Source organism: Streptomyces sp. NPDC002730 (genome assembly GCF_042888805.1).
In the GTDB taxonomy this organism is placed as follows: domain Bacteria; phylum Actinomycetota; class Actinomycetes; order Streptomycetales; family Streptomycetaceae; genus Streptomyces.
In genome coordinates this window covers 1-230,686 of the sequence record NZ_JBIAQG010000002.1, presented here as the reverse complement: position 1 = coordinate 230,686, position 230,686 = coordinate 1, and the positions used below count along the sequence as shown (strand labels likewise).

Here is a 230,686-nt window from a genome sequence, read left to right as displayed (position 1 = left end):
AGTGAAGTCTTCGGTTATCTGTACGTGGTAGGCGTCCAGAGCGTGGCCGCCGGGATTCCTCAACGAGGCGCGCTCCAGATCGAACTCTCCCGCTATGGACGCGCCGGACAGACGGAAGCGTCCCTCGGTGGCCAGGCTCGTGCACAGCCAATCACCGTCCACGCGGGCACCGGCGGCGGCTATGGCATCGCCGCCGGGCACCTTGATCACGGCTTCGCGCAGGTCCACGTCTCCGCGAACCTGTGCCCGGGTGAGTACGAGGGACCCGGCAAGGCGGCAGCCGGACAGGATCAGTCGTCCGTCGATCTGCGCCGAGTGAGCGTCCAACCCCGGCAGTTCGCAGCCGGTGAGGGTGAGTTCGCGCGTCTGGGCACCTCGCAGAAGTGGCGCCTCGTCGAACCGGCAGTCGGTGAGCAGAACCGGGTGAGGGACCGATGCGAACCGCAGGTCGAGCATGCCCGTGATACGCGCGCCGGTCAGGCGGAGCGCCGGGCGGTCGCCGGGCGCGACTTCCGCGGCACCCAGCAGCAGTGCGGCGGCGACATCGGCCCGGACGACGCCCTCCGCAGACGGCGAGCCGTCACGGACATCGACGGCGGCGCCCTGGGGGAAGGCACTCCACAATTGGCTCTCGCAGGCGGTCAGTTCATCGAGGGGCACAATTGATCATCATTCCGGTGCGGCCGCGCCCGGGACAAGCCGCCCGCGTCGGACGGAGCGGCTGCGGGACCGGGAATATCGGTGCGGTGCCCCATGGTTGGCGTGCGGTGACTGTTGATGATCATTGGGGAGGGTCAATGTCCGAGGTCGGTGTGCAGGGGACTGTCGCGGAGGGCTTCGAAGGCGTACGGGAGGAGTTCGCCGCTGTGCTCGCGGAAGGGATCACCGAGTCCGGTGCCCAGCTCGCGGCGTACGTCAACGGGCAGTAGGTCGTCGACCTGTGGACCGGAGGCGGGATGGCGGGCGACTCGCTGACCGGCGTCTACTCCGTCACCAAGGGCGCGGCACATCTGCTCGTCGCACTGCTCGTGCAGGACGGTGCACTCGAGCTCGACCGTGAAGTCGCCCACTACTGGCCGGAGTTCGCAGCCGAGGGCAAGAACCGGCTCACCCTGCGGGAGCTGATCGGGCACCGCGCCGGGGTGATCGGCGTCGACGGTGGGTTCACCATCGAGGAGCTCGCCGACGACCGGGTGCTTGCCGCCCGCCTCGCCGGGCAGCGGCCGTACTGGGAGCCGGGGACGGCGTACGGGTACCACGCTCTCGTCATCGGCGCTCTCACCGGCGAAGTAGTACGCCGCGTCACCGGGCGGTCGATCCAGGAGCTGTACGAGGAGCGGGTGCGGGCTCCGTACGGGCTCGACTTCCATCTCCGGCTGCCCGAGGCGCTGGAAGCGCGCTATGCGGACGTACTGCCGATGCAGCCCACGCCGGAGCAGCTCGCCGAGCTCCAGGCCGGTGCCCCGGATCCGGAGAGTCTGATGGGGATCGCCTTCGGCCTCAACTCCACTCCGCCCACCGATCTGGTGGAGCTGGCCAACACCCGTGCCGTGCGGGCACTCGGCCAGGCCTCGGCGGGCGGGGTGGGGAACGCGCGCGGAGTCGCGGGGCTGTATGCCGCCGCCATCAGCGAGGTGGACGGCAGGGTGGCCCTGCTGAAGCCGGACACGGTCGCGGAGTTTGCCCGGCTCTACGCGGTGGGCACCGATCTGGTCACCGGCGACCAGGACGCCTTCGGCCTGGGTTTCCAGGCGTTGGGGCAGCGCTACTCGTTCCTGGGTGCGGAGGCCTTCGGCCACAGCGGGGCGGCCGGAGCGCTGGGGTTCGCCGACCCGGGCAGCGGGATCGCTTACGGCTATGTCCGGCGCCGGTACGCCTTCCCGGGCGGCGCCGCCGCAGAGAACGACCGGCTGGCCGCGGCGGTGGTGCGCGCGGCGGTCGCGGCCTGATCGAGCCTTGATCGGGCTGCCTTGATCGAGACTCGGGACGAGGGCCGCACCCGGGGTGGCGGGTGCGGTCCCGACCGGCAGGGGGCGCGCGACTCGGCTTGCGCTCCGGTGACAATCCCTCCTGGGCACAATACCGTTGACAGACGATCAGGCAGTTGGCGACGGGGGCGCGGTGACAGTTTTAGCGGTGCGGGGGATCGGGGGCACCGGGGCATGATTCTGGGTGAAGAGCTCCGTGTCCCGCGCGAGGCGGGAGCACAGGAGCAGGAGGCCTTCGCCGAGCGTCGGACGGTCGCCGACGCCGGTGGCAATCCGCACACTGAGGAGCACGCGACCGTGCTGTCGGCCGAAGCGCTGGCTGCCGTCGCGAAGGTCTCCGCTCCCGCCGGGATGAACAATCTGCCCGGAGCGGCAACAGACGTCTTCGTCGGCAGGAAACACTCGCTCGCGGCAATCGAGAACGTGCTCACGGCAGGTGGCGGGGTGATCACCCAAGCCACCGCAGTCCACGGCCTCGGCGGTGTCGGTAAGACTTCCCTCGCGCTGCACTATGCGCGGACGCGGGCGCGGCAAGGCGACTATCCACTCGTCTGGTGGATCACCGCCGAGACCGAGGAGCAGATCGACTCGGCCTTCGCCGACCTGGCGGTGCTGCTGCATCCGGGCTGGGCCATCACCGCCACGCCGAAGGAGCAGAGTTACTGGGCCCTTGCCTGGTTGCACGAGCACCCCGGGTGGCTGCTGATCTACGACAACGCCGAGGACCCGATCCACGTCAATCCGTATGTGGGCAAGCTGTTCGGGCGCGGCCACCAGTTGGTCACCAGTCGCCGGGCGACCGGATGGCACAAGGGCACCGAGCTGGTCCCGCTCGACGTACTGACCCCAAGAACAGCTGCCAACCTGCTGTGCAAGGTCGCGCTGTCCGGGCGTGCGGCGGATCCCACTGAGCTGCGACACGCCACCGAGCTGGCCGCCGATCTGGGCCGGCTGCCGCTTGCGCTGTCGCAGGCCGGAGCCTATCTGCGGGAGACGGGCACCTCGTTCGCCGCATACCGCACGTTGCTGAGTACGACCCCGGACGCCGCGCTCGACACGGCGGCCGACGGTACGGACACCACGCGCACCATCGCTCGCATCTGGCAGACGACTCTCGGAGCGATCCGCCGTCTTGATCCTTTCGCCGTCGACTTGCTGCATGTCCTTGCGTGGTACGCGCCCGAGGCTCTGCCGCGCGAGGTCCTGGTGCCTCTCGCGGACCATGGGCACGATGTCCATGCCGCCTTGAAGCTGCTTGCGGACTACAACATGATCACGCTCGGGCCGCAGACCGTCACCGTCCACCGACTGGTCCAGACAGTGCTGCGCGGTGCCGGTCCGGAATCGGATGGGCGCGGACACGCGGACGCCGAGCGCGCCATGGCGCAGACGCTGCCGGCCGAGGCTCCCTCGGACGTGGAAGCGCAGCGTCTGCTCCAGTCGCTGCTGCCCCACATCCAATCGCTCGCCGCCGGTCCGTCCGGGAATCCTGACGCGGACGTGATCGCCATGTACCGGCGCGCCGCCGACGAGCTCGTCGCCCGAGACCAGCGGATGCTCGCCATCCCGCTGCTCGACGCGGTCGTGGACGGCCAGACCGAGCTGCTGGGCATAGACCATCCCGACACGCTGGACAGCCGCGACTTCCTCGCCGAGCTCCACAGCAAGGCCGGTGAACCCGCCAAGGCGGTGTCGCTGTGCAACGACGTCTTCCTGGACCGGATGCGTGTATTCGGGGGCGATGCTCCGTCGACCCTCGCCAGCCGCGACCGGCTCGCCTATGCCCATCGCAAGGCGGGCCGGCACAGTCGTTCGGTGCGCGAATTCGAGGCGGTCGTCGCGGACCGTGCCCGGGTGCTCGGCCCTGATCACCAGGACACCCTCAGCAGCCGTAACGGGCTCGCGTACGCACTTCAGCTGGCCGGGGAACACCGGCGCGCGGTGAGGGAGTACGAGGCGGTGGTGGCGGACTGCACGCGCGTGCTGGACGCGGACCATCCGGACACCCTCAGCAGCCGCAACGGGCTCGCGTACGCGCACCGGGTCGCGGGCGACCACCGGCTGGCGATCGAGCTGTACGGGCAGGCAGTCGCGGACCGTGCGCGCGTGCTGGGCCCCGATCACCCCGACACTCTCACGAGCCGCGGCTGGCTGGCCGCCGCACACCGCATCGCCGAGGACCACCGGCGCGCGGTTGCCCTCCTGGAGGACGTTCTCGCCGACCGTGTACGGGTCCAGGGCGAGGAGCACCCCGATGTGCTGCGCTGCCGCAGGGACCTCGCCGTCGCGCGGGGCGCCGCAGGGGAACGGGCCGCATCAGTAAGGGAGTTCGAGGCCCTCGTAGCCGACTGCAGCCGTGTGATGGGTCCCGACCATCCGGACACACTCGACACCCGCGACGACCTTGCCATTGCCTGCCGCGACGCGGGCGACGGACGCCGGGCGATCCGTCTCTTCGAGGAGCTGATCGGCGACGCGGTCCGGGTCCGGGGAGCCGACCATCCGGTGACGTTGGGCTTCAGGAACAGCCTTGGCTACACACGGCAGTTGGCGGGGGAGCACGGTGCGGCGGTGGCCGCCATGGAGGCCCTGCTGGCGGACCGGATCAGGGTTCAGGGCGCCGAGCATCCGGCCACCCTCTCGGCCCGCGAGAATCTGGCGTACGCCATCCGCGACGCCGGAGATCACCGCCGCGCGATCCGGCTCTACGGCGAGCTGATCCGTGACCGTTCCCGGGTTCAGGGTCGCGACCACCCCCAGACTCTCGATGCCCGCTGGGCACTCGCCTACGTGTACAAGGAAGCCGGCGAGCACCGCCGGGCGATCGAGTTGTTCGAGCAATTGGTGCGTGATCGCGCGCGGGCTCTGGGATCCGACCATCCGCAGACGACGAACGCCCGGTTCTGGCTGGCCACCAGCCTTCGGAACGCGGGCGAGTACGACCGGGCCATCGGTCTCTTCGAGCAGTTGGCCGACGACGCCGAACACCTCTGGGGCGCAGACCATCCGGAGACGTTGGGCTTCCGGGGCGGCCTTGCCTTTACGCGGCAGTCGGCGGGTGCATACGGCGAGGCGGTGGCCGAGCGCGAGAAGCTGCTGGCGGACCGGATCCGGGTGCAAGGCGCCGACCATCCGGCCACCCTCTCGGCCCGCGAGAATCTGGCCTATGCCTGTCGCGACGCCGGAGATCACCGGCGGTCGATCGGCCTGTTCGAGGCAGTGCTCCGTGACCGTGTCCGGATCCAGGGGCGCGACCATCCCGATGCGCTCAGGGCGCGTGCGTTCCTCGCCTACGGGCAGCAGCTGTCCGGAGACTACCGGGAGGCGGTCGTCGGCCTGGAAGCGCTGCTTGCGGACCGGACCCGGGTGCTGGGCGCTCACCACCCGGACACATTCGCCACCCGCTCGAGTCTCGCCGCGGCGCACCGGGCCGCGAGGGACCACCGCAAGGCGATCGGGATGTTCGAGGAGTTGGTCCTCGACCATGCGCGAGTTCAAGGCGCCGACCACCTGAAGACCTTGGACTTCCGTTGGCAGTTGGCCTATGCGTGCTTCTATGCGGACGAATATCCGCGCGCCATCCTTCTGTTCGAGGAGTTGGTGGCGGACCGTACAAGGGTTGGCGGGCCCGACCACGCAGAGACGCTGAACACCCGCTTCTGGCTCGCCCACACTCTTGGTGCTGCGGCGCACCACCAACAGGCCGTACGTCACTTCGAGCAGGTGATCCACGACAGCACGCGGATTCTGGGTGCCGAACACCCGCACACTCTGGGCGTTCGCAATGGCCTGGCACTCGTCCGCCTGGGAGCAGGTAGCCACCGGCGCGCCATGGCCGAATTCGAGGCGCTGCTCGAGGACCGGGTACGGGTGCAGGGCCCCGACCACTGGGCCGCACTCGTCGTCCGCTCGAATCTGGCGTACACCTGTCAGGAAGCCGGAGAGTACCGGCGCGCCGTCGCACTGCGGGAAGAGCTGGTCCGCGACCGAGCGCGGATCCAGGGCGCCGACCATGCGGACACCCTGGAAGCCCGGTTCTGGCTTGCCTACGCCTGTCGTGGAGCGTGGGACCTGCGGCGGGCGCTGGAGCTGTTCCGGACGCTGATCGAGGACAACGTCCGGGTCCGCGGCGCCGACCACGCCGAGACGCTGAACTGCCGCAATGGGCTCTACTTCACCCAGCGGTTGGCGGGGGAGTACCGGGAGGCGGTCGCCGGCTCGGAGGCGCTGCTCGCGGACCGGGCGCGGGCGCAGGGCGCCGACCATCCGGCCACCCTGACCGCGCGCGCGAACCTGGTGATCACCTGTCGGGAAAGGGGCGAACACGAGCGGGCGATGCGCCTCAGCGAGGAGCTGATCGAGGACCGCCGCCGGATTCTTGGGCCGGATCACGTCCGTACGTTCGACGCCCGGCACGCTCTCGCGCGCAGCCACCGGGAAGCAGGCAATCACGCCCGAGCCGTCGAGCTCCGTGACGAGTTGGTGCGCGACCTCGCCCGGGTCCAGGGCCCCGACCACCGGGACACGCTCTGGGCGAGGCACGAGGCGGCGCTCGATCGGCGCGCCGGTGGAGATCTCGCCAGGGCGGCCGAGGGCCTCGCGGCGGTGGTCGTGGACCGGATCCGGGTGCTGGGCGCCGATCACCACAGCACGCTCATCAGCCGTGCCGCCCTCGCCAGGACCCGGATGATGTCCGGTGAGTACGCCCAGGCGGTCGAGGGCTTCGAAGCCCTGGTGGCGGACCGTCTGCGGATCAACGGCCCCGAGCACCTGGCCACCCTGGACGTCCGCAAGGATGTCGCCCTCGCCCACCGGACGGCCGGTGACCACCGTCAGGCGGTCTCTCAGCTGGAGGAACTTGTCCGCGACAGCGGTCAACTCCATGGCGACGACTTCCCCTTCACGCTGCAGGTGAGAGCCGCGCTCGTCCTGGTCCGCACGGAGACCGGGCCGCCCGGTCGCGCCGTCGGCCTCGCCGAGCGGCTCGTGGCCGACTGCACCGGACGGTGGGGTCCGTACAGTCCGTACACCCTCCAGAGCCGTGAGGTGATGGCCCATGGGCTCTTGCACGCGGACGACCCCCGCCGCGCGATCGAAGTGCACGAGTCCGTCGTCGCCGACCGGTCCCGCGTCATCGGGCTCGGTCTGCCGGACACCGCCGCAGGAATCGCGCGCGTTCACCAGCGTGCCGACAACTCTCTGGCGACTGTCGTCGCATACGCTCAACGGCCTTATGGACTACGAGGTTTCCCCGCACCGCTCGAGAGCCTCGCCCATGCGTACGGCGAGGCCGGGGACTGGCACGCCGCGATCGATCTGCTCCGGGGCCTGTGTGCCGGGCGAGTTCGGGTTTTCGGCCCCGCCCATCCCCGGACCCTGGAGTGCCGTACCCCGCTGGCGATGGCCTGTGCCGCGGCGGGTGAGGAGGACACGGACGGTTTCGGGGCTCGCGAGGAGCTGCTGGCCGACTGGGAACGGACCTTCGGCAAGGACCACCCCCGGGTGGCCGGTCTGCGCCGCAGGTTCGAGCAGATGACCCCCGCCAGGAGGTTCAGGGTCACCCTGCTCGACGACGCCAACGTCGGGCAGTCGGCCAGGATCGAGGTCCGCCTGGAGAAGCCGGGCAACAGGGCGATCGCCGGGCGTCCGGACGCCGCTGCGGCTTCGCAGAGCGGCGAGCCGGAGTCCGCTGCCGCAGGCCCGGAGCCCGAGGCCGTCGGGCAAACCACCGCCGACGCCATCCCGGCCCTGCTGCTCGTGGCCGGCGTCCGCTCCGCCGCCGCCATCGAGCCGGCCGCCACCGAGTACACACCGGGCGCCGCACCGGCGGCTTTCGTCTTCACGCCCGCCGAGCCAGGCGCGCACCGTATCCGGCTGACTGTGTACGACCAGCGGTACGGAGTCGTACTGCAGGATCTCGAAGCGACAGTCGATGTACCGGGAACACCCCGCGGGAGGGACTGAACCGCATGTCCATGGACCTCGCGATCGAGATCCGGCAGAACCCGTCGTTCGACTTCACGGCCCTCCTACCCCCGCGCGACAGGCCACAGGACGGCGTCGGAACGCGCGAGCCGCTCGATCTCTCCGTGACCCTCCGCCGATCCCAGCAGGACCGGCTGCACATCACCGCCTTCCGCCCGGGTGAGCGTTCCCCCCGGACCCGGATCCACAACGCCCACTTGGAAATCACCGAAACCGCGGTCCTGCGCGGCGCTGCCCGGCTGCGGTCCATCTGGCGCGATCGGCTCGTACGCCACCAGCCCACGGACGCCGACGGCATGTCCGACGGCAGCTTTCCGTTCGCCGAATCGGCCGATCTGACCCCCATGTCCGCGCTCTCCCGGCGACTGACCGAGGAACTGGCCGATGAGGGCCGCTATCTACTGGACAACCTGCTCGACGGCAGCAGCGACGAGCTCAGATACTTCCGGTCCTTCCTCATCGACACGCTGGCCGGCGAGGCGTCGCTGCGCATCACCTTCGACTCGGACCTCTATCTGCCCTGGCCGATGCTGGCCGTGGAGCCCGCAGGCAGCGACAAGGACGTCTGGGACAGCTTCCTCGGTCACCGGCACCAGGTGGAGCAGACGGGCAGCCCCTACGTCCCGGTGCAGGCCCCGGGAACCACCCGCTCTCTCCCCGTGACCAGCCTCAACACCGACTCCACGCTGGAGATGGTGGCGAAGGCGCCCGAGGTGCGCAAGCTGCTGGAGGAGCGGTCCCATCTGACCGTCCGCACCGAGTCGGAGACCTTCCTCGACGCGCTGTCCGGCGCCGTGTTCGACGAGGACGTCATGTACTTCTGGTGTCACGGACACTTCGTCGAGAACGGCTCGCCCCATCCCCATCTCGCGGTCCGGCTCTCCGACGAGCGGCAGATCGACGCCGATCTCGTACTGCGCCTGCGAGGGCGCTTCCTGGGTCTGGACGACGCGCGCTTCCGCCCTTTCGTCCTGCTCAACGCCTGCCACACGGGCCAGGTCGCGGCCGCGCCCGAACTGGAGCATCTGGGCAAGGCGTTGATTCGGCTGGGGGCCGACGGGGTGCTCGGCCCGCAGATCGAGATTCCCCAGGTCTTCGCCACGGAGTACGCGTACGCCTTCCTCGATCTCTATCTCGCCGGCGGCAGTACGGCGGGCGAGATATCCCAGGCTCTGGTGCGCCACTTCGCCCGCGAGTTCCACAACCCGCTGGCCCTCACCTACTCCCTGCACTGCGGGATCGACAGCAGAGTGGAGCTCGCCCGGTGAACCGCAGAGCAGCTGCCAGGAAAAGCGCCGTCAGGACCGCCGCCCTGCCCAGGGCGGTCGAGGTCGACCTGGACGAGAAGGGGCGGTTGCTGGTCCCTGGTACACCGACTCCCGTACCCACCGCGCGCCTCACCGAGCACCTTGCGCGGCATCTCGCCATCCCGCCGCGAGCCAGCGACATCTACGTGTATGTGCATGGCTGGCAGACCGCCCCCGGCACGGCGGCGAAGACGGCGGCCACACTCGTCCAGCAGGCGCGGACGCTGTACGAGGTCCACCCGGAGCGCTACCAGGGGCTGGCCGCCGACGGCCGGGGCTACCGGCCCTGGTGTGTCGCCGTGCGCTGGCCGTCCTCCAGTCTGCCCACCCTCGCCGGATACCGCAGAATCCGCGACCGGGCCCACGCCATGAGCACCCCACAAACCGGCCATGCGCCCTATGTCCTGGCCCATCTGCTCGGCTATCTCGACGAACACCGGGCCGATCCCAAGGAACCCGCAGTTCTGGCCAACCGCAGTGGCCAGTATCTGCATCTCGTCGGCCACTCCTTCGGGGGGCGCTTCCTGTGCGAGGCGGTGCAGCGGTCGGCCGAGCGGCCGTCGGGGCCCGCGGTGCTCGGCTGGAGCACGGCGAAAGACCCCCGGCGGCCGTTCACGGCGGACAGCGCGCTGATCTTTCAAATGGCCGCGCCGCGAGACGCCTTCGACCGTCTCTTCCCCACCCTCTTTCCCTCGGCCGGCCGCCTCGGCGCTCCGCTGAGCGGCCCACTGGTCCTGACCCACTCCCGCTGGGACCGGGCCACCGGATTCTGGCATCTGAGGGCCGAGGGCACTCCTGGCATCGGCCACGCAGGCACTGGTGTCGCACCGGTTCCGCAGTTCACCACCCGGATCCGGCCGGTGGACGTCCCCTACGCGCCGGCCGACTTGGACCACCGCATCGTCAATGTGGATGCCAGCCGGCTCTACCGCGGTGGGCGACGCACGCGTCTGGCCCCCGCGGGCGCGCACTCCGACTTCCGGCGCCCGGAGTCCGCCCATCTGATGGTGAGCCTTGCTTCGCTGGCGCGCTGACCCACACTGGAGGTATGTGCCGCAGCATCAAGACTCTCCGCCCGCCCGTCCTCCCCGAAGAGGCCACCGAGGAGGACATCCGGGCCGCCGCCCTGCAGTTCGTGCGCAAGGTGTCCGGATTCCGTGCCCCCGCCGCGCACAACCGTGAGGTCTTCGAGCAGGCCGTCGACGAGATCGCCGAGGCGACCCGCCAGCTGCTCGAAGGGCTCGAGGTGCGTGGGTCCGGCGGGGCCGTTAAGCGGCCGGTTCAGGAGCCGGAGCCGGACGCCGCATGACGTACGCGGCCAGCGCGCCCGCCGCGAACAGCGCGAGCACCGAGACCGCCGCGCCGACCCAGCTCGCGCCGAGCCACTGGCCGCCGAAGTAGCCGAGCCCCACGCTGTAACCCGCCCACGCCACGCCTGCCAGGGCCGACCAGGGCAGGAACTCCTTCACCTTGCGGTGCGCCGCGCCCGCGCCCAGTGAGACGACCGAGCGGCCGGCCGGGGCGAAGCGGGCGATCACGACGAGGGCGCCGCCGCCGCGGCTGAGGGCCGCGCCAAGACGTTCCTGCGCGGTGGTCAGCCGGCGCGAGCGGGCGATCGCCCGGTCCAGCCGGTCGCCGCCGCGCCAGGCCAGCCGGTAGGCGACGAGGTCGCCGAGTACGGACGCGGTGGCCGCGCAGAGGATCAGGACGAGCAGCGAGGGCACCTCGTGCGGGACCTGTCCGGCCGCGGTCTGGACGGATCCGTTGGCCGTGGCGGTGGTCGAGCCCGCCGCGGCGGCGGTCGCCGCCGTGATCACCAGGACTCCGCTGGGCAGCACGGGCAGGAAGACGTCGAGAAGTACGGAAAGCGCCACGACGGCATAGATCCATGGGCTGCCGGTCAGCGACCCCACACTCTCAAGCACCCGAACTCCCCCCGGTTTCGGAAACAACGCCGCGACGTCGCAGGGGAGCGGCAGGGGCGGCAGTACAGCTGTACAGCGTACGCCTGGGGTTCACCTCGAGATCGTCCGGGGGCGCTGATGTTGTGATCCTCACGTCTGCTCAGCCTCAGGTCTGCTGAGCCTCAGGTCTGCTGACCTTCACGTCTGCTGATCCTCGCGGCGCCGGGCGTGTGGAGCACGCGAAGCGCCCGGTCCCTCGTCCTATGGGGCCGGGCGCTTCCTCTGCTTCGGATGCGGCGGGTGGGTCAGGCCGCGACGGCGGCCGTGGCTTCCTCCTCCGCCGACCGGCTCGCGCCGCGCGGCGCGAACAGCCGGTCCAGCGCCAGTGCGCCCGGTCCGGTGAAGACCAGCAGCAGGAAGGCCCAGCAGTACAGCGCGGACCCCTCGCCACTGTTCTGCAGCGGGAACAGGCCCTCCGGCTGGTGAACGGTGAAGTACGCGTACGCCATCGAGCCGGAGGCCACGAAGGCGGCGCTGCGGGTGCCGAGGCCGAGCAGCACCAGGACGCCGGCGACCAGCTCGATCACCGCCGCGTACCAGCCGGGCCAGGTGCCGGCCGGGACGGTGCCGCCGCCACCGCCCGCGCCGCCGAGGACGCCGAAGAGCGAGGCGGCGCCGTGGCAGGTGAAGAGCAGGCCGACGACGATGCGGAACAGGCCGAGCGCATAGGGCTGGGCCTTGTTCAGCCGAGTGGACAGCGAGGGATTTGCCATGGGGGGCTCCTTCGGTCTGGGGACGTGAACCGACGAGGGGAAGCCCTAGGTTAGGCGGACCTAATCAATGCTTGCAAGTTCAACATTTGGAGAGCGGCCGATTTTCGCCCTGGATTCCGTTTCCGTACCCCGCTGCCATTCCCGCGGTGTTCCGAGCGCGCGCAGGGCGGCGCGCGCCACCGCGTCCGCGTCCGACAGCGTCACCGAGTCGACGCCCGGCCTGGCCCCGGCCGCGGTCACCCAGTGCACGCCCTCGGTGGGCACGCCGATCGCGAAGCGCCGAGGGTGCGGACGGCCTTGACGGTTGATCAGACGGTACGGGCGCTGTGTTACGTCCAGCCCTCCGGTTTCGTAGCCGTCGATGGAATGCGGGCGGCATTGGCCTGTCTTCAGCAGCCGCTCCAGCAGATCGTCACAGGTCCGCCGGAGATCCGGCTCCGGCAGCCGCGCCTCGATGAGCGTCGTCGCCGTCACGAAAGAGCCGGGAACGTCCGGTGATTCGGCGGTGAAGGCCCCGTCCAGGGCCTCGTCCGACAGTGCGTCCGCCGTCCCGACGGTGGTGCGCGGACCGACGACCTCCAGGACGCCCGCCTCGATCAGTGCCGTCATCTCCTCGATCCGGCGGCGCGGCGGCCCGATGGAGAGAAAGGCGTTCAACGGGGTGTACCAGCGGTCGAGATGGTCGCGCCGGGAGGTGCCGGAGAGGCCTGCGTGGTCCACGATCAGACGCAGCTCGTTGCGCAGATCGCGCAGTACGTCGAGGGCGGCCTTCAGTGGGCCCGCGACATTGCCGAGCGCGGCCTGCGCGGCGTCCTGCCGAAGATGGCCGAGGAGCCAGGCGCGGTGCTCGGCGGGCGAGGCGAAGCGCTGGGCGGCGTACGGGCGCGAAATCCGGTCCCAGGACCAATGGTCCGCCTCCGCGACCCCGAACGCGTCCAGTACGGCGGCCTCTTGGGCGCTGCCGTGGGGAGCGTCGAGGAAGCGGTCCCTGAAGCCGTGAGGAGCGGAGCCTCGCGGACCGGCGAGCAGTGCCTCGTAGTGGACCGTCTCCACCTCCTTGGCCACCAGTGGCCATATCTCGGTCAGGAAGTCCGGCGGATCGCTCTCGTCGGCCCGCTTGCGGAAGACCGCGATCACATCCGGCGTGAGGACGAGCGGCTCGTGCCGGCCGGAGGGGCCCTTGGCGTTGTCTCCGCGCGCCTGGTACGGAACGCCGCGCCGCGATCCCGCATACAGCCGCGGCTCGCGGCCCGTGGGCCGGTAGACGAGTTCGCCGCCGTCGCCGCGTACGAAGGTGCCGCCGCGGCCCGTCGTCAACAGGGCCATATGGTCGAAGAAGTTGAGCCCGAGGCCGCGCAGCAGAACCGATTCCCCGGGGGCCACGGCGGAGAGGTCGAGGTCGGCGGGGTTGGCCGGCTCGTAGTAGCGCAGGCGGGGGTGGCGGGCGGCGTACTCGGCGAGATGCGCCGTGGTCTGCCGGCAGACGACGGGCAGATGGCCCTGGGCGAGGATCACCGCGCACAGGCCGGTGAGCGTGGTGCCGTCGTCGAGGGTGAGGCTCTGTGTCGGGGCGGCGGGCCCCTCGCGGCGGTGGGCGTCCCGGTCGTCGTCGAGCCGTATCGCCCGCGCCCGGTGGACCCGCACCGTCACCGTGTCCGGTGCGCCGCCCACCGCCCGCAGGAATGCCCACTCCAGATAGCGGCCGTAACAGGCCCGCGTCGGGTAGTCGTCGGGGCCGAGCCGCTCGTCGGTGTGCGCCGCCGCCCACTCGTACAGGCTCGGACCCGGACGTATCGGACCCTCGCAGGCAACGCTGTCATCCGTGAACAGAGTGACCTGCGAGGCCACCGTGTTCATCAGCAGTTCGGCGGGCTGGTCCGTCCGCCAGACGCGGCCCGGCCCCGGCGGTGACGGGTCGACGATGTGGACCATGAGCGGCGTCCCACGGGTGAGCTCGGCCACCGACGCGCAGAGTCTCTCGAGAACGGAGGTGCCGCGAGGGCCTGCGCCGACGACCGCGATGGCGCGGGTGTGGGCAACTGCTGCTGATCGCACATCGCGTACGTCGGACAAAACGGGAACTCCCGGGGCATGTGGGGTGCTTGGAAGCGGAGCGTCCGGCTCATCATGCCGGGGGAGGGCCCTGAGTCGAACCCCTGGGGCGGAGGATCACGCTCCGCTGCGGAAAGGATCACGCTCCGCTGTGGGATGGATCACGGTCCGCGGTCAGCTGTCGCTCGTCCGCCGTCACCAGCAGCGCGACCGCCCCCGCCACCGCTTGCGCCTGGTCCAGCCGCAGCCCGGCCGTGCGCCCGCGCAGCGTCAGCGTCATCAGGTGATTGCCGAACCAGGGACCGCCCGTCCGCCGCCAGTCGACCGGCGGCCTGCCCGTCCGGCCGTGACGGGCGAAGGCATGGCCGAGCCGCCTGCCCGCCCGGCTCCAGCCGAAGCGGAACCCGAGCCGTATCGAGCGGGGGATGGAGTTGTGCACGGGCGAGCAGGTCAGTTGCAGCACCCGGGCGTCGGGTGCGCCGTCCGGCCACTTGGGCTCGGCGATGTACGCATGGTGCACGTCTCCCGACAGCACGCACACCGTCGCCGGGGCGTCGGGACCGCTGCCCGCCTCCGCGATCAGCCGCGCCAGCTTCTCGAAGGAGTCGGGGAAGGCGGCCCAGTGCTCGAGATCCGCCCGTCTGCGCAGGTCCTCGCCGAACCGTGCCCATCGCTCGCCCCGCTCGCCCCGGCACAGCGCGGCGTTCCAGCTCTCCGCGTCATGGATCAGCGGCGGCAGCAGCCAGGGCAGGGAGGTGCCGATCAGGAGATGGTCGTACGTCCCCCGCCCGGCCAGCGCCTGCTCGCGCACCCAGCGGGCCTCGTCCGCGTCCAGCATCGCCCGGTTCTTCTCCTCCAGGACGCGGGCAGCGCGGGTGTCGACCATCAGCAGCCGGGTCCGGCCGAAGTCGCGGCGGTAACTCCAGCGCACAGAGGCCGGATGGGCGTCCGCCTCGGCGGCGAAGCTCTTGAGGCGGTCGGTTCCGTCGGGGGAGGCCCGCACGGCGGCGTACAGCTCGTCGGACTCCAGCTCCTCCGGCGAGAGATTGCCCAGGTGCTGATAGACCCAGTACGACATCAGGCCGCTGAGGATCCGCTCCTGCCACCACGGCGTCTCGCGCATCTCGGCCAGCCAGGAGGCGCTGGTGTTCCAGTCGTCGATCACATCGTGATCGTCGAAGATCATGCAGCTGGGGACCGTGGAGAGCAGCCAGCGCACCTCGGGGTCGCTCCACGACTCGTCGTAGAGCCGGGTGTACTCCTCATAGTCCGCGACCTCCGCGCCGGGCGACTCGGACAGATCCCGCCGGGCCGCGAGCCAGGCCCTGGTCTCCTCGGACGTCTCGTCCGCGTACACCTGGTCGCCCAGCAGGAGCAGCACATCGGGGCGTACGGCGGTGGGATCGGCCGCCAGTTTGACGGCGAGGGTGTCGAGCGCGTCCGGCCCGACAGGGTCGTGCCCGTCGGCGGGCGCGGCCGACCAGCGGCAGGAGCCGAAGGAGACGGTGACGCCGTCGGAGGGGACATCCGGCGTACGGATCGTGCTGTCCGGGAAGAGGGAGCTTTCGAGCGGCCAGACCTTGCGGCCGTCCAGCAGCACTTCGTACGCGGTTGTCGTGCCGGGCGTCAGACCGGTCACCGGCACCAGCGCGTAGTGGTGGCCGGCGACTTGGAACGTGCGCGAGGTGCCCTGTGCGCCGTCGGCGCACCGGACCTCGGCCGTGCACGGCCGGTCGGCCTCCACCCAGATGGTCGCGCTCCCGCCGGCCTCCCAGTCCACGTACCGCAGCAGTGGTCCCAGGCGCAGTCCCGCCATGTGTGCCCTCCTCCGTCGCCCCGTACGGTACGGAACGACGGGGGAGGGCGGCCAGCCTACGGGCCGGATCGCAGCCGGAACGTGAACCCCAGGTCGAATCGCCTGGTCAGCAGCCGTTCAGGATGCCCTGGAGCGCGCTCTTCTCGGCCGAGTCGACCTTCAGGTTGTAGTAGTGCTTCACGTCCACCCACATCCGGGCGTACATGCAGCGGTACGAGGTGCGCGACGGCAGCCACTCCGCCGGGTCCTGGTCGCCCTTGGCCTGGTTGACGTTGTCGGTGACGGCGATCAGCTGCGGGCGGGTGAGGTCGTTGGCGAAGGCCTGGCGCTGTGCGGTGGTCCAGCTGCTCGCGCCGGACTTCCAGGCCTCGGAGAGCGGCACCATGTGGTCGATGTCCACGTCGGAGGCGGCGGTCCAGGTGGCACCGTCGTACTCGGAGAACCAACTGCCGCTGGTCGCCGCACAGCTGGAGTCCTGGACGACGTTCGTACCGTCGCGCTTGAGGACGACCTCACGGGTGTTGCACGCGCCCGACTGGGTGATCCAGTGCGGGAACTTGTCGCGGCTGTAGCCGGTGGAGGAGCCCTCGGCCGCCACGGTCAGCTGGCCGAGGTAGGTGCGGGCGGTGGCGGCGCTGACGGGGGTGGGCGGGGAGGCCTGGGCGGCGGGGGCGGTGGCCAGCAGACCGGTGGTGGCGAGAGCGGCGGTGGCGGCGAGCACGGCTATTCGACGGGTTTGACGCGCGTAGACACCAGACATGCGAACTCCTTGGATGTGGGGGGAGCTTGGCCGTTCGGGCGAGGCCATGCTTGCGGCGCAAGGTTTCCGTGGGGTGGGCGCCAGGTAACAGAGTGGCGACATGGGCACGTCAGATCAAGACTTATGACGCCCCGACAGATACCGGTCTGCGGCGTACGGTTGTCGCGTGCTGCTGACGGTCAATGTCACTTTCGGGGTCGTACTGGCCGTCCTGCTGGTTGTCGCGGCGACGGTGGCCGCCGTCGCTCACCTCGGGCGGGCCCGAGAGATCGCCGTCGCGGGCGTACGGGCGGCGGTCCAACTCGCGGCCGTCTCCCTGGCGATCGGATGGGTGGTCCGTTCCGTACCGCTGCTGCTCGCCTTTCTGCTGCTGATGTACGCCGTCGCCGTACGGACGGCGGGCCGGCGCATCACCGGGAACCGGACCTGGTGGTGGGCCTGGCTGCCGATCGCCGCGGGTGTCGTGCCTGTCGTCGCCGCGCTGCTGCTCACGGGCCTGGTGCCGCTCAAGGGCATCGCGCTGATCCCGGTGGCGGGCATCCTCATCGGGGGCGCGCTCACCGTGACCGTGCTCGCCGGGCGCCGGGCACTGGACGAGCTGGCACTGCGGCGGGGCGAGGTGGAGGCGGGGATGGCGCTCGGGCTGCTCGACCGCGACGCCCGGCTCGAGGTGGCGCGCAGTCCGGCGTCCGACGCGTTGCTGCCGGGTCTCGACCAGACCAGGACCGTGGGGCTCGTCACACTGCCGGGCGCGTTCGTCGGCATGCTGCTGGGCGGGGCGTCACCGGTGCTGGCGGGGGCCGTGCAGCTGTTTGTGCTGGTCGCGCTGATGGCGGTGCAGGCGGTGGCCGTGTCGGTCGTGCTGGAACTGGTGGCGCGGGGACGGCTGTACCGGGATCCGGCGTGACGGCCGTCTCGCGTACCCTCGACGGAGCAGAAGGGGAGTAGCTCTTCGCCGGAACGTCGACATACTGCTGGGCCTCGTGCCCGGCCGGCGCCCGGAGGCGGCCTCGTCGAGGCCCGCCGGCGAGACCTTCGGCCGCAGTGCCCATGTATGCATTCATGGCGCTGCCGTGCCGAAGCGACCCCTGAAACGCTCAGGACTCTCGGCAGGGCCGCGCCCCGACCGATTGAGGACTCCCATCCATGATCAGCTTTACCGTCATGGCGATCACCTTCGGCGTCGTCTTCCTCGCCGAACTCCCCGACAAGACCGCGCTCGCCGGTCTGATGCTCGGCACCCGCTACCGCGCCTCGTACGTCTTCGCCGGCGTCGCGGCCGCCTTCGCCGTCCATGTCGTGCTCGCCGTCGCGGCCGGCAGCGTACTGACTCTGCTGCCGCACCGACTGGTGCAGGCGGTGGTCGGCCTCCTCTTCCTGGCGGGCGCGCTGATGCTGCTCATGAAGAAGGACGACGGGGACGAGGAGAACATCAAGGCCCCGGCGGACCAGTCCTTCTGGAAGGTCTCGGCGGCGGGCTTCATGCTCATCCTGGTCGCGGAGTTCGGCGATCTCACCCAGGTCATGACGGCCAACCTCGCCGCCCGTTACGACAGCCCGCTGTCGGTGGGCGTCGGCGCGGTGCTGGCGCTGTGGGCGGTCGCGGGCATGGGCATCCTGGGCGGCCGGACGCTGATGAAGTACGTACCGCTGCGGCTGATCACGAAGGTCGCGGCCTGTCTGATGCTGGCGCTGGCCGGCTTCAGCCTCTTCGAGGCGCTCGCTCCCTGACACGCGCTCCTTTGTCGGCTCGCACCGCTACTGGCTTGCACCGTTATCAGCTCTCACCGCACGAGCCGCCGATGTTCGCGATGCTGCCCGACGCCGCGCGCCACAAGGCGCGTTCGTCGCGAAGGTGTACGAGACCTACCGCCGGGACGGACTGGCAAAGGCGTTGCTGAGCCGAGCCTGAGGACCGGGCGGTCAGGCCACCGGGGGTGCCACCCGCAGTTCGATGGTGCCGTCCGGGCCCTCGGTCACCGTCAGGTGTGTGAGGTCGGGGACATGGGCGTCCGGGGCGAGGGCCGCCGCGCGGGGGCCGACGCCCACCACGCGCATACCCGCCGCGCGGGCCGCCTCGATGCCTGCCTCGGAGTCCTCGAAGGCGATGCAGTCCGCCGGGTCGAAGCCCAGCTCGGCCGCGCCCTTGAGGAAGCCCTCCGGGTCCGGCTTGCTCGCGCCGACCCGCTCCGCGGTGACGCGGATCTGTGGCATCGGCAGACCGGCGGCGATCATCCGGGCCTGGGCGAGCGCCTCGTCCGCCGAGGTCACCAGGGCGTGCGGCAGTCGGGCGATGGCGGCCATGAAGGCGGCGGCGCCCGCGACGGGGACGACGCCGTCGATGTCCGCGGTCTCCTGGGCGAGCATCACGCGGTTGTCGGCGTAGTTCTGCTCCATGGGGCGGTCCGGGAGGAGGACCGCCATGGTGGCGTAGCCCTGCCGGCCGTGGACGACCTTGAGCGCCTCGTCCGGGTCCAGGCCGTGCTCGGTCGCCCAGAGCCGCCAGCAGCGCTCGACCACGGCGTCCGAGTTGACGATGGTGCCGTCCATGTCCAGCAGGAGGGCGCGTGCGGTCAGATCGGACGGGGTGGCTGCCGGCATCGGCGTACTCCAGGGCGCGGGAGAAGAGAAACAAGCGGCTCCGCCCGCCGGTCAGGGAATACGGGCGGAACCACTTTGTTCCTACACGATACAAAACGAGGGCGGATAGCGCCACCCGGTTTCGCGTCCGTCCCGCATCGTCCACCCGGTCCAGGGCGGTCCGCCGCCAACTCCGTGTGCGCCAAGGCCCGTCAGGGTTTCCGGGTCTCCGCCTCCAGCGCGCGGCGCGTCTTCGGGCCGTATACCCCCTCGGGATCGCCCTTGACGTGCCGGTCCTGCTGGTAGGTCCGTACCGCGTCCTCGACGCTCTGGCTGTACGTCCCGTCCATCGGGCCCGCGTACAGCGACACCTCGGCCAGCCGCTGCTGGAGCTCCGTGACCTGAGGTCCGCTGTCCCCGCTCCGCAGCGTGCCCGATGTCCGCCAGCCCGCCGCCTGGGGCGCCGAGCCTGTGGCCGACGCGGTTGAGGGCGGCGGCGCCGGGGCCGCGGGGTCGGGCGCGCCGACGGACGCACGCGCCGCGGACCGCGCCGCCGAGGCCGTACCGGACGGGGAGGCCGACGCCGACGCCGAGCCGGGCACGGATGCAGACCGGCTCGGCGACAGAGAGGGCCCGTCGGGCAGGACGTTCAGGCTCGGCGGTCCCGTCTTCCTGTCCGGCAGCGCCTTCTCGCGCTCGTCGCCCCCGGAGAACAACCCTCCGGCGACCGCGACGGTCCCGGCCACCGCAACCGCCGCCGCGACCACCATGAGCCCCGTGTACTGCCGCCGTGGGCGGCGGTGCCGAGCCGGGGTGAGGTCCACAGGACCAAGCGCGTGCGGCTCGTCACGCGGCGCCGGATCCACCACGTGCGGCAGCATCAGGGGGATCGTCCCGGGCCCGGGCTCCCCTCCGTCCCCGCCCTCGTCCACGCTCCGCAATGTCACATAGGGGCGTATCCGCAGCGGATCGAAATGCCCCGGCGCGCCCGCGGCGCGCTCCGCGCAGTCGCAGCCCGGCCCGGCTCTGCCGTCGGTACCCCGCGGCTCGCCGCATTCAGGACACAGGTGTCCGGTCATTGCAGGTTCCCTCCCCAATAGCTGCCAGCGATTATGCAGGCGCCCACTGCGACCGCCCAACGGCCCCGGGCGCCGCTCGGCAGGCCATAACCGGTCACAGCCAGCAGGATGGAGAGGAGAGTGCTGAGGACGAGTGAAAGGGCGCGGAACCGAGGGGACAGCGAGGAGACAGATCGGCATGGCTCAGGAAGTGAGCACCCCGGCGGTGAGCCCGGCCCCAGGTGAGGGCCAGAAACGGCAGACCGTCATGGTCGCCATCGGCGCACTGCTGCTGGGCCTGCTGCTCGCCGCCCTCGACCAGACCATCGTCTCCACCGCGTTGCCGACCATCGTCAGCGACCTGGGCGGCCTGGAGCACATTTCGTGGGTGGTCACCGCGTACCTGCTGGCCGCGACCGCCGCCACCCCGCTGTGGGGCAAGCTCGGTGACCAGTACGGCCGAAAGAAGCTGTTTCAGACCGCCATCGTCATCTTCCTCGTCGGCTCCGCGCTCTGCGGCATCGCCCAGAACATGCCTCAGCTCATCGGCTTCCGCGCGCTCCAGGGACTCGGCGGCGGCGGACTGATCGTGCTGTCGATGGCGATCGTCGGCGATATCGTCTCGCCGCGCGAACGCGGCAAGTACCAGGGCCTGTTCGGCGCGGTCTTCGGCGCCTCCAGCGTCCTCGGCCCACTGCTCGGCGGCTTCTTCACCCAACACCTCAGCTGGCGCTGGGTCTTCTACATCAACCTGCCGGTCGGCATCGTCGCGCTGCTCGTCATCGCCGCCGTACTGCACATCCCCGTACGCCGGACCAGGCACACCATCGACTACCTCGGCACCTTCCTCATCGCCTCCGTCGCCACCTGCCTGATCCTCGTCGCCTCCCTCGGCGGCACCACCTGGGCGTGGGGCTCGGCGCAGATCATTGCGCTCGCCGTGCTCGGAGCCGTACTCCTCGTCGTATTCGTGTACGTCGAGCGGGGCGCCGCCGAACCCGTACTGCCGCTCAAACTCTTCCGTATCCGCACCTTCACGCTCGTCGCCGTCATCAGCTTCATCGTCGGCTTCGCGATGTTCGGCGCGCTGACCTATCTGCCGACGTTCCTGCAGGTCGTCCACGGCATCACACCGACCATGTCCGGTGTGCACATGCTGCCGATGGTGCTCGGCATGCTGCTCACCTCCACGGGCTCCGGCCAGATCGTCAGCCGCACCGGCCGCTGGAAGGTCTTCCCGATCGCCGGCACCGGCATCACCGCCGTCGGCCTCGTACTGCTCCACCAGCTCGACGAGACCAGCTCCACCTGGCAGACGAGCGCGTACTTCTTCGTCTTCGGTGCCGGTCTCGGCCTGGTCATGCAGGTGCTCGTGCTGGTCGTCCAGAACGCCGTCAGCTACGAGGACCTGGGCGTCGCCACCTCCGGCGCGACCTTCTTCCGCTCCATCGGAGCCGCGTTCGGCGTCGCCATCTTCGGCACGATCTTCACCAACCAGCTCCAGAACAAACTGGCCGACGCGCTCGCCGGACGGGCGGTGCCGTCCGGCGCCGGTGCCGGGCAACTGGCCGACGACCCGCGCGCCATCGCCGAACTGCCGCCCGCACTGCGCCCGTCGGTACTCCATGCGTACTCGTCGGCCATCACCGATGTCTTCCTGTACGCCGTGCCCGTCGTGGTTCTCGCCTTCCTCGTCGCCTGGTTCCTCAAGGAGGACAAGCTGCGCGGCTCGGTCACCGCGCCCGATCCCAGCCAGACGCTCGCCTCCAACCCGGTCGAGCGTTCCTCGCACGAGGAGTGTGCCCGGGCCCTGTCGTTGCTGGGCTCGCGCGAGGGCCGGCGTCAGATCTACGAGAAGATCAGCGCCAAGGCGGGGTACGACCTGCTGCCCGAGGCCAGTTGGCTGCTGCTGAGGATCAGGCGCCACGGCACGGTGGAGCCGGGGCTGCTCGCCGACGCCACGCCCGTACCACTGCACGTCATCACCGACGCGGCCCGGCAGGTGGAGGAGCGGGGGCTCGCCCGCCGCTTCGGGTTGCAGCTGATCCTCACCGACCGGGGCCTGGAAGCGGCCATGCGGCTCGCGAAGGCGCGCGAGGAGTCCCTCTCGGAGCTGCTCGGCGACTGGTGGGGACCGGAGCGGCCGACCGATCTGGTGCAGCTGGTGGAGGAGTTGAACGCGGAGCTGTGCGGGTCGGACGCGGAGCGGCCGTACAGTCCGCCGCCGAAGCGGGACCACGCGGCCTGAGCTCCGGGCGGCTCGGGTCTCACGGCGGCTCAGGTCTCCGGGCGGCTCGGAGCTCCGGGGCTCCTGGTCGCCTCAGAGCTCCTTGCCGTACCAGATGTCCATGTACGGACCCGAGCAGTACGCCGGGATCTCGGCGTAGCCGTTCCGGACGTAGAGCTTCCGCGCCTCGATCAGATCGAGCCGGGTATTGAGGACCATCCGCCGGGCGCCCAGCTTGCGCGCCTCGTTCTCCAGGGTCTCCAGCAGGATTCCGGCGCCTCTTCTGCCGCGGAAGGGACGGCGCAGATAGACGCGGGTGAGCTCGGCGCGCTCGGCGTCCAGCATCAGCACCCCGCCGCACGCCGCGGCCTTGGCGCCGTACCGGCCGACGACGAACTGGCCGGTGGGCGGCGTGAGTTGTTCGGCGCCGTCGCCGCTGAGCCCCTGGTCGATCTCCTCGGCGGTCGCGGGGCGCTGCCAGTAGCGGCTCGCGACCTCGTCGTAGTACTCGCGCCGCAGGGCGCTCGCGTCGGAGGAGTCGAATGCTTCGGGGGCCAGGGTCCAGGTGGTCATGACGATCTCTGTACCGGAGGGGCGGGCCGTTTGGCCAACGAATTCCGGGCAACCCGCCTTCAGGAGGGCCTCTCAACCCAGTTCAACTCAGTTCAACCGAGTTCAACCGAATCGAATACACCGAATCGTGAACAGGGAAGGCAGCCATGTCCACAGTCCTGATCGTCGTCGCTCTGGTAGCGGTGTTCGCGATCGTCGTCGCCGCGGTGCTCTACGCGGGACCGGGCAGGGGAGGCGGCCGGCGGGGGCTGAAGCGGCGGTTCGGCCCCGAGTACGAACTGGCCCTCACCCGCCACGACGGCGACACCAAGGCCGCGGAACGTGAACTGAACGAGCGCGTCAAGCGCCACGGCGATCTGAGGCCGCAGCCGCTGGCGAACGAGACACGTGAGCTGTACCTCGCCCAGTGGGCCGGTCTCCAGGAGCGCTTCGTCGACTCACCGGTCAAGGCGGTCGCCGAGGCGGACCAGCTGCTGGCGCGGCTGGCGGCGGAGCGGGGCTTCCCCGAGGCCGCACAGTACGAGGAGCAGCTCGCCGCGCTCTCCGTGCATCACGCGGAACACGTGGGCGGCTACCGCCGGGTGCACCGCGCGACGCGCGGACAGTCGAGCACGGAGGAGCTGCGTGAGGCGATGGTCGAGAGCCGTGCGCTCTTCGAGGCCCTGGTCCACACCCGTCCCGAGGACCCCCTCGCGCACCGTGCCGGTGCGGTGGAGCGTGGCGGGCGCGGGCGCGGGCATCTGCTGAAGCCGAAGGGGAGTGGCGCGTGATGACGTACGAAGCGGAGCGGGCCAAGACGCCCGAGCGGGCCGAACACCCGGAGCGTTCCAAGGGCCTTGAGAGCCTCGAGCGACCTGAGCGATCTGAGCGACCTGAGCACCTCGAGGACGTCGAAGGCATCGAGAACACCGAAGACCGCGAGCCCCGCGGCCAGACCCCTCCGCGGCAGCTGATCCCGCAGGACGAGCGCGACAGGCTGACGTTGCGGCTGCAGCAGTCCCTCGGCAGCTTCGTCGACGGGCCGCGGCACGCGGTCGAGGAGGCGGCCGCGGTATTGGAGGACACCGCCGACCGCATCACGATCGCCCTCACCGAACGGCGTCAAGCGCTCCGTGCCGACTGGGACGGCGGGAACGAGCGCCGCCCGGCGGAGGCGGACACAGAAGAGCTGCGGGTCGCCCTGCGCGCGTACCGCGAGGTGACGGAGCGACTGCTGCGGATCTAGATCGTGGCCGGAGGCCCGGGTCTTGGGCCTGGGTCTCGGGCCTGGGTGTTGGGCCCGAATATGGGGCCTGGGCTCAGGCCTTCGGGGCGGCTTGCTGGACCACCTCGAACGACCACAGCGTGGACCCGGTGGCGGCGGGCTTGGGACGCTCGCCGCCTTCGCCGCCGCCCGGACCGCCCTGGCCCGCGCCGTGGGAAGCCTTCATCGAGCCCTCCATCCAGGCCTGGAAGGCGGCCTCGTCGCGCCAGCGTGTGTAGACGAGGTACTGGTCGGTCCCCTCCGCGGGGCGCAGCAGCTCGAACCACTCGAAGCCGTCGGAGTTCTCCACCGAGCCCGCGCGGGCCGCGAAGCGCTTCTCCAGCACCTCGCGCTGTTCCTCGGGGACGGTCAGCACATTGATCTTCACGATGCTCATGCGGCCATCTTGCCGTACGGCCCAGGCTCACCGGCATGACGCACGGAACGGGCCGCGGCTGCCGCGACCGCCCGCCCCGCCTCGCGTCCCGTCCTCAGGCCACCACGCGCGCCAGCAGGAACCCGTCGTACCCCTTCGTGCCCACCGTCTGTACCGCCGTCGCGCTCAGCCGCGGCTCCCGCGCCACCAGTTCGTACATCTCCCGCGTGCCCACGATCGCCGGGTTCGTGTTGTCCGCGTCCACCACCGCGCCGCCCCGCACCGCGTTGTCGACGATGATCACGCTGCCCGGGCGGGTCAGCTTCAGTGCCCACTCCACGTAGCGCGGGTTGTTCTCCTTGTCCGCGTCGATGAAGACCAGGTCGAACGGGCCCGCGCCGGGTTCCGTCGCCAGCTTCGGCAGCGTCTCCAGCGCCGCGCCCGCCCTGACCTCCACGATCTTGTCGAGGCCGGCGTGGGCGAGATTCGCGCGGGCCACCTCCGCGTGCGCCGGGCTGTACTCCAGCGAGATCAGCCTGCCGTCCGCGGGCAGCGCCCTGGCCAGCCAGATGGTGCTGTAGCCGCCCAGCGTGCCGATCTCGAGCACCGTGCGCGCGCCCTGCATCAGGGCCAGCAGATGCAGCAGCTTGCCCTGGTTCGGGGCGACAGCGATGGCGGGCAGGCCGGCCGCATCGCTCGCCGCGAGGGCGGCGGTCAGGGCTTCGTCGGCCGGGACGAGGTGGTCGGTGATGTAGTGGTCTACGGCGGACCACCGGTCCTGGTTCTCCTGAGTCATACGACCCAACCTATTTCAGGCGATCGGTGGCGGCACTTGGATTGCCGGAGGTGGTACGACCGGACTGCGCCGCCGTGCCCGTACGCGCAGCAGCACCACCGCCACGAGAACCGCCAGGCCCCCGCCGACCGTCAGCAGCCACGCCGGGACACCGGCCACCGTCAACAGCTGGTTCTCGTACACCACCCGCCGGAAGGGGGTGTCCTTGTCCGTGGCGCGCAGTTCATGGTCGCCGTCGATCCGCTTGGGCTCCGGAAACTCCTGGTCCAGCGCTGTCAGGAAGGTCTCGCCGCCGCCCGTGAATCCGGAAAGCGCCGTGTTCGGCTCCACCTTCCCCGCGTACGTCACCTCCGGCGCGTTCCCACCGATCGAGCCGCGCGGCTCCATCCGGTGCGGCGCCAGCACGAACAGCCCCAGTGACTGCGCGGTCTTGGCCAGCCGCGACAGCCGCATCGGGTAGATGAGCCTGTCGCTGGCGAAGCGCAGCCGCAGCGGGTCGAGCGTGCCGCGCAGCACGGAGCCCGCCGTCTCGGGGGCCAGGCGCACCGCCACGTACTCCCACTTCTGCTCGACGTACGGCTTCAGTTCGCCTGCGAGACCGTCCGGCAGCTCGAAGCCGTTCTGCTCCAGCCAGCCGCGCAGCGCGCCGGGATCGGTCGCCGTCAGCCGTGCGACATCGAAGTCGCCGAGGCGTTCGCGGCCGACCACACCCACCGCCGGCGCACCGGCCGCGGGGGCCGGTGCGCCCGCGGAGTCGCCGGAAGTGGTCAAGAACGGCCAGTCGCCGCCGCGTGGCCAGAAGTAGTGCCGCGTCCGGTGCTCCGGCGCGATGATCGTCTCGAGCTCGCCGAAGAGCGCGTTGTCGCCGAGCTCAACCGTGGCACGGCTCGGCACCGGCATGATCCAGGCAGCCTTGGGAGCGTCTCCGTCGACCGTGAAGCGCATCAGGATCTGCTCGGTACGGCCGTCCCAACCGACCACCGACGTCTCCCGGTTGACGTACATATGGGACTGCTTGTCCGGCACCATCGCGCCGCATCCGCAGGCGTACGCCGGGCTGACCAGCGATCCGAGCTGCAACGCAAACAACGCGAGCACCACCAGCAGCAACCGCTGCCTCCGTGGCCCGCGCACCGGTGTCCTGTCTTGTATGTTCCCCCGCATGCCTCCTGTGACGACGCCGCGGACCTCGCGGTTCCGGTGCCGTCGAACAAGATGGTCGAACGAGATATTCGGTCAAAACAGGGTGACAGTCAGGCGAAGAGGGGGTTGCCTGAGTCTCCTTCGTGGGGCAGTGCGAGGCTCTATGAACCGGGAGCAGCCCGGGACATGCAGCACCGGCGCACAGAACGTGAACCAGAAAAACACAACGTGGGGAGGCGCGGCGCGACGTGGCGAACGCGGAGCACAGCGTGCACGGAAGTGCGACGACGGATACGAGGATGGGCGCGGCCAGGGCCGCCCTGTGGCTCGTAGCGGCCGTCCTCGCGGTACGGCAGACAGCGGCAGTGCTCCGGCAGCCGCCCGGTGAGCGCCTCACCGACCTGGAGACCTGGATCGGCGAGAACGGCGTCCTGCATATGAAGGGCTCGCTGTACGACGCCGACAAGTTCACCGGTACGCCGTTCGCCGGACTCGTGCTGAAGCCACTGACCCGGGCCGCCGAGCAGGCGCTCGGCATCGCCTGGACCTTCGGCACACTGCTGCTCGTCGTCGTGCTCGGCCTGGTGGTCGCCCGCGCCCTGCCGGGACCCGTTTCGCGCCGCAGCGGCCTGCTCGCCGCGCCCATCGCCATCAGCCTGCTGATGCTCTCGCTGCCCGTGCGCAACAGCTTCTACCTGGGGCAGACCAGCATCATCCCGGTCCTGCTGGTGCTGCTGGGCTGCTTCGCGGCGCGCGGCGAGAGACCGTCCGGCGTGCTGATCGGCTTCGGCGCCGCCCTCCAGCCGACCGTGCTCCTCTTCGCTCCGCTGCTCTGGTTCACCGGCCGCAGACGCGCCGCCGTCACCTCGGCGGGCACCTTCGCCGCCTCCTCGGCGCTCGCCTGGGCCGCGCTGCCCAGCGACTCCTGGACGTACTGGGTGCACCATGTCGCGGGCGCCGGGCTCGGCGCCCGCCCGGACAGCCTGGCCAACCAGTCACTGCACGGCGCGCTGCTCCGACTCGGCCTGGAGGGTCCGCTCGAGATCGCGCTCTATGTCGCGCTCGCCGCCGCGGTCTGCCTCTTCGGCCTGCGCCGTGCCGTCCGCTACGCCCAGGACGGGCAGCTGCTCCTCGCCGTCGCCCTGACCGGCTGTGTGGCCGTCGCCGTCTCGCCCACCGCCTGGCAGCACCAGTTGCTGTGGGTGCTCCTCGCGGTCGTCGGCCGGGTCGGCAAGCGCGCCTCTGACCGCATGCTGTGGCCCGTCCTGGTGATCCTCGCGATCACGCTGCCGGGGAACATGCTGCTGCCCAACATGGCGGTGCTGTACCCCGTACGAGAAAACGTCCTGCTGATCGCCGCGCTGGCGGCGGCGGTCGCGGTGCCGTTCCTGCCGCGTACCTCGCCGTACTTCCGGCGGCCGGTGCCGACCGAGTACGCCATGCCGCTCCCGGCCCGCTGGAACCGGGTGCCGCTGCTGCCGTTCTGGCGGCGCGTGCTCAGCCGCCCGAACCTGCTGCTCGAACTGCTGGTGATCCGAGTCGGCTACTCCGTCTACTCGCAGATCCGCGCCGCCGCGACCGGCGGCGTGACCGCGGCCGAGGAGCACGGCCGGCAGGTCATCTCCGCCGAGCAGGCGCTCGGCATCGACGTCGAGCACTGGATCAACCACGCGGTGGTGAAGGCGGAGTGGGCCGAGGCCTTCTTCAACTTCTACTACACGTCCTTCCACTTCGTGGTGCCGCTGACGATCCTCGGTGTGCTGTACGTCCGGCGCCCCGCCGACTACCGCTGGGCGCGCTCGTCGCTCGCCTTCGCGACGCTGCTGGCACTGCTCGGGTTCTGGCTGTATCCGCTGGCCCCGCCGCGCCTGATGCCGGGCATGGACTTCATCGACACGGTGCACGGCCCGCAGGACCTCGCCAACCCGGACTACGGGGCGATGACGGCGGTCACCAACCAGTACGCGGCGATGCCGTCGCTGCATTTCGGCTGGTCGCTGTGGTGCGGACTGATTGTCCTGGTCTTGGCGCCGAAGCTGTGGATGAAGCTGCTCGGCCTGCTCCACCCGCTCTTCACGGTCTGCGCGATCGTGGCCACGGCCAACCACTGGGTACTGGACGCGGCGGGCGGCGCGGCGGTGGTGGGCGCGGGCTTCGGCCTGACCTACCTGCTGGCGGGCCGACGGCAGCTGCGGGTGCCGGCGGGGGCGGTGCCGGCGGCGAGAGTGGACACCCAGGTGGAAGCACCGGTCCCGGCCGCGCCGAAGTAGCCGCGCGCCCCAGGGGGTACGGGTCGTCCCCGTACCCCCTGGGATGGATCGTCGCGTTCAGACCAGGATCCGCCTGCGGGCACTGTTCCGCCACTTGGGCGCCGAAATGTCATCGTTCACGGTACGAGCCTGACGGCCGTTGACTACTCTCGGCTACGAACCGGACACAACGTGCCCTGCCGTTGGTGGAGTTGAACGAGGGGATGCCCGCCATGAGCCAAGTCAACGTCCTCGACCCGAGTGCGTCGCCGCTCGACTACTACGGCCACGAGTTGCGCCGCTACCGGGAGGCGGCCGGCCTCACGCAGAAGCAGTTGGGCGAGATCATCAACTACACGGGGTCGCTGGTCGGCCAGATCGAGACGGCGCGGAAGTTGCCGACGGCGGAGTTCAGCGAGCGGGTGGATGCGGCGCTGGGGACGGGTGGGCTGCTGTCCCGGTTGCTGGATCTGGTGTTGCGCAGCCAACTGCCGTCCTGGTTCCAGCAGATCGCGGAGCTGGAGGCGCGGGCGACGGAGATCTACGCGTTCCAGGCGCAGCTTGTTCATGGCCTTCTGCAGACCGAGGCGTACGCCCGGGCTGTACTGAGTGTCGAGTTGCCGGACGACCTCGATGGTCTGGTGGCGGCTCGATTGCAGCGTCAGCGCATCCTGCAGAAGGACGAGCCGCCGTTCCTGTGGGTCGTCTTCGGTGAGTCCGTGCTCCACCAAGAGGTTGGCGGTGCCGAGGTGATGCGGTGCCAATTGGCTCACTTGTTGTCCTGCGTGGACAACCGCAGGGTCAACATCCAGGTGTTGCCCTTCGCGGCTGGCGCCCACGCCGGTTCGCTGGGCTCGTTCACAGTGTTCCGGTTCGACAGCGATCCGGCGATCGTCTACACCGAGGACTACGTCACCGGCCATCCAACGGCGAATCCGCATGAGGTCAGGTCGCATTCGCTCCGTTACGATCAGCTGCAAGCAGCCGCCCTTCCCCTGAGGGATTCGGCGGAGCTGATCCGGCACGTGATGGAGGAACGCTATGGGGAGCACCCCTGATCTGACCGGCACACAGTGGCGTAAGTCCAGCTACAGCGGCAGCACTGGCGGCGAGTGCATCGAGTGCGCCCCCCTCAACGGCGCCGCCTGGCACAAGTCCAGCTACAGCAGTGACCAGGGCGGCTCATGCGTCGAGATTGCCGAGGCCCCCCACCTCGTCGCCGTCCGCGACTCCAAGGACGTCACCCGCCCCGCGCTCCACCTCTCCCGCCCCGCCTTCGCGACCTTCGTCGCAGCGGCGGCTCGGGACGCTTTCTAGCCCTTTCTCCACGGTGATCAAGCCGCGCTCCCTACCATGCTCCTGTTCGTCGGGTTCAGGGGGTTGGGGCGTTGCGCGGCTTATTGTCCCGAAGAGTTACTGCCACCGAAGACGGCTTCGTCTACGACGGCTTCATTTCCTACAGCCAGGCCGTGAGCGGGGACCTGGCCACCACGCTCCAGCGATGGCTCGAGCGGTTCGCGACGCCCTGGTACCGGCCGAGGCGGCTGCGTGTGTTCCGCGACTACACCAGCCTGTCGGCGAGCCACGACCTCACGGACAGCATTCAGCGTGCCCTGGCGGGCACGCGGTGGTTCATCCTGCTGGCCTCTCCGCGCGCCGCCCAGTCGAAATGGGTGGAGCGTGAAGTCGCCTGGTGGCGCAAGAACCGGCCGCCGGAGCGCGTGTGCATCGTCCTCACCGGCGGTGACCTCGTCTGGGACGACGAGTCCGGTGACTGGGGGGACGGGACCGATGCGCTGCCGCCCAGCGCCCGGGGGATGTTCACCGCGCAGCCGCTCTGGGTCGATCTGCGAGCCGTGACATCGGCGAAGGAACTCGACCGGTCCAACGTGGACCTGCTGAACAAGGTGGCGCAGATCGCGGCGCCGCTGCGGGGAGTCGACAAGGACGCCATCGTCGGCGAGCACATCACACTGCACCGCAGAGCGCGGTTACAGCGCCGGGGCGGAGTCGTGAGCCTGGTCCTCCTGCTCGTCACCGCGCTGATCGCCGCGTACATCGCGGTGGGCAACGCGCAAGAGGCGCAGGCCCAGTCGCGCATCGCGCAGGCCCGCGCCCTTGCCTCGGCGGCGGTCGCGAACGTCGACACCAATCTCGATATCGCGCAGCTGCTGGCGGTCGAGGCGTACCGGATGGACCCGAGGGCGGAGACCCGATCGGCGCTTCTGCAAGCCGTGACGTCGAGCCCCCATCTGGTCCGGTATCTCCCCGCCGGCTCGGAGGTGCAGCGGGTGGCGGGGTCCGACAACCGGCAGTTCCTGGTCGCGGGAACGAAGAACGGCCGTGTGCTGCGGTGGGACACCAAGGCGTACACCCAGCAGGTGATCGCCCAACTCAAGCGTCCCGTCACCGGGCTGGCGGTCAGCGCGACCGGCGCCACGATCGTGGCGACCGACGGCTCGACCGCGGTCCTGTGGACCGGCAAGGGCCCTGCGGAGACCATCTCGGTCCCGCCCGGAGGAAAACCCTCGCTCGTCGGTGTCTCCCCGTCCGGGCGCTCGGTCGTCGTGCACCGCGACGACGGTGTGGTGACTCTGTTCGACAGGGGGATCCGTCAGCTGGCACAGACCCAGACACAGACACGGGCAGAGAACGAGTTCGGCAAGTGGGACGAGCTAGCCGTCCCGTCCGATCGCCAGATCGTCCTCTTCGAGGCGGAGGGTGTGTGGGAGCGAAGAGTGCTCCCCACGCTGAAGCGGAGCGGCGGCGGAACCGTCGGCTTCCCCAACCGCAACTTCGCCTCCGCCATCTCACCGGGGGGCCAGTCGTTCACGTACAGCAACGGAGCTACCTGGTTGCCTCTGTGGGAGACGCGCGAACCGACTCCGGACAGCGATAGCCCTCCCCTTCAGGCCGCGAGCCGGGGCACGCGACCGACAGCTCTGGCCATCTCCCGCGACGGAAAGCGCGCGGCCACGGCCAGCAACGGATCGATCACCGTCTCGGACGTCACACCTGCCAGTGCGCAGCTCGCCACACCCACCGAGGTCAGAGCGTCCGGTACGGTCAACCCCGAAGCCCTGGCCTTTGTCGGAGACACCAACCATCTGGTGTCCGCCTCGGGCTCTCGCGTCGCTTTCTGGGACCTGACGCAACTGAGCCGTATCGCGAAGAAGGCCGACGTCAGACTCGCGTCGCCATGCAATGCCTGCACCGCGCCGTGGCTCGTGGCCAGCCCCGACAACGAGACGGTGGCCATGGTCGGTGACGGCGGAGGATGGGTAACGGTTCACTCGTTCAGTTCTTCCCACTGGTCCCCGGGCGGAGAACTGAGTGCGAGCGGACTTCCGGTTTTCACCGGTGACGGCAAGAACCTCATCATTCCCACCTCACTCAACGAAAGCTGGGAGATACGTGGGGTATCAAGCGGGCTGCCCCTGAAAGGCCACCTGCCGGCCTCGAACCTGGTCGACTCGGTCAAAGCGGCGTCCTTGTCCCGGGACAAGCAGCGCATTGTCGCCGTCACCGTCACCGACAGGGTGATCGTGCGAGACACGGGAACCGGACGAATCGTCAAGGAAATTCCAGGTCCAGAGAGTTCCGGCGATCCGTTCGAACAGCCGAACACCTCTGTCGCGGCGGTCGATGCGACAGCCTCGCACGCGGCACTGGTCACCGAGAAGGGGGTGCGCCTCGTGGACATCGTGAAGGGAACAGCGCAAGAAATCCCCTCAGCGGAAACACTGTCTGTGGCGTTCGCAGGCACGTACCTCGCGGTCGGACACTACGACGGCTCCATTCAGATGTGGAGCATGCGCAGCCGTCGCTTCGAGAAACCTGTCGGCGACGACCGTGAAGCGGATGGAGCCTTTGCGATCAGCACCGATGGCTCGTTGCTCGCCCAACGGCTTCAAGACGACTCGGTCGCCCTCACGGACATCGAGAACGACAAGGCCCTCGGCACACTCACATTGCTTGCGCGAGACCCCGCAGCGGAGTCTTCGCTGATCTTCGCCGACGACGGGACGGTGCTCTTCGTGGCGCTGGAGAGGACCGAGCAGAAGGGGGAACTACAGCGATGGTCGCTGACCCCCGACGTCTGGACCGACGCCGCCTGCGCCACCTCCGGCCGCGATCTCACCCGCGCCGAGTGGGGCAAGTACGTCGGCACCACACCCCCGTCCAACCTCCACTGCCGCAGGTGACCGGTCCCCTCACCGACTCACGCATGGCGAAGGTATCCCCCTGCTGCGCCGCAACAGGGGGAGGCGGGGCGTGGCGTGGGGTGAGCGCCCCGCCTCCCACCGGCCTACAGGTCAACTGGTGCTGACCTGGAGTTCCTTGATGCCGTTGAGCCAGGCCGAGCGCAGTCGGCGCGGGTCGCCCACCAGGCGCAGGTCAGGCAGAGCGTCCGCTATCGCGTTGAAGATCAGGTTGATCTCCATCACCGCGAGCGACTTGCCGAGGCAGAAGTGCGGGCCTCCGCCGCCGAAGCCGAGGTGTGGGTTCGGGTCGCGGGTGATGTTGAACTGCTCGGGCTCCTCGAAGACTTCGGGGTCGTTATTCGCCGATGAGTAGAAGATCCCGACCCGGTCGCCCTTCTTGATCTGCTGGCCGCCCAGCTCCAGGTCCTGCGTGGCCGTGCGCTGGAAGGAGACCACGGGCGTCGCCCAGCGCACGATCTCCTCGGCCGCCGTCTCCGGCCGCTCCCGCTTGTAGAGCTCCCACTGCTCGGGATGCGTGAGAAAAGCGTGCATACCGTGGCTGATCGCGTTCCTCGTCGTCTCATTGCCCGCGACCGCCAGCAGGATCACGAAGAAGCCGAACTCGTCGTTGGAGAGGTTGCCTTCGTCCTCCGCGGCGACCAGTTGGGACACGATGTCCTTGGCCGGACACTCCTTGCGGGCCGCGGCCAGATTCATCGAGTACGAGACGATCTCCATCGCCGCCTCGGCGCCGATCTCCTCGGTGATCGCGTACTCGGGGTCGTCGTACGCCGCCATCTTGTTGGACCAGTCGAAGATCTTGGTGCGGTCCTCCTGCGGTACGCCGATGAGTTCCGCGATGGCCTGAAGCGGCAGTTCCACCGCGATATTGGTGACGAAGTCGAAGCTGCCGTCGTCCTTCGCGCCGGCCAGCGCGGTCTCGACGATCGAGCGGGCGCGGTTGCGCAGGGCCTCCTCCAGGGAGCGGATCGCCCGCGGGGTGAAGCCGCGCTGGACGATCTGGCGGACGCGGGTGTGTTCCGGCGGGTCCATGTTGAGCATGATCAGCTTCTGGACCTCGATCTGGTCGCGGCTGATCGTCTCGTTGAAGCGGATGACCGCGGTGTTGGTGTTGGAGGAGAAGAGTTCGGGGTGGGTGGAGACATGCTTGACGTCGGCGTGCCGGGTGACGGCCCAGTAGCCCTCGTCCTGGAAGCCGGAGATGCCGGCCGGCTGGGTGCACCACCAGACCGGGGCGGTCTGCCGCATCCGGGCGAACTCCGGGTGGGGGACACGGGCTTGGAGGAGATCGGGATCGGTGAAGTCGAACCCTTCGGGCAGATGGGGGCAGTCCTTCGGCAGCTTCAAGGTCAACTCCAGGTCTGGCGGTGGTGTCGGTGACGCGGGTGGTCACGGGGGTGGTGACACGGCTTGTCTGACGACCCATCAGAAGTTGACCGAAAGGTAGTAACGAGTTCTACAAGTGGCAAGGGCCGCGGCGGGATCTGTTGCCGGTCGGGGGCGCCAGGGGTGCAGTAGTGCCGTGCAAGACCCTTGCGTACCGGGGGTAGCACTCATAAGACTGAACGGAGAACTAGAACGCGTACTAGTTCGGCTGCTGTGCGCCGGGACGCCCAGCGGCTGTGCGAGGAGAGGACGAGCTCATGGCCGCGGAACCCGTCATCGTCGAAGCCGTACGCACCCCCATCGGCAAGCGCTCAGGTGCGCTTGCCAACCTCCATCCCGCCTATCTGCTGGGCGAGACCTATCGCGAACTCCTCGGCCGCACCGGCATCCACGCCGACTGCGTCGAGCAGGTGGTGGGCGGCACCGTCACCCACGCCGGCGAACAGTCCATGAACCCCGCGCGCAACGCCTGGCTGGCGATGGGGCTTCCGTACGAGACCGCGGCCACGACCGTGGACTGCCAGTGCGGGTCCTCGCAGCAGGCCAGCCATATGGTCGCGAACATGATCTCGGCCGGTGTCATCGACATCGGCATCAGCTGCGGCGTCGAGGCGATGTCACGGGTGCCGCTGGGCAGCGGCTCCAAGCACGGACCGGGCAAGCCGTTCCCCGACGAGTGGAACGTGGATCTGCCCAATCAGTTCGAGGCGGCGGAGCGCATCGCGCGCAACCGCGGGCTGACGCGTGAACGGGTCGACTCCCTGGGGCTGGTGTCGCAGGAGCGGGCCGCCGTGGCATGGGCCGAGGAGCGCTTCAAACGCGAGACGTTCGCCGTGCAGGTGCCCACCACGGAGGAGGAACAGGCCGCGGGGCAGGGCATGTGGCGGCTCGTCGACCGCGACGAGGGGCTGCGGGACACCAGCATGGAGGCGCTGGCAAGGCTGAAGCCGGTCATGCCGACGGCCGTGCACACCGCAGGCAACTCCTCGCAGATATCGGACGGTTCGGCCGCGATCATGTGGGCGTCCAAGCGGATGGCGCGTGCTCTGAAGCTGAGGCCGCGGGCCCGGATCGTCGCGCAGGCGCTGGTCGGCGCGGACCCGCACTACCACCTCGACGGGCCGATCGACGCCACGCGTGCCGTGCTCGGCAAGGCCGGTATGTCGCTCAAGGACATAGACCTGGTGGAGATCAACGAGGCGTTCGCGTCGGTTGTGCTGAGCTGGGCGCAGGTCTTCGAGCAGGACCTGGAGAAGGTCAATGTCAACGGTGGCGCGATCGCGCTCGGGCATCCGGTGGGAGCGACGGGGGCGCGGCTGATCACTACGGCCCTGCATGAACTGGAGCGCAGGGACAAGGAGTTCGCGCTGATCACCATGTGCGCGGGCGGGGCGCTGGCGACCGGGACCATCATCCAGCGGCTGTAGGGCGTGTTTCGGAGGTGGTTCCGGAGCGGTCGCGTTCCGGCGGCCGGTTGTCAGACCCCTCCGCTACGTTGCCACCATGACGGAATTCGTACTGGTGGCAGGCGCGTGGCTCGGATCGTGGGCGTGGGACGAGGTGGTGCCGGAGTTGCGTGCGGCCGGGCACGGCACCCACCCTTTGACGCTGTCCGGCCTCGCCGACAAGCAGGGCGTGCCGGCCGGGCAGCAGACCCATGTACAGGACATCGTCAACGAGGTCGAACGCCTCGATCTGCGCGACGTCGTCCTGGTCGGGCACAGCATCTCGGGCATCCCGGTCGGTCAGGCCGCCGAGCGGATCGGCGACCGGCTGGCCCGCGTGGTGTTCGTCGACTCCAACGTTCCGGCCGACGGCGAGTCGTTCGTTTCGGGCTGGCCGTACGGCCGGGCGATGGTGGAGGCATCGATAGCCGACAACGGGGGCTTCTGGGCGCCCCTGACCGCAGCCGACTGCGAAGGCCAGGGTCTCACCGGCGAGCAGATCGCACGGATCGTGGGCGGCTCGACGCCGCACCCGGGCGCCACGCTGACCGAGCCGGCCGTGCTGGCGCGCCCGCTCGGCGAGCTTCCGGCGACGTACATCAAGTGCCTGCTCGACGGCGCCGAGCCGAACGACGACGTGGCGGAGCTGCTGAAGAGCGAGCACTGGCGGTTGGTCGAGATGGAGACCGGCCACTGGCCGATGTTCTCCCAGCCGCGCGAGCTGGCACGGATTCTGCTCCGGTCAGTCGTGGAATCCTGAGATCCGCTGTACCCGGCCGCATATGGCACGAGGGCCCCGGTGCTCGACCGGGGAAAGGTCGACCACTTCGGGGCCTTCAGCCTTCAGGAACGCCGCGCCCAAGATCGTGGGCTGGGTCCCATGTGCTGGAGGGGGCTGCGGGCCGGATCAGTACCAGCCCTGGGCCTGCCAGGAGGACCAGGCGCCGCACGGGCTGCCGTAGCGGGACTTCATGTAGTCCAGGCCCCACTTGATCTGGGTGGCCGGGTTGGTCTTCCAGTCGGCGCCGGCGGACGCCATCTTGCCGCCGGGCAGCGCCTGGACGAGGCCGTACGCGCCGCTGGACGGGTTGGTGGCGTTCACGTTCCAGCCGCTCTCGTGCTCCACGATCTTGCTGAAGCACTGGAACTGCGCGTCGTCCGCGATCATCTGCTGGGCGACCGCCTTCGGGGACCCGGTCTGCGCGGCGGGAGCGGCGGCGGCCGTGGCCGGGTTCATGCCGATCGCCATGCCGGCGGTGCCCAGGACAAGGGCGGAGCCGACGAGAGCGTTCTTCGGGCGGATGGCGATACGGCTGATGAGCGAGCGGAACACAGAGCGACCTAACTCTCGGGAACAGGGCCGTCGCGGGCATGCCGGAATCTCGTACGTACGAGTGGGGATCCGGCCGCCTGGGAGGCACTGCGGCTCCGGTGAGGAGCACGGGGCGCCTTGCGACTGGATCAGTTGTAGCGGCGAGGTCAGCCCGTCGCAACGACCCTTGTTACTAGCCGAGCTCGCACCTGGGGTGGAACGGCCGGGGGCTTGACGGGAGAGGTTCCTGCAGGTGGCGGCAGCGATCGACGGGCCACCATGACCATCAAAAAGGTACTATTCGGGCTCGTATCGGACTAAACCCCTGTGGGGCGGCTCACCCCGGGGGGACCCTGCCGGGGGGCTCGAATGTGACCTGCGCCTCGAAGGCGGCACGGCGTGTGGCTCGGCGCAGCGCCTTGAGGACCGTCGAGCCGATGGCGAGGGTCAGTACGACGGTGAGCGCCGCCCGTCCGAGGTCCCAGCCGAAGGAGGTCGCCGCGCAGTAGGCGAGGAAGCGGACCAGGTTCTCCTGCACCGGATCGCCGGGGTGGAAGGAGATGCCGGAGGAGAGGCCGCCGATGTATGTCCAGCCCTGAAGATTCATGACCGTGCCGTAGGCGAACGCGGCGACGGCCCCGTACACCGCGAGCATCAGCAGCTCGGCGCGGCCACGCAGCCGGTCCGGCCCCGGCAGCAGTCCCGCGCCCATCGTGAACCAGCCCATCGACAGCATCTGGAACGGCATCCACGGGCCGACGCCGCCGGTGAGCAGCGCGGACGCAAACATGGTGACCGAGCCGAGTACAAAGCCGAAGCCCGGTCCGAGCACGCGGCCGCTCAGCACCATCAGGAAGAACATGGGCTCCAGGCCCGCGGTGCCCGCGCCCAGCGGCCGCAGCGCGGCGCCGACCGCGGCCAGGACTCCGAGCATCGCCACCGCCTTGGCGTCCATCCCGGTGTCGGCGATCGTCGCGACGACGACGGCCACGAGGAGCGGGAGCAGCGCGGCGAAGAGCCAGGGCGCGTCGGCGGAGTGGGCGAGCCCGGAGTCGGCGTCGGCGAGCAGCGGCCAGCCGAAGGCGATCACCCCGATCGCGCTGATCAGGGCGAGGGCGGCGATGGATCGGGGGCCGAGGCGTACGGCGCGGGCCTGTGTGGCGTGGTTCACAGGGCGTCCCTGACCTGGGCGACGGTCAGCCATTTCTGCGGGGCCAGGATCTTGGAGACCTGGGGCGCGAAGGCGGGCGAGGAGACCACGACCTCGGCGGTCGGGCCGTCCGCGACGACCTCGCCGTCGGCCAGGATCACCACCCGGTGCGCGAGGTCGGCGGCCAGCTCCACGTCGTGGGTGGCCAGGACGATGGCGTGCCCCTCGGCGGCCAGGCCTTTGAGGACGGTGACGAGCCGGGCCTTCGCCGCGTAGTCCAGACCCCGGGTCGGCTCGTCGAGGAGGAGGAGCGGCGGCCGCCCGGTGAGCACGATGGCCAGCGCCAGGGCGAGGCGCTGCCCCTCGGAGAGATCGCGGGGGTGCGTCGTGTCCGGTACGTCGGGCAGCAGCTCGGTCACCAGGGCGCGGCAGGAGCCGGGTGCGGCGCCCGCGTCGGCGTCGGCCGCCGCGCACTCGGCCGCCACCGTGTCCGCGTACAGCAGATCGCGCGGTTCCTGCGGAACAAGGCCGACCTGGCGGACCAGCTCCCGGGGGTGGGTGCGGTGGGGGGTGCTGCTGCCGACGAGGACGGTGCCGGAGGTGGGCTCGACCATGCCGACGAGGGTGGCGAGGAGGGTCGACTTTCCGGCGCCGTTGCGGCCCATGAGGGCGATGGCTTCGCCGGGGGCGACGGTGAGGTCGACGCGGCGGAGGGCCTCTACGCGGTCGCGGCGGACGGTGAGCGCGTGGGCCTCGGCGAGCGGACCGCCCGAGCCGGGGCCCTGCCCCTTCCCGAACCTGGGGCTCTGCCCCAGACCCCGCACGTCAATCGTCGGCAGGGCTGACATCCTCAATCGCCGGCGGGGCTGCATTGTAGCCCGTCCGGCGATTGAGGACACGGCCGAAGGCCGTACGGGGGTCTGGGGCGCGGCCCCGGTTACGGGAAGGGGTGGGGTGGGGGAAAGACCCTCCAGGCGCTCCCGCAACGCACCGGCCCCGCGGCGCGCGTCCCGTACCGACAACGGCACCGGGTCCCACCCCGCCAGGCGGCCCAGGGCCACGACCGGCGGGTGTACGGGGGAGACCGCCATGATGGCGGCCGGGTCCCCGACGACCGGGGGCTCCCCGGGCGCGGGCAGCAGGATGACCTGGTCCGCGTACTGCACCACCCGCTCCAGACGGTGCTCCGCCATCAGGACCGTCGTGCCGAGATCGTGGACCAGCCGCTGCAGGACCGCCAGCACCTCCTCCGCCGCCGCCGGGTCCAGCGCGGACGTCGGCTCGTCGAGCACGAGGACCCTGGGGTGCGGGGTCAGCACCGAGCCGATCGCGACGCGCTGCTGCTGGCCGCCGGAGAGCGTGGCGATCGGGCGGTCGCGCAGCTCGGTCAGCCCGAGGAGATCGAGCGTCTCCTCGACGCGGCGGCGCATCACCTCGGGGGCGAGGCCGAGTGACTCCATGCCGTACGCCAGCTCGTCCTCGACCGTGTCGGTGACGAAGTGGGCGAGCGGGTCCTGGCCCACCGTGCCGACGAGATCGGCGAGTTCGCGCGGCTTGTGGGTACGGGTGTCGCGGCCGTCGACGGTGACGCGGCCGCGCAGGGTGCCGCCGGTGAAGTGCGGGACCAGGCCCGAGACCGCACCCAGCAGTGTCGACTTGCCGACACCGGACGGGCCGACCAGAAGCACCAACTCGCCCTCGGGGACGGTCAGGTCGACACCGCTGATCGCGGGCGCGCCGGCATCCCCGTACGTCACCGACACGTCTTCGAAGCGGATCACGGTTTCTCCTGCGAGGCGGGTACGGGCGCGATGAAGGCGGGCAGCAGCCCGATGAGGATGCTCGCGGCGGGCCAGAGGGGCAGCGTCGGCGCGGTCGGCGGTACGACACCGGGGTGCAGCGCCTCCGGATCGTATGTACCCGCCCGGATCATCAGGGCCGCGACGACCGCGCCGGATCCGGCCACCAGCCAGGACCGCGGGCCCCAGCGGTCGGGACGGTAGCGGGTGCGTACGGAGCGCCGGCCGCCGAGCCGGAGACCGGCGAGCGCGGCGAGGAGCCCGGCTATGAGGAGGGGCAGGCCGTACGAAGCGCCCTCAGCGGCGAGCAGTCCGTACGAACCGGCGCAGACGCCGAGGAGTCCGCCGAGCGTGAGGACGGTGGTGGTGCGGCGGACGGCGGGCGGGACGTGTGCGGTACGTCCGTAGCCGCGTGCGTCCATGGATGCCGCGACGGCGACCGACCGCTCGAGCGCGCCCTCCAGGACGGGCAGCCCGATCTGCACGATCGCCTTGATGCCGCCGGTGGGGCGGCCGCGCAGCCGACGGGCGGTGCGCAGCCGGACCACGTCCGCGACCATGTTCGGCGCGAAGGTCATGGCGACCACGACGGCGACGCCGACCTCGTACAGGGCGCCCGGGAGGGACTTGAGCAGGCGGGCGGGGTTGGCGAGCGCGTTGGCCGCGCCGACGCAGATGAGGAGTGTGGCGAGCTTCGCGCCGTCGTACAGCGCGAAGAGCAGCTGCTCGGCGGAGACCCGGCCACCGATGCGTACGCCTCGCGCCCAATCGGGCAGCGGTACTTCGGGGAGGCTGAAGAGGACATGCGTCCCCGGGATCGGCGAGCCGAGGACGACGGAGAAGAGCACCCGGATGCCGATGACGAAAAGCCCGAGCTTGGCGAAGGCCCCGTAGGAACGGGCCCAGGGCGCGTCTGTGCGCCGGGCGGCGACGACGTATCCGGCGACGCCGACGAGGAGCCCGAGGAGAAGCGGATTGGTGGTCCGCGACGCGGCGGTGGCAAGCCCAAGGGCCCAGATCCACCAGGCCCCGGCATGCAGGGCGTTACTACGACTGGCGGCGGGCGCGAGGAGGTACGACCTGCGGGGCGGTGTGTCGTCGCCCTGATGACCGGCCGATCGGGGCGAACTCCTGCGGTCCCGGTGGTCGGCGGCTTGTTGGGGTGCCGTGCCGTTCCGGCGGCCGGTGGCATGGCTCTGTGCCTGGTCGTCCTGATGGTCGGCGGTTCGTTCCGGTGTCGTGTCGTTCCGGCGGCCGGTGGCATGGGTCTGCGGCCGTTCGCCCCGGTGGTCGGCGGTTCGTTCCGGTGTCTCGCGGCTCCCGTGGTCGGCCGATCGTTCCGGTGTCTCGCGGCTCCGGTGGGCGGCGGTTCGCGGCGGTGCGGAGCCGGTCGATCGGGACGATCCGTCAACCGGGCGATCGGCCGCCTGCCGTTGCGTCTCGTCGCCGTGACTGCCGGCCGCCTGCGGCGACGCCCCGTCAGTCCCGCGACCCGCCTCCGGGGCGTGGGTCACAGCGTCTCCGGCTCCACCCCGCTGGCGCGGCTCCTCGTTGTCTCGCACCGTCGATGCCTCGGTTGTCATCCCCGGCGGCGGCGCGACTGCCACACCGCCGCGGTGCCGAGTACCGCTACCGCCGCGAGGCCGGCGATGAGGCCGACCGAGGGACCGCCCTTGTGGTCACTACCGCTCTTGCTCGCCGCAGACGCAGACGCCGCAGACTCGGACGGCTTCGCCTTCGGCTTCGGTTTCGTCGCGACCTGTTCGCCGCAGCCCGATTCCGGGTAGCCCGAGATCGCGCAGAGCAGCGCCTCGCTGTTGTACCGCAGCGGCTTCGCCACCGACGCCAGCGCCTCCGCGCTCGTCGCGTCCTTGCCGACCTGCGCGCACGCCGACCGCGACGCGGGCGGCGTCTCGCCCTCCGGGGCGTCCGCCTGCGTGCCGGAGTCGATGACCAGCGCGATCCGCTTCGTGTCGTCCTTCGGTGGTGTCCGGCCGCAGATCGCCTCGAAGTCCGGAGCCGTGCGCGGCTGCGCCGAGTCCCCGCTGTCCTCGCTCACCGAGAAACGGAAGCCGTTCACCGAGCCGTCCGACGGCCTCGCCGTGGCCGGGCCCTCGGTGGCGTACGTCCACTTCCCGCCGCCGCTCTGCCAGAACGACCAGTAGCGGTAACCCGCCGCCTGCGCCGGACCCGCGCCCAGCACCGTGAGCGCGGCGCCGAGCGCGGCGCCGAGCGCGAGGACGAGGGAGAGGACTCGGGTACGCATCACCGCTGCTGGTTCTTCTTGCGGCCGCTGAGGAGGATTCCGGCGCCGACGCTGGCGACGAAGAACACGCCGACGATCCACCACACCTCGATGCCCGAGTCGGACTCGGAGTCCTTCTTCTTGTCCGCAGCCGGCGTCGGCTGCCCCGTCGTCGACTCGGGCGCAGGACCCGTCGCGTTGAGCCCCGCCACCAGGTCAGTCCCGCCGAAGCTCTTCGGGTCCGCGCCAGTCGCATGCGCGGCGAGTATCAGCTGTGCGTACGCCGCCGGGCCGGACGCCTTCGCCCAGGCCGCCGAGTTCTGCTGCAGCCACTCCATCGGCTTCATCGCCTGGTCGCCGAGGCCCTGCGCGCTCAGCGCGACGATCGCGTCCGCCGTGTTCCCGAAGTCCGGCTTCTCCGTCGGGTCCGCGGCGCCCGGCATCGGCGCCGTGTTCAGGTGCCCGGTCTTGGCGAGCGCGGTCGCCAGGTACGCCGCGCCGTTGTGCGCCGCGCCCTCGACCGTCGTCGCCTTCTCGCAGACCGTGCCCTTGGCGTCCTTCGCACCCGCCGTCACGGCCAGGCCCTTGCCGTGCGCGCCGACCACAGCCGCCGCCGTGGAGTCCGCGACCATGCCGGGCGACTTCAGCTGGAAGACGAACGCGCCGCCGTCCTTCCCGCCGCACGGCTTCGCGAACGTCAGCAGCGCGTCGTACGGCGTCTTCCCGCCCTTCGACGTCACCGCCTCCGGCTTCTCGCCCGCCGCCGCGAGCGCGCCGATCACGATGGAGGTGGAGTTGGCGTCGCTGGGCCCGCCCGGGTTGTAGCCCCAGCCGCCGTCCGCGTTCTGCACGGACTTCAGCCAGCCGGCCGTCTTCTTCACGGTGGCGTCCTGCCCGCCGAGCGCGGCGAGCGCCTGCACCGCGGCGGCCGTGGCGTTGGAGTCCAGCGGCAGCTTGGCGTCGCACGCCTTGGCCGCGTCCGCGCGGTACGAGGGGAAGCCACCGCTGTCACACTGCTGACCGGTCAGCCAGGCCACGGCCTTGGCCGCGGGCTTGACGCCCACCGTGTCCTGCGCGAGCAGCGCCAGCGACTGCCGCCAGACACCGTCGTACGTCGGGTCGCCCGTGCCGTACAGACCGGACGGCAGCACGGTCGACGGCATCGGAGACGGAGCCGCGATCGCCGCCGGCGCGGCGGCCGAGGCTATGGCCATGCCGAGTACGGCGGAGGCGGCGAGCGATATGGCGCTGCGGCGAACGGTGGTCATGGCGGGCTGGGCCTCTCCTGCGGGAGCCGGGCACAGGCACGCTCAGGTACCAGGGCTCCGACCCCGTATGCCTCGACGGTGCCGGCCACCGGCGGGCTGCCGGTGGCACGAGCCGGTCACGACCATGTACGGGGCATTCCGACTCACCGCTTGCGACGGCGGTTCACGGCTGCGGGTCAGTGCCGGATTTGCACCGGCTTCCCCCCGTACGGTCATGATGACGACTCGCCCACTGTACCGACCGGCCGGTAGTCGATCGCCGGTGGCCGGTCGCCGGGGGCCACCAGGGGTCAGACCGCCACGTACAGCGTCGGGCCGCTCCCTGTCAGCACCTCCGCGCGCCCCAGCTTCATCAGTCGCCGCAGATGTGCCTCCGCCTCCGAGACCGCGATGTTGCGTGATCCGTACGGGATCTGGTCCCAGGGCCGGTTCCACTCCATCCGCTCGGCGACCTGCCACGCAGTGCGCGGGGCGGCCAGCAGTCCGAGCAGACCGGTGAGCCGTTCCTCGTGGTGGTCGAGCAACTCCCGTACCCGGGACACGGCATCGGGGAAGGCGTACTGGTGCGCCGGGAGCACCTCGGCGGGCGCGAGGCGGCCGATGCGCTCGAGGGAGTCGAGGTAGTCGCCGAGCGGATCGGTGACGGTGGCTGTGTCGCCGGCGTCGGGATCTTCGTAGAGGCCGATGTGCGGGGTGATCCGGGGCAGCAGATGGTCGCCGGAGAAGAGCCGCCCATTGCCGGGTCTGCCCGCCGGATGGGCCTCGTCCAGGTGGAGGCAGACATGGCCGGGCGTGTGGCCGGGGGTCCAGATGGCGCGGAGCCGGCGGCCCGGCAGGTCGAGGAGTTCGCCGGGGACGATCTCCCGGTCGGGCAGGGCCGCGCGCAGACCCGGCAGCGTACGCATCCGGCCCGAGGCGCGGGCCGCGCGCAGCGGAGCGGTGTGTTCGTCGGGGGCGCCGGCCCTGGAGAGTTTGTCCGCCAGGTAGTCGAGCCAGCGGGCCGGTTCGGCCTCCCTGGTGCGGCGTACCACCGCACCGTCCGCGTCGTGCATCGCGATCCAGGCGCCGGAGACCTCCCGGACCTGCCCGGACAGGCCGTGGTGGTCGGGGTGGTGGTGGGTGATGACGACGCCGTGGATGTCACCGACCGCGACATCGAGGGAGTCGAGACCCGCGACGAGGGTGTCCCAGGAGGCCGGGTCGTCCCAGCCGGTGTCGATGAGTACGGGCCCACGGTCGGTGTCGAGCAGGTGGACCAGGGTGTAACCGAGCGGATTGTCCGGAATGGGCACCTCGATGGACCAGACGCCCCCGCCGTGGTCGGTCACCTGGGTCATGGGGCTCTCGTCTCTCCTCGGCGACACGGCCACGGCCCACTATAACTAGAACTGGTTCCAATAGTCGCCCAAGTCGACTGTCATTCCAGCGGAGTTGGCTGATCTGCGGGCGCCGACGACGAAGGCCCCGACCGGCGAACCGGTCAGGGCCTTTCATCCGCTGGAGCGGCCTCGCCATCCCCGCAGAAGTGGGACCGGGGCAAGCGGTGGCCGGATTCCTTGTGCCGCTACTGGGCCGTTCCGAAGTCCTGCGTCCAGTAACTGTTGGGCTGCGCGAGGCCGATGCCGATCTCCTTGAACGCACAGTTGAGGATGTTGGCCTTGTGGCCGGGGCTGCCCATCCAGCCCGCCATGACGCTCTCGGGTGTGGCGTAGCCGTAGGCGACGTTCTCGCCGTAGGTGCTCCAGTTGTAACCGGCACTCGTGATCCGGTCGCCAGGAGACGAGCCGTCGGAGCCCGTGTGAGACATGTTCGTGTGGGAAGCCATGTCCTTGCTGTGGTCCTGGGCGGCCTTCGTCAGCTTCGCGTTCATGGTCAGCGCGGAGCACCCGACCTTGCTGCGCTCGCTGTTGACGAGCTGCAACACGCGGGCCGCATCCCCGGACGCCGGGGCGGCCGTCTTCGGTGCGCTCGGAGTCGCGGTGGCCTTGGGTGCGCTGGGAGTCGCGGTGGCCTTGGGTGCGCTGGGAGTCGCGGTCTTAGGTGCGCTCGGAGTAGCAGCGGGCGTCTGCGACGCTCCCGCCGTCGGCTTCTGGCCCCATGGAGAGCCCGTCCACCGCTGCTCCGAGTTCGCACCCTTCCAGTGGTGGCCGTTCCAGTGGTGGCCGTAGGACTTGCTGCCCGCGTTCTCCTGGGGGTCCATGCAGGCCATGGCGGCAGAGGGCACACCTATGGCTCCCACGGCGACGGCCGCGATGGTTATCTTCCGGTAGTACGTCTTCCTACGGTGCTTGCTCATGCGTGACCTCGCTCGTTAATCGCGGGGCGCCCCCGGTGTGGCCGACTCTGCGCAGATCCTGCACCTGAGCTGCGGAGACGCTTTGCGCCGCCATTCTTAGAACCGCTGTCAGGGCAGGGCAACGAGCACCAGTACTACCTTGATTCGTAGGACTGGAGGGGTCTTGAAATGGGCGCACGGGCGTGCTGGTCCGGCTTTCGGGGTCACGGAAGGTTCTGATGCTTCGTCAGAAACCCTTGTCCGCTCGCCGGCCGGGCGAAAGTGACGAGCGGACCGAATGCCGCCAAAACCTGCGAGGGGTATGTCTGTACCAAGACGGACAAATATCGCTATGTCGCTAACGTGCCATCTACTATTCAGCGACCTAAGTGCCGAATGTCCGTGTGGCTGATGTCACTGGGCGATGGGGGAACCAGCCTCCCCGTTGGTCGCTCTGCGTGACTTTGCCGCTTATGAGGGTGAGTGGCGTGGGAGCGCGGATGTAGCCAGGGGCGCCGCTTCGAGGCGCTCCTGGCTACATGTTCCCCGTGGTCGCGCTGGTCGGTGAGAACGCGAGGGCGCCCTAGGCGCGGAAGCCGTCGAAGGCGATGTTCAGGTGGCGGGGGCCACGCAGGACAGCGTTCTGGCGGTAGGGGGGTGGGTCCTCCATCAGGCGGGGGTTGTCGAGCCTGCGGGCGAGCTCGGTCAGGGCGAGCTGCGCCTCCATGCGGGCGAGGGGCGCGCCGAAGCAGTTGTGGATGCCGCTGCCGAGGCCGAGGTGCTGGTTGTCCCTCCGGTCGGGGTCGAACCGGTCGGGGTCGGGGAACCGTTTCGGGTCCCGGTTGCCGGAGGCAAGGACGAGCCAGAGGGACGCGCCCTTGGGGATGGTGGTGCCGGCGACCTCGATGTCCGCGAGCGTGGTGCGCTGGGGCAGCAGCTGCACGGGAGGCTCGAAGCGCAGGAGCTCTTCCACGAGCGGGATGGCCAGCTGAGGCTCCTCCCGCAGCCGCTTGAGGACGTCCGGGTTGCGCAGCAGGGTGAGCATCCCGTTGGTGATGAGGTTGACCGTGGTCTCGTGGCCGGCGATCAGGAGCAGGGCAGCAGTACTGATCACCTCCATCGGGGTCATCTGCCCGTCGGGGCCCTGGTCGGTGGCCAGCGCGGAGAGCATGTCGTCGCCGGGTGCCTTGCGGCGTTCGTCGATGAGCCCGGCCAGGTACATGCCCAGCTCGGTGCGGGCCTGCTGGGCGATGCGGCGCCGCTCGGTGGGGTCCTTGGACGGGTCCGGGTCCAGGCTGGCGGCGATGGTGTCGGCCCAGGTGTGGAAGCGCGCCTCGTCGTCGCGGGGGATCCCGAGCAGCCGGCAGATCACCGTCACGGGGAAGGGGTAGGAGAAGTTGTCGACGAGGTCGACCTGCTCACGGTCTCCGAAGCCGTCGATGAGATCCGAAACGATCTTGGAGAGTTCGCCGCGCATGTTGTGGACACGCCGAGGGGTCTTCGGCGGTCCGAACGGCCGCATCGTCATACGGCGCAACCGGTCGTGCTCGGGAGGGTCGAGCTTCAGGAAGGTGGGCGGCAGGTTGCCCTCTTCCTCCTGGTCAGGGAGGGCGCCGGCGGCCTGGGGGGACAGATTTCGGGCGTCGGAGCTGATCCGCGGATCGTGGAGCAGGCCCTTGATCTCCCAGTAGTTGCTGACCACGTACGTGTTGCCGTCCTCCTCTCGGTACACCGGAGTCTTGCGGAGCTCGGCGTACAGGGGGTAGGGGTCGGCGCGGTTGGCGTGGTCGAGGATCTGTCCCAGGAGCGTGGCTTGCGTCATGACGGGTCCTTGTGGGCGTTGGAGACGGCTTTGCGGGCCTTGGACGGGCGTTGCCGTGCCCGCGATCAGGCTCGGACCGGAGTGAAGGTGATCCGCCGGTCGGCCGGCGAGTAGCCGCTGAGGGTGACGGTCGGCGCGTGGGTGGGCAGGGAGGGGTCGGGGAAGTCGGCCGAGACCGGTCGCAGACCTTCAGGACGGCGGTCGACGGTGGGGAAGCTCAGCGGGAACGGCGCAGCCGATTCGATCAGCCGCTGGTAGAAGTCCAGCCACTTCGTCTGGTCGAAGGTGACGGCGGCGATGACGCGGCCCTGGTATCCGTACACGCCGGTGAAGCGGCGCTCGGCGAGTGATCCCTGGGCGATGAGGATCTCCTCGCCCAGGGACGGAACGCCGACCGACTTGATGCTGACGCCGAACTGCGAGGACCAGAAGGCCGGCACCCACAGGTGCGGACGGCGGTCCGAGCTGGCGCTGATCATGTTGTGCGCCGCGATCTCGGCCTGCGCGACGGCATTGCCCCAGTGCTCCAGGGACAGGAACTGGTAACCGAAGAGCGCATGCGGGGACCGTGCGACGTCACCGGCGACGAAGACGTCGTCGGTCACGATGCCCCGGACGTCGAAGGCGCGGCAGCCCGCGTCGCAGGCGATTCCCCGGGGTCCGGCGCCGAGCCCGGATCCGGCCAGCCACTCGGTGTTGCGCGTCGCGCCGAGCGAGATTACCGCCACGTCCGCGTCGATCGTCGAGCCGTCGGACAGGTGGGCACGGCGCAGCCGCCCTGCCGAGTCGCCCTCCAGCCCTGTGACCATGACGCCGCAGCGCAGGTCCACGCCTGCTTGGCGTTGCAGCTCGGCGGCCACCTCGCCGACCACGCCGCCGAGCGCGCCCACGAGAGGCGCGGCCGCACGCTCCGCGACGGTGACGGGCAGTCCCTGCTCACGGCAGGCGGAGGCGATCTCCGAGCCGGTGAAGCCGGCGCCGATGATGAGCACCCGGCGAGGTCCGGCCGTCAGCCGCCGGTGCAGTCCGGCCGCGTCCTCGCGCGTGCGCAGCACAAAGACCCCGTCCAGCTCGGCCTCTTCTTCATGCGGCCACGGCCGGGCACGGACGCCCGTGGTGATCAGCAGCCGGTCGTACTCCACCTCGTCGCCGCCGGCCAGGCGTACCCGCTTGGCGGCCATGTCCAGCCCGGTGGCGGCGTCACCGAGCCGCCACTGCGCATCGATCGCCCAGCGACGGGGCAGCGCGGTGTGCTCCGCCGACGCCTTGCCGAGCAGGACCTGCTTGGACAGCGGCGGCCGGTCGTACGGCTCGTAGGGCTCGTCGCCGATCAGCGTCAGCGAACCGGTGAAGCCCTCCTCCCGCAGGGTCTCCGCGGCCCGGAGGCCGGCGAGGGAGGCGCCCACGATCACGATCCGCCCCTCGCGCCTCAGCCATTCCAGCTCACCGTCCACTGGACACCCCCTGCTTCACCGGGGCCGGCTCATTGCCCAGGTCGTCCACCAAGATGGCCTGGACCGGACAAGCCGCGGCGGCGCGCGCCACGTGCTCCCGCTGTGTGTCGTCGGCGTGCGGGTTGTACAACAGCGCCTCGTCGCCGTGCATGGTGAATACGTCGGGTGCGAGGAAGGCGCACTGCGCGTACCCCTGGCACCGGTTGAGATCGACGACAAGCCTCATCAAGGGGCCGCCCTTCCAGTAGTACCCCTGCCCCAGCCTGTGCGTGCTCCTGTGGTTTCGCGAGCACAGGCGGGCCAAAGGAGTTATCAGCCGATAACGCTCGGGAAATAGCCGGTCATGACGAGGGGGCCGGTGCGGGCCGCGGGCGGAAACTGGCCACCAGAATGTAGAGGCTGAGAATCAGAGCCCACAGGGGGAAGACCAGCTCGGACCAGGGGATGCTGCTCGTCACGAGGAGCAGTGTCAGGGCGACGAGATAGCCCAGGATGGAAAGCCAGCGCGGCAGGACTCCGAGCCGATGCCCGATGGAGGAGGTCGAGAAGGTGAATACCGCGGCCATGCGCATCGCGTAGGTCGTCAGAAGGCTGTAGGTGAAGTGATGGCCGAAGGACCGGAGTTGCACGGAGCCGGTCCCGGACGGATCGGCCGTATCCAGCAGACTTCCGGCTGCTGCCGCGGCCCCGAAAAGAGTCGCCACGAATACCAGGCCGCTGCCCATGAAGACAGTGGCGAGGAACTGGTCCTCCGCCTCTCCGATACGTGCGCGCACAGCGCCCATGAACCACAGGAAGAAGATGCCCGCGAACGGGATGAGGCCGAGCGCCGTCTGTACCGCGTGCCGCTTCGAGGGATCGATGATCCAGGTGCTGCCCCCGCCGCTCGGCTCCTCCGGAATCGCCAGGCGGACCAGAACGATGGCAGCAGCGAGCAGTACGGCGAAGACGATCCCTACCAGTCCTGCGGCTCGGGGGGTGCGCAGCGCCTGATCTCTCCTCTCCATGGGTGTCGTCGCTTCCTCTCCCTGTCGATTAGGACCAGCAAGCACCCGCGCACACGGCCGCGCCACCCGGACCGCCCAAGAGGGTGACGTGCGCGGACCGGCAGCGAGTCGGCGTCGTGCGAATCGTGGTTCCGGATCATGCTTGGTGGCACCTCGCTGCTGTTGGAAAGGCCCGGAAGCGCCGCGCGGCCCCATGGCCGCCCCGCGCAGCCCGGTCGCCCCCGCCCAACGGGAAACCACTGGTCGGGGGCTATTTCGTTCCTGCCGTGGACTCCTTCAACTAGAACTGGTATCAGTTCTGAAACAGTGTCAGATAGCGCCGGGCCGCAGGAGGCAGCAGCCATGACCGAGCTTGTGGAACACGGAAAGCTGTTCATCGGTGGGGAGTTGACCGATCCGCTCGGCAGCGACGCCATCGAGGTCGTATCGCCGCACACCGAGCAGGTCATCGGGCGGGTCCCGCACGCCTCACCGGCGGACGTCGACCGGGCGGTCGCCACCGCCCGCAAGGCCTTCGACGAGGGGCCCTGGCCGCGCATGACGCTCGACGAGCGGATCGCCGTCATCACCAGAATCAAGGACGCGATCGCGGTACGGCACGAGGAGATCGCCCGCTCCATCAGCGCGCAGAACGGCTCCCCGTACTCCTGGAGCGTGCTCGCGCAGGCGCTCGGCGCGATGATGGTGTGGGACGCGGCGATCACCGTCGCGCGCGGATATCCGCTCGAGGAGCAGCGGGCCGGAGTGCTCGGGCCGATCCTCGTACGGCGGGAGCCGGTGGGCGTCGTGGCGGCCGTGATCCCGTGGAACGTCCCGCAGTTCACGGCCGCGGCCAAGCTCGGCCCGGCGCTGCTGGCCGGCTGCACGGTGGTGCTCAAGCCATCGCCCGAGTCGCCCCTGGACTCCTACATCCTCGCCGAGATCGCGCAGGAGGCCGGGCTGCCGCAGGGCGTCCTCTCGATCCTCCCCGCGGACCGCGACGTGAGCGAGTACCTGGTCGGGCACCCCGGCATCGACAAGGTCTCCTTCACCGGCTCGGTCGCGGCCGGCAAGCGGGTCATGGAGGTCGCCTCGCGCAATCTCACCCGCGTCACGCTCGAACTCGGCGGCAAGTCGGCGGCGGTGATCCTGCCGGACGCGGATCTGGAGTCGGCGGTGGCCGGGATCGTCCCGGCGGCCTGGATGAACAACGGGCAGGCGTGCGTGGCCCAGAGCCGTATCCTCGCGCCGCGCAGCCGCTACGAGGAGATAGCGGAGGCGCTCGCCGCAGCGGCGAGCGCCCTGGTGGTCGGTGACCCGCTCGACGCCTCGACGCAGGTCGGGCCGCTGGTGGCCCGGCGCCAGCAGCAGCGCTCGCTCGACTACATCAGGATCGGGCAGGAGGAAGGCGCCAAGGTACTTACGGGCGGCGGGCGTCCGGCCGGTCTTGAGCAGGGCTGGTACGTGGAGCCGACGCTCTTCGGCGGGGTCGACAACTCCATGCGCATCGCCCGCGAGGAGATATTCGGGCCGGTGATCTGTCTGCTGCCGTACGGGGACGAGAGCGAGGCGGCGAAGATCGCGAACGACTCCGACTACGGGCTCAGCGGCAGCGTCTGGACGGCCGACGTCGAGCGTGGCATCGACTTCGCGCGACGGGTCAGGACCGGGACGTACAACGTCAACACCTTCAGCCTCGACATGCTCGGGCCGTTCGGCGGCTACAAGAACTCGGGCCTGGGGCGGGAGTTCGGGCCGGAGGGCTACAGCGAGTACCTGGAGCACAAGATGATCCATCTGCCGGCCGGGTCCGGAGAGAACTGAGAGGAGAACCGATGGGAGACCGCTGGCACGTAGAGGTCGACCGGAACGTCTGTATCGGCTCGGGCATGTGCCTGAGCCACGCCCCGGACGGCTTCGCGCTCGACGCGGCCCGGCAGTCGCATCCACAGGACGCCGACACCGACGCCAACGAGAAGATCCTCGCGGCAGCCGAGAACTGCCCGGTCGAGGCGATCGCCATCACGCTGCTGGAGAGCGGGGAGCCGGTCTTTCCGCCCGAGGAGTAGCGGAGCGGCAACCGACCTTCGAACAGCGTGGAACAGAGGTTGACTCGTGCGTATCGCACAGTGATCTCATGACATGCGTGACTGTCCGGCCCCCCGGCCCCGTGGAAATCTTGGTGTCACGTCGCCGAGGGGGGAAGTGTCATGGACAAGCGGTACGAGGTCTTCTGTCTCGCGGACAGGATTTTCTACGAGACCCCGGACCGCTTGTCCTCCACGCGTACATCCGCCGGCATGCCGTCCCGTACGGAGAGCAGCGTCCCGCTCTTCGAGGCGGCCCAGCGCCCGGTCCCCGAAGGGTGGCGAAGCTTCCTCTCCGGGGACTGGCTCCATATCAGCCCGGTGGACACGGTGCGCCCCCGCCAGGGCTGGAAGATCCATGTCTCGGCCTGTCTCGACAACGCCGAGAAGACCGCGGCCAAGGTGTGGGACTACTGCGTCCCACGGGAGATTCCCTTCAAGTTCGTCCCCGGCCGGCAGCCGCTGCACCTGCGCAACTCCAAATACGCGGGGCGCGGCTCCAGCGGCAAGTTCGCCACCATCTATCCGGCCGACGAGACGGAACTCCAGCTGATTCTGGATGAGTTGGGTGTGCTGCTCGACGGCGAGCCGGGCCCGTACATCCTCACCGATCTCCGCTGGAACGACGGCCCGCTGTATGTACGGTACGGCGGCTTCGCGAAGCGGCACTGTGTCGACGAAACCGGCTCCGGCGCCCTCGTGCCCGCCATCGAGAACCCCGAAGGCGTACTGGTGCCGGACCGCAGGGACCCGGTCTTCCAGCTGCCCGAGTGGGTGACGCTGCCCTCTTTCCTGGAGCCCCAGCTGGCGGCGCGCAACGCGACCACCACTGGCGAACTGCCGTACCGCATCGAGAGCGCCCTGCACTTCTCCAACGGCGGTGGCGTGTACGCCGGCACCGATCTGCGGACCGGCGAGCAGGTGGTACTCAAGGAGGCGCGGCCGCACGCCGGGCTCGCCGCGGACGGGGCCGACGCCGTGACACGGCTGGAGCGCGAGAGAGCCGCGCTCGAGCGGCTCACCGGGCTCGGTGTCGCACCCGAGGCGCGCGACTGGTTCATCCTCGGCGACCACCGCTTCCTCGTCATGGACTTCCTCCCCGGCCGCACCCTCAACTCCTTCTTCGCGCAGCGTCATCCGCTGCTGGCTGTCGAGCCGGATCCGGCGGCGGTCGCGGAGTACACGCAATGGGCGCTGGGTGTGCTGCACGCGGTCGAGGAGGCCGTGGCGGCCGTGCACGCCCGTGGTCTTGTCTTCAACGACCTGCATATGTTCAACATCATGGTCGACCCGGACGACGATTCCGTACGGCTGCTGGACTTCGAGGCCGCGACGCCGGTGGGAGAGCACCGCGGCCAGGCCATGGCCCACCCGGGGTTCGTCGCGCCGGGTGACCGTGAGGGCTTCGAGGTGGACCGCTACGCACTCGCCTGCCTGCGGCTCGCCCTCTTCGTGCCGATGACGACGCTGCTGGTCGTGGACCGGGGCAAGGCGGCGCATCTGGCCGAGGTCGCGGCGGAGCAGTTCCCCGGCCTGCCGGACGGTTTCCTCGACGAGGCGGTACGGGTGATCAGAAGCAAGTCCCCGGAGCCCACGGGAAGTTACCTGCCCGCGGAGGCAGGGGACCGGCCTCGCGGCCACGACTCCATGGTCCGCGCGATCCTCGCGTCCGCGACGCCGGAGCGCGACGACCGGCTCTTCCCGGGCGATATCGCGCAGTTCGCGGACGGCGGCGGACTCGGACTGGCGCACGGCGCGGCCGGAGTGCTGTACGCCCTCGCCGAGGCGGGCGCGGCACGCTACGAGGCGGGCGAGGAGTGGCTGCTCAGCCATACGGCACCGCCACCGGCCGGCACCCCGCTCGGTCTCTACGACGGGCTGACGGGCGTCGCGCATGTCCTCGACCGGCTCGGCCACCGCGAGCGTGCCGTCGAACTCGTCGGGCGGGTGCTCGACGAGAAGTGGCAGCGGCTCGCGCCCGATCTGCACGGCGGGCTGGCCGGCATCGGCCTCGCACTCGACCGGCTCGGGCTGCGCGCAGAGGCGCTGGAGGCCGCGCGGGTCCTGGTCGACCGGCCGCCGACCGCCCACGGCAGGCGCGCCGGGCTGCTGCACGGCGCGAGCGGCCCCGCCCTGTTCTTCCTGCGGCTGTACGAGTCCACGGGCGATTCCGCCCTGCTGGACCAGGCGGCCGAGGCGCTGCGCCGGGATCTCGCCCGGTGTGTGACGGACCGGTCGGGGACCCTGCTCGTGGACGAGGGCGTACGCACCATGCCGTACCTCGGAGCGGGCAGCGCCGGTATCGGCGCGGTCCTCGACGACTACCTCGCCCACCGTCACGACGAGGAGTTCGCCCGCGCCAGGGAGGCGATACTGCCCGCGGCCCGGCTGCGGTACTACGCGCAGCCCGGACTGTTCAACGGGCGCGCGGGGATGGTGCTGCACCTGGCCCGTACCCGTGCCCCGCGCCCGCAGCTGGACGCCCAGATCGCCGCACTCTCCTGGTACGCCGTGCCGTACGAGGGTGAACTCGCCTTCCCCGGCGACCAGATGATGCGGCTCTCCATGGACCTCGCCACCGGAACCGCCGGTTGTCTGCTCGCCCTCGGCGCCGCGCTCGGTGACCGTTCCGCGCAGCTGCCGTTCCTGCCGCCGCTGAAGGCGGCCCCACAGACGGCCCCGCAAGGGGTCGAGCAGTAAGTGCATACCGTCCCCATGAAAAAGGAGATCACCATGGCACTTCTGGACCTGCAGAAGCTGGACGTCCCCGAGACCGACCACGGCGGCGGTGGCGGGGAGAGCAGCGTTAGCCTGCTGCTGTGCGACAAGCACAGCTCGCACAGCAACCTTCTCTGCCTCTGATCATCTGCTTCTGATCAGGTGATTGTTCGCGGCCCTGGACGGCACCGCTCGCCGTCCGGGGCCGTGCGCACGCATGCAGATGGTGAGGGAGGGCGACCATGTTCCTGCGCGAAACCGTCCGGCACGGCGCGCCGCGTGCCGTCTTCGTCCTTCTGCTGACCTGCGCCCTTGCCGCGACCGGGCTTGCGCTGCCCGCCGTACTGGGCCGCGCGCTGGACCTGCTGCTCGCCGGTCGGCGGTCGGACGCCGATCCGTGGCTCGCTCTCTGCGCGGGCCTCACCGGCCTTGCCGTCGTCCTCGGCGCCCTCGACGGACTCGTCACCGGGACCGCCAACGCCCGTACCACCGCCTGGATACGGGAACGGGTACTGCGGCACGCCCTCGCGTCCGGACCCCGGCTGCGCCTGGCCCCCGGCGAGGTGGTGGCACGCCTCACCGGCAACGCCGCACAGGCCGGGACCGTGCCGACGACCCTCGCGACCGCGCTCGCCGCCGTGATCACACCCGTGGGCGGGCTCGTCGCGCTCGCCGTCACCGACTGGTGGACCGCGCTCGTGGTGATCGCCGGGATGCCCCTGCTCGTCCTGCTGCTGCGGGTGTTCATCCGGGAGTCCGGCGAGAGCACCGCGCGCTATCTGCGGGCCCAGGGCGAGATCGCGGGACTGCTTACGGAAGCGGTGCGCGGAGTCCGTACGATCGCCGCCGCCGGAACCCGGGACCGGGACGCGGCGCGCATCCTTGCGCCGCTGCCCGAGCTGTCCCGGCAGGGCCACCTGATGTGGCGGATCATGGGCCGATCCACCGCGCGGGCGGCCGCGCTGCTGCCCCTGCTGCAGCTCGCGGTGCTGGCTGTCGCCGGAGTACGGCTCGCGGAGGGCGCGTTGAGCGTCGGCGGAATGCTGGCCGCGTGGCGGTACGGAGTGCTCGCCACCGGCACCGGCGTACTGGTCGGACAGCTCAACGGCCTGGTGCGCGGACGCACTGCGGCGGGCCGGCTCGCGGAGATCCTCGAGACGCCCGAGATGACGTACGGAGAGCGCGAACTTCCACCGGGTGAAGGCACTTTGGAGCTGCGCGGGGTGCGGCTGCGCGGGCTGCACAATGTCGATCTGGTGATACCGGGCGGCTCGGTCACCGCCGTCGTGGGCCGCTCGGGCAGCGGCAAATCGGCCCTGGCGGCCGTCGCCGGACGTCTTGCCGATCCCGACGCGGGGACGGTGCTTCTCGACGGCGTCCCGGTGGCCGGACTCTCCCGAGAGGTGCTGCGCCGCGAGGTCGGCCACGCCTTCGCCCGGCCGGCGCTGCTCGGCGGGACGGTCGGCGGCACGATCGCCTTCGGTGCGTACGAGCCCGGCGATGCGGCGGTGGCGGAGGCCGCGCGAGCCGCGTGCGCCGACGACTTCGTACGCCGTCTGCCGCACGGCTACGCCACTGCGTGCGCGGCCGCACCGCTGTCCGGTGGTGAGGCCCAACGCCTCGGCCTGGCACGGGCGTTCGCGCACGCCGGGCGGCTGCTGATCCTGGACGACGCCACCTCCAGCCTGGACTCGGCCACCGAACTGAAGGTGTCCCGCGCGCTGCTTCACGACGTCCGCGCCCGTACCCGTCTGATCGTCGCCCACCGCGTGCCGACCGCGGCCCGCGCGGACCGGGTGGTCTGGCTGGAGGAGGGCCGTATCCGGGCCGTGGCCCCGCACGCCGAGCTCTGGCAACTTCCGTCCTACCGCGCGGTGTTCGCGGAGGATGCGGTCGACGACGCAGCCGCGGAGGAGACGGTCGCGGAGATCGCGGCGGGGGAGAAGGCGGTCGGGGAGACCGCGGCGGGGGAGAAGGCGGTCGCGGAGATCGCGGCGGGGGAGAAGGCGGTCGCGGAGATCGCGGCGGGGGAGAAGGCGGTCGGGGAGACCGCGGCCGGACGGGAGGCGGTCTCGGATGGCTGAGGCCCGGCTCCGGCTGCTGCGGCACCGGCCGCGTGTGCTCGTACGCCTCGCCGCGTGGTCTGCGCTGGAGGCGGGGCAGACGTTTCTCCTCGGGTACGCGCTCGCCCGCGCCATCGACGGCGGTTTCCTCGCCCATGAACCCGCCCACGGTCTGTACTGGCTGGCCGCCGCCGCGGTCGCCGTCGTCCTCGGGGCCTTCGGTACGGGCAGGGTCCACCGGGTGGTCGCCGCGCTGGTGGAGCCCGTACGGGACGATCTCGTACGCCGGGTGGTGGACCGCGCACTGCGGGACGGCGACGACGCGGCAGTCTCCCGGCTCACCCATCAGGTGGAGATCGCCCGCGACACATTCGCGGGCCTCGTGCTGGTCTCGCGCACCTTCGTCTTCACCGCGGCAGGGGCCCTGGCCGGGCTGTTCTCCCTCGCGCCCGTCCTGCTGCTGGTGGTACTGCCGCCGCTGCTCGCCGGTCTCGCGCTCTTCCTGGCGACCCTGCGCCCGCTGGCCCGCAGACAGGAGACCTTCCTCGCCGCCGATGAGGCCATCGCCACCGAACTGGGCGCGCTGGTCTCAGGATTGAGGGACATCACGGCTGCCGGGGCCGAGGACCGCGTGGCGACGGGCGCGGCTGCCCGGATCGCCGACGAGTACCGCGCGGCCCGCGACCTGGCCCGCTGGGGCACGCTGCGGGTCCTGGCCGTCGGCATCGGCGGCCGCCTCCCGGTGGTGCTGCTCCTGATCACCGCGCCCTTGCTGCTCGCGCACGGAGTGACCGCGGGCGCCCTGGTCGGCGCCCTCGCCTATCTCACCCAGTCCCTGCTTCCCGCTCTGCAGTCGTTGATGCAGGGCCTCGGCACCTCGGGCGCCCGCCTCGCGGTCGTGCTGCGCCGGCTCACCGCGGAAGGAGTCCCTGAGGAGCCGCGCGCGGTGCGCACCGGCCCCGGCCCCGGCCCCGGCACCGGGGCTGGTGCCGGGGCTGGTGCCGGGGCCGGTACAGCGGTACGGCTGCGCGGCGTGACGTTCGCCTACGGTCCGGGCGCCGCGCCCGTCGTCGACGGGCTCGATCTGGCCGTTCCCGTGGGCGGTCATCTCGTCGTCGCCGGCCCGAGCGGCATCGGCAAGTCCACGCTCGCCGCGCTGATCGCCGGGGTGCTGCGGCCGGACGACGGCGAGGTTCTGCTCGGCGCCGAGCGGGTGCTCGTACCGCAGGAGGCGTACATCTTCACCGCCACCGTGCGCGAGAACCTCGGCCATCTCTGCCCCGAGCCGCCTCCGGACGCCGCCGTCCTCGCCTCCTGTGCGGCCGTCGGCGCGCACGGGCTCGTCGAGCGGCTGGGCGGTCTCGACGCGCGGGTCGACCCCACCGCGCTGTCGGCCGGAGAGCGCCAGCTGCTCGCGCTGGCCCGCGCCCATGCCGCGCCCGCGCCTCTTGTGCTGCTCGACGAGGCGACCTGCCACCTCGACCCGGCGGCCGAGGCGCGCGCCGAGCGGGCGTTCGCCACCCGGCCCGGCGGCACGCTGATCGTCGTCGCGCACCGGATCGGCTCGGCGCGGCGGGCCGGCCGCGTGCTGGTGATGGACGGGACGCACACGGAGTACGGCACCCACGAGGAGCTGCTGGCCCGCTCCTCCTTCTACCGCGAACTGACAGGGGCCTTCGCAGGGTTCTCACACCCAGCCCTCGCCCTGGGAGATTCTTATGGCGTCGACCCGGTTGCGCGCCCCGGTCTTACGGGTGATGGCCGCCATGTAGTTGCGCACCGTGCCGTTGGACAGATGGAGACTGTTCGCGATGTCGCCGATCGAGGCTCCCTCGGCAGCCAGTGACAGCACGCTCAACTCCCGTTTAGTGAGCGGCATTTGAGCTGCTCGCAGAAAGCTGAAGCCCAGTGAGGTGTCGACGAAACGTTCCCCCTTGGCCACCTTCCGGATGGCGGCGATCAGATTCTCGGGTGTGCCCTCTTTGTCGACAAAGCCACAGGCGTATGCCTCGACGGCCCGCCGGAGTGGACCTGGCCGATTCGCGTTGGCGAGTACCAGTAACAGGCTGCTTCCCCCACCGGTCCGGCTTCCCGGCAGCTCACCGAGCGGCGCGATGCCGTACGACTCCGAACAGTCCAGGTCCACCGCGCACACGTCAGGGCGGAGCATGCGCGCCCGGCTCGGCGCGCTGCGCCAGGGCGCGTGGAAGACCTCCAGGTCGGGCTCTCCGGCGAGTCTTTCCGCCAGCGCCGACCGCAACAGACACACATCGTGCACCAGAAGTACCCGGATCACGTTCTGTCCCCCTAGCTCACCGCTTAACGGTTGCTCCATTCAGAACGCGAACATTCTCAGCGTGTCGCCCGCGTCATGGAGGTGCAGAACCAGCCAAGGGGTTGCAAGGGGGGCGCACGTGCCGGGCGTGAACCCCCGGTCTGCAACAACCCGCGCACGCGGGCCGTGCCAGGCCCCTGCAGTGATCGAATGGGCGCTCGAAAACGGCGGCTGAACCGCCCGCGGCGTGCCGACACGCCTGCAGTCCGGGCAGACGCCAATGGCGCAACGGCGAAAGAGAGTTGCGCATGGTGTCATGGACGACTTCTGGTACGTCTGGGGCCTGTGCGGCGCACTTGACACCAAGTGTACATATGGTTACTTTAGAACGAGATTGAACGAAATATCCGTCTTCTCGCCAGGCGAGAAGACGAACAATCTCAACATCCCGACCGACGACCACCCGGTCGTTGGTTGTCCGACGGACGGATGCTCCGCCGCAGGGTTTGCTGCACTCAGCAGCCCAGGTGGGCCCGATGCCACGCATTCAGCGTGTGAGTCGGCGACGGAAACTCCCGTCGTGGTGACACTCCCGCCATGGCGATGGCAAATTCCGCCATCTTCAAGGCCGATGTACCGGACCCTTCGCGAACGCATCATTGCGTCACCAGTGCTGACGCCACCGCGGCCGTGCAGGCTCGGGCCCGTCTACGCTCCCGGGAAGGGAAAGCACCATGCGGGTAATGACATCCAGGACTCTCCGGCTGCTTGCCAGCCTGTTTGCTGCTCTGACTCTCGGCTTGGTTGGAGCCGGCGCAGCCAGTGCCACCAGCTCGTCCCAGCCCGCTGCACACGACTACTGCGGCTACTCCAACAGTCGTTACAACGACTGGTGCAACTACGGCAACCGCGACTTCCGTGACTTCCGTGACTTCCGCGACAACGGCCGCCGCGACTTCCGTGACTTCCGCGATTTCCGTGACTTCCGCGACGCCAATGCCATCATCGTTTTCGTCCGCTGATGCATGAAGGCTTAGGCCGAATCATCTCGGCGAGGCCGGTCGGGCCCTTTCTCCGGCAGTCCCGCGTGGCGACAGCTGCGCGGGACTGCCTGTGTCGCGATCAATGCAAGCCCCGGCCGCGGCCCTCGCCCGGCCCTTGCGGCGTCGTCAGGTCGATCAGCCGGCACACCGTCTCGATGTCGATCTTCACTTGCGCGATCGAGGCGCGCCCCGAGAGCCAGGTGATCAGCGCCGAGTGCCAGGTGTGCTCGATCACGCGCACCGCCGAGAGCTGCTCCGGCGTCGGATTCTCCAGCCCCATGGCGTCCAGGATGATCGCCGTGGTCTGGCGGGAGACCTTGTCCACCTCGGGGCTGACGCTGCGGTCCGCGAAGGTCAGCGCCCGCACCATCGCGTCCGCGAGATGCGGTTCGCGCTGGAGCGCCCGGAAGGCCCGCATCAGCGTCTCGGCAACCCGCTCCGCCGCGCTGTCCCCGGCCGGCGGCTTTTTGCGCAGGGTCGTGTGCATGTGCTGGAGCTGGTCCTGCATGGTGGCGACCAGCAGATGGATCTTGGAGGGGAAGTAGCGGTAGAGCGTGCCGAGCGCGACGCTCGACGACTCGGCGACCTCGCGCATCTGCACCGCGTCAAAGCCGCCCCGGCTGGCCAGCTGGGCGCTGGCGTGCAGGATACGACGCCGGCGCGCCTCCTGGCGTTCCGTCAGGGGCGGCGACGCAGGCACCGCCGACTTGGCTTCGGCTGTCATATGTCCCGTTCCATGCGCGAGTCCGGATCGCACAGCATGGCAGGGCCCCCGTCGTGGCGCGAATCACCTGATCCGGCCCTTACAGCAGCGCTACCTGCCGGTAGATTCGAAGCTCCTTGAGCGATCAAGTCTGAAACTTGTTCTAGATTAGCGTGAGCGGTTACGCTCCGGCGAAAACGCAGTGAGAAGGGGGCCGTGAGTGACCGCTGAGGCCATAGAGGCCGGCCCTCGTCCGGGCAGGTCCGGCGGCGGTGACGAGCCGCTGCGCATCGCGCTCCTCACCTACAAGGGCAACCCCTTCTGTGGCGGCCAGGGCGTCTATGTACGGCACCTCTCGCGCGAGCTCGCCCGCCTCGGCCACAGCGTCGAGGTGATCGGCGCGCAGCCCTATCCCGTACTCGACGAAGGCGTGCCGCTCACCGAGCTGGGCAGCCTCGATCTGTACCGGAGCCCGGACCCGTTCCGTACGCCGAAGCGCGACGAGTACCGCGACTGGATCGACGCGCTCGAGGTCGCGACCATGTGGACCGGCGGCTTCCCGGAGCCGCTGACCTTCTCGCTGCGCGCCCGGCGCCATCTGGCCGCTCGGCGCGGTGAGTTCGACGTCATCCACGACAACCAGACGCTCGGGTACGGGCTGCTCGCCGACCTCGGCGCACCTCTGGTCACCACCATCCACCACCCGATCACCGTCGACCGGCAGCTGGACCTGGACGCCGCGGACAACTGGCGCAGGCGCGCGTCCGTACGCCGCTGGTACGGCTTCACGCGGATGCAGAAGCGGGTCGCGCGCCGGCTGCCGTCGGTGCTCACCGTTTCCGGCTCCTCGCAGCAGGAGATCGTCGATCACCTCGGCGTGCGGGCCGGCCGCGTCCATGTCGTCCACATCGGGGCCGACACCGACCTCTTCTCGCCGAACCCGGCGGTCGCTGAGGTCCCCGGCCGGATCGTCACCACTTCCAGCGCGGACGTCCCGCTCAAGGGCCTCGTCCATCTTGTCGAGGCGCTGGGGAAGCTCCGTACGGAGCATCCCGCCGCGCATCTCGTCGTCGTCGGCAAGCGCGCGGAGGACGGTCCCGTCGCACAGCTGATCGAGCGGTACGGCCTCCAGGACGCCGTCGAGTTCGTCAAGGGCATTTCCGACGCCGAGCTGGTCGACCTGGTGCGCAGCGCGCAGATCGCGTGTGTGCCGTCGCTGTACGAGGGCTTCTCGCTGCCCGCAGCGGAGGCGATGGCGACGGGCACGCCGCTGGTCGCCACGACCGGCGGTGCGATCCCCGAGGTCACGGGCCCGGACGGGGAGACCTGTCTGGCGGTGCCGCCGGGCGACGCGGGTGCGCTCGCCGCGGCGCTGGGCCGGCTGCTCGGCGACGAGGCGCTGCGCGTACGGCTGGGGGCGGCGGGCCGGGAGCGCGTGCTGGCGCGGTTCACCTGGCGGCAGGCGGCGATCGGTACGGCAGAGCACTACCGCGAGGCGATCGCGACGCGCTCGCCCCGCTCCGCGGCGCTGGGGGCTGCCCGGTGACCCGTCTCCACCAGGCGCGGTGTGTCCGGACCCGTACCGGCTCCCGGCATCCCCGGCGCTCCGTGCCACAGGCATCGGCCCGCTCCACGGCGCCGTACCCCGGCCGCACCGCGGCCATATGTGTGGGCCGCAGGCCCACGAATCCGGACCGCGCTGCGGACCCGCGTACTGGAACCTCCGACCGCGAAAGCAGGTCTACGTGCTGACCGTCGACTTCTCCCGCTTCCCGCTCGCCGCGGGCGACCGCGTGCTCGATCTGGGCTGCGGTGCAGGCCGGCACGCGTTCGAGTGCTACCGGCGCGGGGCGCAGGTCGTGGCCCTCGACCAGAACGGCGAGGAGATCCGCGAGGTCGCGAAGTGGTTCGCCGCGATGAAGGAGGCCGGGGAGGCACCGGAGGGCGCCACCGCCACCGCCATGGAGGGCGACGCGCTCAACCTGCCGTTCCCCGACGAGTCCTTCGACGTCGTGATCATCTCCGAGGTCATGGAGCACATCCCGGACGACAAGGGCGTGCTCGCCGAGATGGTGCGGGTGCTGAAGCCCGGTGGACGGATCGCCGTCACCGTGCCGCGCTACGGCCCCGAGAAGATCTGCTGGGCGCTGAGCGACGCGTACCACGAGGTCGAGGGCGGCCATATCCGCATCTACAAGGCCGACGAGCTGCTCGGCAAGATGAAGGAAGCCGGCCTCAAGCCGTACGGCACGCACCACGCACACGCGCTGCACTCGCCGTACTGGTGGCTCAAGTGCGCCTTCGGCGTCGACAACGACAAGGCCCTGCCGGTCAAGGCGTACCACCAGCTGCTGGTCTGGGACATCATGAAGAAGCCGCTGGCCACACGGCTCGCCGAGCAGGCGCTCAACCCACTGATCGGCAAGAGCTTCGTGGCGTACGCGACCAAGCCGCACCTGCCCGCAGTGGCCGCCAAGTGACTGTGCCCAAGCGCGGCCCCGGCCGTACGGAACACCTGGTCCTGCCCGGGGTCCTCACCGCGGAGGAAGCCCTCGAGACCGTTGCCGGGATACTCGCCGTGCAGCGCGAGGACGGCGCGATCCCGTGGTTCCGGGGGCATCACCTCGACCCGTGGGACCACACCGAGGCGGCCATGGCGCTGGACGCGGCGGGCGAGCACGAGGCAGCGGCCCGCGCGTACGAGTGGCTGATACGGCATCAGAACGAGGACGGGTCCTGGTACGCCGCGTATCACGACGGCGAGGCGGACCGGCCCACCGACCGGGGCCGTGAGAGCAACTTCTGCGCGTACATCGCCGTCGGCGTCTGGCACCACTTCCTGGCCACCGGCGACGAGGGGTTCCTCGACCGGATGTGGCCGGCCGTCTACGCCGCGATCGAGTTCGTACTGGCGCTGCAGCAGCCCGGCGGCCAGATCGGCTGGAAGCGGGAGGCGGACGGCACGGCGGTCAATGACGCGCTGCTGACCGGCAGTTCGTCGGTCCACCAGGCGCTGCGCTGCGCGCTGGCGATCGCCGAGGAGCGCGAAGAGCCGCAGCCCGACTGGGAGCTGGCGGCGGGCGCGCTCGCGCATGCGATCCGCCGGCACCCGGAGCGCTTCCTCGACAAGAGCCGCTACTCGATGGACTGGTACTACCCGGTGCTCGGCGGTGCGCTGACGGGTGCGGAGGCCAAGTCCCGTATCGAGGACGGCTGGGACGACTTCGTCGTACCGGGCCTCGGAGTACGGTGCGTGCTGCCCAACCCGTGGGTCACCGGTGGCGAGAGCTGCGAACTCGCCCTGGCACTGTGGGTGATGGGCGAGTCCGACCGGGCGCTGGAGATCCTTCAGTCCATCCAGCATCTGCGCGCCGAGGGCGGCATGTACTGGACGGGGTACGTCTTCGAGGGCAACCGGGCCGTGTGGCCGGAGGAACTCACCGCCTGGACGGCGGGTTCGCTGCTGCTGGCGGTGGCCGCGTTGGGGGGAGACGAGGCGACGGTTGCGGTGTTCGGCGGGGAGCGACTGCCGCGGGGGCTCGCGCCGGAGTGCTGCTAGGCCCTGTCGGCTGGGGCTCCGCCCCGGACCCCGCGCCTCAATCGCCGGCGGGGCTGCATTGCAGCCCGTCCGGCGATTGCGGACACGCCCGCAGGGCGTACCGGGGCTAGTACCTCCGCAGCCGGCCCGCCACCGCGTGGCCGATGAAGAGGTACACCACCGCCGCCAGGCCGTAGCCGGCGACGACGCGCGCCCAGGCGTCGTCGAAGGTGAACAGGTCGTAGGACCAGCCGGCGAGCCAGTGCGCGGCGTCCTGGATGAAGCTCACCAAGTCGTTGGCGCGGTTGGCGTCCAGCAGGTACATCAGGATCCAGAGGCCGAGGATGACGGCCATGACATCGGCAACGATCATGATGACCGCTGCGGCCTGATTCGTTCCGTTGTGATGACGAGGACTCATGGGCATCGGGTTACCGCTTGTGAGCGTGTGAAACCCTCGGCGTACAACAGGCTCGGGACGGACCTGCCGTACGCCTCCCAACTGGGCGAGCGAGCCTAGGAGTTCAGCTCCGCAAGGACGCGCAAAGTGTGCGGGTCCGGAGCGGTTACCAGCAGGTCCGTGACCGGGCCCTTGCGCCACAGCTCCAGGCGTTCCGCGATCCTTTCACGCGGCCCGACGAGGGAGATCTCGTCGGCGAAGGCGTCGGGCACCGCCAAGACCGCGTCCTCGCGGCGGCCGTCGGCGAACAGCTGCTGGATATGGCGGGCTTCGGACTCGAAGCCCATCCGGGCCATCAGATCGGCGTGGAAGTTCCGTGCCGCGTGGCCCATACCGCCGATGTAGAAGCCGAGCATCGCCTTCACCGGCAGTAGTCCCTCCGCCACATCGGTACAGACCTTGGCGCGGGCCATCGGCGCGATCATGAACCCGTCGGAGATGCCGCTGAGCGAGGCTTCGTAGACGTCCGTACGCATCGGCGACCAGTACAGCGGCAGCCAGCCGTCGGCGATACGCGTCGTCTGGGCGATGTTCTTCGGACCCTCCGCGCCCAGCAGGAGCGGCAGCCCGGCGCGCAGCGGATGCGTGATCGGCTTGAGCGCTTTGCCGATGCCGGTGGCGTCCTCTCCTCGGTACGGATGGGAGTGGAAGCGGCCCGCCAGTTCAACAGGTGCCTCTCGCCTGAGCACTTGGCGGATCACGTCGACGTACTCGCGGGTCGCCGTCAGCGGGCTCTTCGGGAACGGACGGCCGTACCAGCCCTCCACCACCTGCGGCCCCGACAGACCGAGTCCGAGCATCATCCGGCCGCCGGACAGATGGTCCAGGGTGAGCGCGTGCATCGCGGTGGCGGTGGGGGTGCGGGCGGCCATCTGCGCCACCGCCGTGCCGAGTCGGATGCGGGAGGTGTGCGCGGCGATCCAGGTCAGCGGGGTGAAGGCGTCGGAACCCCAGGCCTCCGCCGTCCATACGGAGTCGTAGCCGAGGCGCTCGGCCTCGCGTGCGAGATCGAGATGGGCGGGGTCCGGGCCGCGGCCCCAGTAGCCGAGAGCGAGTCCGAGTCGCATGCCGTGTCCCCCTCCAGCGATACGTTTCTGACGGTGCGTCAGGGTACGCCAACGGCCCCCCGCCCGGAAGGGCGAGGGGCCGCTCTGCGGACCGCTGTTTGCGTCAGCCGCGCTGGATGCCCGCGGTGTCCTGCAGCACGCCACGACGGCCGTCCTGCGTCTGGGCCACCAGGCCGGGACCGCGCTGCTCGACCGCGAGGTACCAGGTGCCGGGCGCGAGCTCGGCGATCGGGGTCGGCGAACCGTCCTCGCCGTACAGCGGGCGGGCCACCGGCACCGCGAACCAGAACGGCGTGAAGTCCGCGGCGCCACCGGCGTTCTGCGGCGCGGCCGGGGCCGGCTGCTGCTGCTGCTGACCCGGCTGCGGCTGGGCGCCGTACGGCTGGGGCTGACCCGGCTGGCCGGGCTGCGCGCCGTAGGGCTGCTGCTGGGCACCCGGGTAGCCGTAGCCGCCGGCCATACCGGGCTGCGCGCCGTACGGCTGCGTGACCGGCTTCGGGGCGCCGAGAAGCGGGGCCTTGAAGGCCGGGACGATGAGCGAGCAGACCGCGCCGGCGGCCAGCACGAGCGTGGCGATGAAGCCGAGGATGAGGCCGATGCCGGCGTCGACACTGCCGCCGACGTCCAGGGAGCCCGCCGGGTCGAAGATCGCGCCGAGCGCGCTCCAGGCCGTGAAGACGGTCAGGGCGACGCCGAGCTGGCCGAGGTCGAGCCCGATGACCTTCGGCGGCTGCGGCAGCCCGCGCGAGACGACGATCAGAGCGGCGCCGATGATGCCGGCCAAGTAGACACCCAGGAGCAGGGACCCGTTGTCCCAGGCGTTCGGCACGCCGTCGCAGTTGCTGCCGGAGCAGTCGAACGTGTCGAGGAACGAGGCGATGAACAGCAACACCGCTGCTCCGATCACCACGCCATCGCCTCGGGTCAGGGAGCGGATGTTCACGTAAAAGTCCTTCGTCGGTCGTCTCATCGGGGCGGTCGTCGCTGCCGCCGGTACGGCGGTGTGCGCGTCGCGGAGCTCGGGGGTGCTCCCCATCGTAGAGCTGAATCTATCGTCTGCCCGATCCGGCCGTCTGCCGGGTATGGGAGTTACCGGTCGAGGTAGCTGCTGATGCCGTCAGCCATTCCCTGCGCCGCTTTCTGCCGCCAGTTGGAGCTTGTGAGCAGAGCGGCATCCTTCGGGTCACGCATATTGCCGCATTCGATGAACACCTTGGGCACGACGGACAGGTTGAGGCCGCCGAGATCCTCGCGTACGTCCAACCCCGTACCGTCGCCCACATAGTTGGAGGGCGCGCTGCCGGTCGCGCGTACGAACTTTCCGGCGATCCGCTCGCCGAGGTCGCGCGAGGGGCCGACGATGTTCGCGGTGTCCGCCGCACCCCCCTTGACCAGGGCGGGAAGGATTACATGGAAGCCGCGGTTGCCGACGGCCGAGCCGTCGGCGTGAATGGAGATCACCGCATCGGCCTTTGCCTTGTTTCCGATGCGCGCCCGTTCATCCACGCAGGGGCCGAACGGCCGGTCGTTGGTGTGGGTGAATTTTACCGTTGCGCCCTGCTTTTCGAGCAGTGTGCGAAGACGTTGTGAAACATCGAGGCTGAATTCGGCCTCGGTGTAACCGGCGTTGGTGGACGTGCCCGTCGTGTCGCATTCCTTGCGGTTGGTTCCGATATCCACGAGTTTGTTGATTTCGCTCGTGTGCTGGAAATTGCCGGGGTTGTGCCCCGGGTCGACGACCACGACCCTGCCGGCGAGCGGCCCCGACGCACCGGCCCTCCCCTTCGACGGCGACGGCGACGGCGACGGCGAGGCGGTGGCAGAGGTGGCGGACGGTGACGGAGAGGCCGGCGGGGCGGGCTTGCCCGCGGCGGTCGACCCGCTCGGCAATGCCCTCGGCGGCTCGTTCTCGTCCGGGCCGCTCATTACCTGCCAGGCGAGCCACCCCGCCAGCGCGGTCGGCACCAGCGCGGCAATCACGATCGTGAGATTGCCGCGACCGAAGCGGCGCGGCGGCATGGAGGGCTGGTTCTCGTCGTACGACACCCTCGCGATGCTAGCCCGGCGGCTCAGATCCCCGTTCCGGTACGCCGCAGGACGCGCAGCGAGTCGGTCACCGAGACCTCGGTGAACGCGCCGGACGCGAGTGCCCGGAGGTAGACGCGGTACGGGGCCTGGCCGGTCCACTCGTCGACCGGGTCGGGGAAGACGTCGTGGATGACGAGGAGGCCGCCGTCGGCGACATGCGGCGCCCAGCCCTCGTAGTCGCCGCCCGCGTGCTCGTCGGTGTGGCCGCCGTCGATGAAGACCAGGCCGAGGGGTGTGCCCCAGACCTTCGCGACCAGCGGGGAGCGGCCGACGACGGCGATGACATGGTCCTCGAGACCGGCCTTGTGCAGGGTGCGGCGGAAGGTCGGCAGCGTGTCGATCTCGCCGACCTCCGGGTCGACCACGGTCGGGTCGTGGTACTCCCAGCCCGGCTGCTGCTCCTCGCTGCCCCGGTGGTGGTCGACCGTGATCGCCGTCGTCCCCGCCTCACGGGCGGCGTCGGCGAGCAGGATGGTCGAGCGCCCGCAGTAGGTCCCCACCTCGAGCAGCGGCAGCCCGAGCGCCCCGGCCTCGGCGGCGGCCGCGTAGAGGGCGAGGCCCTCGGCCACGGGCATGAAGCCCTTGGCCGCCTCGAAGGCGGCGAGGGTCTCCGGCTTGGGGGCGGCGGCCATGGTTCCTCCTGGTCGTGCGGGTGTCCTGGCGGCCCATGGTGCCGTATGCCCACGCACGGCACGGACAGTAACCCCGTTGTCTGACCTATCGTCAGATTGAAACGTGTTCTAGTCTGCCGCCCATGGGCATCGGAATCACGCAAGAGCAGCGGGAGCTGGCCCGGTCCGTACGCGGCTGGCTGGCGCGCGCCGTGCCGCCCGAGGCCGTACGAAAGCAGCTCGACGCGACCGGCGCCGGGGCGGGGGGACGGCCCGGCTACTGGGACGGCGCCGCCGAACAGGGGCTGCTCGGCGTGCATCTTGCCGAGGAGTACGGGGGCGGGGGCGGGACCATCCTCGACCTTGCCGCCGTCCTGGAGGAAACGGGGCGCGCGGCGCTGCCGGGACCGTACCTGCCGTGCGTGCTCGCCTCCGCCGTATTGGCCCGCGCGGGCAGAGCCGATCTGGCGGGGACACTCGCGCGAGGGGAGCGCATCGCGGCCGTCGCGCTCGGTCCCGGGACGCTCACCGCCACCCGTACTCAGGACGGCCACCGGCTCGACGGCACCGCCCCGCCCGTCCTCGGCGCCGGGCACGCCGATCTGCTCGTACTCGAAACCCCGACGGGCTGGCTCGCGGTGGACGCGGGTGCGCTCACCGTCCGAGTGCACGAGAGCGCCGACCCGACCCGGCCCACCGCCGAGGTCACCGCGCACGGCGTGACCGTGCCCCGGGACCGTGTACTGGAGATCGACACCGCTCTCGTACGGGACCTCGCCTCCGTGCTGTACGCGGCCGAAGCGTGCGGCACCGCCGCCTGGGCCCTGCACACCGCCTCCGAGTACGCGAAGGTCCGTGAGCAGTTCGGACGGCCCATCGGGCGGTTCCAGGCGATCAAGCATCTCTGCGCCGACATGCTGGTGCGCGTCGAACAGGCGAGGGCGCTGACGTGGGACGCGGCACGCGCGGTGGACCAGAGCCCGGGCGTACGCGGCCTGGTGGCCTCGCTCGCAGCCGGGGCCGCCCTTGACGCCGCGTACTCCTGCGCCAAGGACTGCATCCAGGTGCTCGGCGGGATCGGGTTCACCTGGGAGCACGACGCGCATCTGTATCTGCGGCGGGCTCTCGTCGTACGGCAGCTGCTGGGGGCGGGCGACAGCCACCGGCTGCGGGCCGTGCGGTTCGCCGCGGGCGGGGCGCGGCGCGAGCTCAGGCTGGAGCTGCCCGCCGAGGCGCAGACGTACCGGGAGCGGGCCCGCGAGGCCGTCGCGGCGGCACGCGGCCTCGAACCGGCCGCCGCCCGCCGCGTGCTCGCCGCCACCGGCTATGCCGCGCCGCATCTGCCCGAGCCGTACGGCCTCGGCGCAGGTCCTGTCCAACAGCTCGCCGTACAACAGGAGTTGACGCACGCAGGGATCGAGCTGAGCGGCCTGGGCATCGCTACCTGGGTGGTGCCTTCGCTCCTCGCGTACGGAACCGAGGAGCAGAAGGAACGCTTTCTGCTGCCGACGCTGCGCGGCGATGTGCTCTGGTGCCAGCTGTTCAGCGAGCCGGCTTCGGGATCGGATCTGGCGAGCCTGCGCACCCGGGCCGAGAAGACGGCGGACGGCTGGCGGATCACCGGACAGAAGGTGTGGACGAGCGCCGCCCAGTGGGCCGACCACGGGATACTGCTCGCCCGTACGAACCCGGATGCTCCCAAGCACAAGGGGCTGACGTACTTCCTCGTGGACATGAAGAACACCGAGGGGATCGACATCCGGCCGCTCAAGGAGATCACCGGGGAGTCGCTCTTCAACGAGGTGTACTTCGACGGGGCGCTGCTCCCGCACGACGCCGTGGTCGGGCAGGTCGACGACGGCTGGAAGGTCGCCCGCAACACCCTCGGCAACGAACGCGTCCACATGGCCGACCAGCTGACCTTCGACACCGGGCTCGAAGCGCTGCTCGCGCGGGCCTCCGGCCTCGACGGCGCCTGCCGCGCCCGGATCGGGTCGCTCGCCGCCGAGGCGCACGCTCTCGCCTGCATCGGCCTGCGGACCACCATGCGGCAGGTGTCAGGCCTCGACCCGGGCGCCGGGGCGTCCGTGCGCAAGCTCGTCCAGACCACGCACCAGCAGAAGACCGCCGAGCTCGCCGTCGAACTGCTCGGACCCGAGGGCGCATTGCGTGAAGGGGCCGGGGAGCGGGCGGTGCACGGGCTGCTGATGTCGCGCTGCCTGACCATCGCGGGCGGCACCACGCAGGTCCAGCTCAATGTCATCGCCGAGCGCATCCTCGGCCTCCCGCGGGACTGAAGGAGTAGGACGTGAAGAGCTATATCGTCGGCGTCGGGATGACGAAGTTCGAGAAGCCCGAGTCGAGGGACTGGCAGTACTGGGACATGGCGAAGGAGGCCGGCTCGCGGGCTCTCGCCGACGCCGGGATCGCCTACGAGCAGGTGGAGCAGGTCCCCGTCGGCTACTGCTTCCAGGCATCGACGGCGGGCCAGCGGGCCGCGTACGAACTCGGCCTGACCGGCATCCCCGTCTACAACGTCAACAACAACTGCGCGACCGCGTCGACGGCGCTGATGATGGCGCGGCAGTTCGTCGAGGGCGGCGTCAGCGACTGCGTACTCGCGCTCGGCTTCGAGAAGATGGCCCGCGGCGCTCTGGGAGCGGGCTCCGACGGCGGAGCCCGCGGCGGAACCGCCGGTGTCGGGGGCGGGACGTCGCCGGTCGCCCGGCACTACGGCGTCATGGCGGCCGGGCACGGCTTCGAGATGTCCCCGCCCACCGCCCAGATCTTCGGCAACGCCGCCCGCGAGCACATGGAGCGGTACGGCACCACCGAGGCGCAGCTCGCCGCCGTCGGCGCCAAGAACCACAAGCACTCGGCGGCCAACCCCAACGCCCAGTTCCAGGACGTCTATTCGGTCGACGAGATCCTCGCCGCGAAGACGATCCACCGGCCGCTGACCAAGCTCCAGTGCTCGCCGACATCCGACGGTTCGGCCGCGGCGGTCGTTGTCTCCGAGCGCTTCATCGTCCAGCACGGCCTCCACGACAAGGCCGTGGAGATCGCGGCCCAGTCGATGACCACCGACACCGGCGAATCCTTCGCGTCCGGCTCCTGCATCGACGTCGTCGGCAAGCCGATGTCCCGCGCGGCCGGTCAGCAGGTCTTCGCGAGCTCCGGGCTCGGCATCGAGGACGTCGACGTCGTGGAGCTGCACGACTGCTTCTCCATCAATGAGCTGCTCACCTACGAGGCGCTGGGCATGTGCGCGGACGGCGAGTCCGGAAAGCTGGTGGAGAGCGGGGCGACGACCTACGGCGGACGATGGGTGGTCAACCCGTCGGGCGGCCTGATCTCCAAGGGCCATCCGCTGGGCGCCACCGGACTGGCCCAAGTGGCCGAGCTGGTCTGGCAGCTGAGGGGCGAGGCGGGTCCGCGACAGGTGGACGGGGCGCGGGTCGGGCTCGCGCACAACATCGGGCTCGGCGGGGCCGCGGTGGTCACACTGCTGCGAAGGTCCTAGGTCTGGCGGGCCCCCGGTCCGTACATCGATTTCCCGATGTACGGACCGCCGGGCGGCTGCGACCATGACCGTCATGGCCCAAGCCCCATCAGACGTCGAGCAGTCCCTCATACCGGCATCCGCCGCCCGGTCCTCGCGTACCTGGGCGGTGATTCTCGCCGCGTGCGCCGGCCAGTTCCTCGTCGTCCTCGACGTGTCCGTGGTCAATGTCGCGCTCCCCTCGATGCGCGCCGACCTCGGGCTCTCCACGACCGGCCTGCAGTGGGTCCTCAACGCGTACTCCATCGCCTTCGCCGGCTTCATGCTGCTCGGCGGCCGGGCCGCGGACATCTTCGGCCGCAAGCGGATGTTCCTCGTCGGGCTCGGTCTGTTCACCGCCGCGTCCGTCGCGGGCGGGCTAGCACAGGAGGGCTGGCAGCTGCTCGCCGCCCGCGCCGTACAGGGCCTCGGTGCGGCCGTGCTCGCTCCGGCGACCCTCACCATCCTGACGGCGGCCGTGCCGCCGGGTCCCGCGCGGACCCGGGCGATCGGCACCTGGTCGGCGGTGGGCGCGGCGGGCGGCGCGGCCGGCGGGCTCGTCGGCGGCGCCCTCACCGATCTGCTGTCCTGGCGCTGGGTGTTGCTGATCAATGTGCCGGTCGGCGCGCTGGTGCTGGTGGGCGCGGCGATCTGGCTCACCGAGAGCCGGGCGGGCGACGGGCGCCGGCTCGACCTGCCGGGCGCGGTGCTGGTCACAGGCGGCCTCGCGGCGGTCGCCTACGGAATCGTGCAGACCGAGGAGTCGGGCTGGACCGCGCCCGCCACGCTGCTGCCGCTGCTCTGCGGGCTTGCGGTGCTCGGGGTCTTCGTGGCGGTGGAGGCGCGGACCGGGGCGCCGCTGATGCCGCTGAAGGTGTTCCGGTCGCGGGCGGTCTCCGCGGCGAATGTGGCCATGCTCGTCTGCGGTTCGGCGTCCTTCGCGATGTGGTTCTTCATGACGGTGTACGCGCAGAATGTGCTGGACTACACGCCGTTCCGGGCGGGCCTGGCGCTCATCCCCAGCTCGCTGAGCGTCATCGTCGGCTCGAAGCTCGCACCCCGGCTGATGGCGAAGGCCGGCGCCAGGAACGTCGCCGTCATCGGCGCGCTGGTCGCCGCGACCGGATTCGGCTGGCAGTCCAGGATGACCGCCGACGGCACGTATCTCGCCTCGATCCTCGGCCCCGGCATCCTGATGATGGCCGGCGTCGGTCTCGCCGCGACGCCGCTCGCCTCGCTCGCCACATCGGGCGCGGCACCGGGCGACGCGGGCCTCGTCTCGGGGCTGATCAACACCTCGCGCACGATGGGCGGCGCGCTGGGCCTGGCCGTTCTGTCCACGGTCGCGGCGGCGCGCACGGCGGGCGGCACCAACCCGGAGGCGCTGACGGCCGGTTATGCGCTGGCGTTCCGTACGGGGACGGGGGTGCTGGTGGCGGCGGCGGTGCTGATGCTGCTGTGGCTGCCGCGCCCGGCACACTCAAGCCTCGCCGGCGATTGAGGCGCGGGGGTTCCGGGGGCGGAGCCCCCGGTTACAGCCAGCCCTGCCGGCGTGCCGCCCGTACCGCCTCCATGCGGTTGCGCGTGCCCGTCTTGCCGATCGCGGACGACAGATAGTTCCGTACGGTCGACTCGGACAGATGCAGGGCCGCCGCTATGTCGGAGACCGTCGCTCCGTCCACCGAGGCGTTCAGTACATCCCGTTCACGCGCGGTGAGCGGACTCGGCCCCGCACTCAGCGCCGCCGCGGCCAGCGCCGGGTCGATCACGGTCTCCCCGGTCAGCACCCGCCGGATCGCCGCGGCCAGCTCCTCGACGGGCCCGTCCTTGACCAGGAATCCGGCCGCCCCGGCCCCCATCGCCCGGCGCAGATAGCCGGGCCGGCCGAAGGTGGTGAGGATCAGCACCCGGCAGTCGGGAACCTCCTCCCGCAGATCGGCTGCCGCGTCGAGGCCGCTGCGCCCCGGCAGTTCGATGTCCAGCAGCGCCACATCGGGCCGCGAGGCGAGCGCGGCATCGACGATGGCGTCGCCACGGCCGACCTGCGACACCACCTCGATGTCCTCCTCGAGCCCCAGCAGCAGTGCGAGTGCGCCGCGCATCATGCCCTGGTCCTCGGCGAGCAGGACGCGTACGGACTTGGCGGGCCGGTGATTCCGGGGCATCTCTTCCACGGCGTAAGGGTATGTCCGACCAGGGCTCATTCGACCTGCGCCGGTTCCGCCCGCTGTTCCGCTTCCGGTTCCGCCTGCCGTTCCTGCAGGCGTTCCTGCTGCTGTTCCCGCTGCTGTTCCTGCGGTGCGTCCACGGGGAGTTCCGCCCGGACCCGGAAGCCGCCCCGCGGCGACGGGCCCGCCGCCAACGAGCCGCCCGAGGCCGAGAGGCGTTCCGTCAGGCCCTTCAGGCCCGTGCCGCCGAGGGTGGGGGCGGCATCCTCGACGGGGGACCCGCGGCCGTCGTCGGTGATCGTGAGGCGGACCTGGTCCGGGGCGCCCTCCAGAGTGATCTCGCAGTGGGCCGCGCCGCTGTGGCGTACGGCGTTGGTCACCGCCTCGCGGACCACCCAGCCCAGCAGCGCCGCCGTCTGCGGTTCCAGCGGCGGGCCCGACTGGCGGACCACCGGCTCGATGCCGGCCGCCGTCAGCGCCGAGCGGGCCCGGTCCAGTTCGGTGGCGAGGCTGCCCTCGCGGTAGCCGGTCACCGCCTCGCGTATCTCGGTGAGGGCCTGGCGGCCCACTGACTCGATGTCCGTGATCTGGATGATCGCGGCGTCCATGTCGCGCGGGGCGAGGCGGCGCGCGGCCTCCGACTTGACCACGATCACCGAGAGGGTGTGGCCGAGCAGATCGTGCAGATCGCGGGAGAAGCGCAGCCGCTCCTTCTCGACGGCGGTGCGGGCCAGCTCCTGCCGGGTGTCCCGGAGTTCCCGCACGGTCTCGGACAGGGCGAGGATCGCGGCGGTCACCATGCCGGAGATGAACGTCCCGTACGCGACATTGACCGCACCCCAGCCGTCCCGCACCCCGGCGATCACCCCGGCCAGGGCGCTCAGCCCCAGCACGGTGGGGCCGAGCCGCCGCCCCCGTACGACCGAGCCGACAGCCAGGCCGAGGAGCGGGAAGAAGAGCAGCCAGCTGCCGCCGTACCCGATGGCGAGCCCACAGGTGACCGCAGTCATCGCCACCAGCAGCCAGCGGGTGGAGCGCGCCTCCCGCGCCTCCTTCTGGAAGGCGCGGAACACCACGGAGATGTAGAGGGAGTTGAAGACCAGCAGACCGATGCCGCCGATCCAGGGGTTGGGGGTCTTGCCCTGGAGGAGGTTGGAGAAGGCGCCCATCCCCATCAACAGCCACGGCAGCATCGCGAAGCCGTTGGGCGGGCCCATCTCCTCGGCCCCTCGCTGCCCGGCATTCCTGCGAGTCCGCCTTTCGGCCTTCTGTCCGCACCAGTCGGCCTTCCAGGCGTCCATCCGCGCGGTGTATCCGGCGTACCAGTCGCTCTTCCCGCGCATCGTCGCTCCCGTCATGCCGTCCTCGCGGCCCGACGGTATGAGATCACCGCGTACGAGCCGAACACCAGCAGCCAGCCCAGCAGCACCGTCACCGTGGTGAGGCCGGGCGCATGGCCCAGTGTCGTCGACCAGCCCAGGTCCGCGAAGCGGTTGGCCGGGGTGTACTGCGACAGCGAGCGCAGCCAGCCGGGGAACAGGTCCACCGGGAACCACAGTCCGCCGACGACCGCGAGCCCCAGATTGCAGGCCATGTTCACCACGCCCGTCGTCTGCGCGGAGAGCCGGTAGCCGTTGCCGAGCCCCAGCAGCGTGAAGGGGAGGGCGCCGAGCCAGAGCAGCACGGTGAGTGCCACCCACTGCCAGGCATCCAGCCGTACGCCGTTGAGCAGACCGCCGGCCGCGAGGACGGCGACGATCGCGGGCAGCACGGTCACCGAGCCGGTGAGCGCGCGGCCGGTGACGACCTGGCGCGGGCTCATCGGCGTGATCCGCAGCTGTCGCAGCCAGCCGAGAGCCTTGTCCTCGGCGACCCCTCCACCGGTGGACAGGGCCGCGCCGAGCGCTCCGTAGGCGGCCATGCCGACCATGGAGGCGGTCTTCCACTCGGCGGCGTTCTCGCCGAGGTTGGTGAAGAGCAGATACATCATTACCGGCATCCCGATGCCGAGGATCACGAACCCGGTGTCGCGCATCGTGCGGCGCACTTCCAGCTTGAGGTAGGCGGTGATCATCGCGCTGTCTCCAGTTCGGGGGAGGCCGACGTGAGGGTGAGGAAGGCGTCTTCGAGCGAGACCGGGGCGACTTCGAGGCCACGGATCGCGCCCAGTTCGGCGAGTGCGACGACGGTCGCGTCCGAGTCGTCCGTACGCAGCCGGGCACGGTCGCCCCGTACCTCCACGGAGACGACGCCGGGGAGCAGGGTGAGCCCTTCGGTGCTCCCTCCCGCCAGGTCGAAGGAGACGAGATTGCCGCCGGCCGAGCGCTTGAGCTGCTCGCTCGTGCCGTCGGCGACGATCCGGCCGTGGTCGACGACGACGATCCGGTCGGCGTTGTTGTCGGCCTCCTCCAGGTAGTGGGTGGAGAAGAGCACGGTGTTGCCGCGCGCGGCATAGCCGCGCATGGACTTCCAGAAGGCGTGCCGTGCCTCGACGTCGAGTGCCGCGGTCGGCTCGTCGAGGATGATCAGCTCCGGGTTGCCGGCCAGCGCGAGGGCGAAGCGGACGCGCTGGACCTGGCCGCCGGAGAGCCGGTCGGCGCGGCGGTCCGCGAGCTCGGTGAGCCCGGCCAGCTCCAGCGCCTCAGCGACGGGCAGCGGCCGCGGGTAGGTGGCGGCCACGAAGGTGACCACTTCGCGCACGGTCACCCGGGGGATCGGGCGGCCGTCCTGGAGCATCGCCCCGACACGGCCGGCGGCGACCGCGTGCTCGGGGGCGCGGCCGAAGAGCCGGACCCGGCCGGCGTCGGGGTCGTTCAGGCCGAGCATCAGGCTGATGGCGGTGGACTTGCCGGCGCCGTTGCGGCCGAGCAGGGCGACCGTCTCGCCGCGCCGGATGTCGAGGTCGATGCCGTCGACGGCGCGCACCTCGCCGAAGACCTTGGCCGCCCCCGCGAAGCTCACCGCCGCCTCGCTGTCTGTTGTCTGCCACTGCGTCTGCGTCATGTGGATCACGCTACGGAGCGGGCACAGGGTCCCGGCAGATGCGCATGTACGGACTCGGCAGTGACAAATGTCCTGGGTGGGCCGCACTTCTGACATGGCGTCAGCAGTCTTCACAAGTGCTGGGGCCTGCGTTATACATAGGGGCCATCGGCCTAGAACGCGTTCTAGAACGGGCGTCGGGGCCGGTCCCGTACGACCTCGGTGCGGCCGACGGTGCGGACGGCCGCGCCGAGGTCTTCCACTCCTCAAGGAGCAGCATCCTCATGCCCATTGATGCCGCCAAGGCCGTCGCCGCCGAACCCCGCAGCGCCGAGATCGGCTGGGACCACAAGGACGTCCTGCTCTACCACCTCGGCCTCGGCGCGGGCTCCTTCCAAGGCAGTCCGGGCCCCGCCACCGACCCCGACGAACTGCGCTACACCCTCGAGTCGAAGCTGCATGTGCTGCCCAGCTTCGCCACCGTCGCCGGCGCGGGCAAAGGCGTCATCGGCGGGCTCACCGGACCCGGTCTCGACATCAATCTGGCATCCGTACTGCACGGCGGACAGACCGTCGAGGTCCACCGCCCGATCCCGGTCGAAGGCAGGGCCGTCTCGACCTCCCGGATCGCGGCGGTCTACGACAAGGGCAAGGCCGCGATCCTCGTCCTGCGCTCCGAAGCGGCCGACGACGAGGGCCCGCTGTGGACCAGTGACGCTCAGATCTTCGTACGCGGAGAGGGCGGCTTCGGCGGCGACCGCGGCCCCTCCCAGCGCCTCGAACTCCCCGCCCGCGCCCCGGACAGGACCGTGGAGCGCACCATCCGCGAGGACCAGGCGCTGCTCTACCGGCTCTCCGGCGACTTCAACCCGCTGCACGCCGACCCCGAGTTCGCCAAGCTCGCCGGCTTCGACCGGCCGATCCTGCACGGGCTCTGCTCGTACGGCATGACGCTCAAGGCGGTCGTCGACACGATGCTCGGCGGGGACGTCACCCGCATCCGCTCGTACACCACACGCTTCGCCGGGGTGGTCTTTCCCGGCGAGACCCTGCGCATCAGGATGTGGCGCTGCGCCGAGGGCACAGCCCGCGTCCAGGTGTCGGTCACGGCCGTCGAGAGGGACGACGCGCCGGTCCTCGCCGACACCATCGTCGATCACTCCTGAGCCGATCACCTGAGTCGATCACTCCTGAATCGATCACTCCTGAAGGGAGCCGCACCGTGCGCGCAGCCGTACTGCACGAGACAGGGCAGGACAAGCTCGAAGTCCTCGACGACATCGAGGCGGTGGGCTTCGGCCCCGGAAAGGTCAAGATCCGGGTCCGGGCCACCGGACTGTGCCACTCCGACGTCTCCGCGATGAACGGCGTGCTGCCGCAACCGGCGCCCTTCGTCCCGGGCCACGAGGGCGCCGGCGAGATCATCGACGTCGGCGACGGTGTGAACGGCGTCAAGCAGGGCGACCGGGTGCTGCTGTGCTGGCTGCCCGCGTGCGGTGTCTGTCCCGCCTGCAAGCGCGGCCAGACCCAGCTCTGTCTCGCCGGCTTCATGAACGCGGGCACGCCCAACTTCAAGCGTGCCGGCGCAAGCCCTTCCGACGTGTTCGGCTTCGCGGGCACCGGCACCTTCGCCGAGGAGGTCGTCGTCGACGCCGGCTGCGCCGTACCGATCCCCGACGATGTGCCGTTCGACATCGCCGCGCTGATCGGCTGCGGAGTGACCACGGGTCTCGGCGCGGCCGTCAACACCGCGGATGTGGCGGTGGGTTCCTCGGTCGCCGTCATCGGCTGCGGCGGCGTCGGCATCTCCGCGATCCAAGGCGCCAGGCTCAAGGGCGCGGCGCAGATCGTCGCCGTCGACCCGGTCGCGAGCCGACGTGCGGCCGCCCTCACCTTCGGTGCCACCGAGGCCGTTTCGCCCGACGAGCTGGCCGACGCCAAGCAGCGCATCACCGCCGGCGAGGGCTTCGACTACGTCTTCGAGGTCGTCGGCAAGTCGGCGACGGCCCGCATCGCGTACGAGACGACCCGGCGCGGCGGCACCCTGTGCATCGTCGGCGCGGGCGCCATGGACGACTTCCTCCAGCTCAATATGTTCGAGCTGTTCTTCGACGAAAAGCGGATCCTGCCGTCCATGTACGGGGGCGGGGACGTACTCACCTCGTACGAGCGGGCCATCGCCCTGTGGCGGGCGGGCCGGATCGACCTCGAAGGGCTGATCACCCACCGGGTGCAGCTCGCGGAGATCAATGACGCGCTGGCCCAGATGCGTACGGGCGAGGCGCTGCGTACCTGCATCGAAATCTGAGAGGAACCGGATGTCTCTGCCACTCGACGGCCTGTCCGCGATCGTCACCGGGGCGGGCCGCGGTCTCGGCCGCGCGGAAGCGCTGGAACTGGCCGGGCTCGGCGCGAGCGTCGTCGTCAACGACTTCGGCCTGCCGGGCCGCGACGGCTCCGGAGAGGCCTCGGCCGCACCGGCCGAGGAGGTCGCCGCCGAGATCCGGGCGGCGGGCGGCTCCGCCGTGGCCCACCAGGGGGACGTCTCCGACTTCGCGCAGGCCCGCGAGCTCGTCCAACTGGCCGTCTCCCGCTACGGAAAGCTCGACATCCTGGTCAACAACGCGGGCATCCTGCGCGACCGGATGGTCTTCTCCATGAGCGAGGAGGAGTGGGACTCGGTCATACGGGTCCACCTCAAGGGCCACTTCAACACGACCCACTTCGCGGCGGTCCACTGGCGCGAGCGCTCCAAGACGGCGGGCGGTCCGGTCTACGGCAGGATCGTCAACACGTCGTCGGAGGCGTTTCTCGCCGGCTCCGCGGGCCAGCCGAACTACGCGGCGGCGAAGGGCGGCATCGTCGGCCTCACCACGTCCACGGCGCTGGCGCTGGGCAAGTACGGAGTGACGGCCAATGTGATCTGCCCGCGCGCCAGGACCCGTATGACGGAGGACGTCTTCGCGGGCTTCGCGGAACCGGTGGACGGCGGGCTCGACCCGCTGGCGCCGGAACATGTCGCCCCGCTGGTGGGATATCTGGTTTCTCCGGCGGCGGCGAAGGTCAACGGCCAGCTGCTCGTTGCGCACGGTGGAATGGTGGCGATCGTCGAACGGCCCAGGGTGGTCGCGAAGTTCGACACGTCCAAGGAGGCGTTCAGCTACGACGAGCTGGACGGGCTGCTCACCCCGCACTATGCGGACCGGCCGCCGAACGAGACGTTCGCGGCGGCGGAAGTGCTGGGCCTCAAGCACGGGTGAACCAGGGCTGTCCGGTGACCGGGGCCGTCCGGTGGCCGGCTTGTCCTCAATCGCCGGACGGGCTCGGGTTCAGCCCCTCCGGCGATCGAGGAGCGCGGTCCGGGGGAACCCCAGGTGTCCGCGTCAGACCGCGCTGCCTACCTCCCCGGGCCGGCGGTGCCGCCCGTGCGCCGGAGTCGCGGAGTCCTCCGTCGTGGCCGCACCACCCCGGTGCTTTCCGGCGCCGCCGGCCTCGGCCTGGACGGCGGCCGCACCGTACGGACGCTCCTGGGTCGTGTCGGTTCGGGCTTGAGACATGTGGGAAGTCACCCCGTCGTGATCGCTGAATTACGTGTCGCAGGGCCCCCGCCCACACCCATGAACCCCGTCACCGCCGGCGTCCGGTCGGTGCGGCTGAGCAGCCCCGCCCGAGAATTTAATCAGGGGCCGTACGCCCGGTGAGAGGCGCCTGCTGCAAAGGAACCGGCTTGCACACAACAGGAGTCCCGGCGCCCTCGGACGGTTCCTCACCTGCGCATTCCGGTTGTGCCGGTTCTGTGATCACCTCGGGCTGCGTGGTCACATCCGGTACGAAGGTGTCCGTGGGCCCGTCGATCCGCGCCACCCCGCACGGCACCGCCCCGGTCGCGTACGGCAGTTGCAGCACCCCCTCCCGGCTCCACAGCCCGGCACCCGCCAACCACCCGTCCGGCGCGGCAAGTTGATGCAGTCGCCGCCCCGCTGGGCGCCACAGGCCGAGCCAGCTCCCCGCCGCCCCGTCGATCCGCAGCGCCACCGCGCAGCTCTCCGGCATCAGCGCCTGTCCGGGCTGCACGGCGAACGGCGTCACCGCGCAGTCCGCGAGCCGCAGACATTCCGGGAAGCGCACCGGCCGCAGACTTCCCAGCACCCCCCAGCCGAGCCGGCCGTGGCCCGGTGCGTTCGAGCGGATCAGCAGCAGTCCGCTGTCCGGCTCCGCCAGCAGCAGCCGGTCGTCGCTATCCTCGGTGATCTGCAGCAGCGGCGTCACCTCTCCACCCCGCTCCAGATCGACCGCCACCGCCTTGACCGGGCCGTCGTCCCACTGCCGGTCCAGGGCAAGCATCCGCCCCGTACGGTCCAGCCAGACCCCGCCCGAGCAGCGCCCCGGCACCTCGGCGACCAACTCGGGTCCGAACGCGCTGCCCGCCACCAACCAGACCGCGGTGGACTTCGCGCCCGGTGCCAGGGCGTAGGCGGACACGCCGTCCGGCGACGGCGGCAGCAGCGTGAGCTCCGCCGACTCGATCCAGCCGAGCGGCAGTTCACCCGTCCCCGGCCCCGTCGGATACAGCAGCGAGAAGGCATGCGTGCCCGCCACCCGCCGCCGGATCAGCACCCGCCCGTCGGTCAGCGGCAGCACCTCGGCGTCGCGCTCCTCCGGCTGGCCGAGCGGCAGTGGCACCGCATACGGCTCGGGTCCGTCGAGCGTCCACCGCTCCGGGAACAGGGCCTCGCCGTCCCCGGCCAGCCGGGCCGCGTAGGTCCCGTCCGCAGTGATCGTGAACCCCGTACTCCCCACAGCTCCGTTGGCGGTCTCGATGGCACAGGCTGTCATCGGCACGTCACCTCCGGTGACTGAAGCTAGGTATCCTCCCCATGCCGGACAACATCGAGACCGCCCACTTCACACATAAGGGTGGCCGGGCCGGGATTCGCCTGAGGGGCAGGGGGCGACTGTGCTCAGCGGGATGGCGGTGCTCAGGGTGAGGCGCGCCTAAGTGCTGCGCGGACAAGGTCCTCGAGTTCCCCGGCCCGTAGTCGATCAAGCGGCGGCAGCGGTCGAACAGGCCTCCCAGGCCGACGGGGCACGGAGCGCGGGTAACCTGTTCTCGTGCCCCGTCTGTCTGAAGTACTCGCCGCGCTCGACGCCCTGTGGCCCCCCGAGCGGGCCGCGGAGTGGGACGCCGTCGGCACGGTCTGCGGGGAACCGGAAGCCCAGGTCAGCCGGGTCCTGTTCGCCGTGGACCCGGTGCAGGAGATCGCCGACGAGGCGATCGAGCTCGGCGCCCAGCTGATCGTCACGCACCACCCGCTCTATCTGCGCGGTACGACGACGGTCGCGGCCTCCACCTTCAAGGGCCGCGTCGTGCACACACTGATCAAGCACGACATCGCCCTGCATGTCGCGCACACCAACGCGGACACCGCCGACCCCGGGGTCTCCGACGCCCTCGCGGGCGCGCTCGACCTCCGGGTCGTACGCCCTCTGGTGCCGGACGCCACGGATCCGAGCGGTCACCGCGGCCTCGGCCGGATCTGCGAGCTCGACCATCCCGAGACACTGCGCGAGTTCGCCGCCCGCGCGGCGAAGCGACTGCCGCCCACCGCGCAGGGCATCCGCGTCGCCGGCGATCCGGACGCACTCGTCCGTACCGTCGCGGTCAGCGGCGGCTCCGGCGACAGCCTCTTCGACCAGGTGCGGGCCGCGGGCGTGGATGCGTTCCTGACCGCCGACCTGCGCCACCACCCGGCCTCCGAAGCCACGCAGCACTCGCCCCTCGGGCTGGTCGACGCCGCCCACTGGGCCACCGAATGGCCCTGGTGCGAGCAGGCCGCCGCACAGCTCGACGAGATTTCCGACCGGCACGGCTGGGGCCTCAGGGTCCACGTCTCGCACACGGTCACCGACCCCTGGTCCGCCCACCACTCTTCTCCTGGAGCCCCCAACTGAACGCCGCGCCCGCCGACCAGATCCGACTCCTCGACGTCCAGGCCCTCGACGTACGACTGTCGCAGCTCGCCCACAAGACCAAGTCGCTGCCCGAGCACGCCGAGATCGAGTCGCTCAACAAGGACCTCACGCAGCTGCGCGACCTGCTGATCGCCGCGCAGACCGAGGAGAGCGACACCGCCCGCGAGCAGACCAAGGCGGAGCAGGACGTCGACCAGGTGCGCCAGCGCGCCGTACGCGACCAGCAGCGCCTCGACTCGGGCGCGGTCACCTCGCCCAAGGACCTGGAGAACCTGCAGCGCGAGATCGTCTCGCTCGCCAAGCGCCAGGGTGACCTGGAGGACGTCGTCCTCGAGATCATGGAGCGCCGTGAGTCCGCGCAGGAACGTGTCTCCGAGCTGACCGAGCGGGTTTCCGCCGTCCAGGCCAAGGTCGACGACGCGACCGCGCGCCGGAACGCCGCGCAGCAGGAGATCGACCGCGAGGTCGCCTCGGTCACCAAGGAGCGCGAGGTCCTGGGAGGCTCCGTACCCGCCGATCTGCTGAAGCTGTACGAGAAGCTGCGCGTCCAGCAGGGCGGGGTGGGCGCGGCCCGCCTCTACCAGCGCCGTTGCGAGGGCTGCCAGTTGGAGCTCAACATCACCGAGGTGAACGAGGTCAAGGCGGCGTCGCCGGACACCGTGCTGCGCTGCGAGAACTGCCGCCGCATTCTGGTCCGCACCGCAGAGTCGGGCCTGTAATGCGGGAGTTCGTCGTCGAGGCCGACGGCGGCTCCCGGGGGAATCCGGGCCCGGCCGGCTACGGCGCGGTCGTGCTCGACCCGAAGACGGGCGAGCCCCTGGCCGAGGCGGCCGAGTACATCGGTGTGGCGACGAACAACGTCGCCGAGTACAAGGGCCTGATCGCGGGGCTGAAGGCCGCGAAGGCCCTCGACCCCGGGGCCTCGGTCCGGGTCCGGATGGACTCCAAGCTGGTCGTCGAGCAGATGTCGGGCCGCTGGAAGATCAAGCACCCGGACATGAAGCCGCTCGCGGCAGAGGCCGCGCGGATCCTGCCGTCCGGCCAGGTGACGTACGAGTGGATCCCGCGCGAGAAGAACAAGCACGCGGACCGGCTCGCCAACGAGGCGATGGACGCGGGCAAAAAGGGCAAGCAGTGGGAGCCGTCGCGTTCCACGGCGGCCCTGAACGCGCTTGACGCGCGGGACGCGGAAGCGGCGCGAGTGGTGGGCGACGCGGCCGCCGGCGCGGCGAAGGCGAGGGCGGCGCTGACGGGCGGCGGGTCGGCGGGTTCGGGCCGTGTGGAGTCTTCCCCCGGGGCCGGGCCCTCGGGTTCGGGTCGCGCGGGGTCTTCTGTCGGGGCCGGAGCCACCGCGAGCAGCGAAGCCGCGCCGACGGCCCCGCCGGTCGGCTGGGGCCCCGCCGACCTCGGCGCCCCGGCCACCTTTGTCCTCCTGCGTCACGGCGAGACGCCCCTCACCCCCGAGAAGCGTTTCTCGGGCAGCGGCGGCAGCGACCCCTCACTGTCCCCGGTGGGCCTGCGCCAGGCCGACGCGGTCGCGGCCGCACTCGCGGCGCGCGGCACGATCGAGGAGATTGTCAGCTCCCCGCTGAAGCGCTGCCGCGAGACCGCGGAGGCGGTCGCGGCCCGCCTGAACCTCGATGTCCGTATCGAGGAGGGTCTGCGTGAGGCGGACTTCGGCGCGTGGGAGGGCCTGACGTTCGCGGAGGTGCAGGAGCGGTACGGCGACGATCTGACGGCCTGGCTGGCCTCGCCGAAGGCGACCCCCTCGGGCGGCGGCGAGAGCTTCGCGACGGTGGCCCGCCGCGTCGCGGCAACCCGCGACAAGCTGCTCGCGCGCTACGCGGGCCGCACGGTGCTGCTGGTCACGCACGTCGCCCCGGTCAAAACCTTCGTCCGGCTGGCCCTGGGCGCTCCGCCGGAGTCCTTGTTCCGGATGGAGCTCTCGGCGGCGTCGATCTCGGTGGTGGCCTACTACTCGGACGGAACCGCGTCGCTGCGCCTGCTCAACGACACGTCTCACCTGCGCTGACGCGATGACCTGGTATCTGACCGAGGACGTCGAGGAGTTCCGCCGCGCCGCCGGCGACTGCCTGGCGCGGGACTCCGTCCTCTGCACCGCGCTGCTCACCGTGAGCGAGATGGTGCGGCGGCACGGACCGCACGCGTACGAGGACGCGGAACCCGCTCGGTTCGGGTGGTGGCGGGAGAGCGACGACGCACCCGTGGACGCCGCGTTCCTGCAGACGCCGCCGCGGCCGCCGCTGCTCGGCCCGATGCGGGAACCCCTCGCCCGTGCGCTGGCGCGGAAGTTGCGCGCGGCAGGGGTACCGCTCAGTGGCGTGAAGGGCGGGGACGGCAGCACACAGGCCTTCGCCGACGAGTGGACGGGCGGAGGCGGCTGGACCGCCGCCACGCGGCTGCGGCTCTTCCGGCTCGGTGAGCTGACGCCGCAGCAGCCCCCGCCGCCCGGCCGCACCCGGCAGGCCACCGCCGACGACATGCCGGCTGCCGCCGCCTGGATGAAGAGGTTCGCCGCCGACATAGGTGAGACGTCCGACGCGGACTACACGCAGAACATCTCGCGCCGCGTCGCCGACGGATGCCTGTACTTCTGGGAGACCGACGACGGACAGCCGGTCTCCATGGCGGCCCGCTCGCCGATCGTCGCGGGACAGTCCCGGGTCTCGCCCGTCTACACCCCGGCCGGGCTCCGCGGACGCGGATACGCCGGCGCGGTCACCGCCGCCGTCAGCCGCGCCGCGCTCGAGGCGGGCGCGGAACAGGTCCTGCTCTTCGCGGACCAGGCCAACCCCACCAGCAACGCCCTCTACCAGCGCCTCGGTTACCGACCGCTGGCCGACTTCGTGGACGTGGACTTCGTAGACGTGGACTTCGTGGACGTGGACCTCGTCGACGTGGACCTCGGCTGAACTCAGCCGCGCAGCGCGGCCGCTCCGGCCGCCAGGGTCTCGACCCGTGCCCAGTCCTTGGCAGCGATCGCGTCGGCGGGCAGCATCCAGGTACCGCCCACACACCCCACGTTCCGCAGCGCCAGATACGACGGTGCCGAAGCGGACGAGATCCCGCCCGTCGGGCAGAAGCGGGCCTGCGGAAGCGGCCCGGCGAGGGACTTGAGATACGGCGTGCCGCCGGCCGCCTCCGCCGGGAAGAACTTCATCTCGCTCACTGAGCGCTCCAGCAGCGCCACGACCTCCGAGGTCGTCGAGACGCCGGGCAGGAACGGCACGCCCGATGCCTTCATCGCGTCCAGCAGCCGTTCCGTCCAGCCGGGGCTGACCAGGAACCGCGCTCCGGCCGCCACCGCCGCGTCCACACCGTCCGACGAGATCACCGTGCCCGCGCCGACCACCGCGTCCGGCACCCCGTCCGCGATCGCGCGGATCGCGTCGAGCGCGGCCGGCGTCCGCAGCGTCACCTCGATCGCCGGCAGACCCCCGGCGACCAGGGCCCGCGCGAGCGGTACGGCATCGGCGACGTCGTCGATGACGACGACGGGTACGACAGGCGCGAGGTCCAGCACGGAGGTCATGGCCCCATCCTGCCGGTCCCACTGCGCACCACGCAACGATCGTTGCATACGGTGCAACGTGTCAGTGGATCTGGGTGACCACCACGTCCAGCGCCCACGCCCGCCCCGCCCTGGCCGGCGCCTGCGCCTCCACCACGTACCCGAGATCCCGCAGTGTCTCCACCAGCTCGCCGGGCCCCGCCGGCTTCGCGCCCGTCATCAGGAGGTCCCGTACCAGCCGGCCCTTCGTCGCCTTGTTGAAGTGGCTGACCACCGAGCGCTTCTCGACCCCGTCGACCAGCTGCGAGTGCAGCACCCGCACCGTTGCCGTACGCCCCGCCACCTCGCCCTGCGGCTTCCATGCCGCCGTGTACGCCGAGGACCGCAGATCCAGCACCAGCCCGTTGCCCGCCGCCTCCGGCAGCACGGAGGCCATCTGCCCGCGCCAGTACGCCCCCAGCGCGCCGAGCCCCGGCAGCTTCACGCCCATCGAGCAGCGGTACGACGGAATCCGGTCGCCGACCCGCACCGCGCCCCACAGCCCCGAGAACACCAGCAGCGACTGCCGGGCCCGCCGCCGCGCGTCCGGCTCCAGCGTCGCCAGACCGAGCGCGTCGTACAGCACGCCCGTGTAGATCTCCCCGGCCGGCCGGGTCCCCGCGGTCCGCAGCTCCACGTTCTTCGCGATCTCGCCGCGCAGGCCCTCGCTCAGCCCCAGTACCTCTCGCGCCTTCTCCTCGTCGGCGGCGCACAGTTCGACCAGTTCGTCCAGCACCGCGGCGCGCGCCCCGGCAAGACCCGGCAGCGACAGTGACTCCGGCTTCAGCGGAGCCCCGCGCCCCGAAGCGGCCTTACCCTCCGACGGCGGCAACAGCACGAGCACGGCAGGTCTCCTTCGTACGTACGGGGGCGGGGGGTGCGGCCCCCGCGCCAGCCTACGGTCATCCGGGTGCCGTCCGTCCCGGCCCGCCATACGCTCGGTCCATGCCCCGCCGCCATATGCACATGACCGGCGCAGCCGAAGCTCCGCTCCGGGCCGCACTGCGTGAGCTGCGTACCACGCTCGACGTGCCCGAGGGCTTCCCGGCCGAGGTCCTTGCCGAGGCGGAGTCCGCAGCCAAAGCGCCGCGCCTGCCGGACCACGACGCCACCGACATCCCGTTCTTCACCATCGACCCACCGGGCTCCGTCGACCTCGACCAGGCGATGCACCTCGCCTCCCGTCGCGACGGCGGCTTCCGCGTCCACTACGCGATCGCCGACGTCGCCGCCTTCGTCACCCCCGGCGGCGCGATCGACGCCGAGGCCCACCGCCGGGTGCAGACCCTCTACTTCCCGGACGAGAAGGTCCCCCTGCACCCGGCCGTGCTCTCCGAGGGCGCGGCCAGTCTGCTGCCCGACCGGGCCGCGCCGGCGCTGCTCTGGCGGATCGACCTCGACGCCGAGGGCCGTACCGTCACGACCGAGGTGCGCCGCGCGCTCGTACGCAGCCGCGCCAGGCTCGACTACGAGGATGTGCAGCGGCAGATCGACGCGGGCACCGCCGAGGAGCCGCTGGCGCTGCTCAAGGACATCGGGCTGCTGCGCGAGGCGCTGGAGCGCGAGCGCGGCGGCATCTCGCTGAACGTCCCGGAGCAGGAGGTCGTCGAGCGGGACGGCGCGTACTTCCTCGAATACCGCGCCCCGCTCCCGGCCGACGCCTGGAACGCCCAGATCTCCCTGCTCACCGGGATGGCCGCGGCCGACCTCATGACGGCGTCGGGCACCGGCATCCTGCGCACCCTGCCCACCGCCCCGGTCGGCGCGGTGGCGAGGCTGCGCCGCTGCGCGACGGCCCTGGGCATCGACTGGCCGCACCATGTCTCGTACGCCGAAGTGGTCCGCTCCCTCGACCCGCACAACGCCCGCCATGCCGCCTTCCTCCAGGAGTGCACGACGCTCCTGCGCGGCGCGGGCTACGCCGCCTTCTCGGGCGGCGAGCTGCCCTCGCCCGCGGTCCACGCCGCCGTGGCCGACGAGTACACGCACTGCACCGCGCCGCTGCGGCGGCTCGTCGACCGGTACGCGGGCGAGCTGTGCGTGGCGGCGGTGGCCGGGCAGGCGCCCCCGGAGTGGGTGACGGCGGCGCTGGACAAGCTGCCGCAGGAGATGGCGGAGGGCTCCCGACGCGCCAACACGGTGGAGCGGGAGTGCGTCGACCTCGTCGAGGCGGCGCTGCTGAAGGAGCGGGTCGGCGAGATCTTCGACGCCTTCGTCGTGGATGTGAAGGAGCGCGAGCCGGCCGTCGGGACGATCCATCTGGCGGACCCGGCGGTGGTGGCCAGGATCGACGGCGGCGGCGAGAAGCTTCCCCTGGGGGAGCGTGTACGGGCCCGGCTCACGCAGGCCGACCCGGGGACGGCGAAGGTGCTGTTCGCGCTCGCGTGAGCGCGGCGACGAGCGCTTTCGGGTCATCGGCTGCCGATCGTCCGGGCGCCGGTCCTCGCGGGCCTGTGCGGCCGGCTCGTCCACATCTCGTACGATCGCGCCTTCGGCTACGGACTCCGAACCAAGGAAGGCTTTCAGCGTGCCTGACTCCACCCGTGCGCAGCAGATCATCGCCGCGGCCCGCGAACTGCTCGAGCAGGAAGGCCCGGAAGCCCTCACCATGCGCCGACTCGCCGAGCGGGTCGGCATCAAGGCCCCGTCCCTCTACAAGCACTTCCCGGACAAGTCCTCGGTCGAGACTGCCCTGATCGCCGAAGCCCTTCGCGAGAGCGCCGAGGTCCTCGAGGCGGCGGAGGCCGCGACCCCCGGCTCCTTCCAGGCCCTGGCCACCGCCTACCGCGCCTACGCCCTGGCCCACCCGCACCTCTACCGCCTCGCCACCGACCGCCCGCTCGCCCGCGAGGCCCTGCCCGCGGGCGTGGAGGACCGTGCCGCGGCCCCCCTCATCCGCGCGGTCGGCGGCGACGCGGACACCGCCCGCGCGGCCTGGGCCTTCGCCCACGGCATGACCATCCTCGAACTGAACGGCCGCTTCCCGCCGGGCGCCGACCTCGCGGCGGCCTGGGCCACCGGCTCCGCGGGCTTCGTCCCCGCACACGCCAGGTAACATGGCCGACACGGCAGACGAGCCGGGCGGACGGCCGCGTGAAGATCTTCTGGATCTTCCCGAGGAACGTCCGGGCTCCACAGGGCAAGGTGGTGGGTAACGCCCACCCGGGGTGACCCGCGGGACAGTGCCACAGAAAACAGACCGCCGAGGACCTCGGTCCTCGGTAAGGGTGAAACGGTGGTGTAAGAGACCACCAGCGCCTGAGGTGACTCAGGCGGCTAGGTAAACCCCACTTGGAGCAAGGTCAAGAGGGGCCGCCGTAAAAAGCGGCCCTGCGCGGACGTTCGAGGGCTGCCCGCCCGAGTCCGCGGGTAGACCGCACGAGACCGGCGGCAACGCCGGTCCTAGATGGATGGCCGTCTCCCCGGCCGCCGCGAGGCGACCGGGCGACAGAACCCGGCGTACAGCCCGACTCGTCTGCCGCCTTGCATTTCCCCAGGTCCGAGGGCGCGGCCCAGTTCGCCGCCGGACTCCTGCCGATGCTCCAACCCTGACGCAGGGCCAAGGCCAAGCCGTGGTGCGATCCGGACGGGCCGGCTGCCGAAGTGGCAGCGCAGGTGCATCCAGCGGCCGCCTGTGGGGTTACGGGCAGCTGCTGATGGGCGCTTACCTCGGTCTCCAGGTGACCTTCGGCGTGTGCCGATGACGGGCTCAACCACTTCAGTTTTCGTACTGGTTGGGTGGGGCCGGGACCGGTCTGGCCCGGCTGACGTCGATGAACGGGATGATGCCGTCGTTGACGGGGTCCCTGGTCTGTTTGCTGGTGTAGGTGCCGATGACTTCGAGCCAGGTGTCGGGTTGCAGGGCGGGAGGAATCCGTCCGGACAGGCCGATCTTGACGGGTTGGGCGTCGGCAGCACAGCAGTTGAGGCCCATGCGGACGAGGTAGGGTGCGCCGCTGCCGTCGAGGGTGATGAAGCCGGTGATTTTGATCCGCCGGTCGCCGAGTGAGTGTCCGTGGTCGTAGACCGCGCGGCCGGCGTAATCGACGACGCTGAGCTGGAGAGGGTCGCCGGCGGGGAGGGTGGGGAAGCCCCAGGGTTGTTGCAGGGCCGTGCCGGCGCGCAGGGCGCTGTAGGAGCCCAGGGCGGGTGGGGCGACCAGGATGAGAGCGAGCACGGGCAGGACGAGGAGCCAGGAAATTCGTGGTTCGCGGTGGGTGTGGCCGCGCCGGTCGTGGTGCTCACGCCCGGGCCGGTTCTCCTCGGTCGCGCGCGGCCGTCGCAGTTCGTACCAGACGGTGGCGACGGCGGCGACGATCAGGACGATGCCGGCCACGAGCAGCAACGGGCGCAACCCGGCCTTGACGTAGCGCAGGTAGAGGTCCGTGAAGCCGGCGTGCAGCACCGCCGCGCCGACGAGGAACAGTACGGCTGCTTGCGCCTGCCGGTTCACAGCAGGACCGCCCCGACCAGGACCGACATAAGGACGGCCAGGGTGAAGGTGGCGGGGGCGAACCGCAGCGCGAACCCGCGGCCGAACGTGGCGGCCTGCATGGCGAACAGTTTCAGGTCGATCATCGGTCCGACGACGAGGAATGCCAGCCGGGCGGTGAGCGAGAACTGGGACAGGGACGTGGCCACGAACGCGTCGGCCTCGGAGCAGATCGACAACACCACCGCGAGGATCGCCAGGGTGAGGATCGACACCACAGGGTTGTTGGCCGCGGTGTGCAGCCAGCCTGCCGGTACGACGGCTTTGAGGGTGGCCGCGGCCATCGCGCCGACGACGAGGAAGCCGCCGGCGTGCATCACGTCGTGCCGTACGGATCCCCAGAACGCCGCCCCCTTGCCGAGGCCGTCGAACGACGGGTGGGCCGGTGGGCGCAGCCAGTCGCTGCGGCCCAGCCGCTGCCACAACCAGCCCATCGCGCACGCCACGAGCAGACTCGCCACGAACCGGGCGAGGACCATCTGCGGGTCGCGGGGAAACGCGACGGCGGTGGCGGTCAGCACGATCGGGTTGATCGCCGGGGCGGACAGCAGGAACGCCAACGCCGCCGCGGGGGTGACGCCGCGGCGCACCAGCGCCCCGGCCACCGGCACGGAGGCGCACTCGCAGCCGGGGAGGACCGCCCCGGCCATCCCGGCGACCGGCACCGCGAGGGCGGGCTGTTTCGGCAGCGCGCGGGCAAAGAACGACGGTGGGACGAACACCGCGATGATCGCCGACAGCAGCACGCCGAGTACGAGGAAGGGCAGGGCCTGTACAACCACCGCGACGAACACGGTCATCCAGCTCTGCATCACCGGCGCGGACAACGCCCGGCGGATCGGCCCCTGCAGCACAACCACCAGGAGCAGCAACATCGTCAGGACGAGGGGTGAGTTGAACTGCCAACCCTGCGGATCGTCCGCGTCGCGATGGTCAGCCCGGGGCGGGGCTGTTCTGGTGGCGGTCACGGGTGAGGTACCTCCGGTATGGAAAGGCTTCGCGGGTTGGTTCCCCTCCACCTTCAGTACGCCGGTTCGGGCACAGCTTCTCATTCCTGAATCAACGCGAGTTGATCGAGGCTTGCTTTGGTGTGCGGGGGAAAACCCCACCACGACGTTCGTACAGGCAGGATCGATCCGGCCGGCAACGACTGTGATCGTGGAAGCATGGAGATCACGCAGCAGTCACTTCGCCGTTCCGCCGGTTCGTTCGTTGCGAAGACCCTGGGCAGGCCCGGCCGGTCGTGGGCCTGGCGGGGGATCACCTTGCTGCCGGTGTCGGCCACCCGGTTCATGCGCGCAGTATCGAGGGGGCGCCTCGCCGACGCGCCGACGGCGCTCCTCGGGATGGGGCTGGGGCTCGTCGCCTGGTTCATCATCCTGATCAGCACACAGGCGGCCGTAAATGGCGCTCTCTACCCGCTGTTGGATGCGCACGACTACCAGAACTCCTGGGGCGGCCCCACCCTCGCGGGTGCCTGGGCGGCACACGCGGGGCTGGCCGTGCCGATTCTCGTCGCTGCCATATGGCTACTGCGTGGCCTGGTCGTACTCGGTTCCGACGATCAGGAACCGTCCACCGGATCGAGGTCCCACTGGTGGAGCAGGCCGCTCGCCCTCCTGTTGGCCGCAGCGGGAGCGGTGCTGTTCGTGGGATGGATCAATCAGCTGTGAACCGGATTGCGTTCGGCACTCTGCGCCCTGCCGGACGGCAAAACCCTGGCCCGTCAGGGCGGCCCGCGCCGACTGGCCGACGAACTCGACCGAACGCGACGGAACTCACCAACGCGGTGGTACCTGCGGCCTTTTGTGCAGCCGCTGCGGTTCGGGCGGGGGTGGCGTATTGGCCCGCAGCGGAAGCGCAAGCAACGCCCCGGCCACGAAACCGACCACATGGGCGAGATAAGCAACGGTGCCGACCCCCGCGACGCCGTAGCCGGCCGAGTAGAACGCCTGCAGGACGAACCACAGTCCCAGCACCGCCCAGGCGGGGAGCCGCAGAGGGAAGAAGAACAGGAAGGGCACCAGGCCCCACACCCGGACCCGCGGGTAGAGCACCAGGTAGGCGCCCAGCACGCCGGCGATAGCCCCGGACGCCCCGATCAGCGGTTCGGCGGAATCGGGGTTGGCCAGCGCGAAGCCGTACCCGGCCACGTACCCGCAGAACAGGTAGAACAGCAGGTACCGCAGCCGCCCCAACCGGTCCTCGATGTTGTCACCGAAGATCCACAAGAAGAGCATGTTGCCCAGCAGGTGCAGCCAGCTGCCGTGCAGGAACATCGAGGTCAGCACGGACAGCGGAGGCACCTTGTCGTAACGGGGCGGTCCGAGCAGGCAACCCGGCCCCTGGGGGCCCACGGCGGGGTTCCCGGTCGGGACCAGGTCCGGCACCCGGTTGTGGATCAGCTCCCGCGGGACGGCGCCCCACTGCTCGAGGAAAGCCTGCAGATGGCACAGGTGCGTGAGGCCGCTGTCGCCCGCGATCGAGGACACGGCCACGGGCATGCGCAGGAACACGACCACGTTGGCCACGATCAGCGCGTAGGTGACCCAGGGGGTGCGCCGCACCGGATTCGAGTCATGAACGGGAATGACCACATAAGGAACCTGCCCCGATCGGCACGGAGAGTCCGGCCCGGCCCCTGCCATGTCAGCCGCCCGGCCGTATCGGCGGCGGCTCCTCGCGCTGCCGAGCTGATGTCAAGCGCGGCTGCAGCGGTGGGGTTCAGTCGTCGCTGAAGCCGGTCGAAGGCCCTTCGCCTTCGTGCCGGATGACCAGCTCACTCGCGTGCTGACGTCCTGCCGCCGCCAATAGGATCTAATGGAGTGGCGCACGCGGAGCAGAGACATACCGATCATCACCGGTCGACAGTTCCGCCTTGGATCCGCGCGGCTCTCAAACTCTGGATGGTTGTGCATGACTGCTGCCTCTCCCCACCTCGATCCTGCCCGGCCCGGACAGAACACGGCAGGCTCGCCAGCTGCGCCGCAGCACCACGATCTGTTTCTTCAGCCGCAGTACACCGTCGAGCTGCCGCCACTGGAGGAGGAGGAAGACGCCTCCTACGCAGTTTCACCCCTTCCCGCGCACCGGCGGCGCGGAGCAACCCGCGGACGTTGACCGCTGCCCGTAGCGCGCGGTGAGTCCTTCTGCTGCGAACTACGGGCTATGCGGAGGACTGCGGCGGACGCGGGCGAGGACGAGCACCGTGTCGTCGTCCGGCGGGTCGGGCAGCAGGCTCGAGAGCATGCGGTCCGCTGTTTCCTCCAACTGGCCCGACGCCCTGCGTAGTTCGGCACGTACCGCGGCCAGGCCCTCTTCGATGTCCTGGCCACGTGCTTCGATGAGGCCGTCGGTGTACAGGGCGAGAATGGCGTCCTCCGGCAGGGTGATCTCGATTGTTGAGAAGGGGTGACCGCCCACCCCGAGGGGAACTCCCAGGACATTGCTGATGGTCTCGACCGTGCCGTCAGGGTGGCGTACGAGGGGCGGGGGGTGGCCGGCGCTGGCCATGCGGGCGCGCCCGGTCGTGGGGTCGTACAGGATGTAGAGGCAGGTCGCCAGCTCGATTCCCGCCTCCTGGGCACAGGCGTCGAGCTCGGCGAGCAGTTCGTGCGGTTCCTGGGTGTGCCTGGCGAGTGCCTTGGCCGTGATGCGCAGCCTCCCCATGGCCGCGGCGGCCGGCACCCCGTGGCCCATCACGTCACCGACGACCAGGGCGACCCGGTCGCCGGGCAGGTTGATCACGTCGTACCAGTCGCCGCCGACCTCGGTGATGTGGCTGCCGGGCAGGTAGCGGTGGGCGACCTGCACGTAAGGGCTTGTCGCCAGGGCGCTGGGGAGCAGCGCGCGCTGGAGGGTGACCGCGATGTCATGCACTCGGCTGTAGAGCCGCGCGTTGTCCAGGCAGAGCGCGGCGCGGGAGGCGAGCTCGCCGGCCAGGCTGAGGTCCTCCTCGGTGAAGGCCGGCCTGGCCGCGGAGCGTCCGAACATGGTGAGGCCCTGGACCGTGCCCCGGGCGATGAGCGGGGCGATGAGGATGCAGGCCAGGCCGCTGTCCCTCAGGAGCTGGGCGCGGGCCTGGTGGATGACGGTCCGGGTCATGAACTCGTCGTTCACCTGGACGGAGACGGGGCGGCCCGTGCGCAGCATCCGGTGGATGGCGGAACCCGGTGGGTATGTCACGCTCTCCAGCCCGCTCACGAGTTCGGTGGCGGGTGGGGGCAGGCTGGTGCCGGAGGCGATCCGGCGCGTGACCAGCGGAAGTTCCGGGTCGAACACCTCGGGCTCGTCCATCCACTCCACGACTTCCACGACGGAGGCGTCCGAGAAGTCGGGAACCGCGGCGTCGACCAGCTCCCGAGCGGTGACGTTCACGTCCAGGGTGGTGCCGATCCGGGCCGCGGCCCGGTCCAGCAGAGCCAGCCGCTGACGACCGGCGGTTGCCTCCATGATGGCCTGCTCCCGGTCGGTCACGTCCACCAGCAGGCCGCCCACTCCGGAGTGGCTTCCGACCGCGCCGCTGAGGGGGAAGAAACTCACCGACCGCACTTGATCACGATCCGGGTGACCTGGCGTGCGTACACCCACCAGCGCGCCCACAACGGTCTGTCCCTCCGCGGCGACCGCGCGCAGTATCCGCTGGTACTCACCCCCGTCGGAGGTGATCATGATCTCTTCCATCCGCCGTCCGAGGTGCTCCTCGATGGGAAGCCCGTCCATGTCGGCGAGCGCCTGGTTGACGTGGACGTACCGCAACTCCTCGTCGAGCATCACCAAGCCGATGGGACACGTCTCGAAGAGGGCGTCAAGGAAGGCCAGGTTGGTCTTCACCCGATCGAGTTCGTCACTGCGGCTCGCCAGGGCCATGACCACCGAACGGCCCCCTGCGCCGGTGACGGGGAAGACCCGGAAACCGCAGTCGAAGACCGCGCCGTCCAGGTGCCGTGCCGGCAGCCGGCCGCGCCAGTACCCCAGGGTGCGGCCTCGCTCCGCCAGCCGGATCGAAGGGTCAGGGGCGCCTCGGGGCGGATCCGGGAAGAGCACACCGGCGGGTTTGCGCAGCACCGCAGCGGGGTTGTGCCCGAAGAGGTCCCGCGCGCCAGGTCCCCAGTAGCAGATCCGGTCGTCATCATCGATGCCGAAGACGGCAACGGCCACGTGTTGCAGTAGTGTCCCGGGCTCGGACCAGAGCGGACCGGGAGCCTTCTCGTCCCCCGACCGATCTGACGGCACGACTGTCGCCTTCCACCCGCGGCACAACGCATCGCCTTGCCCCGCCCACCGGGCGCCGAAAGAGGCTCAGGCGTCTTTGTCATCCATTGTGCAGATATCTGAGTGACTCTGTACGGTCAGAGGCTCTTCGGCTCGATCCGGTTGCCAACCGTGCTGGAACCGTCACTCCGAGTGATGCATGGATCGCTGTGGCCTCCACCGACGGCGACTGCCACGAGGCGGCCAGGCATCCGGCGACGGTGCTCACGGTTGCTCCGCGCGGCGTGGTGCGGGTACGCCCCGGTCGTTCTGAAGGACCCACAGTTCCTGGAAGAGCCCGGGGGACCCGACCAGTTCCCCGAAGGTGCCCTGCTGGATGACGCGGCCGTGGTCGAGTACGACGATCTGGTCCGCGACGGCGACATTGGCGAGGCGGTGGGTGACGAGCACGACGGCTCGGTCCCGGGCGATGTCCCGGAGGCCGGTGAAGATGCGGTGCTCGGCGCGGGCGTCGAGTGCGCTGGTGGGTTCGTCCATGACGAGCAGCCCGGCCGGGCGGTGGAAGGCGCGCGCGATGGCGATGCGCTGCCACTGGCCGCCGGACAGCTCCACCCCGCCGAACCACTCCCGCGCGAGCAGCGTGTCCAGACCGCTGCGCAGACCGTCCACCACCTCGGCGGCCCCGGAGCGTGCGGCGGCGCGGAGAACCGCCTCGTCGCCGTCGTGGAGCTGGCCCAGCGTGATGTTGTCCCTGGCGGACATGGGCCAGTGCGCGAAGTCCTGCGGGACGATCGCGGTCTGCGTCCACAGGGCGTGCGGATCGAAGTCGGCGACGTCCTTCCCGTCCCAGGTCACGGTGCCGTCGGTCGGAAGGTACAGGCCGGTCAGGAGCTTGCTGAGAGTGGTCTTGCCGGAACCGTTCTCGCCTACCAGAGCCAGGACTTCGCCCCGGCGGACCTCGAGACTGACCTTCTCCAGCGCGGGGCGGTCCGCGCCCGGGTAGCGGTAGGTGAGGGCCTCGGCCTTGACGGTCTGTGGGGGCGGCGGTGTGAGAGTGCCACGATTCAGACGGTGGCCGCCGGCCTCCTCGATGAACTCGGCCCAGTCGTCGAGATAGAGCCCGGTGCGGAAGAGGCGGGTGCCGTAGCCGACGACGCCGTGGAGCGAGGAGCCGACCGTACGCAGGGCGAAGACCGCCGTGCCCGCCGAGGCGACCGACATCCGCCCCGACGCCAGGAGAAGAGCGAGGGCCACCCACACCAGCCCGGCCGCCAGCCCTCCGGCCGTCGCGCCGACGATCGCGTAGCGCGCGCCCTGGTGCACGGCCTTGTCGGTCGCGGAGTCGACCCGGTTGCCGATGGCCCGGTAGCGGTTCAGGAGGAACTCCGCCATGGTGCACGAGCGAAGCTGGTCGGCGGTGTCCTTGTCGACCACGAACCAGCGCAGCAGGTTCAGGGTCCGGCGCTCCGCGGCCATGGCGCGTGAGGTCTCGTAGTGGACACGGGCGCCCTTCACGCTCGCGATTCCCTGCGGGACCGCGGCGAGCATCAGCAGCGGCAGCAGGACCGGATGCAGGACCGTGACCACTCCGGCCGCCGCGACGAGCGAGGCGACGCAGGCCATGACGTCCTGGGACTCGGTCAGGAGATCCTGGGCGACCTCGGCGCCGCGGTCGGCCGCCTCGCGCTTGTCGTTGAAGCCGGGATGGTCGTACGCCGCCAGCTCCGCGTTGACCGCCGCGCTCAGCATCTGCAGCTCGGCCTCCCGGGAAATCCTGGGGGACAGGCGGCTGGAGATGTTGTTGACGGCGATACCCAGCAGGGCCCGCAGGCCGGCCGCTCCGGCCAGTACGCCGATCGAAGGGAGGGCGTCCAGAAGGTTGTCGCCCATATTGCCGCCGGCGATCAGAGCCGTGATCGTGCTCGTCGTCGCGAGCAGCCCGAACGCCTCCATGAAGCCTGAAAGGGCCTGGCAGACCAGGAGGGTGACGACCGCGCGCCGGTCGACGCGCCAGGCGAGGGCCAGTGCTTTGCGTACGAGCTGGGGCAGCCGCTTGGCCATCGCCTTCGTGGTGACAGGCTGCTGCTCGAAGGCGGCCAGTGTGGCGGAGCGGTACCGCAGCTCCTCACCGGGGTTCTCGGCGGCTTCGGTGGTCTTGGTGGTTTCGGTGGTCTCAGGGGTCTCGGCGGTCAACTCGGTCCCTTCTTCAGCCACGCCACTGTCCTGACGGGTTGAACTCCGGGAACCACCTTTGCCGCTGCCGGTCCACGGCGATATCGAAAGCGCCGAAAACCAGCGAAAAGTGTCCGGGCTGACACGGGGCGGCGGACGGGGCGGATCAGTCCGGTGACCGCTCCAGCGAACGCACCGCGATACCGCGAAGATGCGCGCCGAAGACCTCCGGCGCGTCCGGCGTGAGCCTACGCAACGCCACCATCGCCGTGATGATCACGTCGCAGAGCTCCGACTCCACGTCCTGCCAGCTGTGCGTCGTCCCCTTGCGTGGATTCTGGCCGGTCGCGCCGATGATCGCCTGGGCGACCTCGCCGACCTCCTCCGAGAGCTTCAACATCCGTAGCAACGTCTCCTGTTGGGGCGGCAGATCGCTCTCCGCGTCGAGCCAGTCGTGCAGCCGGCCGACCGTGTCCCAGATGGGGTCCAGGGTGTGATTCATGCGCGCAGCCTGCCATGTGCGGGGTGCTCGCGGGGTGCAGTCGGCGGGGCGCAGCCGACGGGGGACGGCTCGCGCAGGTGGCCGACGCCAAAGGGTGAGGCGGGGTCCGGAGGTGTAGGGATGGAGGTGGCTCCGCCCAGTCCTCGTAGCGAAGGAGACACCGTGACCATTTCCGTGGACAAGCTCAACGAACCCGCCGTCCGCGCCTTCGTCGGCGCCCTCAACGCCGGTGACCGCGAACGCTTCCAGGCCGCCCTCGCGCCGGGCGCGACCATGTCCGACGACGGCAGCGACCGCGACCTCGACGACTGGACCGAGCGTGAGATCTTCTCCTCGCGCGGGCATATGGAGGTCGATTCGCAGTCCGCCGACGGGCTGTCCCTGGTCGCCCGCTACCGCAACGACACCTGGGGCGAGATGCGGACCTCCTGGAAGTTCAAGGTGGAGGGCGGGAAGGTCGGCCGCTTCGAGACCGGGCAGGCCTGACCGGCCGGCTCGGTGACGGGACCTCGGTGACGGGACCTCAGTGGCGGACCTCGGTGGCGAATCTCAGCGGCGGGCCTCGGTGGCGAACCTCGGCGGCGGGCCTCAGCCGACGTCAGGAATGCGGGCCCCTGAGCCGCTCACCCGCACCCGCGGATCGCCTTCGCTGAGCGTCACCGTCAGCACTCCGGGACGGCCCATGTCCACGCCCTGGTGCAGGGTGAGTTCCGACTCGCCCGGTACGAGGCCGAGTTCGCGCGCGTACGCACCGAACGCCGCCGCCGCCGCGCCCGTCGCCGGATCCTCGACCACACCGCCCACCGGGAACGGGTCCCGGACATGGAACACCGAGGCGGACTCGCGCCACGCCAACTGGACCGTCGTCAGGTCGAGGCGGTGCATCAGCGCTTCGAGGCGTGCGAAGTCGTACTGAAGATCCGCGAGCCGGGCGCGGGTCGCGGCCGCCAGGACCAGATGGCGCGCGCCCGCGAAGGCGATACGCGGCGGCAGCGCCGGATCCAGGTCCTCGGCGGCCCAGTCGAGAGCGGCGAGTGCTTCGCGCACATCATCGGCGGCCGCCTCCTCGACGTGCGGCTCGACACTGGTGAGCGTCGCGCGCAGCACGCCGTCCACGGACTCGACCGTCACCGGCACGGGGCCGACGCGGGTGACGAAGACGAAGTCGCCGGGGCCGGTGCGCTCCGCCAGCGCGACGGCCGTCGCGACCGTGGCGTGACCACAGAACGGGACCTCGGCCTTCGGGCTGAAGTACCGGACGGTGAAGGCCTGCCCGGAGACACCAAGGCCCTGCCCAGAGGCGCCGAAGCCCTCGGGCGGTGCCGTCAGGAACGCGGACTCGCTGTAGCCGACCTCGGCCGCGACGGCGAGCATCGCCGCGTCGTCGAGCCCGGACGCGTCCAGGACGACCCCCGCGGGGTTGCCCCCTTCGGGGTCGGTCGAGAAGGCGGTGTAGCGCAGCACATCGGCAGTCTTGATCATGGCCGGAACCCTACGGGACCGCCACGGCTTCCAGAAAGGGAGTTCAGCCCCGACCGATGTACGGCATGGCCGTCGCCATCACCGTGGCGAACTGCACATTCGCCGCCAGGGGCAGCTCCGCCATATGGAGCACCGTCCGCGCCACATCCGCCGCGTCCATCACCGGCTCCACCACCACGTCCCCGTTGGCCTGCAGGATCCCCGCCTGCATCCGCTCCGTCATCTCGGTCGCCGCGTTGCCGATGTCGATCTGGCCGCACGCGATCGAGTACGCCCTCCCGTCGAGCGACAGCGACTTCGTCAGGCCCGTCATCGCGTGCTTCGTCGAGGTGTACGGCGCCGAGTTCGGGCGCGGCACATGCGCCGAGATCGAGCCGTTGTTGATGATCCGGCCGCCCTGCGGCGACTGCTCCTTCATCGCCCGGAACGCCGCCTGAGCGCACAGGAACGCACCCGTCAGGTTCACGTCCACCACCGTGCGCCAGGCCTCGTACGTCAGGTCCTCGAAGCTGACGCGGGGGCCGGACGTGCCTGCGTTGTTGAACAGCAGGTCAAGTCGGCCGTGGTGTTCCCGTACCGCGGCGAACAGCGTGGTGACATCGGCCGGTGACGTCACATCAGTGGGGAAGCACAGCACATCCCCGCCCGCCAGAGACGCCGTTTCCGCCAAGGCCTCGGCCCGCCGACCCGCCAGAACCACCGACCAGCCCGCACCTGCCAGCGTCAGCGCCACGCTCCGGCCGATGCCCGAACCCGCTCCCGTCACCACCGCAATCCTCGATACAGCGTTCATGGACGCGCAGCGTAGTCGCCCATCTGTACGTGGAACTCATCCGACCGACATACGGATGTTGTGTACTCGACAACGCAGAGTCGTCGGCCCCTACTCCAATGCGGAAGGACAACAGCCGTCAGGGGAGGGGCACATGAGAACCGCATCGCACGCACCCGAGCTCCGGGCCGCCGCCCAGCACATCGGCCGCCGCAGGTTCCTCACCGTCACCGGCGCCGCCGCCGCGCTCGCCTTCGCCGTCAATCTGCCCGGTACCGCCCACGCCGCCGAACTCGACGCCAAGAAGATCACCGAGGATCCCTTCACCCTCGGCGTCGGCTCCGGAGACCCGAAGCCCGGTTCCGTACTGCTGTGGACGCGCCTCGCGACGCGCCCGTACGAGCCCGACAGCGGACTGCCGCGCGCCAAGGTGTCGCTGCGCTGGGAGCTCGCCCACGACTCCGGCTTCACCCGTATCGCCCGGCGCGGATCCGTCACCGCCCACCCGGAGTTCCACCACAGCGTCCACGTCGACGTCCTCGGCCTCGACAACGACCGGCCCTACTACTACCGCTTCCGCGCCGGGAACTGGATCAGCCCGACCGGACGGACCAGGACCGCGCCCGCCCGGTCCGCGCTGATCAGTGAGCTGAAGCTCGCCGCCGTCTCCTGCCAGGCGTACCACGACGGCTACTTCACCGCGTACAAGCACCTCGCCGAGGAGGAGCTCGACGCCGTCTTCCACCTCGGCGACTACCTCTACGAATACGCCGTGGACGGGGTCGGCGGCGCCCGGAAGTACACGGACCGCCGCCTCCCCTCCCACTACAACCGCGAGACCGTCACGCTCGAGGACTACCGGCTGCGCTACGGCCTCTACAAGTCCGACCCCGATCTGAAGGCCGCGCACGCCGCGCACCCCTTCATCGTCACCTGGGACGACCACGAGACCGAGAACAACTACGCGGACGAGACTCCGGAGAACGACGTCCCGCCGGAGGAGTTCCTGCTGCGCAGGGCCGCCGCCTACCGCGCGTACTGGGAGAACCAGCCGCTGCGCAAGCCGCAGCAGCCCGCAGGACCCGATATGCAGCTCTACCGACGGCTGTACTTCGGGCAGCTCGCGCAGTTCGACATCCTCGACACCCGTCAGTACCGCTCCGACCAGGCGTACGGCGACGGCTGGCAGATCCCGGGACCGGAGTCCGAGGACCCGGCGCGCACTCTCACCGGCGCCGAGCAGGAGCGCTGGCTGCTCGACGGGTGGAAGGCCTCACACGCCCGCTGGAACGTCGTGCCGCAGCAGGTCACCTTCGCGCAGCGGCGCGATGTCCCCACCGGCACCTTCAAGTTGAGCATGGACTCCTGGGACGGCTATCCGGCCTCCCGCGCCCGAGTCCTGGCCGGTGCGCAGGCGGCCGGTATCGAGAACCTGATGGTTCTCACCGGCGATGTGCACGTCGGATACGGCCTCGACCTGAAGAAGGACTTCAACGACCCCGCGTCCCGCACCGTCGGCACCGAGATCGTCGCCACCTCCATCAGCAGCGGAAAGGACGGTGCCGAGAAGCCCGCCAACTGGGACAGGCTCACCCAGGCCAACCCGCACATGAAGTTCTACAACGGCCGCCGCGGCTACGTGACCGTCACCCTCGGCGAGCAGCAGGCGCGCGCCGACTTCCGGACCGTCAGCGCCGTCACCACACCGGGCGCGCCCGTCACCACGGCGGCGTCCTTCGTGACCGAGGCCGGCGACCCCGGGCTCAAGCCGGTGTAGCTCGCGCCGTCGGTTCAGTTCGCGCCGTCGGTTCAGCTCCCGCCGCCGGCCTCGCCCGGGGAGCGGACGCCGACGCGGTCCCGTACCGCGTCGGCGTCCGCATCACGGCACGGCCGTCGGCGCACCCACCCGCGATCTCGCTCGTCGCAGACCCGCCCTCGAGAAAAAGGTCTCGACCACTCCCGACGAGCTGAGAGCATGGATGCGGACACCAGGAACAGGAGCTGTTGATGCCGGAGAGCGGCCAGAGCACACAAGGACACATACCCTCCGCCGACCCGGCACCCGCACAGGCAGCACCCGCACAGGCAGCACCCGCACAGGCAGCACCCGCACAGGCAGCACCCGTACCCGCAGCTGCTCCCGTCGCCGCGGCCCGCCGCGCCGGCCTTCTGGTCACCCTCGTCCTCGGCGGCCTCACCGCGCTGCCGCCGCTCTCCATGGACATGTACCTCCCGGCACTGCCCGCCGTCACCGAATCGCTGCGCGCACCCGCCGCGACCGTCCAGCTCACGCTCACCGCCTGTCTCGCGGGCATGGCGCTCGGCCAGCTCGTGGTCGGCCCGATGAGCGACAGGTGGGGGCGCCGCCGCCCGCTGCTCATCGGCATGATCGTGTACGTCGTGGCCACCGCGATCTGCGCACTGGCGCCGACCATCGAGCTGCTGACCGGTTTCCGGCTGCTGCAGGGACTGGCGGGCGCGGCCGGCATCGTCATCGCGCGGGCCGTGGTGCGCGATCTCTACGACGGCGTGGAGATGGCCCGGTTCTTCTCCACCCTGATGCTGATCTCCGGTGTCGCGCCGATCATCGCGCCGCTGATCGGCGGCCAGGTGCTGCGGATCACCGACTGGCGCGGCGTCTTCGTCGTCCTCACCGCCATCGGCATTCTGCTCACCCTCGTCGCGGTGAAGTGGCTGCACGAGACCCTCCCGAAGGAGAAGCGGCACAGCGGCGGCGTCGGCCAGGCCCTGCGCACCATGCGCGGGCTGCTCGCCGACCGGGTCTTCACCGGCTACATGCTCACCGGCGGCCTCGCCTTCGCCGCGCTCTTCGCGTACATCTCCGCCTCGCCGTTCGTGGTGCAGGAGATCTACGGCGCATCCCCGCAGACCTTCAGCCTGCTCTTCGGCGTCAACTCCGTCGGTCTGATCATCGTCGGCCAGATCAACGGCAAGGTGCTGGTGGGCCGGATCAGCCTGGACAAGGCGCTCGGCTTCGGCCTGGCCGTGATCACACTGGCCGCCACCGGGCTGCTGCTGATGACATCGGGAGTCTTCGGAAAGGTGGGCCTGTTCCCGGTCGCGGCCGGTCTCTTTGTGCTGATGTCGGCGATGGGTCTGGCGATGCCCAACACCAACGCCCTGGCCCTGATGCGTACCCCGCACGCCGCGGGCTCCGCGTCCGCGCTGATCGGCACGGCGTCCTTCCTCATCGGCGCCGTCGCATCCCCGCTCGTCGGGATCGCGGGCGAGTCGACGGCGGTTCCGATGGCCGTGGTCCAACTGGCTTCCGCACTGGCCGCGCTGGGCTGCTTCCTGGTCCTGTGCCGGCCGTGGCAGCGGCGCGCCGAGGCCGTCTGACCGAGGCCGTCCGACCGAGGCCGTCCGACGCGGGCGAGACCTGGCAGCCGGGGCCGGCCCTCGCAGCCCGGGGTCAGCCCTCGCGGCGCGGGTACCCGATCAGATGCAGCCGGTCCTTGGTGTCCGTCCAGCTGAAGACTCCGACTCCCGCGGTCTCCGCACCAGGCAGCCGGACATTGGGCGAGAGCGCCTGGGGCACCGCGGTGGCCAGGTCCAGCTCGATGGGCGCACCGCCGCCGGCCAGCGCGTCCGCCGGGCTGCGCGCGCTCGTCGCGCCGTACGCCGTGCCCGAGTCGGTCACGGTGGTCAGCGTCAGCGGCTTGGAACCGTCCGACTCCTCGAAGCAGTACGCCTTGCGCTGCTCCAGGTCGAATGCGAGATTCCCGACGACGAGATAGCCGCCCTCCGGCGAGAGCATCGCCTGCGGATACTCGCCCGGTTCGATCGCCGGCTTGTGACACCGCACCTGGACCAGCGGCTTCCCGGTCGTCACCTCGTGCACCGCCCAGATGTCGTACGTGCCCGCGTCCTTGCTGCCCTTCGCCGGCTGCCACTTGGCCAGTACGTGCCCGGGGACCACCGAGGTCGGCACTCCGGAGGCGGGATCGGTGCGGGCCGGAGCCACGTTCCGGCTGGACCAGCCGCCGCGGACCCAGAAACCGGGGTCCCCGCTCAGCAGCAGCCCTTTCGCGGTCACCCCGCGTACCGCGGTCAGCCGGCGGCAGCCCGTACAGCCCTTGGGGTAGCCGAGTGCGTTCTGCGGGACCCGGGTCACCTCGCCGGAGACCGGGTCGACGACCGCGTTCCTGGTGCCGCTGTCGGAGATGAGAATGCCGGGGCCGGTGCCCGAGACGGTCGGTGCGGTGGGCCACGGGACCTCGACCCGCTGCCGACCGCCGTCCGCGACGTCGTCACATCGAGCGCGACAAAGGTGCCGGCCGTGTTCAGCGCGTCCTCGCCCGCCGTACCGAAGGACCAGGTCACGAAGTACTCGCGGCCGTCCTTGGCGACAGAGAGCAGCCCGGGGAACTGGTCGGCGGAGGCCGGCGGATGCCAGGGCTGACCGGTCCACCCGGGCCTGCCGGTCGCGGAGTCGAGCGTGCGCAGCCGGAACCGGGACTCATCGACTCGCTCCAGATAACCGATACGGCCGCTGTCCTGTGCGATGGCGTACTCCGGAGAGACGTTGGAGATCTCCCAGTCCTGCCGGGTGTCGTACGCGGACGGGACGGTGAGCCGGGTCAGGGGGCCGGCGCTGTGTCGCACCGGCTTGCCGGTCTTGTCGTCGGCGGCCTTGCCTGCGCCCTCACCCCCTCCGCACATGCTCAGCAGGAGCAGCAGCGCCAGGACGATCAGCCCGGCCACCAGGGTCACGCGAACGACCCTCTGTCTCCTGGTCCCCCGTGAGCGGTGCGGCACGTAGCGTGTGCGGCGACGGCCGTCAGCGTAGCAACTGCCGTTGCGCTGCCAGCAGTTCGATACCGTCGCCGTTCCGTCCCGGTTCCGTACCGCAGGGGACGACAGTGGGAACGGCCGCCGACACGGCCGACATGCCTAGAATCTGTCGGTGAACGCCACCCTCCCCACCGCGGAAGCCCTGCGCAGCGCCCTCGCCGGGCTGCTGGACGGGCTGCCGCCCACGCAGGCGGCGCAGGCCGTCGAGCGGTTGATCGTCAACTACCGGGGGACCACCCCGACGGACGCTCCTGTGCTCCGTGACCGTTCCGATGTCGCCGCATACGCCGCGTACCGGATGCCCGCGACCTTCGAGGCCGTACGGTCCGCGCTCGCCGCTCTGCGCGCCGCGGCACCCGACTGGTCCCCGTCGACGCACACCGATATCGGCGGCGGGACGGGAGCGGCGAGCTGGGCCGTCGCCGAGGCCTGGGAGGAGGACGGCCCGCGCACCACCGTGCTCGACTGGGCCGAGCCCGCGCTCGAGCTGGGCCGCGAACTGGCTGTCGCGTCCGGAGTGCCCGCCCTGCGTGCCGCCGAGTGGCAGCGCTCGCGGATCAGCGCGGCGCTCCGTATCGAGAGCACTGATCTCGTCACGGTCTCCTACGTGCTCAAGGAGCTCACCGCCAAGGACCGGGCTGCCGTCGTCACCGAGGCCGCCCGCGCGGCCCAGGCCGTCGTGATCGTCGAGCCGGGCACGCCGGACGGCTACGCCCGGATCATCGACGCCCGCGACCGGCTGATCGAGGCCGGCCTCAGGATCGCCGCGCCCTGCCCGCACAGCGCCGCCTGCCCGATCACCGCACTCAATGAGGCGGGTGGCTCGGACTGGTGCCATTTCGCCGCACGGGTCAGCCGCTCCTCGCTGCACCGCCAGGTGAAGGGCGGCTCACTGCCGTACGAGGACGAGAAGTTCAGCTATGTCGCGGCGGTGCGCTTCCCGGCCGCACCGGCGCCCGCACGAGTCACCCGCAAGCCCCAGATCCGCAAGGGCCTGGTCCTGCTCGAGCTGTGCACCGAGCAGGAGGAACTGCGCCGTGAGACGGTCACCAAGCGCCATGGCGCGCTGTACCGTGCGGCGCGCGATGTGGCATGGGGCGACGAGTGGCCGCCGCCCCACAGCACCCACGACGCGTCAGACGCGTAGCTCCTGAGTGCAGCACTTCACACTGCCGCCGCCCTTGAGCAGCTCACCGAGGTCCATGCCGATCGGCTCGAAACCCCGCTCCCGCAGCGGCTCGAAGAGCCCGACCGCGGCCTGCGGCAGCAGCACATGGCGGCCGTCGCTCACCGCGTTCAGACCGAGCGCCGACGCGGCCGGCTCCTCGGCGATCAGCGCGTCGGGGAAGAGCCGGGCCAGTACGGAGCGACTGCCCGCGGAGAACGCGCCGGGGTAGTACATGATCTCGTCGGCCGCGTCGTCCAGCACGCTCAGCGCGGTGTCCAGGTGGTAGTAGCGGGGATCCACCAGGTCCAGGCCGATGACCGGCCGGCCGAAGAACTCCTGCGCCTCGTCGTGCGAGAGCGGGCTGGACCGGAAGCCGCGCCCGGCCAGCAGGTAGGAGGCGGTGACGGCGAAGTCGCCCTCGCCCTCGTTGATGTGCACCGGCTCGTGGACCTCGGTGAAGCCGTTGGCGCGGAACCAGTCGAGATGGACCTCGGCCTCGGCGGCGCGCTCCGGATGCGCGAACCGGGCGCCGAGCACACGGCCGTCGATGACGGTGGCGCCGTTCGCCGCGAAGACCATGTCGGGCAGTCCGGCCCGCGGATCGAGCAGCTCGACGGTGTGGCCGAGCGAGCGGTAGCGGTCGCGCAGGTCCTCCCACTGGGTGAGGGCGAGCGGCAGGTCCACCGGTTTCGCGGGATCCATCCAGGGGTTGATGGAGTAGGTGACCCGGAAATGGGCCGGCGGACACATCAGATAGCGGCGTGGCGAGGCTTGACGACCGGAAGGGCGGCGCGAAGCGTCTCGGTGAGGGGCGGCGGTCGGGCGACGGGTGGGAGTTGAGCGCAATGAAGGCTCGTCACGTACGGCAAGAGGCACGCGGTCTGCGTGAGCCCATGGTGCGGCCTGCGAAGCCCGCGCGCTGTGAACCGATCGGGTGGTTCATCGTCCAAGCAGACGATCTTCCGCCGGTCGCCTCCAAGGCCCCCGTCCCCCTGCGGCCATTCAGCCCGGGGCGTACACGGGAAGGTACCGACCGCTACCCCGGTTGGGGACTGTGTCCACCCGAGGAGCAGGATGGTGGGACCATGGCAGAGTCCGCCAAGGGCGAGCGTGAGGTGTGAGGGGATAGATGGGCGACGGTATCGGCCGCTACCGCGGCACGGAGAACAGGCTCTCCCGGGAGAGCAGGCTGCCCCAGTGGCTGCGCCGGCGCCCGAAGAACACCGACGCCGAGGACTCCCGCCGCGAGACCCTGCTGCTGGCCGCCGCTGCCGCGGGACTGCCACTCGCACCCGCCGCGTACCCCGTCGCCTACCGATGTTCCTGCGAGCGAATCGGCTGCCCCACCCCGGGCAGGCACCCGGTCTCCTTCGCCTGGCAGACGCAGTCCACGACCGACCCCGGCCAGATCGGGCGCTGGGCGCTCGGCCAGCCGCAGGCCAACTTCATCACCGCGACGGGCATGGTCCACGACGTCCTCGACGTCCCGATGGAAGCCGGCCGCAGCGCCCTTGCGCGGCTGCTCGAGCTGAACATCGAGGTCGGCCCGGTGGCCGAGTCCGGCGACGACCGGATGCTGTTCTTCACCGCCACGCGCGGCACCCCCGAGGACGAGGACGAGTGGTGGCCCTGCGAGCTGGACTGCCACCCCGAGACGATGGACGAGCACCCCGGGCTGCGCTGGCACTGCCGCGGCAGCTACGTCCTCGTACCGCCCGCGCGGCTCCCCGGCGATCTTGAGGTGCGCTGGCTGCGTGGGCTGGAGCATCCGCTGCCGGATCCGCTGACGCTGCTGGAGACGCTGACGGATGCGTGCGCGAAGTGGGCGGGCGAGGGCGTGGACCGCCACGAGGTGGCGTGGCCGCTGAGCCGCTAGGCCTTGCCGAACCGGGGCTCCGCCCCCGGACCCGGCGCCTCAATCGCCGGCGAGGCTTGGGTTTCCGCCGGACGGGCAGAGCATTTAAGCCCGTCCGGTGATTGAGGACACGCCCGAAGGGCGTACGCGGAGCCCCGGCTACGGTCAACTCACGTGCCGTTACGAGCCCTTGGCCGCCGTCAGTCCCGTCAACCGGCCCAGCACATCGACCTTCCCGACGTTCGCGCCGCCGCCCGGCGGCACCACCACCGCCTGGCTGGAGACCCGCTCCTTGGTGACCGTGGACTTCACGTCACCCGTCAGCAGCGCCTTGACATCCGGGTGGACCTTGAGCCGCAGCCCCTTCGCGGCCGTCTGCCGCTCGTAGTTGCGCACCGAGAAGAAGACCAGCGCGCCGCCGTCCTCGGTGGTGAGCCCGAGCGGCGCGAAGTCGTCGCTGTCCAGCGACTGGTCGATGTACTGCGTACGCATCCCCGGCAGATTCGCGTCCTTCTTGCGGGAATCGCGCCAGCCCGAGGTGTGCGGCCCGTCCTTGAAGTGCTCCGGCTTCCCGTTCTGCATGTACGAGGCGTACTCCTCGCTCAGATTGCGGGGTGCGACGGCCAGCGCCGCGCTGTCCGGGGCGACGGGCTCGGCCCAGCCGTCCTTGTCGGTCTTGAACGCCGGAATCCTGCTGGGGGAGAGGATCGTCAGATACGTCGCCTGCCACACCTGGTCCGCGTCGTTGCGTACGAAGACCAGCACCCAGCGGTTGTCCTGATTGCCGTTGTCCCGGTCGCGGTTGGAGTCGACATCGGCGACGAACCAGCGCGGCCAGCCGGCCTTTTTCGGGATGGTGTACTTCGCGTCCGTCAGTTCCAGCGGTACGTGCTGCGGATTGCCGTCCGGGTAGTTGACGCTGCGCGCCTTCAGCCCGGCCTGGTTGATCGCTCCGAGCGCACCGGTGACCCGGCCCGCGTCGAGGGCCGGGTCGTAGGCCTTGTCGGCAGCGTTGTACGCCTCGGCGAAATCCTTGAGCGCCTGTGTGGCCTCAGCTTTTGTCGCCGACGGAACGACTTCCCGTTCCCCGTGCACCGTCACGCACCCGCTCGCCGTCAGGGACAGCACCGTCATCGCCGCGAGCCTCGCCGCCGCCCGATCCAGCCTTCTCATCGGTTGCCTTCTGCTCTTTGACCCCCACTGACCGTCCGAACCCTACCGGGGCGAGGAACAGCCCGAGCGTCGGGATCAAATACAGCGCCCACACCGTGACCTGGATGACAGTCGGGTCGGGCTGGAAGTTGAAGACGCCCTTCAGCAGCGTGCCGTACCAGCTGTCCGGCGGGATCGTCGCGCTGATGTCGAAGGCCTTGTTCGCCAGACCGCCGAGGAAGCGCGCCTCCTGCAGGTCATGAACGCCGTACGCAAGGACGCCCGCCGCCACGATCACCAGCATGAGGCCGGTCCACTTGAAGAACTTCGCCAGGTTGATCCGCAGCGCGCCCCGGTAGAACAGCCAGCCCAGCACCATCGCGGTGGCGATACCGAGCAGCACACCGATCAGCGGCGCGGACGAGCCGTCGCTGCTGGCCCGTACCGACGCCCACACGAACAGCGCCGTCTCCAGACCCTCGCGACCCACCGCCAGGAACGCGGTGGCGACCAGCGCGCCCGTGCCCATCTGCAGTGCGGCGTCCAGCTTGCCGTGCAGCTCGGACTTCAGATGCCGCGCGGTGCGCCGCATCCAGAAGACCATCCAGGTCACCAGGCCGACCGCGAGGATCGACAGCGAGCCGCCGAGCAGCTCCTGCGCCTCGAACGTCAGCTCCTGCGAGCCGAATTCGAGCGCGAAGCCGAAGCCCAGCGAGATGGCGACCGCGACCCCGATGCCGATCCAGACCGGACGCAGCGCGTCGCGTCGCCCGGTCTTGACCAGATACGCGATCAGGATGCAGACGACCAGGCTGGCCTCCAGGCCCTCGCGCAGGCCGATCAGATAATTGCCGAACACGTCGGGTCCCTTCTGGTCAGGAGAACAGCGCCCGGCCCCACCAGTCGTCCTTGTCCCGGACGCCCGGCGGGACGGCGAACAGCGCCGAACCCACGTGCTGGATGTACTCGTTGAGGTCGTCGCTGGCCGCCAGCGAGCGCTGCACCGGAATGAAGCCCTTGTGCACGTCGCGCTGGTACGCGAGGAAGAACAGCCCCGCGTCCAGCCGACCCAGACCGTCCGTGCCGTCGGTGAAGGAGTAGCCGCGGCGCAGGATCCTCGCACCGCCGTTGGTGTCCGGGTGCGCGAGCCGTACATGCGCGGTCGGCAGCATCGCCTTCAGGAACGGCTCGTCGCGCTCCTTGGCCTTGCCGACCGGCGCGCCCTCGCCCTTGTCGCGGCCGAAGATGTCCTCCTGCTCGCTGAGCGGAGTGCGGTCCCAGGTCTCGATGTTCATCCGGATCCGGCGCGCGACGAGATACGAGCCGCCGGTGAGCCAGCCCGAGCCCTCCTTCTCGGAGACCCAGACATGCTTGTCGAGTGCGGCCGTGTCCGTGCCGGCGATGTTCCGGGTGCCGTCCTTGAAGCCCATCATGTTGCGCGGGGTCTGCGCGTCGGGCGTCGTCGACGAGGTCTTGCCGAAGCCCAGCTGCGACCAGCGGACCGCGACCTTGCCGAAGCCGATGCGGGCGAGGTTGCGGATCGCGTGCACCGCGACCTGCGGGTCGTCCGCGCAGGCCTGCACACACAGATCGCCGTCGCTGCGCGCCGGGTCGAGGTTGTCGCCGGGGAACGTCGGCAGCTCCACCAGGGCCGCCGGGCACTTGCCCTCAAGGCCGAAGCGGCCCTTGGCGAACAGGGAGGGGCCGAAGCCGATGGTGAGCGTGAGCCGGGACGGCTTGAGGCCGAGCGCCTCGCCGGTGTCGTCCGGCGGCGACTCGGCGAGACCGCCGAACGCGCCTTCGCCGACTGCCTGCCCGGCCGTCATCCGCTCCGCGGCCCGCGTCCAGTCCTTGAGCAGCTGGACCAGCTCGGCGCGGTCCTTCGTCTTCACGTCGAAGGCCGCGAAGTGCAGCCGGTCCTGTACGGCGCTGGCGATGCCGGCCTGGTGCGCACCGTGGAAGGGCACGGCCGCGCCGGCCGAGGCGGCGGGCTCGGTCGTGTCCCCGGTGCTCAGGGCAACGGCGCCGCCGGCCGCGGCGGCGCCGAGCGCGAGGCCCGCACCGCCCCAGCCGAGCACCGAACGACGGGACGGGGCCTGGTCCTGGGACTGGCCGCCGGTCTCCGTGGTCTCCGTGGTCTCGTCGGTCTCTTTGTTCTTCTCGGACATGTCGATCCCCCCGTTACTTCGCAACCGCGGCGCCGAGCTTGGACAGCGGCTCGGCGAGCGCGTTGACGCCGTCGCTGAGCTCCTTGCGCTGGTCCTTGCCGACCTTGTCGTAGGAGGTGAACTCGTACGAGGTGGTGTCCTTGCGGTACTTGTCGAGCAGCGCGTTCAGCGTCGCGAACTGCTTGTCCAGCTCGGCGACGAGCTTCGGGTCGTTCTTGGTGGCGACCGGCTTCAGCAGCTCGAAGGACTTCTGCGCACCTTCGACGTTGGCCTTGAAGTCGACCAGGTCGGTGTGGCTGTAGCGCTCCTCCTCACCGGTGACCTTGCCGGTGGCGACCTCGTCCAGCAGCTCCTTGGCGCCGTTGGCCATGGAGGTGGGGGTGATTTCCGCCTTGCCGACCTTCTTCTGCCAGTCGGCCAGGTCCTTGGTGAGGGTCTCGGCGAGGGCCTTCTCCGCGGGGCCGAGCTTCTTGGTCTGCCACAGCGCCTTCTCCAGCGTGTGCCAGCCGGTCCACTTCTGGCCCTTCTCCAGGCCGTCCTCACGCAGGTCGACCTTCGGGTCGATGTCGCCGAAGGACTCGGCCACCGGCTCGGTGCGCTCCCAGCCGATGCGGGAGTCGGCGTAGGCCTTCTTGGCGGCCTCGATGTCGCCGGCCTTGACGGCGTCGGTGAAGACCTTCACCTTGGGCAGCGTCTCGTCGGCCTGCTGCTGCACGTACTGGCGGTACGCGGCGACGGCGGCGTCCATCTGCGGGCTGCGCTTGGCGGCCTTGCCGTTGCCGGCGGCGGTGACCTTCTGGCGGATGCCGTCGCCCTTCATGCCGGGCTTGCAGGCGATCTCGTAGTCACCGGCCTTCACTTCGGCGGTGATGTTCGCCTTGGTGCCGGGGCCGATGTTCTCGCGCTCGGTGACGATGCGGCCGTCCGGGAAGAGGACGTAGACCTCGGTGACCTTGGAGCCCTTGTTCTCGATGTCGAGCTGGACATGCCCGGCCGGGAACTCCTTCTTCGACACCTCGCAGGAGTCATCCTTCGCGGTGACCTGGACGGCGCCGTCGCCGCCCTTGGCATCGCTCTTCTCGGCGCAGCCCGTGACGGCGGTCAGAGCTGCCACGGTCGCGGCGGCGGTGACGACGGAGAGACGGACGGGTCGCATGCGGGCTCCACGATGGAAGGGGGTACGGGGACGGTGCGGGGGGTGGGACTGGCTTGGAACTTAGGGTGAGGCGGACCTAACTTAACCGAGGCTTACCTGACCGATACCCACCCGTCCAGTGATTCAGCTCTCATGTACGCGGCGAGACACGGCAGGGTCACGAGGTGCTCACGGCGGCGGCACGGAAGGGTCAAGTAATGGCCAAGAGGCGCGATTTCGACGGTGGGCACGCCGAGGGGGAACTCGGCGGGTCAATCGCGGCGGCCCGGGAGGCTCTGATGCTTGAATGCCGGAGTGAATGAACTCGACGTGCTCGACGTGCTCCATGTGTTCTGCGGCGCCGACGGCCGCCACGGCAACACGCTCGGTGTCGTACGCGATCCCCGCCGCTACCCCGACCAGGCGTCCCGGCAGGCACTCGCCGCCGAACTCGGCTTCAGTGAGACCGTCTTCGTCGACGACCCCGAGCGCGGTGTCGTCGACATCTACACCCCAGGCCTCCGGCTGCCGTTCGCCGGGCATCCCCTCGTCGGTGCCGCCTGGCTGCTGGACCTCGAGGTCGTCAATCCGCCCGCCGGTGAGGTGTGGGTCCGGCAGGACGGGGAGTTCACGTGGATCACCGCGCGCGCCGAGTGGGCGCCGCCGCGCACGCTGCGGCAGTACGGATCGGCTGCCGAGGTCGAGGCACTGGAGGTGCCGCCGCCCGGGGAGTGGGTCTACGCCTGGGGGTGGGAGGACGAGGCCGCGGGCCGGGTACGGGCGCGGGCGTTCCCCGGCCGTGACGACGGCATCGACGAGGACGAGGCGACCGGGGCCGCCGCCCTGCTGCTCACCGACCGGCTCGGCCGGGCACTGAACATCACCCAGGGCCGGGGATCGCAGATCCTGACCGCCCCGGGCCCCGACGACACGATCGAGATCGGCGGGCGCGTACGCCTGGCCGTGCCCGCTCCTGCTATGCGCTGAGCGGGAACTCCGCTCCCAGCTCCCGGAACACCGCCCCATTGAAGTCGAACGCCCGCTTGCACTCGTCGATGATCCGCTGCTTCTCCAGATCGTCCGCGTCCACCGCGTCCAGCAGCTCGCGGTAACCCCGCTTGAACGCCGCCGGGTTGGCGATCTCCTCGAAGACGTAGAACCGTACGCCGTCGCCCTTGCGTGCGAACCCCCACGTCTTCTCCGCCCTGTCGCGGATGATCTGGCCGCCGGAGAGGTCCCCGAGGTAGCGGGTGTAGTGGTGCGCGACATACCCGGGGGGCCAGCTCCGCGCGCACTCCGCGATCCGCGCGGCATACGCGGCGGTGGCGGGCAGCGGCGCGAGCCCCTCGCGCCAGTCGGCGCCCCGCAGATGCGCCAGGTCGCGCTCCAGCTCCGCGGTGCGCATCAGCTCCGGCCGGATGAACGGCCCGGCGACCGCGTCGTCCTTCAGCGACCCCGCCGCCTCCTCCAGCGCCCGGTACATGAACCACAGCTGCTCGGTGTAGCGCGCGTACGCGGCCACGCTCAGCCGGCCGCCGAGCAGATCGCTCATGAAGGCCGAGGTCTCCGCCTCGGTGTGCTGCTCGTGCGAGGCGACACGGATGAGCGTCGAGAAGGGCGTACCGGAGCCGGTGGCGGTGGCGTCCAAGGCGGGCCTCCAGGGACCGATGGGGACGGGAAAGGAGGCGATGACGGCAAGGGGCGATTGCCGGCACCGATCTTCCTGCTTAGGCTTACCTAAGCCAATGTGTTCCCGACGTCCTGTCGGTAAAAACCCTACGCCTCGCAGCGATCACGGCAAGGTGAGGATTTCGGCCCCGCTCTCCGTCACCACCAGCGTGTGCTCGAACTGCGCCGTGCGCTTGCGGTCCTTCGTCACCACGGTCCAGCCGTCGTCCCACATGTCGTACTCGTGCGTGCCGAGCGTGAGCATCGGCTCGATCGTGAAGGTCATCCCGGGCTGGATGACGGTCGTCGCGTGCGCGGCGTCGTAGTGCGGGATGATCAGCCCGGAGTGGAAGGACGAGTTGATCCCGTGCCCGGTGAAGTCACGGACGACGCCGTAGCCGAAGCGCTTGGCGTACGACTCGATGACCCGGCCGATGACATTGACCTGGCGCCCCGGCTTGACCGCCTTGATGGCGCGGTTGAGGGACTCCCGGGTCCGCTCCACCAGCAGCCGTGACTCCTCGTCGACGTCGCCGCAGAGGTAGGTGGCGTTGTTGTCGCCGTGCACGCCGTTGATGTACGCGGTGACGTCGAGGTTCACGATGTCGCCGTCGCGAAGCACGGTGGAGTCCGGGATCCCGTGACAGATCACCTCGTTCACCGAGGAACAGAGCGACTTGGGGAAGCCGCGGTAGCCGAGCGTGGAGGGGTAGGCGCCGTGGTCGCACATGAACTCGTGGGCGACCCGGTCCAGTTCGTCCGTGGTCACGCCGGGCGAGATGTGCTTGGCGGCCTCCTCCATCGCCTGCGCGGCGATGCGACCCGCGATGCGCATCCGCTCGACGGTGTCGGAGTCCTGGACCTCCGGCCCGGTGTACGGCGTCGGCGCGGGCTTCCCGACGTACTCGGGGCGCCGGATGTTTCCGGGAACGGAGCGGGTGGGAGAGAGCTCCCCTGGTACGAGCAGCGACTGGCCAGACATGCCAGCGAGTCTAACCAGGGGCGATGGGGCAGCATGGCCCCATAGGAAGGAGCCGACGATGGCCCTGTTCAAGAAGCGCACGGTCGGAAAGCCGGGCGAGTGGTACTACTGCCTCGAGCACAAGAAGGTCGAAGAGGGCCCGGAGTGTCCGGCGAAGGACCGCTTCGGACCGTACGCCTCCCGCGAGGAGGCGGAGCACGCGATGGAGATCGCGCGTGAGCGCAATCTCGAGTGGGAGAACGACCCGAAGTGGCACGACACGTCCGCGCAGTCCGGCGACGACCCCGCGTAGGGGCGCCCGGCCGTTCGGTACGGCCACGACCCGCGCAGTGGCGCCCGGCCCTGTGGCGCGGGCTGCCTGCGGCGCTTTCCCTGCCCGCCGCTTCACCTGCCCGCCCCTTCCCTGAACCGGGGCAGGCCCCGGACGCCCCGTGTGTTCTCGAACGCCGGACGGGCAGGACGTCAGCCCCTCCGGTGTTCGGGGAGCGGGCCGGTTTCGACCGGCTCCGGCGTACCGGCTCTACCAGCGGGCCGGCGGCGGCGCGGTCAGCTGGTCGGCGAGGCGCGAGAGCCGGTCCCGGAACCGGCGCCGGCCGCGCTGTGCGGGCAGGCTGTTCTCCCCGGTCGCCGCGCTGACCAGGTGCTGCACGGTGTCAATGTCGACTTCGTCGGCCTGCGCGGTCACCGTCAGCGCCTCGTGCGCCAGACCGTGCACCTCCGGGTCCCCGCCGTCCAGCGCCAGCACCGTCGCCCCGGCCCGCCGCGCATCGTGCACCCGCTCGAGCAGCCCGGCGTCCGGCCGTGCGGGCGCCACCACCAGCAGGGTCTCGCCGCGTCGCGCCGCCTCCAGCCTGCCGAGCCCGACGGCCAGCTGCGCCGGATCCCCCGGTCGCACCCGGTGCCGTACGAGCGTCGGTGTCAGCTCCGGCTGCCCGGACCACGCGGCCTCGTCCACGAGATGCGCGGACAGATGCCACGGCTCGTACTCCTCGGTCCCCACCAGCAGCAGCCTGCCGCCCTGCGGCACCACGGAGGACCGCAGCACCCCGGCGAACCTCCGGGTCGCCGCCGGCCACTGCGTACCCGCCAGGACTTCGCGCAGCAGCGCGACGCGTACGGCATCCATGCCCCGGCATCCTGCCCCACGACCGCGCCCGGTGGGGCCCGGTTGGCACCGCCTCACCCGATCGGGAGCCGATACCGGCAAGTAAAGTCGGGCTCATGACTTCTACTGACAGTGCGGGCACCGCGAAGGCCCCGGCCAAGGACCCCTGGGACCTCCCCGACGTATCCGGCCTGATCGTCGGCGTCCTCGGCGGCACCGGCGACCAGGGGCGCGGGCTCGCGTACCGGCTGGCCAGGGCCGGGCAGAAGGTGATCATCGGGTCCCGGGCCGTGGAGCGCGCCGAGACGGCGGCCACGGAGCTCGGCCTCGGCATCGAGGGCGCCGACAACGCCGAATGCGCGCGGCGCAGCGATGTCGTGATCGTGGCGGTGCCGTGGGAAGGGCACGCCAAGACTCTTGAGGCGCTGCAGAAGGAGCTCGCGGGCAAGCTCGTCGTCGACTGTGTCAACCCGCTCGGCTTCGACAAGAAGGGCGCGTACGCGCTGAAGCCGGAGGAGGGCAGCGCCGCCGAGCAGGCCGCCGCCCTGCTGCCCGACTCGCGGGTCACCGCGGCCTTCCACCATCTGTCCGCCGTACTGCTCCAGGACGCGTCGATCGAGGAGATCGACACCGATGTGATGGTGCTGGGCGAGGCGCGCGCCGACACCGACATCGTGCAGGCGCTGGCCGGCCGTATCCCGGGCATGCGAGGAGTCTTCGCGGGCCGGCTGCGAGGCGCCCACCAGGTGGAGTCGCTGGTCGCCAATCTGATCTCGGTGAACCGCCGCTACAAGGCACACGCGGGTCTGCGCGTCACCGACGTGTAGACGTCGGCGGGCATGGCGGGGCATGGGGGACACTGGTCGGGACGTACAACACCCCGACAGGAGCCGTACCCCATGCCCCGCCTTGCTCTGTACTCCCTCGTCGTCTGCGCCCTCGCCGTTGTCGCGGCCGTGGTGTCCTTCGTGCAGGGCAGCTGGCTCGGGATCGTGTGGGTTCTGCTCGCCGGGCTCTCCTCGAACATGGCCTGGTACTACCTGCGCCGGGCGAAGGCCGCCCGCGGGGCCGGTGAGTAGGGCTGCCGCCGACCGACCAGTGCCGACCGACCAGTGCCGACCGCCCAGGCCGGTCTGCTGACGGACCTACCGGCGGTCGGGCCTACTGACTGGCGATCGAGTCGCAGACCGGGTTCCGCTCGCTCCAGAAGCGGTAGAAGTCCTGACCGCAGTACGTCTCCGCCTGGCCGACACCCAGCCCCCGCAGGATCGCGTCGATCGCGTCGAAGAACGCGTGGTTCACCTCGGGGATGAAGAGGATGCCGAAGACGGCGAGCAGCCCGAAGGGCGCGTACGGCTCGACCTGGCGGCGGATCTTGTACGAGAGCCACGGCTCGATCACGCCGTAGCCGTCGAGGCCCGGCACCGGCAGGAAGTTCAGGATCGCGGCGGTGAGCTGCAGCAGCGCGAGGAACGCGAGCGCGAACCGGAAGACCAGTGGCACCCCGTCCAGCGCGCCCAGCCAGAACGGCGCGGTGCACACGATCGCGAACAGCGCGTTCGTCAGGGGTCCGGCCGCCGAGATCACACTGTGCTTCCAACGTCCCTTGATCCGGCCCCGCTCGATGAAGACCGCGCCGCCGGGGAGGCCGATACCGCCCATGATCACGAACAGTACGGGCAGCACGATGCTCAGCAACGCGTGCGTGTACTTGAGCGGGTTGAGGGTCAAGTAGCCCTTCGCGCCGATGGTGATGTCCCCGCCGTGCAGCGCGGTGCGGGCGTGCGCGTACTCGTGCAGACAGAGCGAGACGATCCATGCCGAGGTGACGAAGAGGAAGACGGCTACACCCGGGCTCGACGCGAAGTCCGTCCACACCGCCCAGCCCGTCACCGCCATCACGGCGACGATCCCGAGGAAGACGGGACTGATCCGCCGGTCGCTGTGGCGTGAGGTGGCGGTGGTCATGGGTGCGGCTCCTGGAGGCGTGGCGGGCATGCGGGTCGACCGTACCGGTGGCGTGGGGAGAACGTCCCACGCATGCGCCCGGGTTCCTGCTGTACGGGCTCCGCTCCGCACCGGTGACAATGGGCGGGTGCACTATCGGGTTCTCGGTACCACTCAGGCACTTCACGACGACGGCACACCCGTCGCGCTCGGTGGCGCGCGGCTGCGTGCGCTACTGGCCGTGCTGGCGTTGCGGCCCGGGCGTACGGTCCCGGTCGGCCTCCTGGTCGACGAGGTGTGGGACGGCGATCCGCCGGCCGACGCGGTGGGCGCGGTGCAAGCGCTCGTCGGACGGCTGCGGCGGGCGCTGGGGCACGCCGCGGTGGCTTCGGCGGACGGCGGCGGCTACCGGCTGTGCGCGGACGGCGAGGATGTGGACCTGCACCGTTTCGACCGTCTCGTGGGGGAGGGGGCGCGGGCGCTGGATGAGGGCGACGCGGTGAAGGCCGCGGCGCTGCTCGACGACGCGCTCGCGCTCTGGCAGGGGCCGGCGCTCGCCGATCTGCCCGACCGCACGGCGGAGGCGGCGCGTTGGGAGGCCCGCAGACTGGACGCCCGCCGCTCACGCCTGGCGGCCGCGCTCGCGCTGGGCCGGGCGGAGGAGGCGCTGCCGGAGCTGGTCGCGCTGTGCGAGGACCATCCGATGGACGAGCCGCTGCAGGCGCTGCGGATCCGGGCACTGCGGGACGCGGGCCGCGCGGCGGAGGCGCTGGCGGCGTACGAGAGGGTACGCGCGGATCTCGCGGACAGCCTGGGCGCGGACCCGGGCCGTGAACTGCGGGCGCTGCATGCGGAGTTGCTGAGACCGGAGCTTTCCGAAGCCGGGACCGGAACGGGCTCGCGGCGCGGTCCCTCCCCGGCCCCGCCCCTTCCGGGGACGAGGGCTGCGCGCCGGGCCCCGCTCCGGACGCAGCCCGAGACCCCGCTCCGCGAGGACGCATCCTTGGGCACGGCCCTGGAGCGGGGGCAGGCCCGCCCCGGCAATCTGCGTGCCCGGCTCACCTCCTTCGTCGGGCGCGAGGCCGATATCGACACCATCCACGGAGACCTCGGCCGCGCCCGCCTCGTCACCCTGCTCGGGCCCGGCGGTGCCGGGAAGACCCGGCTCTCGCAGGAGGCCGCCGAGCGGGTCACGGCCGACGCGCGGAGCCCGTGGCCCGACGGGGTCTGGCTCGCCGAACTCGCGCCCGTGGACGATCCGGAGACCGTCCCCGAGGCCGTCCTCACCGCGCTCGGCGCCCGGGAAACCGTGCTGCGCGGCGCGCGCGCGGAGGAGATGCGGGCCGCCGAGGGATACGCCGACGACGCCCTCGTACGGCTGGCAGAGCACTGCTCACGTCGGCGCATGCTGCTGCTCCTCGACAACTGCGAGCACGTCATCGGCGCCGCCGCCACCCTGGCCGAGCGGCTGCTGGAGAGCTGCCCCGGCCTTACCGTCCTGGCCACCAGCCGGGAACCGCTGGGTGTGCCGGGCGAGTTGGTGCGGCCGGTCGATCCGCTGCCGGATCCGATGGCGCTGCGGCTGCTCGCCGAGCGGGGCGCGGCGGCCAGGCCCGGTTTCCGTATCGACGCCGATGAGGCCACCGCCGCCGCGGCCGCCGAGATCTGCCGTCGTCTCGACGGACTGCCGCTCGCCATCGAACTCGCCGCCGCCCGGCTGCGGATGCTCACCCCGCGCCAGATCGCCGACCGCCTGGACGACCGCTTCCGCCTGCTGACCAGCGGCAGCCGCACCCTACTGCCGCGCCAGCAGACACTCCGTGCCGTCGTCGACTGGTCCTGGGACCTCCTGGAGGACCCCGAACGCGCCGTTCTGCGACGGCTGTCGGTGTTCGCCGGCGGCAGCGACCTCCCGGCCGCCGAGGCCGTGTGCGCCGACCCGGGCGGGCTCGACGTCGCCGACGCGCTCGGTTCACTCATCGACAAGTCCCTCGTCGTCGCCGCGCCCGCCCCCGACGGCGAGATGCGCTACCGGCTTCTGGAGACCGTCGGAGAGTACGCCGCCGAACGCCTCGACGAGGCCGGCGAGCGCCCTGCCGTCGAGCACCAGCACCTCGTCCACTACCGGGAGTTCGCCCGTACCACCGACCCCCTCCTGCGCGGCCACGGGCAGCGCGCCGCCGTCGACCGGTTCCAGCTCGAGTACGAGAATCTGCGCACCGCGCTCCGCCGCGCCGTCGCCGCCCGCGACGAGCACGAGGCGCTCTGCCTCATCCTCTGTCTGTCCTGGTACTGGCAGATGCGGGATCTGCGCACCGAGGCCCGGCACTGGGCCACGGCCGCGGGCGAGCTCGGCCCCGACCCCTTCGCGCCGCCCGTCGAGCCCGCCCCGCCGATCACCGAACGGTTCACGGACGCGCCGCCGCCCATGTCGCCCGAGCTGCTCCAGGAGGCCCGGCGCGGTGCCGCGCTGATCCGGATGGTCTTCATGGACTACGACATGGACGAGTGGGCCACGCCGGAGAAGCTGGACCGGCTGCGCGTGGTCACCCAGGTCTACCGGCCGGGGCTGCCGCAGACCTGCCGGCCTCCGAGCTCGCTCTGGTTCTTCGCCGTTCTGCTGACCGGGGACGCTGGTCAGCTCAGGGAGCTACTCGACGAGACCATCGAGGCCTGCCGCGCGTACGGATACGAGTGGGAGCTCGCCGCCTCGCTCCAGGCACGGGCCAATGTCCTCGCCAACCGCAGCGAGTGGACGGGCGACGCGTCCCGCGACGCCGACGAGGCCCTGGAGATCTTCACCCGGCTCGGAGATCTCTGGGGCACGGCCGAAGCTCTGTCCGCGCGCGGGGAGGCGCGGGAGCGCAGCGGTGTGTACCCGCTCGCCGCCGAGGACTTCACGGCCGCCATCGGGTACGCGGAGCAGATCGGAGCCCAGGCCCAGACGGCGGTGCTGCGCTCCCGCCTCGCCGGCGTCCTCGTGGAGATGGGGGAGGGTGAGCGGGGCGAGGCCCTCGTCCGTGAGGTGCTGGCCGAGCAGGGGGGCGCGAACAACGAGTCGTCGGCCGCGGCCCGGATGATCCTCGCCCTGTGGCTGGGCCGCACCGATCGCATCCCGGAGGCCCGCGCGGAGATCGAGCTGCTGATGGTGCAGTTCCGGTCCAGAACCCTCGCGATCTTCGAGGGCATGGTGACCGGCTTCCTGGCCTGGCTGGACCTTCTCGACGGCGAGTACGAGCTGTCGCTGGACAGGGCGCGCAGGGCGCTGGACATGGCGCAGGATCCGCTGACCCTGATGGTCGTTCCGCAGATGTCCTCGATGCACATGGTGACCGCCGCCTGGGCGTTGGTCCTGGGCCGACCGGAGCGCGCGCGGGACGCGGCCCGGATCATCGGAGCGTCCGACGGCATGCTGCCGCCCGGCCATTTCGCGCCCAAGTACGAGCGGGAGAACCGGGCCGACGCCGAGGCGGCTGTGCGCGCCGTCCTCGGGGACGCGGCGTACGAGTCCGCATACGCCGAGGGCGGCAGCCTCACCGTCGAGGAGGCAGCCGCCCTCGTGTGACCCCATGCCGGGATCAGGTCTTCTTGCGGAACTTGGCGACCGCGAGCGGCGCCGTGACCACGGTGATCAGCGCCGCCCAGCCGAGCGTCATCCACACCGAGTGGGCGACCGGACCGCCGTTGATCAGACTCCGGGCCGCGTCCGCGAGGTTGGACAGCGGGTTGTAGTCGGTGAAGCTCTGCAGCCAGCCGGGCATCGTGGTCGGCGGGGCGAAGATCGACGAGCCGAACTGGAGAGGCATCAGAACGAGCATGGCCATTCCCTGGACGGCCTGGGCCGTCTTCATGGTGAGACCGAGCAGGATGAAGATCCACATCAGCGAGGCGCCGAAGGCCATGGACAGGCCGACCGCCGCGAACAGTTCGAGGACCGAGGTGTGGATCTCCAGGCCGAGCAGGAAGCCCATGCCGAGCAGGATGGTGGTGGCCACCAGCATCCGGCCGACCTCGACCACGATCTTCGCGATGAGGACGGAGGAGCGGGCGATCGGCATGGACCGGAAGCGGTCCATCACGCCCTTCTTGAAGTCGTCGTTGACGCCGGTGCCCACGGCCATGGCGATGTTCATGCCCTGCATCGCCATCAGACCGGGGATCACGTAGTTGACGTACTGCTGCTGGTTGCCCTTGCCGGAGATCGCGCCGCCGAAGACGTACACGAACAGCAGCGTGAAGACGATCGGCATCAGTACGGCGTCGAACATCGACTCCGGGTCCTGCTTGATCTGCAGCGCGTTGCGGCGCACCAGCGCGCCGATGTGCCGGAGATTGGCCCGCAGGCCGATCCGGCCCTCGCCGGCCGGCGCGCTCCGCACCGGGGCGGGCGCGGGCGACTGAGCGGTGGCGGTGGCAGTTGCCGTACTCATGCGGCGACCTCCTCGGGAATTGCGTCGGACACTGGCGTCTTCTCGCCGGTGATCGCCAGGAACACTTCGTCCAGGCTGGGCAGATGGGTGCCGATGTGCGCGATGCCGAAGCCGCGCGAGCCCAACAGCCCGACAACGGCGGTCAGTTGCTCATCGCTGAGGATCGGTATGTACAGCAGACCGTCGTCGGGCACGACCGTCGCACCGGCGATCCCGTCGAGTCCCGACTCGCCCAGTGCACGGGCCATCGCGGGCAGTTGCGCCGGATCGGTCGGCCGGATCTGCAGGGTGCGTCCGCCGACCTTCGCCTTGAGCTCGTCCACCTTGCCGTTGGCGATGACCCGCCCGCGGTCGATGACCGTGAGCTCGTTCGCGAGCTGCTCGGCCTCTTCCATGTACTGGGTGGTGAGCAGCACGGTCACCCCCTCCGCGACCATCCGCTGCACCTCGTCCCAGACCTCGTTACGGGTACGGGGGTCGAGGCCCGTCGTCGGCTCGTCCAGATAGAGCACGGCCGGCTGCCCGATCATCGAGGCGGCCAGGTCGAGCCGGCGGCGCATACCGCCGGAGTACTGCACTGCGGGCCGCTTCGCGGCCTCGGTGAGCGAGAAGCGCTCCAGCATCTCGTCGGCACGCCTGCGGGCGTCCTTGCGGGACAGATCGAGCAGCCGCCCGATCATGTAGAGGTTCTCCCAGCCGGAGAGCTTCTCGTCGACCGAGGCGTACTGGCCGGTGAGGCCGATGGTGCGGCGCAGCTGCCGGGGCTGCTTCACCACGTCGAAGCCGGCGACCGTGGCATGGCCGGCGTCCGGGGCGACGAGCGTGGAGAGGCAGCGTACGAGAGTGGTCTTGCCGGCGCCGTTGGGTCCGAGGACACCGAGGACGGTGCCTTCGCGGACATCCAGGTCCACGCCGTCCAGCGCTTTGGTCTCGCCGTAGTGCTTGACCAGCCCCCGCACCTCGACGGCGTTGCCCGTGCCACCGTTGGGGTTCTTGTCGATTCGCGTCATGCCGTCAACGGTGCCGGGCCTCGCCGACAGGCCGCCGACAAGCTGCCGACACATGGCCGACAAGTCGGCGACGCCGCGGAAATGGCAGGTCGGAGCGGCTGTTCGGAGTGCGGGGGATCAGACGCGCGGGGGCTCCCTGGGGCACTCATGCCGACAGCCCGCCGACGGGGGATGATCGGCGGGCTGTCGTCTGTACCGGAGGTGGTCAGTGGAAGGTGTGCTCCTCCTGCGGGAACGCTCCACCGACGACATCCGCGGCGAACTCGCGGGCGGCGTCGCCGAGCGTCTGGCGGAGGTTGGCGTACTGCTTGGTGAAGCGCGGCACCTTCCCGCCCGTAAGGCCCGCCATGTCGGTCCAGACGAGGACCTGAGCGTCCGTGTCGGGTCCCGCGCCGATGCCGATGGTCGGGATGTGCAGGCTGCGGGTGACCTCGGCGGCCAGCTCGGCCGGTACGAGTTCCAGCACGACCGCGAAGGCGCCGGCGTCCTGCGCCGCCTTGGCGTCGCGCAGCAGCCGGTGCGCATCCTCGTTGCCGCGGCCCTGCACCCGGTAGCCCATGGTGTTGACGGACTGCGGAGTCAGGCCGAGGTGCGACATGACCGGGATGCCGGCCTGGACCAGCAGCTCGGTCTGGCCGAGCGAGCGCTCGCCGCCCTCCAGCTTGACCGCGCCGACGCCCGCGTCCTTGACCAGCCGGGTGGCATTGCGCAGCGCCTGGACGGGGCCTTCCTGGTACGAGCCGAAGGGGAGGTCGCCGACGACGAGGGCGCGCTTGGTGCCCCGTACGACGGCGGCGGACAGCAGCGTCATCTCGTCCATCGTGACCGGCACGGTGGTCTCGTAGCCGAGATGGCAGTTGCCCATGGAGTCGCCGACGAGTACGACCGGGATACCGGCCTCGTCGAAGACGGACGCGGTCATCGCGTCATAGGCGGTAAGCATGGGCCACTTCTCACCGCGCTCCTTGGCGGCGGTGATGTCGTGGACGGTGATGCGGCGAGTGCCCTTGCCGCCGTACAGCGCCTTGCTGCTGTCGGAGGGCTTCGGGGCAGCCTGAAGCGTCATGGCTCAACGGCTCCTTTGTCATCTCGAGGCGCCCTGACGGCGTCCCCGGATCCCCTACATGGTGGCACCTCGTGCCGCTCCGGCGGAAGAGGACCCGTCCCTTCGGTAGTGTGCTTCCTATACGAGACGGTCTCGTATCGGAATAGGCAGGCTGAGGTCCATGTCGACAGCGTCCGGCACACCTGCCGCACCCCGCATACCCGAATCCGTCCACCGCCGCCGCTGGGCGATCCTCACGGTCCTGATGTTGAGCCTGCTCATCGTCGTGCTGGACAACTCGATCCTGAATGTGGCCGTCAAGACGATCGCCGGCCCCGAGCCCACCGGCATCGGCGCCACCCAGAGCCAGCTGGAGTGGGCGATCAACTCCTACACGCTCGTCTTCGCCGGACTTCTCTTCACCGCGGGTCTCCTCGGCGACCGCATCGGCCGCAAGAAGGTGCTGCTCTTCGGCGTCGCCGTCTTCGGCGTCGGCTCGGCCCTCGCGGCGTTCTCCGGCTCGCCCGGCGAGCTGGTCGCGTACCGCGCGGTGATGGGCTTCGGCGGGGCCTTCGTGATGCCGGCCACCCTCGCCGTGGTGATGGACGTGTTCGAGCGCCACGAGCAGCCCAGGGCCATCGGCATCTGGGCGGGCAGCGTCGGCGTCGGCATGGCCATCGGCCCGATCACCGGCGGGCTGCTCATCGAGCACTTCTGGTGGGGCTCGATCTTCCTGATCAATGTGCCGGTCGTGGTCGTCGCGCTGATCGCGATGGCGCTGCTCCTGCCGGACTCCAGAGACCCGAACCCCGGGCGTATGGACCCGCTCGGCGTAGCGTTGTCCGTCATCGGGCTGATCCTGCTGGTGTACGGAATCATCCGCGGCGGCGAGCTGGCGGACTTCTCGGCGCCGTCCGTGCTGCTGCCGATGCTGGGCGGTCTGGTGGTACTCGTCTGCTTCGTACTCCACGAGTGGCGCAGCGACCATCCGGCCATCGACATCACGTACTTCAAGAGGCCGGCCTTCGCGGCGGCGGTCACCGCGATCGCGCTGGTCTTCTTCGCGCTGACGGGCGTGACCTTCTTCTCCGCGTTCTATCTGCAGAGCGTGCGCGGCTACGGCCCGCTGCAAGCGGGCCTGCTCATTCTGCCGCTGGCCGTGGCGCAGATGGTCGTTTCGCTGCGCGCACGGCTGATCGTCGACCGGTTCGGGGCGCGGGCGGTGTGCACGGTCGGCATGCTGCTGGTCGCCATGGTGCTGGGCTCCTTCATGATGTTCGATGCCTCGACCCCGGTGTGGGGGATCGAAGTGGTCCTCTTCGTGCAGGGCACGGCGATGGCGCTCATCACGCCCCCGGTGACGGTCTCGGTGATGCAGTCGCTGCCCCGCGAGAAGGCGGGGTCCGGCTCGGCGGTCAGCAACACCTTCCGCCAGGTCGGTGGGGCACTGGGTGTCGCGGTGCTCGGTTCGCTGCTGTCCACGCAGTACCGGGGGGCGATCGAGGGGCACCTCTCAGCGGTCCCGAGCGGCGCCCGCCAGGCCGCGGGTGAATCGATCGAGTCGACGCTCGCGGCTGCGGAGAGACTCGGCCCGGCGGGCAAGGCGCTGATCGTCCCGGCGTACGAGGCGTTCCTGCACGCGATGCATCTGACGGCGATGGTCTCGACGGGTGTGGCACTGATCGGCGCGCTGGTGGTGGCGGTCTTCCTGCCGGACGGAGATCCCGAGCCGGAACGGGAGAGCGCCGAAGGCGCTCCGGGGCGGGCGCTGCCCGTCAGCGGGCGATGACGATGACGAGAGGCGGACCGGACGTGCCGGTGAGCGACCAGGACAACCGCGGCCGCAATGCCGATCCCGTCGCCCGCCGCGACAGCCCGCCCCGCAACGCGGGGCCTGCCGCAGCGGCTTCGGCGTCCGGGGTGGCCCCGGTGCCGGGCGTCTCCGGCGCGGCGTCCGCCTCCGCATCGGGGCCCGGGCCGGCCGGCTCCTCCGCCGCCTCTTCCGCCGCGGGGCGGCGCGGACGCCCCCGCAGCGAGGCCGTCGAGCGTTCGATCGTCGAGGCCGTGGTGCATCTCCTCGAAGAGGGCGTACCCCTCTCGGAACTCTCCATAGAGCGCATCGCCCGCACCGCCGGCGTCGGCAAGGCCACCATCTACCGCCGCTGGGAGGGCAAGGAGGCCCTCTTCGTCGATGTCGTCCGCTCGATGGAACCGGTGGACCCACCGCTGCCCGGCACCTCGGTCCGCGACGATCTGGTCGCGATGATCGAGATGCTGCGGCAGCGCGGCCTCGCCAAACGCTCCTCGGCCCTGCTGCACAACGTCTTCGCGCAGATGCAGAGCTATCCCAAGCTGTGGGACATGTACCACCGCACCTCGGTACTCCCGCGCCGGCAGTTGATGGACAAGGTGCTGCGGCGCGGGATCGCGAACGGCGAGATCCGGGCCGACCTCGACTTCGATCTGCTCGGCGATCTCTTTGTCGGCCCGATGCTGGTACGGACCGTGCTGCGGCCCGACGGGACGCCCGGCGAGGGCAGCGCGGAGCGGCTCGTCGACGCGGTGCTTGAAGGTGTGCGCCCGCCCCGCTGAACAGCCACTTTCCGCCCAGTCCGAAGTGTGCGGGTTCTGTCACAGCGTCCCTGTCCGAGCCGTGAACCGGAACCCCGCGCGCCGCCCTGTCGTCATCGAGGCAGTACGGCCGTCCGGCGACGGCAGGGAAATCACCCGTCATCCCCTAGGGTCAACGGCGAGGACGGCGTGACGGCAAGGCAGTGAGGACAGCTCCATGGCGCAGGCGGAAATGACGGAGACCGGGAACGGCGGCCCGGCGAACCGGCCTACCGGATCCCGGGTCCGGAGCCTGCTCGACCGCTGGCGCGGCGACCCCGGCATCTGGCGGCGCGGTATCGCTCTCGCGGCCGTCGCCGTACTCCTCGCCCTGCTGATGAGCTTCCACGCGCAGATCCCGAACCGGATCGGCAACCTGGGCAGCCTCACCGAGACCTTTCTGCCATGGCTGGGGATCTTCATCCCGGTGATCCTTGTCGTGGCGCTGCTGCGGCGTTCGGCCACCGCGTTGATCGCCCTGCTGGTGCCGGCCGTCGTCTGGCTCAATCTCTTCGGCGGGCTGCACACCGAGAAGTCGGGCAGCGGCGGCGATCTGACCGTCGCCACGCACAACGTCAACGCCGACAACCCGGACCCGCAGGGCACGGCCAAGGACGTCGCCGCCTCGGGCGCGGACGTGCTCGCGCTGCAGGAACTGCCGGCCGGTCAGGTCGCCACGTATGAAGAGGCCTTGGCCGGGACGTACAAGTATCACTCGGTGCAGGGCACCGTCGGGCTGTGGAGCAAGTACCCGATGAGCGACACACAGCCCGTCAACATCCGGCTGGGCTGGACCCGCGCCATGCGCTCCACGGTGACGACGCCCGAGGGAGAGGTCGCGGTGTATGTGGCCCATATGCCGTCCGTACGCGTCAAGCTCAACTCCGGCTTCACCGCCAACCAGCGGGACAACAGCGCGGACGCGCTCGGCGAGGCGATCGCCCACGAGCAGCACCGCAAGGTCGTGCTGCTCGGCGACCTCAACGGCACGATGAACGACCGCTCGCTGAACGCCGTCACTTCCCAGATGCGTTCCACCCAGGGCGCTGCGGGCGACGGCTTCGGCTTCAGCTGGCCCGCGGCGTTCCCGATGGCGCGCATCGACCAGATCATGGTGAAGGGTGTCGAGCCGGTCTCCTCCTGGACGCTGCCGCAGACCGACAGCGACCACTTGCCGATCGCGGCGCGCATAAAGATGTGACCTCCCCCTCGGATCCGGCCTCGTCGGCGTTCGAGGCGCGGGGGTCTGGGGCGGAGCCCCCAGCTATGTGACGGCAACCACCCGTTCACCGGGCGGAACAATCCGCGTGCGAGCATTTGTTTAGTAGGAGAACTAACCTCGGAAGGGCACTCCATGCCGCTCGCGCTGCTCGCGCTCGCCGTCTCCGCCTTCGGTATCGGCACCACCGAGTTCGTGATGATGGGCCTGCTGCCCAATGTTGCGGACGACCTCAACACCTCCGTCCCCACGGCGGGTTACCTCGTCTCCGCGTACGCGATCGGCGTCGTCATCGGCGCACCGCTGCTCACCGCCCTCGGCTCCCGCATCCCGCGCAAGCGGATGCTCCTGCTGCTGATGGCGCTCTTCGTCGTCGGCAACCTCGCCTCCGCCCTCGCGCCCGGCTTCGGCTGGCTGATCGCCGGTCGCGTGCTCGCCGGGCTGCCGCACGGCGCGTTCTTCGGCGTCGGCGCGGTCGTCGCCGCGCGGCTGGTCGCGGACGGGCGGCAGGCGCGGGCCGTGGCGACGATGTTCCTCGGCCTCACGGTCGCCAATATCGTCGGCGTACCGGCGGCCACCCTGCTCGGCCAGAACCTCGGCTGGCGGGCCACCTTCCTGGTCGTCACCGTGATCGGTCTGGTCGCGATGGCCGCGCTCGCGCGCCTCGTGCCGTACGTACCCGTCGACGCGCACCAGAGCGTGGGCCGCGAGCTGCGCGCACTGGGCAACCGGCAGGTGCTGCTCGGACTGCTCACCGCGGTCTTCGGCTTCGCCGGCGTCTTCGCGGTGTACTCCTACCTCGCCTCCATGACGACCGAGGTGATGGGCTTCGGCGAGTCCTCGGTGACGCTGGTCCTCGCGCTCTTCGGCATCGGCATGACGCTCGGCGCGCTGGCCGCGGGACCGCTGACCGACCGGGCGCTGCGCCCCACGCTGTACGGCTCGCTGGCCGCCCTTGCGCTCGTGCTGGTCGCCTTCCGCTTCACCGTGCACATCCAGTGGGCGGCCCTGGTCACGGTGGTGGTGCTGGGCGCGGTCGGCTTCATGACGACCACACCGCTGCAGATGCTGGTCATGAAGAAGGCGCAGGACGCCCCGACGCTCGCCTCCGCCTCGAACCACTCGGCGTTCAACCTCGCCAACGCGGGCGGCGCCTGGCTCGGCGGCGCGGCCATCGCGGCGGGCTGGGGCTGGACCTCACCGGCCGTCGTCGGCGCGGTCCTCGCCGCCGCCGGCCTGGCGATCGCGGTGACGGCGGGGCTCCTCGACCGGGGCGGCCGGGGCGGCCTGGACGGCCCCGACGGCCTGGACGGACGGGCCACGACAAAGGGGGCCTCCCGCGTGATCGCCGCAGGAAGCCCCCGTACCGCGGGGCCGGAACTCAGCCGCTCGTCGTCTCCCGCCAGCGGTTCGTGATCGGCAGCCGCCGGTCCTTGCCGAAGCCCTTCGCCGAGATCTTGGTGCCCGGCGGGTACTGGCGCCGCTTGTACTCCGCCGTGTCCACCATCCGCAGTGTCTTCGCCACCAGCTCCTCGTCGAAGCCGGCCGCGACGATCGCGTCCTTGCCCTGGTCCCGGTCGACGTACAGCTCCAGGATCCGGTCCAGTACGTCGTAGTCCGGCAGCGAGTCGGTGTCGACCTGGCCGGGGCGCAGCTCCGCGCTCGGCGGCTTGGTGATGGAGGCCTCGGGGATCGGCGGGGTCTGGCCGCGCTCCTCCGCCGCCCGGTTCCGCCACTTCGCGAGCCGGAAGACCGTCGTCTTGTAGACGTCCTTGATCGGCCCGTACGCGCCGACCGAATCGCCGTACAGCGTCGAATAGCCCACCGCCAGCTCGGACTTGTTGCCCGGCGCGAGCACGATGTGGCCCTCCTGGTTGGAGACGGCCATCAGCGTCGTGCCGCGCAGCCGCGACTGGAGGTTCTCCTCGGCGAGACCGGTCAGCTGGAGCGCGTCCATGTATGCGTCGAACATTGGCTCGATCGGTACGGTGCGGAAGTTGAGCCCGGTGCGGCGGGCCAGCTCGGCCGCGTCGCCCTTGGAGTGGTCCGAGGAGTACTTGGACGGCATGGAGATGCCGTACACGTTCTGCGCGCCGAGGGCGTCGCAGGCGATCGCCGCCACCAGCGCGGAGTCGATACCGCCGGAGAGCCCGATCAGCACGGACCGGAAGCCGTTCTTGGCCGCGTACGCGCGCAGGCCCACGACCAGCGCGGAGTACACCTCCTCGTCGTCGTCGAGCCGGTCGGCGTAACCGCCGGCGAGCTCCGCCTCGTACGCCGGCAGCGGCTCCTCGGAGAGCACGACATGCTCGATCCGCAGCCCGTCGTCGACCACGCCCGTCGGTACGTCCCCGGCGGCCGGCAGCTCCAGATCGAGGACGACGCAGCCCTCCGCGAACTGCGGGGCGCGGGCGACGACTTCGCCGTCCGCGTCGACGACGATCGAGTCGCCGTCGAAGACCAGCTCGTCCTGCCCGCCGATCATGGCGAGATACGCGGTGGTGCACCCGGCCTCCTGGGCGCGCTTGCGCACCAGCTCGAGCCGGGTGTCGTCCTTGTTCTGCTCGTACGGCGAGGCGTTGACGGAGACCAGCAGCCCGGCCCCAGCGGACCGGGTGGCCGGGACACGGCCACCGTCCTGCCAGAGGTCCTCGCAGATCGCGAGCGCCACGTCGACGCCGTGCACGCGGATCACCGGCATGGTGTCGCCGGGCACGAAGTAGCGGAACTCGTCGAAGACGCCGTAGTTGGGCAGATGGTGCTTGGCGAAGCTGAGCACCACCTCACCGCGGTGCAGCACGGCGGCTGCGTTCTGCGGCGACCCGGCGGGCTGGCCGTAGCGGGGCTGGGCCCGCTCGGAACGGTCGAGGTAGCCGACGATGACCGGCAGCTCGCCGAAGCCTTCGTCGTCCAGGCGTACGGCGAGCGCGCGCAGGGCGGCCCGGGACGCTTCGACGAACGACGACCGCAGGGCCAGGTCCTCGACGGGATAGCCGGTCAGCACCATCTCGGGGAAGGCGACGAGATGCGCCCCCTGCTCGGCGGAGTGCCGGGTCCAGTGCACGACCGCCTCGGCGTTGCCGGCGAGATCGCCGACGGTCGAGTCGATCTGATTCAGAGCGAGGCGTAGTTGAGGCACGCGGCCCAGTGTAATCGTCTCTCTGACGCGATGTCTCCGTCGTGTGGTGAGTGCCACCCCATGCCCACCGGCGAGAGTGTCCGGGGGACCGAACCCCGGCGACCCAGGTCCCCCGGGGCGGGGGTTCGGGGCCCCGCCCCTCCTCAAGGGCTACGCGCGGTAGGCGACGGTCGTCATCATCCCGGACTCAGAGTGGTAGATGTTGTGACAGTGCAGCATCCACAGGCCCGGGTTGTCGGCGTCGAAGTCCACGGTCACTTTGCGGTGCGGCAGGACCGCAGCCGTGTCCTTGCGGGCGCCGGACCCGTTGATGCCCGCCAGGGCGAAGGTGTGGCCGTGCAGGTGGATGGGATGCCACATCTCCGTGGTGTTGATGAACACCATGCGGACCCGCTCGTGGGCGCGGACCGGATAGAGCCGGTCCGGGGAGTAGGGCTTCTCGTCGAAGGCCCAGTCGTACTTCTTCATGCCACCGGTCAGCTTGATCCTCATGATGCGGTCCGGTCTGCGCCGGGGCAGGGCCACCGACTCGTCGGGTTTGAGGTGGGCGGCCGACGACAGCACCTTCCGGTCCAGCTCCGCCGGACGCACGGACGGCGCAGGGAGCGCCCCGCGGCCGGTGCGCAGCACAGCCATCGACGAGGCCTTCTTTCCCTCGGCGAGCGCGGTGAGCGGAAAGACTCCGTGCCCGGCGGTGACCAGCACGTCGTACCGCTCGCCCATGCCCACGAGCAGGGAATCGGTCTTGGTGGGGCGGACGGGGAAGCCGTCGGTGTGGGTGACCGTCAGCTTGTGGCCGCCGAGCGCCACCCGGAAGGCCGTCTCACCGCCGGCGTTGATGATGCGCAGCCGGATGCGGTCGCCGGGCTTGGCGGTGAACTGCGCGGGGTCGTCCGGCATACGCCCGTTGATCAGGTAGTACGGGTAGGCGACATCGCCCCCTTCGCCGCCGAGCAGCTTGCTGGTCGCGCCTCTCTTGACCCGCGACGGGCCTTTCGCCTTCCCGGCCGGGGGTGCCATGGACATCATGTGCTCGCCCGAGTGTCCGGCCCTGCCGTGGTTCAGCTCTGCCAGGACCGCCTCCGGTGTGGAGCCGTTGACCCCGTCCACCCAGTCGTCCAGGAGGACGACCCACTCCTTGTCGTACGACATCGGCTCCTTCGGGTCCTCCACGATCAGCGGGGCGTACATACCGCGGTCCAGTTGCACACCCGAGTGCGGATGGAACCAGTACGTCCCCGGGTGGGAGACCTTGAAGCGGTACGTGAACTCCGCGCCGGGGCGGATCGGCTGCTGTGTCACACCCGGCACCCCGTCCATGTCGTTGCGCATCGAGATGCCGTGACAGTGCAGCGAGGTCTCCTGCGGCAGGTGGTTGGCGAGGGAGAGCGAGAGGATCTCACCGGCCTTGAGCCGGACCTCCTTGCCCGGCAGCCCGTCCCCGTACGCCCACGTCTTGACCGTCCGGCCGCCGCCCAGCTCCAGCCGGGTGGCCGTGGCGGTCAGCTTGAAGGTGCGGACAGGACCGGAGTCCCGTGCCTCCTCGCGCCCGACGACATCCGGGCCGTCGGCGGAGACAAAGCCCTCCGGGCCGTCGGGGGCGACATAGGCCTGCGGCGTCGCCTTGGGCGTCGCCTTCGGGGGGCTGCCGCCGTGGTTCGTGGATCCGTGGTTGGTGCCCGACGAGTCGGAGCAGGCGGCCAGAACTCCCGTACCGGCGGCGGCGATTGCTGCGCCGAGCACGGCGCGGCGCGTGTGGTGAGCGCGCATGACTGTGCACCTCGTGGTGTGTGGTGATGCGTGGCAGATGGGCGCGTCTGCTGCTTCTGGTACACCGCTCGGAGCGCGGAGGTTCCCAGGCAGCCGGGCGCATTTCTAGATCCGCAGCACCGACAGCCTGGCGAGGAGGGTCTTGCGGAGAGGCGCGTTGGGCCACAGCGCACGGAGTATCCGGGCGCGCCAGGCCGCGAGCAGAGCGACGGGGTCGGTCCGCAGCAGCCCCGCCGTCAGCAGGACGAAGGTGAAGGTGTCCAGCACGGCGAGGCACAGCGTCATCAGGTCCATGCCTATGCCCGGGAAGTCCGGTCCGGCGTTCTGCAGGTTCACGGGACCGGCGGTGTGGTGGCCCCCAGGGAGCGTCATGTCCACCGCCGAGGACGAGAGGGTGTGCCCCACCGCCGAGGCCGGGACCGTGTGTTCCCGCGCCGGGGACGGGGCCGTGTGCCTCTGCGCACCGCCACCGTGCACCGGCACCGGGCGTCCCACCGTGTGCATCGTGGCGATCCCGAACAGCAGCGCCACGAACAGCAGCGGCTGCCCGAACCGCGCACGCCGACCGATCGCCATGGCCCGCACGCTACCCCCACCCGGTATGCGTCAACGTGCGACCCGCCCTCTCGCCTCCAACTATTAGCCCATAATGTCCGGAAGCGTCTGCGTCACTCTGCCGGGAGTGCTCGCCATCGTCCGGACCTCCGCCGACGCCACCCTCCAGGCAGGCCGCCGCACCTGGTCACGGGGGGCGGGTAATGGCTCCAAGTGGTCTTCGTGGCAGGCTGGCCGACGGTGCTCGCGCTGTCCCTGGCGCGGGAGGGGGCGAAGGAGCGACGGTGACCTTTGTACGAGTGGGAGGCGTACCGCACCATGTGGTCGTCGAAGGAAGCGGTCCGGTCTGCGTACTGAGCGCGGGCCTCGCGATGAGCTGGTTCGACTGGGACCCGGTCGTGCCGCTGCTCGCACCGCACCGCACCGTCGTCCGTTTCGACCGGCCCGGACACGGGCTGAGCGGCCCGGCCGCCGTACCGCCCTCCGCCGCCGGGGAGGCTCATCGCATCGCGGGCGTCCTCGACGCCCTCGGCCTGGACGGGCCCGGCCAGGACGGGCCCGCCACCGTCGTCGGGCACTCGATCGCAGGGTTCCACGCCGAGGCCTTCGCCCGCCTCCACCCCGCCCGTACCGCGGCCGTTGTCCTGGTCGACTCCAGCGTCGAGGAGCACGCGCGCGTGCCCGCCGCACCCGCACTGCGCACCGCCGCCGCCCGTACGCTCGGCACCGCGCTCGCCGCCGCCGGAATGCCCGCGGCCCTCGGACCGTTCACCCGCCGCGCCATGGTCCGCCTCTCCCGCACCGGCGGCGGCGACCCGGCCCCCGCCGCCCTCGTACGCCGCTGCTACGCCACCTCCCGGGTGCTGCAGGGCGCTCTGCTGGAGAACACTCACTACCGCGCCGTCGCCGCCGAGCTCCTCGCCCTGCGCGAGCGCCACGTCATGCCGGACGTCCCGGTCACCGTCCTCGCCGCGACGGCCGGTGGGGCGCGCTGGGTGGAGCGGCAGCGCGCACTGGCCCGGCAGCTCGGCGGCCGCTTCGAGGCGGTCGAACCGGCGGGCCATCTGATGATGCTGGACCGTCCGGAGGCGGTGGCCCGGGCGGTCCTGGACAACTACAGTCCGCGGGTCGGGCGAGCCGGGCGGGCCGTGCGGGCCGCCCGGGACGGCTCCGGTTCGGCGTCTCAGCCGCTCGCGTAGACCCGCTCGGTCCGGACCCGTCGTCATCGGGCCGTACGGTGTACGTGAACGCCGTGGACCGCTGTAGTCATGTGGACCGCTGTAGTCACACGGGTGAAAGGGGCCCTCTGACATGGCACGGCTGACCCTGCGCATCACGGGCCATGAGCTGCCCGGCAGCGCCTGCGGCGAATACCGCCACATCCATGTGGGCACGCAGCGCGGCATGGATCCAGACCAGCTGGTGTCCGCCGACGCGGCCGATGCGGTATTCGAGATCCCCGTCGAGACCGTCACCGCGCCCGATGGAACGGCCGACTTCCGCGGCCCCTATGTCCAGGGGCGTCGTGGCGAGCGCTTCATCTATCTGACCTGGGGTGAGCTGCCGCCGGGTGGCAACTTCGCGATGTTCCGCCGGGCCAAGGTCTTCCTCGCGGACCTGCCGGAAGAGGCTCTGGCCGGCGGCGCCGTGGAAACCGGCCTCGGGCTGACGGACGGGCAGGGCATGCCGCTCTGCGCCGCCATCCGTCCGCCCCGGATCGCCTGGCGGCTGACCGGGACGGACGGCTGAGCGCGGCCGGGACCCTCAGGCCCCGGCACCGGGATCTTCAGGTCCTCAGGTACGGACCTCGGCGCCCCGCTTGTGCAGCAGATCGACCATCAGGCCGACCTCCGAGCGCTGGGCGTCCACCATGCCCTGGGCGAGATCGCGCTCCGTATCGACGGTGCAGAGCTTCACACAGCCCTCGGCCATCGAGATGCCGCCGTTGTGGTGGATGATCATCAGCTGGAGATATTCGATCTCGGCCTGCCTGCCACTGGCCTTGCCGAGCCGCCCCAGGTCCGTATTGGTCGCCATGCCCGGCATCAGCGAGCCGTCCTTGGCCTGATGCCCGGAGTGCGCGGCGTGACCGCCTTTCATGTCCGGCATCATCCACGCCATCGGCTCGCTGTCCGTGGAGACCTTCGGCAGCCCCCACAGATCCAGCCAGCCCAGCATCATCCCGCGCTGGTTGGCCTGGGTGTTGGCGATGTCGTACGCGAGGCGGCGCACCTCGTCGTCCTTCGTACGGTCCCGGACGATGAAGGACATCTCCACCGCCTGCTGATGATGGACCGACATGTCGCGCGCGAAGCCGGCGTCCGCCGAAGCCGCCGACGGCGTACGGGACGTGGCGCCGTCATTGCCGCTGCCGCCCGCCGAGGCCACCGTGGCGGCCCCCGCGAAGAGCAGCGCGAGCACGACCGCCGCGATGGCCGCCCAGTGCGTACGGGTCATACCCGTCACTTGGCGCCCAGACCGTTGGTGCACGCCGCGCCCGGCTCGGGGGTCTGCGTGCCCTGGACGTACTTGGTGAAGAACTGGTTCACGCGCGGGTCGTCGGCACTGTCGACGGTGACCTGCTTGCCCCAGGCGCTGAGCATGATCGCGCCGGACTGGTCCTTGACCGGACTCATCAGCGTGTACGGGGTCTTCTTGACCTTCTCGCCGAGCTTGGTCACATCGGCCGCGGGCGCCTTGTCGTTGTACGTCACCCAGACCGCGCCGTGCTCCAGCGAGTGCACGGCGTTCATGTCCGGGATCGGCTCCTTGTAGACGTCACCGTTGCAGTTCATCCACACCTGGTTGTGGTCGCCGCCGACCGGCGGCTTCATCGGGTAGGTGACCGTCTTGGTGACATGGGTGCGGCCGAGCTTCTTCGCGTTCCAGGACTTTTCGCCGGTGATGGGAGCCTTGGCCTCGGCGACCTTCTGCTCCTTCTTGTCCGACTCCTTGTTGAGCGCGAAGACGCCGAAGCCGACGAGACCGGCGACGACGACAGCGCTGATGCCGATCGTGATGATGCGGTTACGGCGCTCGCGGCTCTGCTCGGCGCGGCGCATCTCTTCTATCCGGGCCCGGCGGTCGTTATTGCGGGAAGCCATGGTGGTTGTCGTCCTTCGTGAAGTCTGCAGTGATCAAGGGGCTGGGGGAGGCGGGACCTGTTACGTCCGCAGCACTTGAAGAACGTGAAGGTCCGGGGCGCGCGCGAGCGCCCCGGAGCGGGGCAGCCGGCCGGTGGGAGCCGGCAGGTCGAGATACGGGGGATGTGCGCCGGCCTCGAGCGGGGCGTCCAGCGGCGGCGAGGTGAGCACGGCCGGGCTGACCAGCGGCAGCAGACCGCAGGCGCCGTCGTCGTACGGGCAGGTGTACGCGGTCGGGGCGTCCGGCCGGGCCGTGTGGTGCGGGGCGGGGGCCGACGGGCTCAGACAGATGAAGAGCGCGCTGAGGAGCGTCGTCACGGCAGTCAGCAGTGCCATGGGACACGCGGTGCGCGCGATGTGGTTGAGCCGGGAACCCCCCATGGCCGCAGATGGTAGTAGGCAGCGGTGCTACGCACCTCATATGGGGCTGATAACAGCCATCCCCCACCTCCCGGGAAGTGGCGGGGAAGGAGTGGGGAAGGAGCGAAGGGGGGCCTCAGGGTCGTCTCGGGGTACGTCCTGACCCACAATGGGCACTGCCGGTACAGCCGGTACGCCCGGTACAGCGGGCACCGGCGGCGCGGGCAGTGGACGCGGGCCGCAACGCGCCTGAAACTCTTGGATGGCATGCTCGTGCGGAGCAGGCGGCTTGACCAGCAAGGATGGGTGGAAATGGATAAGCAGCAGGAATTCGTGCTCCGTACGCTCGAGGAGCGCGACATCCGCTTCGTGCGCCTGTGGTTCACCGATGTGCTCGGCTTCCTGAAGTCGGTCGCGGTGGCGCCCGCCGAGCTCGAGCAGGCCTTTGACGAGGGCATCGGCTTCGACGGCTCCGCGATCGAGGGCTTCGCGCGGGTCTACGAGTCCGACATGATCGCCAAGCCGGATCCGAGTACCTTCCAGATCCTGCCGTGGCGCGCCGAGGCGCCCGGCACGGCTCGGATGTTCTGCGACATCCTGATGCCGGACGGTTCCCCGTCCTTCGCCGACCCCCGCTTCGTACTGAAGCGCATCCTCGCCAAGACCTCCGACCTGGGCTTCACCTTCTACACCCACCCGGAGATCGAGTTCTTCCTGCTGAAGAACAAGCCGCTCGACGGTACCCGTCCCACCCCCGCGGACAACTCCGGCTACTTCGACCACACCCCGCAGAACGTCGGCATGGACTTCCGCCGGCAGGCGATCACCATGCTCGAATCCATGGGCATCTCGGTGGAGTTCAGCCACCATGAGGGCGCGCCGGGCCAGCAGGAGATCGACCTGCGGTACGCGGACGCGCTGTCCACCGCGGACAACGTCATGACCTTCCGCCTGGTCATGAAGCAGGTCGCGCTGGAGCAGGGCGTGCAGGCGACCTTCATGCCGAAGCCGTTCAGCGAGTACCCCGGCTCCGGTATGCACACCCACCTCTCACTTTTCGAGGGCGACCGGAACGCCTTCTACGAGTCGGGCTCGGAGTACCAGCTCTCGAAGGTCGGCCGCTCCTTCATCGCGGGCCTGCTCAAGCACGCGGCGGAGATCTCGGCCGTGACCAACCAGTGGGTGAACTCCTACAAGCGCATCTGGGGCGGCTCGGCCCGCAGCGCGGGCGCGGGCGGCGAGGCCCCCTCGTACATCTGCTGGGGCCACAACAACCGCTCGGCCCTGATCCGCGTCCCGATGTACAAGCCGGGTAAGACCGGCTCGGCCCGTGTCGAGGTCCGCTCCATCGACTCGGGCGCGAACCCCTATCTGACGTACGCGGTCCTGCTGGCGGCGGGCCTCAAGGGCATCGAGGAGGGCTACGAACTCCCGGCGGGCGCGGACGACGACGTGTGGGCGCTTTCCGACGCGGAGCGCCGGGCGATGGGCATCGAGCCGCTGCCGCAGAACCTCGGCGAGGCGATCGCGCTGATGGAGCGCAGCGAGCTGGTCGCCGAGACGCTGGGCGAGCATGTCTTCGACTTCTTCCTGCGGAACAAGAAGCAGGAGTGGGAGGAGTACCGCTCCGAGGTCACGGCCTTCGAGCTGCGCAAGAACCTGCCGGTGCTGTAAGCACAGGTCAGAGCGCTCCCCTGGCATGACAACGGCTCCGGGCCGATGGCAGTACGCCATCGGCCCGGAGCCGTCTCATTCCCCCTGGGCCGTCTGTGGGCCGTCCGGCGTGGAATCGATCGCCTCGTACATGCTGTCCACGGCCTGGCCTAAGCCTTCGACGACGTCCAGAGGCTGGGCGATCAGTACCTGCCGAACGCCAAGTCCACCGGCTGGGCAGCCGCCTTCCCCCGCTGACCTGGACCGCCGACCACCGCTGGCGTCGGCGCATGGCCAGGACCTTCGACGACCTCGCTGACGACCAGGCGCCGTAACGGGAGACGGTGGGCTGGGAGATCTCGAACAGCTCGGTGGGCAAGCCCTGCGCGTTGTTGTGCGAACAGATCGCAGTGTCAGCTTCCTGGTGTTCGGCGCAGGCGCAGTGGCAGGCCGCGGTGGCCGTTGAGGACCACTGAGGGGAGGCGTTGGAGTCGGTCGGCGGGGATGGCGAGGGTGAGGTCGGGGAAGCGCGCGAAGAGGGCGGGCAGGGCAATCTGGCTTTCCAGGCGGGCCAGGGCAGTACCGGGGCAGACGTGCGAGCCGTGACCGAAACTCGTGTGGCCGCTGGGCATGGTGCGGGTGATGTCGAATCGGTGGGCATCAGGACCGAAGCGGTCGGGGTCACGGCCCATGGCGATGTAGGAGATGAGGACCGGTTCGCCCTGCTGGACGAGGACGCCGCCGATCTCGGTGTCCTTGGTGGCGTAGCGGAAGGGGGCGCTGCTGACGGGTGGGTCCCAGCGCAGGGTCTCCTCGATGGCGCCGGGCCACAGGTGGGGATCGGCGCGCAGGCGGGCGAGTTGGTCGGGGTGCGCCAGAAGAGCACGGACGCTGTTGACGAGCAGATGGACGGTGGTTTCGTGACCGCTGCCGAACAGCGTGCGCATGATGCCGACCAGCTCCACATCGCTGAGGTCCTCGCCGTCGGGCTGGGCGGCCAGGGCGCTGGTGAAGTCGTCGCCCGGGTTCTCGCGCTTGGCGGCGAGGAGTTCGGCGAACAGGACATGCACGCCCTCCGCTGCGGCAATGACCTGCTGGGCGGGGACGAGGTCGTCGAACAGGAGGGTGTACAGGGCGCGCAGTCTGCCGTGCCGGCTGGTGGGAATCCCGAACAGCTCGCTCATGACGGCCATTGGGAGGGGAAGGGCGAAGGCGGCTTTGAAGTCCACCACCCCGTTGGGGTCGGCGGTTGAGGCTTCGGCGAGCTGGTCGAGGAGGGTGGTGGTGATCTCCTGGATGCGGGGGCGCAGGCGGTCGGTGCGGGCGGGGGTGAATTCGCGGGCGAGGGGGCCGCGCAGGCGCCGGTGCCCGTCGCCGTCGAGGGTGGACATGCTGTTGGGAAGGTTGACGTAGGCGATGAGTGGCCAGTCGGCGGGTACCTCGCCGCGCTGCCATGCACCCCATTGCGTGATGTCCTTGACGAAGGTGGTGGTGTCGCGGAGCAGGTCGCGGGCGAGGGCGTCGCCGGTGATGGCCCAGCACGGGACGCCGCCGGGGAGAGCGATGGGGACGACGGGGCCGCCCTCGCGTATGCGGGCGACCTCCTCCTGGGGATCGGCGGCCTCAGGGTCCAGCTGGACGAGCGGGTGGTCCAGGGTCGGCATCATGAGTGTCCTCCATCAGGATGGGTGGTGAAGACGGCGGGCAGGGTGGTCAGTTCGCACAGCCACTGGTGAGCCGATGGTCATGGCTACGGTTGTTCCAGGTTCGCGGGTCCGGGCTGTGCGCGGCCCCGTGCGCTTTCCCGCGGTCTTCGTGTCCTGCTTCCCCACAGCACCTTGACCGCTTTCGTGGTGAGCTCGGGGCGTATCCGGGGGCCGGCGAACATCACGGCGGCGAGGCTGGGTATCCGGGGCAGACGACTGCTGATCACGGTGTGGCTGCGGGTGAACTCCCGTAGGCCGGTTACGCCCTTCATCCGGCCCGAACCGCTGTTCTTGGTGCCCCCGAAGGGGACGCTCGGCACCCCCGCCCCGACCAAGGCGTCGTTGACGTCGACCGTGCCCGCTACCAGACCCGCGGCCAGGCGCCGTGCGCGGGCGGTGTTGTTGGTGAAGACACTGGAGCTGAGGCCGTAGTCGGTGGCGTTGGCCAGGTCCAAGGCCTCTTGTTCGCTGTCGGCTTGAACGATGGACAGGACGGGCCCGAAGCTCTCCTCGAGGAACAGATCCGATCGCGGATCGACATCGACGACCACGGTCGGCTCGAAGAAAATCCCCTCCCTCTCGGTCCGCCATCCGCCACCGGTGAGGATCCGGGCACCGCCGGCCACCGCGTCCGCCAACCTGCGCACGAGAACGTGCGCCTGCCCGAGGTGCAGGAGCGGGCCGATGTGGGCGTCCGGACCCGGGCCGACCGTCAGCCGACGCGCGGTGGAGACGACCTCGTCAACGAAGCGGTCGTGAACCGCGGGGTTGACGACGGCGCGCTCGATCGACATGCAGGTCTGGCCGGCGTTGGCGAACGCCGCTCCGGCTGCGGCCCGGGCTGCTTGGGTCACGTCCGCGTCATGCCACACGATCATCGCGTCGTTGCCGCCGAGCTCGAGGATGACGGGGGTGAGGGTGGGTGCGGCGGCGGCCAGCACCCGTCGGCCGACTGCGGTGCTGCCGGTGAAGACGACCTTGTCGACCCCTGACCGGACGAGGGCCTCCCCCGTCGTGCCGTCACCCGATACCACCTGGACGAGATCGAGTCCGGCGCTGGCGAAGACTTCTCCGATGAGACGGCCCACTCCCACCGTGCGCTCGTCCGGCTTGAGTACCACGGTGTTCCCGGCGACCAGAGCGTGGGGGATGGAATGCAAGGCAATGGCCAGTGGATGGTTTCCCGGCGCGATGACTCCCACGACTCCGTACGGCTGGTGGAACAACCGCGCCCGTTTGGTGACGAACGGCCGGGTCGGCAGTGTCTGTGGACGCAGTTTGCGGGGTGCGACACGCCCGGCCCAGGACAGGGCGAGACAGCCCGATATCACCTCGAACCATGCGTCGCTCAGCGGTTTGCCGGTCTCGGCAGCGCACATGCCGGCCAGCAGCGCCCCGTTGTCGGCGAGCGCCTGCCGGACCACCAGCAGCCGCTGTCCCCGTTGCCGCGCGGAGAGCGCCACCCATGCGGCGGCGGTGTCCCGGGCGCGCGCCACGGCGGCACGGACGTCATCTTGGCCCATGATCGGGGCGGTCTCGATGAGTTCGCCGGTGACAGGGTTGACCGAGGCGATCTGCCCCGACGGCGGGGCGGAGGCGGTCATCAGACTTCCCGGGGCGGGTGGACGAGGAGTGGGGAGATGATGCCCGCGCGTGCGTGACGGGCGCGGCAGGCGGTGACTACGGGGAAGCGTCCGGTCGGCCAGTCACCGATCTTCATGGTGGCCCGGCCCATTTTCGTCTTCATGCTGGATGGCTGGAGGAGCAGCGTTCCTTGTGGGGTGGTGGAGAATCCGGTTCCTCGTAGCGGCACCGGGATACGGGATGTCCGCCGGGTGTCCGTTTCGGTGATTGTCACGAGCGGAGTGCCGTGTTCCAGGATGTGCAGGCTGTGGTCGGTCCAGCGGAACTCCGCAACTGAAGCTGAGGCGTTCCACAGTGTTGTTTTGGCCTGGGCCACCTGCTGTGTGCTCACCCAGTAGTGGTGTGTGTACACACCGATGCGGCGCCTGCAACGGACGACCGAGGCGACGGCGAGTTCGTCGTAGGTGAGGTCGCCCGTGTAGCGGCACGCGAACAGGAAGAACCCGCGCCCGCTGCCGAGCGGTGCCATGCCCGTCGGCAGCGGCCAGCGCTGGTCCGCGCGGAACCAGCCGAACCAGGCTGATCCCGCCAGCCGCCAGGGCATCCCCGGCCAGGCGGCAGTGCCTGTCCGTTGTTGTTCACATTCGCTCATCGGAGTCCTCCCTCTCGGCGGTGGCGTCGGGAAGGTGGCCGTAGTCGCGGCGGGCGGCGCCGCCGAGCGAGGTCAGCCATCGCACGGAGCCGGGGAGCGCCGCGTACAGCAGGTACACCACTGGCAAGGAGGCGGGAATGTCGACTTTGGGCCTGCGGTGGACGATGGCCTTGACCACCGCGTCCGCCACCTGGGGAGGGGTCAGGCGGGGCAGGAAGTCCGCCATCCGGGGCAGGGCGTTGGACGGTACGTGCTCGCGGAAGAAGTCCGTACCGCAGACGGCTCCCGGCCGCACCAGGGTCAAGGAGATCCCTGATCCCCGCAGCTCGTTGCGCAGGGTCTCGGTGTAGGCCTCGAGTGACGCCTTGACCGCCGCGTACGCGGCGGAGGCCCCGCCGGTGTACACCCGCCCGGCCGACGACCCCATGGTGACGATATGGCCGCCGCCTTGCCTGCGCATGAGGGGCAGCACGCTCTTGGTCGTGTACACGGTCGCGTGATAGCCGGTGGCCATGGTCAGCTCCGCTTCCTCCACCGTCATGTCCTCCACAGTCCGCCAGCGGATGAATGCCGCATTGTTGACCAGGACGTCGATGCGGCCCATCCGTTGACGGGCCTGGTCGATCCACTTCTCCACCTCGGCGCGGCGGGTCACATCAACCACGGTGAAGGTGATGCGGGCGCCCCAGAAGGCAGCCTGCGCCTCCTGCCGGGCCCGGTTGACCTGCGCTGGTGAGATGTCGCAGATCTCGACGGTCACGCCGCGCTGGGCCAGGGCGACCGCGATGGCCCAGCCGATGCCGCCGGCGCCGCCGGTGACCAGGCAGCAACGGCCGGCGAGTGGGGGCTCGGCCGGTATCCGACGGGCGCGCCGGGTGAGTTCGAGGAACGCGCTCATAGCGGGACGTCCGCGCCCGGGGAGAGGGCCAGCGTGAATCCGGGCAGCTGGTCGTTGCCGATGGCGGGCGCGAAACGGGGTTCCAGCAGCGGTGCCTGAGGGTATCGGCCCCGCAGCACGGGGTTCCGCGGGCAGCGGGCCAGGTTCCGCGGCGAAGCATCAACGGCGAGTGCGTTCATGGGCCCTGCCTTTGCTCGTGTCGGAGAGCTGGTCTGGTTGCGGCTCGTCCGGCAGCGGCGGAAGCGTCTTCGGCCTGCGCTGTCCTCGCACGGGCGGGTGAGGACATGGACCGGCCAGGTGCCCAGGTCGACCAGGACGATGTCACCGACAGCGACTGTAGGAAGGCCATGGGCCGCGGCCATAGCGGCAGCAGGTCCGACCAGCGGCAGTCCTCTCGGGGCCTTGGGCACGGTGTGCGGGTCATCATGGCCCCTCGCAGCCCGTGAGGTGTCCGGAGCAGCTGTTGCTCATGCTGATCACGCTCCTGGTCCCTTCGTGGTGGTGAGTGAGGTGTGGTGTCGGGTGAGGGCGGCGAGGATGGCGGAGCGGACGACGAGTTGGGGGGTGTAGAGGGCTTTGCCGAGCCAGAGTTCGGGCAGCGGCTCATCCTGGTGGGCGCGGAGGAAGGCGATTGCCTGGGTGATCTCGGTGGTCAGGGACAGCTGGTAGCGGGGTGCGGCGGCGATCAGGGCGGTGACTGCGTAGGCGGTCTCCTCGCAGGTGCCGGAGGGCCCCAACGCGCTCCATCCGCCGTCGCTGTGCCGGGTGTCCAACAACCACTCCAAAGTGGGGCGGCCGAGTTCGGGTGCCACCTCACTGAGGACTTCCAGGGCGTGGCAGCTGGCGTAGTACGCCGAGGCGTGCCATTTGTCGTACCAGTAGGCGCCGTCGGTTCTGCTGTCCGCCAGGTAGGCGAGGATGCTGGTGATTTGCTGGCGGTGGGTGTCGGGTGCGGTTGTCAGGACGCTCAGGACGTGGATGTTCGAGGAGGCGGAAGGGTGCCGTTCGAAGTGGTAGGTGCGGTAGCCCCGCGGGCTTTCGAAGGGCCGCAGCACCTCGAGGGGGACGGAGTGGCCGATGGAGCGGAGGAGTTTGATGGCCACTGCGGTGTCGTCGCAGTCGGTGGGGATGCCGTCGGCGGCCATGCCGATGCCGTCATCGCGCCAGACCGCGAGCAGGGGCTCGATGTGGGGACGTAGGAATGCCGTGGGCAGGCCGCCGCGCCGCAGGTTGTCGAGCACCCAGATTCGATCGAACACCTCGTACGGGCTGATGGTGGGTGCTCCTCCGTCCGGGGTCTCGCCCAGGGCCCGGTGCAGGAAGCGGAGGCCGTCCCGGGTGGGACGGACGGTGTGCGCGTAGGCGGTGGAGGAGGGTGAGCAGCCAATCGAGCCGCTCGTCCCCGCCAGGCCGGTGAGTTCCTCGGGCGAGAGGCGGTCGTCGAGGGATTCCAGGGAGTGCGCCAGGGTGCTGGCGAGGTCTCTGCTACCGGTGGGGAAGAGGGCGAGTTTGCGCTGCTTCAGGTCATGGATCCAGGCATAGTCCGCGTAGGGCAGGGCCAGATGCAGGCTTTGGGCCTTGTCCAGGAGGGTGGGGAAGATCATCTCGAAGGCGACGGTCTCGTGCGGGTCACCGCGCAGTTGGGCACTGTGGCCGGCCAGGTAGGCCACGCCCCGGGCCACGGGGACGGCTCCGGATCCGGGCGCCAGCAGCTGGTCACGGTCGGCCTCGGCCAAGGCGACGGTGGCCGCCAGGGTGCAGACGGCGCGGTCGTGGGGGATGGCGATGGTGCCGCCCCAGGAGCCGTCCGGGTGCTGGTGGGCGAGCAGCCAGTCCACGGTTTCGGGGAAGTGCAGCCCGCGCTGCGGGTGCGGGGTGCGCAGGCGGGCCAGTTGGGCGGTGTCGTAGGCGCTGGAGGTGATGTTCCCCTGGCCCAGGCGGGCCAGCAGGCCGGCGGCCGTGCGGAGTTCGGGCTCTGGGGTGGCGGCTGGAGTGGACGTGACGTCGATGTGGGCGGCCATGGGGGCTCCTCAGCGAATCCGCTGGATGCGGATGGTGTCGGGCGGGACGAGAGTGGGCCCGGATCTGCGGGGCCGGGCGCTGCCCGATCCGTGGAGCCAGACGGCGATTCCGGGCATGGTCAGGAGCATGCCGATGGCGATCTTCATCTCGTGCAGTGCCAGGGCGGCTCCCAGGCAGCGGTGGGCCCCGGTGCCGAAGGGAAGGTATTCGGTACCGCTGAACCGGCGGGCCAGGAAGCGGTCGGGAACGAAGGTCCTGGGGGTGGGGTAGAGCTCCGGGCGGCGGTGCACCGCGTGCAGGCAGGCCACGAACTCGGTGGGGGCGGTGAACTGCCATCCCAGCGCCTGAAACGGCCGGATCACCCGGCGGGTGAACCCGGTCGGCACCACCGAACTGAGCCGCAGCGCCTCCTCACACACCGCTCCCAGGTAGGGCAGATCGGCCATGCGGTCGAGCGGGAAGGGGGCAGGCAGTGTCGCGAGTTCGGACCGCAGTGCCCGCAGGACCTGGGGGTGGCGGTGGATCTGGTCGACAGCGATAGCCATGGCGGCGGGGGTGGACTCCTGGGCGGCGACCAGCAAGGTCACCAACTGGTCACGCACCGTCCGGTCGGGGACCTCCGGCTCGGCGGTGGCCAGGTCCGCGAGAAGGCTCCCCGCAAAGGGCCCGGGATCATGACGGGCCCGGGAGATCTCCCGGTGGACCAGGGCGTCCAACTGGTCACGCCGGTCCGGGAACCCGCCGTCGGCGGACCGCAGGGAGTCGGTCACCTGATGGAAGGTGTCCAAGATCTGGTCGGCCCGCTCCGGGGGAAGGTGGCCGAAGGCGAACAGCACGATGACACGCAGCGAGATCTCCTGGGTGATCCCGGTCAGCGGGACACCCGCATCGGTGCTCCTGCGGGCCAACGTCTCGACCGTGATGCGGCTGATGGCGGCGCTGTGCGCGCGCAACCGGTCCCCTTGCAGGGACGGCGCCAGCAGCTTGCGCAGCTCCCGGTGCTCCGCCCCGTTGGCCCCGCCCACCGAGTGCTCCCCGGCCAGCTCCCCGAACAGGCTGGAGGCAACCACCCGGAGATCCTCGGCGTGGCCGATGAAGATCTCCCGTACCTCGTCCGGCGCACACACATGCACCCGGGGCGGCCGCCCGGGACGATACACGGTGAACGTGTCGCCGTATTGTCTGATCAGAGCCTCGACCACCCCCCACGGGTCCCGCTCGTAGTGGCGCTCGGCTCGGGCGTCGAAGGTCGGGCCGGGCGGCAGGGGGGCGCGGTCGGGCGGTGGGGGCCAGCCGGGCATCATGGGTTCCCCGCCCTTCGCCGGGAGGAGCCCGAGGCACGCGCAGGGGTGTGCTTGTCCAGGGAGGCTGGTGTGGCTTCTCCGGGAGTTGCCGTGCGCGGCGGGTGTGAGCCGGGTGTGAGCAGCAGCTCTGCTGCTCGGGTCAGGGTGGGGACCACCCGCCAGGCACGGTCGGCCAGCTCGCCGACGGCCTCCTCGGCCAGCAGCACGCCGTTGCCGGTCGCGGTGAACAACGCCACGTCGTTGTCGGCGTCACCGATCGCCATCACCTCGCCCGGGGTCAGGTGGTGGCGGGAGCAGAAATCCAAGAGTTGCCGGTGCTTGAGTCCGGCGGAGTCCAGGGTGAACGACAGATCCGCCAGGACGCCGTTGGCGTCGAAGGACAGCTGGACGTTCGCGTAGGACTCGCCTACCCCGAGCCGGTCGGCGACGATCTGCACATACAGGCTCATGGAGCTCGACACCAGCGCCACCGGCAGTCCCAGGGCGTGCACGCGGGCGATCAGGTGCGGCGCATCCGGGCGCAGCGGCAGCCGGTGGAAGAGTGTCTCCAGCCGGGTCCGGCTGACTGGGCCTGAGGCGGTCCAGTGCTCCAGCAGGAGGTGGCAGGCTTGAGCGTAGGGGATCCGGCCGGTGTGGCAACCGTAGGAGAGCGCCACCAACTCCTCGGCCGGCATGCCCAACTCGGCGCTGGTGGCGGTCAGCGAGTCCGCAGCAGTGAGGGTCCCGTCAATGTCGATGACCACGGCCTTGAACGTCCTGACCGCGTCCGCCCCGTCCGTCATGAGGTCCTCCGGGTGGCTTGTTCGGCAAGCTGCCGCAGCGCCGTCGTTCCCGCCGGGTCCAACGGTGATTGCTCCAGGACTTCCAGTCCTGTCCGCAGTCGATCGGCGATCATCTCCTCGACAGCGGTCAGGGCGCCGGTGGCCACCAGCAGCCCTCGCGCTTCGGCGGCCCCGTGCTCGTCCAGCTGCGGATCGCCCACCAGGGCCCGCAGGCGCGCGTCCTGGGCGGGGTCGGCCTCGCGAAGGGCGAGCGCGACGAGTGTGGTGCATTTGCCGTCGCGCAGATCGTCCAGGCGGGACTTGCCGGTGACGGTGGGGTCGCCGAAGATGCCCAGCACGTCGTCGCGCAGTTGGAAGGCCTCCCCGATCGGGAGCCCGAAGGCGGTGCAGGCGGCCAACTGCTCCCGGTCGGCTCCGGCCAGGGCGGCGCCCAGCTGCAGCGGGCGCTCGACGGTGTACTTGGCGGTCTTGTATCGGATCACGGCGAGGGTGGCGTCCACGTCAGCACTCAGGAACCCGGTGGCCAGCAGATCGAGATACTGACCGATCATCACCTCGGTGCGCATGGCCTCCAGGACCGGGCGTGCGGCTCGCTGCCGGCCCCGGGGCAAACCGCCGGTGTGGAGCAGCTCGTCGGACCAGACCAGGGCCAGATCGCCCAGGAGGATCGCGCCGCTCACGCCGAACCGGCCGGCGTCCCTCTGGTCTCGGCGGTCCAGGTACTGGGTGGTCAGGGAGCGGTGCACGGTGGGGCGGCCGCGCCGGGTGTCGGAGTCGTCCATCACATCGTCGTGGATGAGGGCGAAGGCGTGGAAGAGCTCCAGCGCGGCCGCTGCGCGCAGCATCGGGCCGGTCTCGCCGGTTCCACCGGCCGCGTACCAGCCGCAGCAGCACAGCAGCGGCCTGATTCGCTTGCCTCCGGCGGCCAGAAAGTCACGGAGCTGGCCGATCAGGGGCAGCAGACAAGGATGGGCGATCGTCTGGGCCTTGTGCTCCAAAAAGTCCTCCAGCGTGGTGTCCACCGCGCGGCGCAGGGCGGCCAGGTCCGCCGTGCCCGCGGCGATTGTCGCGGGCGTCATGCGGGGCCCGTCCCGGTCTGCGCGGTCAGCCGGAGGGCCTCTTCGAGGAGCCGTTCGGGGGTGGTGATGCCCGCGCGGATGCAGTCGTGGGCGATCAAGGTGCCGATGCCGCCGTCGGCGATGCTGTCCTCGACCACCGGGGCGAGGCGGTGACGGGCGGCCAGATGAGCGAGGGCGGGGTTGACCGGTGCGGCCCAGCGGGGGTCGACGGTGACCCCGATTCCGGCGTCGGCCAGCAGCCCGGCGGCGGTCACTCCCGCCGAGCTCGTTCTGATGAACGCCCTTCGTGAGCTGGTGTGTTCGCCGTCCCCGTCGTGGTCATGCCGCATCGCGTCTCCTTGCCGGATTCAATCGCCAGGCAGGGCATTCCGGTGAGGGGAAGGACCGGGATCCACGCCTACGAGTCCTTGCAATGCCCTGTTCCGGCTCAGCCTGGCCGCTGTCGTGACCGAGCGGATCGATCAGATGAAGGCGGGTTTGCGGCGTTACGAAATCTCGTCCCGGCGCAGCGTGCCGTCCGGGGCACCGAGCCGTTCCCTTCCGGCCACCCACAGCGCGATCTGCGTCCGCGACCGCATGCCCAGCTTGTCGCGGACGTTGTCGAGGTGCGTGGCGACAGTGCTCGCAGACAGGTCCAGGCGCGCGGCGATCTCGCGGTTGGTCAGCCCCTCGGCGACCAGCGCCGCCACCGCCGTCTCCCGACCGGTCAGCGGGGACTCGGCGCCGGCGTCACCGAGGGCTTTACCGACGGCCGTGGCGTCGTCGTCCGCCCGGAGCGCGTACGCGAGTAGCCGCTCCCAGCGCAGCAGACGTCCACCGGCCAGCGCCCCGTCCCGCGCCGCTGCTGGCAGCGCCGCCTTCGCGCGGGCCGCCGCCGCCTCGACCTGCCGCTGCCACTCGGCTTCCGGCTCGGTGTCCAGCCGCCGTCGCGCCTGCGCGCCGGCGGCGAACAGCCGCAGCGACCGTTTCATGTCGCCCTGTTCGGCCGCCACGATGGCGAGCCCTTCGAGCGGATACAGCGCGTGGAAGCTCTCGCCGGGCACCGTGCGCAGCGCCTCGGCGAACAACCCCTCCGCCGCTTCGAGTTCGCCCAGCGCGAGCCGTATCGCACCGGCGGTGTGCAGCGCGGCCGTCGACTGGGACCAGGGCTGCTGTTCCCTCAGCAGGGGCAGACAGGAAGCCATCAGCGCGTCGCCCTCGGCCGCCTTGCCGGCATGCAGCAGCGCCCAGGCCAGGTGCTGCCTGCACCACGCCTCGTCCCGGGGGCGGCCCAGCGTGACGACGACGGCCAGGCACTCAGCGAAGTCTGCGACCGCCTCGGAGAACTCGCCGAGGCCCAGCTTGGCGGCGGCCCGCGCGTCCAGCGCGTTGGCGAGCCCCGCGGGGTTGTCACGCCGCCGCTCGACGGAAACCGCCTGCTCCGCGAAGCGCAGTGCGGCCGCCGGGTCCGCCTGCTGGCAGGCCGCGCGTGCGGCGAGCGCCAGGGCCGCACCGCCGTGCCGGAAGCCGCTGTCCCCCTCCAGCACCTCCGTCAGCAGCGCGCGAGCAGCCGTCAGCTGCTCCTGCTGGAAGCGCACCCGCGCCAGCGCCAGCGCCAGCCCGATGTGCGGTGCGCCGTCGCGGTCGGCGGTGTGGGCTACGGCCGCCGCGAGGTTGTCCCGCTCCTCGGTCAGCGGCCCGCCGGCCTCGTCGGCGAACAACTGGTCCGCGGCGGGCCGCATCAGCCCGGTCAGCCAGTCGACAGCCCGCTGCCAGGTGCCGTTCAGTTCGCCCGACTCGGCGAGGCGGTCCAGAGCGTAGGCGCGGATGGCACTCAACTGCCGGAATCTCGCGGTGCCTTCGGCGTCGGTGCCTTCAGCGTCACCCGGCAGCCGTACGATCAAGGACTTGGCCTCCAGCGCGCACAGCACCCGCAGGACGTGCCGCGGCTGCATCTCGCCGTCCGCGCAGACCGCGGCCGCGCCCTCGGCGTTGAATCCGCCGACGAGAACGGCGAGCCGGCGAAAGAGCCTCTGCTCCTCGGGATCCAGTAATCGATGGCCATAGTCGATCGCGGCGGCCAGCTCGCGGTGCCGGTCCGGCCCGGTTCTGCTGCCGTCGGTGAGGAGGGCGAGCTGGTCGTCCAGTCCGGTCAGGACGTCGGTCAGCGGGAGGGCGCCCGTGCGGCGTGCCGCCAGTTCGATGGCCAGCGGCATGCCGTCCAGCCGTCGGCAGATCTCCGCGACCGTACGGGCGTTTCCGGCGTCCAGCGCGAATCCGGGGGCGCGGCTGCTTGCGCGCTCCACGAAGAGCCGTACGGCGTCCGCCTGGAGCACGGCCGCCGGGTCTTCGTCCTCACCGGGCGGCGACAGGGACAACTCGCCGACCCGGAACACGACTTCGCCGGGCACGCGCAGTACCTCGCGGCTGGTGGCGAGGATACGCAGCCGGGAGCACCGGCTCAGCAGGGCCGCGGCCAGGTGCGCGCACGCTTCTGCCAGGTGCTCACAGTTGTCCAGGATCAGCAGCGTCGAGCGGTCGCCCAGCGCATGGGCCAGCACCTCGACGCCGGTTCTGCCGCCGCGTTCGCCCACGCCGAGCGCGGCGGCCACGGCCTGGGCCAGCCGGCTGCCGTCGTGGAGCGAGTCCAGCTCGACCAGCCGGACCCGGCCGTCCCCGGCGCCGCGCAGACCGGCGGCGAACTCCAGCGCCAGACGTGTCTTGCCCACGCCGCCCGGGCCCGTGAGTGTCAGCAGCCGTGACGACTTCAACAGGGCGCGCAGCCGGGACAGTTCACTCCCGCGGCCGACGAAGGAGTCCAGCGCCCGTGGCAGGTCCCGGTCGGGGGAAGGCGCGGCCGCCGTGACTGTGCCGTGCTGCAGTGCGGAGCGTCGGCGGAAGGCGCGCTGTCTGCATGCGTCCGAGCAGTAGCGGGCGGGCCGGCCGCCCTGTGCCGTCTCGCTTCCTGGACGCCGGCCACGGCCGGGCAGCTCGGTCCCGCATGTTTCGCACGTGCGACTCGGACTCATCTCCCGAATCCTTGCTCAACGACCGTGGCCCGGCGACACCGTGTGACGGTGTCGTTACCGCGTCTGCTCAACACTGGTGATCTCGACTGGGAGAGTGTCGAGCACCTGGTGACATGGCTTGTGCGGCGGGTGGAGGGCTGGGAGGAGGCCTGGCTCTACGGCACGCGAGGACAGAATTAGCACGGCATCGACGTCGCGGGTGTGAGCGGCACGGACGCCGCCGTTTTCCAGGCCAAGACGCTGAAGAGGTTCACCCGGAGGGACCTCGAGAAGGCGGTCGATCGCTTTGTGCGAGGCAAGCGGCCATTCGGCGCCAGCCGTTTTGTCGTCGTCACCACCCACGACGCGGACCGCACGGAGATCGGCGACCGGCTGTTCGAAATACGGCGCGAGCACCCGGATCTGAAGAAGGCGTACAAACACTTCCCGGACCTGCCCGACCACGCACTGGACTGGCAGCCGCCCGCCGATACCTGGCCGCCCGCCCGATCTGGGAACGCACCTGCGCGTTCGCCTTCACCGAACGGATGGCCGATGTCTTGACCGACGACACAACCGGGGCACGGATCGACGCGGCGCTCAGCGAAGTGGCCACCCCCGCACCCTGCACGGCCGGCGTCACCCGCCCACCGAGTCGGCCTGGGGCAGCATCGCCAAACTCGCCGCCGCCAGCACCCTGGCGCAGGCTCACAGCGCCGTAGCAGGTGCCCGATCCGCCGACCCGGACCAGATCACGGTGATGCAGGCGCGCACGCGGGCCGTTGCCGCCCTGGTTACTCCAGCCGTAGATCGTTATGTGCCCTGGTCGGGGCCGTTTGCCGCTGGTAGTGGCAGGTGCGGGATCGGCGCTGGTGACGGCGGCGCCAGCGTGACCGGCGCAGCCGGTGCCTGGCGTCGTGCGCTGGGCGGGTTCCGCCCACACGACCGATGAGTTCCGCCTCGCCGCGTCGTCTGCATGTTGGGAACGTCCCCCTCCGCGCCTGCGGAGGCCCGAGATGAGATGACAAGGAGCGTGCACACCGTGGACCAGGAGAACGTGAGCGCCACCCTGACTGTCGCCGTGCCCGCCGAGAGGGTGTTCGCGGTGCTGGGGGACCCGACGACCCATTCTGCGATCGACGGCACCGGCTGGGTTCAGGAAGCTGCCGACCGGGCGCCGCTGACCGAGGTGGGGCAGATTTTCCGGATGGGCATGTATCACCCCAACCACCCAAACGGTGACTACCAGGTGGCCAACAAGGTCCAAGTGCTCGACCCGCCGCGCGCCATTGGCTGGCTGACGGGGCAGGAGAAGGGCGAAGGTCACCTGGAGTTCGGCGGCTGGATCTGGCGTTACGACCTTGCGCCGCTCGGTCCGTCCGAGACTGAGGTCACGCTCACCTACGACTGGTCGGCGGTGCCGCAGTTCATCCGGGAGTACATCCAGTTCCCGCCGTTCGGCCCTGAGCATCTCACCAACTCGCTGCACCACCTGGCCGAGCTTGCCGCACCGACATCCCGGGCCTGGACGCCCGGCGGCCAGACACCTGGCGGGCGGCCGTAGCGGTCCACTCGAACGAAGATGTCGGCCCGTCCGTCGGCTTTCTCAACCGGGGGGACGTGCTGCTCTGCACCGGCAACTCCTCAAGCACGGGGCGGGTCTGTTGATGGGAGCCCCGACCGTCCGGGGGAGGAACAGCCGGGGCTCTCTTCACCTCGCCGGGCTGGTGGTGTCCCTCCTGATGGATCAGGGGGACTCAACCTGGCGAGGGAACCTGGGTATCTGCCGGTACCGCCTGTCTGGTGGGTCCAGGGCCCGGTCGTGGGCGAGGAGCAACTCCGCCACACAGGTGCGGCAGGCATAGAGGGGCGTCTCGCCCTCGGGGCTGGTGATCTCGCCTACGCGCGTCACCTGTATCTGGCGACGTGGGCAGCGGAAGCAGTGGCCAAGCTCGTACTCGTACGCAGCCAGGAGGATCTCCAGGCGGCCGACGGGGCGTTCCGTCACGAGCGCCTCCTCCGCTTGGGCCGGCTCGTGGGGAGCGGCACTGTCACGGTCAGCTTCTCGTTGTTCTCGGCCGTCCACTCGCCGGGGCCGAGGAGGGGCCGGAGCACGTAAGTGCCACCACGGACGTCGGTGACGATGCCGTCCCGTCCCGCTGCCTCGTCGTGGACCTGGTCGCCCACCCACGCCTCTCCGTCCTTCACGAGGAGGTCTCGCGCTTCAGCTCGCCCCAGACCTGCTTGCCCCAGCGGTACAGGTCGGTGCCCCAGCGGTCGGTCAGGGCGTCGACCAGCAGAAGGCCCCGTCCTCGGAGCTGGTCGCCGTTGCTGTCCGTCCTCATGAGCGGGATCGCCCGGGACTTGTCCACGACGCCGATGCGTACGTAAGTCTCGCTCGGCTGGGTGACGACGACCCTGATCAGTCGGCTGCGGGAGTGCTCGGCGGCGTTGGCCACCAGCTCGGTGACGATGAGCGTGCCGTCATCCACCAGATGCCCCAGGCCCCAGGCGGCCAGGGCTGTGCGGACCAGCTGCCGGGCGGTCGCCGCGCTCTCCGGCTCGCATGGCAGGGTCTCGGAATATCCGGGGTGCCCAGTGGGGCGGGGTGTAGCAGTCACCGTCATCAGGACCTCAATGGGTGCGAAGTGTGCGGCCTCGATTGAGTCAACGACCTCTCGCGTCCGAGCAGGAGGAAAAATCGCGCGGCTGTGCCTAGCGCCCGACCGGAAATTTCTCGACGTCTCCCCTACCAAGGGGCACGGGCTGGCTACCGTGGGTATGTGGAGGGGAACGAGTGCCTCAACAGCGCCATGCAGCAGTGCGGCTACACCCAGGCCGAGTTGGCCGATGCAGTGAACGACCACCTGCGGGCATCCGGTCACGAGGGCACGGTGGGTGATCGGACGATCCGCAACTGGCTGACCGGAAAAACCAGGTGGCCTCACCCTCGGCAGCGGGCGGCGTTAGAGGCAGTATTCGGAGGCACAGTCGAGGACCTCGGCTTCAGCCCACCGGCCCGAAGATGTCCCACCACCAACCCGGAGCAGCCCGTGAGGCGACGGAACTTCCTGACCGCCACCACCGGCACGACGGCCGCCGCCGTCGTCGTCCCGCTCGTAGCCCGGCCCCGGGTCGGCACCTCCGATGTGATCCGCCTCCGCTCCGGCCTGGACGCCCTGATGGCCCTGGACGACACCAGGGGAGGCCACGAGGGACTGGAGCGCGCTGCTCTTGCCGGAGCCGCTGACGCCCTGGAGAAGCAGAAGGAGGGGGCGACCCAACGCATCAGGCAGCGTCTGTTCAGCATCGCCGCCGACTACACCGCCACAGCTGCCTGGTCGGCCATCGACGCCCGCCAGTCCGACCGAGCCCAGGCCCACTTGGGCCGAGCGCTGTACCTCGCGGGAATGGCCAACGATCCCGTTGCTGAGCTGCGGGTATGGAACTCGTACGCCATGCTGGCCCACCAGCGTGGTGAGCACGTTGAGGCTGTTGACTCCGGACAGGCCGCTCAGTCCACCGCGATCACCAGGCGGGACCCGCTCTTCAACTCCCTGGCCCACGCACGTACGGCCATCGCCCACTCCAACCTCGGCGACCGTCAGGCCGCCCTGCGCTCCCTGGGGTACGCCCAGGAGGCCCTGGACAAGGCTCCCTTGGACGAGCCCCGGCCGAGCTGGGTGGCGTTCTACGGGCCGGCTGAGCTGACGGCCATCACGGCCATCGTCCGGGACCGGATCGGCGACTCTGCGGATGCCGAAGCGGCCTCTCACCAGGCGCTGTCCAGCATCCCGCCCCAGTTCCGGCGCAACCGCGCCCTGGCCACGACACGGCTCGCCCTGGCCCAGCTCCACCAGCGCGACATCGACCAGGCGTGTGTCACTGCCTCGACCATCTTTGAGCTTATGACCGGGGCTCCGATCCCCGGCCGGATGCGATCTCTCCTCGGTGACTACTACCGGGACTTGATCACGCTCGCGCCAGATGCCACCGTCGCGCGAGAGTGGGGAGACCGATACCGATCCGAATGGAGCCGAGCGTGAGCGCCGAGTTCGACGTCCGACACTTCAGCCACGACGATCTGCCGCACATACGTCAGGCCCTGATCGACGTCCATGCCGACGCCTACGCGGATGCGATGGATGACGAGTTCAACCAGCGGTTCCCTTGGTTCGTCGACCACTGGGGAGGCCACCCGGACTTCACATGCGTGATCGCCTTCGACGGTGAGGAGGCTGTGGGCTTCGCGTACGGAGCCCCGTCGACCCCACAGCGCGAATGGTGGCGCGAGCACCTCGAACCTGCCCCGGAGAAGAGCCGCACGTTTTCCTTCTCCGAGATGGCCGTCCGCACGAAGTACCGGAAGACCGGGGCGGCCGAGCTTCTGGCACGTGCCCTGATGGAAGGTCGGGACGAGGACCTGGCCGTCCTCCTGGTCGACGTCGATCACCCTCGGGTCCAGGCCCTGTACGAGTCCTGGGGGTACCGGAAGGTTGGCCAGCGCCAGCCCTTCCCGGACTCCCCGGTCTACGCCGTGATGCTCAGCGAGCTGCCTCTGAATAGCCCCTGAACGCAAGGAAGCGCCCCCTCGCGGCCGAAGCCGGAGGGGGCGGGAGAGACACCTCATGCGGCTAACGGGTCAAGTTGACCTTGCGCCCTCGTGGCCTCAGCCAGTCGCGAATGCGGACAGCAGGGTGTCTGCTCGGAGTTCCAGTTCGGCCGTCGCGACTCCGTTCACGGTCACGGAGACCTCGTCACCGCCGACCGAGCGAGCAAGCTGAACCTCAACCTCGTGCACGTCGCCGACCAAGGGATACGAGTACCAGCGATCGGCCTGCTCGTCGTTGGTCTCCTCCATCGCCAGTGCCACTGTGTCCCAATCGGTGGCGTCGAAGTGGTAGCCGACGTAGTGCGACAGCAATTCCAGGAACGACCGCAGGTTGCGCCCCCAGATCCATCCACCGACTTCTGCCATGGCTCCCCCTCACGCTAAGAATGCCAGTCGAGGAGGGTGTGGGTGCCGCCGCCGGCGTCGGTCCGGATCAGCATCTGCCGTCCCCACCGCGGGCGCTTTGGCAGTTGAGCCAGGGCGAGTTGGGCAGTTTCGACGTGGTCGGTGGCGGTGTTGGAGCCCGCGTTGCCGGGCCGCGATCTACTGGACGGCGGCGCAGACTCGCTGTCGGTCGAGATCGAGGGTGAACGCCGCAGGGTCAGGTCAGCCCCATCTCCTGGTTCAGGGACCTCAGTTCGTCCGCGGCTGCTCGTCGCTTCTGGTCGTCCTGACGCTGGTACTCAAGCAGGGACTGCGCCTTGATCCGGCGGTGGGTACCGACTTTCCGGAAGTCGATCTCACCCGCCTCCAGCAGCCCGATCAGGAAGGGGCGGGAGACGTTCAGCATGTCTGCGGCCTGCTGTGTGGTCAGTTCCGCATGCTCGGGAACGATGGACACCGTGCGGCCGGCCGCCATGTGGCTCAGTACGGCAGCCAGTAGTTCCATGGCTTCGCGGGGCAGCTCAAGATCGGCGTCTCCGTCTTCGATCCGGAACCGGAAGTGGTCGGCGCGCGGGGAACGGGCCAGAGAGCGCTTCACCGGCCTCAGTGCCCGCGCCGCGAAGTCTGCGTTCGCCCCGGACGAGGGCGTCGAACGAGCAGTGGAATGACTCATCGCCACCGTCCCTTCGTTGCTGAACCGGGCCGTCCGAGCGATAGGCCCTATTCGCATTATCCGCAGTAAACGAAACAAACGCAACAGCCTCGAGTCCGAGCGACCGGTACCGAGCAGCCGGCGCCGGGCCGACGGCTGTATGCCGCGGGCCCGGCGCCGGGTCACCGGACCTCTAGCACGGGATGACGTGCCAGACCGGGGCCCAGTCGTAATTGCCGTTGTTGGCGTACGCGCCGGGCGTTGTGTAGATGGTGTTGTAGCCGCGGTCCAGGAACCTGGCCCTGGTGCCCGGGGTCTGGTTGTTGCTCCAGGATCCGGGGCCGTTCCAGTTCGAAAGGTCGTACGTCTGGCACTTCCACAGGTTGAACTGGGTGCCGGTGAAGCTGGTGCCGGTCCACATGCAGAAGTTCTCGTACGGACAGGCAGCCTTCGGGCCCGCCGCGCTGCTCAGGTCGCGGGCGTAGCGCTCTCCGGGTACGGCGACGACGATCTCGCCCTTGCCCGCCAGTTCGATCTTGTTGGCGGCGACCTGCTTCCCGCCCACCGTGGTGAGGTAGCCGTCGACCGTGGTCTGCAGTTGCTTCGCCTGGGCGCCGGTCAGCCCCGCCTGCTTCGCCTGGGCGGCGAAGTCCTGGTGGCTGTTAGCGCTTGCGGCGGAGGCCGTGCCGGTGAGTCCGATCAGTGCTGCGGCGACGAGTGCCATGACGGCGAACACCGACGCGGTCAGCTTGCGTAACGCCATGCGTGATTCCCCCAACTGGTTCTCGAGCTGAATGCCCGCGCTCTTGCGGCGGGTATGCCAATGAGTCTCTCGGGGCGTCAGCGGGGCGGACAACCGCTTTCTGTGTGGATGTCCATAAGACGCCACTCATGCCATTGATCACTCAACGGGCCGGAATGTGGCTTGTGTTGGCGTGCCCCTCCCCGGGGCTCGGGTGGCGGGGACGCGGCACGTCGCCCAGCGGCCCGGCGGCGGCCTCGGCGGCGCCGTAGCCCGGCCGGCCGCTCCCCGGATGCCGCCCCGCCGGGAAACCGGCAGGGTGGCTTCACCAGGACTTTCCCGCACAGACGAGGACCGCCCATGTCCGTGACCGATCACCGGCGTCTCCGCGTCGCCGCCGGGGCCGTGCTGCTGACCTTCGCCGTCTCGGGCTGTTCCGGTCTCGCCCGCGACGCGGTGGGCACCATCTCGTACAGCACGGATCAGAACCGTGTGGTGACGGTGTCGAACCCCCTGGTCACGGGCTGCCACCGCCTCGGGCCCGCCGGTGCGGTCAGGGTCGTCAACAACACCATGGTGGACATGGTTCTGTACCCCAACGAGAACTGCTCCCGCGGTACGACGACGTATGTGGCGACCACGTTGTCCGACAACATCGCGCCCGTCGCCAGGCCGTGGCGGAGCTACTCCCTTGTCCACTGAGGCGCGCCGTCGCCGGCCGAAATCTGTTCGGCGACGGCGAAGTGCCGGCTGCGCTTCATTGTTGGTAGATGCACCTACATCCGTATCGAGGAGCCGTCGTGCACTCACACGCTGAACAGCCCGCCGATGTCGTCGCCCGGCTGCGTGCCACCTTCCGCACCGGACGTACCAAGCCGCTCTCCTGGCGTACCGAGCAGCTGATCGGCCTGCGGACCATGCTGACCGAGCACAGTCAGGAGTTCGCTGCCGCGCTCCGTGCGGACCTGGGCAAGAGCGAGCGCGAGGTGTTCCGTACCGAGATCGGCTCCACCGTGGGCGAGATCGACCACACCCTGGAACAGCTGGAGGAGTGGCTGCGGCCCGAGCCCGTCGAGGTTCCCGAACGTCTGCGTACGGCGACGGCATGGACGGTGCGGGACCCGTTGGGTGTCGTACTGGTCATCGCGCCCTGGAACTATCCGGCGCACCTGCTGCTCGCGCCGGTGGTCGGCGCGCTCGCCGCGGGCAACTGCGTCGTCGCCAAGCCGAGCGAGCTGGCTCCGGCCACCTCCCGGGTCATCGCCGAGCTGCTGCCGCGGTTCGTCGACAGAGACGCGCTTGCCGTGGTGGAAGGCGCCGTCCCGGAGACCACCGCCCTGCTGGAGCAGCACTTCGACCACATCTTCTACACCGGCAACGGAACCGTGGGCCGCATCGTGATGCGCGCGGCCGCCGAGCACCTCACCCCGGTGACTCTGGAACTCGGCGGGAAGTCGCCTGCGTTCGTCGACCAGGGCGCGGACCTGCAGACGGTGGCCTCCCGGCTCGTAGCCACGAAGTTCCTCAACGCGGGCCAGACCTGCGTAGCCCCGGACTATGTGCTCACCGACCCGGTGACCGCGAGCAAGCTCGAGGACGCCTTGGAGACGGCCGTGCAGCAGGCGTACGGCGATGACCCGGCGGCCTCGCCCGAATACGGGCGGATCGTCAACGAACGGCACTTCGACCGGCTGACCGGCCTCCTCGGCTCGGGCCGCCCGGTCGTCGGGGGCCAGCACGACCGCGCGAGCCGCTATCTCGCCCCGACCGTACTGGCCGGAGTGTCGCCGGACTCCCCGGTCATGTCCGAGGAGATCTTCGGCCCGATTCTGCCGATCGTGGAGGTCGCCGGCCTCGACGAGGCCATCGCGTTCATCAACGACCGGGACAAGCCGCTGGCCTTGTACGCGTTCACGGAATCCGCCACGACCCGCGACCGGCTGCTGGCGGAGACCTCCTCGGGCGGCGTCGGGTTCGGCCTCCCGATGGCTCATCTCACGGTGTCCGATCTGCCCTTCGGAGGGGTCGGCGAGAGCGGCATGGGCAGCTACCACGGCCGCTACTCCCTGGAGAGGTTCAGCCACCGCAAGGCCGTGCTGGACATGCCGCTCGGCTGAACCGCGCGGCGCCTCCCGGAGTCCGGCTGTTTTCTGCGCCGGCCGCGGGGGCGCAGGGATGAAGGGGTTAAGAACTCGCACAGATGGGCTCGATGGGGCACCTCGGAAGTAGAAGAGGCACAGGGCTTGGTGATCATAGAGTTGCGACGCTCTGTGATCACCGGGAGACCTGTGCCTGCCTTGCCACCATGGCTGACCGAACCCTTGTGGGACCAATTCGCGGCGCTGCTGCCACAGCCGCCCCTTATTACGATCCACCCACCCGCTGGGCTGCCACCGCACGCGGATCAGCGACCGGACCATCTTTTGGACCAGATCGCCATCGACGGGGTCGATCACCAAGGCACCCGGAGGCGAAGTTGCCGCTGGACGCTCGCCGGTCGACCGGGGCAAACAGGGCCTCAAACGCTCGGGGATGACTGACGGGTACGGCATCCCGCTGGGCCGCGTCCTGGCCGGGGCGAACTACCACGATTCGCCGCTGCTCGCCCCGACCCTGGACCTTCGCGACGGCCTTGGGCCCCTGCCCGACGACATCACCGTGCACCTGGACGCCGGCTACGACTCGGGCAGGACCTGCATCACCCTCGACGAACGCGGACTGCGCTGCCGGATCGCACGCAGGGGCGAGAAGGCTCCCGTCCAGGCCACCGGGCGCTGGCACGTAGAGCGCACCCACGCCTGGCAGAACGCCTTCCATCGACTCGCACGCTGCTACGAACGCCGGATCGACGTCATCAACGCCTTCTTCGACCTCACCGACGCCGTCATCACCGTGCGTAGCCTCGTTCGCCGCGCCTGGACCACTCACCGCTGGGACGACCGCCCCACCCGGCGACCATGACCCCGCACCCATCTGCGCGAGTTCTCACCAGCTCCAGCGAAGCACCAGAAGCACCAAAGGAGAACGGGCTCTGTCCCTTGAGCTACGAGGGCCTCTTGCCCGAGAGCCTGTCGGCCGTCGGCGGTGGGTTACGGCATCGCCGCGAATGTCTCCCGGTGGTCGCGTGCCCACTGCTCGAACGTGCCCGCCGGTCGGCCGAGCACCCGCGGCACGTGGTCGGTGACATAGGCCGCACCGCCGGCGCGCGCCCAGCCGATGCCAGTGATCATCCCGGCTGGCAACTGGTCAAGCGCATCCGTGTCGGTGATCTTGACCGGCCGTTCCAGCACGCGCTCCAGGATCGCCGCCTGGTCTGCGAACGTCAGCAGCGCTGGCCCGGTCAGGTCGTACCGCTGCCCGTCGTGCGCATCGCTGGTCATGGCGGCGACGGCGACCGCAGCCACGTCCCTCGGGTCGACGATGGCCTGCCGGGAGTCGCCGACCAGGTTCGGGATCGGCTCTCCGGCCTGGACCAGCGCCCGGTACCACAAGAAGTTCGAGGCGAAGCTCGGCGGGCGGAGCATCGTCCACACGAGCCCGCTGGCCTCGATCGCCTCCTCCGCGGAAAGGTGCCACGCGCCAACGGTCGCCCCGTCGAATCGCTCGCCGCTGCCGATGGCGGACAGCTTGACGACCTTACGGACGCCCGCCGCCCGCGCGGCCGTGACCAGGGCGATGTCCTGGTCCGCGGTCGGCACGGGGGGCACGGTTACGAGGAAGACCGTGTCGACGTCGGCCACCGCGCGCGCCAGCGACGCCGGGTCGTCGAAGTCGGCCCGCACCCCTCCGGGCCGCTCGCGGCGGGACATCGCCCGAAACGGCACGCCCTGTTCGGTGAGCAGACGCACGACGTGACTACCGATGGTGCCGGTGGCACCGGTAACAAGGATCATGTCCCGACGATCGCATCGCTCTCACGCCGCGTGATAGGAAGTTTCGGCACTATCGTGGACCGTGTGAGCTCTCTCAACATGCCGCCTGCCCTTGTGCGTTGGGTGGCCGGGATCGATGTCGCTACGGCGGCCGGTTCGGCGGCGGTCGACGTGCCCGATCACGCCACCACACTTCTCCTGCGCAGCGACAAGCGTGAGCTAATAGTCATGGGCCCCCGCACCCGGGCCGCCTATCACGTCGGCGCGCCCAGCCACTCGTGCGTGCGGGTTCGCATGCGGCCGGGTCGTGCCCAAGCCCTGCTCGGCCGTCCGCTGCGTGATCTCGCCGACCGCGCCCTGCCGCTCCGCGAACTACCGGGCCTGGACATCGACCAGCTCGCCGCCGATCCGATCGCCGCTCTCGAAGAAGCATTGGCCGATTGGCCGGAGCCTCCGGAGTGGCTCGAAGAGGCGGCACACCTACTGGTCGGCACCACTGTCGCCACGACCGCGGCCCGGTTGCACATCAGTGAGCGCCGCCTGCACACCCTGTTCACCGCCGGCACCGGCCTGTCCCCCAAGCACTTCGCACGCATCGACCGCGTTCGCACCGTGCTCGCGGCCGATGCCGGCCGGTGGTCGGACATCGCCGCGACGGCGGGTTACTACGACCAGTCCCACATGACGGCCGAGTTCCGCCACTTCATGGGTGTCCCGCCGGCCGCGTTCACCGCGGGGCGGCGTCCCGCCGCGACTCCGTGCACTGCCTAAGTTCCAAGACCGGCAAAGGAGTCTCCCGGTGATCACAGAGCGTCGCAACTCCATGATCACCAGCCCAGTGCCTCTTCTACTTCCGAGGTGCCCCATCGAGCCTGTCTGCGCGAGTTCTAAACGTGAGGTGCAGCTGAACGAGGCCGCTCCCGGCAGCTGGCCGGCTGCCGGGAGCGGTGTGGGGTGTCGCTAGTTGTACGGCTTGAAGAAACGGGTTGATGCGTAGACCCACTGGGATGCCGTGTAGGACCAACTGGCCAGCGCCCCGTTGAATTTGGCGTCCTCTGCCCGCGCGGTCCAGGTCCACATCTTCACGGCGCCGTCAGGCTGGTGGTACATGGCTCCGATGTCGTCGAGTCCGTCGCCGTTGTAGTCGCCGATGACGAGCTGGCTGCGTTTGATGTCCCAGCTGCCGGCGTTGCTGGAGAGGGAGACGAAGGCGGACCCGAAGCGGTCGTCGGGCTGGGACTCGGCGATGAAGGTGGAGACCTTGTCGCTGCCGTCGGCGTAGTCGTACCAGATCATGGCGTCGTCGCGTCCGTCGCCGTTGAAATCACCGGCGTGCGGGGTGGAGCGGTTCCAGTCGATGGCGTCGCTGTACCACCACGATGTCGGCTGGGCGAACCCACCGGTGACGGTGGAGAGGAAGGTGTGGTTGCGCACGGTGTTGTCGCCCTGGCCGTAAAAGACGCTGACGTCGTCGCGCCCGTCGCCGTTGAAGTCGCCGGTGACGAACTTGCAGCGGTTCCTGAGCCAGGTACCGCCGGGGGCGGACCAGGACTCGAAGGGCTGGTTGAAGCCGCCTGTGACACCTGCGGTGTAGGTCCACAGTTTGGTGGTGCCGTCGGGGTAGGCGTACCAGACAGCGATGTCGTCGCGCCCGTCACCGTTGAAGTCGCCGGCCTGTGGGGTCATGTAGCTCGTGTGCATCCTGCCGGCCTTGGCGCTCCACGAGGAGAAGGGTGCGCTGAAGCCGCCATCGGGCTTACCGAGCGCCGTCCACAGTTTGATGCTGGTGTCGCTGTACCCGTAGAGGGCCGCCATGTCGCCGCGTCCGTCGCCGTTGAAGTCGCCGGTGACGAACTTCATGTTGTCCGCCTCCCACGCGCCGACCGCGGCGGCGAACGACTTCATCGGCTCCTTGAACGAGCCGTTCGTGTTGGACAGGAGCGTGTACGTGGCGTCGGAACCGGCGGTGTAGTCGTACCAGAGGCCCATGTCGCTGCGTCCGTCGCCGTTGTAGTCGTGCCGGGTGACGGTGCCGCTGGACCAGACGGCTTGGCCCTTTCCGTTGTGGACGACGAGATTGCCGCGGTCCTGGAGCAGGACGTAGCCGGCGCCGGTCAGTCCGGGCTCGACGTCGGGCCGGGTGGCGTCCGGTGTTTCGTGGACGTCGGTGCTCCACAGCGGAGTGCTGCCGTCGGCCGAGTAGACCGCGAGGTTGCCGTTGGCGAGTACGCGTGCGGTGGCGCCCTTGTTGCCGGCGGTGTTGCTGGACCACAGGGTCTTGCTCGCGTTGGAGGTGATGACGAGGTTGCCGTCGGTCTGCATGGTGAGTTTGGCCGAGTTTGAGGCCAGAGACTGACCGCTCGCCAGGGTGGTGCCGCCGGGGATCTGCCGGCCGCCGGTGGCCCCGTCGATGGGGAAGGACGCACCGATGCCGGTGTAGTCGTTGCCGGCCTTGCGGCCGGGCCAGCCGATCAGGGTGTTGTCCTTCTTTCGGGCCCACAGGTCGGGGATGCCGTCGCCGTCATTGACCTTGTCTGCGTTGCTGTCCCCGTCGAGGTCGCCGGAGGAGCCGATGGTGGGGTAGAGGCTCTGCGGCATGGCGCCCGAGGCGATCTTGACACGGCTACTGGCACCGCCCCACGTCGCGGCATCGAGAACGCCGTTGGGGTCGGCTTGGCCATAGGCGCGGTACAGGTCGCCCGAAGCATTGTTGCGTAGCAGCAGGTCGGGGAGCTTGTCGCCATTGAGGTCACCGGGGACGATCACGGTGAACTTGTCCCAGTCGGTCTCGCCGACCAGGACCGGGTGGGGGCGGACTTTGTCGAGCAGAGTGCTCCGGTTGCCGTAGTAGACCCACAGGTTCTTGCCCTGCTTGACCAGGAGGTCGGCGTACGTATCGCCGTTGATGTCGCCGCCCGTGGTGATCTGTTCGGCGTTGTACCAGTGGTCGTCTCCAGTCCAGCCCGCTTCTCCCTTGCACCTGCTGCTCGCCACAGGGCACTTGACAGCCAACTGAAGGTAATTGTCGGCGTTGATGATCCCCTTGCCGTTGTTCGGGTAGACACGCAGCTTGTTTTTCTTGTCGTTCTCGTTGTATTCGAGCGAGATGAGGTCGTTGTAGCCCTCCTGTCCCCAGTCGCCCATGAAGGTGACCTGCTGACCCGGGAAAGTGCCGCCGCCGTTGGTGGCAGAGGAGAACTCCCGTCCGCCGCGACCGGAGTAGGTGAGCAACGTTCCGTTGGTGTCGGTGTTCCAGATGTCCCTGAAACCGTCACCGTTGAGGTCACCGGGCTCGTCTCGCCCCTGAGCCCGGGTCGCGTAGTACAGGTAGGTGGCGGTGTCGGAGCGGTTACCCGCCGCGTCCACGCTGTAGGCGTAGATGAGCTGCGGGCCGTAGGACGGTGGCGTCACCAGGGCGATTGGCGCGCTCGCACGGGTTTCGTGAACGTCGGCGTCGGTGTCGGTCCACCAGTAGTAGGCGACGACGTCGGGGACACCGTTCGCGGCCAGGAGGAACTTCCCCTCCGAGCGGGCCGGGCCGGTGGGATCGGGCCAGCCCTGGTCACCATTGGGGTACTTGTTGCCTTCGGATGTGATGACAGGTGGTCGGCTGGGACGGCTGCGGTCCAAGGTGAACTTGCACGTGGTGCTCCATGCCGAGTACAGCCCGTCCGGGTCCTTGGCGCGGACTTTCCAGGTGTAGTCACCGCCGGGGGTGCTGGCTGCGGGGAGTACCACTGTGGTCACCCGACCCTTGAGCGCGGGCACACTGGTGTCCACCACCGGGGTGCTGGAGCCGGCCTTGAACGCCTGGAAGTGAGCGGTCAGGTTCCCGCCGTCCGGGTCGTCGATCTTCGCGTACAGGCTCACCGCGGTGTTGCCAATACTGCCGCCGGCGGTGCAACTGGTGCGGGGGTTGGTGCCCAAGCCGGCGGGTGTCTTGGGCGGGTGGTTGTACTTGATCTCGAGTGTGGCGGTCTTCGGGTCGAACTTCTTCCAGCCGAACGTGTCCGTCTCATCGCTGGCGTACAAGCCCAGCGTGACGCTCGCCTCGCCGTTCGCGGCCGCCTTGCGAACCGCGCTGGTGGCGTTGAATTCCAGGTTCCCGGCGGCGCAGTCCTTGCTCCATCCCTTGGCGTCGTTCACGGTGGACAGCGCGGCACCGCCGATCTTGCCGGGCTGGTTGTCCCAGGTCGTCTTCTTGGAGATGTCACCGACCTCCCAGAGTTCCACCGGCCGGTCCTGGCAGGACCATGACCAGGTATTGCGGATCCGGAAGGTGGCGTCCTTGATCTGCGCTCCGGTGACGTCGCTGGTGTCGAGCTGGAAGAACGAGCGGGAGATCCGATCCGAACCGCCTGTCTCGCTCTCATAGCCGGCCCGCACGACCTCCTTGGCATCCCAGTAGGAGGTCTTGGGGTAGTGCTTGTAGACGCGTGCCCAGTGCTGCCATTCGCCCCAGGCCCAGCTGGGATCGATGAACACCGGGTAGGTGGTGTCCGCGCCGCTCAACAGGCCCTGATCCGGGGTGATGGTCAGGGTGTCGCCGCTGACCGCGCTGCCCATCTGCACGTCCTCGGCGCCCACGCCGGGCTCGAATGCGTCCCCGGGCCCCGTGGCCTCTTCCTGCGCCGTCGCGAGGGCGCGCGCGGCGGGCGTGGTAGGTGCGCCGGAGTCCCACATGAGTGGGGCGGGGCTGGTGAACACGGTCTGCCCGGCCGGGTCGGTAGCTACCAAGGTGCCGGTGTCCGTGTCTTTGGAAACGGACAGTCCGACGGTGTCCATCGCGAACTGTAGTTTGGTCAGTTCCGGGTTCTTCGCCGCCTCGGCAGTCTTGACCACGAGCAGCTGAGAGAAGCCCTCCACCTCGGCCTTCAACTGCAGGTCCACTCCGGCGAGCACCTCGGGATAGGTTGCCACGTTGCCGTCGAGCGTGGGTTTGGGCAGCGGCTTCGGCCAGGTAAGTGACAGAGTGCGCCCGTCCTTGACCCCGGACAGCATCGGACGGCTGCCGCCACCGGAGAACTTCACCGAGACCGAAGCCGACTTCGGTACGACCGATCCGTCCGCCGCGAAGCTGAGCGTGGGGTCGGCGGCCACCCAGGCGCCGTTACGCCACAACCGCACCGCAGTTCCATGCCGCTTCACCGAGAACGACCCGTCCGGCAGCGCCCACGTATCACTCGCCTCGGTGCGCGCCGACACCAATTCTGCTGGCTGACCGGAGGATTGAGCGTCCTGGAGAGCCTTGTCCTCCTCGCTCATCGAACCATCAGCTACCGGATCGGATGATGTTGTACCTGCGTTTACTTGCGGTGGGCCGGCGTGAGCCGAGCCGACCGCCATCCCCGACGCAACGAGGCCACCGGCGAGCAGGCCGCACAGCAAGCGGGTTTTCCATTTCCACGGAGCGGTCCCACCCCTAAGTGATATGGACACGATCCAACTCCCCCTTTTTCATGTGCCCGAATTTCGCGTCGACTCTATAGGAATCCCGGTCCGGCCCTCCTCGCATCCTCGCCGTGGAGCGTTTCGCTGGATGTGATGGAAGTGTGTTCACAGACAACTTGAAGCCGCCTGTGGCTCGAAGTGTGCGGCACTGACCTGGCCTAATGTCGCCCACGAAATCCTCACAAGTACCTCACATTCATCAATTCGGGCATTCGGTAGATCTAGATTTTTCACTGCGCATCTACTTATTGAATATTCCTGAACCTCGATTCAGCTGCTATGTTCGGCGAAATTTGCTTTCGTCGCGGGGGGTGGGGCGTGAGCCGTTTCGGCACGCGTGGATGGGCTGGGCTCATAGCGGTCGCGGTCATGGGGGGCTTGCTGCCTGCAAGTGCTTCAGCAGCAGCTGCAGGCAGTAAGGGGGTTGACCTCCCGAAGCTCAAGCAGCCGCCGACGGTGGCTGTGAAGCAGGTGGCCTCAGGCGGAACGAAGCTGCGCAGCAACGCGGCGGGGCAGAAGTGGACGGCGCCGAAGGTAACTTGGCCGCAGCCGGGCAGCGCGACTGTCGACTTGAATGCGGCAGGGGCGGCTTCCGCGCCGAAGCGGGCGGGCACCCTCCCGGTTGCTGTCGGCTCCCCATCCTCCAAGGCGCGCTCCGAGGCGCACCCGCCGGCCAAGATGAAAGTTGTGGTCGCAAGCCAGGGTGCGGCCCGAAAGGCAGGCGTACACGGGCTCCTGTTGTCGGTGGCCCGTGCCGACGGTGCCAGGGGCGCTGCCACCGCCAGAGTGCAGGTTGACTACCGCGAGTTCCGCGGCGCCTACGGCGGAGACTGGGCGGCCCGTCTGCGGCTGGTGCAGCTTCCCGCCTGTTCGCTGACCACCCCGGACAAGCCCGCCTGCCGGACCGGCAAGCCGCTCGCGACGACGAATGACACCAAGGCAGGCGCGCTCTCCGCGACCGTCCCGCTGAATGGCCCTACGGCCGCAGCTGCCGGCGCCGCCAAGGGCGCATCCGTTCCCGCAGGGGCGACGGTGCTCGCGGCAACGGCAGCGGCCGCAGGTTCGACGGGCGACTACAAGGCAACTTCGCTCGGAGCGTCCGGTTCATGGAGTGCAGGGGGCGCGACGGGTGCGTTCAGCTGGACTTATCCGATCAGTGCACCGTCGGTGCCGGGTGGTCTGCAGCCGCAGGTGTCACTGGGGTACAACTCGCAGGCGATAGACGGCCGCACAGCAGCCTCCAACAACCAGCCCGGCTGGATCGGCGACGGCTGGAGCTGGGAGCCGGGCTACATCGAGCGGCGTTACAAGCCGTGCAATGACGACAAGTCCGGTGGCACGAACACCACCAAGGTCGGTGACCTGTGCTGGTACAACGACAATGCTGTCCTGTCGCTCGGGGGTAAGACCACCGAGCTGGTCCACGACAGCGCTACGGGCTGGCATCCCGCCCAAGACGCGGGTGAGAAGGTTGAGAAGCTCCAGGGCGCATCGAACCCCGACAAGGGCACTGCCGGAGTAGACGGCGTCGGCGAGCACTGGAAGATCACCACGACTGATGGCACCCAGTACTTTTTCGGTCTGAACAAGCTGCCCGGCTGGAGCGACAACGGCACCGCGGCGGACGATCCGGTGACGAACTCCACGTGGACGGTCCCGGTGTTCGGCAACCAGTCCGGCGAGCCGTGCTACAACGCTTCGTTCGCGTCCGCGTCATGTGATCAGGCGTGGCGCTGGCAGCTCGACTATGTCGTCGATTCCCGTAGCAACGCGATGGCCTACTACTGGAGGACCGAGGCCAACAACTACGGCCGCAACGTCTCCGAGACCACCGGTAAGTCGACCGTCACGCCCTACGTTCGCGGTGGCTACCTGGATCGCATCGACTACGGCCTGCGATCCAACGCTGTCTACACGGCCAAGGCAATGGGCCAGGTGAAGTTCGATGTTGCTGAACGGTGCCTGACGACCTGTACCACCTTCGACGAGACCCACGCCAAGTACTGGCCGGACGTCCCGTTCGACCAGTACTGCAAGGATGGGGCAACCGAGTGCAAGGACAAGTACTCGCCCTCCTTCTGGTCCCGCAAGCGCCTCGCCTCCATCACCACCAAGATGCTTACCGGAGGGGCCTACAAGGACGTCGACACCTGGACGCTCAAGCAGGGATTCCCTCCCTCGGGTGATGGCATCTCCACGCCGATGTGGCTGGAGTCCCTCACCCGCACGGGCAAGGCCGACGGCACCGCCGTCCTGCCCTCGGTGACGTTCGCAGGGGTGCAGAAGCCCAACCGGGTCGACAAACTCGGCGACGGCCTTGCCCCGTTCGTGCGGCAGCGCATGTCGCAGATCACCACGGAGACCGGCGGCACCATCGGCATCGATTACGTCGACCCCGACTGCAGCGCCACAGCCCTGCCGCCCACCGACAGCTCCAACACGACTCGTTGCTACCCGGTGAAGTGGGCATACGAGGGGGAGACGGCCAAGCAGGACTGGTTCAACTCCTACCCCGTGCAGCGCGTCATCGAGGGCGACAACCTCGCCGAGACTCCCGACACGGTGACCGAGTACGCCTATGTGGGAGCAGCCGAGTGGGGGAAGAGCACAGACGAGTTCACCAAGCCCGCCGACCGCACCTACTCGATCGCCCGCGGCTACTACCGCGTCCAGACTCGTAAGGGCGCCGGCACCGCGCCCAAAACGCTGAGCGAGAACCGCTACTTCCGAGGCGCCGACGGCATCGGCGTCAACAATTCAGCTGGTGTAGCGGTCACCGACCGCGAAGAGTTCGCCGGCATGCTCCGCGAGAGCGCCACCTACAACGGCGATGGCGATGTACTTGTTTCCGCGATCTCCTATACGCCGTGGCGCTCGGCTTTGACTGCCTCGCAGGCGCGTACGGCCGCCCAACTGCCTGCTCTTGAGGCCTACCACACGGGCACCGAGGCGGATGAGACTCGCACGACGATCACCGGCGGGACCCGCACCACCAAGGTGACCCGTACTTTTGACACCTACGGCATGGTCACCTCCGTCTCCGAGCTTGGTGACATCGCCAAGGCCGGGGACGAGCAGTGCACTACCACCACGTACACGCGAAACAAGGTCGCCTGGGTTCTCGACAAGGTCTCTCGGAGTGAGACGGTCGCGGTCGACTGTGACGCGACGCCCAACCGGCCGGCCCAGGTTGTCGATGACGTTCGCACCTACTACGACGGCGGAGCGTTCGGGGCCGCCCCGACCAAGGGGCTGGTCACCAAGACCGACCGCATCAATGGCACGGGCAGCGGCTACGACGTCACTGACTCCACGCCCAGCATTTGCGGCCTGGCCAAGGACCAGCTCTGCTACGACCTCTACGGACGTCAGACTGCGGAGGCCGACGCCTACGGCAAGGTCAGCACCATTGCCTATACCCCGACCACGGGTGAGGTACCGACGACGACTGTGCTGACCAACCCGCTGGGCCACACGGTGACGACCGTGCTGGACCCGCTGCGGGCGCAGCCCAAGAAGGTTACTGATACCAACAACAAGGTCACCACGACTGCGTACGACCCGCTGGGTCGCGTCACCAAGGTCTGGATTCCGACCCGTCCGGCTGCCGACTACCCCAACGCCCCGAACTACTCCTTCGACTATCTCGTCCGTAACGACGGCCCCATCGTCATCACCAGCAAGACCCTCGACCACAACTCCGAGTACCAGACCAGCTATGCCTTCTACGACGGTCTCATGCGTCCACGTCAGACGCAGGAAAAGTCCCCGGACCGCGTCGGCCGCCTGGTGTCCGAGACCTTCTACAACACCCGCGGTGAACCATGGTTCGCGTCCGGCACCTACTTCGCCGTTGGCGCCGCTGAACCGGTGCTGGTGACGGGGCAGGAGACCAAGTACCCGTCGTCCACCGAGACCATCTTCGACAACGCCGGCCGTCCCACTGCCGTCATCGCCAAGCGATTCGGCGACGAGACCAAGCGCACCACCACCAGCTACACCGGTGACTCCACCACTGTTGTCCCACCCGCCGGTGGCACTGCCGCGACGACCATCACGGACGCACTGGGCCGCACCACGGAACTGAAGCAGTACACCAACGCTGCCCGCACCGCGTCACAGTCCACGATCTACGGCTACAACACGCACGGACAGCTCCAGCAGGTCACCGACCCCTCCGGCGCCAAGTGGACCTACACCTACGACATCCGCGGTCGCCAGACCCAGGTCGACGACCCGGACAAGGGCAGTTCCACCACCGTCTACGACAAGGGCAACCGCGTCACAGACGTCACCGACGTCCGCAAGATCACCCTGCACACCGACTACGACGCCCTCGGCCGCCAAACCGCGGTCAAGAAGGGCAGCACCACACTGTCGAGCTGGACCTACGACTCGATCGCCAAGGGCCAGCCCACTGCATCCACCCGCTACATCGGCGGCAACGCGTACGCCACTGAAGTCACTGAGTACAACGACCTGTACCAGCCCGTCGGCACCAAGGTCACCATCCCCGCCAATGAAAATGAAGGGGCCCTGGCCGGCACGTATCAGTGGTCCAACTTCTACAACGACAACACCGGCCAACTGATGGAGACCGAACACCCGGGAATGGGGGGTCTTCCGGCTGAGTCAGTCTCCAGCGCCTACAACACCGGCGGGCTCCTCGACTCCGTCTACGCCGGCAGCGACCCGTTGATCTCCGCCAGCAGCTATGACCACTACGGCCGCAGCAGCCGTCTCGAGTACGGCGAATTCGCCCGCCACCTGTGGACGACCAGCGAGTATGACGACCACACAGGCGCTCTGACCCGTGCCGTTACCGATCGCGACGTAGCACCGCAGCGCATCGAGGACACCCGCTACACCTACGACCCGGCCGGCAGCATTACCCAGATCGCCACCGCCTACGGCCAGGACACCACCCGCACCACCGACACCCAGTGCTTCACCCTCGATGCCCTGCGCCGCATCACCGCGGCCTGGACCAACACCGGTGAACAGTGCGCCACCGCGCCCTCGGACGCAGTAGTCGGGGGACAGGACGCCTACTGGACCAGCTACACCTACGACGCGGTCGGCAACCGCGATACCGAGACCCAGCACAAGACCGCCTCCGGCCCGACCTCCGACACGCTGCGGACCTACGCCTCGCCGGTCGCGGGCAAGCACAACCTGCCGTCCGTTACCCAGACAGGCGCAGACCCCCGGGTCGAGACCTACACCTACGACGATGCGGGCAACACCGAGACTCGGAAGATCGGTAACGCGGACACCCAGTCATTCAAGTGGGACGACGAAGGCCACCTCGGGTCCGTCACCAAGGTCACCGATACCAGTTCGTACGCGTACGACACGGCAGGTCAACGTTTCATCCGCCGCGATTCCACCGGCACCACCCTCTACCTCCCCGGCGGCAACGAACTCCATCTCGACAAGGCCGGGAAGGTCACCGGCACCCGCTACTACGAGGCGGACGGTCAAACCGTCGCCATGCGCACCGGCGGCAAGCTGACCTTCCTTCTCTCGGACCACCACGGCACAACAACCGCACAGATCACCGCCGACGCAACACAGGCGGTCGCACGCCGCAAGACCACTATCTTCGGTGCTCCACGCGGCACCAAGCCCACGAACTGGATCGGCGACAAGGACTTTGTCGGCGGCACCAAGGACCCCGACACCACCCTCACTCATCTCGGTGCGCGCGAGTACGACCCCGCAATCGGCCGCTTCATCAGCGTCGACCCCGTCCTCGACCTCGGTGACCCTCAGCAGACCCACGGCTATACCTACGCCAACAACAACCCGGTGGCATTCACCGATCCCACCGGTCTGCGCCCCGACGGCCCCGCCGGCGGAGCCGACTACAACGACCAGTGGACGAAGGGCAGCTACAACGGCTCAGCCGGCAGCGGCTGGTTCGTCGACAGCCAGGGCGGCTGGAGCTACCGCCATGAGCAGTACTGGCCTGGATATACCGGCTCCAAGGCAGGTGGCGCCAAGACCACCTCTTACACCTGGTCATGGCGATCTCAGTCCAAGGGCGTCACAAAAAAGCACGGCCAGTCGATCCAGACCTACAAGAAGCAGATTCCAAACAACTTCTACACCAAGTACGTAGCCCCGGTCCTGGTTTCGATCCTCGTTCCTGACGTTGAAGCCTGGGGCGAGTGCCTGGGGGACGGCAACCTGGCTCAGTGCCGCTGGGCAGCAACCGATATCCCCTTCCTCAAGCCACTCAAAGCCCTGAAGTTCGCGAAAAAGGCCAGCAAGAAGAGCGACGACGTTGCGGAAGCCGTATCGGACGTCGGGGCTGGATGTCACAGCTTCCTGCCCGGCACCAAGGTCCTTCTGGCGGATGGCTCGACCAAGAACATCGAAGATGTGAAGGATGGGGACAAGCTACTTTCCACCGATCCGGACACCGGTGAGACGCAGTCCAAAGAGGTAATCAACACCATCCTCACCGAGGATGACAAGGACTTCACCGAGCTCACAGTCAAGACCAGCGATGGTCAAGCCGCCATCGTCGCCACCGACACCCACCCCTTCTGGTCCACGGACCAGAAGAAGTGGATCAACGCCGGAGATGTGCAGCCCGGCACCAAGCTGTACACGCCGAGCAAGCGCAACCTCGAGGTCGTGGCTACGCGCCACTACAAGAAGCAGCAGCGCACCCACGACCTGACCATCAGCCGCATACACACGTACTATGTGCTCGCAGGCGCCACTCCGGTCCTGGTTCACAATTGCTCAACCAATCTTCTTTCGGCAGAAGACCAGCTGAACGGGTTTATACCGAAAGTCGAGCGCGCTGAGGGATATCACGACGTTTGGATCCACGGTTCCCCGGACGGGGTCGCCCCCAGCTTCAATGCTGCGGAAGGCGGCTCCAGCCTGATTAACCACCGGGTGCTCGCAGGACTGATAAAGAGCGATCCGAACTACACCGGCGGGCCAATTAGGCTCTGCTCTTGCCAGACTGGTGCGTCTAGGGGAACCTTCGCGCAGGATCTTGCCAACAAGCTCGGCGTGGAAGTTCTGGCACCCAACGGCTACTTGTATGTACGTCCCAACGGTAGGATCAGCATTGGTCGTGAGGGCGCAGCGCTTGGTCGATCCCACTACGGTGGTGAATGGGTGAGTTTCATTCCTGGAGGGGGCAGATGACAGGAGAGGGCATCGTGAGACGTGCGGGATTCTATGAATCTGCTGAGGAAGTCTCCACTGCGGCGACCTCTGTCGAGCAACCCTGGGAGCGATTTGCGGCGCAGTACCTAGAGCTAGGGGAGGTTATTGTCGCCGCAAGTCAGTGGGTTGATGATCTGCTGGATGTGGATGCCAAGAGAATCTGCCAATACTCAATTCGGACAGATGGCGTCTGGGTGTGGCCGAGCAGTCTGGCGTACTACGTGAGGAAGTATCACGTGAAGCTCCCCACCGAGTTCCTCAATCGCATGGCATCAAATGATTGGATGGTGGGGGAATTGGAGGAGGCCGCGGTAGAGGCAATCTATGAGCGGCTAGCCGAGTTCACCGAATCCAGTCAATGACAATCGACGATAGAATCTGACCAGTCTCGACGCGCAGCTTCGCGGAGAGCGGGGCCAGTCAGATGTCAGAGGCCCCACCGGAGTATTCCGGTGGGGCCTCTGTTCTGCTTGACGGCAACGGTGACGGCAACGTCAGAAGACGACGGCAGCACCGGGTGGGCTGTCAGGGGTGTCGCTGTCTCCGCTGAGGGCGCCGTTCAGTGTGTCGATGGCTTGGCGTTGGAGGGCGAAGCCTTACGTGGGCGTAGACGCCAGCGGTGACGCCGAGGCGTGGCCGAGGAGTTCCTTGATCACGACGAGTTCGACGCCCTGTTCAAGGAGCAGGGTGGCGGTCGAGTGCCTGAGGTCGTGGAAGCGGATACGGCGGAGGCTGGCCGTGCGGAGGAGTGTGGTGAAGGTGCGGGTGAGGTTGGTCGGGTCGATCGGTCTGCCCTGCGCGGTGGTGAAGACGTGCCCGTTGGACTGCCACGCGGTGCCTGCTGCCTCGCGCTCGTGTTGCTGCTGTTCGTGGTGGTGCTTCAGCGACTGGACGCAGCGGGTGGGGAGGGCGATGCGGCGTTCCGAGGCCCGGGTCTTGGTGGGCAGCGTGGTGAGCCCGCCGGTGCTGGTGCGCTGAAGGGTGCGGCGGATGGCGGCGGTGCCGGCGTCGAGGTTGAGGTCTTCCCAGTGCAGGCCGAGGAGTTCGCCCTTGCGGAGTCCGGTGTGGAGGGCGAGTTCGAACAGGGCGTGCAACCGGTGACCTTGCGCGGCGGTGAGGAGCTGGCGGGCTTCGTCGGCGGTGAGGGGTTCGAAGCGCCGGGGCCGTGGGGTGCCGGTGCGGACGTTGCGGGCGACGTTGCGCGGGATTTCCTCTTCACGGACGGCGTGCTCGAGGGCGGAGTTGAGCACGGAGTGGATGTAGGTCAGTGTCAGCGGGGACAACACCATGGAGCAGCATTGACCGGCGGCGCAGCAGCGGGGCTCATCACGCCGGCCATCGATGCCGCGTGCGCAGCACTGGCAGGTGGTGCGGAGCTGGTTGAGCCAGGTGCGGACGTCCTTGGCGGCGAGTTTGGTGAGCTTCTTCTTGCCGAGGCCGGGGATGAGGTAGCGGTTGACGCAGGTGGTGTAGCGGGTGTGGGTGTTCTCGCGGAGGTGGTGGATGGCGACGTTGTCCAGCCAGTACGTCAGGTACGCGGCCAGGCTGCCCTGCGCGGAGGGGACGGGGATGCCGCGGTTGCTGGTGGCGATTTTCTCGGTGAGCTTGGCCAGGGCGTCTTTGCGGGTGGTGCCGTAGACGCGGACGCGGCGACGGGTGTTGCCCTGTGCGAGGACGTATCCGGCGGCTTCCCAGCGGCTGTCCTTGCGCTGGTAGACGGTTCCGTCGCCGTTGGCGCGCACGCGGCGGGAGGCGGGGGTGTCGCGGGGCGTGGTCATCAGGCGGCTTCCTGGTCGAGGCGAGTACGGATGAAGTCGGTCAGAGCGTGGGTGGGTATGCGGCGGGCGCGGCCGAGGGTGATCGAGGCGAGCTGGTTGGAGCGGAGCAGGTCGTAGACGGCGGAGCGGCCGAGTTGGAGGCGGGCCATCACCTGGGGCACCGGGACAAGGCGGTTAGAGGTGACTCGAAAGTTGCCGTATTCACCAGGGGATATCTTCGCGGTACCTCTTCGTGATCACGGATACGCGCATGGTGTGGTGGCCAGGGCGGATGGCAAGGGCATCGTGCTCGGCTATTTCTTCGGTCCGCGTGTGGAGTCCCTCGAAAGCCCGCCGCAAGCGCGTACGTTCGAGGCGAATTTGGCGATTAAGATCTGCCGGTTCGGCGACCTTGGGCTTATTCGAGAGAAGTGGCCGGTCGTGGGTAGGTTGGAATCGTGGAATCCTGCGCAATGGAGTGTCCCTGAGTTCTGTAGGGGCGGGGATATTCGTGTCGTTTACGACGATGATTCGCTCACGGTTTCCCGCGAAGAGCGACTCGATTCGCGTGAATGTCGACTGCTTCCGCAGGATGGGCTCGAAGGGGCAGGCTTTGCAGAGATTAAGCTCACGCGCCTCCTGGGCGCGTAACTCATCACAAATAGGCCCTGCCGGATGCAATCTGGCAGGGCCTATTTGGTGCCTGGGTCTGTGAAGGGCCCCACCGGAATGAAATCCCGGCGGGGCCCCAGAGGCGTTTGACGGCAACGCTGACGGCAACGTCAGCGGACCATGGCTGCGGCGGGTGGGTCGTCAGGGTCGTTGGAGGTGGGGCTGAGGGCGTTGCCGAGGGTGTCGATGGCTTGGCGCTGGAGGCGGAGTCGGACGTGGGCGTAGACGCCGGCGGTGACGCCGATGTGGGCGTGTCCGAGGAGTTCCTTGATCACGACGAGTTCGACGCCTTGTTCCAGGAGCAGGGTGGCGGTGGAGTGCCGGAGGTCGTGGAAGCGGACCGTCAATGTTGTCGCGGGCTCTGGCGACGGTCTGACACCGGCACAAATGTCGGCAATCCGGAAGGGTGAGATTGTTGCCGACGACATTCCAGGAACTCACGCCGAGCAGAACGCCCTCCTCTTTATCAATGAGATGGGGTGGACGCCCATCTCTGGCGGGACTTCTCGGAATGTGTGTCTAGGCACCTGTGCGCCGCTGATCCGTGGGACCGACGGTAGGATGATGGGGAAGGTATATCCCGGTAGTGGTGTAACTACAACTCGCCAGAGGAGCTTTGAGTGGTAGTCGACGAGGCCGTCGCGGCGGCCCTTCGAGTGCAGCCGCAGGCCCATGTCGAGGCCTTCGTGGCGAGCTGTGCGGAGCGGATGGCGCAGGTGTTCACTGGGCTGCGCGGCGATGATCTTGCGCGAAGTGGTGACGTCGATGTCGTTATCCGGCTTCTGGATGACCTTTGGGATTCTGAAATCTACAAGACTCATTCCAGGGCTACGTGGAATCTCTGTCCGGATTCCCGGAGCTTGAGCCGTCAGACGAGGGAATTGTCGACGTGGCAGGAAACTATTCTTTCTATGCAGCGCTTGCGCTGCTGTACGCGGCTCTATGCCGCTCCAGCGGAGACGTTGAAGTCGCGCTGAAGTGTGCACATGTCTGCCTGACGGCGATGGGGCAACTTGATCAGAACATTTCTGGTTCTGTGCTCTTCGCTCAAGAGGCTGGATGTCAGCGGTGGGTGGTCGCCTCATCTCCCTTCGATGGGGTGAGTACTGACGGAGCCGCGCAGCTGAGGAATCGTGACCGAGTTATTAGCCGAGAGCGGCTATCGGCAGTTCAGGGGCGTTTGTGACGCTGAATCAGCGGTGAATTAAGGAGCCCCGCCGAGGATGGGCTCCTGTGGTGCTTGAAGGCAACAGTAACGTTCTTCCGGCCCTGCAACGCCACCTGGTCAGTCGTGCTGCTTCTTCATCAGAGATCGCCCAGGTGATGACGTTGGAGTGATTGCTCGCTGCGGGCGCCTCAGTCCATGCGGAGGCTCCTGTGTCAGCGGTTAGCTGCGTACGCGACGAAGCCGGTCCACGGTCCTTCGGTGAACGCGAGCTGTGCGCCGTTCACGTCCTTGGAGTCCCGTACGTGGACGGTGCCCGGGCTCGCCGCGACCTCGACACACGACGGGCCGTCGTCCGTGCTGTGGCTGCTCTTGAACCACTCCAGCTCGCGACCGTGATCTCCGGTAGAGGGCTTTATGGTCATGTCTCTCCCAGTACTTTCTCGATGAAGGCCAGCGACTCTCGTGGCGTGAGCGCCTGCGCCCGGATGATGCCATACCGCATCTCAAGGATCTGGATCTCCTTGGGGTCGGAGATCACGCGGCTGATGAGCTGCACTTCGTTCAGCCCCACCGTGGCGCCTTCCCGTAGCCTCAGTAGCCGGAACGAACCACCCAAGCCGGCGTTGTCCTCGCGGTCCAAGGGCATCACCTGGATCTCAACATTCCGCAACTGGCCGACCTCCAGGAGGCGTTCGAGCTGCCGCCGCAGCACCATTCTGCCTCCGACGCGGCGGCGGAGCGTAGCTTCGTCCTGGACGAAGCCGAAGACGGGAGCGGGTACCCGCTCGAAAATCTCCTGCCGTCCCATCCGGGCTGCCACGCGCTGGTCAAGTGCCTCCTCGGTGAACGGGGGCCGTCGTGCTCCGAACACCGCCTGCGCGTACTCCTCGGTCTGCAGCAACCCGTCGAGAACGGAGTTGCCATACGCGCACAACTCGACCGAGTCGTCCTCGAGTTTCGCCACGTCGCGGACCTTCTTCGGGTACCTGGCTTCCTCCACGCCCTTCTTCATCGCGGCGATCTTCCCGCCCGCGTTGAGGACTTCGTCTGCCTTGTCGAGGAACTCGGGCTTCGGCACCCGGCGGCCGCGCTCCACGGAGGAGACCTGTTCCTCGCCGTAGCCGATTGCCGCGCCCAACTCGCCCTGTCGAAGCCCCGCAGCCTCGCGCCACAATTTGATCTGGCGGCCGACCGTCTTCATCACAGCGCCGGAGTCGTCGTCTTCCGAGCCGTTGTCCACTCCCATAGTGCTCACCTCTGCTGCGTCACGGGGTACGCGCCGGACAGGGCCGGACCGCTCCCGGACAGTTACGCTGCGTACCGACGTCGTTGCTGTTCAGCGTAGGTGCGGGCGGCCACGCTGAGTGACGTGAACCAAGAAATCACCCAAACTGCGGCGCCCGTCCGCCACTTCACCGTGCTGCTCTCGTCCACGCGACGCGGGGCTCGACTTGCCCGCCGCCTGACGGTCCAGCAACTGATCGACTGGGGGCAGCCGTTCGAGGCTGCCGAGCAGATCGTCGCCGAGCTCGCCGCGAACGCCGTGCTGCACGGACGCGTGCAGGGGCGCGGGTTCCGGCTCACGCTTGCCCTCGCCGACGCGGGGACGGTACGTATCGAGGTCGCAGACACTCGCGCGGACAGGCTGCCCCACACCCCCGAACACCCTGAAGCGGACATGGAGTCGGGGCGCGGCCTCCTGATGGTTGAGGCGTACGCCGACCGTTGGGGCGCCAACGATGGGTCCGCTCCCTGCAAGACGGTCCGGGCGGAACTCGATCTTGCGCCATGACCAATCCCGGCCGGGTCGCGGAACCGGGCGCCCCGGCCGCGCCCGATGCCAAAAGAAGTAAAGAACCAGGGAAAGAACCAACCAAACCCAACCCCGCCCCGCCTGGTCACTCACACGAGTGATCCGCGCCAACTCGGCTGGCGATCAAGGGATTCGGTGGGGCAGGGTCGGCCGCGACACACAACACCACACATGAGACGGCCCCCGCCGGGACTGCAATCCCGAACGAGGGCCTGACCACCGAGGAAGAGGAAGCTTCCCGATGGCTGAGCAGCACTTTAGCGCGCGCCTGCGCGCTCGGTCCGCCCGTTCCCGACCCGGAGTTGGCCACGTGGACGAACGCCACCCCGAACAGTTCACTGTTGTCGGAAACCACCTTGCGCAGCACCCCGAGCTGTCGCTGACCGCGATCGGTCTTGCGACCCACATCCAGTCGCTGCCGGACGGTGCCCTGGTCGGCATCAAGGCCCTGGCTGCGAAGTTCCCCGAGGGGGAGACCCGGATCGCCGCCGCTCTGCGGGAGCTGGAGGCGCATGGTTATCTGGCACGGATCAAGGAACGTATGCCGTCCGGGCAGATCGTGACCCGCACGATCTCGTACAACAAGCCGCAGGCCCGCCCCGCCGCCCCGGCAACCGCCTCCGCACCCCGCCGCGAACCGGCGCCGGAGCCCGAGGAGCCCGAACCAGCGGCACCTGCACCGTCCGCCGCCGGGCCGGCACCCGAGCCACCCGCCCCCGCCGCCGCCCTCGCGAGGCCGGCGAGGCCCGCCCCAGCTCCGCTTCCCGAGCCGCAGACGCCCGACCTCGAACGCCACCGCACCGCCGCCGAGCTGCTGGCCGGCCTGCGTGCCCACGACCCCCGGCTCCTGCTCTCGGCGCGGGACGTCCGCCGCCTCGCCCCTGCCGTGTCCGCCTGGCTGGAACGCGGCATCGAGCCCGGCGCCGTACGCCGTACCCTCACCGCGGCGCTGCCCGCCGACCCGATCCACCACCCGGCGGCTCTCCTCGCCCACCGCCTGACGGCCATGCTGCCCCCGCCGCTCCCGGCCGTTGCGGTCACACCCCGCCCCGACCCGCTTCAGAACTGCGACCGCTGCGATCGCGCCTTCCGCGCTCCGGAACCGGGATGCTGCCCCGGCTGTGCCGCGCGCGGAGACATGGCCGCCTGAGTCAGCGTTCCGCGAGTGGCGCCGGGGCCTCCTGGACCACCCAGCCGTTGCCGTCCGGGTCCTTGAAGAACATGAACGAGTTCCATGTCTCGCCCGGGCCGTCCTCCCAGCCCCCTCGGCCCACGTGCTGGATCGCGCTGACGGGCACGGACCGGTCGGTCAATGCCGTGTGGGCCGCGGCGATGTCCGTCACGCACAGTTGGAGGCCCTGGAGTGAGCCCGGGGTCATGGCCTGCTGACCGGGGTGGTCGGGCATGCCGCTGGTCAGTGCGATCGAACAGCGGGAGCCGGGCGGGGTCAGCTGGATGATGCGGATGCCGGGGGCCACCTCCTGGTCGAGGTCGACCTTGAAGCCGCAGCCGTCCTCGTAGAACGTCTTCGACCGGTCGAGATCGGAGGACGGGACCATGATCACTTCGAGCGTCATTTCCATCGGTGGTGTTCCCCTCGCTGAGACCGATTGAGCTGAGACCGATTGAGCTGAGACCGATTGAGCTGAGACCGATTGAGTTGCCGATTGAGTTGAGATCGATTGGGTTGAGATCGAGTCGAGTTCACTGGGCGAACTGCCAGCGGGTCTGGCCGAACGGGTCGCCCTTGCTGAAGCCGAACGCCGTGCGCGGCGCGACCCGGAAGACCAGCGCCGGGCCGCCGCCGCCCACGAACGCGCCGTCGCGGACCTCGAACGTCCAGTCCTTGCCGTACTTCTCGACATACACCCCGGCCAGCGCGCGCAGTCGCGTCTCGTCTGTCACCCGCACCGCCTCGCCCTCGACCACCAAGTCGTAGCCCTCGCTCAGGGCGTTGGCGCCGGTGGTGAGGACGACCTCCTGATTGTGGCGGAGGTTCTTCGCTTTGCGTTCGTCCGCGCCGGTGCAGAAATGCAGCCCGCCGTCGTGCCATACGGCGATCAGCGGGGTGACGTGCGGACGGCCGTCGGGCCGTACGGTCGACAGCCAGAAGATCTCGGCGGCGCTCAGGCGTTCAACCGCCCGGGACCAGTCGGCGGTGGTGGCCTTCGCGTCGCTGTACCGGGCGTCCAGCTCGGCCTGGGGCTCGTCCTCGGGGTCGTTTCCGGGGCTGTTCGCGGGGTCGTTCACTGGGTCGTTCTCGGGCATGGCGCGGTCCTCTCGCATTCGGGGTAGTCACCGAATGTGTAGACCGCGCCCCGCGCCCGTACTCATCGGTCAGCCGACCGGGGTCCAGGAAGCCAGCGAACCGCGGGCATCTGCCTGCGCCCAGTACAGGCGGCCGTCCAGGCCCACCGCCGCCAGACCCGCGCCCTTCGCCCCGCTCGGTACGCCCGACGGCGCGCCCGCGAACAGCGAACCGGCCGCCCGCCACTGGGCCCGCCCGGTCTGCGCCGACCTCCCTGCCGCGCCCGTTCTGCCGGTCCCCGCGACGGCCGGTGCGAGCAGCGCCGTGCCGGGTACCCCGGTCCGGGAGCGGACCGCGAGCAGGGTGTCGTCCGGGCCCGAGACGCTGACCGGACCGAAGCCCGCCAGGCCGCCCAGCTCCGTGACCGGTGAGACGCCGGTGCCGGAGAAGCGGACCGTGCGGACATCGCCCGAGCCGGGCTTGCGGAACCAGAGCCGTACGCCGTCGCCGTCACGGCCCGCGCTCAGCGCGAGCGTCGTCGGCGGCAGTCCGGTCGCGGTCGGGCCGGTCAGCGGCGCGCCGGGCGCCGGCTGGATGAAGGAGACGACCGAGCGGGCGGTGCTGACGAAGACGTACTGGCGGCCCTTCGCGTCGGTCGCGGCCACCGGGTCGCCATGCAGATTCCGGCCGCCCCGCGCCTGCCACGGCGTCCAGGAGCCGTCCGGCCGCTGGGCGGTGGAGCTGAGCGAGTGGCTTCCGTTGCGCAGATGGACGGTCATCAGGCCGGCGCTGTTCACGGTCACCGCCGGGGCACTGATGTCGGAGGTCTTGGAGGCGTCGTCGCGCTCGGGGGTGCCGAGCGAGGCCCATGGCCCGAACGCGCCGTCCGGTGTGCGCTGCACGGTCGTGACGACGTCCCTGCGGTAGTCCTCCGGGCCGTCGCCCAGCGTCGTACGGGTGCCGAACACGGCGATCCGCCCGTCGGGCAGCTTCGCCGAGGTCACTCCGCTGTCGATGCCCTCGCCCGCCAGCAGCTTCGGACCGGTCCACGCGCCCTTGGCTCCGGCAGGCCCGGCGGACCCGGCAGGTCCGGCCGCCTTGTGCCAGACCGCCAGCCGCGTGTCGAGCACCGAGAACGCCCACAGCCCGCCGTCCCTGCCCGGCTGCACCCAGGACGTGGACTCGCCGCGGGTGTAGCGGACGGACTGCGCCCAGCCGTGTCCGGCGGGGCGGGCGGCCACCTTGCGGTCGCCGCAGCCGGCCTTGTCGCCGCAGTGGTCCTCGCCGTCCAGCCAGGCGTACGTCTTCAGCGTGCGCAACTTGGCCGCGGCGGTGGCCGGGTCGAGGGTGCGCGGCAGTCCGCTGGTGAAGTAGCCCAGGTAGTTCTGGACGCTGAAGGCGGGGCGGCCCGGTGAGTCGGCGTACCGCGCGAGCGCCGCCTGCACGAACCGCGCGGCGTACATGTGGTCCTGGTGATCGGTGAGCTTGCCCGACGCGGCGTTGCGGCCCGGCGTCGGGTCCTGCATCCGGACGTGGGTCGGGCGGAACCGCTCGAGGAGACCGGCGACCGTGTCGACGACCTCCTCCTTGGTGTACGCGAAGCGCTTGGTGACCGGGCCGCCGGAGGCGAGCTGCGAGCCGAGCGTGTCCACCCGGCCGTCCCACAGGCCGTGCAGGCTCTTCGGCCGGTCGCCCGCTATCGAGCCGGCCTCGTGCAGCTGCACCCACACCAGGTTGACCTCGGGCCGCGTCTTGAGGGTGTCGAGCTCGGCCGTGCCGCCCCCGGCGGTGGGGATCGTGGTGCGCTGCCAGGGGCTGGTGCGGTTGCCGGTGGCCATCTCCGCGTAGGCCGCGCGAATGCCGTTCTGCCGGGCCTCCGCGTAGCGGCCCTTGTCGGAGGCGGGCAGCTTGGCGAGCGCGTCCGCGGACAACGGGCCGCCGCCCGGAGCGCTCTTGGATGCGTTCACGCCGTCCGCTTCGCCCGCCGTGAGGTACACCGACGTCAGAGCGCGGCCGGCGCCGACCGACTGGCTGGTGTCCGGGTTCATGAAGAACAGGTCGTCGTCCGGGTGGGCGACGATCTGCATCACGGAAGCGCCCGCGGGACGGGCCGCCGGGATCACGTTCTCCTGGGCGTCGGAGGTGGCCTCCTCGGCGCCGGAGAGGCAGGCGACGGCGACGAGCGGAGCCAGGATCAAGGTCGCCGTCAGGCCACGACGGGACAGCAGGGCGGAGCGGCGGGGCCCGGACGACAGCATGCGGTTGTGCCTTCGGTTTTCAAGGGGTCAAAGGGTCCTGACCAGCAGTGATCGAGAGCGATCAGTGCTGGTCGGCCAAGAAGACGGAAATATCGAGCATGCGGTTCATTCGCCCCGAAGGCCGAACAACATGTCTCATGTCACGTCATCCGCACCGCGGCTCACACTTCATCCGCGCCGGGGCTCACCGGGGTCCGCCGCGCGCCCCTGCGGCTACGCTCGAATCCGGACCTTGATCGGCCGGTACGGGACCGCAGAGCCCGGCCGGAACAGGGCAGGCAGGACCGGGCAGCAGGACAGGGCAAGCAGGACCGGGCAGCAGGACAGGGCAAGCAGGACCGGGCAGCAGGACAGGGCAAGCAGGACAGGAGACCGCGGAATGACGGTGCCGGGGCGCAGGAGCAGTAACTTCACTCGACTGCTGCGGCACGGCTTCACCGATCCCTCAGCCGCCGAACGTCTCCTCGACCTCCCCGACATGTCCTCCGCCCGGACGGACCCGGTGCTGCTCGACGCGCTCGGGGCCACCGCCGACCCCGACCTCGCGCTCCGCGGCCTCGTACGGCTGGTGGAGGCGCAGGACCCGGCCGAGCGCCAGAGCCTTCTCGACACCCTCATCACCGCGAAACCGCTGCGCGACCGGTTGCTCGGAGTGCTCGGCGCCTCCGAGGCGCTCGGCGACCATCTGGCCCGCCACCCGCGCGACTGGCAGGCCCTCGTCACGTACGAGGCGACCGATCTGCACCCGGGCGTCGCCGACTTCGAACGCGGCCTCGCCGACGCCATCGACCCGGTCACCCTGCGGATCGCCTACCGGCGGTGCCTGCTGTCCATCGCGGCCCGCGATGTGTGCGGTACGACCGATGTCGCCCAGGCCGCCGCCGAACTGGCCGACCTGGCGACGGCCACGCTGCGGGCGGCCCTCGCCATGGCCCGCAGCGCCGCGCCCGCGGACGCCGCGCAGTGCCGGCTCGCCGTCATCGCCATGGGCAAGTGCGGCGGCCATGAACTGAACTATGTCTCCGACGTGGACGTCATCTTCGTCGGCGAACCGGTGGAGGGCGCCGACGAGAGCAAGGCCATCCAGGCCGCGACCCGGCTGGCCTCCCATCTGATGCGGATCTGCTCCGAGACGACGGTCGAGGGCACCATCTGGCCGGTCGACGCCAATCTGCGGCCCGAAGGGCGCAACGGCCCGCTGGTCCGTACGCTCTCCAGCCATTTCGCGTACTACCAGCGCTGGGCCAAGACCTGGGAGTTCCAGGCGCTGCTCAAGGCCCGTCCGGTCGCCGGTGACCTCGCGCTCGGCGAGGACTACATCGAAGGCGTCTCACCACTGGTGTGGCAGGCCGCGGAACGCGAGAACTTCGTCGGCGACGTGCAGAAGATGCGCCGCCGCGTCGTCGACAACATTCCGGTCGCCGAGGTGGAACGCGAGCTCAAGCTGGGCCCCGGAGGTCTGCGGGACGTCGAGTTCGCCGTACAGCTGCTGCAGCTGGTGCATGGGCGCAGCGACGCGACACTGCACAGCGGCACCACGCTGGAGGCCCTGCGGGCGCTGGCGCACGGCGGATACGTGGGCCGGGCCGACGCCGCGCAGCTGGACCAGGCGTACCGCTTCCTGCGCGCCATGGAGCACCGCATTCAGCTCTACCGGCTGCGGCGTACGCATCTGGTGCCGGAGGACGAGGCCGATCTGCGCCGCCTGGGGCGTTCGCTCGGCCTGCGTACGGACCCGGTCGCCGAACTCAACAAGGAGTGGAAGCGGCATGCGTCGGTGGTGCGACGGCTGCACGAGAAGCTGTTCTACCGGCCGCTGCTCGACGCCGTCGCCCAGCTCACACCCGGCGAGACGCGGCTCAGCCCGGAGGCGGCGCGGCAGCGGCTCGAGGCGCTGGGTTACGCCGATCCCGGCGCCGCACTGCGCCATCTGGAGGCCCTGTCGTCGGGCGTGACCCGCAAGGCCGCGATCCAGCGGACCCTGCTGCCGGTGCTGCTCGGCTGGTTCGCCGACTCGGCCGACCCGGACGCCGGTCTGCTCGGCTTCCGCAAGGTGTCCGACGCGCTCGGCAAGACCCCCTGGTATCTGCGGCTGCTGCGGGACGAGGGCGCGGCCGCCGAGAATCTGGCGCGGGTGCTGTCCGCCGGGCGGCTCGCCCCGGACCTGCTGCTGCGGGCCCCGGAGGCGGTGGCCCTGCTGGGCGACCCGGAGGGCCTCGCGCCGCGCGGCAGGGAGGCGCTCGAGCAGGAGGTCCTGGCGGCCGTCGGGCGCGCGGACACGGCGGAGGCAGCGGTCGCCGCGGCCCGTGGTGTACGCCGCCGGGAGCTGTTCCGTACCGCCGCGGCGGATCTGATCGGCTCGTACGGGACCGAGGACAGCCCGGCCGAGGCCGACCCCGGCGAGCTCGTGGACCGGGTCGGGAACGCGGTCACCGACCTGAACGCCGCGACGATCTCGGGCGCGCTGAGGGCTGCTGTGCGCGCGCAGTGGGGCGACACGCTGCCGACGCGGTTCGCGGTCATCGGCATGGGCCGCTTCGGCGGCCACGAGCAGAGCTACGGCTCCGACGCGGATGTGCTCTTTGTCCACGAGCCGCGTGAGGGCGAGGACGAGCAGGAGGCGACGCGGGCCGCGAACAGGGTCGTCACGGAGATGCGCAGGCTGCTTGAGCTGCCCACCGCGGACCCGCCGTTGCTGATCGACGCGGATCTGCGTCCCGAGGGCAAGAGCGGCCCCGTGGTCCGCACGCTCGCCTCCTACGAGGCCTACTACCGGCGCTGGTCGCTGGTGTGGGAGAGCCAGGCGCTGCTACGGGCGGAGCCGATGGCGGGCGACGTGGATTTGGGCCGGCGCTTCATCGATCTGGTCGATCCGCTGCGCTATCCGGTGGAGGGCCTCGGCGACGACGCCGTACTCGAGATCCGCCGGCTGAAGGCCCGGATGGAGTCCGAACGACTTCCGCGCGGCGCGGATCCCACGCTCCACACCAAGCTGGGCCGCGGCGGGCTGAGCGATGTGGAGTGGACGGTCCAGCTGTTCCAGATGCGCCACGGCTGGGCGGAACCGGGCCTGCGCACGACCCGCACCCGCGAGGCGCTGGCGGCCACGCACGCGGCGGGCCTCATTTCCACGGAGGACGCGCAGATCCTGGACGAGGCGTGGGTGCTGGCGACGCGGGTGCGCAACGGCGTGATGCTGGTACGCGGCCGGGCGGGCGACACGTTTCCGTCGGGCGGCCGCGAACTGGCGGCGGTGGGGCGGTACTTGGGGTATGGCCCGGGGCATGTGGGCGACATGCTGGACGACTACCGCCGGATTACGCGCAGGGCGCGGGCCGTGGTGGAGGTGCTGTTCTACGGGGCGTAGGGGGCGCGGGGTGGAGTTCCCGGGGCCCCTGTCGGGGCTCCGCCCCGAACCCCGCTCCTCAATCGCCGGTAGTGCTTGTTTTCAGCCCGGGGCTGAAGCGGGGGAGCGGCCGGCCCAGGGTGTCGTTCTTCTCCACCAGCTGCGGCAGCTGATGCGGCAGCGTCCGGTACCAGGCGTACGAGACCGCGAAGCCGAACGCCAGACAGATCATGCCGCCCACCGCGTCCAGCCAGAAGTGGTTCGCCGTGGCCACGATGACGACCAGCGTCGCCGTCGGGTAGAGGATGCCGAGGATCTTCACCCAGGGCGCGGCGGCCAGAGCGCAAATGATCAGGCCGCACCAGAGCGACCAGCCGATGTGCATCGACGGCATCGCCGCGTACTGGTTCGACATGTTCTTGAGGTTGCCCGAGGCCATCGAACCCCAGGTGTGGTGGACCAGGACCGTATCGATGAAGTCGTGGCCGTCCATCAACCGGGGCGGTGCGAGCGGGTACAGGTAATAACCGACCAGAGCCACACCTGTTGTGGCGAAGAGGGCAGAACGGGCAGCCGCATAACGGCCCGGATGCCAGCGGTAGAGCCACACCAGCACACCGATCGTCACAATGAAGTGCAAGGTGGCGTAGTAGTAGTTCATCGAAACGATCAGCCATGTCACCGAATTCACGGCGTGGTTGATCGTCTGCTCCACGGCGATGCCGAGCGAGTGCTCGGCATTCCAGATCCAGTCGGCGTTGCGCAGTGCCTGCGTCTTCTGCTCCGGCACAGCGTTGCGGACCAGCGAGTATGTCCAGTAACTGACCGCGATCAGCAGGACTTCGAACCAGATCCGCGGGCGGCGGGGCGACCGTAGCGTGTGCAGCCCGGTACGCGGTGGCGCTTCGGAGGCCTCGTCCACCATGGGTGACGGGGCAGCCGTCCGGCTTTCCATAGTCTTCACGGTCGTTTCACCCATGGGACGAGAGTCTGCCAGATGCCGTCCCCCGACCGATCATCCCCTGGTTGAGTTCCCGACGCATCCGCTACGCCTTGAGGACGACTCAGGTACGTCCGGCGGCTCCGGGCCCGGAAGCTGTTGAACCGCGAACCACCAGCTCAGGCATGAAAACGAACTCGCTGTGCGGGGCAGGGGTGCCGCCGATCTCCTCCAGGAGCGTTCGGACGGCCGCCTGACCCATGGCCTGCACCGGCTGCCGGATGGTGGTCAGCGGCGGGTCCGTGAACGCTATGAGCGGAGAGTCGTCGAAGCCCACCACGGATACATCCCGCGGCACCTTCAGGCCCTGCCCACGGGCGGCCCGGATCGCTCCGAGCGCCATCATGTCGCTCGCGCAGACCACGGCGGTGCACCCGAGCCCGATCAGGGCGCTTGCCGCGGCCTGACCGCCTTCCAGCGTGTAGAGGGAGTGCTGTATGAGCTCTTCGGACTCCTCCGGGGCGAGGCCGAGTTGATTCTCCATCGCCTGCTGGAAGCCCTCGATCTTCCGCAGCACGGGAACGAAGCGCTTCGGGCCGACCGCCAGGCCGATCCGGGTGTGGCCGAGTGAGACGAGATGGGTCACCGCGAGGTGCATCGCGGCCCGGTCGTCGGGCGAGACGAAGGGGGCCTTCACCTTGGACGAGAAGCCGCCCAGCAGGACATAGGGGACACCCTGCCCGCGCAGCTGGTCGTAGCGCTGCATGTCGGCCGTGGTGTCCGCATGCAGGCCCGAGACGAAGATGATCCCGGAGACGCCACGGTCCACCAGCATTTCGGTGAGCTCGTCCTCGGTGGAGCCGCCCGGGGTCTGGGTGGCCAGGACCGGGGTGTAGCCCTGCCGGGTCAGTGCCTGGCCGATGACCTGCGCGAGTGCCGGGAAGATCGGGTTGTCCAGCTCCGGCGTTATGAGGCCGACCAGGCCGGCGCTGCGCTGTCGCAGGCGCACCGGGCGCTCATATCCGAGCACATCGAGCGCGGCGAGTACGGATTCGCGGGTTGCCGCGGCCACACCGGGCTTGCCGTTGAGCACGCGGCTGACTGTGGCTTCGCTGACCCCCGCCTGGGCTGCGATGTCGGCAAGCCGTGCGGTCACAGGATTGGACTGTACCGGTCGCACGTCAGATTGCCCACCACGCACAGCAATCAGCCGGAATACGGGCTGTGTCACCCGGCGGCTCCATGGTCCCGGAGGAGAGCAGCAGCCGTCCCGGCAGGGGCAGTTCGATCACCGATCCGGTGGTGTTGAGGGTGCAGACCAGGCCAGGGCGGGACAGGGCGAGCAGCCCTTCGGGGCCCGGCAGCCACCGCATCGGGCCGCCCGGCAGCTCGCGGCGGAGCGCCAGCGCCGAGCGGTAGAGCTCGAGCGTCGAGTACGGGTCGCCGGTCTGGGCCGCCACGGACAGCTCCCGCCAGCTGTCCGGCTGGGGCAGCCAGCTGGATCCGGGGCCGAAGCCGTACGGCGGTTCCTCGCCGGACCAGGGGATCGGCACCCGGCAGCCGTCGCGGAAGCCGTCCTGCCCCGCCGCGCGGAAGAAGGCGGGGTCCTGGCGCACCTCGCTCGGCAGATCGAGGACCTCGGGCAGGCCGAGCTCCTCGCCCTGGTAGATGTACGTCGAACCGGGCAGCGCGAGCATGAGCAGCGCGGCCGCGCGGGCCCGGCGCAGCCCCTGCTGCCCGCCGCCGTAGCGGGTGGTGTGACGGACCACGTCGTGGTTGGACAGCACCCAGCTGGTGGTCGCCCCCACCAAGGCGGTGGCGGTCAGTGACTCATTGATCACGCTGCGCATCGCCTCGGGATCCCAAGGGCACCGCAGGAACTGGAAGTTGAAGGCCTGGTGCAGTTCGTCGGGGCGTACGTACAGCGCGAGGCGGTCCGGGCTGGGGGCCCAGGCCTCGGCGACGCCGATCCGGTCGCCGGGGTAGGAGTCGAGGAGCCTGCGCCAGGAGCGGTGGATCTCGTGCACCCCGTCCTGGTCGAAGAAGGGCAGTTTCTGGGCGCCGATCAGCCTGGCCTGTTCCTTGTGGCCGATGTCCGGCAGGCCGGCCGCCTTGACCATGCCGTGCGCGACATCGATACGGAAGCCGTCGACGCCGAGGTCCAGCCAGAAGCGCAGCACCGACTCGAACTCCTCGTGCACCTCCTCGTTCTCCCAGTTGAGGTCGGGCTGCTCGGGTGCGAAGAGGTGGAGGAACCACGCACCGTCCGGAGTGCGGGTCCAGGCGGGGCCGCCGAAGACCGACTCCCAGTCGTTCGGCGGCAGCTCACCGGCGGTGCCCCTGCCGGGCCGGAAGTAGTAGCGCTCGCGGGCCGTACCCCCGTCGTGGTCCGCGAGCGCGGCCCGGAACCACGGGTGCTGGTCCGACGTGTGGTTCGGGACGATGTCCACGATCACCTTCAGGCCCAGCCCGTGGGCGGTGCGGACGAGATCGTCGGCGTCGGCGAGATCCCCGAAGAGCGGGTCCACGGCCCGGTAGTCGGCGACGTCGTAGCCGCCGTCGGCCTGCGGCGAGGCGTAGAAGGGTGTGAGCCATACGGCGTCGATGCCCAGCTCGGCGAGATGAGGCAGACGCCGGGTGGCCCCGCGCAGATCCCCGACGCCGTCACCGTCACTGTCGGCGAAGGAGCGCACGTACACCTGGTAGATGACGGCATCGCGCCACCAGCCGCCGCCCTCGGTGGAAGAGCTTGCAGGAAGCGGCCCCTCGGCTGCCGCGGGTCCGGGCAGGGTGACGGCGGAAGCGACTTCGTGGGTCATAGGAGGTCCCTCTCGTACGGTCCGGGGGCGGGGGAGACGTACAACTAACGAGGTCAACGTGGGTGTGGGCGCGTGGTGACGGTGCTCGGAGGACCAAAATAACAGCCCTGCAAGAGCTTGCGAGGGGTGTTGCAGGAGTCTGTAGCAGGTGCGCGGGGCGGCGGAAATGGCCGCCGTCAAGCGATGTAATGGCAACTCTCAGGACACGCGGATGTAACGATCCCCCACTCTTGCAGAAAATTGCCGCAAGGTCTTTCCGCTCTCTTTCATCCTTGTTACGTTCCTGCCGAACCCGGCGCCGCGAGGGAGCGGTCGGCAGGGGGCTTGGCCTCCGCCATCTCGGGCATCTCTGAAGGAGTTCACATGCGGCGTGGCATAGCGGCCACCGCGCTGGTAGCGGCACTGGCACTGGCAGCGACGGCGTGCGGCGGGGACGACGGCGGTGACAAGGCCGGCGGCCCGGTCACCCTCACCTGGTGGGACACGTCGAACGCGACCAACGAGGCGCCGACGTACAAGGCGATGATCGCCGAGTTCGAAAAGGCGAACAAGGACATCAAGGTCAAGTACGTCAACGTCCCGTTCGACCAGGCGCAGAACAAGTTCCAGACCGCGGCCGGCAGCAAGGGTGCCCCCGACATCATCCGCGCCGAGGTCGGCTGGACCGCCTCCTGGGCCAAGTCGCAGTTCCTGGCCCCGCTCGACGGCACGGACGCGCTCAAGAACACCGGGGACATCACTCCCTCGCTCCTCAAGCAGGCGCAGTACCAGGGCAAGACCTATGGTGCCCCCTTCGTCACCGACTCCCTCGGCCTGATGTGGAACAAGGAAATCCTGAAGAAGGCCGGCTACGACAAGGCGCCGGCCACCTGGGACGAGGTGAAGACCGTCGCCAAGGCGGTCAAGGCGAAGGCCGGCGTCGACGGCTTCACCCTCCGCGCCGACGCCTACTTCGAGCTGCCGTTCCTCTTCGGCGAAGGCACCGACATGGTCGACGCCGCCGGCAAGAAGATCACGGTCAACTCGCCCGAGGCCGTCAAGGCCGTGGACACGAGCAAGGCCCTGCTCGCCGCGCCGGGCGTCTCCAAGCTCGATGTGACCGCCGACTCCTACGCCCACATGATGGACGCGTTCAACACCGGCAAGGTCGCGATGATCGTCCAGGGCCCGTGGGAGCTGACGAACATCTACAAGGGCGCGGCCTTCAAGGACAAGGCCAACCTGGGCATCTCCAACGTCCCGGCCACCGCCTCCGGCAAGGCCGGCGCCCCGACCGGCGGCCACAACCTCTCCGTGTACGCCGGCTCCGACAAGGCGCACCAGGCCGCGGCCCAGAAGTTCGTCGGCTTCATGACCTCGGGTGAGACCCAGGCCAAGATCGCGCTGAAGAACGGCACGCTGCCGACCCGCACCTCCGCCTACACCGCCGAGGTCAAGGCCACCCCGGGCATCACCGAGTTCCAGGCGATCCTCGCCGGCTCCGCCCGGCCGCGTCCCGAACTGCCCGAGTACAGCTCGCTCTTCGCCGACCTCGGCACCAACCTCACCGCGATCCTTCAGGGCAAGGTGAGCACCCAGAAGGGCCTCGACACCACCGCCGAGTCCTACAAGAAGCTGCTCAAGGACTTCTCCTAAGGCGACCACCGGCCGTCCGGACCGCTCCCGAACAGGGACGGGCCGGACGGCCGCCCGTGGTGGTACGCCCGGCCCACCGGCCGCACCACCAGGCCGCACACCCTGCTGAGAATCTGTCGTAAAGGTGTCGAAGATGACCGTCGCCGTCGAGGGCGGAAGCCGAAAGACCCAGCGTGGCGCCGGGCCGCGTCGCGGGCCGATGAGCCGTATCAGGCAGTCGTACAACCGGAATTGGTACGCCTGGGCGATGGTCGCCCCGGTGGTCGCGGTCATCGGCGTGCTGGTGCTCTACCCCCTGGTGCGCGGCATCTATCTGTCGCTGACCGATGCCAACAGCAACAACGTCGGCCGGACGATCGGCGTCAACAAGATCCCCGACAGCTTCTCGTGGGTGGGTCTCGACAACTACACGGAGATCCTCTCCGGGGGCGACCACCAGTTCTGGCCCCACTTCATATGGACCATCGTCTGGACCGTTGTCTGTGTGGCCCTGCACTACGGGATCGGCATGGGCCTCGCCCTGCTGCTCAACCGTAAGATCCGCGGCCGCACCTTCTACCGGATGGTCCTGATCCTGCCGTGGGCGGTGCCGACCTTTGTCACCGTCTTCGCCTGGCGGCTGATCCTCGCCGACGACGGCGGTGTCTTCAACATGGCTCTGGAATGGGCCCACTTGCCCACCCCGGCATGGCTCAGCGATCCCTTCTGGCAGAAGACCGCCGCCATCATGGTCAACACCTGGGTCGGCGTCCCCTTCATGATGGTCTCTCTTCTCGGCGGTCTGCAGTCGATCCCGCCCGAGCTCTACGAAGCCGCCGAGGTGGACGGTGCCACGCCCTGGCAGCGCTTCCGGTATGTGACGCTGCCCGGCCTGCGCTCGGTCAGCAGCACGGTCGTCCTGCTCGGCGTCATCTGGACCTTCAACCAGTTCGTCGTCATCTTCCTGTTGTTCGGCAACAACTCGGGCACGGACGCCCAGATCCTCGTCACCTGGGCGTACCGCCTCGGCTTCGGACAGGACCCGCGCGACTACGCCGGTTCCGCCGCGTACGGCGTCATCATCCTGTCGATGCTCATCGTTTTCGCCTCCTTCTACCGGCGATGGCTGGCCCGCAACGAGAAGGCCGTCTGACGGTCCGCCCAGGGCCACCGGGCAGTAAGCACCAGCCATGACGAAAGAGAGGGCCAACCCCATGAGCACCACAGCAGATGTCCGGGTCGCGGGAGCGGCCGAGGCGGCCACCGCCGGCCAGCCCCGCAAGCGCGCCTCGGGCAAGAGGCAGTTGAAGCGCGGAGAGCGCCCCCGTTCCGTATCCCTGCTGATCCACGGCGCGCTGATCATCGCGAGCTTTGTCGCGGCCTTCCCGATCGGCTGGATCGCCTGGATCTCGCTCGGCCCGGACAAGACCGACTTCCTCCACCCCGGCGACATCGCCGACAAGATCAGCTTCGAGAACTACACGACGGTCCTGAACGACACGTCGTTCCTCCAGTGGTTCGTCAACTCGCTGATCGTCGCGCTCGGTACCTGCCTGCTCGGCGTGTTCATCGCCGCAAGCTCCGGCTACGCGGTCTCCCGGATGCGTTTCCCGGGACACCGTCAGCTGATGTGGACCTTCCTGATCACCCAGATGTTCCCGGTCGCCATCCTGATGGTGCCGCTCTACAACATCCTGGCCAACCTGGGTCTGCTGGACACCTACTGGGCCCTGATCCTGGTCTACTGCACCACGGCGATCCCGTACTGCGCGTGGCTGCTCAAGGGGTACTTCGACACCATCCCCGCGGAGATCGACGAAGCGGGCCGGATCGACGGACTCACTCCGTTCGGCACCTTCTACCGGCTGATCCTGCCGCTCGCCCGGCCGGGTATCGCGGTGGCCGCGTTCTACACCTTCCTCACCGCCTGGGCCGAGGTCGCCTATGCGTCGGTGTTCATGCTCAGCGACGACAAGTACACCCTCGCCATCGGCCTGACCACCTTCATCAGCGAGCACGACACCCAGTGGGACCTGATGGCCGCGACCTCCGTGCTCATCGCCATCCCCGCGTCGCTGTTCTTCTACCTCGTCCAGCGCCACCTGGTCACCGGCCTCACCGCCGGCGCCGCCAAATCCTGACCCCCACGAACCGGGGCACCCGGCTCCCTGACCGGCCGGGTGCGCCCTGCTGCCCGACGTTTCGCCCGAATCGCTGTACCGAGCCTCAGAGGGATCGAGAATGACCCAGTACCTGGCTGACGCCCATCACGCCGACCTGCCCGCGGCTTCCGCGGACTGGTGGAGAGACGCCGTCATCTACCAGGTGTACCCCCGCAGCTTCGCCGACGGGAACGGCGACGGCATGGGCGACCTTCCGGGCATCCGCAGCAGACTGCCGTACCTCAAGGAACTCGGCGTCGACGCCGTGTGGCTCAGCCCCTTCTACGCCTCCCCGCAGGCCGACGCCGGCTACGACGTCGCCGACTACCGCGCCATCGACCCGATGTTCGGCACGCTGCTGGACGCCGACGCGCTGATCCGGGACGCCCACGAACTCGGGCTGCGCATCATCGTCGACCTGGTGCCCAATCACTCGTCCGACGCCCACGAATGGTTCAAGCGCGCACTGAAGGAGGGCCCGGGATCCGCGCTGCGCGACCGCTACCACTTCCGTGCCGGCAAGGGGGAGAACGGCGAACTGCCGCCCAATGACTGGGAGTCCATCTTCGGCGGCTCCGCCTGGACGCGCACCGAGAACCCCGACGGCACCCCCGGCGACTGGTATCTGCACCTCTTCGCCCCCGAGCAGCCCGACTTCAACTGGGAACACCCGGCCGTCGCGGACGAGTTCCGCTCGATCCTGCGCTTCTGGCTCGACATGGGTGTCGACGGCTTCCGGATCGACGTCGCCCACGGCCTGGTCAAGGCGCCGGGCCTGCCCGACATCGGCGGCAGCGACCAGCTGAAACTGCTGGGCAACGATGTCATGCCCTTCTTCGACCAGGACGGCGTCCACGAGATCTACCGCGCCTGGCGCAAGATCCTCGACGAGTACCCCGGCGACCGCATCGCCGTGGCCGAGGCGTGGACACCCACCGTCGAGCGCACCGCCAACTACGTGCGCCCCGACGAGCTGCACCAGGCCTTCAACTTCCAGTACCTGGGCACCCATTGGGTCGCGGACGAGCTGCGCCGGGTGATCGACGAGTCGCTGGACGCCATGCGGCCCGTCGGCGCCCCGGCCACCTGGGTGCTCTCCAACCATGATGTGACCCGCCACGCCACCCGCTTCGCGGGCCCGCCGGCGGGCACCCAGATCCGTGAGGCCGGCGACCGGGAGCTGGGACTGCGACGGGCCCGCGCCGCCACCCTGCTGATGCTGGCGCTGCCCGGATCCGCCTATCTCTACCAGGGCGAGGAGCTCGGTCTTCCCGACGTCACCGACCTGCCCGACGAGGTCCGGCAGGACCCGGCCTTCGGACGCACGGAGGGCCAGGACGGCTTCCGCGACGGCTGCCGGGTGCCGATCCCGTGGACCGCAGAGGGCTCGTCGTACGGCTTCGGCGCGGGCGGCAGCTGGCTGCCCCAGCCGGACAGCTGGGCCGGGCTGAGCGTCGAGGCGCAGACCGGTGACCCGGACTCGACCCTGGAGTTGTACCGCAGCGCCCTCGCGGCGCGCCGCGCGCACCCCGCGCTGGGCGCGGGCGACTCGGTCGAGTGGCTGGAGGCGCCCGAGGGCGTGCTCGCCTTCCGCCGGGAAGGCGGCTTTGTCTGCACCGTCAATACGACGGGCACGGCCGTACGGATACCGGCACCCGGCCGCGTACTGCTGGCCGGCAGCGCTGTTCGGACGGCCGAGGGCGAGGCCGAGCTGCCCGCGGACACCGCTGTGTGGTGGACGGTGTGACGATTCCCCCGTCGCGGGGCGGCGCCGTCCAGACCGGCACCGCCCCGCGGCTCGCGGACATCGCGGCTCAGGCTTCGGTCAGCGAGGCGACCGCGAGCCGCGTGATGAACGGCAAACCGGGCGTGGCGAGCGGCACCCGTCAGCGGGTGCTCGCGGCGCTCGACGTGCTCGGATACGAGAGGCCCGTACGGCTGCGGCAGCGCAGTGCGGGTCTCATCGGACTGCTGACCCCCGAGCTCATCAACCCGATCTTCCCCGCGTTCGCCCAGGCCATCGAGCAGGTCCTGGCCGGACACGGCTACACCCCGGTGCTCTGCACCCAGCTGCCGGGCGGCGCGACCGAGGACGAGCTGGTCGAACAGCTCCAGGAGAGCGGCGTCAACGGCATCGTGTTCCTGTCCGGACAGCACTCCGACGCCTCGGCCGATCACACGCGGTACGCCGAACTCGTCGCCCGGGGAGTTCCGTTCGTCCTCATCAACGGGTACAGCGAGCACATCAGCGCGCCCTGCGTCTCCTGCGACGACCGGTCGGCGATGCGTATGGCTGTGCACCATCTGGCCGAACTGGGGCACGAGAGGATCGGTCTGGCGATCGGTCCCGGCCGCTATGTGCCGGCCCACCGCAAGACCGAGGGCTTTCTGGACGGCCTCGCCTCCATCCTGGGCTACACCGGCGCCGCGGCCGAACAGCTGGTCCAGCGCTCCTTGTTCAGTGTCGAGGGTGGCCATGCGGCGGCCGGTGCGCTGTTGGACAAGGAGTGCACCGCCATTGTCTGCGGCAGCGACATGATGGCGCTCGGCGTAGTCCGGGCGGCCCGGGAGCGCGGCCTCGATGTGCCGTACGACCTCTCGGTGGTCGGGTTCGACGACTCGCAGCTGGTGGCGTTCACGGATCCGCCGCTGACGACGATCCGCCAGCCGGTGAAGGCGATGGCGGCCGCGGCGGTCGGCGCGCTGCTGGAGGAGCTGCAGGGAAGTCCGGTACAGAGCACGGAGTATGTGTTCCAGCCGGAACTCGTGGTCCGGGGCACCACCGCGCAGGCGCGCCGGTAGACGCGTAACCGGACCGGCCGGCCGAGCGCGTGGGGACCGGACGTGCCGGCCCCCCGGCCGGCCGGCCCGGAGCCATGGCTGAAAGTAGCACCCCTGCAAAACTTGCGAAAGGTCTTGCAGTTGGGAAACAGCAAGATTTCCGCAGTGTGACGAGAGCGTGTCCGAAGGGTTGACCCCGGACCGGGGAGGCTCGTACGGTCACGACCGCAATAACTTTCTGCTGCCTTGCAGCAAGAACCCTCAAAGGCCTTACGGGCACGGCGCGTTGCCGGACAAGGCTGCACCGTCACCCGCACCTCCCCCCATGCAGGAGGAAAAATGGCCGGCAGACCTCTGGCCGCGGCGCTCGCCCTTGTGGCGGGCGCCGCGGTGAGTGTGGTTGCACCGACGGGCGCCGCACAGGCGACCCCGCCGGGGGACAAGGACGTCACGGCCGTCCTTTTCGAGTGGAAGTTCGCGTCGGTCGCGAAGGCGTGCACCGACACCCTGGGCCCGGCCGGCTATGGCCATGTCCAGGTCTCTCCGCCCCAGGAGCACATTCAGGGCGGGCAGTGGTGGACCTCGTACCAGCCCGTCAGCTACAAGATCGCCGGCCGGCTCGGCGACCGCGCCGCGTTCCAGAGCATGGTGAGCACCTGCCACGCGGCGGGTGTGAAGGTCGTCGTCGACAGCGTGATCAACCACATGGCGTCGGCGTCCGGCACCGGTACCGGCGGCTCCTCGTACGAGAAGTACAACTACCCGGGCACCTACTCCGGCGCAGACATGGACGACTGCCGCTCGAACATCATCAACTACGGTGACCGCGCCAACGTCCAGAACTGTGAGCTTGTCGGGCTCGCCGACCTGGACACCGGTGAGGATTACGTACGCGGCCGAATCGCCACGTATCTGAACGACCTGCTCTCGCTGGGCGTCGACGGCTTCCGTATCGACGCCGCGAAGCACATGCCGGCCGCGGACCTCGCCAACATCAAGTCCAGGCTCAGCAATCCCGGCGTGTACTGGAAGCAGGAAGCGATCTACGGGGCGGGCGAGGCGGTCTCGCCCAGCGAGTACCTGGGGAACGGCGACGTCCAGGAGTTCCGGTACGCCCGTGACCTCAAGCGGGTCTTCAACAACGAGAACCTCGCCTATCTGAAGAACTACGGCGAGGGGTGGGGGTACATGGAGTCCGGCAAGTCCGGGGTCTTCGTCGACAACCACGACACCGAACGCGGCGGCGACACCCTCAACTACAAGGACGGCGCCAACTACACGCTCGCGAATGTCTTCATGCTGGCGTGGCCGTACGGATCGCCGGACGTACACTCCGGCTACGAGTGGTCGGACAAGGACGCTGGACCGCCCAACGGCGGGACGGTGAACGCCTGTTGGCAGGACGGCTGGAAGTGCCAGCACGCCTGGCCAGAGATCAAGTCGATGGTCGCGTTCCGCAATACGGCGCGCGGTCAGGGCGTCGTCAACTGGTGGGACAACGGCGGGGACCAGATCGCGTTCGGGCGGGGTTCGAAGGCGTACGTCGCCATCAACCACGAGTCGTCGTCGCTCACCCGCACGTTCCAGACGTCGCTGCCGGCGGGTGGTTACTGCGATGTGCAGTCGGGCCGTTCGGTGACGGTCAGCACCTCGGGCCAGTTCACGGCAACGCTGCCCCCGAACACGGCGGTGGCGCTCCACGCGGGAGCCCGCGCCTGCGGCTAGCCCTTGCCGGGGCGGGGCTCCTGTTGGGGCTCCGCCCCAAGCCCCGCGCCTCAATCGCCGGCGGGGCTTGATTTGGCACCGTCCGACCTGGGGCTCCGCCCCAGACCCCGCGCCTCAATCGCCGGCGGGGCTGAATTTCCGCCGGTCCGGCGGAAATTTCAGCCGGTCCGGCGATTGAGGACACGCCCGAAGGGCGTCCCCACCCAAGGAGAACCAACCGGTGACCACCACCCCCCGCGTCCGCGCGGCCGGCACCGCCATAGGCACCGCCGCCGCCCTCCTCGCGGCGCTCATATCCGCCGGGCCGGCCGCCGGCGCGCCCAGACCCCCCGCCCCGCCCTCCGACCGCGCGCTCGCCGCCACGCCCGCGCGGCATGACCTGACGCGGGAGCAGTTCTACTTCGCCCTGCCCGACCGGTTCGCCAACGGCGATACGGCCAACGACCGCGGCGGACTCGACGGCGACCGCCTCGAAACCGGATACGACCCCACCGACAAGGGCTTCTACCAGGGCGGCGACCTCAAGGGCCTGACGAGCAAGCTCGACTACATCAAGGGCCTCGGCACCACCGCCATCTGGATGGCGCCCATCTTCAAGAACCGGCCCGTCCAGGGCACCGGCAAGGACGCGTCCGCCGGGTATCACGGGTACTGGATCACCGACTTCACCCAGGTCGACCCGCACTTCGGCACCAACGCCGACCTCGAGAAGCTGATCGACAAGGCCCACGCCAAGGGCATGAAGGTCTTCTTCGACGTCATCACCAACCACACCGCCGACACCGTCGACTACGCCGAGAAGAAGTACGGCTACCGCCCCAAGGGCGCTTATCCGTACCTGGACAGGAGCGGCCGCCCGTTCGACGACCGGGCCGGGATCGGGAAGGTCGACGCCGGCTCGTTCCCGTACACGCCCAAGGTCAGCGGGAAGAAGGTGCCCGCCTGGCTCAACGACCCGACGATGTACCACAACCGCGGTGACTCGACCTTCGCGGGCGAGAGCTCCGAGTACGGCGACTTCTCCGGCCTCGACGACCTGTGGACCGAGCGTCCCGAGGTCGTCAGGGGCATGGAGGAGATCTACGAGAAGTGGGTCCGCGACTTCGACATCGACGGCTTCCGTATCGACACCGTCAAGCACGTCGACATGGACTTCTGGACCCAGTGGGCCACCGCGCTCGACGCATACGCCGCCAAGCGCGGCCGGGACGACTTCTTCATGTTCGGCGAGATCTTCGCCGGGGACACGGCGATCACCTCGCCGTACGTCACGCGCGGCCGGCTCGACGCCACGCTCGACTTCCCCTTCCAGAGCGCGGCCCGCGCCTACGCCTCGCAGGGCGCGTCCGCCGACCAGCTCGCCGGCGTGTTCGGGAACGACTACCGCTACACCAGCGACAAGGCCAACGCCTATGAGCAGGTGACCTTCCTCGGCAATCACGACATGGGCCGCATCGGCACCTTCCTCAAGCAGGACAACCCGAAGGCCGACGACGCCGAACTGCTGAAGCGGGCGCGGCTCGCCAACGAGCTGATGTTCCTCTCCCGCGGCAATCCGGTGATCTACTACGGCGACGAGCAGGGCTTCACCGGCGCGGGCGGCGACAAGGACGCCCGCCAGAGCCTCTTCGCCTCCAGGACCGCGGACTATCTGGACGACGACCAGCTGGGGACGGACCGTACGCACGCGTCCGACGCGTACGACACCTCGCATCCCGTCTACCGGTCGATCGCCGCGCTCGCGAAGCTCACCAAGGAGCACCCGGCGCTGCGCGACGGCGTCCAGACGGAGCGGTACGCAAAGGACTCGGTGTACGCCTTCTCCCGCACCGACGCCAAGGCGCGCACCGGGCCCATCGAGTATCTCGTCGCCGTCAACAACGCGGACAGCGCGAAGACCGTGACCATCCCAGCGGACGCCACGGACTTCCGTGCGCTGTACGGCGGTTCGGGCGCGGTGCACGCCGTCGACGGGAAGATCACCGTCACCGTGCCTGCGCTGTCCTCCGTCGTGCTCCGGGCCGCGAAGCCGCTCGCCGCGCCCGCCGCCAAGCCCACGCTCACCCTCAAGGCCCCGGCCGCCGGAGCCACCGGCACCGTCGAGATCGCTGCCGACGTGAACGGCGGAGGTCTCAACCGCGTCGTCTTCGCCGCCCAGGCGGGCAACGGCAAGTGGCGCACCCTCGGCTCGGCCGACCACGCCCCGTACAAGGTCACTCAGTACGTCGATGTGGCGGCCGGAACCCCCCTGCGCTACAAGGCAGTTGTGGTGGACAGCGCGGGACGTACAGCAAGTGACCGGGCGGAGACGACCGCCGGCCAGGCACCGCCGCCCGAGAAGCCGGTGGCCGTCGAGCGCGACTACGCGGTCGTCCACTACCAGCGGCCCGACGGCGACTACGACGGCTGGCAGCTCAGGACCGGCACTCAGCAGGCCGCCTTCACCGGCCGTGACGCGTACGGCGCCTTCGCCTGGGTCAAGCTCGCCGAGGGCGCCACGAACGTCCCGTACACCGTCGAGAAGAACGGCACCGCGGACGGCCCGCAACGCACCGTCGACCTGGCCCGCACCGGCCAGGTGTGGATCGCCCAGGGCAAGGAAGGCCAGTCGGACACCGCGCCCGACGGCGCCTACCCGCCGCAGGACAGGACGAAGGCCGTTCTCCACTACAACCGCGCCGACGGCGACTACGACGGCTGGGGTCTGCACACCTGGACCGGCGCAGCATCGCCCACCGACTGGTCCAAGCCGCTCCAGCCGGTGAAGAAGGACGCGTACGGAGTGACCTTCGAGGTGCCGCTCGCCGCCGGCGCGACCTCGCTCAGCTACATCCTCCACAAGGGCGACCAGAAGGACCTGCCGACCGACCAGTCCCTGGACCTCGCGACGTACACGAACGAGGTCTGGCTGCTGGCCGGGCAGCCGAAGTATCTGCTGCCGCAGACCGGCGGCGCGCCCTTGCTCGACCTCGCCAAGGCCGAGGCCCAGTGGATCGACCGGAACACCGTGGTGTGGAAGGTGAAGGCGACCGACGCCACCAGCCAGCAGCTGGTGTACGCGGCGGACGGCGGCATCACCGTCAAGGACGGCGCACTGTCCGACGAAGGCCGGTGGCTGCGTCTCACCTCCGCCACTCTGAGCGACGCGCAGAAGGCGAAGTACCCGCACCTCAAGGACTATCCGGCGTTCACCGTCGACACCCGCGACCGGGACCGGGTCCGGCAGTCGCTGCGCGGCCAGCTCATCGCCACCCAGCGCGCGGCCAACGGCGCGCTGCTCGCCGCCACCGGCGTCCAGACGGCCGGGATCCTCGACGACCTGTACGCGGGCAAGGCCACCAAGGCAGCCCTGGGACCGGTCTTCGACCGCGGCCGCCCCACCCTCTCCCTCTGGGCTCCCACCGCGCACTCCGTCTCGCTCGAACTCGACGGCAGAACGGTCGCCATGCGACGGGACGACGCGAGCGGCGTCTGGTCCGTCACCGGCCCCAAGGGCTGGTCAGGAAAGCAGTACAGATACGCGGTGAAGGTCTGGGCGCCCAGCGTCCAGAAGCTCGTCACCAACAAGGTCACCGACCCGTACTCCACCGCCCTGACCACCGACTCGGCACGGAGCCTGGTCATCGACCTCGCCGACCCGAAGCTCGCCCCGGCGGGCTGGACAGGTCTCAGGAAGCCGGCCGCGACACCGCTGCGCGACGCGCAGATCCAGGAGCTCCACATCCGCGACTTCTCGGTCGCGGACCGCACATCGAAGCACCCGGGGCAGTATCTGGCCTTCACCGACCGTGGCTCGCAGGGCATGAAGCATCTGCGCGCGCTCGCCGCCTCCGGTACCTCCTACGTCCACCTCCTGCCGGCCTTCGACATCGGCACCATCCCGGAGAAGAAGTCCGACCAGTCCGTGCCCGACTGCGATCTGTTGGTGTACGCGCCGGACTCCGACAAGCAGCAGGCCTGCATCGCGAAGGCCGCCGCGAAGGACGCGTACAACTGGGGCTACGACCCGCTGCACTACACCGTCCCGGAGGGCTCGTACGCCTCCGATCCGGAAGGCACCCGGCGTACGGTCGAGTTCCGGCAGATGGTGCAGTCCCTGAACTCCAGCGGCCTGCGCACCGTCATGGACGTCGTCTACAACCACACCGTGGCGAGCGGACAGGCCGACAAGTCCGTGCTCGACAGGATCGTGCCGGGCTACTACCAGCGGCTGCTCGCCGACGGCACCGTCGCCACCTCCACCTGCTGCGCGAACACCGCGCCCGAGAACGCCATGATGGGCAAGCTCGTCGTCGACTCGGTCGTCACCTGGGCGAAGGAGTACAAGGTCGACGGTTTCCGCTTCGACCTGATGGGCCACCATCCGAAGGCCAATATCCTCGCGGTGCGCAAGGCGCTCGACGAGCTGACGCCCGCGCGCGACGGCGTGGACGGAAAGAAGATCATCCTCTACGGCGAGGGCTGGAACTTCGGGGAGATCGCGGACGATGCCCGCTTCGTCCAGGCCACCCAGAAGAACATGGCGGGCACGGGGGTGGCGACCTTCTCCGACCGGGCCCGTGACGCGGTGCGCGGCGGCGGGCCCTTCGACGAGGACCCGGGCGTGCAGGGCTTCGCCTCCGGCCTCTACACCGACCCCAACTCCTCGGCGGCGAACGGCACTCCGGCCGAGCAGAAGGCCCGGCTGCTGCACTACCAGGACCTGATCAAGGTGGGTCTGACGGGCAATCTCGCCGCGTACTCCTTCACCGACAGCTCCGGCCGCAGCGTCAAGGGCTCCGAGGTCGACTACAACGGCGCACCGGCCGGATACGCCGCCGCCCCCGGCGACGCCCTCGCCTACGCGGACGCCCACGACAACGAGTCGCTGTACGACGCTCTCGCCTTCAAGCTTCCGCCCACCACCTCACCGGCGGACCGGGCCCGTATGCAGGTGCTGGCGATGGCGACCGCGGCCCTCTCCCAGGGACCGGCGCTCTCGCAGGCCGGGACGGACCTGCTCCGTTCCAAGTCGCTGGACCGCAATTCGTACGACAGCGGTGACTGGTTCAACGCGATCCACTGGGACTGCCGGGACGGCAACGGCTTCGGCCGCGGGCTGCCGCCGGAGGCCGACAACAAGACCAAGTGGCCGTACGCCAAGCCGCTGTTGACGTCGATCACGGTCGGCTGCCCACAGATCACCGGCGCCTCGGCCGCCTACCGGGACCTGCTCACCATCCGTACCACCGAGAAGGCCTTCAGCCTGGGCACGGTGGGTGAGGTGCAGTCCGCGGTCTCCTTCCCGCTCTCCGGCAAGGACGAGACCCCGGGCGTGATCACGATGCGCGTCGGCGATCTGGTCGTGGTCTTCAACGCCACACCGGAGCGGCAGACGCAGCGGGTCACGGCGCTGGCCGGGAAGGCGTACGCGCTCCACCCGGTGCAGGCCGCGGGCGCGGACCCTATCACCAAGTCGGCTTCGTACGAAGGGAGTTCAGGGAGCTTCACCGTACCGGCGCGTAGCGTCGCCGTTTTCGCCCGCAGTTGACCGAAGCGGGTTAGCGTGGTGGGCCGACTACGGGGCGGGGTGTCCTCGGTCCGAGGAGATGCGCGACATGACCCAAGCCGACGGCGCCACTGTGCTGGTCGTCGACGACCTCGAGGCCAATCGCTACGCCATGGGCGCGGTGCTGCGCCGGGCAGGCCACCGGGTCGTGTCCACCGCGAGCGCCGGCGACGCCCTGATCGAGCTCGATACGAGACTCAGGTCGGGTGCGTTGCCGGACGCCGCGCTGGTCGACATCGGCCTGCCCGACATGAACGGCTTCGAGCTCTGCCGCCGGATCAAGGCCCATCCGGTGATCGCTGCGATGCCGGTGGTGCACTTCAGCGCCGCGGCGATCACCCCGCGCGACCGCAGCCGCGGACTCGACGCGGGTGCCGACGCCTATCTGACGGTCCCGGTCGAACCGGAGGAGATCGAGGCGGTGATCAGGGCCGCGCTGCGCGGGGCCCGCTCCCGTCACGACGCCGAGGCGCAGGCGGGCCGGCTGACCCGGCTCGCGGCCGCGATCACGGAGCTGCACTGCGCGCACGGCCCGCAGGAACTGGCCGATCTCGCCGCCGCCGCGACCGCCTGGCTCACCGGCGGCCCGGCGGCGGCCTTCGTCTTCGGCGCCGAGGACACGCTGTACGCGGGCAGTCCGCGGCGCTGCGACTCCCCGCCGGACTCCGGCGCCCGCACGGCCGTGGCTCAGCTGCTGCAGCGGTGCATGGCGGGCCGCTCGGGTGTACGTCCCGTGATGGCGCCCGCGCCCCTGTGGCCGCCGGGATTCTTCGTCCCCGAAGTCCCCGGCGGCGCAGCCCTGTTGCTGGCCCGCAGCCAACCCGGCCGGCCGCCGGTCTGTCTGGCCCGGCCGGCCTACGCCCCCAACGACCCGGACACGGCACATCTGCTCGGCCGTCTCGCCCACGCCACCGCCCTCACCGCCGGGACACTGCGCACCGCCGCCGAGGAACGCCATGTGGCGCTGACCCTGCAACGCAGCTTCCTGCCCCAGCAGCCGCCCGCCCTGCCCGGCGCCGACCTCGCTCTGCGCTATGTGCCCGCCTCCCGGAACGCCGAGATCGGCGGGGACTTCTATGTCGCCCTCTCCACCCCCGCCGGACTGCTGGTCGGCGTCGGCGACGTGGTCGGCCACTCGCTGGACGCGGCGACCGTGATGGTCGAACTTCGGCACGCCCTGCGCGCGTACGCGACCGACGAGAGCGACCCGGCCGTGCTGCTGCACCGCCTCGACCGGATGCTCCAGCGCTACCACCCGGAGGCCACGGCCACCGTCTGCCTGGCCCTGATCGACCCGGTCACCGGCCGCGCCCGGATCGCGAACGCCGGCCATATCCGCCCGCTGGTCGTCACGGCCGACGGCGAGACGTCCTACCTGACGGTCTCCGGCCCACTGCTCGGCCTCGACCTGGAGCGTCCGCATCCGTCCACGGTCCAACTGACATACGGCGACCGGCTGTTGATGGTCACCGACGGACTGATCGAGACCCGCGGCACGGACCTCACGGTCTCCCTCGAACGACTCCGCCACGCCGCGGCCCACGCGCCGCGGGGCGTCGCCGCTCTCTGCGACACCCTGCTGGACTGCTTCGGCACCCGGGAGGACGACGTCGCGCTGCTGGCCCTTCAGCTGACCGGCCTCGGCTGACGGGCCTCGGCTGACGGGCTTCAGCCGACCGGTTTCATCTGACCGCCTTCTCCAGCAGGATCACTCCGTAACGGCTGCCGTCCTTCGCCACCTTGCCGGGCTCCTCACCGGCGACGCGGTAGCCGGCAGCCTCGTAGTACGTCCGCAGCGCGGGATTGTTCGACAGACAGTCGAGCCGTACGAACTCCCGCCCGGTATCGGCGATCCGCTGCTCGGCGTGCGCGAGCAGCAGCCGGCCGAACCCGGGCGGAGCCGCATCCCGGTCGATCATCAGCCGGTGCACATACCCGGCCACGGGGGGCTGGATCCCCCAGGCGGGCTGGTCCTCCCACCACAGTTCGTACGCCCCGATCGCATCGCCGTCCGCGGTCTCCGCGATCCAGACCTCCCCCTCCTTGATCCAGTGCCGGAAGTGGTCGGCATCCTTGTCGCCGGGCTTCCACTGGGCGATGCCGTTGAGCTGCATCCAGCGGGCGGCCCCGTCGAAGAGAGCGACGAGGGTTTCCACATCGGTGTGGGCGGCGAGCCGACAGATGATCTTCATTCCAGCATTATTGACGGGGTCATGGACACTTGCATAAGGGTGGGTCCCGCAACTGCCCGACCAGGCCCTGATCGTGCCCCGACCATCTTTTGTCACCCGTGCTGGAGCGCCCGATGCCGCAGATCACCGTCGACTACTCCGCGAACCTGGAATCCTCCTTCGACCGCCGGGGCTTCGCGCTCGCGCTTCACCCGCTGATCGTCGAGACGATCGACACCGAACTGGACGCCTGCAAGACGAGGTTCCGCCGTGTCGACGAGACGGTCGTGGCCGGAGGTACGCCCGACGACGCCGTCATCCACATCGGTATCGCCCTGCTGCCGGGCCGCGCCCCCGAGCTCAAGGCGCAACTGTCGGAAGTCGTCCTGGACCTGCTGGCAGGCCATCTGAAGCCGGCCGAGGGCGTTGTGCCCGTCGTCTCCACCGAGGTGCGTGACCTGGAAGCGTCCTACCGCAAGCGCTGAGTCGGCACCTTGGAGAGCGAGGGCGCCAGCGTCATGAGCCGGCCGACCAGATCGCCGAACGGGCCGTCGGCCGGCTCGTCCACGAGGACGCGGATCAGGATGCCCGCCATCTCTTCGTCGTACGCCGCACTCACCGCGCACAGCGCCGCGAAGTCGTGCACCAGCTGCAACTCCAGCTCGGCGCGCGGAATGCGCCGCCCGTCCAGCCAGAGCAGCGCCGTCGACTCGGCGAGCGACACCCAGGACCGTACGACCAACTCCAGGCGCGCCGGCGGAGTGCCGATCCCCAGATGGGCCAGGATCTGTTCGTACGCCGCCTGCCGGACCTCGTCGATCATCGCGTTCGTCGCCGAATCCGCGCCCCTGGAGCAGGCTCCGCCCGCGGAGACCGCGGGACCGCCCCGCATCAACGCCGAGAACCCGGGCCCGTGGTCGTTCACAAAGTCGAAGAACCGTCCCATGACCCGCAGCAGCCGCGCCCCGAGCGGCCCCTCGGGCGGCTCCTGGAACCGCGCGGCCAGCTCGTCGGCGGCTCGCCGCAGCGCGGCCTCGTACAGGCTCTGTTTGCCCGGGAAGTAGTGGTAGACGAGCGGCCGCGAGATTCCGGCGGCCGCGGCTATCTCGTCGATCGAGACATCGTCGGGCGAGCGGTTGCTGAACAGGTCCAGCGCCACACGGATCAGTTGCTGCCTGCGCTCCTCGACGCCCATCCTGCGGCGTACCCCGGTCGTCATGCGAACACCCTAACGGGCGGCGAACGCATATCGGGCCGACGGGTCGAGGCTCTACGACATGACGTCGACGTACTGGCGGGTAGACCGCAGCGACAGAGGTGAGCCGGAGATTCCGGGAGCCGCTCAGTGCAGCGCACCCACCCGACGGCCGTCCTTCAGGCGGCCGTTCAGCTCCGCCCGTGCACCCTCCTTTGCCGGTACCGCCAGCAGATGACCCTTCGCGCTGCCGTCCACCCCGCCCGAGGTGGCCAGCGATGCGAACTGCTCGCTTCCCGCCGCGAGTACGAACCAGTGCCCCGCCTGCGACTTCCACAGCACGCCCGCCAGCACCCGCGGATCCCGCACTCCGCAGGACGGCGAGTCCTCGGCCCGCGCCGCGATCGCACCCGGCGCACCCGCCTGTGCTCCCGGCGCGTGGAACTGCGCCATGGCCCGGCTACCCGTACCCCGCCAGGTCTCCGCTCGCGTGCACAGCCAGGCCGCCGTGCCGTTCGACTCGGGCAGCGACTGCTGTGCGTACTGCCACGAGTTGACGCTGCGCACGCCGTGCGCGCGCACGCCGGGCAGCAGACAGGCCGTACGGGCCCACGAGGCGCGGGCCGCCTGACCGGTGACGTCCTTCGGGGCGGCCGGCGGCCCTGAGGTGAGCCTGGCCGGGGTCAGTTCACCGAGGTCGGTCAGCAGCCGGTCGGCCGTTTCGTCGCGCACCTCCAGCACGTCCCAGGACCGGCAGTCCCGCGCCTGCGCCGGGCTCGTCAGCGGGCTGGTCACACCGTCCGTGCCCCGCTGGAGGGGACGCGGACTGCCCGCCGGGTCGAGCAGATCCCGTACGGACGTCTTGCGCACCCAAGGAGCCGTCAGATAGCGGACACTGCCGTCGGTACGGCCTGCGACAATCGCGGCCGAGGAGGCGGCGTCGGCGCCGTCCGTGCGCGCGAAGTCGAGCGCCACACCGCCGGTGCCGTCCTTCGGCTCGGCATAGCGGACCACGCGCAGCCCGTCGTGGAGCAGCACCACACGTGCCTGGTCGACCTCGCCCGCGAACAGCAGCTGCGGCGAGCCCATCGGCGGGCCCGGGGGAGTGCCTGGGGTCGCGGAGACCTGGACCGCGCTGCCGGGCCTGGCCCAGACGGCGAGCGCGCGGCGCAGCAGCGCGCGGTCCTCGGTGAGACCGCCGCGGGCCGGCCAGACGGAGAAGTCGGTACGGGACGAGCGCTGCCACGCCGTGGCGGAGACCAGCGTCAACCGGGCCGGGTCCAGGGCGGATTCGGCCGCGGGGTTACGTGCGTACGGCGGCGCGGCCGCACCGTCCGGGCCCCAGCCGTCGCCCGGCAGCCCGAGCAGCCCGCCGCACACCGCGAGCGCCGCGGCCGCCACCATGGCCGCCTTGCCGTGCTGGCGGCGGCGCATCAGATCGGTGGGGCGCGCCTGCAGCGAACACGGGTCGAACTCGGAGGACTCGAGAAGAGCCGCAGCGCCCCCTCCCTCGGCGCCCCTTCCCTCCGTGCCCTCTCCACCCCGGCTCTCTCCCGCCGCCACCGGGTCCATGCCGTCCGCCTCGGCCAGCGCGGCCCGCGGATCACCGACCCCGGCCGCACCGAGAGCCTGCTGCACCTCGGCGTCGGGCAGCCCCTCCAGGCCGCGCAGCACATAGGCCGCCCTCGCGGGCCCCGAAAGCGCGGAGAGGCGCTGGTCCAGAGCGAGTTCATCGGCACCGCCCGAGCGCGGGAAGACCCGTAGACCCCACACATGCGGCAGCAGCGGCGGGAGCTGCGAGCGCTTCGGCCAGGCCAGCCGCCGCAGCGGGAGTCCGGCCTCCAGGGCCTGGCGCAGCACCCTTCCCCGTACATACGCATAGCCGGGGTCGGCGTCGCCCGGCGCCCGCCGGGAGGCCGGGATCGCCGTGTCCATGGCGTCTGTGGCGCCCGCGGGAGCGGTGCGGCCGCGCGGCAGCGAGCGCTGAGCGAGGGCGTGCGCGGTCAGTACACGGCGGTTGCGGCCGAGTGACGGCGGCAGTACGAGATACGCGATCCGTACGAGCCGGGGGTAGTGCTCGACAAGGGCCGCTTCGGCCTGCTCGACCTCGACACGGCCGGCGATGGGGGCGGGAGCGGGAGCGGGCGGGGTGACGACATCCTGTGGGCGCACGTTCAGCAGAACGAGCGAATCGTCTTACGGTCACCAGGCCCAGGAGCTCAGCTCGTCGCTGTCAGCCGTTCCCGGATGCGTTCGACCGCCTGGTCCGGGACGCCGAGCCCCTCGCGCACGTACCGCTCCATCGTGCCGTGGCGGGCAGCGACCGCGTCCAGCGCCGCCGCCAGATACTCCGGGAACACGCCGATCATCGCGAGGGCGGTCTCCGGGTCGCCGCCCTGTGCGATGAAACCCTCGACGAGCGAGGCGAAGGCCTGCCGTACCGCCGGATTGACGGAGAGGTACTCCGCCTCGACGGTCTCCGGCGTCGCGCCGAGGAGAGTGAGCAGGATCGTCGCCGCCCAGCCGGTGCGGTCCTTGCCCGCCGTGCAGTGGAAGAGCAGCGGTCCCGCGCCGGGCTCGGCGAGTTCACTGAGGAAGGCGCCGTAGGCGTGCCGCGCGGAGTCGCTGATGACGAAGGCACGGTAGGCGTGCGTGAAGAGCGCCTGCGCCCGGCCGCCGCCCAACTCCCGCCCGGCGACGGCCGGATCGCTCAGCACCTGCTTCAGCTGGGCCGCGACCGGCATCCGGCCGAAGGCCACCTGGTCGGCGAAGACATCGGCGAGCAGCAGCCGCCCGCCCTCGGGGACGTGGTCGGGGCGGGCGCGGCGCTCCGCCTCGGTGCGGAAGTCGACGACCGTACGGATCCCCAGCGCGGCGACGACCGGATCGGCGGCGGCGTCGAACCGGTCGAGCATCCCGGAGCGGAAGACAAGACCGGGGCGTACGGAACGGCCGCCGGGCAGCGCAATGGAGCCGAGGTCGCGGAGGTTGGCGACGGTGTGGGCGGGGATCGCGGTCATGGCGGGAAGGCTCCCTGACTGATCGTGCGGTCGATATCTACCGAATAGCCATGCTTTCTGCGGAACGGTAGTCGACGGTCACGCCACCGGCGCGGCACCGGCTGTGCCGGTGCCGCAGGGCAGCGGATCATCCCGCGGTGACCGACCAGCCGCTGAAGTGCACCGTGCCCCTGGCCCCGCTGCCCCCGCTGGTCGCGCTCATGAAGAGCCCCACGTCCTGGACGGCGGCGGACCCCGGCACGGAGACGGTGGCGACCGTGCGCCAGGTGGCACCGCCGTCCGTGGAGCAGGCGCCGGTGAAGGAGGTCCCGGCGTTCCGGGTGAGCCGCAGCAGCACCGGGGCCTTGATACCGGTGATGCGCCGGTACGTGTCCAGGGTTCCGTCGGCGTTCGTGTCGTACGAGAGCACGATGCCCTGGCCGGGCGTCGCGGCCAGATTCAGGAACCCGGCGTCCCCCGGCTTCGCCAGGCTGTTGCGTACGACAATGCCGGACCGGGCCCAACTGCTGGTGTTCTCCTGGGAGTCCACCCGCAGGACGACGCTCACACCCTCCGTCAGCGCGCCCTCCCGGTAGGCGGTGCCGAACTGTGTGGTTCCCCTCCACAGGTCGTTGCCCGCGCCATTGATCGCGAAGCGGTCGCCGACCTGCCCGAAGACGGCCGCGTTGCTGGTGAAGGTGCGCCACTCGGGATCCAGCGGTGCCGCCAGCTGCAGCTTGCCCTTCTGCGTGACAGCCACCCGCTCCTCGCCACGCGGTCCGTACTGCGTGCGCAGCTCGTAGTCCATGGCGACCAGCGGCTCGGTAAGCGGTTCGGGGGGCGCCGTCACCCGCCAGGAGACCGTGCCGGTGCCGCCGGCCGGCACGCTCTTCAGGAAGGTCGGGCCCTGCGGCTCGGCGGCCGGGCCGGTCAGGGCCAGGTCGACGCGGCCCGTGGAGCGCAGCCCGTTGAAGTTGCGGAAGGTGGCGGCGACGGTGCCTGTGCTGCCGGGGGTGAAGGCGGGCGGGTCCGCGGTGACGGTGACGAAGCCCTGGTACGGGGCGGTGGCGAGGGTGTCGTACACGCGCCGGGCGGTGCGGTACGCGTCGCCCGTCGGCCGCACCGGATAGGCGCGCCGGTCCTTTGTCCATGCCTCCTCCGCCGGATACCAGTCGAAGGACTTGGGTGCGCGGCCCTCGGCCATCGCCGCGGCCTGCTCCTCCAGATACGCCTCCCACTGCGGCACATGGACGTCGTTGATCAGTCCGTGCCAGTCGCGGTTGGCGTAGTTGCTGAGCTGGTTGGCGGCGGCCCGGTCCGCCCAGGTGGTGAGCAGCACACGGGCGGTGCGCTCCAGCTCCACCGCCTCGGCCGGACCGGTGGCCAGCCGCTTGGCATCCTCCAGCCAGGGACCGAGCAGGAACGAGCGATGGCAGCCGGCCATGGTGTCGCTCAGCCGCATCAGCTTCAGCCAGAGCGCGGACAGGGCACGGAAGGTGTCCACATCCTTGTCCAGGTAGGCGGCGCGCAGCGGGAGCTGGAGCGTGCGCGAGCGGTTGGCGAGCGCCTGGCGGGCCAGATCGGTCACGTCGTGGCGGTACGCGTCACAGTCGCGCAGCGCATGCCGTACGTCCAGCAGCGCGGCGAAGGCCCGGTCGAACCCGGCCGGGTCGAAGGCCGTGCCGATGGAGGAGGTCATGCTCGGTCGGCGGCAGAACAGCGAGTCGTACGGGCGGCCGTCGGTGCTGGTCAACTTGTACGCGGTCGCGGCGAGCGCGGCGAAGGCGGTGCGCGCGGAGCGGTCCTCGCCGCCGTAGCGGACATCGGCGTACTGCTCGAACCACGCGTCCCGGTCGATCTGCTCCTCGCGCCAGGCGAGCTCGCTGAACAGCTCCAGGGCTGCGGGATCGCGCTCGGCGGCCTCCGGCATGTACGCGGTGCCGGCCAGCGCGCTGCCCGGCTTGTCGCGCCAGGCGGTGAACTTCGCGGTCCACCGGTCGGTGTTCGCGCCGATCGTCGTACGGCCGCCGAAGTTGGGGATGGTGCCGAAGGCGTACGGCGCACCGCCCCACTCCGTCTCCCGGTCGGTGACCGTGTCCAGGTCGGAGAGACCGTCGACGATCAGCACCCGGTCGGTGTCGATCGCGCCGAGCAGCGCGGGCCGCGGATTGGACTGCCAGCCGAGGATCACCCAGGTCGCGCCGGGACGGGCGCTCTGCAGGGACTTCTCGACGGCGCGGGCGGCGTCGGCCACCGGGACGTCCCCGGCGGTGCCGCCCTCGTGCAGCAGATCCATCTTGAAGTGGCCGACCTCGCCGAAGAGTTCCGCCTGGTGCCGGTAGAAGGCCGCGGCGACGTCGCTGAAGCTCGAGGTGCGCGGGTCGAGCCAGTCGGGGCGGCGCTTGCCGTTCCAGGTGCCCTGCGGGATGACGCGGGCGCCGGCGTTGCGGGCGACGAAGCCGTCCGGGACCGTCCCGAAGTAGCCGGGCAGGACCGGGTGCATACCGAGCTCACGCATCCGGTCGGCGATCTGTCTGCCGAGGCCGGCGCGTCTCTCGATGAGTTCGGGGCTGAGCGGGCCGCCGTACTCGCTCATGTTCTGCAGCAGCCACCACGGCTGGTGGGAGGGTGCGGGGAGCCAGCTGCGCGCCTCCGTGTCGGTGTACCCGAAGTCCTGCAGAAGCCGGTGGTAGACGGCCTCCTGGCCGGGGGTCACCAGCACCTCGTTGCAGCCGTGCAGGGCGAGGACGTCGAGCAGCCGCTCCCAGCGCGCCCAGTCGGCGTACGGGGCGGTGTAGCCGTCGTGCGTGTCGTTGAACGCGAACCGGTGCGGGACGGTCGCCGAGCGCTCGAGCGCGTCACGGGGTGCGGGCAGCAGTCCGGGCAGATCGAGCTGGCTGCCGGACCACGAGATGTGCGCCCAGCAGACGTATTTGAGGTACCAGTGGACTCCGGTGAGCAGCACGGCCGGACTGGTGCCCGCGACCTCGATACGGCCGGTGGAACCGGTGACCCGGAAGCGCTCGGGGCCTTCGAGAGCCCGCAGCCGGAACTGGCCGGCATGGCGGGGAAGCAGCCGCCGGAGTGAATCCTGCGCGGGTGTCGTGGAGAACACTTCCGCCGCGGCCGGGGCGGCTGCTCCGGCGGCTCCGGCCGCTCCGGCGGCGGACGCGGGCGTGTGCCCGGTTAACGCCGCGCCGATGCCGATCGCTCCGGCGGTGCCCAGCAGAGTACGTCTCGACAGCTCGTTCATCAGCACTCCTTACATGTTGTTCAAGTGACAACAGGTGCGTGCGTGTCGCGCAGGTTACCCGTCGTTCGGCTACCCGACAGGAGTGCGAGAGGGCACGATGGCCGGATGAGTACGAGTACGAACACCGGCGCGAGGCGTACGGCCCGGACAGCACTGGCAGTTCTGGTGCTGACCCTTGCCGCGGCCTGCGGAGCGGGCGATGACGGCGATGGGCGTGGCGGCGGCGAGAAGAGTCCCGAGCCGCCGAAGACAGCGACGGGCAGCCTGGAGCAGCTGGCGGCGAAGGCAGAGTGCAAGCCGAACATCCAGACGAATGCGGCCGAGCTGCGGCAGGCCAACTGCACCACGGGTGACGGCAAGTATGTGCTGGCCACCTTCGCCACCGACCGCGGCCAGCGTGAATGGATCAACCAGGCCAACGACTACGGCGGCTCGTATCTCGTCGGCAGAAAGTGGGTCGCGGTCGGCGACGCGAAGGTGGTCACAGCCCTGCGCGGCCGGCTCGGTGGCTCGGTGGAGACCGGCGCCCAGCATCACTCGGGGAGCAGCGGCGGCACCGGGGAGAGCGCGGGGGGCCACTCGGGGCACCACGGGAGCTGACCGCGCAAGTACGTGGTGGGGGGCTGGTCACAGCGGAGCGGCCCCCCACCCTGGGGGGCCGCTCCAGCCTTCCGAGTCAGTGGATCACGTGCACTTCTGGCCGCTGTTGATGCAGTTCACCACCTTGTTCATCAGGTTGTCGTCGAAGACATTGATGAAGTCACCGTGGTCGGTGACCGGCTTGTGCAGCTGCTCCGGGAAGGAGTCGACCGCGAAGCCGGGGCCCGGCGGGACGTCGTACACGATCCGCTGCACCAGCTGCGGGATCGCCTGGAATCCGTTTCCGCAGTTGCCGTTGGCGTCCGCGAACGCCACATGGGTGCGGTGATTCGCACTGTCGGTGTTCTGGCCGTCCCAGCAGCTCTGGAACTTGAAGGAGCGCACTACCTGGCTGCCTTGGGGGCAGATCGGGTACTTGTCCTTCAGCTGACGGTCCTCGAAGCCGGTGCAGCTCCAGGAGGCATTGGCGTTCGCATCGCCGTTGGTGAATGCCTTGGCGTCACCGGTGATGATCCGCAGGAAACGAGGCATTGCGGTGACCTTGCTCGCCGGATTGCCGACGAAATTCAGCGTGACCTGGGACGGAGTCTGGATCTCTCCGACGTTCTGGTCCTTGCCGCCGCCGTCCGCCTGGGCGTCGTTCTCGTCCTGCCCGTTCTGCAGTCGCAGTACAGGCCAGTAGTACGTGGACTTGTCGCCCTGGTTCTGGCAGCTGGTGTCACCGTTTGCCAGATCGTCGTCACTGGCGAACGCGTCGTTGGCCTGGTTACCGACGTAATCGTGCATATGGTGCGCGCCATTGCTCACACCAGGAGCGACGATGACATTGTCCGGATTGAACTTGCCGTTCTCGTTCTTTCCGCACTCCGTGACGAAGGTTCCCTTGGAGCCGCCGCGGCGCTGCTGGGGCTGGGCGACGTTCGGCTGGACGGACTGGATGTCTACGAAGTCGGCGGCTTCGGGGCCATTGCCCTGTCCGCCGTTGCCCTGGTCATTGCCCTGACCCTGGCCATCGCCCTGGTCATTGCCCTGACCGTCGTCCTGGCCGCCATTCTGGTCACCATTCTGGTCGGCGCCGTCCTGCCCGTCGTTGTTCGCGCCGTTCTGGTCGCCGCCGTTGGCGTCACCCTGGCCGTCGTTCTGGCCGTCGTTCTGGGCGTTGCCGTCGTCGGCCTGCAGGGAGCAATCGGCGAGGTCCTGCATGCCTTGCGGACGCTGGCCGTTCCGGCCGATGGCCGTGGCAATCCGGTCGATGCTGGCCCGCCGCTTGTCCCTGAGGGGATTCAGGATGGCGTTCTTGCCCCATTGAGGATCGCTCTCGACCTGCTGCTTCTGGTCGGCGAACCTCTTGTACGCGTCGGTGATCTGGCTGTCCATCTTGGCCAGCTCACCGTCGACTTCCTGGCGCGCCTGAGGCGGCACGTCCGGGAGGCCGTTCGCGACCTCGGGGCAGTCGATGGTTGACACCTGCTGCCCGGCGGCCTTCTTCGTCCAATTGGAGCCTTGACCGGAATGGTTTTCGCCCGCGGATGCATACACATTGACCGCGACCAGCCCACCCCCGCCCAGGATCAATGCGGCGGAGGCGACGATCGCCCGGTTCGCCAGTGTCGAGCGTTTTCTCGTTGCGTGTCCCATGGAACTCCTCTGCTTCGTCGCCGGGTGTGGGTTAGGGGGGTTCCCGGCTGAGGGAGAAGCGCGACGTTCCATACGGGTGTGGCTCATGGGGTGTTCAAGCCGAGTGGGTTCGGAGCGGGAATTCGTAGAATTCTCCATCAGCAAAACCGGCGTATTGCGCTGAAGTCGGACCCGCCAGCGGATGGCAGGATGGGCCCCATGACCGAGATCCAGACTCCCCGACTCCTCCTCCGCCGCTGGCACGAGGACGACCTTGTCCCGATGGCCGAGATCAACGCGGACCCGGAGGTCATGCAGTGGATCGGCGACGGCTCGGTCCGCGATCTCGAACAGACCGCGGAGGACATCGAGCGATGGGAGGAGGAGTGGGACGAGGAGGGCTTCGGCCTCTTCGCCGTCGAGCTCCTCGCCTCGGGCGAACTGGCGGGCTTCGTGGGCCTGTCCGTCCCCGTGTTCCTGCCTGAGGTGCTGCCCGCCGTGGAGATCGGCTGGCGGCTCGGCCGGCAGTTCTGGGGCCAGGGGTACGCCTCCGAAGCCGCCCACGCCTCACTGGAGTTCGCGCTCCAGGACCGCGGCCTGGACCGCGTGATCAGCATCGCGCGGACCGGCCACGAGGCCTCCGAGAATGTGATGCGCAAGCTCGGCATGGAGCTGGAGCGTCAGACGACGCACCCGGTGTACGGCTTGCCGCTGAGCGTCTATGCGATCGACCTCACGCAGTACGAGGCCTGATACGTCGGCCGGCTCGTCCTCAATCGCCGGACCGGCTTGATTTCCAAGCCCGTCCGGCGATCGAGGACAGAACAGCCCGGGACAGCCCTAGCCGCGGTCCAGGTACGCCAGCACCGCCAGCACCCGGCGGTTGTCGTCGTCCGACACCGTCAGATTCAGCTTCCCGAAGATGTTCGACGTGTGCTTGGCCACCGCCCGCTCCGTGACCACCAGCTGCCCGGCGATCGCGGTATTGGAACGGCCCTGCGCCATCAGCTCCATGACTTCCAGCTCGCGCGGGGTCAGCCCGCCCATCGGCTTGTCCTGCGCCCGCCGCGACAGCAGCTGGGAGATCACCTGCGGATCCATCGCCGTACCACCGGCAGCCACCCGCCGTACCGCGTCGATGAACTGCTCCGCGTCGAAGACCCGGTCCTTGAGGAGATAGCCGACCCCGCCGTTCCCGTCGGCCAGCAGCTCACGCGCGTACAACTGCTCCACATGCTGCGAGAGAACGAGCACCGGCAGCCCGGGTCTGGCCTGCCGCGCCGCCAGGGCGCACTGCAGCCCCTCGTCCGTGTGCGACGGCGGAAGCCGGACATCGACGACGGCGACGTCCGGTTCCAACTCGGCGAGTGCTTTGGTGAGTTCGGGTCCACTCTCCACGGCGGCCAGGATCTCGAAGTCGTAGGCCTCGAGCATGCGGACCAAGCCGTCACGCAGCAGGAACAGATCTTCGGCTAGGACAACTCGCAAGGGATCTCCATGGTGACCATGGTGGGACCGCCCACGGGACTGCTGACGGCCAGGACGCCGTCGAATGTACCGAGTCGGCGTTCGATACCGCTCAGTCCGGAGCCGGTTCCGATCACCGCGCCGCCCTTGCCGTTGTCCGTGACCGCGATACGCAGGAAGCCGCCCGAGTGGGTGACGTCGACCCAGAACCGGTCCGCGCCGGAGTGCTTGACCGCGTTGGTGAACGCCTCGCTGACCGCGAAGTACGCCGCCGACTCGACGGACGCGTCCGCGCGGCCGGACAGCTCCACGTCCACCTCGGTCCTGACCGGCAGCCGCAGGGCCAGGGCCTTGACCGCGTCGCCGAGGCCGCGCTCCGCCAGCACCGGCGGGTGGATGCCGCGGACCAGGTCGCGCAGTTCGGTCAGCGCCTCGGCGGAGGACTCGCGGGCCTTGGAGATGAGCTCCTTGGCCTGCGCCGGGTCCTTCTCGATGAGCGCCTCGATGGTGCCCAGGTTCATGCCCATGGCGACCAGCCGGGCCTGTGCTCCGTCGTGCAGATCCCGCTCGATACGGCGCAGTTCGGCTGCCGAGGTGTCCAGGGCGTCGTGCCGGGTCTCGGTGAGCCGGTCGATGCGCTGCTCCAGCTCGAGGTCGTGGTTCGGGGCGAGCATCGCCCGGCTGAGCCTGAAGTGGGTGCGGATCAGCAGCTGGTTGGCGTTCATCGCGACGGTCAGCCAGACCAGTCCGAGCAGCGAGGCAAGACCAGCCGTGCCCCATCCGTCGACCGGGACGAAGGAATACCAGTACGTGCCGTCCGCCTCGACGATCGGCTGCCACAGACCGGCGAGGAGCAGCAGACCGAAGATGCCTTCCAGCACCAGCGACGGCGGGAGGATCGCGACGATGGCCCCCGCCGTCATGTCCACCAGCAGCCACTGCATATCGCGCCAGGTCGCCGGGTCCTTCAACATCAGTGTGCAGCGCTCCACCTGGCCGGTGATGCCGGTGCGCATATCGCGGGGGAGGGGGCGGTACGGGAGCGGGATGCGTACCGAGGACCACTGGGCCGCCAGCAGCCGCCGCCTGTTGGCGTGGGCCCGCACCAGGTGCAGCAGGGCGGGTGTGGTGAAGACACCCACACCGATCGGTATGAGGGCCATGGAGACCACCGCCAGGCTGAAGACTGTGACCGAGCCCACCAGCCCCATGAGTGCCAGCGCAAGCCCTCGTGCGCCGGCCACCACCGCGTCACGTGCCTTCGTCGCGTTCATCGGATCCCCCTCGTTGTTCGGTCTCGGGCACCAGTGTCGCCCGTGCCCGCAGTCACGGCACTGGGCCGGGACACCAGCTGGGGGTGTACCTGGCACCACCCTTCTGAGCTCGCCTTTCGTCTCCGCGGCAGGGGGCCTTGACGGCTGGGACGCGAGGCCGCGGATTTCTAGCGTCGTACTCGACTTATTCGGCGCTTACCTCTGGGGGCGAAACGCCATGCGGCGTAACCTCGCGGCACGTATCGGTGTGTGGAGCGCACACCACCGCAAAACGGCGATCATCGGCTGGCTGCTTTTCGTCGTCCTGGCCACGGTGGTCGGCGGGGCATCGGGAATGGTCGAGATGTCCGAGTCCGAGCAGGGTACGGGCGACTCCGCGCGGGCCCAGAAGATCCTCGACGACGCCGGCCTGGATCAACCGGCCGGCGAGCTCGTCCTGGTCAGCAGCAGGACGGCCGGCGGCTGGAAGGACGCGGCGCGCGAGCTGGCCGTGGCCATCGACAAGACGGGCGAGGCGCAGAAGGTCGAGCCGCCGCTCGCCTCCAAGAACGGCAGGGAAGCGCTGATCCGCTTCCAGATCAAGGGCGATTCGAAGACGGCGGCGGACCGGGTGCAGCCCGTGCTCGACGCCGTACGGGACACCGGCAAGGTCCAACAGGACGTCGAGATATATCAGTTCGGGCAGGCCAGCTCGGAGAAATGGCTCGGCGATCTGCTCTCCGAGGACTTCCAGAAGGCCGAGTTCACCGCCGTACCGCTGGCGCTCGGCATTCTGCTGGTCGCCTTCGGGGCCGTTGTCGCGGCGCTGCTCCCGGTCGGTCTCGCGCTGACGGCATGCATGGCAGCCTTCGGTCTGCTCTCGCTGGCCAGCCATCAGCTGCACCTCTTCCAGAGCACGTACTCCGTGATGTTCCTGATGGGGCTCGCGGTCGGCGTCGACTACTGCCTGTTCTATCTGCGGCGCGAGCGTGACGAGCGGGCCGCCGGGCACGACGCCGAGACCGCGCTGCGGATCGCTGCCGCGACCAGCGGGCGGGCCGTCCTCGTCTCCGGTGTGACCGTGATGCTGGCGATGGCCGGGATGTTCCTGTCCGGGCTGATGCTCTTCAAGGGCTTCGCGCTGGCCACGATCCTCGTCGTCTTCATCGCGATGCTCGGCTCGGTGACGGTGCTGCCCGCGCTGCTGGCCTGGCTGGGGGACCGGATCGACGCGGGACGGATTCCCATCCTGAACCGACGCGGCAAGAAGGGCGCGCACGAGAGCGGCGCGGTGGCGGGCGCGGTGCTCAGGCCCGTACTCGCCAGGCCGAAGCTGTTCGCGTTCGGTGCGGTCGCCGTGCTGCTGGTACTCGCGGCGCCCGCGGTGGGCATGAAGACCGAACAGCTCGGGATGGAGAAGCAGTTCGGCTCCGACGCCGCGCTGTCCGTCGCGTACAAGAAGATCACCGAGGCCTTCCCGGGCGGTCCGGAGCCGGCGCGGGTGGTCGTGAAGGCCGACGACATCGGCTCGGAGCGGATGCGGGGCGCGCTCGCGAAGTTCGACGCGAAGTCCGACAAGGTGACCGTGCACAAGGCGCAGAACGTCGCGGAGATCGAGGTGGCGCTGGCCGGCAACGGCAGCGACGCCCGCTCCAGGGAAGCGCTCGCGGACCTGCGCGAGAAGCGGGTGCCGGCGGCGTTCGCCGGGACCGGGGCGCAGGTGCATGTGGGCGGTGAGCTGGCGGGGTCCGTCGACTTCAACGACCAGCTGAAGCGCGGCATCGTGCCGGTCTTCGCGTTCATCACGGCGGTGACGTTCCTGCTGATGCTGTTCTGCTTCCGGTCTTACGTCATCGCGGTGACGTCGATCCTGCTCAACCTGCTCTCGGTGGCGGCCGCGTACGGCGTCATGGTCGCCGTCTTCCAGCACGGCTGGGGGGCGTCGGCGCTCGGTACGGAGGCAGTGGGCGCTATCGAGGGCTGGCTGCCGCTGTTCGTCCTGGTGGTGCTGTTCGGTCTGTCGATGGACTACCACGTCTTCGTGGTGTCGCGGATCCGCGAGGCGCGTGACCGCGGGACGGACACGCGCGCGGCGATCAACGAGGGCATCCGCCGCACGGCGGGCGCGGTGACGGGCGCGGCGGCGATCATGGTGGCGGTGTTCGCGGTCTTCGGGACGCTGTCCATGCAGGACATGCAGCAGATGGGCGTGGGCCTCGCGGTGGCGGTGCTGCTGGACGCGACGATCGTACGGATGGTGCTGCTGCCGTCGGTGATGGCGCTGCTGGGCGAGCGGAACTGGCGCACGCCGAAGGGCCTGAGGTGGCTGCCGCAACTCGAACACGGCGAGTCGGACGTACGGCCGACGCCGCCGGGCGACCGCCACGCGTCCCCGGTGCCGACGGACCTGCGGAGGACTCGGGCCTGACCTGGGGCTCCGCCCCGGACCCGGTACGCCCTTCAGGGGGCGGTGAGGCGCGGGGTCCGGGCGGAGCCCCCCACGCGGCGCAGCCGCACATCGGCACAGCGGGAAGGGGCGGGTAGGGGAATACGCCCGCCTCAGGCGACCCGTTCAGACGCCAAGCAACTTCGCCTCCACCACCGGGTCCAGGCCAACCGGCACGCGGTCCGGCCGTTGGGGTGCGTGGCCGCCCAGGGACTGGAGCCAAGCCCACGTATCCGTCACCGTCACGCCGACCGGGCGGCAACTCAGGCCCACGGCAAGCGCCTTGGCGACGTTCATTCCATGGATCGCGCGGTGGAGCTCCGGCTGCTGCTCCTGCGGGATCCAGATCGGGAGGTCCGTCCAGGGCTCGATGCCTGCCGCCAGGATCGCCTCCGGTGGCGTCCAGCGCAGTTCCGCGTCCGAGCCGGTGGCTCGCGCACACGCCTCCAGCAGTTCGCCGATCGTCGTGTGGCCCGGCTCGCTCACCAGGTTGTACGGGCCGCTCAGGCCCCGTACCGCCGCATCAAGCATCCACTCCGCGAGGTCGCGTACGTCGATGTACTGCAGCGGGGTGTCCCGCGGACCCGGCGCCAGCACCGGGCCGCCGCGGGCCATCCGCCGCAGCCACCACGGCAGTCGGCCGATGTTCTCCCACGGGCCGATGATCAGCCCCACCCGCACCAGCAGCGACCGCTCCTCACCGATCGCGTCCAGCACTGCCAGCTCCCCGCCCCGCTTGGCCTCCGCGTAAGGGACTTCGACCGCGTCGGGCGAGGCCTCCACCACCGGGCAGGTTTCGTCGTTGCCGGCCGAGGGCGGCCAGGCATACACGGAGCAGCTCGATACATAGACATAGCGGCCGACCCGACCCGCCAGCAGCCGGGCCGCATCCCGTACCACCGACGGCGCGGCCGACCAGGTGTCGACGACCACGTCCCACTCGCCGTCCGCGAGCGCCGCAAGCCCGTTCGGCGCGGTGCGGTCGCCGAGCAGCGATGTGACACCGGCCGGTGCTTCGTGCCGCCCGCGATGGAAGACCGTCACCTCCCAGCCGCGCGCAAGGGCCGACTCGACCACCGCACGGCCCACGAACTCCGTGCCTCCCAGAATCAGAAGTCTCATACCCGCGACTCTGCCTGATGGGCCGTTCCGGACGAAAACGATTCTGCTGACAGGAAAGTGAAGCGCGGGCCTCTCCCGAACCCCGGCCCCAGGGCGGCGGCATGTGCGGACCATGTCGCCGATGCGCGCCTTTCGGGCCGCGCGGGTCCGGACGATCAAGTCCCAAGTGGGCGTGTACATAAGGCGGCGGTCTCGTTGATCTGTGTGTGACGACAGACCTCGAGACTCTCGCGTCCGTGTACAACACGTGACACACACAAAATCGACACACTATGACATTCACCAATGAAACGTTCGCTCTTCGGTAGTCTCGTGGTTGCGCCCCGTTACGAGTGTTCTGGGGCACGTGTCTTGTCAATCCGGCGGCAACCGCCGCGCCTTTCCACGTCTCAGGGGACCCGTTGTCAACTTTCGCTGTGCCTATCGCCGGGGGCCGTGCGCTGCCGGTCTGGCCTCAGTCATCCTCCGAAGACAGAACTGCCACTGCCCCCGAGCCGGTCGACCGGAGACCGGTGGCGATCGTAGGTATGGGATACGTGGGACTCCCCACGGCTCTCGCATTGCTCGCCTCGGGGAACGAGGTCATCGGACTCGACGCGAGTCAGCAGCGGATCGACGACATCCGCGCCAGCCGAGTCGACCTGGTTTCCGACGACCACGAGCGGCTGCGGAAGTTTGCAGGGAGTGACACGTGCACCCTGACCACCGATCCGGAGCGGCTCGCGGCCGCGGGTACCGTCGTGATCTGCGTACCCACTCCGGTGGACGAGCATCTCGTACCGGACCTGAGCGCACTCTCCGCGGCCTGCGCCACCGTGGTGGAACACGCGGTACCCGGCCAGACCATCGTGCTGACCTCGACCAGCTACGTCGGCACCACCCGCGACCTGCTGCTGCGGCCGCTGGCTGACCGGGACATGCACGCCGGGCGCGACGTGTTCGTCGCGTTCTCCCCGGAGCGGATCGACCCGGGCAACACGGTCCACCCGCAGAACGCCACGCCGCGCGTCGTGGGCGGCGAGACCGAGGAGTGCACCCGCCGTGCGGTCGCCGTTCTCAAGGGCTCGGCACCGGAGGTCCATCAGGTGGGCTCCCCGGAAGCCGCCGAGATGTGCAAGCTCCTGGAGAACACCTTCCGTGCCGTCAACATCGCGCTGGCCAACGAGTTCGCCACAGCCTGCGGGCACCTGGGGCTCGAGGTCACGGAGGTGATCAACGCCGCCGCGACGAAGCCCTACGGGTTCATGCCGTTCCGCCCGGGGCCGGGGGTGGGTGGCCACTGCATTCCCTGCGACCCGCACTACCTGCTCTGGCAACTGCGTCGGCAGCGCGTCGCCCTGCCGCTCATCGATACAGCGATGACCGCGATCGCCACCAGGCCCCGGAAGGTCGTACGCCGGGCTCGCGAACTCCTCGCGGACCGCGGTGTGCCGCTCAGTCGTGCCCGTGTTCTGGTCCTCGGCGTCAGCTACAAGCCGGATGTGGACGACCTGCGGGAGTCCCCGGCGCTGGAGATCCTCGCCGAGCTGACCCAGGCAGGCGCCGTGGTCTCGTACACCGACCCGAGGGTGACGGAACTTGCCGTCGCCGGGAAGCGGATGGAGAGCGAGGCGAAGCCGCAGGCCCAGGTCTGGGACCTGGTGGTGGTCCACACCGTCCATCGGGGCCAGGATCTGGACTGGCTCGAGGAGCAGCCACTCGTCCTGGACGCCACCTACCGCCTGGACGCGGTAAAGGGCCGGACGGTGGTGTGATGACGGTCCAAGCCACCGGCTACAGCACGACCCCGGCCCCGGCCCCGGCCCCGCCCAGGACGCAGGACCAGGCCCGAGCGCTCTCGCCGTCCCCGCCGGAGCAGTCCCGGCGCCCGGTCCTCGGAAGCCTGAACCACGCGCCGCCCCCGCGGCATCGGCGGTCCCGGCGCCCGGCCGGAAGGCTGGGCCGGCTCGATCCCGTACTGCGGCAGGCCGTACGGCGGCTGATCACCCTGCTGCTTCTGCTGCCGCTCCTGCTGCTCCTGGCCCGGAGCGCTCCCGAACTCCTCCAGTCTCCCCTCCTGCTGGGCTATGGCTTCCTGGTGCTGTTGGGGGCGATCGCCATCTTCTACGTCGCCTACGCCCTGTACGACGACCCCGCAGTGCGCCAGTTGCGCAGGCGGCCCCGCAACCTCTCCCAGTTCCCGGCGCTGCCGGCGCTGCCGCGGGTGAGCTTTCTGCTGGCGGTCAAGGACGAGGCCGAGTGCATCGAGGCGTGCGTGCGCTCGATGGTCGCCAGCGACTATCCGGATCTGCAGATCGTGGTGGTGGACGACGGCTCCAGCGACGGCACCCGGGAGATTCTGGCGTCCCTCGCCGCAGAACTCGCCATCACCGTGCTTCCGTTGGAACAGAACGTGGGCAAGAAGCACGCTCTGGTGCGGGCCGCTGAGCTCGCCGACGGCGATGTGATCGCCTTCACCGACTCCGACTGCGTGCTGGCCGAGGACGCGCTCACCCGCTGCGTCACGGCGCTGCTGCGCCACCCGGAACTCGGCGCGGTCAGCGGGCACGCGCGGGCGCTCAACGCCGACGAGAGCATCCTCTCCCGGATCCAGGACGTCTGGTACGAGGGCCAGTTCCGGGTGTCCAAGGCTGCCGAGTCCGCGTTCGGCTCCGTGACCTGCGTCTCCGGGCCGCTCGCCGTCTTCCGCCGAGACGCCGTCTACAACTACCTGCCCGCCTGGGCGGGTGACCGCTTCCTCGGCGGCGAGTTCCGCTTCGCCACCGACCGCCAGCTCACCGGATACGTCCTCGGCCAGCAGTGGAAGGGTCGGCGGCTGAAGCGCCGGTACGCCGACTCGCCGTTTGTGCGGGCCGCGGACTACCCGGAGCTCCCGTGGCGCGTCGGCTATGTCGAGTCGGCCAAGGTGTGGACCAATGTGCCGACCCGGTTCCGGCCCTTCATGCGCCAGCAGGTCCGGTGGAAGAAGAGCTTCGTCCGCAACCTCTTCTTCACCGGAACATTCATCTGGCGGCGCGGGCTCGGTCCCGCGGCCCTGTACTACCTGCACGCCCTGTGGGTGCTGGCCGCCCCGGTGATGGCGGTGCGCCACCTGGTGTGGGTGCCGTTGCAGGGAACGTACTTCCTCACCCTGCTCTACCTGGCCGGGGTCCTCGTCAAAGGAACTTTCTGGGGCCTCGCGTTCAGGCTCGACAATCCCGGCTCGACCGGATGGCGTTACCGGCCGCTGATGAGCCTCCTCTCGTCCGTGCTGCTGTCGTGGCTGCTGTTCTACTCCGCCGCCACCATCCGGCGCGGTGTGTGGTCGCGGAGCGCGACATGAGAGCTGTCATCCGCATGTTCACCGTGGCCGTGACCGGCGCGGTCGTCCTCGCCCTCTACCTCGTCGTGCTGTCTCGCGGAGGAACGGAGACATGGCCCTTTCCCTAGCGCCGCCGGGTAGCCCACCAGCGGGCCGGTCGCCGTCCGGGCGCGATATTCCCCCCGCCGCCCCTCCGAGGCGCCGACTGCTGCGCGCCCTGCTGGCCCTGGCCGCTGTTCTGGTGGTGACGGTGCCCTTCGCCGTGGCGTGGCGGCTGCACGAGGCCCGCGAGAGCCTCAGCCCCCAGTACACCACCGCCCCCGCCGACATCGATGCGCAGACCCTGAACAAGTGGCGGGCGCTCGGGTCCGGCCTGCCCCAGCATGCGGCACCGGTGGTGCTTACGTACCACGACGTCCGGCCCGACAGCGACGGCAACCGCTTTGTGGTGACACCCCAGCAGTTGGACGCGCAGCTCACCGCGTTGCGCGCCGCCGGCTACCAGACGCTGACGGCTGACCAGTTCGTCTCCTACTTCCAGGGCGGAGCCGTGCCCCGCCGGTCGGTCCTGCTCACCTTCGACGACGGAACCGACGGTCTGTGGCGCTATGCGGACCGCATTCTCGCGCGGCACCACCAGCACGCCACGTCGTTCCTGATTTCCGGCCGGGTCGGGAAGCACCGCCCGTACTACCTGTCCTGGGAGGAGGTCAGCCGGATGGCCCGCTCCGGCCGGTGGGACTTCCAAGACCATACGCACGACCTGCACAGTCGCGGAGTCGTTGGCCCGGACGGCCGCAAGGGCTCGTTCCTGACCAACCGGATCTACAACCCCGCCGACGGCAAACTGGAGAGCCTGGCGCACTACCGTGCGCGTGTCCGGAGCGATCTCGCCGCATCACTGAGGGACTTCAAGTCCCACGGCCTCCCCAGGCCGCGGCTGTTCGCGTACCCGTTCTCCGACGCGGACAGCGCCCGGCCGGGCAACGGCACACCCGGCAAGGCCACGCCCGGCAGCGCCACGACGGTGTACGCGCGCAACCTTCTCCGGCAGCTCTTCGCGGCCACGCTGACCGACAGGACGTTCAGCCCGACGCCGGCCGGCCGGCGCTCCGCGGCGCAGAAGAACATCCAGCGGCTGGAGGTGTTCAGCGGCACGACCCCCGAAGCGCTGCTGCGCGAGGTCGTGTCCCGTACCCCACTACCGCCCTCCGGCCGACCCCTGGAGCAGCCGCGGCACTGGGCGAAGGTCGACTGGCACCACGCGGAGACCATTGGGTTCCTCACCGGCCGGGGCCCCTATCCGCAAGGCCGCTCGTATGTGTACGCCTCCTACGCCCCGTACGCCACCGCCGACTGGATCGACTACACCGCCTCCGTCGACATCAGCGGGCTGAACGCCCGCGGCCCCAGAGGCAACCTGGTCGTCCGGGTCGGGAGCACGTCGGCCCTGGCCATCAGAGTCTCCCGGGACACCGCTCAGATCGCAGCCGCAGGCGATGACGTCGTGCTCGTCAGGCGGGAACTCCCATCGTCCGCGCGGCACCACGTGGAGGTGACTGTCAGCGGAACGCGGACTGTCGCTGTGATCGACGGCACCGTCCGACTCTCCGTCGACAGCCCCCCGGGGCCGTCCAGCCGCGGTGGCATCGGCCTGGCGGTGAGCCGAGGTGCCCGGGCCAACAGCTGGCCTGCCTTCGCCGACCTGCGGGTCACCCCGATCTCCCGTACATCACAGACATCTGCAGGAGGACACCGATGACGGATACGCCCCGACTCAGCGCCCCGAGCGCTCCGTCCACGTCCCGCCGGGCGTGGCTGCGCGGTGCGCTCCTCGGCGG

General features: G+C 69.9%; 188 protein-coding genes, 1 other RNA gene, 7 pseudogenes and 1 riboswitch (1 of these 197 cut by a window edge). Of the genes and pseudogenes, 88 read left to right on the top strand and 108 right to left on the bottom strand.

All coding sequences use genetic code 11. The annotated features are described in order from the left end of the window. On the bottom strand, positions 1-660 hold the 5' portion of the coding sequence (locus ACFYXH_RS05930) for an oxidoreductase (protein WP_389560918.1). It extends 924 nt beyond the left edge of the window; 660 of the gene's 1,584 nt are visible here — the first part of the coding sequence; the start codon lies at positions 658-660; its stop codon lies off the left edge, out of view. A gap of 137 nt (positions 661-797) precedes the next feature. Between ACFYXH_RS05930 and ACFYXH_RS05925 the strand changes: the two are divergent. From ACFYXH_RS05925 to ACFYXH_RS05905, 5 genes and pseudogenes are all read left to right on the top strand, one after another. Further along, positions 798-1,949: pseudogene (locus tag ACFYXH_RS05925) on the top strand (serine hydrolase domain-containing protein). 213 nt (positions 1,950-2,162) lie between these two features. Then, complete coding sequence (fxsT, locus tag ACFYXH_RS05920) at positions 2,163-7,952, top strand: FxSxx-COOH system tetratricopeptide repeat protein (RefSeq protein WP_389560917.1); 5,790 nt, start codon at positions 2,163-2,165, stop codon at positions 7,950-7,952. A 5-nt stretch (positions 7,953-7,957) separates the two neighbouring features. Continuing rightward, complete coding sequence (locus ACFYXH_RS05915; RefSeq protein ID WP_389560916.1) at positions 7,958-9,241, top strand: CHAT domain-containing protein; 1,284 nt, start codon at positions 7,958-7,960, stop codon at positions 9,239-9,241. Continuing rightward, complete coding sequence (locus ACFYXH_RS05910; protein ID WP_389560915.1) at positions 9,238-10,314, top strand: hypothetical protein; 1,077 nt, start codon at positions 9,238-9,240, stop codon at positions 10,312-10,314. Before ACFYXH_RS05915 ends, ACFYXH_RS05910 begins: the two co-directional genes overlap by 4 nt. Before the next feature lie 14 nt (positions 10,315-10,328). Next, positions 10,329-10,589 (top strand): DUF2277 domain-containing protein, encoded by a 261-nt coding sequence (locus ACFYXH_RS05905; RefSeq protein ID WP_389560914.1) that lies wholly within the window; start codon positions 10,329-10,331, stop codon positions 10,587-10,589. On the opposite strand, the gene ACFYXH_RS05900 is transcribed toward ACFYXH_RS05905, so the two are convergent. The 5 genes from ACFYXH_RS05900 to ACFYXH_RS05880 all read right to left on the bottom strand — a co-directional run bounded on the left by ACFYXH_RS05900 (position 10,549) and on the right by ACFYXH_RS05880 (position 16,585). Continuing rightward, positions 10,549-11,205, bottom strand: a complete 657-nt coding sequence (locus ACFYXH_RS05900; RefSeq protein ID WP_385302694.1) for a DedA family protein — start codon at positions 11,203-11,205, stop codon at positions 10,549-10,551. The genes ACFYXH_RS05905 and ACFYXH_RS05900 overlap by 41 nt on opposite strands. A gap of 284 nt (positions 11,206-11,489) precedes the next feature. After that, a complete protein-coding gene (locus tag ACFYXH_RS05895; protein ID WP_389560913.1) occupies positions 11,490-11,957 on the bottom strand; it encodes a DoxX family protein in 468 nt (155 codons plus the stop codon). A 60-nt stretch (positions 11,958-12,017) separates the two neighbouring features. Further along, on the bottom strand, positions 12,018-14,030 hold the full coding sequence (locus ACFYXH_RS05890; RefSeq protein WP_389560912.1) for an FAD/NAD(P)-binding protein: 2,013 nt from the start codon (positions 14,028-14,030) through the stop codon (positions 12,018-12,020). A 118-nt stretch (positions 14,031-14,148) separates the two neighbouring features. Further along, positions 14,149-15,825: an alkaline phosphatase D family protein gene (locus tag ACFYXH_RS05885; protein WP_389560911.1), complete on the bottom strand. Its 1,677-nt coding sequence runs from the start codon at positions 15,823-15,825 to the stop codon at positions 14,149-14,151. Between the two features lie 106 nt (positions 15,826-15,931). Beyond that, positions 15,932-16,585, bottom strand: a complete 654-nt coding sequence (locus tag ACFYXH_RS05880) for an HNH endonuclease family protein (protein ID WP_362676121.1) — start codon at positions 16,583-16,585, stop codon at positions 15,932-15,934. Positions 16,586-16,751: 166 nt separating this feature from the next. Between ACFYXH_RS05880 and ACFYXH_RS05875 the strand changes: the two genes are divergently transcribed. Together ACFYXH_RS05875 and ACFYXH_RS05870 are read left to right on the top strand one after the other, a co-directional pair. Then, on the top strand, positions 16,752-17,492 hold the full coding sequence (locus ACFYXH_RS05875; RefSeq protein ID WP_389560910.1) for an ABC transporter permease: 741 nt from the start codon (positions 16,752-16,754) through the stop codon (positions 17,490-17,492). 239 nt (positions 17,493-17,731) lie between these two features. Further along, positions 17,732-18,316: a TMEM165/GDT1 family protein gene (locus ACFYXH_RS05870; RefSeq protein WP_389560909.1), complete on the top strand. Its 585-nt coding sequence runs from the start codon at positions 17,732-17,734 to the stop codon at positions 18,314-18,316. Between the two features lie 192 nt (positions 18,317-18,508). Here the strand turns inward: ACFYXH_RS05870 and ACFYXH_RS05865 are convergent, their stop codons facing one another. Together ACFYXH_RS05865 and ACFYXH_RS05860 are read right to left on the bottom strand one after the other, a co-directional pair. Next, positions 18,509-19,186 carry an HAD-IA family hydrolase gene (locus ACFYXH_RS05865; protein ID WP_389560908.1) on the bottom strand — a complete coding sequence of 226 codons (678 nt, stop codon included), beginning with the start codon at positions 19,184-19,186 and terminating at the stop codon, positions 18,509-18,511. Positions 19,187-19,377: 191 nt separating this feature from the next. Then, on the bottom strand, positions 19,378-20,244 hold the full coding sequence (locus tag ACFYXH_RS05860; protein WP_389560907.1) for a peptidoglycan-binding protein: 867 nt from the start codon (positions 20,242-20,244) through the stop codon (positions 19,378-19,380). Between the two features lie 178 nt (positions 20,245-20,422). Between ACFYXH_RS05860 and ACFYXH_RS05855 the strand changes: the two genes are divergently transcribed. Beyond that, entirely contained in the window at positions 20,423-22,471 is a 2,049-nt protein-coding gene (locus ACFYXH_RS05855) for a DHA2 family efflux MFS transporter permease subunit (RefSeq protein WP_389560906.1), read from the top strand. Positions 22,472-22,543: 72 nt separating this feature from the next. Here the strand turns inward: ACFYXH_RS05855 and ACFYXH_RS05850 are convergent, their stop codons facing one another. Beyond that, on the bottom strand, positions 22,544-23,023 hold the full coding sequence (locus ACFYXH_RS05850) for a GNAT family N-acetyltransferase (protein ID WP_362676109.1): 480 nt from the start codon (positions 23,021-23,023) through the stop codon (positions 22,544-22,546). Between the two features lie 146 nt (positions 23,024-23,169). Between ACFYXH_RS05850 and ACFYXH_RS05845 the strand changes: the two genes are divergently transcribed. Both ACFYXH_RS05845 and ACFYXH_RS05840 read left to right on the top strand, forming a co-directional pair. Continuing rightward, positions 23,170-23,793: a hypothetical protein gene (locus tag ACFYXH_RS05845; protein ID WP_389560905.1), complete on the top strand. Its 624-nt coding sequence runs from the start codon at positions 23,170-23,172 to the stop codon at positions 23,791-23,793. Then, positions 23,793-24,248, top strand: coding sequence for a hypothetical protein (locus ACFYXH_RS05840; RefSeq protein WP_389560904.1), 456 nt, complete (start codon positions 23,793-23,795; stop codon positions 24,246-24,248). The genes ACFYXH_RS05845 and ACFYXH_RS05840 overlap by 1 nt, the downstream gene beginning before the upstream one ends. 73 nt (positions 24,249-24,321) lie before the next feature. On the opposite strand, the gene ACFYXH_RS05835 is transcribed toward ACFYXH_RS05840, so the two are convergent. The 3 genes from ACFYXH_RS05835 to ACFYXH_RS05825 all read right to left on the bottom strand — a co-directional run bounded on the left by ACFYXH_RS05835 (position 24,322) and on the right by ACFYXH_RS05825 (position 26,602). Beyond that, complete coding sequence (locus ACFYXH_RS05835) at positions 24,322-24,663, bottom strand: antibiotic biosynthesis monooxygenase (protein WP_362676103.1); 342 nt, start codon at positions 24,661-24,663, stop codon at positions 24,322-24,324. A gap of 94 nt (positions 24,664-24,757) precedes the next feature. After that, positions 24,758-25,438, bottom strand: a complete 681-nt coding sequence (locus ACFYXH_RS05830) for an O-methyltransferase (protein ID WP_389560903.1) — start codon at positions 25,436-25,438, stop codon at positions 24,758-24,760. A 15-nt stretch (positions 25,439-25,453) separates the two neighbouring features. Then, positions 25,454-26,602, bottom strand: a complete 1,149-nt coding sequence (locus ACFYXH_RS05825) for a DUF2330 domain-containing protein (protein ID WP_389560902.1) — start codon at positions 26,600-26,602, stop codon at positions 25,454-25,456. Positions 26,603-26,880: 278 nt separating this feature from the next. Between ACFYXH_RS05825 and ACFYXH_RS05820 the strand changes: the two genes are divergently transcribed. The 4 genes from ACFYXH_RS05820 to ACFYXH_RS05805 all read left to right on the top strand — a co-directional run bounded on the left by ACFYXH_RS05820 (position 26,881) and on the right by ACFYXH_RS05805 (position 33,035). Next, positions 26,881-28,851: a bifunctional glycosyltransferase 87/phosphatase PAP2 family protein gene (locus ACFYXH_RS05820; protein WP_389561286.1), complete on the top strand. Its 1,971-nt coding sequence runs from the start codon at positions 26,881-26,883 to the stop codon at positions 28,849-28,851. 212 nt (positions 28,852-29,063) lie between these two features. Further along, positions 29,064-29,888: a Scr1 family TA system antitoxin-like transcriptional regulator gene (locus ACFYXH_RS05815; protein WP_389561285.1), complete on the top strand. Its 825-nt coding sequence runs from the start codon at positions 29,064-29,066 to the stop codon at positions 29,886-29,888. Beyond that, positions 29,872-30,147: a DUF397 domain-containing protein gene (locus ACFYXH_RS05810; RefSeq protein ID WP_389560901.1), complete on the top strand. Its 276-nt coding sequence runs from the start codon at positions 29,872-29,874 to the stop codon at positions 30,145-30,147. The genes ACFYXH_RS05815 and ACFYXH_RS05810 overlap by 17 nt, the downstream gene beginning before the upstream one ends. Positions 30,148-30,230: 83 nt before the next feature. Beyond that, positions 30,231-33,035, top strand: coding sequence for a toll/interleukin-1 receptor domain-containing protein (locus ACFYXH_RS05805; RefSeq protein ID WP_389560900.1), 2,805 nt, complete (start codon positions 30,231-30,233; stop codon positions 33,033-33,035). 111 nt (positions 33,036-33,146) lie between these two features. On the opposite strand, the gene ACFYXH_RS05800 is transcribed toward ACFYXH_RS05805, so the two are convergent. Further along, positions 33,147-34,403: a cytochrome P450 gene (locus ACFYXH_RS05800; RefSeq protein ID WP_389560899.1), complete on the bottom strand. Its 1,257-nt coding sequence runs from the start codon at positions 34,401-34,403 to the stop codon at positions 33,147-33,149. A gap of 296 nt (positions 34,404-34,699) precedes the next feature. Here ACFYXH_RS05800 and ACFYXH_RS05795 point away from each other — a divergent pair, with 296 nt between their 5' ends. Beyond that, complete coding sequence (locus tag ACFYXH_RS05795; protein WP_327323298.1) at positions 34,700-35,869, top strand: steroid 3-ketoacyl-CoA thiolase; 1,170 nt, start codon at positions 34,700-34,702, stop codon at positions 35,867-35,869. 76 nt (positions 35,870-35,945) lie between these two features. Then, on the top strand, positions 35,946-36,647 hold the full coding sequence (locus ACFYXH_RS05790) for an alpha/beta fold hydrolase (RefSeq protein ID WP_389560898.1): 702 nt from the start codon (positions 35,946-35,948) through the stop codon (positions 36,645-36,647). Between the two features lie 147 nt (positions 36,648-36,794). Here ACFYXH_RS05790 and ACFYXH_RS05785 read toward each other — a convergent pair whose 3' ends face one another. The 12 genes from ACFYXH_RS05785 to ACFYXH_RS05730 all read right to left on the bottom strand — a co-directional run bounded on the left by ACFYXH_RS05785 (position 36,795) and on the right by ACFYXH_RS05730 (position 50,219). Next, entirely contained in the window at positions 36,795-37,220 is a 426-nt protein-coding gene (locus tag ACFYXH_RS05785; RefSeq protein ID WP_389560897.1) for a transglycosylase SLT domain-containing protein, read from the bottom strand. 316 nt (positions 37,221-37,536) lie between these two features. Continuing rightward, a complete protein-coding gene (locus ACFYXH_RS05780) occupies positions 37,537-38,403 on the bottom strand; it encodes an ECF transporter S component (protein WP_389560896.1) in 867 nt (288 codons plus the stop codon). After that, on the bottom strand, positions 38,367-40,130 hold the full coding sequence (locus ACFYXH_RS05775; RefSeq protein WP_389560895.1) for an ABC transporter ATP-binding protein: 1,764 nt from the start codon (positions 40,128-40,130) through the stop codon (positions 38,367-38,369). The genes ACFYXH_RS05780 and ACFYXH_RS05775 overlap by 37 nt, the downstream gene beginning before the upstream one ends. Beyond that, entirely contained in the window at positions 40,127-41,188 is a 1,062-nt protein-coding gene (locus ACFYXH_RS05770; RefSeq protein ID WP_389561284.1) for an energy-coupling factor transporter transmembrane component T, read from the bottom strand. The genes ACFYXH_RS05775 and ACFYXH_RS05770 overlap by 4 nt, the downstream gene beginning before the upstream one ends. A gap of 539 nt (positions 41,189-41,727) precedes the next feature. Continuing rightward, positions 41,728-42,414: an SCO2322 family protein gene (locus ACFYXH_RS05765; RefSeq protein ID WP_389560894.1), complete on the bottom strand. Its 687-nt coding sequence runs from the start codon at positions 42,412-42,414 to the stop codon at positions 41,728-41,730. After that, complete coding sequence (locus tag ACFYXH_RS05760) at positions 42,414-43,661, bottom strand: prenyltransferase/squalene oxidase repeat-containing protein (protein ID WP_389560893.1); 1,248 nt, start codon at positions 43,659-43,661, stop codon at positions 42,414-42,416. The genes ACFYXH_RS05765 and ACFYXH_RS05760 overlap by 1 nt, the downstream gene beginning before the upstream one ends. Before the next feature lie 131 nt (positions 43,662-43,792). Next, positions 43,793-43,865: riboswitch (cobalamin riboswitch) on the bottom strand. Positions 43,866-43,951: 86 nt separating this feature from the next. Further along, the gene (locus tag ACFYXH_RS05755; RefSeq protein WP_389560892.1) at positions 43,952-44,998 is read right to left on the bottom strand and encodes an MBL fold metallo-hydrolase; all 1,047 of its coding nucleotides are present in this window, start codon (positions 44,996-44,998) and stop codon (positions 43,952-43,954) included. A gap of 227 nt (positions 44,999-45,225) precedes the next feature. Then, entirely contained in the window at positions 45,226-45,957 is a 732-nt protein-coding gene (locus ACFYXH_RS05750; RefSeq protein ID WP_389560891.1) for a CAP domain-containing protein, read from the bottom strand. Between the two features lie 562 nt (positions 45,958-46,519). Then, positions 46,520-47,758, bottom strand: coding sequence for a cytochrome P450 (locus ACFYXH_RS05745; RefSeq protein ID WP_389560890.1), 1,239 nt, complete (start codon positions 47,756-47,758; stop codon positions 46,520-46,522). A gap of 65 nt (positions 47,759-47,823) precedes the next feature. Beyond that, positions 47,824-49,212 (bottom strand): NAD(P)/FAD-dependent oxidoreductase, encoded by a 1,389-nt coding sequence (locus tag ACFYXH_RS05740; RefSeq protein ID WP_389560889.1) that lies wholly within the window; start codon positions 49,210-49,212, stop codon positions 47,824-47,826. After that, positions 49,202-49,438, bottom strand: coding sequence for a ferredoxin (locus ACFYXH_RS05735; RefSeq protein WP_389560888.1), 237 nt, complete (start codon positions 49,436-49,438; stop codon positions 49,202-49,204). Before ACFYXH_RS05735 ends, ACFYXH_RS05740 begins: the two co-directional genes overlap by 11 nt. A gap of 115 nt (positions 49,439-49,553) precedes the next feature. Further along, on the bottom strand, positions 49,554-50,219 hold the full coding sequence (locus tag ACFYXH_RS05730; protein WP_389560887.1) for a hypothetical protein: 666 nt from the start codon (positions 50,217-50,219) through the stop codon (positions 49,554-49,556). 342 nt (positions 50,220-50,561) lie between these two features. Between ACFYXH_RS05730 and ACFYXH_RS05725 the strand changes: the two genes are divergently transcribed. From ACFYXH_RS05725 to ACFYXH_RS05700, 6 genes are all read left to right on the top strand, one after another. Then, entirely contained in the window at positions 50,562-52,022 is a 1,461-nt protein-coding gene (locus tag ACFYXH_RS05725; protein WP_389560886.1) for an aldehyde dehydrogenase, read from the top strand. Positions 52,023-52,033: 11 nt separating this feature from the next. Then, the gene (locus tag ACFYXH_RS05720; RefSeq protein ID WP_327323284.1) at positions 52,034-52,267 is read left to right on the top strand and encodes a ferredoxin; all 234 of its coding nucleotides are present in this window, start codon (positions 52,034-52,036) and stop codon (positions 52,265-52,267) included. A 141-nt stretch (positions 52,268-52,408) separates the two neighbouring features. Then, positions 52,409-54,985, top strand: a complete 2,577-nt coding sequence (gene lanKC, locus ACFYXH_RS05715; RefSeq protein WP_389560885.1) for a class III lanthionine synthetase LanKC — start codon at positions 52,409-52,411, stop codon at positions 54,983-54,985. 33 nt (positions 54,986-55,018) lie between these two features. Then, complete coding sequence (locus tag ACFYXH_RS05710; RefSeq protein WP_327323282.1) at positions 55,019-55,147, top strand: SapB/AmfS family lanthipeptide; 129 nt, start codon at positions 55,019-55,021, stop codon at positions 55,145-55,147. 98 nt (positions 55,148-55,245) lie between these two features. After that, positions 55,246-57,087 carry an ABC transporter ATP-binding protein gene (locus ACFYXH_RS05705; RefSeq protein ID WP_389560884.1) on the top strand — a complete coding sequence of 614 codons (1,842 nt, stop codon included), beginning with the start codon at positions 55,246-55,248 and terminating at the stop codon, positions 57,085-57,087. Beyond that, on the top strand, positions 57,080-58,912 hold the full coding sequence (locus ACFYXH_RS05700) for an ATP-binding cassette domain-containing protein (protein ID WP_389560883.1): 1,833 nt from the start codon (positions 57,080-57,082) through the stop codon (positions 58,910-58,912). Before ACFYXH_RS05705 ends, ACFYXH_RS05700 begins: the two co-directional genes overlap by 8 nt. Here the strand turns inward: ACFYXH_RS05700 and ACFYXH_RS05695 are convergent. Then, positions 58,838-59,236 (bottom strand): annotated as a pseudogene (locus tag ACFYXH_RS05695) (LuxR C-terminal-related transcriptional regulator); the annotation flags it as partial. The gene ACFYXH_RS05700 and the pseudogene ACFYXH_RS05695 overlap by 75 nt on opposite strands. 848 nt (positions 59,237-60,084) lie before the next feature. On the opposite strand from ACFYXH_RS05695, the gene ACFYXH_RS05690 reads away from it, so the two are divergent. Continuing rightward, a complete protein-coding gene (locus tag ACFYXH_RS05690) occupies positions 60,085-60,363 on the top strand; it encodes a hypothetical protein (protein WP_389560882.1) in 279 nt (92 codons plus the stop codon). A 100-nt stretch (positions 60,364-60,463) separates the two neighbouring features. Here ACFYXH_RS05690 and ACFYXH_RS05685 read toward each other — a convergent pair whose 3' ends face one another. Beyond that, a complete protein-coding gene (locus ACFYXH_RS05685; RefSeq protein ID WP_362676055.1) occupies positions 60,464-61,108 on the bottom strand; it encodes a TetR family transcriptional regulator in 645 nt (214 codons plus the stop codon). A 199-nt stretch (positions 61,109-61,307) separates the two neighbouring features. Between ACFYXH_RS05685 and ACFYXH_RS05680 the strand changes: the two genes are divergently transcribed. The 3 genes from ACFYXH_RS05680 to ACFYXH_RS05670 all read left to right on the top strand — a co-directional run bounded on the left by ACFYXH_RS05680 (position 61,308) and on the right by ACFYXH_RS05670 (position 64,646). Next, entirely contained in the window at positions 61,308-62,633 is a 1,326-nt protein-coding gene (locus ACFYXH_RS05680; RefSeq protein ID WP_389560881.1) for a glycosyltransferase family 4 protein, read from the top strand. Positions 62,634-62,832: 199 nt separating this feature from the next. Beyond that, the gene (locus tag ACFYXH_RS05675; RefSeq protein ID WP_385302613.1) at positions 62,833-63,567 is read left to right on the top strand and encodes a class I SAM-dependent methyltransferase; all 735 of its coding nucleotides are present in this window, start codon (positions 62,833-62,835) and stop codon (positions 63,565-63,567) included. Continuing rightward, a complete protein-coding gene (locus tag ACFYXH_RS05670) occupies positions 63,564-64,646 on the top strand; it encodes a prenyltransferase/squalene oxidase repeat-containing protein (RefSeq protein ID WP_389560880.1) in 1,083 nt (360 codons plus the stop codon). The genes ACFYXH_RS05675 and ACFYXH_RS05670 overlap by 4 nt, the downstream gene beginning before the upstream one ends. A gap of 106 nt (positions 64,647-64,752) precedes the next feature. Here the strand turns inward: ACFYXH_RS05670 and ACFYXH_RS05665 are convergent, their stop codons facing one another. The 5 genes from ACFYXH_RS05665 to ACFYXH_RS05645 all read right to left on the bottom strand — a co-directional run bounded on the left by ACFYXH_RS05665 (position 64,753) and on the right by ACFYXH_RS05645 (position 68,872). Further along, on the bottom strand, positions 64,753-65,046 hold the full coding sequence (locus ACFYXH_RS05665) for a hypothetical protein (RefSeq protein WP_327323274.1): 294 nt from the start codon (positions 65,044-65,046) through the stop codon (positions 64,753-64,755). Positions 65,047-65,141: 95 nt separating this feature from the next. Continuing rightward, entirely contained in the window at positions 65,142-66,152 is a 1,011-nt protein-coding gene (locus ACFYXH_RS05660) for an LLM class F420-dependent oxidoreductase (protein ID WP_389560879.1), read from the bottom strand. A 103-nt stretch (positions 66,153-66,255) separates the two neighbouring features. After that, positions 66,256-67,095, bottom strand: a complete 840-nt coding sequence (locus tag ACFYXH_RS05655) for a hypothetical protein (protein WP_389561283.1) — start codon at positions 67,093-67,095, stop codon at positions 66,256-66,258. A gap of 146 nt (positions 67,096-67,241) precedes the next feature. Continuing rightward, on the bottom strand, positions 67,242-68,198 hold the full coding sequence (locus tag ACFYXH_RS05650; protein WP_389560878.1) for an N-acetylmuramoyl-L-alanine amidase: 957 nt from the start codon (positions 68,196-68,198) through the stop codon (positions 67,242-67,244). Between the two features lie 23 nt (positions 68,199-68,221). Beyond that, entirely contained in the window at positions 68,222-68,872 is a 651-nt protein-coding gene (locus ACFYXH_RS05645; protein ID WP_389560877.1) for a class I SAM-dependent methyltransferase, read from the bottom strand. A 122-nt stretch (positions 68,873-68,994) separates the two neighbouring features. On the opposite strand from ACFYXH_RS05645, the gene ACFYXH_RS05640 reads away from it, so the two are divergent. The 3 genes from ACFYXH_RS05640 to ACFYXH_RS05630 all read left to right on the top strand — a co-directional run bounded on the left by ACFYXH_RS05640 (position 68,995) and on the right by ACFYXH_RS05630 (position 73,893). Then, positions 68,995-71,148, top strand: a complete 2,154-nt coding sequence (locus ACFYXH_RS05640; protein ID WP_389560876.1) for an acyl-CoA dehydrogenase — start codon at positions 68,995-68,997, stop codon at positions 71,146-71,148. Positions 71,149-71,159: 11 nt separating this feature from the next. Further along, a complete protein-coding gene (locus ACFYXH_RS05635) occupies positions 71,160-72,374 on the top strand; it encodes a lipid-transfer protein (protein ID WP_389560875.1) in 1,215 nt (404 codons plus the stop codon). Positions 72,375-72,447: 73 nt separating this feature from the next. After that, the gene (locus ACFYXH_RS05630; protein ID WP_389560874.1) at positions 72,448-73,893 is read left to right on the top strand and encodes an MFS transporter; all 1,446 of its coding nucleotides are present in this window, start codon (positions 72,448-72,450) and stop codon (positions 73,891-73,893) included. A 31-nt stretch (positions 73,894-73,924) separates the two neighbouring features. Here ACFYXH_RS05630 and ACFYXH_RS05625 read toward each other — a convergent pair whose 3' ends face one another. Genes ACFYXH_RS05625 through ACFYXH_RS05610 form a run of 4 tightly spaced genes read right to left on the bottom strand, consistent with a single transcriptional unit; the run spans position 73,925 to position 77,563 of the window. Continuing rightward, positions 73,925-74,557 carry a response regulator gene (locus ACFYXH_RS05625; RefSeq protein WP_389561282.1) on the bottom strand — a complete coding sequence of 211 codons (633 nt, stop codon included), beginning with the start codon at positions 74,555-74,557 and terminating at the stop codon, positions 73,925-73,927. A gap of 35 nt (positions 74,558-74,592) precedes the next feature. Then, entirely contained in the window at positions 74,593-75,903 is a 1,311-nt protein-coding gene (locus ACFYXH_RS05620) for a sensor histidine kinase (RefSeq protein WP_389561281.1), read from the bottom strand. 11 nt (positions 75,904-75,914) lie between these two features. After that, a complete protein-coding gene (locus ACFYXH_RS05615; protein ID WP_389560873.1) occupies positions 75,915-76,634 on the bottom strand; it encodes an ABC transporter permease in 720 nt (239 codons plus the stop codon). Beyond that, positions 76,631-77,563, bottom strand: coding sequence for an ATP-binding cassette domain-containing protein (locus ACFYXH_RS05610; RefSeq protein WP_389560872.1), 933 nt, complete (start codon positions 77,561-77,563; stop codon positions 76,631-76,633). The genes ACFYXH_RS05615 and ACFYXH_RS05610 overlap by 4 nt, the downstream gene beginning before the upstream one ends. A gap of 263 nt (positions 77,564-77,826) precedes the next feature. Between ACFYXH_RS05610 and ACFYXH_RS05605 the strand changes: the two genes are divergently transcribed. The 3 genes from ACFYXH_RS05605 to ACFYXH_RS05595 are packed head-to-tail and all read left to right on the top strand — an operon-like array spanning position 77,827 to position 80,802. Continuing rightward, on the top strand, positions 77,827-78,708 hold the full coding sequence (locus tag ACFYXH_RS05605; protein ID WP_389560871.1) for a MaoC/PaaZ C-terminal domain-containing protein: 882 nt from the start codon (positions 77,827-77,829) through the stop codon (positions 78,706-78,708). Positions 78,709-78,764: 56 nt separating this feature from the next. After that, on the top strand, positions 78,765-79,850 hold the full coding sequence (locus tag ACFYXH_RS05600) for a Zn-dependent alcohol dehydrogenase (protein ID WP_389560870.1): 1,086 nt from the start codon (positions 78,765-78,767) through the stop codon (positions 79,848-79,850). Positions 79,851-79,860: 10 nt separating this feature from the next. Beyond that, positions 79,861-80,802 (top strand): 3-oxoacyl-ACP reductase, encoded by a 942-nt coding sequence (locus tag ACFYXH_RS05595; RefSeq protein ID WP_389560869.1) that lies wholly within the window; start codon positions 79,861-79,863, stop codon positions 80,800-80,802. 123 nt (positions 80,803-80,925) lie between these two features. Here the strand turns inward: ACFYXH_RS05595 and ACFYXH_RS05590 are convergent, their stop codons facing one another. Together ACFYXH_RS05590 and ACFYXH_RS05585 are read right to left on the bottom strand one after the other, a co-directional pair. Beyond that, positions 80,926-81,099: a hypothetical protein gene (locus ACFYXH_RS05590; protein ID WP_389560868.1), complete on the bottom strand. Its 174-nt coding sequence runs from the start codon at positions 81,097-81,099 to the stop codon at positions 80,926-80,928. A 118-nt stretch (positions 81,100-81,217) separates the two neighbouring features. Beyond that, a complete protein-coding gene (locus ACFYXH_RS05585) occupies positions 81,218-82,378 on the bottom strand; it encodes a hypothetical protein (RefSeq protein WP_389560867.1) in 1,161 nt (386 codons plus the stop codon). 276 nt (positions 82,379-82,654) lie between these two features. Between ACFYXH_RS05585 and ACFYXH_RS05580 the strand changes: the two genes are divergently transcribed. Genes ACFYXH_RS05580 through ACFYXH_RS05565 form a run of 4 tightly spaced genes read left to right on the top strand, consistent with a single transcriptional unit; the run spans position 82,655 to position 86,448 of the window. Then, a complete protein-coding gene (locus ACFYXH_RS05580; RefSeq protein WP_389560866.1) occupies positions 82,655-83,494 on the top strand; it encodes a Nif3-like dinuclear metal center hexameric protein in 840 nt (279 codons plus the stop codon). After that, positions 83,491-84,234, top strand: a complete 744-nt coding sequence (locus ACFYXH_RS05575; protein ID WP_389561280.1) for a zinc ribbon domain-containing protein — start codon at positions 83,491-83,493, stop codon at positions 84,232-84,234. The genes ACFYXH_RS05580 and ACFYXH_RS05575 overlap by 4 nt, the downstream gene beginning before the upstream one ends. Further along, positions 84,234-85,547, top strand: coding sequence for a bifunctional RNase H/acid phosphatase (locus ACFYXH_RS05570; RefSeq protein ID WP_389560865.1), 1,314 nt, complete (start codon positions 84,234-84,236; stop codon positions 85,545-85,547). The genes ACFYXH_RS05575 and ACFYXH_RS05570 overlap by 1 nt, the downstream gene beginning before the upstream one ends. Before the next feature lie 4 nt (positions 85,548-85,551). Continuing rightward, complete coding sequence (locus ACFYXH_RS05565) at positions 85,552-86,448, top strand: GNAT family N-acetyltransferase (protein ID WP_389560864.1); 897 nt, start codon at positions 85,552-85,554, stop codon at positions 86,446-86,448. Positions 86,449-86,450: 2 nt separating this feature from the next. Here the strand turns inward: ACFYXH_RS05565 and eda are convergent, their stop codons facing one another. Both eda and yaaA read right to left on the bottom strand, forming a co-directional pair. Beyond that, entirely contained in the window at positions 86,451-87,068 is a 618-nt protein-coding gene (gene eda / locus ACFYXH_RS05560) for a bifunctional 4-hydroxy-2-oxoglutarate aldolase/2-dehydro-3-deoxy-phosphogluconate aldolase (protein WP_389560863.1), read from the bottom strand. A 61-nt stretch (positions 87,069-87,129) separates the two neighbouring features. Continuing rightward, positions 87,130-87,930, bottom strand: coding sequence for a peroxide stress protein YaaA (gene yaaA, locus ACFYXH_RS05555; protein ID WP_327323257.1), 801 nt, complete (start codon positions 87,928-87,930; stop codon positions 87,130-87,132). Positions 87,931-88,031: 101 nt separating this feature from the next. Between yaaA and ACFYXH_RS05550 the strand changes: the two genes are divergently transcribed. The 3 genes from ACFYXH_RS05550 to rnpB all read left to right on the top strand — a co-directional run bounded on the left by ACFYXH_RS05550 (position 88,032) and on the right by rnpB (position 90,564). Continuing rightward, complete coding sequence (locus ACFYXH_RS05550) at positions 88,032-89,474, top strand: RNB domain-containing ribonuclease (protein ID WP_389560862.1); 1,443 nt, start codon at positions 88,032-88,034, stop codon at positions 89,472-89,474. Positions 89,475-89,613: 139 nt separating this feature from the next. Further along, entirely contained in the window at positions 89,614-90,141 is a 528-nt protein-coding gene (locus ACFYXH_RS05545) for a TetR/AcrR family transcriptional regulator (RefSeq protein ID WP_389560861.1), read from the top strand. Positions 90,142-90,159: 18 nt separating this feature from the next. Further along, positions 90,160-90,564: RNase P RNA component class A (rnpB, locus tag ACFYXH_RS05540), an RNA gene on the top strand. Between the two features lie 240 nt (positions 90,565-90,804). Here the strand turns inward: rnpB and ACFYXH_RS05535 are convergent. Both ACFYXH_RS05535 and ACFYXH_RS05530 read right to left on the bottom strand, forming a co-directional pair. Further along, positions 90,805-91,539 (bottom strand): TIGR03943 family putative permease subunit, encoded by a 735-nt coding sequence (locus ACFYXH_RS05535; protein ID WP_389560860.1) that lies wholly within the window; start codon positions 91,537-91,539, stop codon positions 90,805-90,807. Beyond that, positions 91,536-92,546, bottom strand: coding sequence for a permease (locus tag ACFYXH_RS05530; RefSeq protein ID WP_389560859.1), 1,011 nt, complete (start codon positions 92,544-92,546; stop codon positions 91,536-91,538). The genes ACFYXH_RS05535 and ACFYXH_RS05530 overlap by 4 nt, the downstream gene beginning before the upstream one ends. 198 nt (positions 92,547-92,744) lie before the next feature. Between ACFYXH_RS05530 and ACFYXH_RS05525 the strand changes: the two genes are divergently transcribed. After that, a complete protein-coding gene (locus ACFYXH_RS05525) occupies positions 92,745-93,251 on the top strand; it encodes a hypothetical protein (protein ID WP_389560858.1) in 507 nt (168 codons plus the stop codon). 105 nt (positions 93,252-93,356) lie between these two features. Here the strand turns inward: ACFYXH_RS05525 and ACFYXH_RS05520 are convergent, their stop codons facing one another. From ACFYXH_RS05520 to ACFYXH_RS05505, 4 genes are all read right to left on the bottom strand, one after another. After that, positions 93,357-94,175, bottom strand: a complete 819-nt coding sequence (locus tag ACFYXH_RS05520; RefSeq protein WP_389560857.1) for a rhomboid family intramembrane serine protease — start codon at positions 94,173-94,175, stop codon at positions 93,357-93,359. A gap of 562 nt (positions 94,176-94,737) precedes the next feature. Continuing rightward, positions 94,738-96,813, bottom strand: coding sequence for a SpoIIE family protein phosphatase (locus tag ACFYXH_RS05515; RefSeq protein ID WP_389560856.1), 2,076 nt, complete (start codon positions 96,811-96,813; stop codon positions 94,738-94,740). A gap of 243 nt (positions 96,814-97,056) precedes the next feature. Further along, positions 97,057-99,006: an ABC transporter ATP-binding protein gene (locus tag ACFYXH_RS05510; RefSeq protein ID WP_389560855.1), complete on the bottom strand. Its 1,950-nt coding sequence runs from the start codon at positions 99,004-99,006 to the stop codon at positions 97,057-97,059. Between the two features lie 124 nt (positions 99,007-99,130). Beyond that, positions 99,131-99,466 (bottom strand): MazG-like family protein, encoded by a 336-nt coding sequence (locus tag ACFYXH_RS05505; protein WP_389560854.1) that lies wholly within the window; start codon positions 99,464-99,466, stop codon positions 99,131-99,133. 162 nt (positions 99,467-99,628) lie between these two features. On the opposite strand from ACFYXH_RS05505, the gene ACFYXH_RS05500 reads away from it, so the two are divergent. After that, positions 99,629-99,952, top strand: a complete 324-nt coding sequence (locus ACFYXH_RS05500; RefSeq protein WP_327323243.1) for a nuclear transport factor 2 family protein — start codon at positions 99,629-99,631, stop codon at positions 99,950-99,952. A gap of 102 nt (positions 99,953-100,054) precedes the next feature. On the opposite strand, the gene ACFYXH_RS05495 is transcribed toward ACFYXH_RS05500, so the two are convergent. Both ACFYXH_RS05495 and ACFYXH_RS05490 read right to left on the bottom strand, forming a co-directional pair. After that, entirely contained in the window at positions 100,055-100,948 is an 894-nt protein-coding gene (locus tag ACFYXH_RS05495) for a PhzF family phenazine biosynthesis protein (RefSeq protein WP_389560853.1), read from the bottom strand. Positions 100,949-100,991: 43 nt separating this feature from the next. Further along, positions 100,992-101,741: an SDR family oxidoreductase gene (locus tag ACFYXH_RS05490; RefSeq protein ID WP_389560852.1), complete on the bottom strand. Its 750-nt coding sequence runs from the start codon at positions 101,739-101,741 to the stop codon at positions 100,992-100,994. A gap of 133 nt (positions 101,742-101,874) precedes the next feature. Between ACFYXH_RS05490 and ACFYXH_RS05485 the strand changes: the two genes are divergently transcribed. Next, positions 101,875-103,497, top strand: a complete 1,623-nt coding sequence (locus ACFYXH_RS05485) for an alkaline phosphatase D family protein (RefSeq protein ID WP_389560850.1) — start codon at positions 101,875-101,877, stop codon at positions 103,495-103,497. A 230-nt stretch (positions 103,498-103,727) separates the two neighbouring features. Further along, positions 103,728-105,080, top strand: coding sequence for a Bcr/CflA family multidrug efflux MFS transporter (locus ACFYXH_RS05480; protein WP_389560848.1), 1,353 nt, complete (start codon positions 103,728-103,730; stop codon positions 105,078-105,080). Positions 105,081-105,153: 73 nt separating this feature from the next. Here ACFYXH_RS05480 and ACFYXH_RS05475 read toward each other — a convergent pair whose 3' ends face one another. Further along, positions 105,154-105,855: a hypothetical protein gene (locus ACFYXH_RS05475; RefSeq protein WP_389560846.1), complete on the bottom strand. Its 702-nt coding sequence runs from the start codon at positions 105,853-105,855 to the stop codon at positions 105,154-105,156. Beyond that, positions 105,852-106,454 (bottom strand): hypothetical protein, encoded by a 603-nt coding sequence (locus ACFYXH_RS05470; RefSeq protein WP_389560844.1) that lies wholly within the window; start codon positions 106,452-106,454, stop codon positions 105,852-105,854. The genes ACFYXH_RS05475 and ACFYXH_RS05470 overlap by 4 nt, the downstream gene beginning before the upstream one ends. A 193-nt stretch (positions 106,455-106,647) precedes the next feature. On the opposite strand from ACFYXH_RS05470, the gene ACFYXH_RS05465 reads away from it, so the two are divergent. Beyond that, positions 106,648-107,682, top strand: coding sequence for a small ribosomal subunit Rsm22 family protein (locus ACFYXH_RS05465; protein WP_389560842.1), 1,035 nt, complete (start codon positions 106,648-106,650; stop codon positions 107,680-107,682). Here the strand turns inward: ACFYXH_RS05465 and ddaH are convergent. Beyond that, positions 107,671-108,549, bottom strand: a complete 879-nt coding sequence (gene ddaH / locus ACFYXH_RS05460; protein WP_389561279.1) for a dimethylargininase — start codon at positions 108,547-108,549, stop codon at positions 107,671-107,673. The genes ACFYXH_RS05465 and ddaH overlap by 12 nt on opposite strands. A 283-nt stretch (positions 108,550-108,832) precedes the next feature. Between ddaH and ACFYXH_RS05455 the strand changes: the two genes are divergently transcribed. Then, complete coding sequence (locus ACFYXH_RS05455; RefSeq protein WP_389560840.1) at positions 108,833-109,579, top strand: bifunctional DNA primase/polymerase; 747 nt, start codon at positions 108,833-108,835, stop codon at positions 109,577-109,579. A 159-nt stretch (positions 109,580-109,738) separates the two neighbouring features. Here ACFYXH_RS05455 and ACFYXH_RS05450 read toward each other — a convergent pair whose 3' ends face one another. From ACFYXH_RS05450 to efeO, 4 genes are read right to left on the bottom strand one after another with little or no spacing between them, the layout of a single operon-like run. Beyond that, positions 109,739-110,692: a hypothetical protein gene (locus ACFYXH_RS05450; protein ID WP_389561278.1), complete on the bottom strand. Its 954-nt coding sequence runs from the start codon at positions 110,690-110,692 to the stop codon at positions 109,739-109,741. Then, entirely contained in the window at positions 110,610-111,569 is a 960-nt protein-coding gene (gene efeU / locus ACFYXH_RS05445; protein WP_389560838.1) for an iron uptake transporter permease EfeU, read from the bottom strand. The genes ACFYXH_RS05450 and efeU overlap by 83 nt, the downstream gene beginning before the upstream one ends. A gap of 16 nt (positions 111,570-111,585) precedes the next feature. After that, positions 111,586-112,878 (bottom strand): iron uptake transporter deferrochelatase/peroxidase subunit, encoded by a 1,293-nt coding sequence (efeB, locus tag ACFYXH_RS05440; protein ID WP_389560836.1) that lies wholly within the window; start codon positions 112,876-112,878, stop codon positions 111,586-111,588. A 13-nt stretch (positions 112,879-112,891) separates the two neighbouring features. After that, a complete protein-coding gene (gene efeO / locus ACFYXH_RS05435) occupies positions 112,892-114,034 on the bottom strand; it encodes an iron uptake system protein EfeO (protein WP_389560833.1) in 1,143 nt (380 codons plus the stop codon). 294 nt (positions 114,035-114,328) lie between these two features. Here efeO and ACFYXH_RS05430 point away from each other — a divergent pair, with 294 nt between their 5' ends. Beyond that, complete coding sequence (locus ACFYXH_RS05430) at positions 114,329-115,000, top strand: PhzF family phenazine biosynthesis protein (RefSeq protein WP_327323232.1); 672 nt, start codon at positions 114,329-114,331, stop codon at positions 114,998-115,000. Here ACFYXH_RS05430 and ACFYXH_RS05425 read toward each other — a convergent pair. After that, positions 114,990-115,661 (bottom strand): heme oxygenase (biliverdin-producing), encoded by a 672-nt coding sequence (locus tag ACFYXH_RS05425; protein ID WP_389560830.1) that lies wholly within the window; start codon positions 115,659-115,661, stop codon positions 114,990-114,992. The genes ACFYXH_RS05430 and ACFYXH_RS05425 overlap by 11 nt on opposite strands. 144 nt (positions 115,662-115,805) lie before the next feature. Further along, positions 115,806-116,663 (bottom strand): type I methionyl aminopeptidase, encoded by an 858-nt coding sequence (gene map / locus ACFYXH_RS05420; RefSeq protein WP_266543878.1) that lies wholly within the window; start codon positions 116,661-116,663, stop codon positions 115,806-115,808. Positions 116,664-116,721: 58 nt separating this feature from the next. Between map and ACFYXH_RS05415 the strand changes: the two genes are divergently transcribed. Then, positions 116,722-116,955, top strand: a complete 234-nt coding sequence (locus tag ACFYXH_RS05415) for a hypothetical protein (protein ID WP_389560827.1) — start codon at positions 116,722-116,724, stop codon at positions 116,953-116,955. Between the two features lie 228 nt (positions 116,956-117,183). Here ACFYXH_RS05415 and ACFYXH_RS05410 read toward each other — a convergent pair whose 3' ends face one another. Further along, positions 117,184-117,789, bottom strand: a complete 606-nt coding sequence (locus tag ACFYXH_RS05410; RefSeq protein WP_327323227.1) for a hypothetical protein — start codon at positions 117,787-117,789, stop codon at positions 117,184-117,186. A 95-nt stretch (positions 117,790-117,884) separates the two neighbouring features. Between ACFYXH_RS05410 and npdG the strand changes: the two genes are divergently transcribed. Further along, positions 117,885-118,595 (top strand): NADPH-dependent F420 reductase, encoded by a 711-nt coding sequence (npdG, locus tag ACFYXH_RS05405; RefSeq protein WP_362675894.1) that lies wholly within the window; start codon positions 117,885-117,887, stop codon positions 118,593-118,595. Positions 118,596-118,667: 72 nt separating this feature from the next. Further along, positions 118,668-118,847 (top strand): hypothetical protein, encoded by a 180-nt coding sequence (locus ACFYXH_RS05400; protein ID WP_362675891.1) that lies wholly within the window; start codon positions 118,668-118,670, stop codon positions 118,845-118,847. 82 nt (positions 118,848-118,929) lie between these two features. On the opposite strand, the gene ACFYXH_RS05395 is transcribed toward ACFYXH_RS05400, so the two are convergent. After that, the gene (locus ACFYXH_RS05395; protein ID WP_385302512.1) at positions 118,930-119,736 is read right to left on the bottom strand and encodes a site-2 protease family protein; all 807 of its coding nucleotides are present in this window, start codon (positions 119,734-119,736) and stop codon (positions 118,930-118,932) included. 127 nt (positions 119,737-119,863) lie between these two features. Between ACFYXH_RS05395 and ACFYXH_RS05390 the strand changes: the two genes are divergently transcribed. Further along, positions 119,864-123,280, top strand: coding sequence for a BTAD domain-containing putative transcriptional regulator (locus ACFYXH_RS05390; RefSeq protein ID WP_389560824.1), 3,417 nt, complete (start codon positions 119,864-119,866; stop codon positions 123,278-123,280). 13 nt (positions 123,281-123,293) lie between these two features. Here the strand turns inward: ACFYXH_RS05390 and ACFYXH_RS05385 are convergent, their stop codons facing one another. The 3 genes from ACFYXH_RS05385 to panB all read right to left on the bottom strand — a co-directional run bounded on the left by ACFYXH_RS05385 (position 123,294) and on the right by panB (position 126,221). Beyond that, positions 123,294-124,145, bottom strand: a complete 852-nt coding sequence (locus tag ACFYXH_RS05385; protein WP_389560823.1) for an ABC transporter permease — start codon at positions 124,143-124,145, stop codon at positions 123,294-123,296. Then, positions 124,142-125,155, bottom strand: coding sequence for an ATP-binding cassette domain-containing protein (locus ACFYXH_RS05380; RefSeq protein ID WP_389560821.1), 1,014 nt, complete (start codon positions 125,153-125,155; stop codon positions 124,142-124,144). The genes ACFYXH_RS05385 and ACFYXH_RS05380 overlap by 4 nt, the downstream gene beginning before the upstream one ends. 205 nt (positions 125,156-125,360) lie before the next feature. Beyond that, complete coding sequence (panB, locus tag ACFYXH_RS05375) at positions 125,361-126,221, bottom strand: 3-methyl-2-oxobutanoate hydroxymethyltransferase (RefSeq protein WP_389560819.1); 861 nt, start codon at positions 126,219-126,221, stop codon at positions 125,361-125,363. Positions 126,222-126,381: 160 nt separating this feature from the next. On the opposite strand from panB, the gene ACFYXH_RS05370 reads away from it, so the two are divergent. From ACFYXH_RS05370 to ACFYXH_RS05355, 4 genes are all read left to right on the top strand, one after another. Continuing rightward, on the top strand, positions 126,382-127,989 hold the full coding sequence (locus ACFYXH_RS05370; protein ID WP_389560817.1) for a DHA2 family efflux MFS transporter permease subunit: 1,608 nt from the start codon (positions 126,382-126,384) through the stop codon (positions 127,987-127,989). 140 nt (positions 127,990-128,129) lie between these two features. Next, the gene (locus ACFYXH_RS05365; protein ID WP_389561277.1) at positions 128,130-128,792 is read left to right on the top strand and encodes a TetR/AcrR family transcriptional regulator; all 663 of its coding nucleotides are present in this window, start codon (positions 128,130-128,132) and stop codon (positions 128,790-128,792) included. 196 nt (positions 128,793-128,988) lie between these two features. Further along, positions 128,989-130,011 carry an endonuclease/exonuclease/phosphatase family protein gene (locus ACFYXH_RS05360; protein WP_389560815.1) on the top strand — a complete coding sequence of 341 codons (1,023 nt, stop codon included), beginning with the start codon at positions 128,989-128,991 and terminating at the stop codon, positions 130,009-130,011. Positions 130,012-130,164: 153 nt separating this feature from the next. Then, entirely contained in the window at positions 130,165-131,445 is a 1,281-nt protein-coding gene (locus ACFYXH_RS05355; RefSeq protein ID WP_389560813.1) for an MFS transporter, read from the top strand. Here ACFYXH_RS05355 and ACFYXH_RS05350 read toward each other — a convergent pair. The 3 genes from ACFYXH_RS05350 to ACFYXH_RS05340 form a co-directional block, all read right to left on the bottom strand. Next, complete coding sequence (locus ACFYXH_RS05350; RefSeq protein ID WP_389560812.1) at positions 131,411-133,168, bottom strand: NAD+ synthase; 1,758 nt, start codon at positions 133,166-133,168, stop codon at positions 131,411-131,413. The two genes, ACFYXH_RS05355 and ACFYXH_RS05350, sit on opposite strands and share 35 nt — an antisense overlap. Before the next feature lie 150 nt (positions 133,169-133,318). Then, the gene (locus ACFYXH_RS05345) at positions 133,319-134,938 is read right to left on the bottom strand and encodes a multicopper oxidase family protein (protein WP_389560810.1); all 1,620 of its coding nucleotides are present in this window, start codon (positions 134,936-134,938) and stop codon (positions 133,319-133,321) included. A gap of 105 nt (positions 134,939-135,043) precedes the next feature. Next, positions 135,044-135,514: a hypothetical protein gene (locus ACFYXH_RS05340; protein WP_389560808.1), complete on the bottom strand. Its 471-nt coding sequence runs from the start codon at positions 135,512-135,514 to the stop codon at positions 135,044-135,046. A 263-nt stretch (positions 135,515-135,777) separates the two neighbouring features. On the opposite strand from ACFYXH_RS05340, the gene ACFYXH_RS05335 reads away from it, so the two are divergent. Both ACFYXH_RS05335 and ACFYXH_RS05330 read left to right on the top strand, forming a co-directional pair. After that, positions 135,778-136,692 (top strand): alpha/beta fold hydrolase, encoded by a 915-nt coding sequence (locus ACFYXH_RS05335; RefSeq protein WP_389560807.1) that lies wholly within the window; start codon positions 135,778-135,780, stop codon positions 136,690-136,692. A 112-nt stretch (positions 136,693-136,804) separates the two neighbouring features. Continuing rightward, positions 136,805-137,242, top strand: coding sequence for a DUF5990 family protein (locus tag ACFYXH_RS05330; protein WP_389560806.1), 438 nt, complete (start codon positions 136,805-136,807; stop codon positions 137,240-137,242). Positions 137,243-137,287: 45 nt separating this feature from the next. Here the strand turns inward: ACFYXH_RS05330 and ACFYXH_RS05325 are convergent, their stop codons facing one another. Genes ACFYXH_RS05325 through ACFYXH_RS05315 form a run of 3 tightly spaced genes read right to left on the bottom strand, consistent with a single transcriptional unit; the run spans position 137,288 to position 138,972 of the window. Next, a complete protein-coding gene (locus ACFYXH_RS05325) occupies positions 137,288-137,950 on the bottom strand; it encodes a DUF305 domain-containing protein (protein ID WP_389560804.1) in 663 nt (220 codons plus the stop codon). A 5-nt stretch (positions 137,951-137,955) separates the two neighbouring features. Beyond that, positions 137,956-138,597 carry a DUF3105 domain-containing protein gene (locus ACFYXH_RS05320; protein WP_389560802.1) on the bottom strand — a complete coding sequence of 214 codons (642 nt, stop codon included), beginning with the start codon at positions 138,595-138,597 and terminating at the stop codon, positions 137,956-137,958. 60 nt (positions 138,598-138,657) lie between these two features. After that, positions 138,658-138,972: a hypothetical protein gene (locus tag ACFYXH_RS05315; protein WP_389560800.1), complete on the bottom strand. Its 315-nt coding sequence runs from the start codon at positions 138,970-138,972 to the stop codon at positions 138,658-138,660. Between the two features lie 336 nt (positions 138,973-139,308). On the opposite strand from ACFYXH_RS05315, the gene glnA reads away from it, so the two are divergent. Next, entirely contained in the window at positions 139,309-140,670 is a 1,362-nt protein-coding gene (glnA, locus tag ACFYXH_RS05310) for a type I glutamate--ammonia ligase (protein WP_389560798.1), read from the top strand. 392 nt (positions 140,671-141,062) lie between these two features. On the opposite strand, the gene ACFYXH_RS05305 is transcribed toward glnA, so the two are convergent. From ACFYXH_RS05305 to ACFYXH_RS05255, 11 genes are all read right to left on the bottom strand, one after another. Continuing rightward, complete coding sequence (locus tag ACFYXH_RS05305) at positions 141,063-142,316, bottom strand: cytochrome P450 (protein ID WP_389560797.1); 1,254 nt, start codon at positions 142,314-142,316, stop codon at positions 141,063-141,065. An 83-nt stretch (positions 142,317-142,399) separates the two neighbouring features. Next, positions 142,400-143,959 carry an aldehyde dehydrogenase family protein gene (locus tag ACFYXH_RS05300; RefSeq protein ID WP_389560795.1) on the bottom strand — a complete coding sequence of 520 codons (1,560 nt, stop codon included), beginning with the start codon at positions 143,957-143,959 and terminating at the stop codon, positions 142,400-142,402. Continuing rightward, positions 143,959-144,591: a hypothetical protein gene (locus ACFYXH_RS05295; RefSeq protein ID WP_389560793.1), complete on the bottom strand. Its 633-nt coding sequence runs from the start codon at positions 144,589-144,591 to the stop codon at positions 143,959-143,961. Before ACFYXH_RS05295 ends, ACFYXH_RS05300 begins: the two co-directional genes overlap by 1 nt. After that, positions 144,578-145,489: an SDR family NAD(P)-dependent oxidoreductase gene (locus tag ACFYXH_RS05290; protein ID WP_389560791.1), complete on the bottom strand. Its 912-nt coding sequence runs from the start codon at positions 145,487-145,489 to the stop codon at positions 144,578-144,580. The genes ACFYXH_RS05295 and ACFYXH_RS05290 overlap by 14 nt, the downstream gene beginning before the upstream one ends. Continuing rightward, positions 145,486-145,668, bottom strand: a complete 183-nt coding sequence (locus ACFYXH_RS05285) for a hypothetical protein (RefSeq protein WP_389560789.1) — start codon at positions 145,666-145,668, stop codon at positions 145,486-145,488. The genes ACFYXH_RS05290 and ACFYXH_RS05285 overlap by 4 nt, the downstream gene beginning before the upstream one ends. 297 nt (positions 145,669-145,965) lie before the next feature. Continuing rightward, complete coding sequence (locus ACFYXH_RS05280) at positions 145,966-147,510, bottom strand: prenyltransferase/squalene oxidase repeat-containing protein (protein ID WP_389560787.1); 1,545 nt, start codon at positions 147,508-147,510, stop codon at positions 145,966-145,968. A 9-nt stretch (positions 147,511-147,519) separates the two neighbouring features. Then, on the bottom strand, positions 147,520-148,812 hold the full coding sequence (locus ACFYXH_RS05275; RefSeq protein WP_389560785.1) for a cytochrome P450: 1,293 nt from the start codon (positions 148,810-148,812) through the stop codon (positions 147,520-147,522). Continuing rightward, a complete protein-coding gene (locus ACFYXH_RS05270; protein WP_389560783.1) occupies positions 148,812-149,597 on the bottom strand; it encodes an HAD family hydrolase in 786 nt (261 codons plus the stop codon). The genes ACFYXH_RS05275 and ACFYXH_RS05270 overlap by 1 nt, the downstream gene beginning before the upstream one ends. Further along, positions 149,594-150,676, bottom strand: coding sequence for a polyprenyl synthetase family protein (locus ACFYXH_RS05265; RefSeq protein ID WP_389560781.1), 1,083 nt, complete (start codon positions 150,674-150,676; stop codon positions 149,594-149,596). Before ACFYXH_RS05265 ends, ACFYXH_RS05270 begins: the two co-directional genes overlap by 4 nt. After that, on the bottom strand, positions 150,673-151,005 hold the full coding sequence (locus ACFYXH_RS05260) for a transketolase C-terminal domain-containing protein (protein WP_389560780.1): 333 nt from the start codon (positions 151,003-151,005) through the stop codon (positions 150,673-150,675). Before ACFYXH_RS05260 ends, ACFYXH_RS05265 begins: the two co-directional genes overlap by 4 nt. A gap of 156 nt (positions 151,006-151,161) precedes the next feature. Then, a complete protein-coding gene (locus tag ACFYXH_RS05255; RefSeq protein ID WP_389560778.1) occupies positions 151,162-153,684 on the bottom strand; it encodes an ATP-binding protein in 2,523 nt (840 codons plus the stop codon). Between the two features lie 48 nt (positions 153,685-153,732). Between ACFYXH_RS05255 and ACFYXH_RS05250 the strand changes: the two genes are divergently transcribed. From ACFYXH_RS05250 to ACFYXH_RS05240, 3 genes are all read left to right on the top strand, one after another. Next, complete coding sequence (locus tag ACFYXH_RS05250; RefSeq protein ID WP_389560777.1) at positions 153,733-153,864, top strand: hypothetical protein; 132 nt, start codon at positions 153,733-153,735, stop codon at positions 153,862-153,864. 21 nt (positions 153,865-153,885) lie between these two features. Continuing rightward, on the top strand, positions 153,886-154,227 hold the full coding sequence (locus ACFYXH_RS05245; RefSeq protein WP_389560775.1) for a hypothetical protein: 342 nt from the start codon (positions 153,886-153,888) through the stop codon (positions 154,225-154,227). Positions 154,228-154,705: 478 nt separating this feature from the next. After that, the gene (locus ACFYXH_RS05240) at positions 154,706-155,227 is read left to right on the top strand and encodes a polyketide cyclase (protein WP_389560774.1); all 522 of its coding nucleotides are present in this window, start codon (positions 154,706-154,708) and stop codon (positions 155,225-155,227) included. 183 nt (positions 155,228-155,410) lie between these two features. On the opposite strand, the gene ACFYXH_RS05235 is transcribed toward ACFYXH_RS05240, so the two are convergent. From ACFYXH_RS05235 to ACFYXH_RS05225, 3 genes are read right to left on the bottom strand one after another with little or no spacing between them, the layout of a single operon-like run. Continuing rightward, positions 155,411-155,671, bottom strand: coding sequence for a hypothetical protein (locus tag ACFYXH_RS05235; protein WP_389560773.1), 261 nt, complete (start codon positions 155,669-155,671; stop codon positions 155,411-155,413). Next, on the bottom strand, positions 155,668-155,850 hold the full coding sequence (locus ACFYXH_RS05230) for a hypothetical protein (protein ID WP_389560771.1): 183 nt from the start codon (positions 155,848-155,850) through the stop codon (positions 155,668-155,670). Before ACFYXH_RS05230 ends, ACFYXH_RS05235 begins: the two co-directional genes overlap by 4 nt. Before the next feature lie 17 nt (positions 155,851-155,867). Continuing rightward, positions 155,868-156,290, bottom strand: a complete 423-nt coding sequence (locus ACFYXH_RS05225) for an ATP-binding protein (RefSeq protein WP_389560769.1) — start codon at positions 156,288-156,290, stop codon at positions 155,868-155,870. A 426-nt stretch (positions 156,291-156,716) separates the two neighbouring features. On the opposite strand from ACFYXH_RS05225, the gene ACFYXH_RS05220 reads away from it, so the two are divergent. Then, complete coding sequence (locus ACFYXH_RS05220) at positions 156,717-157,709, top strand: hypothetical protein (protein WP_389560767.1); 993 nt, start codon at positions 156,717-156,719, stop codon at positions 157,707-157,709. Further along, the gene (locus tag ACFYXH_RS05215; protein WP_389560766.1) at positions 157,694-158,236 is read left to right on the top strand and encodes a GNAT family N-acetyltransferase; all 543 of its coding nucleotides are present in this window, start codon (positions 157,694-157,696) and stop codon (positions 158,234-158,236) included. Before ACFYXH_RS05220 ends, ACFYXH_RS05215 begins: the two co-directional genes overlap by 16 nt. Positions 158,237-158,332: 96 nt before the next feature. Here the strand turns inward: ACFYXH_RS05215 and ACFYXH_RS05210 are convergent, their stop codons facing one another. The 4 genes and pseudogenes from ACFYXH_RS05210 to ACFYXH_RS05195 form a co-directional block, all read right to left on the bottom strand. Beyond that, entirely contained in the window at positions 158,333-158,641 is a 309-nt protein-coding gene (locus tag ACFYXH_RS05210) for a hypothetical protein (RefSeq protein WP_389560764.1), read from the bottom strand. 23 nt (positions 158,642-158,664) lie between these two features. Further along, positions 158,665-158,817: pseudogene (locus ACFYXH_RS05205) on the bottom strand (IS1380 family transposase); the annotation flags it as partial. Between the two features lie 59 nt (positions 158,818-158,876). Next, positions 158,877-159,257, bottom strand: coding sequence for a helix-turn-helix domain-containing protein (locus tag ACFYXH_RS05200; RefSeq protein ID WP_389560762.1), 381 nt, complete (start codon positions 159,255-159,257; stop codon positions 158,877-158,879). A 247-nt stretch (positions 159,258-159,504) separates the two neighbouring features. After that, a complete protein-coding gene (locus tag ACFYXH_RS05195) occupies positions 159,505-160,074 on the bottom strand; it encodes a hypothetical protein (RefSeq protein ID WP_389560760.1) in 570 nt (189 codons plus the stop codon). Positions 160,075-160,413: 339 nt separating this feature from the next. Between ACFYXH_RS05195 and ACFYXH_RS05190 the strand changes: the two genes are divergently transcribed. From ACFYXH_RS05190 to ACFYXH_RS05180, 3 genes and pseudogenes are all read left to right on the top strand, one after another. Next, on the top strand, positions 160,414-160,755 hold the full coding sequence (locus ACFYXH_RS05190) for a hypothetical protein (protein ID WP_389560758.1): 342 nt from the start codon (positions 160,414-160,416) through the stop codon (positions 160,753-160,755). A gap of 98 nt (positions 160,756-160,853) precedes the next feature. Continuing rightward, positions 160,854-162,170 carry an aldehyde dehydrogenase family protein gene (locus ACFYXH_RS05185; protein ID WP_389560756.1) on the top strand — a complete coding sequence of 439 codons (1,317 nt, stop codon included), beginning with the start codon at positions 160,854-160,856 and terminating at the stop codon, positions 162,168-162,170. A 171-nt stretch (positions 162,171-162,341) separates the two neighbouring features. Next, positions 162,342-163,014: pseudogene (locus ACFYXH_RS05180) on the top strand (transposase). Positions 163,015-163,142: 128 nt separating this feature from the next. Here the strand turns inward: ACFYXH_RS05180 and ACFYXH_RS05175 are convergent. Continuing rightward, positions 163,143-163,946, bottom strand: a complete 804-nt coding sequence (locus tag ACFYXH_RS05175; protein WP_389560754.1) for an NAD(P)H-binding protein — start codon at positions 163,944-163,946, stop codon at positions 163,143-163,145. 63 nt (positions 163,947-164,009) lie between these two features. Here ACFYXH_RS05175 and ACFYXH_RS05170 point away from each other — a divergent pair, with 63 nt between their 5' ends. Continuing rightward, positions 164,010-164,696 carry a helix-turn-helix domain-containing protein gene (locus ACFYXH_RS05170; RefSeq protein WP_389560752.1) on the top strand — a complete coding sequence of 229 codons (687 nt, stop codon included), beginning with the start codon at positions 164,010-164,012 and terminating at the stop codon, positions 164,694-164,696. Between the two features lie 189 nt (positions 164,697-164,885). On the opposite strand, the gene ACFYXH_RS05165 is transcribed toward ACFYXH_RS05170, so the two are convergent. Continuing rightward, positions 164,886-169,190 (bottom strand): FG-GAP-like repeat-containing protein, encoded by a 4,305-nt coding sequence (locus ACFYXH_RS05165; RefSeq protein WP_389560750.1) that lies wholly within the window; start codon positions 169,188-169,190, stop codon positions 164,886-164,888. Positions 169,191-169,655: 465 nt separating this feature from the next. On the opposite strand from ACFYXH_RS05165, the gene ACFYXH_RS05160 reads away from it, so the two are divergent. Beyond that, complete coding sequence (locus ACFYXH_RS05160; RefSeq protein WP_389560748.1) at positions 169,656-176,549, top strand: RHS repeat-associated core domain-containing protein; 6,894 nt, start codon at positions 169,656-169,658, stop codon at positions 176,547-176,549. After that, positions 176,546-176,932 carry a hypothetical protein gene (locus tag ACFYXH_RS05155; protein WP_389560747.1) on the top strand — a complete coding sequence of 129 codons (387 nt, stop codon included), beginning with the start codon at positions 176,546-176,548 and terminating at the stop codon, positions 176,930-176,932. Before ACFYXH_RS05160 ends, ACFYXH_RS05155 begins: the two co-directional genes overlap by 4 nt. A gap of 132 nt (positions 176,933-177,064) precedes the next feature. Here the strand turns inward: ACFYXH_RS05155 and ACFYXH_RS05150 are convergent. Together ACFYXH_RS05150 and ACFYXH_RS05145 are read right to left on the bottom strand one after the other, a co-directional pair. Continuing rightward, positions 177,065-178,348, bottom strand: a pseudogene (locus ACFYXH_RS05150) (tyrosine-type recombinase/integrase). Next, positions 178,348-178,497 carry a helix-turn-helix domain-containing protein gene (locus tag ACFYXH_RS05145; protein ID WP_389561276.1) on the bottom strand — a complete coding sequence of 50 codons (150 nt, stop codon included), beginning with the start codon at positions 178,495-178,497 and terminating at the stop codon, positions 178,348-178,350. The pseudogene ACFYXH_RS05150 and the gene ACFYXH_RS05145 overlap by 1 nt, the downstream one beginning before the upstream one ends. Positions 178,498-178,528: 31 nt before the next feature. On the opposite strand from ACFYXH_RS05145, the gene ACFYXH_RS05140 reads away from it, so the two are divergent. Further along, positions 178,529-178,978 carry an Imm26 family immunity protein gene (locus ACFYXH_RS05140; protein ID WP_389560745.1) on the top strand — a complete coding sequence of 150 codons (450 nt, stop codon included), beginning with the start codon at positions 178,529-178,531 and terminating at the stop codon, positions 178,976-178,978. 131 nt (positions 178,979-179,109) lie between these two features. On the opposite strand, the pseudogene ACFYXH_RS05135 reads toward ACFYXH_RS05140, so the two are convergent. Then, positions 179,110-179,340, bottom strand: a pseudogene (locus tag ACFYXH_RS05135) (tyrosine-type recombinase/integrase); the annotation flags it as partial. Between the two features lie 279 nt (positions 179,341-179,619). Between ACFYXH_RS05135 and ACFYXH_RS05130 the strand changes: the two are divergent. Continuing rightward, positions 179,620-179,976 (top strand): hypothetical protein, encoded by a 357-nt coding sequence (locus ACFYXH_RS05130; RefSeq protein WP_389560744.1) that lies wholly within the window; start codon positions 179,620-179,622, stop codon positions 179,974-179,976. A 403-nt stretch (positions 179,977-180,379) separates the two neighbouring features. Here the strand turns inward: ACFYXH_RS05130 and ACFYXH_RS05125 are convergent, their stop codons facing one another. Together ACFYXH_RS05125 and ACFYXH_RS05120 are read right to left on the bottom strand one after the other, a co-directional pair. Next, positions 180,380-180,589 (bottom strand): DUF397 domain-containing protein, encoded by a 210-nt coding sequence (locus ACFYXH_RS05125; protein ID WP_389560742.1) that lies wholly within the window; start codon positions 180,587-180,589, stop codon positions 180,380-180,382. Beyond that, a complete protein-coding gene (locus tag ACFYXH_RS05120; RefSeq protein ID WP_389561275.1) occupies positions 180,586-181,413 on the bottom strand; it encodes a helix-turn-helix domain-containing protein in 828 nt (275 codons plus the stop codon). The genes ACFYXH_RS05125 and ACFYXH_RS05120 overlap by 4 nt, the downstream gene beginning before the upstream one ends. Positions 181,414-181,536: 123 nt before the next feature. On the opposite strand from ACFYXH_RS05120, the gene ACFYXH_RS05115 reads away from it, so the two are divergent. Both ACFYXH_RS05115 and ACFYXH_RS05110 read left to right on the top strand, forming a co-directional pair. Then, the gene (locus ACFYXH_RS05115) at positions 181,537-181,959 is read left to right on the top strand and encodes an ATP-binding protein (RefSeq protein WP_389560741.1); all 423 of its coding nucleotides are present in this window, start codon (positions 181,537-181,539) and stop codon (positions 181,957-181,959) included. A gap of 262 nt (positions 181,960-182,221) precedes the next feature. After that, positions 182,222-183,130: a helix-turn-helix domain-containing protein gene (locus tag ACFYXH_RS05110; RefSeq protein WP_389560740.1), complete on the top strand. Its 909-nt coding sequence runs from the start codon at positions 182,222-182,224 to the stop codon at positions 183,128-183,130. 1 nt (position 183,131) lies between these two features. Here ACFYXH_RS05110 and ACFYXH_RS05105 read toward each other — a convergent pair whose 3' ends face one another. The 3 genes from ACFYXH_RS05105 to ACFYXH_RS05095 all read right to left on the bottom strand — a co-directional run bounded on the left by ACFYXH_RS05105 (position 183,132) and on the right by ACFYXH_RS05095 (position 186,486). After that, positions 183,132-183,563: a VOC family protein gene (locus ACFYXH_RS05105; protein ID WP_389560738.1), complete on the bottom strand. Its 432-nt coding sequence runs from the start codon at positions 183,561-183,563 to the stop codon at positions 183,132-183,134. Positions 183,564-183,684: 121 nt separating this feature from the next. Next, entirely contained in the window at positions 183,685-184,248 is a 564-nt protein-coding gene (locus tag ACFYXH_RS05100) for a pyridoxamine 5'-phosphate oxidase family protein (RefSeq protein WP_389560737.1), read from the bottom strand. Positions 184,249-184,317: 69 nt separating this feature from the next. Continuing rightward, a complete protein-coding gene (locus ACFYXH_RS05095; protein ID WP_389560735.1) occupies positions 184,318-186,486 on the bottom strand; it encodes a PIG-L family deacetylase in 2,169 nt (722 codons plus the stop codon). Between the two features lie 379 nt (positions 186,487-186,865). Between ACFYXH_RS05095 and ACFYXH_RS05090 the strand changes: the two genes are divergently transcribed. Further along, entirely contained in the window at positions 186,866-189,853 is a 2,988-nt protein-coding gene (locus ACFYXH_RS05090) for a bifunctional [glutamine synthetase] adenylyltransferase/[glutamine synthetase]-adenylyl-L-tyrosine phosphorylase (RefSeq protein ID WP_389560733.1), read from the top strand. 58 nt (positions 189,854-189,911) lie between these two features. Here the strand turns inward: ACFYXH_RS05090 and ACFYXH_RS05085 are convergent, their stop codons facing one another. The 3 genes from ACFYXH_RS05085 to ACFYXH_RS05075 all read right to left on the bottom strand — a co-directional run bounded on the left by ACFYXH_RS05085 (position 189,912) and on the right by ACFYXH_RS05075 (position 193,591). Next, positions 189,912-190,811, bottom strand: a complete 900-nt coding sequence (locus ACFYXH_RS05085; RefSeq protein ID WP_389560731.1) for a phosphatase PAP2 family protein — start codon at positions 190,809-190,811, stop codon at positions 189,912-189,914. Between the two features lie 85 nt (positions 190,812-190,896). Beyond that, complete coding sequence (locus ACFYXH_RS05080) at positions 190,897-191,928, bottom strand: LacI family DNA-binding transcriptional regulator (RefSeq protein ID WP_389560729.1); 1,032 nt, start codon at positions 191,926-191,928, stop codon at positions 190,897-190,899. 25 nt (positions 191,929-191,953) lie between these two features. Next, the gene (locus ACFYXH_RS05075) at positions 191,954-193,591 is read right to left on the bottom strand and encodes an alpha-amylase family glycosyl hydrolase (RefSeq protein ID WP_389560727.1); all 1,638 of its coding nucleotides are present in this window, start codon (positions 193,589-193,591) and stop codon (positions 191,954-191,956) included. A gap of 363 nt (positions 193,592-193,954) precedes the next feature. Between ACFYXH_RS05075 and ACFYXH_RS05070 the strand changes: the two genes are divergently transcribed. The 8 genes and pseudogenes from ACFYXH_RS05070 (at position 193,955) to ACFYXH_RS05035 (ending at position 209,069) form a co-directional block, all read left to right on the top strand. Further along, positions 193,955-195,226, top strand: a complete 1,272-nt coding sequence (locus ACFYXH_RS05070) for an extracellular solute-binding protein (RefSeq protein ID WP_389560725.1) — start codon at positions 193,955-193,957, stop codon at positions 195,224-195,226. 133 nt (positions 195,227-195,359) lie between these two features. Next, a complete protein-coding gene (locus tag ACFYXH_RS05065) occupies positions 195,360-196,358 on the top strand; it encodes a carbohydrate ABC transporter permease (RefSeq protein ID WP_389560723.1) in 999 nt (332 codons plus the stop codon). Between the two features lie 61 nt (positions 196,359-196,419). Next, a complete protein-coding gene (locus tag ACFYXH_RS05060; RefSeq protein ID WP_389560721.1) occupies positions 196,420-197,346 on the top strand; it encodes a sugar ABC transporter permease in 927 nt (308 codons plus the stop codon). 100 nt (positions 197,347-197,446) lie between these two features. Continuing rightward, a complete protein-coding gene (locus ACFYXH_RS05055) occupies positions 197,447-199,114 on the top strand; it encodes a glycoside hydrolase family 13 protein (RefSeq protein ID WP_389560719.1) in 1,668 nt (555 codons plus the stop codon). Beyond that, a complete protein-coding gene (locus ACFYXH_RS05050) occupies positions 199,099-200,169 on the top strand; it encodes a LacI family DNA-binding transcriptional regulator (protein WP_389560717.1) in 1,071 nt (356 codons plus the stop codon). Before ACFYXH_RS05055 ends, ACFYXH_RS05050 begins: the two co-directional genes overlap by 16 nt. Positions 200,170-200,487: 318 nt before the next feature. Continuing rightward, a pseudogene (locus ACFYXH_RS05045) lies at positions 200,488-201,870 on the top strand (alpha-amylase family protein); the annotation flags it as partial. A gap of 223 nt (positions 201,871-202,093) precedes the next feature. Further along, positions 202,094-207,403: a pullulanase-type alpha-1,6-glucosidase gene (gene pulA / locus ACFYXH_RS05040; protein ID WP_389560715.1), complete on the top strand. Its 5,310-nt coding sequence runs from the start codon at positions 202,094-202,096 to the stop codon at positions 207,401-207,403. 67 nt (positions 207,404-207,470) lie between these two features. Then, positions 207,471-209,069 (top strand): SpoIIE family protein phosphatase, encoded by a 1,599-nt coding sequence (locus ACFYXH_RS05035; RefSeq protein ID WP_389560713.1) that lies wholly within the window; start codon positions 207,471-207,473, stop codon positions 209,067-209,069. 34 nt (positions 209,070-209,103) lie between these two features. Here the strand turns inward: ACFYXH_RS05035 and ACFYXH_RS05030 are convergent, their stop codons facing one another. Next, on the bottom strand, positions 209,104-209,613 hold the full coding sequence (locus ACFYXH_RS05030; RefSeq protein ID WP_389560712.1) for a GNAT family N-acetyltransferase: 510 nt from the start codon (positions 209,611-209,613) through the stop codon (positions 209,104-209,106). A gap of 113 nt (positions 209,614-209,726) precedes the next feature. Here ACFYXH_RS05030 and ACFYXH_RS05025 point away from each other — a divergent pair, with 113 nt between their 5' ends. After that, positions 209,727-210,077 carry a 5-carboxymethyl-2-hydroxymuconate Delta-isomerase gene (locus ACFYXH_RS05025; protein WP_389560710.1) on the top strand — a complete coding sequence of 117 codons (351 nt, stop codon included), beginning with the start codon at positions 209,727-209,729 and terminating at the stop codon, positions 210,075-210,077. Here ACFYXH_RS05025 and ACFYXH_RS05020 read toward each other — a convergent pair. From ACFYXH_RS05020 to ACFYXH_RS05005, 4 genes are all read right to left on the bottom strand, one after another. Next, the gene (locus ACFYXH_RS05020) at positions 210,062-210,811 is read right to left on the bottom strand and encodes a TetR/AcrR family transcriptional regulator (protein WP_389560709.1); all 750 of its coding nucleotides are present in this window, start codon (positions 210,809-210,811) and stop codon (positions 210,062-210,064) included. The genes ACFYXH_RS05025 and ACFYXH_RS05020 overlap by 16 nt on opposite strands. A 123-nt stretch (positions 210,812-210,934) precedes the next feature. Beyond that, positions 210,935-212,959, bottom strand: a complete 2,025-nt coding sequence (locus ACFYXH_RS05015; RefSeq protein ID WP_389560707.1) for a hypothetical protein — start codon at positions 212,957-212,959, stop codon at positions 210,935-210,937. A 47-nt stretch (positions 212,960-213,006) separates the two neighbouring features. After that, on the bottom strand, positions 213,007-213,807 hold the full coding sequence (locus ACFYXH_RS05010; protein WP_389560705.1) for a tyrosine-protein phosphatase: 801 nt from the start codon (positions 213,805-213,807) through the stop codon (positions 213,007-213,009). Positions 213,808-213,934: 127 nt separating this feature from the next. After that, a complete protein-coding gene (locus ACFYXH_RS05005; RefSeq protein WP_389560703.1) occupies positions 213,935-217,039 on the bottom strand; it encodes an alpha-N-acetylglucosaminidase TIM-barrel domain-containing protein in 3,105 nt (1,034 codons plus the stop codon). Between the two features lie 105 nt (positions 217,040-217,144). On the opposite strand from ACFYXH_RS05005, the gene ACFYXH_RS05000 reads away from it, so the two are divergent. Continuing rightward, positions 217,145-217,639, top strand: a complete 495-nt coding sequence (locus ACFYXH_RS05000) for a hypothetical protein (RefSeq protein ID WP_389560701.1) — start codon at positions 217,145-217,147, stop codon at positions 217,637-217,639. An 84-nt stretch (positions 217,640-217,723) separates the two neighbouring features. On the opposite strand, the gene ACFYXH_RS04995 is transcribed toward ACFYXH_RS05000, so the two are convergent. Next, on the bottom strand, positions 217,724-219,277 hold the full coding sequence (locus ACFYXH_RS04995; RefSeq protein WP_389560700.1) for a DUF1996 domain-containing protein: 1,554 nt from the start codon (positions 219,275-219,277) through the stop codon (positions 217,724-217,726). Positions 219,278-219,475: 198 nt separating this feature from the next. On the opposite strand from ACFYXH_RS04995, the gene ACFYXH_RS04990 reads away from it, so the two are divergent. Next, positions 219,476-220,009 carry a GNAT family N-acetyltransferase gene (locus tag ACFYXH_RS04990; RefSeq protein WP_385309527.1) on the top strand — a complete coding sequence of 178 codons (534 nt, stop codon included), beginning with the start codon at positions 219,476-219,478 and terminating at the stop codon, positions 220,007-220,009. An 87-nt stretch (positions 220,010-220,096) separates the two neighbouring features. Here the strand turns inward: ACFYXH_RS04990 and ACFYXH_RS04985 are convergent, their stop codons facing one another. Continuing rightward, positions 220,097-220,744: a LuxR C-terminal-related transcriptional regulator gene (locus ACFYXH_RS04985; protein ID WP_389560697.1), complete on the bottom strand. Its 648-nt coding sequence runs from the start codon at positions 220,742-220,744 to the stop codon at positions 220,097-220,099. Then, positions 220,729-221,997, bottom strand: coding sequence for a sensor histidine kinase (locus ACFYXH_RS04980; protein ID WP_389560696.1), 1,269 nt, complete (start codon positions 221,995-221,997; stop codon positions 220,729-220,731). Before ACFYXH_RS04980 ends, ACFYXH_RS04985 begins: the two co-directional genes overlap by 16 nt. Positions 221,998-222,214: 217 nt before the next feature. Between ACFYXH_RS04980 and ACFYXH_RS04975 the strand changes: the two genes are divergently transcribed. Then, the gene (locus ACFYXH_RS04975; protein ID WP_389560694.1) at positions 222,215-224,404 is read left to right on the top strand and encodes an MMPL family transporter; all 2,190 of its coding nucleotides are present in this window, start codon (positions 222,215-222,217) and stop codon (positions 224,402-224,404) included. A 144-nt stretch (positions 224,405-224,548) separates the two neighbouring features. On the opposite strand, the gene ACFYXH_RS04970 is transcribed toward ACFYXH_RS04975, so the two are convergent. Then, on the bottom strand, positions 224,549-225,544 hold the full coding sequence (locus ACFYXH_RS04970) for an SDR family oxidoreductase (RefSeq protein WP_389560693.1): 996 nt from the start codon (positions 225,542-225,544) through the stop codon (positions 224,549-224,551). A gap of 416 nt (positions 225,545-225,960) precedes the next feature. On the opposite strand from ACFYXH_RS04970, the gene ACFYXH_RS04965 reads away from it, so the two are divergent. From ACFYXH_RS04965 to ACFYXH_RS04955, 3 genes are all read left to right on the top strand, one after another. Continuing rightward, positions 225,961-227,298 carry a nucleotide sugar dehydrogenase gene (locus ACFYXH_RS04965; RefSeq protein ID WP_389560691.1) on the top strand — a complete coding sequence of 446 codons (1,338 nt, stop codon included), beginning with the start codon at positions 225,961-225,963 and terminating at the stop codon, positions 227,296-227,298. Next, positions 227,298-228,866: a glycosyltransferase gene (locus ACFYXH_RS04960; RefSeq protein WP_389560690.1), complete on the top strand. Its 1,569-nt coding sequence runs from the start codon at positions 227,298-227,300 to the stop codon at positions 228,864-228,866. Before ACFYXH_RS04965 ends, ACFYXH_RS04960 begins: the two co-directional genes overlap by 1 nt. Before the next feature lie 91 nt (positions 228,867-228,957). Next, positions 228,958-230,607 carry a polysaccharide deacetylase family protein gene (locus ACFYXH_RS04955; RefSeq protein ID WP_389560689.1) on the top strand — a complete coding sequence of 550 codons (1,650 nt, stop codon included), beginning with the start codon at positions 228,958-228,960 and terminating at the stop codon, positions 230,605-230,607. Positions 230,608-230,686 lie beyond the last annotated feature (79 nt).

Bases quoted from the DNA above. Each gene is read 5' to 3' on its own strand.
- ACFYXH_RS05145 (WP_389561276.1), bottom strand. From the start codon at position 178,497: ATGGCCCGCCTCCAACTCGGCCGCTCCGCCGTCTACGACCTGCTCCGC.
- ACFYXH_RS05305 (WP_389560797.1), bottom strand. From the start codon at position 142,316: ATGATGCCGACCCTGGACCACCCGCTCGTCCAGCTGGACCCTGAGGCC.
- ACFYXH_RS05155 (WP_389560747.1), top strand. From the start codon at position 176,546: ATGACAGGAGAGGGCATCGTGAGACGTGCGGGATTCTATGAATCTGCT.
- ACFYXH_RS05090 (WP_389560733.1), top strand. From the start codon at position 186,866: ATGACGGTGCCGGGGCGCAGGAGCAGTAACTTCACTCGACTGCTGCGG.
- ACFYXH_RS05845 (WP_389560905.1), top strand. From the start codon at position 23,170: ATGTCCACAGTCCTGATCGTCGTCGCTCTGGTAGCGGTGTTCGCGATC.
- ACFYXH_RS05190 (WP_389560758.1), top strand. From the start codon at position 160,414: ATGTCCGTGACCGATCACCGGCGTCTCCGCGTCGCCGCCGGGGCCGTG.
- ACFYXH_RS05830 (WP_389560903.1), bottom strand. From the start codon at position 25,438: ATGACTCAGGAGAACCAGGACCGGTGGTCCGCCGTAGACCACTACATC.
- ACFYXH_RS05210 (WP_389560764.1), bottom strand. From the start codon at position 158,641: ATGGCAGAAGTCGGTGGATGGATCTGGGGGCGCAACCTGCGGTCGTTC.
- ACFYXH_RS05345 (WP_389560810.1), bottom strand. From the start codon at position 134,938: ATGCGCGCTCACCACACGCGCCGCGCCGTGCTCGGCGCAGCAATCGCC.
- ACFYXH_RS05505 (WP_389560854.1), bottom strand. From the start codon at position 99,466: ATGAATCACACCCTGGACCCCATCTGGGACACGGTCGGCCGGCTGCAC.
- ACFYXH_RS05165 (WP_389560750.1), bottom strand. From the start codon at position 169,190: ATGAGCGAGGAGGACAAGGCTCTCCAGGACGCTCAATCCTCCGGTCAG.
- ACFYXH_RS05685 (WP_362676055.1), bottom strand. From the start codon at position 61,108: ATGACAGCCGAAGCCAAGTCGGCGGTGCCTGCGTCGCCGCCCCTGACG.
- ACFYXH_RS05410 (WP_327323227.1), bottom strand. From the start codon at position 117,789: ATGGATGCCGTACGCGTCGCGCTGCTGCGCGAAGTCCTGGCGGGTACG.
- ACFYXH_RS05615 (WP_389560873.1), bottom strand. From the start codon at position 76,634: ATGATCACCGCCTACCTCAAGCTGGAAGTGCGCCGCACGATGCGCGAC.
- ACFYXH_RS04955 (WP_389560689.1), top strand. From the start codon at position 228,958: ATGGCCCTTTCCCTAGCGCCGCCGGGTAGCCCACCAGCGGGCCGGTCG.
- ACFYXH_RS05720 (WP_327323284.1), top strand. From the start codon at position 52,034: ATGGGAGACCGCTGGCACGTAGAGGTCGACCGGAACGTCTGTATCGGC.
- ACFYXH_RS05850 (WP_362676109.1), bottom strand. From the start codon at position 23,023: ATGACCACCTGGACCCTGGCCCCCGAAGCATTCGACTCCTCCGACGCG.
- ACFYXH_RS05570 (WP_389560865.1), top strand. From the start codon at position 84,234: ATGCGGGAGTTCGTCGTCGAGGCCGACGGCGGCTCCCGGGGGAATCCG.
- map (WP_266543878.1), bottom strand. From the start codon at position 116,663: ATGTCTGGCCAGTCGCTGCTCGTACCAGGGGAGCTCTCTCCCACCCGC.
- ACFYXH_RS05700 (WP_389560883.1), top strand. From the start codon at position 57,080: ATGGCTGAGGCCCGGCTCCGGCTGCTGCGGCACCGGCCGCGTGTGCTC.
- ACFYXH_RS05880 (WP_362676121.1), bottom strand. From the start codon at position 16,585: ATGTCTGGTGTCTACGCGCGTCAAACCCGTCGAATAGCCGTGCTCGCC.
- ACFYXH_RS05835 (WP_362676103.1), bottom strand. From the start codon at position 24,663: ATGAGCATCGTGAAGATCAATGTGCTGACCGTCCCCGAGGAACAGCGC.
- ACFYXH_RS04980 (WP_389560696.1), bottom strand. From the start codon at position 221,997: ATGAACGCGACGAAGGCACGTGACGCGGTGGTGGCCGGCGCACGAGGG.
- ACFYXH_RS05585 (WP_389560867.1), bottom strand. From the start codon at position 82,378: ATGACAGCCTGTGCCATCGAGACCGCCAACGGAGCTGTGGGGAGTACG.
- ACFYXH_RS05290 (WP_389560791.1), bottom strand. From the start codon at position 145,489: ATGAGCGCGTTCCTCGAACTCACCCGGCGCGCCCGTCGGATACCGGCC.
- ACFYXH_RS04995 (WP_389560700.1), bottom strand. From the start codon at position 219,277: ATGGGACACGCAACGAGAAAACGCTCGACACTGGCGAACCGGGCGATC.
- ACFYXH_RS05300 (WP_389560795.1), bottom strand. From the start codon at position 143,959: ATGACCGCCTCCGCCCCGCCGTCGGGGCAGATCGCCTCGGTCAACCCT.
- ACFYXH_RS04990 (WP_385309527.1), top strand. From the start codon at position 219,476: ATGACCGAGATCCAGACTCCCCGACTCCTCCTCCGCCGCTGGCACGAG.
- ACFYXH_RS05815 (WP_389561285.1), top strand. From the start codon at position 29,064: ATGAGCCAAGTCAACGTCCTCGACCCGAGTGCGTCGCCGCTCGACTAC.
- ACFYXH_RS05125 (WP_389560742.1), bottom strand. From the start codon at position 180,589: ATGACCATAAAGCCCTCTACCGGAGATCACGGTCGCGAGCTGGAGTGG.
- ACFYXH_RS05270 (WP_389560783.1), bottom strand. From the start codon at position 149,597: ATGACGGACGGGGCGGACGCGGTCAGGACGTTCAAGGCCGTGGTCATC.
- panB (WP_389560819.1), bottom strand. From the start codon at position 126,221: ATGACGCTTCAGGCTGCCCCGAAGCCCTCCGACAGCAGCAAGGCGCTG.
- glnA (WP_389560798.1), top strand. From the start codon at position 139,309: ATGGATAAGCAGCAGGAATTCGTGCTCCGTACGCTCGAGGAGCGCGAC.
- ACFYXH_RS05260 (WP_389560780.1), bottom strand. From the start codon at position 151,005: ATGCGGCATGACCACGACGGGGACGGCGAACACACCAGCTCACGAAGG.
- eda (WP_389560863.1), bottom strand. From the start codon at position 87,068: ATGACCTCCGTGCTGGACCTCGCGCCTGTCGTACCCGTCGTCGTCATC.
- ACFYXH_RS05010 (WP_389560705.1), bottom strand. From the start codon at position 213,807: ATGACCGCGATCCCCGCCCACACCGTCGCCAACCTCCGCGACCTCGGC.
- ACFYXH_RS04960 (WP_389560690.1), top strand. From the start codon at position 227,298: ATGACGGTCCAAGCCACCGGCTACAGCACGACCCCGGCCCCGGCCCCG.
- ACFYXH_RS05630 (WP_389560874.1), top strand. From the start codon at position 72,448: ATGGCCCAAGCCCCATCAGACGTCGAGCAGTCCCTCATACCGGCATCC.
- ACFYXH_RS05035 (WP_389560713.1), top strand. From the start codon at position 207,471: ATGACCCAAGCCGACGGCGCCACTGTGCTGGTCGTCGACGACCTCGAG.
- ACFYXH_RS04970 (WP_389560693.1), bottom strand. From the start codon at position 225,544: ATGAGACTTCTGATTCTGGGAGGCACGGAGTTCGTGGGCCGTGCGGTG.
- ACFYXH_RS05030 (WP_389560712.1), bottom strand. From the start codon at position 209,613: ATGAAGATCATCTGTCGGCTCGCCGCCCACACCGATGTGGAAACCCTC.
- fxsT (WP_389560917.1), top strand. From the start codon at position 2,163: ATGATTCTGGGTGAAGAGCTCCGTGTCCCGCGCGAGGCGGGAGCACAG.
- ACFYXH_RS05095 (WP_389560735.1), bottom strand. From the start codon at position 186,486: ATGCTGTCGTCCGGGCCCCGCCGCTCCGCCCTGCTGTCCCGTCGTGGC.
- ACFYXH_RS05340 (WP_389560808.1), bottom strand. From the start codon at position 135,514: ATGGCGATCGGTCGGCGTGCGCGGTTCGGGCAGCCGCTGCTGTTCGTG.
- ACFYXH_RS05820 (WP_389561286.1), top strand. From the start codon at position 26,881: ATGGGCGCGGCCAGGGCCGCCCTGTGGCTCGTAGCGGCCGTCCTCGCG.
- ACFYXH_RS05120 (WP_389561275.1), bottom strand. From the start codon at position 181,413: ATGGGAGTGGACAACGGCTCGGAAGACGACGACTCCGGCGCTGTGATG.
- ACFYXH_RS05690 (WP_389560882.1), top strand. From the start codon at position 60,085: ATGACATCCAGGACTCTCCGGCTGCTTGCCAGCCTGTTTGCTGCTCTG.
- lanKC (WP_389560885.1), top strand. From the start codon at position 52,409: ATGGACAAGCGGTACGAGGTCTTCTGTCTCGCGGACAGGATTTTCTAC.
- efeB (WP_389560836.1), bottom strand. From the start codon at position 112,878: ATGTCCGAGAAGAACAAAGAGACCGACGAGACCACGGAGACCACGGAG.
- ACFYXH_RS05025 (WP_389560710.1), top strand. From the start codon at position 209,727: ATGCCGCAGATCACCGTCGACTACTCCGCGAACCTGGAATCCTCCTTC.
- ACFYXH_RS05840 (WP_389560904.1), top strand. From the start codon at position 23,793: ATGACGTACGAAGCGGAGCGGGCCAAGACGCCCGAGCGGGCCGAACAC.
- ACFYXH_RS05665 (WP_327323274.1), bottom strand. From the start codon at position 65,046: ATGAGTCCTCGTCATCACAACGGAACGAATCAGGCCGCAGCGGTCATC.
- ACFYXH_RS05280 (WP_389560787.1), bottom strand. From the start codon at position 147,510: ATGGCCGCCCACATCGACGTCACGTCCACTCCAGCCGCCACCCCAGAG.
- ACFYXH_RS05100 (WP_389560737.1), bottom strand. From the start codon at position 184,248: ATGCCCGAGAACGACCCAGTGAACGACCCCGCGAACAGCCCCGGAAAC.
- ACFYXH_RS05855 (WP_389560906.1), top strand. From the start codon at position 20,423: ATGGCTCAGGAAGTGAGCACCCCGGCGGTGAGCCCGGCCCCAGGTGAG.
- efeO (WP_389560833.1), bottom strand. From the start codon at position 114,034: ATGCGACCCGTCCGTCTCTCCGTCGTCACCGCCGCCGCGACCGTGGCA.
- ACFYXH_RS05595 (WP_389560869.1), top strand. From the start codon at position 79,861: ATGTCTCTGCCACTCGACGGCCTGTCCGCGATCGTCACCGGGGCGGGC.
- ACFYXH_RS05400 (WP_362675891.1), top strand. From the start codon at position 118,668: ATGCCCCGCCTTGCTCTGTACTCCCTCGTCGTCTGCGCCCTCGCCGTT.
- ACFYXH_RS05710 (WP_327323282.1), top strand. From the start codon at position 55,019: ATGGCACTTCTGGACCTGCAGAAGCTGGACGTCCCCGAGACCGACCAC.
- ACFYXH_RS05870 (WP_389560909.1), top strand. From the start codon at position 17,732: ATGATCAGCTTTACCGTCATGGCGATCACCTTCGGCGTCGTCTTCCTC.
- ACFYXH_RS05355 (WP_389560813.1), top strand. From the start codon at position 130,165: ATGCCGCTCGCGCTGCTCGCGCTCGCCGTCTCCGCCTTCGGTATCGGC.
- npdG (WP_362675894.1), top strand. From the start codon at position 117,885: ATGACTTCTACTGACAGTGCGGGCACCGCGAAGGCCCCGGCCAAGGAC.
- ACFYXH_RS05360 (WP_389560815.1), top strand. From the start codon at position 128,989: ATGGCGCAGGCGGAAATGACGGAGACCGGGAACGGCGGCCCGGCGAAC.
- ACFYXH_RS05105 (WP_389560738.1), bottom strand. From the start codon at position 183,563: ATGGAAATGACGCTCGAAGTGATCATGGTCCCGTCCTCCGATCTCGAC.
- ACFYXH_RS05195 (WP_389560760.1), bottom strand. From the start codon at position 160,074: ATGGCGTTACGCAAGCTGACCGCGTCGGTGTTCGCCGTCATGGCACTC.
- ACFYXH_RS05485 (WP_389560850.1), top strand. From the start codon at position 101,875: ATGAGAACCGCATCGCACGCACCCGAGCTCCGGGCCGCCGCCCAGCAC.
- ACFYXH_RS05885 (WP_389560911.1), bottom strand. From the start codon at position 15,825: ATGGCGGGACTGCGCCTGGGACCACTGCTGCGGTACGTGGACTGGGAG.
- ACFYXH_RS05780 (WP_389560896.1), bottom strand. From the start codon at position 38,403: ATGGCTGACCGTCGCCCAGGTCAGGGACGCCCTGTGAACCACGCCACA.
- ACFYXH_RS05730 (WP_389560887.1), bottom strand. From the start codon at position 50,219: ATGGAGAGGAGAGATCAGGCGCTGCGCACCCCCCGAGCCGCAGGACTG.
- ACFYXH_RS05380 (WP_389560821.1), bottom strand. From the start codon at position 125,155: ATGACGCGAATCGACAAGAACCCCAACGGTGGCACGGGCAACGCCGTC.
- ACFYXH_RS05825 (WP_389560902.1), bottom strand. From the start codon at position 26,602: ATGCGGGGGAACATACAAGACAGGACACCGGTGCGCGGGCCACGGAGG.
- ACFYXH_RS05625 (WP_389561282.1), bottom strand. From the start codon at position 74,557: ATGCCCCGGAATCACCGGCCCGCCAAGTCCGTACGCGTCCTGCTCGCC.
- ACFYXH_RS05175 (WP_389560754.1), bottom strand. From the start codon at position 163,946: ATGATCCTTGTTACCGGTGCCACCGGCACCATCGGTAGTCACGTCGTG.
- ACFYXH_RS05225 (WP_389560769.1), bottom strand. From the start codon at position 156,290: ATGACGGTGACTGCTACACCCCGCCCCACTGGGCACCCCGGATATTCC.
- ACFYXH_RS05060 (WP_389560721.1), top strand. From the start codon at position 196,420: ATGAGCACCACAGCAGATGTCCGGGTCGCGGGAGCGGCCGAGGCGGCC.
- ACFYXH_RS05525 (WP_389560858.1), top strand. From the start codon at position 92,745: ATGGAGATCACGCAGCAGTCACTTCGCCGTTCCGCCGGTTCGTTCGTT.
- ACFYXH_RS05455 (WP_389560840.1), top strand. From the start codon at position 108,833: ATGGGCGACGGTATCGGCCGCTACCGCGGCACGGAGAACAGGCTCTCC.
- ACFYXH_RS05725 (WP_389560886.1), top strand. From the start codon at position 50,562: ATGACCGAGCTTGTGGAACACGGAAAGCTGTTCATCGGTGGGGAGTTG.
- ACFYXH_RS05895 (WP_389560913.1), bottom strand. From the start codon at position 11,957: ATGGCAAATCCCTCGCTGTCCACTCGGCTGAACAAGGCCCAGCCCTAT.
- ACFYXH_RS05790 (WP_389560898.1), top strand. From the start codon at position 35,946: ATGACGGAATTCGTACTGGTGGCAGGCGCGTGGCTCGGATCGTGGGCG.
- ACFYXH_RS05905 (WP_389560914.1), top strand. From the start codon at position 10,329: ATGTGCCGCAGCATCAAGACTCTCCGCCCGCCCGTCCTCCCCGAAGAG.
- ACFYXH_RS05385 (WP_389560823.1), bottom strand. From the start codon at position 124,145: ATGAGTACGGCAACTGCCACCGCCACCGCTCAGTCGCCCGCGCCCGCC.
- ACFYXH_RS05285 (WP_389560789.1), bottom strand. From the start codon at position 145,668: ATGAACGCACTCGCCGTTGATGCTTCGCCGCGGAACCTGGCCCGCTGC.
- ACFYXH_RS05705 (WP_389560884.1), top strand. From the start codon at position 55,246: ATGTTCCTGCGCGAAACCGTCCGGCACGGCGCGCCGCGTGCCGTCTTC.
- ACFYXH_RS05640 (WP_389560876.1), top strand. From the start codon at position 68,995: ATGGGCATCGGAATCACGCAAGAGCAGCGGGAGCTGGCCCGGTCCGTA.
- ACFYXH_RS05370 (WP_389560817.1), top strand. From the start codon at position 126,382: ATGTCGACAGCGTCCGGCACACCTGCCGCACCCCGCATACCCGAATCC.
- ACFYXH_RS05490 (WP_389560852.1), bottom strand. From the start codon at position 101,741: ATGAACGCTGTATCGAGGATTGCGGTGGTGACGGGAGCGGGTTCGGGC.
- ACFYXH_RS05330 (WP_389560806.1), top strand. From the start codon at position 136,805: ATGGCACGGCTGACCCTGCGCATCACGGGCCATGAGCTGCCCGGCAGC.
- ACFYXH_RS05735 (WP_389560888.1), bottom strand. From the start codon at position 49,438: ATGAGGCTTGTCGTCGATCTCAACCGGTGCCAGGGGTACGCGCAGTGC.
- ACFYXH_RS05610 (WP_389560872.1), bottom strand. From the start codon at position 77,563: ATGACGCAGACGCAGTGGCAGACAACAGACAGCGAGGCGGCGGTGAGC.
- ACFYXH_RS05590 (WP_389560868.1), bottom strand. From the start codon at position 81,099: ATGTCTCAAGCCCGAACCGACACGACCCAGGAGCGTCCGTACGGTGCG.
- ACFYXH_RS05110 (WP_389560740.1), top strand. From the start codon at position 182,222: ATGGCTGAGCAGCACTTTAGCGCGCGCCTGCGCGCTCGGTCCGCCCGT.
- ACFYXH_RS05865 (WP_389560908.1), bottom strand. From the start codon at position 19,186: ATGCCGGCAGCCACCCCGTCCGATCTGACCGCACGCGCCCTCCTGCTG.
- ACFYXH_RS05860 (WP_389560907.1), bottom strand. From the start codon at position 20,244: ATGACCGGACACCTGTGTCCTGAATGCGGCGAGCCGCGGGGTACCGAC.
- ACFYXH_RS05315 (WP_389560800.1), bottom strand. From the start codon at position 138,972: ATGGCACTGCTGACTGCCGTGACGACGCTCCTCAGCGCGCTCTTCATC.
- ACFYXH_RS05745 (WP_389560890.1), bottom strand. From the start codon at position 47,758: ATGACGCAAGCCACGCTCCTGGGACAGATCCTCGACCACGCCAACCGC.
- ACFYXH_RS05395 (WP_385302512.1), bottom strand. From the start codon at position 119,736: ATGACCACCGCCACCTCACGCCACAGCGACCGGCGGATCAGTCCCGTC.
- ACFYXH_RS05415 (WP_389560827.1), top strand. From the start codon at position 116,722: ATGGCCCTGTTCAAGAAGCGCACGGTCGGAAAGCCGGGCGAGTGGTAC.
- ACFYXH_RS05160 (WP_389560748.1), top strand. From the start codon at position 169,656: ATGTTCGGCGAAATTTGCTTTCGTCGCGGGGGGTGGGGCGTGAGCCGT.
- ACFYXH_RS05760 (WP_389560893.1), bottom strand. From the start codon at position 43,661: ATGACCACCGTTCGCCGCAGCGCCATATCGCTCGCCGCCTCCGCCGTA.
- ACFYXH_RS05550 (WP_389560862.1), top strand. From the start codon at position 88,032: ATGCCCCGCCGCCATATGCACATGACCGGCGCAGCCGAAGCTCCGCTC.
- ACFYXH_RS05755 (WP_389560892.1), bottom strand. From the start codon at position 44,998: ATGACCCAGGTGACCGACCACGGCGGGGGCGTCTGGTCCATCGAGGTG.
- ACFYXH_RS05020 (WP_389560709.1), bottom strand. From the start codon at position 210,811: ATGACGACCGGGGTACGCCGCAGGATGGGCGTCGAGGAGCGCAGGCAG.
- ACFYXH_RS05450 (WP_389561278.1), bottom strand. From the start codon at position 110,692: ATGACGGTGCTGTCCCTGACGGCGAGCGGGTGCGTGACGGTGCACGGG.
- ACFYXH_RS05215 (WP_389560766.1), top strand. From the start codon at position 157,694: ATGGAGCCGAGCGTGAGCGCCGAGTTCGACGTCCGACACTTCAGCCAC.
- ACFYXH_RS05765 (WP_389560894.1), bottom strand. From the start codon at position 42,414: ATGCGTACCCGAGTCCTCTCCCTCGTCCTCGCGCTCGGCGCCGCGCTC.
- ACFYXH_RS05495 (WP_389560853.1), bottom strand. From the start codon at position 100,948: ATGATCAAGACTGCCGATGTGCTGCGCTACACCGCCTTCTCGACCGAC.
- ACFYXH_RS05645 (WP_389560877.1), bottom strand. From the start codon at position 68,872: ATGGCCGCCGCCCCCAAGCCGGAGACCCTCGCCGCCTTCGAGGCGGCC.
- ACFYXH_RS05320 (WP_389560802.1), bottom strand. From the start codon at position 138,597: ATGGCTTCCCGCAATAACGACCGCCGGGCCCGGATAGAAGAGATGCGC.
- ACFYXH_RS05750 (WP_389560891.1), bottom strand. From the start codon at position 45,957: ATGAGCAAGCACCGTAGGAAGACGTACTACCGGAAGATAACCATCGCG.
- ACFYXH_RS05480 (WP_389560848.1), top strand. From the start codon at position 103,728: ATGCCGGAGAGCGGCCAGAGCACACAAGGACACATACCCTCCGCCGAC.
- ACFYXH_RS05000 (WP_389560701.1), top strand. From the start codon at position 217,145: ATGAGTACGAGTACGAACACCGGCGCGAGGCGTACGGCCCGGACAGCA.
- ACFYXH_RS05255 (WP_389560778.1), bottom strand. From the start codon at position 153,684: ATGAGTCCGAGTCGCACGTGCGAAACATGCGGGACCGAGCTGCCCGGC.
- ACFYXH_RS05005 (WP_389560703.1), bottom strand. From the start codon at position 217,039: ATGAACGAGCTGTCGAGACGTACTCTGCTGGGCACCGCCGGAGCGATC.
- ACFYXH_RS05275 (WP_389560785.1), bottom strand. From the start codon at position 148,812: ATGCCCGGCTGGCCCCCACCGCCCGACCGCGCCCCCCTGCCGCCCGGC.
- ACFYXH_RS05065 (WP_389560723.1), top strand. From the start codon at position 195,360: ATGACCGTCGCCGTCGAGGGCGGAAGCCGAAAGACCCAGCGTGGCGCC.
- ACFYXH_RS05565 (WP_389560864.1), top strand. From the start codon at position 85,552: ATGACCTGGTATCTGACCGAGGACGTCGAGGAGTTCCGCCGCGCCGCC.
- ACFYXH_RS05605 (WP_389560871.1), top strand. From the start codon at position 77,827: ATGCCCATTGATGCCGCCAAGGCCGTCGCCGCCGAACCCCGCAGCGCC.
- ACFYXH_RS05810 (WP_389560901.1), top strand. From the start codon at position 29,872: ATGGGGAGCACCCCTGATCTGACCGGCACACAGTGGCGTAAGTCCAGC.
- ACFYXH_RS05325 (WP_389560804.1), bottom strand. From the start codon at position 137,950: ATGACCCGTACGCACTGGGCGGCCATCGCGGCGGTCGTGCTCGCGCTG.
- ACFYXH_RS05085 (WP_389560731.1), bottom strand. From the start codon at position 190,811: ATGGGTGAAACGACCGTGAAGACTATGGAAAGCCGGACGGCTGCCCCG.
- ACFYXH_RS05295 (WP_389560793.1), bottom strand. From the start codon at position 144,591: ATGAGCGAATGTGAACAACAACGGACAGGCACTGCCGCCTGGCCGGGG.
- ACFYXH_RS04975 (WP_389560694.1), top strand. From the start codon at position 222,215: ATGCGGCGTAACCTCGCGGCACGTATCGGTGTGTGGAGCGCACACCAC.
- ACFYXH_RS05795 (WP_327323298.1), top strand. From the start codon at position 34,700: ATGGCCGCGGAACCCGTCATCGTCGAAGCCGTACGCACCCCCATCGGC.
- ACFYXH_RS05915 (WP_389560916.1), top strand. From the start codon at position 7,958: ATGTCCATGGACCTCGCGATCGAGATCCGGCAGAACCCGTCGTTCGAC.
- ACFYXH_RS05265 (WP_389560781.1), bottom strand. From the start codon at position 150,676: ATGACGCCCGCGACAATCGCCGCGGGCACGGCGGACCTGGCCGCCCTG.
- ACFYXH_RS05055 (WP_389560719.1), top strand. From the start codon at position 197,447: ATGACCCAGTACCTGGCTGACGCCCATCACGCCGACCTGCCCGCGGCT.
- ACFYXH_RS05070 (WP_389560725.1), top strand. From the start codon at position 193,955: ATGCGGCGTGGCATAGCGGCCACCGCGCTGGTAGCGGCACTGGCACTG.
- ACFYXH_RS05620 (WP_389561281.1), bottom strand. From the start codon at position 75,903: ATGCGCGGGAAGAGCGACTGGTACGCCGGATACACCGCGCGGATGGAC.
- ACFYXH_RS05660 (WP_389560879.1), bottom strand. From the start codon at position 66,152: ATGCGACTCGGACTCGCTCTCGGCTACTGGGGCCGCGGCCCGGACCCC.
- ACFYXH_RS05075 (WP_389560727.1), bottom strand. From the start codon at position 193,591: ATGACCCACGAAGTCGCTTCCGCCGTCACCCTGCCCGGACCCGCGGCA.